General features: G+C 57.8%; 227 protein-coding genes, 2 tRNA genes, 7 pseudogenes, 2 riboswitches and 1 other annotated feature (1 of these 239 only partly in view). Of the genes and pseudogenes, 84 read left to right on the top strand and 152 right to left on the bottom strand.

Annotation, left to right across the window (positions count from 1 at the left end; translation table 11 throughout):
* The first annotated feature begins 43 nt into the window (after positions 1–43).
* A protein-coding gene (locus RZS32_RS00005; protein ID WP_422395913.1) for an IS3 family transposase occupies positions 44–1272 on the top strand; the annotation gives its coding sequence in 2 pieces (ribosomal slippage) (positions 44–338 and positions 338–1272; 1230 coding nt in all).
* Positions 331–447: a sequence feature (AL1L pseudoknot), on the top strand. It overlaps the preceding gene by 117 nt.
* 274 nt (positions 1273–1546) lie before the next feature.
* Here the strand turns inward: RZS32_RS00005 and RZS32_RS00010 are convergent.
* The 7 genes from RZS32_RS00010 to RZS32_RS00040 all read right to left on the bottom strand — a co-directional run bounded on the left by RZS32_RS00010 (position 1547) and on the right by RZS32_RS00040 (position 8751).
* A complete protein-coding gene (locus tag RZS32_RS00010) occupies positions 1547–2068 on the bottom strand; it encodes a hypothetical protein (RefSeq protein ID WP_317054993.1) in 522 nt (173 codons plus the stop codon).
* An 87-nt stretch (positions 2069–2155) separates the two neighbouring features.
* Positions 2156–2923, bottom strand: a complete 768-nt coding sequence (locus tag RZS32_RS00015) for a squalene/phytoene synthase family protein (protein WP_422395927.1) — start codon at positions 2921–2923, stop codon at positions 2156–2158.
* Positions 2923–3648, bottom strand: a complete 726-nt coding sequence (locus RZS32_RS00020) for a class I SAM-dependent methyltransferase (protein WP_317054994.1) — start codon at positions 3646–3648, stop codon at positions 2923–2925. The genes RZS32_RS00015 and RZS32_RS00020 overlap by 1 nt, the downstream gene beginning before the upstream one ends.
* Positions 3645–5285: a citramalate synthase gene (gene cimA / locus RZS32_RS00025; protein WP_317054995.1), complete on the bottom strand. Its 1641-nt coding sequence runs from the start codon at positions 5283–5285 to the stop codon at positions 3645–3647. Before cimA ends, RZS32_RS00020 begins: the two co-directional genes overlap by 4 nt.
* Positions 5286–5742: 457 nt before the next feature.
* Positions 5743–7203, bottom strand: coding sequence for a cysteine--tRNA ligase (gene cysS, locus RZS32_RS00030; protein WP_317054996.1), 1461 nt, complete (start codon positions 7201–7203; stop codon positions 5743–5745).
* 179 nt (positions 7204–7382) lie between these two features.
* Positions 7383–8222, bottom strand: a complete 840-nt coding sequence (locus RZS32_RS00035) for a hypothetical protein (RefSeq protein ID WP_339106749.1) — start codon at positions 8220–8222, stop codon at positions 7383–7385.
* A gap of 154 nt (positions 8223–8376) precedes the next feature.
* Positions 8377–8751, bottom strand: a complete 375-nt coding sequence (locus tag RZS32_RS00040) for a VOC family protein (RefSeq protein WP_317054998.1) — start codon at positions 8749–8751, stop codon at positions 8377–8379.
* 82 nt (positions 8752–8833) lie between these two features.
* Between RZS32_RS00040 and soxR the strand changes: the two genes are divergently transcribed.
* Both soxR and RZS32_RS00050 read left to right on the top strand, forming a co-directional pair.
* On the top strand, positions 8834–9310 hold the full coding sequence (gene soxR / locus RZS32_RS00045) for a redox-sensitive transcriptional activator SoxR (protein WP_317054999.1): 477 nt from the start codon (positions 8834–8836) through the stop codon (positions 9308–9310).
* Positions 9311–9379: 69 nt separating this feature from the next.
* The gene (locus tag RZS32_RS00050; RefSeq protein ID WP_317055000.1) at positions 9380–10558 is read left to right on the top strand and encodes a pyridoxal phosphate-dependent aminotransferase; all 1179 of its coding nucleotides are present in this window, start codon (positions 9380–9382) and stop codon (positions 10556–10558) included.
* 249 nt (positions 10559–10807) lie between these two features.
* Here the strand turns inward: RZS32_RS00050 and RZS32_RS00055 are convergent, their stop codons facing one another.
* Complete coding sequence (locus RZS32_RS00055) at positions 10808–11356, bottom strand: VPLPA-CTERM sorting domain-containing protein (protein WP_317055001.1); 549 nt, start codon at positions 11354–11356, stop codon at positions 10808–10810.
* Positions 11353–11478, bottom strand: coding sequence for a hypothetical protein (locus RZS32_RS00060; protein ID WP_339106750.1), 126 nt, complete (start codon positions 11476–11478; stop codon positions 11353–11355). Before RZS32_RS00060 ends, RZS32_RS00055 begins: the two co-directional genes overlap by 4 nt.
* A gap of 522 nt (positions 11479–12000) precedes the next feature.
* Between RZS32_RS00060 and RZS32_RS00065 the strand changes: the two genes are divergently transcribed.
* Positions 12001–13539, top strand: a complete 1539-nt coding sequence (locus RZS32_RS00065; RefSeq protein WP_317055002.1) for a trimethylamine methyltransferase family protein — start codon at positions 12001–12003, stop codon at positions 13537–13539.
* A gap of 1190 nt (positions 13540–14729) precedes the next feature.
* Here RZS32_RS00065 and RZS32_RS00070 read toward each other — a convergent pair.
* Entirely contained in the window at positions 14730–16352 is a 1623-nt protein-coding gene (locus RZS32_RS00070) for an acyl-CoA dehydrogenase family protein (RefSeq protein WP_317055004.1), read from the bottom strand.
* Between the two features lie 137 nt (positions 16353–16489).
* Between RZS32_RS00070 and RZS32_RS00075 the strand changes: the two genes are divergently transcribed.
* From RZS32_RS00075 to RZS32_RS00095, 5 genes are all read left to right on the top strand, one after another.
* Complete coding sequence (locus RZS32_RS00075) at positions 16490–16789, top strand: FtsB family cell division protein (RefSeq protein WP_317055005.1); 300 nt, start codon at positions 16490–16492, stop codon at positions 16787–16789.
* Between the two features lie 369 nt (positions 16790–17158).
* A complete protein-coding gene (gene pdhA, locus RZS32_RS00080; RefSeq protein ID WP_317055006.1) occupies positions 17159–18154 on the top strand; it encodes a pyruvate dehydrogenase (acetyl-transferring) E1 component subunit alpha in 996 nt (331 codons plus the stop codon).
* A 28-nt stretch (positions 18155–18182) separates the two neighbouring features.
* A complete protein-coding gene (locus RZS32_RS00085; protein WP_317055007.1) occupies positions 18183–19556 on the top strand; it encodes a pyruvate dehydrogenase complex E1 component subunit beta in 1374 nt (457 codons plus the stop codon).
* A 13-nt stretch (positions 19557–19569) separates the two neighbouring features.
* Positions 19570–20871: a pyruvate dehydrogenase complex dihydrolipoamide acetyltransferase gene (locus RZS32_RS00090; RefSeq protein ID WP_317055008.1), complete on the top strand. Its 1302-nt coding sequence runs from the start codon at positions 19570–19572 to the stop codon at positions 20869–20871.
* A 525-nt stretch (positions 20872–21396) separates the two neighbouring features.
* On the top strand, positions 21397–21633 hold the full coding sequence (locus tag RZS32_RS00095; RefSeq protein WP_317055009.1) for a hypothetical protein: 237 nt from the start codon (positions 21397–21399) through the stop codon (positions 21631–21633).
* A gap of 112 nt (positions 21634–21745) precedes the next feature.
* Here RZS32_RS00095 and RZS32_RS00100 read toward each other — a convergent pair whose 3' ends face one another.
* A complete protein-coding gene (locus RZS32_RS00100) occupies positions 21746–22813 on the bottom strand; it encodes a PLP-dependent cysteine synthase family protein (RefSeq protein WP_317055010.1) in 1068 nt (355 codons plus the stop codon).
* Positions 22814–22924: 111 nt separating this feature from the next.
* Positions 22925–23734: a serine O-acetyltransferase gene (gene cysE, locus RZS32_RS00105; RefSeq protein WP_317055011.1), complete on the bottom strand. Its 810-nt coding sequence runs from the start codon at positions 23732–23734 to the stop codon at positions 22925–22927.
* 314 nt (positions 23735–24048) lie between these two features.
* On the opposite strand from cysE, the gene RZS32_RS00110 reads away from it, so the two are divergent.
* Complete coding sequence (locus RZS32_RS00110; RefSeq protein ID WP_339106912.1) at positions 24049–24159, top strand: TraR/DksA family transcriptional regulator; 111 nt, start codon at positions 24049–24051, stop codon at positions 24157–24159.
* Positions 24160–24173: 14 nt separating this feature from the next.
* On the opposite strand, the pseudogene RZS32_RS00115 reads toward RZS32_RS00110, so the two are convergent.
* The 23 genes and pseudogenes from RZS32_RS00115 to RZS32_RS00225 all read right to left on the bottom strand — a co-directional run bounded on the left by RZS32_RS00115 (position 24174) and on the right by RZS32_RS00225 (position 43601).
* Positions 24174–28182: pseudogene (locus RZS32_RS00115) on the bottom strand (baseplate multidomain protein megatron).
* A gap of 3 nt (positions 28183–28185) precedes the next feature.
* On the bottom strand, positions 28186–28629 hold the full coding sequence (locus RZS32_RS00120) for an NlpC/P60 family protein (protein ID WP_317055013.1): 444 nt from the start codon (positions 28627–28629) through the stop codon (positions 28186–28188).
* Positions 28626–29516: a DUF2163 domain-containing protein gene (locus RZS32_RS00125; protein ID WP_317055014.1), complete on the bottom strand. Its 891-nt coding sequence runs from the start codon at positions 29514–29516 to the stop codon at positions 28626–28628. Before RZS32_RS00125 ends, RZS32_RS00120 begins: the two co-directional genes overlap by 4 nt.
* Positions 29513–30145 (bottom strand): DUF2460 domain-containing protein, encoded by a 633-nt coding sequence (locus RZS32_RS00130; RefSeq protein WP_317055015.1) that lies wholly within the window; start codon positions 30143–30145, stop codon positions 29513–29515. Before RZS32_RS00130 ends, RZS32_RS00125 begins: the two co-directional genes overlap by 4 nt.
* A gap of 15 nt (positions 30146–30160) precedes the next feature.
* Entirely contained in the window at positions 30161–30820 is a 660-nt protein-coding gene (locus RZS32_RS00135; RefSeq protein ID WP_317055016.1) for a phage tail tape measure protein, read from the bottom strand.
* Positions 30813–31031 (bottom strand): rcc01693 family protein, encoded by a 219-nt coding sequence (locus RZS32_RS00140; RefSeq protein WP_317055017.1) that lies wholly within the window; start codon positions 31029–31031, stop codon positions 30813–30815. Before RZS32_RS00140 ends, RZS32_RS00135 begins: the two co-directional genes overlap by 8 nt.
* A complete protein-coding gene (locus tag RZS32_RS00145; protein WP_317055018.1) occupies positions 31028–31348 on the bottom strand; it encodes a gene transfer agent family protein in 321 nt (106 codons plus the stop codon). Before RZS32_RS00145 ends, RZS32_RS00140 begins: the two co-directional genes overlap by 4 nt.
* 5 nt (positions 31349–31353) lie before the next feature.
* Entirely contained in the window at positions 31354–31767 is a 414-nt protein-coding gene (locus RZS32_RS00150) for a phage major tail protein, TP901-1 family (RefSeq protein ID WP_317055019.1), read from the bottom strand.
* 26 nt (positions 31768–31793) lie between these two features.
* Positions 31794–32207, bottom strand: a complete 414-nt coding sequence (locus RZS32_RS00155) for a DUF3168 domain-containing protein (RefSeq protein ID WP_317055020.1) — start codon at positions 32205–32207, stop codon at positions 31794–31796.
* Entirely contained in the window at positions 32204–32542 is a 339-nt protein-coding gene (locus tag RZS32_RS00160) for a head-tail adaptor protein (protein ID WP_317055021.1), read from the bottom strand. The genes RZS32_RS00155 and RZS32_RS00160 overlap by 4 nt, the downstream gene beginning before the upstream one ends.
* Entirely contained in the window at positions 32539–33141 is a 603-nt protein-coding gene (locus RZS32_RS00165) for a head-tail connector protein (protein ID WP_317055022.1), read from the bottom strand. The genes RZS32_RS00160 and RZS32_RS00165 overlap by 4 nt, the downstream gene beginning before the upstream one ends.
* Positions 33142–33286: 145 nt before the next feature.
* Positions 33287–34471: pseudogene (locus tag RZS32_RS00170) on the bottom strand (phage major capsid protein); the annotation flags it as partial.
* A 36-nt stretch (positions 34472–34507) separates the two neighbouring features.
* The gene (locus RZS32_RS00175) at positions 34508–35062 is read right to left on the bottom strand and encodes an HK97 family phage prohead protease (protein WP_317055023.1); all 555 of its coding nucleotides are present in this window, start codon (positions 35060–35062) and stop codon (positions 34508–34510) included.
* A 33-nt stretch (positions 35063–35095) separates the two neighbouring features.
* On the bottom strand, positions 35096–35509 hold the full coding sequence (locus RZS32_RS00180; RefSeq protein WP_317055024.1) for a hypothetical protein: 414 nt from the start codon (positions 35507–35509) through the stop codon (positions 35096–35098).
* Positions 35510–35625: 116 nt separating this feature from the next.
* Entirely contained in the window at positions 35626–35805 is a 180-nt protein-coding gene (locus RZS32_RS00185) for a hypothetical protein (RefSeq protein ID WP_339106751.1), read from the bottom strand.
* The gene (locus tag RZS32_RS00190) at positions 35802–36986 is read right to left on the bottom strand and encodes a phage portal protein (RefSeq protein ID WP_317055026.1); all 1185 of its coding nucleotides are present in this window, start codon (positions 36984–36986) and stop codon (positions 35802–35804) included. Before RZS32_RS00190 ends, RZS32_RS00185 begins: the two co-directional genes overlap by 4 nt.
* Positions 36987–37078: 92 nt before the next feature.
* Positions 37079–38337: pseudogene (locus tag RZS32_RS00195) on the bottom strand (DNA-packaging protein).
* 10 nt (positions 38338–38347) lie between these two features.
* Positions 38348–38755: a hypothetical protein gene (locus RZS32_RS00200; RefSeq protein ID WP_339106752.1), complete on the bottom strand. Its 408-nt coding sequence runs from the start codon at positions 38753–38755 to the stop codon at positions 38348–38350.
* 120 nt (positions 38756–38875) lie between these two features.
* Positions 38876–40036, bottom strand: a complete 1161-nt coding sequence (mltG, locus tag RZS32_RS00205; RefSeq protein WP_317055028.1) for an endolytic transglycosylase MltG — start codon at positions 40034–40036, stop codon at positions 38876–38878.
* Positions 40036–41295 carry a beta-ketoacyl-ACP synthase II gene (fabF, locus tag RZS32_RS00210; protein ID WP_317055029.1) on the bottom strand — a complete coding sequence of 420 codons (1260 nt, stop codon included), beginning with the start codon at positions 41293–41295 and terminating at the stop codon, positions 40036–40038. The genes mltG and fabF overlap by 1 nt, the downstream gene beginning before the upstream one ends.
* Before the next feature lie 127 nt (positions 41296–41422).
* Positions 41423–42166 (bottom strand): 1-(5-phosphoribosyl)-5-[(5-phosphoribosylamino)methylideneamino] imidazole-4-carboxamide isomerase, encoded by a 744-nt coding sequence (locus tag RZS32_RS00215; protein ID WP_317055030.1) that lies wholly within the window; start codon positions 42164–42166, stop codon positions 41423–41425.
* A gap of 216 nt (positions 42167–42382) precedes the next feature.
* Positions 42383–42961 carry a YceI family protein gene (locus tag RZS32_RS00220; protein WP_317055031.1) on the bottom strand — a complete coding sequence of 193 codons (579 nt, stop codon included), beginning with the start codon at positions 42959–42961 and terminating at the stop codon, positions 42383–42385.
* A gap of 160 nt (positions 42962–43121) precedes the next feature.
* Positions 43122–43601, bottom strand: coding sequence for a hypothetical protein (locus RZS32_RS00225; RefSeq protein WP_317055032.1), 480 nt, complete (start codon positions 43599–43601; stop codon positions 43122–43124).
* Positions 43602–43873: 272 nt separating this feature from the next.
* Between RZS32_RS00225 and rpsF the strand changes: the two genes are divergently transcribed.
* The 6 genes from rpsF to RZS32_RS00255 all read left to right on the top strand — a co-directional run bounded on the left by rpsF (position 43874) and on the right by RZS32_RS00255 (position 47334).
* Complete coding sequence (gene rpsF, locus RZS32_RS00230) at positions 43874–44230, top strand: 30S ribosomal protein S6 (RefSeq protein WP_317055033.1); 357 nt, start codon at positions 43874–43876, stop codon at positions 44228–44230.
* 26 nt (positions 44231–44256) lie between these two features.
* Positions 44257–44484: a 30S ribosomal protein S18 gene (gene rpsR / locus RZS32_RS00235; RefSeq protein ID WP_317055034.1), complete on the top strand. Its 228-nt coding sequence runs from the start codon at positions 44257–44259 to the stop codon at positions 44482–44484.
* A 14-nt stretch (positions 44485–44498) separates the two neighbouring features.
* Positions 44499–45146 carry a 50S ribosomal protein L9 gene (gene rplI, locus RZS32_RS00240; protein ID WP_317055035.1) on the top strand — a complete coding sequence of 216 codons (648 nt, stop codon included), beginning with the start codon at positions 44499–44501 and terminating at the stop codon, positions 45144–45146.
* Positions 45147–45294: 148 nt separating this feature from the next.
* On the top strand, positions 45295–45660 hold the full coding sequence (locus tag RZS32_RS00245; RefSeq protein WP_317055036.1) for a helix-turn-helix domain-containing protein: 366 nt from the start codon (positions 45295–45297) through the stop codon (positions 45658–45660).
* The gene (locus RZS32_RS00250) at positions 45657–46370 is read left to right on the top strand and encodes a helix-turn-helix transcriptional regulator (protein ID WP_317055037.1); all 714 of its coding nucleotides are present in this window, start codon (positions 45657–45659) and stop codon (positions 46368–46370) included. The genes RZS32_RS00245 and RZS32_RS00250 overlap by 4 nt, the downstream gene beginning before the upstream one ends.
* A 166-nt stretch (positions 46371–46536) precedes the next feature.
* Complete coding sequence (locus tag RZS32_RS00255; protein ID WP_317055038.1) at positions 46537–47334, top strand: acyl-homoserine-lactone synthase; 798 nt, start codon at positions 46537–46539, stop codon at positions 47332–47334.
* Positions 47335–47409: 75 nt separating this feature from the next.
* On the opposite strand, the gene tig is transcribed toward RZS32_RS00255, so the two are convergent.
* The 6 genes from tig to RZS32_RS00285 form a co-directional block, all read right to left on the bottom strand.
* Positions 47410–48738: a trigger factor gene (gene tig / locus RZS32_RS00260; protein ID WP_317055039.1), complete on the bottom strand. Its 1329-nt coding sequence runs from the start codon at positions 48736–48738 to the stop codon at positions 47410–47412.
* Between the two features lie 552 nt (positions 48739–49290).
* Positions 49291–49932, bottom strand: coding sequence for an SCO family protein (locus RZS32_RS00265; protein ID WP_317055040.1), 642 nt, complete (start codon positions 49930–49932; stop codon positions 49291–49293).
* Positions 49929–50504 carry a hypothetical protein gene (locus RZS32_RS00270; protein WP_317055041.1) on the bottom strand — a complete coding sequence of 192 codons (576 nt, stop codon included), beginning with the start codon at positions 50502–50504 and terminating at the stop codon, positions 49929–49931. The genes RZS32_RS00265 and RZS32_RS00270 overlap by 4 nt, the downstream gene beginning before the upstream one ends.
* Positions 50505–50512: 8 nt before the next feature.
* A complete protein-coding gene (locus tag RZS32_RS00275; RefSeq protein WP_317055042.1) occupies positions 50513–50731 on the bottom strand; it encodes a hypothetical protein in 219 nt (72 codons plus the stop codon).
* 20 nt (positions 50732–50751) lie between these two features.
* Positions 50752–50961 carry a hypothetical protein gene (locus tag RZS32_RS00280; protein ID WP_317055043.1) on the bottom strand — a complete coding sequence of 70 codons (210 nt, stop codon included), beginning with the start codon at positions 50959–50961 and terminating at the stop codon, positions 50752–50754.
* Between the two features lie 222 nt (positions 50962–51183).
* A tRNA-Thr gene (locus RZS32_RS00285) sits at positions 51184–51259 on the bottom strand.
* Positions 51260–51392: 133 nt separating this feature from the next.
* Here RZS32_RS00285 and RZS32_RS00290 point away from each other — a divergent pair.
* Positions 51393–52268, top strand: coding sequence for a hypothetical protein (locus tag RZS32_RS00290; protein WP_317055044.1), 876 nt, complete (start codon positions 51393–51395; stop codon positions 52266–52268).
* Positions 52269–52277: 9 nt separating this feature from the next.
* On the opposite strand, the gene RZS32_RS00295 is transcribed toward RZS32_RS00290, so the two are convergent.
* Positions 52278–52541: a DUF2312 domain-containing protein gene (locus RZS32_RS00295; protein ID WP_317055045.1), complete on the bottom strand. Its 264-nt coding sequence runs from the start codon at positions 52539–52541 to the stop codon at positions 52278–52280.
* 140 nt (positions 52542–52681) lie between these two features.
* On the opposite strand from RZS32_RS00295, the gene RZS32_RS00300 reads away from it, so the two are divergent.
* Positions 52682–52897: a hypothetical protein gene (locus RZS32_RS00300; protein ID WP_317055046.1), complete on the top strand. Its 216-nt coding sequence runs from the start codon at positions 52682–52684 to the stop codon at positions 52895–52897.
* Here the strand turns inward: RZS32_RS00300 and RZS32_RS00305 are convergent.
* Together RZS32_RS00305 and RZS32_RS00310 are read right to left on the bottom strand one after the other, a co-directional pair.
* A complete protein-coding gene (locus RZS32_RS00305; RefSeq protein WP_317055047.1) occupies positions 52890–54932 on the bottom strand; it encodes an enoyl-CoA hydratase-related protein in 2043 nt (680 codons plus the stop codon). The genes RZS32_RS00300 and RZS32_RS00305 overlap by 8 nt on opposite strands.
* Before the next feature lie 102 nt (positions 54933–55034).
* Positions 55035–55244, bottom strand: a complete 210-nt coding sequence (locus tag RZS32_RS00310) for a hypothetical protein (protein ID WP_317055048.1) — start codon at positions 55242–55244, stop codon at positions 55035–55037.
* A gap of 182 nt (positions 55245–55426) precedes the next feature.
* Between RZS32_RS00310 and RZS32_RS00315 the strand changes: the two genes are divergently transcribed.
* On the top strand, positions 55427–56290 hold the full coding sequence (locus RZS32_RS00315; RefSeq protein ID WP_317055049.1) for an MBL fold metallo-hydrolase: 864 nt from the start codon (positions 55427–55429) through the stop codon (positions 56288–56290).
* An 18-nt stretch (positions 56291–56308) separates the two neighbouring features.
* On the opposite strand, the gene RZS32_RS00320 is transcribed toward RZS32_RS00315, so the two are convergent.
* The 5 genes from RZS32_RS00320 to RZS32_RS00340 all read right to left on the bottom strand — a co-directional run bounded on the left by RZS32_RS00320 (position 56309) and on the right by RZS32_RS00340 (position 62401).
* Positions 56309–57481, bottom strand: a complete 1173-nt coding sequence (locus tag RZS32_RS00320; protein ID WP_339106753.1) for a FliM/FliN family flagellar motor switch protein — start codon at positions 57479–57481, stop codon at positions 56309–56311.
* A 140-nt stretch (positions 57482–57621) separates the two neighbouring features.
* Positions 57622–60315, bottom strand: a complete 2694-nt coding sequence (locus RZS32_RS00325; protein ID WP_317055051.1) for an ATP-binding protein — start codon at positions 60313–60315, stop codon at positions 57622–57624.
* Between the two features lie 9 nt (positions 60316–60324).
* Entirely contained in the window at positions 60325–60597 is a 273-nt protein-coding gene (locus RZS32_RS00330; RefSeq protein ID WP_317055052.1) for a hypothetical protein, read from the bottom strand.
* Positions 60594–60962, bottom strand: a complete 369-nt coding sequence (locus RZS32_RS00335; protein WP_317055053.1) for a response regulator transcription factor — start codon at positions 60960–60962, stop codon at positions 60594–60596. The genes RZS32_RS00330 and RZS32_RS00335 overlap by 4 nt, the downstream gene beginning before the upstream one ends.
* Before the next feature lie 116 nt (positions 60963–61078).
* The gene (locus tag RZS32_RS00340) at positions 61079–62401 is read right to left on the bottom strand and encodes a helix-turn-helix domain-containing protein (RefSeq protein WP_317055054.1); all 1323 of its coding nucleotides are present in this window, start codon (positions 62399–62401) and stop codon (positions 61079–61081) included.
* A gap of 237 nt (positions 62402–62638) precedes the next feature.
* Here RZS32_RS00340 and RZS32_RS00345 point away from each other — a divergent pair, with 237 nt between their 5' ends.
* From RZS32_RS00345 to RZS32_RS00375, 7 genes are all read left to right on the top strand, one after another.
* Positions 62639–63991: a substrate-binding protein gene (locus tag RZS32_RS00345; protein ID WP_317055055.1), complete on the top strand. Its 1353-nt coding sequence runs from the start codon at positions 62639–62641 to the stop codon at positions 63989–63991.
* Between the two features lie 113 nt (positions 63992–64104).
* The gene (locus RZS32_RS00350) at positions 64105–65226 is read left to right on the top strand and encodes a branched-chain amino acid ABC transporter permease (protein WP_317055056.1); all 1122 of its coding nucleotides are present in this window, start codon (positions 64105–64107) and stop codon (positions 65224–65226) included.
* Between the two features lie 3 nt (positions 65227–65229).
* Complete coding sequence (locus RZS32_RS00355) at positions 65230–66432, top strand: branched-chain amino acid ABC transporter permease (RefSeq protein ID WP_317055057.1); 1203 nt, start codon at positions 65230–65232, stop codon at positions 66430–66432.
* Positions 66433–66444: 12 nt separating this feature from the next.
* A complete protein-coding gene (locus tag RZS32_RS00360) occupies positions 66445–67200 on the top strand; it encodes an ABC transporter ATP-binding protein (protein WP_317055058.1) in 756 nt (251 codons plus the stop codon).
* Between the two features lie 15 nt (positions 67201–67215).
* Positions 67216–67971, top strand: coding sequence for an ABC transporter ATP-binding protein (locus tag RZS32_RS00365; protein WP_317055059.1), 756 nt, complete (start codon positions 67216–67218; stop codon positions 67969–67971).
* Positions 67972–68055: 84 nt separating this feature from the next.
* Complete coding sequence (gene acs, locus RZS32_RS00370; RefSeq protein ID WP_317055060.1) at positions 68056–70005, top strand: acetate--CoA ligase; 1950 nt, start codon at positions 68056–68058, stop codon at positions 70003–70005.
* 110 nt (positions 70006–70115) lie between these two features.
* Positions 70116–70424: a hypothetical protein gene (locus RZS32_RS00375; RefSeq protein ID WP_339106754.1), complete on the top strand. Its 309-nt coding sequence runs from the start codon at positions 70116–70118 to the stop codon at positions 70422–70424.
* 342 nt (positions 70425–70766) lie between these two features.
* Here the strand turns inward: RZS32_RS00375 and RZS32_RS00380 are convergent, their stop codons facing one another.
* Positions 70767–71645 (bottom strand): DMT family transporter, encoded by an 879-nt coding sequence (locus RZS32_RS00380; RefSeq protein ID WP_317055062.1) that lies wholly within the window; start codon positions 71643–71645, stop codon positions 70767–70769.
* A 241-nt stretch (positions 71646–71886) separates the two neighbouring features.
* Between RZS32_RS00380 and RZS32_RS00385 the strand changes: the two genes are divergently transcribed.
* Together RZS32_RS00385 and RZS32_RS00390 are read left to right on the top strand one after the other, a co-directional pair.
* Positions 71887–72930: a DMT family transporter gene (locus RZS32_RS00385; RefSeq protein ID WP_317055063.1), complete on the top strand. Its 1044-nt coding sequence runs from the start codon at positions 71887–71889 to the stop codon at positions 72928–72930.
* Positions 72927–73841, top strand: coding sequence for a DMT family transporter (locus tag RZS32_RS00390; RefSeq protein ID WP_317055064.1), 915 nt, complete (start codon positions 72927–72929; stop codon positions 73839–73841). The genes RZS32_RS00385 and RZS32_RS00390 overlap by 4 nt, the downstream gene beginning before the upstream one ends.
* Positions 73842–73958: 117 nt before the next feature.
* Here RZS32_RS00390 and queF read toward each other — a convergent pair whose 3' ends face one another.
* The 9 genes from queF to RZS32_RS00435 all read right to left on the bottom strand — a co-directional run bounded on the left by queF (position 73959) and on the right by RZS32_RS00435 (position 80589).
* Entirely contained in the window at positions 73959–74423 is a 465-nt protein-coding gene (gene queF / locus RZS32_RS00395) for a preQ(1) synthase (protein ID WP_317055065.1), read from the bottom strand.
* A gap of 11 nt (positions 74424–74434) precedes the next feature.
* The gene (gene queE / locus RZS32_RS00400; protein WP_317055066.1) at positions 74435–75157 is read right to left on the bottom strand and encodes a 7-carboxy-7-deazaguanine synthase QueE; all 723 of its coding nucleotides are present in this window, start codon (positions 75155–75157) and stop codon (positions 74435–74437) included.
* Positions 75154–75510, bottom strand: coding sequence for a 6-carboxytetrahydropterin synthase QueD (gene queD, locus RZS32_RS00405; RefSeq protein ID WP_317055067.1), 357 nt, complete (start codon positions 75508–75510; stop codon positions 75154–75156). Before queD ends, queE begins: the two co-directional genes overlap by 4 nt.
* Complete coding sequence (gene queC / locus RZS32_RS00410) at positions 75510–76202, bottom strand: 7-cyano-7-deazaguanine synthase QueC (protein WP_317055068.1); 693 nt, start codon at positions 76200–76202, stop codon at positions 75510–75512. The genes queD and queC overlap by 1 nt, the downstream gene beginning before the upstream one ends.
* Positions 76203–76251: 49 nt before the next feature.
* Positions 76252–77640, bottom strand: coding sequence for an MATE family efflux transporter (locus RZS32_RS00415; RefSeq protein WP_317055069.1), 1389 nt, complete (start codon positions 77638–77640; stop codon positions 76252–76254).
* 52 nt (positions 77641–77692) lie between these two features.
* Entirely contained in the window at positions 77693–78598 is a 906-nt protein-coding gene (locus RZS32_RS00420) for a nickel/cobalt transporter (protein ID WP_317055070.1), read from the bottom strand.
* On the bottom strand, positions 78583–79212 hold the full coding sequence (locus tag RZS32_RS00425) for a DUF1007 family protein (RefSeq protein WP_317055071.1): 630 nt from the start codon (positions 79210–79212) through the stop codon (positions 78583–78585). The genes RZS32_RS00420 and RZS32_RS00425 overlap by 16 nt, the downstream gene beginning before the upstream one ends.
* Before the next feature lie 56 nt (positions 79213–79268).
* Positions 79269–80183, bottom strand: coding sequence for a polyphosphate kinase 2 (gene ppk2, locus RZS32_RS00430; protein WP_317055072.1), 915 nt, complete (start codon positions 80181–80183; stop codon positions 79269–79271).
* Positions 80184–80277: 94 nt separating this feature from the next.
* The gene (locus RZS32_RS00435; RefSeq protein ID WP_317055073.1) at positions 80278–80589 is read right to left on the bottom strand and encodes an ETC complex I subunit; all 312 of its coding nucleotides are present in this window, start codon (positions 80587–80589) and stop codon (positions 80278–80280) included.
* A 220-nt stretch (positions 80590–80809) separates the two neighbouring features.
* Here RZS32_RS00435 and uvrB point away from each other — a divergent pair.
* The 4 genes and pseudogenes from uvrB (at position 80810) to RZS32_RS00455 (ending at position 84616) form a co-directional block, all read left to right on the top strand.
* Positions 80810–82998: pseudogene (gene uvrB, locus RZS32_RS00440) on the top strand (excinuclease ABC subunit UvrB).
* A 56-nt stretch (positions 82999–83054) separates the two neighbouring features.
* Positions 83055–83732 (top strand): hypothetical protein, encoded by a 678-nt coding sequence (locus tag RZS32_RS00445; RefSeq protein ID WP_317055075.1) that lies wholly within the window; start codon positions 83055–83057, stop codon positions 83730–83732.
* Entirely contained in the window at positions 83725–84114 is a 390-nt protein-coding gene (locus tag RZS32_RS00450; RefSeq protein ID WP_317055076.1) for a hypothetical protein, read from the top strand. The genes RZS32_RS00445 and RZS32_RS00450 overlap by 8 nt, the downstream gene beginning before the upstream one ends.
* A 73-nt stretch (positions 84115–84187) precedes the next feature.
* On the top strand, positions 84188–84616 hold the full coding sequence (locus tag RZS32_RS00455; RefSeq protein ID WP_317055077.1) for a hypothetical protein: 429 nt from the start codon (positions 84188–84190) through the stop codon (positions 84614–84616).
* A 7-nt stretch (positions 84617–84623) separates the two neighbouring features.
* On the opposite strand, the gene RZS32_RS00460 is transcribed toward RZS32_RS00455, so the two are convergent.
* From RZS32_RS00460 to RZS32_RS00490, 7 genes are all read right to left on the bottom strand, one after another.
* Positions 84624–85373 (bottom strand): hypothetical protein, encoded by a 750-nt coding sequence (locus RZS32_RS00460; protein WP_317055078.1) that lies wholly within the window; start codon positions 85371–85373, stop codon positions 84624–84626.
* Between the two features lie 115 nt (positions 85374–85488).
* Positions 85489–85731, bottom strand: a complete 243-nt coding sequence (locus tag RZS32_RS00465) for a zf-TFIIB domain-containing protein (RefSeq protein WP_317055079.1) — start codon at positions 85729–85731, stop codon at positions 85489–85491.
* A gap of 74 nt (positions 85732–85805) precedes the next feature.
* A complete protein-coding gene (locus tag RZS32_RS00470) occupies positions 85806–86213 on the bottom strand; it encodes a universal stress protein (protein WP_317055080.1) in 408 nt (135 codons plus the stop codon).
* 67 nt (positions 86214–86280) lie between these two features.
* A complete protein-coding gene (locus RZS32_RS00475) occupies positions 86281–87189 on the bottom strand; it encodes a DMT family transporter (protein ID WP_317055081.1) in 909 nt (302 codons plus the stop codon).
* A 357-nt stretch (positions 87190–87546) separates the two neighbouring features.
* Positions 87547–87822: a DUF5665 domain-containing protein gene (locus tag RZS32_RS00480; protein WP_317055082.1), complete on the bottom strand. Its 276-nt coding sequence runs from the start codon at positions 87820–87822 to the stop codon at positions 87547–87549.
* Positions 87819–88139: an antibiotic biosynthesis monooxygenase family protein gene (locus RZS32_RS00485; protein ID WP_317055083.1), complete on the bottom strand. Its 321-nt coding sequence runs from the start codon at positions 88137–88139 to the stop codon at positions 87819–87821. The genes RZS32_RS00480 and RZS32_RS00485 overlap by 4 nt, the downstream gene beginning before the upstream one ends.
* Before the next feature lie 118 nt (positions 88140–88257).
* Complete coding sequence (locus RZS32_RS00490) at positions 88258–88680, bottom strand: DUF4864 domain-containing protein (RefSeq protein WP_317055084.1); 423 nt, start codon at positions 88678–88680, stop codon at positions 88258–88260.
* Between the two features lie 243 nt (positions 88681–88923).
* Here RZS32_RS00490 and RZS32_RS00495 point away from each other — a divergent pair, with 243 nt between their 5' ends.
* Together RZS32_RS00495 and RZS32_RS00500 are read left to right on the top strand one after the other, a co-directional pair.
* The gene (locus tag RZS32_RS00495) at positions 88924–89364 is read left to right on the top strand and encodes a DMT family transporter (RefSeq protein WP_317055085.1); all 441 of its coding nucleotides are present in this window, start codon (positions 88924–88926) and stop codon (positions 89362–89364) included.
* 77 nt (positions 89365–89441) lie between these two features.
* Positions 89442–89768, top strand: coding sequence for a hypothetical protein (locus RZS32_RS00500; RefSeq protein ID WP_317055086.1), 327 nt, complete (start codon positions 89442–89444; stop codon positions 89766–89768).
* A gap of 8 nt (positions 89769–89776) precedes the next feature.
* Here the strand turns inward: RZS32_RS00500 and RZS32_RS00505 are convergent, their stop codons facing one another.
* From RZS32_RS00505 to proS, 5 genes are all read right to left on the bottom strand, one after another.
* Positions 89777–90754, bottom strand: coding sequence for an Ldh family oxidoreductase (locus tag RZS32_RS00505; RefSeq protein WP_317055087.1), 978 nt, complete (start codon positions 90752–90754; stop codon positions 89777–89779).
* Between the two features lie 21 nt (positions 90755–90775).
* Entirely contained in the window at positions 90776–91459 is a 684-nt protein-coding gene (locus RZS32_RS00510) for an ABC transporter ATP-binding protein (protein ID WP_317055088.1), read from the bottom strand.
* The gene (locus RZS32_RS00515; RefSeq protein WP_317055089.1) at positions 91452–92765 is read right to left on the bottom strand and encodes a lipoprotein-releasing ABC transporter permease subunit; all 1314 of its coding nucleotides are present in this window, start codon (positions 92763–92765) and stop codon (positions 91452–91454) included. Before RZS32_RS00515 ends, RZS32_RS00510 begins: the two co-directional genes overlap by 8 nt.
* Positions 92766–92833: 68 nt before the next feature.
* Positions 92834–93337 carry a DUF2937 family protein gene (locus RZS32_RS00520; protein ID WP_317055090.1) on the bottom strand — a complete coding sequence of 168 codons (504 nt, stop codon included), beginning with the start codon at positions 93335–93337 and terminating at the stop codon, positions 92834–92836.
* 48 nt (positions 93338–93385) lie between these two features.
* Complete coding sequence (proS, locus tag RZS32_RS00525) at positions 93386–94777, bottom strand: proline--tRNA ligase (RefSeq protein WP_317055091.1); 1392 nt, start codon at positions 94775–94777, stop codon at positions 93386–93388.
* Positions 94778–94965: 188 nt separating this feature from the next.
* Between proS and RZS32_RS00530 the strand changes: the two genes are divergently transcribed.
* The 5 genes from RZS32_RS00530 to RZS32_RS00550 all read left to right on the top strand — a co-directional run bounded on the left by RZS32_RS00530 (position 94966) and on the right by RZS32_RS00550 (position 101165).
* Positions 94966–95481 carry a fasciclin domain-containing protein gene (locus RZS32_RS00530; RefSeq protein ID WP_317055092.1) on the top strand — a complete coding sequence of 172 codons (516 nt, stop codon included), beginning with the start codon at positions 94966–94968 and terminating at the stop codon, positions 95479–95481.
* Between the two features lie 95 nt (positions 95482–95576).
* Complete coding sequence (locus tag RZS32_RS00535; protein ID WP_317055093.1) at positions 95577–96662, top strand: AI-2E family transporter; 1086 nt, start codon at positions 95577–95579, stop codon at positions 96660–96662.
* Positions 96662–97333 carry a DnaA ATPase domain-containing protein gene (locus tag RZS32_RS00540; protein WP_317055094.1) on the top strand — a complete coding sequence of 224 codons (672 nt, stop codon included), beginning with the start codon at positions 96662–96664 and terminating at the stop codon, positions 97331–97333. The genes RZS32_RS00535 and RZS32_RS00540 overlap by 1 nt, the downstream gene beginning before the upstream one ends.
* Before the next feature lie 51 nt (positions 97334–97384).
* Positions 97385–99559 carry an RNA degradosome polyphosphate kinase gene (locus tag RZS32_RS00545; protein ID WP_317055095.1) on the top strand — a complete coding sequence of 725 codons (2175 nt, stop codon included), beginning with the start codon at positions 97385–97387 and terminating at the stop codon, positions 99557–99559.
* Between the two features lie 58 nt (positions 99560–99617).
* On the top strand, positions 99618–101165 hold the full coding sequence (locus RZS32_RS00550) for a Ppx/GppA family phosphatase (RefSeq protein ID WP_317055096.1): 1548 nt from the start codon (positions 99618–99620) through the stop codon (positions 101163–101165).
* On the opposite strand, the gene RZS32_RS00555 is transcribed toward RZS32_RS00550, so the two are convergent.
* The 8 genes from RZS32_RS00555 to RZS32_RS00590 all read right to left on the bottom strand — a co-directional run bounded on the left by RZS32_RS00555 (position 101162) and on the right by RZS32_RS00590 (position 108028).
* On the bottom strand, positions 101162–101515 hold the full coding sequence (locus tag RZS32_RS00555; protein ID WP_317055097.1) for a hypothetical protein: 354 nt from the start codon (positions 101513–101515) through the stop codon (positions 101162–101164). The two genes, RZS32_RS00550 and RZS32_RS00555, sit on opposite strands and share 4 nt — an antisense overlap.
* A gap of 31 nt (positions 101516–101546) precedes the next feature.
* The gene (locus RZS32_RS00560) at positions 101547–102584 is read right to left on the bottom strand and encodes an endonuclease/exonuclease/phosphatase family protein (RefSeq protein ID WP_317055098.1); all 1038 of its coding nucleotides are present in this window, start codon (positions 102582–102584) and stop codon (positions 101547–101549) included.
* 1 nt (position 102585) lies between these two features.
* Positions 102586–103263 (bottom strand): molecular chaperone DjiA, encoded by a 678-nt coding sequence (locus tag RZS32_RS00565; protein ID WP_317055099.1) that lies wholly within the window; start codon positions 103261–103263, stop codon positions 102586–102588.
* 10 nt (positions 103264–103273) lie between these two features.
* Complete coding sequence (locus tag RZS32_RS00570) at positions 103274–103783, bottom strand: GNAT family N-acetyltransferase (protein WP_317055100.1); 510 nt, start codon at positions 103781–103783, stop codon at positions 103274–103276.
* Positions 103780–104391 carry a VOC family protein gene (locus tag RZS32_RS00575; RefSeq protein ID WP_317055101.1) on the bottom strand — a complete coding sequence of 204 codons (612 nt, stop codon included), beginning with the start codon at positions 104389–104391 and terminating at the stop codon, positions 103780–103782. The genes RZS32_RS00570 and RZS32_RS00575 overlap by 4 nt, the downstream gene beginning before the upstream one ends.
* Before the next feature lie 115 nt (positions 104392–104506).
* A complete protein-coding gene (locus tag RZS32_RS00580; protein ID WP_317055102.1) occupies positions 104507–104992 on the bottom strand; it encodes an MAPEG family protein in 486 nt (161 codons plus the stop codon).
* Entirely contained in the window at positions 104989–107121 is a 2133-nt protein-coding gene (gene scpA / locus RZS32_RS00585; protein WP_317055103.1) for a methylmalonyl-CoA mutase, read from the bottom strand. The genes RZS32_RS00580 and scpA overlap by 4 nt, the downstream gene beginning before the upstream one ends.
* Positions 107093–108028 (bottom strand): hypothetical protein, encoded by a 936-nt coding sequence (locus RZS32_RS00590; protein WP_317055104.1) that lies wholly within the window; start codon positions 108026–108028, stop codon positions 107093–107095. Before RZS32_RS00590 ends, scpA begins: the two co-directional genes overlap by 29 nt.
* A gap of 49 nt (positions 108029–108077) precedes the next feature.
* Between RZS32_RS00590 and RZS32_RS00595 the strand changes: the two genes are divergently transcribed.
* Positions 108078–108662 (top strand): DUF4174 domain-containing protein, encoded by a 585-nt coding sequence (locus tag RZS32_RS00595; protein WP_338550805.1) that lies wholly within the window; start codon positions 108078–108080, stop codon positions 108660–108662.
* A 10-nt stretch (positions 108663–108672) separates the two neighbouring features.
* Here the strand turns inward: RZS32_RS00595 and RZS32_RS00600 are convergent, their stop codons facing one another.
* Positions 108673–109188 carry a hypothetical protein gene (locus RZS32_RS00600; protein ID WP_317055106.1) on the bottom strand — a complete coding sequence of 172 codons (516 nt, stop codon included), beginning with the start codon at positions 109186–109188 and terminating at the stop codon, positions 108673–108675.
* A gap of 6 nt (positions 109189–109194) precedes the next feature.
* Positions 109195–111240, bottom strand: coding sequence for an acetyl/propionyl/methylcrotonyl-CoA carboxylase subunit alpha (locus RZS32_RS00605; protein ID WP_317055107.1), 2046 nt, complete (start codon positions 111238–111240; stop codon positions 109195–109197).
* Between the two features lie 334 nt (positions 111241–111574).
* Between RZS32_RS00605 and RZS32_RS00610 the strand changes: the two genes are divergently transcribed.
* Entirely contained in the window at positions 111575–112849 is a 1275-nt protein-coding gene (locus RZS32_RS00610; RefSeq protein WP_317055108.1) for a DcaP family trimeric outer membrane transporter, read from the top strand.
* Between the two features lie 295 nt (positions 112850–113144).
* Here the strand turns inward: RZS32_RS00610 and RZS32_RS00615 are convergent, their stop codons facing one another.
* From RZS32_RS00615 to RZS32_RS00645, 7 genes are all read right to left on the bottom strand, one after another.
* Complete coding sequence (locus tag RZS32_RS00615) at positions 113145–113354, bottom strand: hypothetical protein (protein ID WP_317055109.1); 210 nt, start codon at positions 113352–113354, stop codon at positions 113145–113147.
* A 376-nt stretch (positions 113355–113730) separates the two neighbouring features.
* Positions 113731–114090 carry a hypothetical protein gene (locus RZS32_RS00620; RefSeq protein ID WP_317055110.1) on the bottom strand — a complete coding sequence of 120 codons (360 nt, stop codon included), beginning with the start codon at positions 114088–114090 and terminating at the stop codon, positions 113731–113733.
* Between the two features lie 84 nt (positions 114091–114174).
* On the bottom strand, positions 114175–114315 hold the full coding sequence (locus RZS32_RS00625) for a hypothetical protein (protein ID WP_317055111.1): 141 nt from the start codon (positions 114313–114315) through the stop codon (positions 114175–114177).
* Positions 114316–114529: 214 nt separating this feature from the next.
* A complete protein-coding gene (locus RZS32_RS00630) occupies positions 114530–114943 on the bottom strand; it encodes a DUF6497 family protein (protein WP_317055112.1) in 414 nt (137 codons plus the stop codon).
* A complete protein-coding gene (locus RZS32_RS00635; protein ID WP_317055113.1) occupies positions 114940–115368 on the bottom strand; it encodes a hypothetical protein in 429 nt (142 codons plus the stop codon). The genes RZS32_RS00630 and RZS32_RS00635 overlap by 4 nt, the downstream gene beginning before the upstream one ends.
* Complete coding sequence (locus RZS32_RS00640) at positions 115365–115766, bottom strand: cupin domain-containing protein (RefSeq protein WP_317055114.1); 402 nt, start codon at positions 115764–115766, stop codon at positions 115365–115367. The genes RZS32_RS00635 and RZS32_RS00640 overlap by 4 nt, the downstream gene beginning before the upstream one ends.
* Before the next feature lie 68 nt (positions 115767–115834).
* A complete protein-coding gene (locus RZS32_RS00645; protein WP_317055115.1) occupies positions 115835–117367 on the bottom strand; it encodes an acyl-CoA carboxylase subunit beta in 1533 nt (510 codons plus the stop codon).
* 198 nt (positions 117368–117565) lie between these two features.
* Between RZS32_RS00645 and RZS32_RS00650 the strand changes: the two genes are divergently transcribed.
* On the top strand, positions 117566–118789 hold the full coding sequence (locus RZS32_RS00650; RefSeq protein WP_317055116.1) for a multidrug effflux MFS transporter: 1224 nt from the start codon (positions 117566–117568) through the stop codon (positions 118787–118789).
* On the opposite strand, the gene RZS32_RS00655 is transcribed toward RZS32_RS00650, so the two are convergent.
* The gene (locus RZS32_RS00655) at positions 118776–119630 is read right to left on the bottom strand and encodes a LysR family transcriptional regulator (protein ID WP_317055117.1); all 855 of its coding nucleotides are present in this window, start codon (positions 119628–119630) and stop codon (positions 118776–118778) included. The genes RZS32_RS00650 and RZS32_RS00655 overlap by 14 nt on opposite strands.
* A gap of 95 nt (positions 119631–119725) precedes the next feature.
* Here RZS32_RS00655 and RZS32_RS00660 point away from each other — a divergent pair, with 95 nt between their 5' ends.
* Both RZS32_RS00660 and RZS32_RS00665 read left to right on the top strand, forming a co-directional pair.
* A complete protein-coding gene (locus tag RZS32_RS00660) occupies positions 119726–120022 on the top strand; it encodes a YciI family protein (protein WP_317055118.1) in 297 nt (98 codons plus the stop codon).
* Between the two features lie 73 nt (positions 120023–120095).
* Positions 120096–121496 carry a helix-turn-helix domain-containing protein gene (locus RZS32_RS00665; protein WP_317055119.1) on the top strand — a complete coding sequence of 467 codons (1401 nt, stop codon included), beginning with the start codon at positions 120096–120098 and terminating at the stop codon, positions 121494–121496.
* 91 nt (positions 121497–121587) lie between these two features.
* On the opposite strand, the pseudogene RZS32_RS00670 reads toward RZS32_RS00665, so the two are convergent.
* The 3 genes and pseudogenes from RZS32_RS00670 to RZS32_RS00680 form a co-directional block, all read right to left on the bottom strand.
* Positions 121588–122375, bottom strand: a pseudogene (locus RZS32_RS00670) (FAD binding domain-containing protein).
* A gap of 11 nt (positions 122376–122386) precedes the next feature.
* Positions 122387–124750 (bottom strand): xanthine dehydrogenase family protein molybdopterin-binding subunit, encoded by a 2364-nt coding sequence (locus tag RZS32_RS00675; RefSeq protein WP_317055121.1) that lies wholly within the window; start codon positions 124748–124750, stop codon positions 122387–122389.
* 87 nt (positions 124751–124837) lie between these two features.
* Positions 124838–125323, bottom strand: coding sequence for a (2Fe-2S)-binding protein (locus RZS32_RS00680; RefSeq protein ID WP_317055122.1), 486 nt, complete (start codon positions 125321–125323; stop codon positions 124838–124840).
* 247 nt (positions 125324–125570) lie between these two features.
* On the opposite strand from RZS32_RS00680, the gene RZS32_RS00685 reads away from it, so the two are divergent.
* Positions 125571–126533, top strand: a complete 963-nt coding sequence (locus RZS32_RS00685) for an MBL fold metallo-hydrolase (RefSeq protein ID WP_317055123.1) — start codon at positions 125571–125573, stop codon at positions 126531–126533.
* Between the two features lie 63 nt (positions 126534–126596).
* Here RZS32_RS00685 and RZS32_RS00690 read toward each other — a convergent pair whose 3' ends face one another.
* From RZS32_RS00690 to RZS32_RS00705, 4 genes and pseudogenes are all read right to left on the bottom strand, one after another.
* Positions 126597–127589, bottom strand: coding sequence for a molybdopterin-binding protein (locus tag RZS32_RS00690; RefSeq protein WP_317055124.1), 993 nt, complete (start codon positions 127587–127589; stop codon positions 126597–126599).
* A complete protein-coding gene (locus RZS32_RS00695; protein WP_317055125.1) occupies positions 127586–128554 on the bottom strand; it encodes an XdhC family protein in 969 nt (322 codons plus the stop codon). Before RZS32_RS00695 ends, RZS32_RS00690 begins: the two co-directional genes overlap by 4 nt.
* A 38-nt stretch (positions 128555–128592) precedes the next feature.
* A pseudogene (locus RZS32_RS00700) lies at positions 128593–129845 on the bottom strand (vWA domain-containing protein).
* A 60-nt stretch (positions 129846–129905) separates the two neighbouring features.
* Complete coding sequence (locus RZS32_RS00705) at positions 129906–130814, bottom strand: AAA family ATPase (protein ID WP_339106756.1); 909 nt, start codon at positions 130812–130814, stop codon at positions 129906–129908.
* 182 nt (positions 130815–130996) lie between these two features.
* Here RZS32_RS00705 and RZS32_RS00710 point away from each other — a divergent pair, with 182 nt between their 5' ends.
* From RZS32_RS00710 to RZS32_RS00725, 4 genes are all read left to right on the top strand, one after another.
* Positions 130997–131962 carry a phosphoadenosine phosphosulfate reductase gene (locus RZS32_RS00710; protein ID WP_317055128.1) on the top strand — a complete coding sequence of 322 codons (966 nt, stop codon included), beginning with the start codon at positions 130997–130999 and terminating at the stop codon, positions 131960–131962.
* Positions 131963–132027: 65 nt separating this feature from the next.
* Positions 132028–133065 carry a dihydroorotase gene (gene pyrC / locus RZS32_RS00715; RefSeq protein ID WP_317055129.1) on the top strand — a complete coding sequence of 346 codons (1038 nt, stop codon included), beginning with the start codon at positions 132028–132030 and terminating at the stop codon, positions 133063–133065.
* Positions 133066–133129: 64 nt separating this feature from the next.
* The gene (locus RZS32_RS00720; RefSeq protein WP_317055130.1) at positions 133130–133804 is read left to right on the top strand and encodes an orotate phosphoribosyltransferase; all 675 of its coding nucleotides are present in this window, start codon (positions 133130–133132) and stop codon (positions 133802–133804) included.
* 234 nt (positions 133805–134038) lie between these two features.
* A complete protein-coding gene (locus RZS32_RS00725; RefSeq protein ID WP_317055131.1) occupies positions 134039–135529 on the top strand; it encodes a replicative DNA helicase in 1491 nt (496 codons plus the stop codon).
* 251 nt (positions 135530–135780) lie between these two features.
* On the opposite strand, the gene RZS32_RS00730 is transcribed toward RZS32_RS00725, so the two are convergent.
* Complete coding sequence (locus tag RZS32_RS00730) at positions 135781–136329, bottom strand: hypothetical protein (RefSeq protein ID WP_317055132.1); 549 nt, start codon at positions 136327–136329, stop codon at positions 135781–135783.
* 208 nt (positions 136330–136537) lie between these two features.
* On the opposite strand from RZS32_RS00730, the gene alr reads away from it, so the two are divergent.
* The 10 genes from alr to RZS32_RS00780 all read left to right on the top strand — a co-directional run bounded on the left by alr (position 136538) and on the right by RZS32_RS00780 (position 145703).
* Positions 136538–137575, top strand: coding sequence for an alanine racemase (alr, locus tag RZS32_RS00735; RefSeq protein WP_317055133.1), 1038 nt, complete (start codon positions 136538–136540; stop codon positions 137573–137575).
* A complete protein-coding gene (locus RZS32_RS00740) occupies positions 137572–138357 on the top strand; it encodes an MlaE family ABC transporter permease (RefSeq protein ID WP_317055134.1) in 786 nt (261 codons plus the stop codon). Before alr ends, RZS32_RS00740 begins: the two co-directional genes overlap by 4 nt.
* Positions 138354–139100: an ABC transporter ATP-binding protein gene (locus tag RZS32_RS00745; RefSeq protein ID WP_317055135.1), complete on the top strand. Its 747-nt coding sequence runs from the start codon at positions 138354–138356 to the stop codon at positions 139098–139100. The genes RZS32_RS00740 and RZS32_RS00745 overlap by 4 nt, the downstream gene beginning before the upstream one ends.
* A gap of 77 nt (positions 139101–139177) precedes the next feature.
* Positions 139178–139636, top strand: coding sequence for a paraquat-inducible protein A (locus tag RZS32_RS00750; protein ID WP_317055136.1), 459 nt, complete (start codon positions 139178–139180; stop codon positions 139634–139636).
* A 125-nt stretch (positions 139637–139761) separates the two neighbouring features.
* Positions 139762–140547, top strand: coding sequence for a DNA repair protein (locus RZS32_RS00755; RefSeq protein ID WP_317055137.1), 786 nt, complete (start codon positions 139762–139764; stop codon positions 140545–140547).
* A gap of 60 nt (positions 140548–140607) precedes the next feature.
* Positions 140608–141972 carry a DNA repair protein RadA gene (gene radA, locus RZS32_RS00760; RefSeq protein WP_317055138.1) on the top strand — a complete coding sequence of 455 codons (1365 nt, stop codon included), beginning with the start codon at positions 140608–140610 and terminating at the stop codon, positions 141970–141972.
* Positions 141973–142000: 28 nt separating this feature from the next.
* Positions 142001–142561: a CvpA family protein gene (locus RZS32_RS00765; protein ID WP_317055139.1), complete on the top strand. Its 561-nt coding sequence runs from the start codon at positions 142001–142003 to the stop codon at positions 142559–142561.
* Positions 142562–142674: 113 nt separating this feature from the next.
* Entirely contained in the window at positions 142675–143715 is a 1041-nt protein-coding gene (locus RZS32_RS00770; RefSeq protein WP_317055140.1) for a Hint domain-containing protein, read from the top strand.
* Positions 143716–143851: 136 nt separating this feature from the next.
* Complete coding sequence (gene purF, locus RZS32_RS00775; protein WP_339106913.1) at positions 143852–145303, top strand: amidophosphoribosyltransferase; 1452 nt, start codon at positions 143852–143854, stop codon at positions 145301–145303.
* Between the two features lie 130 nt (positions 145304–145433).
* Positions 145434–145703, top strand: a complete 270-nt coding sequence (locus tag RZS32_RS00780; protein ID WP_317055141.1) for a hypothetical protein — start codon at positions 145434–145436, stop codon at positions 145701–145703.
* A 143-nt stretch (positions 145704–145846) separates the two neighbouring features.
* Here the strand turns inward: RZS32_RS00780 and RZS32_RS00785 are convergent, their stop codons facing one another.
* Positions 145847–146044 carry a Flp family type IVb pilin gene (locus RZS32_RS00785; protein ID WP_317055142.1) on the bottom strand — a complete coding sequence of 66 codons (198 nt, stop codon included), beginning with the start codon at positions 146042–146044 and terminating at the stop codon, positions 145847–145849.
* Positions 146045–146307: 263 nt separating this feature from the next.
* Positions 146308–146874: a biotin transporter BioY gene (locus RZS32_RS00790; protein WP_317055143.1), complete on the bottom strand. Its 567-nt coding sequence runs from the start codon at positions 146872–146874 to the stop codon at positions 146308–146310.
* 110 nt (positions 146875–146984) lie between these two features.
* Here RZS32_RS00790 and RZS32_RS00795 point away from each other — a divergent pair, with 110 nt between their 5' ends.
* Complete coding sequence (locus RZS32_RS00795; protein WP_317055144.1) at positions 146985–147635, top strand: SDR family oxidoreductase; 651 nt, start codon at positions 146985–146987, stop codon at positions 147633–147635.
* A 215-nt stretch (positions 147636–147850) separates the two neighbouring features.
* Here the strand turns inward: RZS32_RS00795 and RZS32_RS00800 are convergent, their stop codons facing one another.
* The 5 genes from RZS32_RS00800 to betI all read right to left on the bottom strand — a co-directional run bounded on the left by RZS32_RS00800 (position 147851) and on the right by betI (position 152565).
* Positions 147851–148087, bottom strand: coding sequence for a YdcH family protein (locus RZS32_RS00800; RefSeq protein WP_317055145.1), 237 nt, complete (start codon positions 148085–148087; stop codon positions 147851–147853).
* An 83-nt stretch (positions 148088–148170) separates the two neighbouring features.
* Complete coding sequence (gene betA / locus RZS32_RS00805) at positions 148171–149826, bottom strand: choline dehydrogenase (protein WP_317055146.1); 1656 nt, start codon at positions 149824–149826, stop codon at positions 148171–148173.
* Positions 149826–150473: a glutathione S-transferase family protein gene (locus RZS32_RS00810; protein WP_317055147.1), complete on the bottom strand. Its 648-nt coding sequence runs from the start codon at positions 150471–150473 to the stop codon at positions 149826–149828. The genes betA and RZS32_RS00810 overlap by 1 nt, the downstream gene beginning before the upstream one ends.
* Positions 150473–151981, bottom strand: a complete 1509-nt coding sequence (gene betC / locus RZS32_RS00815; protein ID WP_317055148.1) for a choline-sulfatase — start codon at positions 151979–151981, stop codon at positions 150473–150475. The genes RZS32_RS00810 and betC overlap by 1 nt, the downstream gene beginning before the upstream one ends.
* A complete protein-coding gene (gene betI / locus RZS32_RS00820; RefSeq protein ID WP_317055149.1) occupies positions 151978–152565 on the bottom strand; it encodes a transcriptional regulator BetI in 588 nt (195 codons plus the stop codon). The genes betC and betI overlap by 4 nt, the downstream gene beginning before the upstream one ends.
* Positions 152566–152905: 340 nt before the next feature.
* Here betI and RZS32_RS00825 point away from each other — a divergent pair, with 340 nt between their 5' ends.
* Entirely contained in the window at positions 152906–154462 is a 1557-nt protein-coding gene (locus RZS32_RS00825) for an ABC transporter substrate-binding protein (protein ID WP_317055150.1), read from the top strand.
* A gap of 358 nt (positions 154463–154820) precedes the next feature.
* Entirely contained in the window at positions 154821–154988 is a 168-nt protein-coding gene (locus RZS32_RS00830) for a hypothetical protein (protein ID WP_317055151.1), read from the top strand.
* Positions 154989–154996: 8 nt separating this feature from the next.
* On the opposite strand, the gene RZS32_RS00835 is transcribed toward RZS32_RS00830, so the two are convergent.
* The 5 genes from RZS32_RS00835 to RZS32_RS00855 all read right to left on the bottom strand — a co-directional run bounded on the left by RZS32_RS00835 (position 154997) and on the right by RZS32_RS00855 (position 159256).
* Positions 154997–155902: a DMT family transporter gene (locus RZS32_RS00835; protein ID WP_317055152.1), complete on the bottom strand. Its 906-nt coding sequence runs from the start codon at positions 155900–155902 to the stop codon at positions 154997–154999.
* A gap of 105 nt (positions 155903–156007) precedes the next feature.
* On the bottom strand, positions 156008–157237 hold the full coding sequence (locus RZS32_RS00840) for an acyl-CoA dehydrogenase family protein (RefSeq protein WP_317055153.1): 1230 nt from the start codon (positions 157235–157237) through the stop codon (positions 156008–156010).
* Between the two features lie 267 nt (positions 157238–157504).
* Entirely contained in the window at positions 157505–157957 is a 453-nt protein-coding gene (locus RZS32_RS00845; protein WP_317055154.1) for a CAP domain-containing protein, read from the bottom strand.
* 76 nt (positions 157958–158033) lie between these two features.
* A complete protein-coding gene (locus tag RZS32_RS00850) occupies positions 158034–158828 on the bottom strand; it encodes an inositol monophosphatase family protein (protein ID WP_317055155.1) in 795 nt (264 codons plus the stop codon).
* A gap of 56 nt (positions 158829–158884) precedes the next feature.
* Positions 158885–159256 (bottom strand): helix-turn-helix domain-containing protein, encoded by a 372-nt coding sequence (locus RZS32_RS00855; protein WP_317055156.1) that lies wholly within the window; start codon positions 159254–159256, stop codon positions 158885–158887.
* Between the two features lie 303 nt (positions 159257–159559).
* Between RZS32_RS00855 and RZS32_RS00860 the strand changes: the two genes are divergently transcribed.
* Complete coding sequence (locus RZS32_RS00860; RefSeq protein WP_317055157.1) at positions 159560–160528, top strand: NADPH:quinone oxidoreductase family protein; 969 nt, start codon at positions 159560–159562, stop codon at positions 160526–160528.
* Positions 160529–160534: 6 nt separating this feature from the next.
* Here RZS32_RS00860 and RZS32_RS00865 read toward each other — a convergent pair whose 3' ends face one another.
* Entirely contained in the window at positions 160535–161407 is an 873-nt protein-coding gene (locus RZS32_RS00865) for a LysR family transcriptional regulator (protein WP_317057825.1), read from the bottom strand.
* A 126-nt stretch (positions 161408–161533) separates the two neighbouring features.
* Between RZS32_RS00865 and RZS32_RS00870 the strand changes: the two genes are divergently transcribed.
* The gene (locus RZS32_RS00870; protein ID WP_317055158.1) at positions 161534–161728 is read left to right on the top strand and encodes a DUF1127 domain-containing protein; all 195 of its coding nucleotides are present in this window, start codon (positions 161534–161536) and stop codon (positions 161726–161728) included.
* A gap of 238 nt (positions 161729–161966) precedes the next feature.
* Entirely contained in the window at positions 161967–162686 is a 720-nt protein-coding gene (locus tag RZS32_RS00875) for a Bax inhibitor-1/YccA family protein (protein WP_317055159.1), read from the top strand.
* Positions 162687–162764: 78 nt separating this feature from the next.
* Here RZS32_RS00875 and RZS32_RS00880 read toward each other — a convergent pair whose 3' ends face one another.
* The 8 genes from RZS32_RS00880 to RZS32_RS00915 form a co-directional block, all read right to left on the bottom strand.
* Complete coding sequence (locus RZS32_RS00880) at positions 162765–163382, bottom strand: hypothetical protein (RefSeq protein ID WP_317055160.1); 618 nt, start codon at positions 163380–163382, stop codon at positions 162765–162767.
* 149 nt (positions 163383–163531) lie between these two features.
* A complete protein-coding gene (locus RZS32_RS00885; protein WP_317055161.1) occupies positions 163532–164092 on the bottom strand; it encodes a hypothetical protein in 561 nt (186 codons plus the stop codon).
* Positions 164093–164276: 184 nt separating this feature from the next.
* Entirely contained in the window at positions 164277–164444 is a 168-nt protein-coding gene (rpmG, locus tag RZS32_RS00890; RefSeq protein WP_012179442.1) for a 50S ribosomal protein L33, read from the bottom strand.
* Positions 164445–164547: 103 nt separating this feature from the next.
* Complete coding sequence (locus RZS32_RS00895) at positions 164548–165156, bottom strand: cell wall hydrolase (RefSeq protein ID WP_317055162.1); 609 nt, start codon at positions 165154–165156, stop codon at positions 164548–164550.
* Between the two features lie 169 nt (positions 165157–165325).
* Entirely contained in the window at positions 165326–167866 is a 2541-nt protein-coding gene (gene ppdK / locus RZS32_RS00900) for a pyruvate, phosphate dikinase (RefSeq protein WP_422395928.1), read from the bottom strand.
* An 89-nt stretch (positions 167867–167955) separates the two neighbouring features.
* Positions 167956–170205: a glycine--tRNA ligase subunit beta gene (gene glyS, locus RZS32_RS00905; protein ID WP_317055163.1), complete on the bottom strand. Its 2250-nt coding sequence runs from the start codon at positions 170203–170205 to the stop codon at positions 167956–167958.
* Between the two features lie 3 nt (positions 170206–170208).
* Positions 170209–170733, bottom strand: a complete 525-nt coding sequence (locus tag RZS32_RS00910) for a DUF6446 family protein (RefSeq protein ID WP_317055164.1) — start codon at positions 170731–170733, stop codon at positions 170209–170211.
* A gap of 1 nt (position 170734) precedes the next feature.
* Entirely contained in the window at positions 170735–171664 is a 930-nt protein-coding gene (locus tag RZS32_RS00915) for a glycine--tRNA ligase subunit alpha (RefSeq protein WP_317055165.1), read from the bottom strand.
* A 170-nt stretch (positions 171665–171834) separates the two neighbouring features.
* Between RZS32_RS00915 and RZS32_RS00920 the strand changes: the two genes are divergently transcribed.
* Positions 171835–173469, top strand: coding sequence for a serine protease (locus RZS32_RS00920; protein ID WP_339106757.1), 1635 nt, complete (start codon positions 171835–171837; stop codon positions 173467–173469).
* Positions 173470–173676: 207 nt separating this feature from the next.
* On the opposite strand, the gene RZS32_RS00925 is transcribed toward RZS32_RS00920, so the two are convergent.
* Positions 173677–175260: a 5-guanidino-2-oxopentanoate decarboxylase gene (locus tag RZS32_RS00925; RefSeq protein WP_317055167.1), complete on the bottom strand. Its 1584-nt coding sequence runs from the start codon at positions 175258–175260 to the stop codon at positions 173677–173679.
* On the bottom strand, positions 175260–176708 hold the full coding sequence (locus tag RZS32_RS00930; RefSeq protein WP_339106914.1) for a TrkH family potassium uptake protein: 1449 nt from the start codon (positions 176706–176708) through the stop codon (positions 175260–175262). Before RZS32_RS00930 ends, RZS32_RS00925 begins: the two co-directional genes overlap by 1 nt.
* A 451-nt stretch (positions 176709–177159) precedes the next feature.
* On the opposite strand from RZS32_RS00930, the gene RZS32_RS00935 reads away from it, so the two are divergent.
* Positions 177160–178026, top strand: a complete 867-nt coding sequence (locus RZS32_RS00935; RefSeq protein WP_317055168.1) for a cobalamin B12-binding domain-containing protein — start codon at positions 177160–177162, stop codon at positions 178024–178026.
* Between the two features lie 136 nt (positions 178027–178162).
* Here RZS32_RS00935 and RZS32_RS00940 read toward each other — a convergent pair whose 3' ends face one another.
* The 3 genes from RZS32_RS00940 to folE2 form a co-directional block, all read right to left on the bottom strand.
* Positions 178163–178366: a hypothetical protein gene (locus RZS32_RS00940; RefSeq protein ID WP_317055169.1), complete on the bottom strand. Its 204-nt coding sequence runs from the start codon at positions 178364–178366 to the stop codon at positions 178163–178165.
* Between the two features lie 150 nt (positions 178367–178516).
* Complete coding sequence (locus tag RZS32_RS00945) at positions 178517–179338, bottom strand: hypothetical protein (protein WP_339106758.1); 822 nt, start codon at positions 179336–179338, stop codon at positions 178517–178519.
* Positions 179339–179527: 189 nt separating this feature from the next.
* Complete coding sequence (folE2, locus tag RZS32_RS00950) at positions 179528–180628, bottom strand: GTP cyclohydrolase FolE2 (RefSeq protein WP_317055171.1); 1101 nt, start codon at positions 180626–180628, stop codon at positions 179528–179530.
* Between the two features lie 185 nt (positions 180629–180813).
* Here folE2 and RZS32_RS00955 point away from each other — a divergent pair, with 185 nt between their 5' ends.
* Positions 180814–181602, top strand: coding sequence for a HalD/BesD family halogenase (locus tag RZS32_RS00955; protein ID WP_317055172.1), 789 nt, complete (start codon positions 180814–180816; stop codon positions 181600–181602).
* Between the two features lie 6 nt (positions 181603–181608).
* On the opposite strand, the gene metZ is transcribed toward RZS32_RS00955, so the two are convergent.
* The 6 genes from metZ to ftsY form a co-directional block, all read right to left on the bottom strand.
* On the bottom strand, positions 181609–182790 hold the full coding sequence (gene metZ / locus RZS32_RS00960; protein ID WP_317055173.1) for an O-succinylhomoserine sulfhydrylase: 1182 nt from the start codon (positions 182788–182790) through the stop codon (positions 181609–181611).
* A 69-nt stretch (positions 182791–182859) separates the two neighbouring features.
* A riboswitch (SAM riboswitch) is annotated at positions 182860–182937 on the bottom strand.
* 69 nt (positions 182938–183006) lie between these two features.
* Positions 183007–183630: a hypothetical protein gene (locus RZS32_RS00965; RefSeq protein WP_317055174.1), complete on the bottom strand. Its 624-nt coding sequence runs from the start codon at positions 183628–183630 to the stop codon at positions 183007–183009.
* Between the two features lie 74 nt (positions 183631–183704).
* Positions 183705–184310 carry an inner membrane-spanning protein YciB gene (locus RZS32_RS00970; protein ID WP_317055175.1) on the bottom strand — a complete coding sequence of 202 codons (606 nt, stop codon included), beginning with the start codon at positions 184308–184310 and terminating at the stop codon, positions 183705–183707.
* A gap of 15 nt (positions 184311–184325) precedes the next feature.
* Complete coding sequence (locus RZS32_RS00975) at positions 184326–185228, bottom strand: DMT family transporter (protein ID WP_317055176.1); 903 nt, start codon at positions 185226–185228, stop codon at positions 184326–184328.
* 19 nt (positions 185229–185247) lie between these two features.
* Complete coding sequence (locus RZS32_RS00980) at positions 185248–186141, bottom strand: hypothetical protein (RefSeq protein ID WP_317055177.1); 894 nt, start codon at positions 186139–186141, stop codon at positions 185248–185250.
* Positions 186138–187724, bottom strand: a complete 1587-nt coding sequence (gene ftsY / locus RZS32_RS00985) for a signal recognition particle-docking protein FtsY (protein ID WP_317055178.1) — start codon at positions 187722–187724, stop codon at positions 186138–186140. The genes RZS32_RS00980 and ftsY overlap by 4 nt, the downstream gene beginning before the upstream one ends.
* Before the next feature lie 213 nt (positions 187725–187937).
* Here ftsY and RZS32_RS00990 point away from each other — a divergent pair, with 213 nt between their 5' ends.
* Positions 187938–189140, top strand: a complete 1203-nt coding sequence (locus RZS32_RS00990; RefSeq protein ID WP_339106760.1) for an alkane 1-monooxygenase — start codon at positions 187938–187940, stop codon at positions 189138–189140.
* On the top strand, positions 189121–189456 hold the full coding sequence (locus tag RZS32_RS00995; protein WP_317055180.1) for a hypothetical protein: 336 nt from the start codon (positions 189121–189123) through the stop codon (positions 189454–189456). Before RZS32_RS00990 ends, RZS32_RS00995 begins: the two co-directional genes overlap by 20 nt.
* An 84-nt stretch (positions 189457–189540) precedes the next feature.
* On the opposite strand, the gene xseA is transcribed toward RZS32_RS00995, so the two are convergent.
* Positions 189541–191037, bottom strand: coding sequence for an exodeoxyribonuclease VII large subunit (xseA, locus tag RZS32_RS01000; protein ID WP_317055181.1), 1497 nt, complete (start codon positions 191035–191037; stop codon positions 189541–189543).
* 70 nt (positions 191038–191107) lie between these two features.
* On the opposite strand from xseA, the gene purD reads away from it, so the two are divergent.
* Positions 191108–192370 (top strand): phosphoribosylamine--glycine ligase, encoded by a 1263-nt coding sequence (gene purD, locus RZS32_RS01005; protein WP_317055182.1) that lies wholly within the window; start codon positions 191108–191110, stop codon positions 192368–192370.
* A gap of 175 nt (positions 192371–192545) precedes the next feature.
* Here the strand turns inward: purD and RZS32_RS01010 are convergent, their stop codons facing one another.
* On the bottom strand, positions 192546–193229 hold the full coding sequence (locus RZS32_RS01010) for an FG-GAP repeat domain-containing protein (RefSeq protein ID WP_317055183.1): 684 nt from the start codon (positions 193227–193229) through the stop codon (positions 192546–192548).
* Positions 193229–193552, bottom strand: a complete 324-nt coding sequence (locus RZS32_RS01015) for a 2Fe-2S iron-sulfur cluster-binding protein (protein ID WP_317055184.1) — start codon at positions 193550–193552, stop codon at positions 193229–193231. The genes RZS32_RS01010 and RZS32_RS01015 overlap by 1 nt, the downstream gene beginning before the upstream one ends.
* A 124-nt stretch (positions 193553–193676) precedes the next feature.
* On the opposite strand from RZS32_RS01015, the gene RZS32_RS01020 reads away from it, so the two are divergent.
* The 4 genes from RZS32_RS01020 to RZS32_RS01035 all read left to right on the top strand — a co-directional run bounded on the left by RZS32_RS01020 (position 193677) and on the right by RZS32_RS01035 (position 195394).
* Positions 193677–194066, top strand: coding sequence for an OB-fold nucleic acid binding domain-containing protein (locus tag RZS32_RS01020; RefSeq protein ID WP_317055185.1), 390 nt, complete (start codon positions 193677–193679; stop codon positions 194064–194066).
* Between the two features lie 36 nt (positions 194067–194102).
* Entirely contained in the window at positions 194103–194267 is a 165-nt protein-coding gene (locus tag RZS32_RS01025) for a hypothetical protein (RefSeq protein ID WP_317055186.1), read from the top strand.
* 8 nt (positions 194268–194275) lie between these two features.
* Positions 194276–194626: a peptidoglycan-binding domain-containing protein gene (locus RZS32_RS01030; protein ID WP_317055187.1), complete on the top strand. Its 351-nt coding sequence runs from the start codon at positions 194276–194278 to the stop codon at positions 194624–194626.
* Positions 194627–194743: 117 nt separating this feature from the next.
* Positions 194744–195394, top strand: a complete 651-nt coding sequence (locus RZS32_RS01035) for a hypothetical protein (RefSeq protein WP_317055188.1) — start codon at positions 194744–194746, stop codon at positions 195392–195394.
* Between the two features lie 8 nt (positions 195395–195402).
* Here RZS32_RS01035 and RZS32_RS01040 read toward each other — a convergent pair whose 3' ends face one another.
* From RZS32_RS01040 to RZS32_RS01080, 9 genes are all read right to left on the bottom strand, one after another.
* A complete protein-coding gene (locus RZS32_RS01040; RefSeq protein ID WP_317055189.1) occupies positions 195403–197697 on the bottom strand; it encodes a glycosyl hydrolase family 28-related protein in 2295 nt (764 codons plus the stop codon).
* A 166-nt stretch (positions 197698–197863) separates the two neighbouring features.
* Complete coding sequence (locus RZS32_RS01045; protein WP_339106761.1) at positions 197864–198934, bottom strand: Mrp/NBP35 family ATP-binding protein; 1071 nt, start codon at positions 198932–198934, stop codon at positions 197864–197866.
* Between the two features lie 440 nt (positions 198935–199374).
* Complete coding sequence (locus tag RZS32_RS01050; protein WP_317055190.1) at positions 199375–199647, bottom strand: hypothetical protein; 273 nt, start codon at positions 199645–199647, stop codon at positions 199375–199377.
* Between the two features lie 101 nt (positions 199648–199748).
* Positions 199749–199935: riboswitch (cobalamin riboswitch) on the bottom strand.
* A gap of 115 nt (positions 199936–200050) precedes the next feature.
* Positions 200051–200800 carry a YebC/PmpR family DNA-binding transcriptional regulator gene (locus RZS32_RS01055; RefSeq protein ID WP_317055191.1) on the bottom strand — a complete coding sequence of 250 codons (750 nt, stop codon included), beginning with the start codon at positions 200798–200800 and terminating at the stop codon, positions 200051–200053.
* A 53-nt stretch (positions 200801–200853) separates the two neighbouring features.
* The gene (locus tag RZS32_RS01060; protein WP_317055192.1) at positions 200854–201354 is read right to left on the bottom strand and encodes a lytic transglycosylase domain-containing protein; all 501 of its coding nucleotides are present in this window, start codon (positions 201352–201354) and stop codon (positions 200854–200856) included.
* Between the two features lie 15 nt (positions 201355–201369).
* Positions 201370–203085 (bottom strand): SLC13 family permease, encoded by a 1716-nt coding sequence (locus RZS32_RS01065; RefSeq protein ID WP_422395949.1) that lies wholly within the window; start codon positions 203083–203085, stop codon positions 201370–201372.
* An 86-nt stretch (positions 203086–203171) separates the two neighbouring features.
* Complete coding sequence (locus RZS32_RS01070; protein WP_317055193.1) at positions 203172–204095, bottom strand: DMT family transporter; 924 nt, start codon at positions 204093–204095, stop codon at positions 203172–203174.
* Positions 204092–204901 carry a TIGR00282 family metallophosphoesterase gene (locus RZS32_RS01075; RefSeq protein WP_339106762.1) on the bottom strand — a complete coding sequence of 270 codons (810 nt, stop codon included), beginning with the start codon at positions 204899–204901 and terminating at the stop codon, positions 204092–204094. The genes RZS32_RS01070 and RZS32_RS01075 overlap by 4 nt, the downstream gene beginning before the upstream one ends.
* A gap of 346 nt (positions 204902–205247) precedes the next feature.
* The gene (locus tag RZS32_RS01080; RefSeq protein WP_317055194.1) at positions 205248–206423 is read right to left on the bottom strand and encodes a winged helix-turn-helix domain-containing protein; all 1176 of its coding nucleotides are present in this window, start codon (positions 206421–206423) and stop codon (positions 205248–205250) included.
* 203 nt (positions 206424–206626) lie between these two features.
* Between RZS32_RS01080 and RZS32_RS01085 the strand changes: the two genes are divergently transcribed.
* The 6 genes and pseudogenes from RZS32_RS01085 to RZS32_RS18950 all read left to right on the top strand — a co-directional run bounded on the left by RZS32_RS01085 (position 206627) and on the right by RZS32_RS18950 (position 211965).
* Entirely contained in the window at positions 206627–207040 is a 414-nt protein-coding gene (locus RZS32_RS01085) for a hypothetical protein (protein WP_317055195.1), read from the top strand.
* Positions 207040–208005 (top strand): tetratricopeptide repeat protein, encoded by a 966-nt coding sequence (locus RZS32_RS01090; RefSeq protein WP_317055196.1) that lies wholly within the window; start codon positions 207040–207042, stop codon positions 208003–208005. The genes RZS32_RS01085 and RZS32_RS01090 overlap by 1 nt, the downstream gene beginning before the upstream one ends.
* Before the next feature lie 187 nt (positions 208006–208192).
* Positions 208193–208438 (top strand): annotated as a pseudogene (locus RZS32_RS01095) (tyrosine-type recombinase/integrase); the annotation flags it as partial.
* Positions 208439–208954: 516 nt separating this feature from the next.
* Positions 208955–209707: an ABC transporter ATP-binding protein gene (locus RZS32_RS01100; protein WP_317055197.1), complete on the top strand. Its 753-nt coding sequence runs from the start codon at positions 208955–208957 to the stop codon at positions 209705–209707.
* A gap of 3 nt (positions 209708–209710) precedes the next feature.
* The gene (locus tag RZS32_RS01105; protein WP_317055198.1) at positions 209711–211339 is read left to right on the top strand and encodes a putative ABC exporter domain-containing protein; all 1629 of its coding nucleotides are present in this window, start codon (positions 209711–209713) and stop codon (positions 211337–211339) included.
* 203 nt (positions 211340–211542) lie between these two features.
* Positions 211543–211965 (top strand): helix-turn-helix domain-containing protein, encoded by a 423-nt coding sequence (locus RZS32_RS18950; protein WP_422395929.1) that lies wholly within the window; start codon positions 211543–211545, stop codon positions 211963–211965.
* Between the two features lie 309 nt (positions 211966–212274).
* On the opposite strand, the gene RZS32_RS01110 is transcribed toward RZS32_RS18950, so the two are convergent.
* The 5 genes from RZS32_RS01110 to RZS32_RS01130 form a co-directional block, all read right to left on the bottom strand.
* Positions 212275–212904 carry a GntR family transcriptional regulator gene (locus RZS32_RS01110; protein WP_317055199.1) on the bottom strand — a complete coding sequence of 210 codons (630 nt, stop codon included), beginning with the start codon at positions 212902–212904 and terminating at the stop codon, positions 212275–212277.
* Positions 212905–213008: 104 nt separating this feature from the next.
* Entirely contained in the window at positions 213009–213995 is a 987-nt protein-coding gene (gene araD1 / locus RZS32_RS01115; protein ID WP_339106763.1) for an AraD1 family protein, read from the bottom strand.
* Positions 213996–214009: 14 nt separating this feature from the next.
* Positions 214010–215200, bottom strand: coding sequence for a RidA family protein (locus RZS32_RS01120; protein WP_317055202.1), 1191 nt, complete (start codon positions 215198–215200; stop codon positions 214010–214012).
* Between the two features lie 9 nt (positions 215201–215209).
* Complete coding sequence (locus tag RZS32_RS01125; RefSeq protein WP_317055203.1) at positions 215210–216418, bottom strand: M20 metallopeptidase family protein; 1209 nt, start codon at positions 216416–216418, stop codon at positions 215210–215212.
* Between the two features lie 24 nt (positions 216419–216442).
* Entirely contained in the window at positions 216443–217597 is a 1155-nt protein-coding gene (locus RZS32_RS01130; RefSeq protein WP_317055204.1) for a pyridoxal phosphate-dependent aminotransferase, read from the bottom strand.
* A 163-nt stretch (positions 217598–217760) separates the two neighbouring features.
* Here RZS32_RS01130 and RZS32_RS01135 point away from each other — a divergent pair, with 163 nt between their 5' ends.
* Positions 217761–218174 carry a DUF2924 domain-containing protein gene (locus RZS32_RS01135; RefSeq protein ID WP_317055205.1) on the top strand — a complete coding sequence of 138 codons (414 nt, stop codon included), beginning with the start codon at positions 217761–217763 and terminating at the stop codon, positions 218172–218174.
* Positions 218175–219180: 1006 nt separating this feature from the next.
* Here RZS32_RS01135 and RZS32_RS01140 read toward each other — a convergent pair.
* The 3 genes from RZS32_RS01140 to mgtE are packed head-to-tail and all read right to left on the bottom strand — an operon-like array spanning position 219181 to position 221592.
* Entirely contained in the window at positions 219181–219648 is a 468-nt protein-coding gene (locus RZS32_RS01140; protein WP_317055206.1) for an OsmC family protein, read from the bottom strand.
* The gene (locus RZS32_RS01145) at positions 219635–220201 is read right to left on the bottom strand and encodes a 5-formyltetrahydrofolate cyclo-ligase (protein ID WP_317055207.1); all 567 of its coding nucleotides are present in this window, start codon (positions 220199–220201) and stop codon (positions 219635–219637) included. Before RZS32_RS01145 ends, RZS32_RS01140 begins: the two co-directional genes overlap by 14 nt.
* A complete protein-coding gene (gene mgtE, locus RZS32_RS01150) occupies positions 220198–221592 on the bottom strand; it encodes a magnesium transporter (RefSeq protein ID WP_317055208.1) in 1395 nt (464 codons plus the stop codon). The genes RZS32_RS01145 and mgtE overlap by 4 nt, the downstream gene beginning before the upstream one ends.
* Before the next feature lie 128 nt (positions 221593–221720).
* Here mgtE and guaD point away from each other — a divergent pair, with 128 nt between their 5' ends.
* Positions 221721–223031 carry a guanine deaminase gene (gene guaD / locus RZS32_RS01155; RefSeq protein WP_317055209.1) on the top strand — a complete coding sequence of 437 codons (1311 nt, stop codon included), beginning with the start codon at positions 221721–221723 and terminating at the stop codon, positions 223029–223031.
* A gap of 179 nt (positions 223032–223210) precedes the next feature.
* Here the strand turns inward: guaD and RZS32_RS01160 are convergent, their stop codons facing one another.
* Entirely contained in the window at positions 223211–223843 is a 633-nt protein-coding gene (locus RZS32_RS01160; RefSeq protein ID WP_317055210.1) for a VPLPA-CTERM sorting domain-containing protein, read from the bottom strand.
* 246 nt (positions 223844–224089) lie between these two features.
* A tRNA-Leu gene (locus RZS32_RS01165) sits at positions 224090–224173 on the bottom strand.
* Between the two features lie 152 nt (positions 224174–224325).
* Between RZS32_RS01165 and RZS32_RS01170 the strand changes: the two genes are divergently transcribed.
* Positions 224326–224820 carry a Hint domain-containing protein gene (locus tag RZS32_RS01170; protein ID WP_317055211.1) on the top strand — a complete coding sequence of 165 codons (495 nt, stop codon included), beginning with the start codon at positions 224326–224328 and terminating at the stop codon, positions 224818–224820.
* 3 nt (positions 224821–224823) lie between these two features.
* Here the strand turns inward: RZS32_RS01170 and RZS32_RS01175 are convergent, their stop codons facing one another.
* A protein-coding gene (locus RZS32_RS01175) for an NAD(P)H-hydrate dehydratase (protein WP_317055212.1) crosses the window boundary here: on the bottom strand, positions 224824–225375 show its 3' portion. It continues 384 nt past the right edge of the window; 552 of the gene's 936 nt are visible here — the last part of the coding sequence; its start codon lies off the right edge, out of view; the stop codon is at positions 224824–224826.

A 225375-nucleotide genomic window follows, 5' to 3' on the forward strand; every position in this document is an offset into this window, starting at 1 on the left:
CGCCCCTTGTTTGCCGGAGACCCAGAAGTAAGGATACTGGGTTATGGGAAAGACGAAGAACGGAACACGTTATCCAGAGGAACTGCGCGCCCGAGCGGTGCGGATGGTTTTGGATCACGAGGCAGAATATGCGAGCAGATCGGCAGCAATCTTGTCGATTTCTCAGAAGGTTGGATGCAGCAGGGACAGCCTGCGCATCTGGGTCAAACAACATGAGACAGACACGGGTAAGCGTGATGGTCTGACGACGGTTGAGAGGGAACGCATCAAGGAACTTGAACGCGAGAACCGGCAACTGCGTCAGGCCAATGAGATCCTCAAAAAGGCATCTGCTTATTTTGCACAGGCGGAGCTCGACCGCCCATTCCGCAAATGATTGCCTTCATCAAGGAGCACCGAAGCGTGCATGGGGTCGAGCCGATGTGCCGTGTTCTGCAGATTGCCCCGTCGACTTTCTACGAGCATCTGGCCGTTGAACGCGAACCTGACCGTGCATCGGATCGCGCCAAGCGGGATGCGTATCTGCGCAAAGAGATGAAAGACGTTTGGGAGAAGAACAGATCAGTCTACGGCGCACGTAAACTGTGGCATGCAATGAAGCGCGAGAGGATCGATATCGCCCGCTGCACGGTTGAACGCTTGATGCGCCAGCTTGGTATTCAAGGCGTTCGGCGGGGCAAGAAGGTCAAAACCACCTATGGTCAGCCTGCCGATCAATGCCCACTGGACAAGGTTAATCGCCAGTTCCGGGCTGCGATGCCAAACGAGCTTTGGGTGTCCGACTTCACGTTTGTGTCCACCTGGCGGGGCTTCGTCTACGTGGGCTTTGTCATTGATACCTTCGCCAACCGGATCGTCGGCTGGAAAGCATCGACAACACAGGACACGCAGTTTGTCTTGGATGCGCTCGAACAGGCGATCCATGCGCGCAGACCTGCTGAGAAACTGATCCATCATTCAGATCGCGGATCGCAATATGTATCGATCAAGTACACAGAGCGTTTGGTCGATGCAGGATTGGAACCATCCGTCGGCAGCGTCGGCGACAGCTATGACAATGCACTGGCTGAGACAATCATCGGCCTGTTCAAAACGGAAGTCATCAACAGGCTGGGGCCATGGAAGTCCAAAGATCAGGTCGAATGGGAAACCCTGCAATGGGTCGATTGGTTCAATAGGGAACGCTTGCTCGAACCTCTCGGCTACATCACACCAATCGAAGCGGAGGAGAAATACGAACAAGCCTTGAAATCAAACAAAATCGCAGCTTGAAATACGAACTCAACAGTCTCCGGCAAAACCGGGGCGGTTCAATAAATTCGCTTCGCGAGAATTCGGAAAAAACTCCGGCATCGCCAACTCAAGATCTTTGCAAGTCTTGCCTGCTGCGGTGAAAGGTAAAGACAACGCCGGGGAAGAAGTAGTTGCTAATACAATCACTACTACAAGCATTGAGAACAAGCTTCGCATGGACCTTAAAAGGAAACTAACAATAGGACAGAATTGGCGATTGGCACAATCGCGGTCCAAGTTTGAGAACAACACTTCAATCAAACCTACCATGCCTTTCCATCTCTAAATACAAAGCCATGATCTCTTCAGAAGTTTGCTCGCAAACTTTTGTTTTTCCGAAACTTTGTGCATCTAACACAGAGTTAATAGCCTTTATCAATTGACAAAAAGAAAGACGCGCATCCTTAGGCAAAAAATAAGCGTAGTTCCATCTGGGCTCATAAACTGACACGTATTGACTGCCCAGATCAGAATATTCTCCGATCAGCCTTAGAGTATTGTCTCCTGGATCCGAAAATGCCCAAAAGTCTCCCTCTTCTTTGTAAACCAATAATGATAAATTTGCCTGTGCGTATTCAATCGCAACCAGCATATCCTTTGAAACATTCGCCGCCAAACAAAAGAACGTCCACAGAGAATTCAGTTTAGAAACAGTACAGGTTTCGCCTCCTGCAGCACCTGTAACAAAAGAGACTTTTAAGCCATCTCTCGGGATCGTGTTTTTGTCAATTGGCACGACCAGAGATGGATGTAATTTGTACTTCTCCAAATTCATCAAGGTACCTCACATTGAGAGCAAGTAGGGTGGGCAGTCTGCCCACCAAAAACCATCGTCACGAATTGGTGGGCAAGAGTGCCCAACCTACCACCGCCCCGTCACCGCCTTCACCATCAATCCGAACCGCCGTCGAAACGGCGAAAGCGCCATGCGATCTTCAACCACCACGCTTGGCTCCCGCACCACCTGCCGCAATAGCCCCTCCACCTGCCACACGGCCAGCATCGCCGGACGCACGGGCTTGGGCACACCCAGCTTGCGCGCCTCTCTCAAAGCCGTCAGACCCTCCTCTGCGAGCGTGCGCACGGCCTCACCCCGACCATCGACCAGCGGCACGCGCCCTGCCCGTTCCAGCGCGGGTACGGCGCGGAGCCAGTTGGCCACACCCAGTGCGTAGCCAGCCTTGAGAACCGGGGCCTCCTCGACCTGGCCCAGCGCCTTGGCCGCGGCCAGAAGCAGGAGGCCGGATGTTTTTTCCAGATGCTCCCGAAAGGCCGCCCTATCCTCAAACGGGTCGCGGTAAATGTCCCAGCGACGCGCCTCAACCGCTGCATCAAGCCGCTGCGCCATATCCGGTGACAGAACCCCTGCCAAAGGCGTGGCCACCTCATGGCGGCGCACCGGGCCACCCTTGGCAATCTCCTCCAGCACATCGCGCCACCATTGCAGGCGCATCTCGGCAATCATGCTCTCCTGTGTGACCCAGGGCGCGCGGGCGACCTCGACGTTGAAAGCATAGATCGGAAAGAGTTTGAGCCGCGCGGCAACGGGTGCTGCCATCGTGGCGGCAAAGCGGTCCGGGTCGCCGCGTTCCACGATCCCGGCACATGCCGTGAGATCGGCATCAAACATCACACCGCCATCAAGCGGGGGCGCGCCAGAACCAGCACATAGGCGACCTGATCAGGGGCCGCGCGCCAGAGCGCAATCTCGCGTTCAGCGGCGTCAAGCACCTCATTGAGCGGCGCATTGTCCTCGGTCCGCAACCCGTTGATGCGCGCTGAAAGCTCCGCGTAGTACCCCGCCCAGGCCAGCCCTTTGATCAGGCGCGTGCCCTGCACCTCATACCCCGCCTCTTCGACCCGGGCGCAGACGCCCTGCACGTCCGTCACCTGCGGGTAATCGGCCCAAAAGGCACGGGCGTCGTCGGAGGCGTCCGCCTCTAACGCAGGTTCGGAGAAGGCCACCGTGCCACCCGGGGCAAGGGCGTTGCGCCACAGGCGCAGGCCTTCGGTCACCCCCAGGAAGTAAAGCGCCCCAGCGCACCAGATGAGGTCGTAAAACCCTGTGATCTGCGACATGTCCCCTTCGGAGACGGTGACATTGGAAAACCTATCCGTCGCGTCGCGGGCCTCGTCCACCAGATGCGGCAACTGGTCAATGCCTTCGATCTGCGCCAAAGGCAGCGCCTCGGCGAGTGTCACAAGATCCGCCCCTGGACCACAAGCGGCATCCAGCACGCGCGGATGTTCCGGCAGTTCAATCTGGCTGAGCGCCCAGCGTACATCCTCCGGCGTGCCCGGCCCCTGCCGCGTCATCTCCCGGTGCAGCATCAGGAACGCTTCGGGTATGCTCATGCACTGCCTCCATTGCGTTGCAAACGCCAGTTGATGGCATCCAGAAGCGCCTCAAAGGAGGCGTCGACGATGTTCGGGCTCACACCCACGGTGGACCATGTGCGCCCGGTCTCATCCTCGAAATCTATGATCACACGTGTCACCGCCTCGGTGCCGCCATTGGTGATGCGCACCTTGAAGTCGGTGAGACGAATGCCGTCTATCGCCGCTTGCAGCGGTCCCAGATCGGCGCGCAGCGCCTGCCAGAGGGCATTGACCGGGCCGTCATCATGCAGATCGGTGGCGTGTTCATTCTTGTAGTAGCCAGTGCGTTTTGAGCCGTCCTGAAGCTGTACGGTCACCACGGCCTCGGATTCCACCACGACCTGCCCGCGCGCGTTGCGGCGGCGTTCGGAAATTACGCGGTAGCGTTCCACCTCAAAGAACTGGCTAAGCAAACCCAGTTCATCACGTGCCAGCAATTCAAACGAGGCTTGTGCCATGTCATAGGTGTACCCCCGATCCTCACGATCCTTAACCACCTGAAGGATGCGCAACAGGGCGGGGTTATCCTTTTCCACCTCGACACCCGCCTCGGTCAGGCGACGGCGCAGGTTTGACTGGCCTGCCTGATTAGACATCGGGATGATGCGTGAATTGCCCACCCGGGCGGGGTCGATATGCTCATAAGTGGCCGGGTTTTTGACAATGGCACTGGCATGCAGCCCAGCCTTATGAGCAAAGGCCGACGCCCCCACATAGGCGGCTTGCTTTTGCGGCACGCGGTTGAGGACTTCGTCTAGCTGACGAGAGGCCCGGGTGAGGCCTTCCAGCGCATCTTCGGCCACACCGGTCTCAAAGCGGCTGGCATAGGGCTCCTTGAGCAGAAGCGTCGGGATGAGGGCGATCAGGTTGGCATTGCCGCAGCGTTCGCCAAGGCCGTTGAGCGTGCCCTGGATCTGGCAGGCCCCAGCATCGACAGCCGCCAGCGATCCGGCCACGGCCTGTTCAGTGTCGTTATGGGTGTGGATGCCAAGCTGCGTGCCGGGAAAGGCTTTTGTGCCGGCAGTGCCGGCTATAAGGGCATCCACCACTTCAGCAATGCGCGCCGGCAGTGTCCCGCCATTGGTATCACACAGCACCAGCCAGCGCGCGCCGGCCTCACGCGCGGCGTCCAGACAGGCGGTGGCATAGCCGGGGTCGATCGCGTAGCCGTCAAAGAAATGCTCCGCATCAAAGAGTGCTTCGCGCCCCTTGGCCACGATATGGGCCACCGAGGCCCGAATGTTCTCGAGGTTCTCGTCGGGCGTGATGCCCAGTGCCTCGGTGACGTGAAAGGTATTGGTCTTGCCCACAAGACAAACAGCAGGCGTGTTGGCGTTCATCACCGCGGCCAGCACATCGTCATTCTCGGCACTGCGCCCGGCGCGCTTGGTCATGCCAAAGGCGGTCATGGTGGCGCGCGTCTTGGGCGCGGCATCGAAAAAAGCGCTGTCGGTGGGGTTCGCCCCGGGCCAGCCGCCTTCGATGTAATCCACACCCAGCTGGTCCAGCGTCTGCGCGATGGCATGCTTTTCCTCGGTCGAGAATTGCACGCCCTGCGTTTGTTGTCCGTCACGCAAGGTGGTGTCGTAGAGAGAGAGGCGGGTTTTGGTCATTGGGGGCCTCCGAGGCGGCATTCGGTCTGTGCACGAGGGATGGAGAGGTCCCGGATCAGGTCCGGGACTGCGGTGGGGTGGGATTGAGTGCCAAGCGATTTATTTCGCGTGCGAAAAATTTGCGTTAACAATGGGTTAAAGGCCAAAAATGATGTGAGGCTGGAGACGTCACGCCCCGGACTTGATCCGGGGTCTCTCCTGCTTTGGTCACAAGGTCCCAGGTCAAGCCCGGGACGGAAAGTGCGAAGGGACGCGCCCGACCCTGGGTGGGCGTTTGCGGCGTATGATCGCAGCGAGGCGGCGTCGCTACTTCGAAGACCGCTTCGGCGCGCACCGTACCCCATGCGCGCTCCCGTCACGCCAAAGGCGTGCCGACCATCTTTGGCGCACCTTCGGTGCGACGAGAGGGTCGGGCGCGGCCCGGGGCAGACCCGGGCAGAACAGAAATTCTGGAGGGTCATTTGAGGGCCTCCAGCTTTGCGGGATCGAAGTTTGGACCTGGAACGAGTTCAACGCTGTCTTTACTCATGCGGACCTCCAAGCCAGCTGAGATTAGGGCAGATTTGAGCTGATCAACATCAGAGAAATCTTTCGTCTGGATGGCTTGTACACGTAGTTTCTTCAGCTTCTCCGCCAACTCAGTGAAACTAATTGCCATAACAGAAGGTGGAAACCCTAACACTTCGACTTGGCCAGTGTCTGGATAGGCTTCGGCGCCACGCCAATTCCAAGTGTCCAAATCTTCATTTAGCAATCCCAGAAGTTCTGCCGACTGACGGAACACATGAGCATCACTTTCTTTGTAAAGACGATGCAACTCGGTGATGGCACCGTGTGTGTTTAGGTCGTCCATTAGGTGCCTAACAACAGACGCATCAGGCCCACCCATTGGCACAATTCCACTTGCGAATGCACGCCACTTACGAAGTGTTGCCTCCGCTTCCCGCGCCTTTTCCGCCGTCCAATCCATCGGCTTGCGGTAATGCGTGCTGAGAAACACGAAACGGATCACCTCGCCCGGTATTCCCTGATCCAGCAAATCCCGCACGGTAAAGAAATTGCCCAAGCTCTTGGACATTTTCTTGCCCTCGACCTGCAGCATCTCGTTGTGCATCCAGTAGCGTGCAAACTGCCCCTCGGGGTGGGCGCAGCAACTTTGGGCGATTTCGTTCTCATGATGCGGGAACATCAGGTCGTTGCCGCCGCCGTGGATGTCGAAGCTCTTCCCCAACAGCGCATGCGCCATGGCCGAGCATTCGATATGCCAGCCGGGACGACCCCTACCCATTTTTTTGCCTCCCACAACCGGCCCGTCCCATCCGGGCAGATCATCCGAGGATGGCTTCCAGAGGACAAAATCCATCGGGTCTTCTTTGAACGGCGCGACCTCGACCCGGGCACCGGCGATCATGTCATCGACAGAGCGGCCCGAGAGCTTGCCATAGGCTTCATAAGAGCGCACGCGGAAGAGCACATGGCCTTCGGCAGCATAGGCATGGCCATCGGCGATGAGCTTTTCGATCATCGCCACCATCTGCGGGATGTATTGCGTCGCGCGCGGCATGTGATCAGGCTCCAGCGCGCCAAGGGCGGCCATATCATCCAAAAACCACTGAGTGGTCTCCGCCGTGATGTCACCAATCGCACGTCCGCTCTCGGCCGCACGCGCGTTAATCTTGTCATCCACATCCGTGAAGTTGCGCACATAGGTGACGTTTTTGTCCCCGTAAACATGCCGCAAGAGCCGGTTGAGCACGTCAAAAACCACCACGGGACGCGCGTTGCCCAGATGGGCGCGGTCATAGACGGTCGGGCCGCAGACATACATGCGCACATCCTTGGGATCGAAAGGTGTGAACACCTCTTTCTTCCGGCTCGCCGTATTGTGGAGTTTTATCTCCGTTTTTTTCACTTCCATAGCGTCCTCGCGCGCGTGGTCCCGCGGCGGGCTTAGCAACTAAAACATAAGGATGGAATAGAGGACGGCCCGCCTGAGATATCTCAGTCGGTAATGCAGCAGATAATGATGCAGTTCGTCGTCATGGCGCGGTTATATGCTGCCAGGCGCGGTGTGGCAAGCCTCGCTGCGCGCGCGCATCAGAACAAGCCTGCCTCCGACACAAATGTCTCACCGCGGGCGTGCACCGGGTTATCGCGATCCTTATAGAGCAAATCGAACTTGGCATTGAAACGGTCCAGATCCGCCTGGCTCAACTCTTTCCCGGCCGCAAGGCCCTTTTGTCGGAAAACAGCGTAGATGTCGGAGTTGCCAAGCTCAACAAGCGCAGCCTCTGCGACATTGCAAATTCGGGCGCCGTTGAGCTCATTGTTAATGATATCCGGGACAGTCGCACTCATGCAGTCCATGACAAAACCACGCCAATCAGCGCCAAGGTTCGTATCCACGGTCGCCACTGCAGGAAGACTGACCCCTGCGGCCTTTGCGAGACCTTCTTCAAGATGCCGCAGGCGCGGACCATCGCAGCGGTCTTGCGAGATCAAGTCGCGCACGGCCACAAATCGGCGATTATTCACATTGTCTGAATAATAACGCACCGTTTTTCGGGCCAGTTGTGCAAATTCCGGGCGGACTTTAAGCACCTTTTCGAACGTGTCAGTTTCTTGAGATTTGATAGTGCCAAACCCGTCTTTGGTCGTTGTCGTCGAGGTAATGGAAATCGGGATGACCACTGCATCAGGCCCGTGGCATCCCGCCACGTGATAGGATAGTGCAAACAAAATGCGCATGGCGGCATCGGCCATATCGGCTGTGTTAACGGTTGTCGCTTCATGTCGCCAAAGCGCTTTCATCGTTGCATCGTTCGCAAGATGTTTCATGGCAGGGGGCAAAGGCGGCGGCGTCTCGGCCTGAGCAGAGATTACTCCGGTGGCCAATGTGAGCAAAACTGACAGAAAAAGTCTTCGAATATAAGACATAACGCATCCAAATGCACACAGTAGATGTCGACCACCGTCTTACGATCCAGACTGCGCGTCAAGGCTGCCCTATTACGGTTTTGCGCCTTTTGGCATACCGCTCAAAAGAGCATGGCTTGATGTTTGCCGGTAGACCAGATCGTGTTGATGGAGTTCAGTCATACTGCACCACTTCAAATTCGATCCCGTCCGGCCCTTCGAAGTAGAACCGCAGACCCGGCTCATAGTCTTCGCGGTCTGTCCGGCTGTATCCCGCTGCGATCACCCGATCCTCCACCACATCAATGTCCTGCACCACCACACCCACATGATTGAGGCCGGCCACATGGTGGTAGCGTTCAGCCTCGGGATTGAGTGTGTAACTGGGCGCATAGAGAGCCAGATAGCTCTCGTCATCGCCGACATGCACGGTGAAACCGTTGTTCTTGGCCTCGCCCTGCCAGCGGATGTGCCAATCAAAGAGTTCACACAAGGTTGCGGCACTGGCCTTGGGGTCGGGGACGGTGATGTTGATATGTTCAAGAGGCATAGAGAGAATCCTTTGTCTTTGAGTCTGTTTGATTTTCAGCCTACAACCTCAAGTTAACTTGAGATCAAGAGAGAAAATCACAATGCAAAACAGTCGTTTGATCCCTCGTGGTTTGACAATCGGGTATGTCTCGGAGCGCACCGGCCTGCCGCCCTCGGCCATTCGATTCTACGAAGACGAGGGGCTCGTCTTTCCGGATCGCACTGCCGCTGGGCATCGCCGGTACACGCGTGGCGATTTGCGGCGCTTGAGTTTTGTGATGATTTCCCAAGGGCTTGGCTTTTCCATTGCCGAGATTCGCGAGGCACTCTGTGATCTGCCGCAGGATCGCGCGCCAACCAAACGCGACTGGGCACGCATCTCGCAGCGCTTTGGGGCCACGCTGGATGATCGTATTGCCAGGATGCAGAGCCTTCGCGCCCGGCTGGATGGTTGCATCGGCTGCGGGTGTTTGTCGCTTAAGACCTGTGCGCTTTACAATCCGCGCGACCGGGCGGCACGGCGAGGGGCCGGTCCAAGATATCTGATGGGGGATATGCCTGATGCGGCACAAAGCTGAGCATGGCTTGACATCCTCCAAGCGCGCAGGCCAAGTCGCCCGCAAATCGCTTGGCATGGGAGGTGCATCATGGCGCTTTCGAAACGGATCACCGGGCTGACCGGGGGCGGCTCTGACGGCTGGGACGTCTACTACCGGGCCAAGGATATGCAGGCGCAGGGCGTGGATATTGCCATGCTGACCATTGGCGAGCATGACGTTGGCACGGATATCTCAATCCTCGACGCGATGTATGGCGCGGCCAAGGCGGGGCATGTGGGCTATTCGATGTTCACCGGCAACACCAATCTGCGCGAACGGGTGGCAGGTCGTGTCGCGGCGCGCACCGGGGTGCAGACCAAGCCGGAAAACGTGTTGATCGTACCGGGTGGTCAGGCCGGGCTTTTCGCGGCGCATCATGCGGCCTGTGATGAAGGGTATACCGCCCTTTTCATTGACCCCTATTACGCCACCTACCCCGGCACGATCCGGGGCGTGGGCGCGCGCCCGTTGGCGGTACAAGCGCGGGCAGAGCAGGATTTTCAGCCTGATCCGGCGGACATTGCCGCTGTGGCGGACGGGGCCAAGAGCCTTTTGATCAATTCCCCCAACAATCCCACCGGAGCTGTCTATAGCCTTGAAACCATGGAGGGGATTGCCGGGGTGTGCCAGGATCATGACCTTTGGCTCATCTCGGATGAGGTTTATGACACGCAGCTGTGGGAGGGCGAGCATATCAGCGCGCGCACCCTGCCCGGCATGGCGGAACGCACGCTGGTGATTGGATCGCTGTCAAAAAGCCATGCCATGACCGGGAGCCGCATCGGCTGGATCATCGGGCCGGAAGAGGCGATTTTCCATATCGGCAATCTGGCGACGCACACCACCTATGGTGTGGCCGGGTTCGTACAGGAAGCGGCCTATTTCGCGCTGGATCAGGGCGAAGCTTTTGAAGCGCAGATCGCCGAGCCGTTTCGACGCCGGCGGGATCTCGTGCTGGCGCAGGTTGCGGGGCAAAACGTTGTGCGGGCCGTTCCGGCGCAGGGCGCGATGTACGTGATGCTGGATATCCGCGCCACAGGGCTTTCGGGCGAGGATTTCGCCCTGCAATTACTCGATCAGCATCATGTGGCGGTTATGCCGGGCGAAAGTTTTGGCGAAGCTGCCGCCGGCCATGTGCGCGTGGCCCTGACGGTGGCTGATGAACGGCTGGAAGAGGCCATCACGCATCTTATCGACATGGCACAAGGGCTGGCTCAGGCGGCATAGGCCAGTTTTTTCAAACCTGCGACAGCCTGTCGCCTGCCCCTATAACCATGGCGGCATACTTGTCCAATGCATGCAAGCGGGAGAAAGAACATGTTCAAAGGTTTGACAACATCCATCGCCATCATCGTCGGCGGCATGGTTGGCGTGCCAGTGGCGATACTGGCGGCGTTTTAAGACTAAATCGGATCATATCCGAAACCAAAAAAAGGGCAGCCACAGCTGCCCTTTTTCATTTCTTGATACAACAGATCAGCTTTTCTTCTTGCGAAGGCGCAAAGCACCGATGCCGCCGAGACCGCCAAGCAGCAGCAGAGCTGACGCCGGAAGCGGAACGGGAGCAATTTCAGCAACTGAGCTGAAGCCGTCGACAACTGTGACAAAGCCACTGGAGCCGGAGCGGCCATCGCTCAGGAATGCTGTTGCGATTGCACCGCGATCATTGAAGTTGTCGCCGTTGTTGTTGCCCAGACCCGAAATTTCGGCTGAAAAGGTCAGCCGGTTGCCAGGATCAAACACATTGTTGAATGCGGTGATCGTCAGCAGATTGAACAGCGAATTGTCGCTGTCATTCGCATCTGGTCCATCAGAGAAAGAGAACGAGAAGTTCGACTCGGCTGATGCGCCTTCTGGCGTCAGGCCAACAAATCCAAAAGAGTTGTTGTCTCCCGCCGCGTTGGACTCACCCGCGCCCGCAGTCAGATCGATGACCACTTGCGTGAGGCAAGCAATACCCGATCCACATTGCGCAGTTGCACTGCCGCTCGTGACAGTGCCGAAGTCGATTGTGAAATCAATCACGCTCGATCCGTTTCTTGGTCCCCCTGACCTTCGGCCAGAATGGAAACGGTAGAAGCTGCCGCCATTGACACCGCTCCGACGAGCATGCCCCCTGCGACAGCAAGTGTTTTAAGAAAACTCACGTTGAGATCCCCATACTAAAAGTAACAATACGCCCCATGCGCATCACTCTTGAACGTGATTGCCCCCGACATCTTTGCGAAAAGTCCCCAAGTGGTCAGCGACACCCACATCTACACACTCGCAAACCCAGAGCAGTCTCACAAGCAAATATCGCGCATCGGGATCGCGGTTTGGCCATAAAACAAGGTGATATCGCTAACAATTCGGACTTTCACAGCCACCAAACAGATTGTTGGCCTGACTAGGGTTTTTTTGAACCAAAATGCCGACCGCGAAAAGCATGCAAAAAATCCCGCACGAATGTCCCATTTGCGACAAAAGTCGTTTTCAGGCTAGCCTGACCTTGGAAAGGGCGCATGGTATGCGGTCAAAGGGAGGAGCTGGCGATGATGCCACGCTGTAAAATTGCCTTGGTGATCCGCACGATCGGGGCCGAGCGCGGACGCGCGGCGCGGGGGCGTCCGAGTTGGGTTTGATCTGATCACACCCTTTCCCACTCCCTTGCACTAAGGACCCCTTAGATGAATGAACAAACCCCTCGCCGCTCTGGTGGACGTGCTGCGCGCCGCGCCAGCCGTGCGGCCCCGCTCACCGAAGATTTGCGGCCCATTCGCGCAGGCCTTGAAGGCGGGACGTATAAACCGCTGACTGACGCGCAAATCCAGCGCATTCACGACACCGCGCTGGATGCGCTTGAACAGATCGGGCTGGCCGATGCGCCGGAGAGTGGCGTGGCTTACCTTACTGAGGCCGGTGCCATTCAAGGCGAGGATGGCCGCATTCGTTTTCCCCGTGCCCTCGTTGAGGACATGCTGGCCAAGGCGAACCGGTCTGTCACACTATGCAGTCGCGATGGTCAGAACGACATGGAACTCAGCGGCACGCGGGTGCATTACGGCACGGCGGGGGCAGCAGTGCATATGGTCGATGTGACCGGCAATGAATATCGCGAGAGCTTGCTTCAAGATTTGCACGACGCCGCGCGCATCGTGGACGTGCTCGACAATGTACATTTCTGCCAGCGCCCGATGGTGGCCCGCGACATCACCGACAATATGGAGATGGACCTCAACACGGTCTATGCCGCCTCTTGCGGGACGACCAAGCATATCGGCACGTCCTTTACTGAGCCGCATCACGTGCCCCCCGCCCTTGAGATGCTCTACATGATTGCAGGCGGCGAAGATAAGTTCCGCGAGCGCCCCTTCATGAGCAACTCCAACTGCTTCGTCGTGCCCCCGATGAAATTCGCCACGGAATCCTGTCAGGTGATGGAGGAATGCATCAAGGGTGGCATGCCGGTGCTCTTGCTCTCAGCCGGCATGGCGGGGGCCACTGCGCCCTCGACCGTGGCCGGGGCCATCGTGCAGGCGACAGCCGAGTGTCTGGCCGGGCTGGTTTACGTGAATGCCGTCAAAGCAGGTCATCCGGCGATCTTTGGCACCTGGCCGTTTGGCCTTGACCTGCGCACCGGCGCGATGTCCATCGGGTCGGGCGAACAGGCGCTGCTCACAGCAGGCTGCGCGCAGATGCATCAGTTCTACGGCGTGCCCGGCGGTGCGGCTGCGGGCGCCTCGGACAGCAAGATGCCCGACATGCAGGCCGGGTGGGAGCAAATGTGCTCCAACGTCATGGCGGGGCTGTCGGGGCTCAACATGGTCTATGAGGCAGCCGGAATGCATGCCTCACTGCTGGGGTTCTGCCACGAAAGCCTAATCCTGGCCGATGACATCATCGGACAGGCCCTGCGCTGTGTTCGCGGAATCGAGGTGGATGATGAGACCCTCGCGCTCGATCAGATCAAGGAGGTCTGCATGGGTGGCCCGGGGCATTACCTTGGCACCGATCAAACGCTGGGCCGGATGCAGCGCGACCACGTCTATCCCATCTTTGGCGACCGCACCTCCCCCAAGGAATGGGCCGAGAATGGCAAGCCGGATCTGATCGAAAAGGCTGTCGCGCGCAAAGAGGCCATTCTTGGCGAACGGTCTGCGGCGCGGTTTGATCCGGTGCTGGATGCGGAAATCCGGGCGAAGTTTAACATTCATTTGTCGGCGTAAAGAGCGGCACGTTATCCCCAGGTTTAACCCGAGGACCTCTTGGCCAAGAGATCCCCGATCAAGTCGGGGATGACGGGCTGCGTGGGTGGCCGTGCCAGCGACGGACAGGAGGACGGCGCAGCTTCACCCTGATCAGCGCGCTTTATCCCAGCCATGTCTGCTTGCTGAATATTCGGCGCTTATACGCCAACCAAAGCGACGGCCCTTCGGGCCGGTCCGTCGCTGGCACGGCAGGCCTGCGGCCCTCGATTCGGTGCCTTTGTCGCGGTGAATGGGGAGTAAAATGAGCTCTATTCAAAGCTTTGTTACTTATGCATCAATGGCAGAAATGCGGGACAGAATTGCCGTTCCGTAATCTCCGCGATGAGCCGCGCGATGGCCAGACCGCGGGATGGCGACCTACAGGTTTTCCATGCAGTTTATGTCAACCTAATCCGCAAATCCTTTGATTGCCGTGCTGACGTTGACCAATCGCCAGCCCAGGGGGCGGTCTGGCGATCGCGCGGCGGCGCTACGCGCCTTGATTCCGCGCGAGGGGAGTCATTGTGGGCTCAGAGCCGACATCATACCATTAGACTTCCGAAATATGACTGTTACCAATCAAGCGTTAGTACGAAGGTTTATTTCCGACTTATCTCCCAGCCTTCGATTGCAAACAATTATATTGGAGTGAAGATTGTTTCCGTACAAAATACTCATATCGTTGGACACCAAAAAACCTTATGACTGGAACAAATCTGTTCATTTAAATCTTGGTTCTTCCGATGCGGCGCTGCCTTTACTGGTTGGCTTGTGGAACCATCTAATGAATGACAAACCAGTCTTGTTTGAAGCCGTGTTTAGCCCTTTGGACGAAACTAAAGCTGACTTCTCGAAATTGACTGCAGAGGACTTCAAATATTGCCATACGTTTTTGGAAAGTCAGTACAAAGAGCTTATTTTGGGAAGCACGGATCATTTTTCGAACACAACAGCCGAATGCGCAGAAAAAAGTCCAAAGCGTTACAAGAATTCGAAAAATTCATTCAGTTAATGGAAGCGGATTCGAGACTGGTCAGATAACTGAGTATTCCGAAACTAAGGCTCCGACCAGCAGGAAACATTAGTAGCTTCATGTCTGCTTTGGCCTCAAAGCAGCCACCTACCGCTTAACTGAACGATCACGTCAGAGGACGCCCCAAGCCCCCCTTCTACCCCTCAATTCGCCCCAACACTGCCAATATATCCACGCCAGCAATCGCCCCAACCGTTCGCCCGCGCTGTCCTGCCAGCCGTGTGGCAACATAGCCTTCGCTCACCGCAGGGGGCGCGGTGCGGATCAAAACCGACGCCGTCAGCAGCGTCGCCAGACTTTCCACATACCAGCGCGCTTGCCCCTCCTCTGGCAGCTTGGGAAACCTCTGAATATGCGCCTTCAGCGCGGCATCATAACCACGATACTGCCCACCCGCTGTGGCCAATTCCGCACTCAGCACCTCTCCGGCCTCAGGCGCGCGCTGCAGCGTGCGCAGGATGTCGAGGCAGATGACATTCCCCGAACCTTCCCAGATCGAGTTGAGTGGCGCTTCGCGGTAGAGGAGCGGCAGAGGCGTGTCTTCGACATAGCCCATGCCACCCAGGGCCTCCATCGCTTCATAAACGAACCCGGGGCAAAGCTTGTTGTTGAGGTACTTCGCCAAAGCCACACTCAGCCGGGCAAAGGCGCGGTCGGCCTCTGATTTGCGGTCAAAGGCGGCAGCGACATGCATCCCCAAAGCCAGCGCGCCTTCCCAGTCGAGCGCCAGATCAGCCAGCACCGATTGCATGAGCGGCTGATCGATCAACCGGCGCTGAAACGCGCTGCGGTGGCGCGCCCAGTGGGTGGCATGCGCCAGCGCCGCGCGCATGAGCCCCGCCGGAGCCATCGCCGTGTCGAGCCGGGTGTGATGCACCATTTCGATGATCGTCTTGACGCCTGCGCCCTCCTCGCCCAAGGGGTAGGCCAGCGCATCATGATACTCGATCTCAGCCGAGGCGTTGGCGCGGTTGCCCAGTTTGTCCTTGAGACGTTGAATGTGAATGCCATTGCGTTCGCCCTCCAGCCAGCGCGGCACAAGAAAACAGGTCAGCCCACCTGGCGCCTGCGCCAGCGTCAGAAACCCGTCGGACATTGGGGCAGAGCAGAACCATTTATGTCCGCGCAAGCGGTAGCCATCGCGCGTGCGTGTGGCCTGCGTGGTATTGGCACGCACATCCGAGCCACCCTGTTTTTCCGTCATTGCCATGCCAAGCGTCGCGCCGGGCTTCTGCGTCAACGGCTTGGGCGCGCCATCATAGACACGCGACATGAGTTTCGGTCCCCATTCCGTGAACAGCGCCTCATCTACGCTCAGCGCCGGGATAGCGGCATAAGTCATCGTCATTGGACAGCACACGCCCGGCTCCACCTGGCTCATCAAATAGACCATGGCGGCATGGGTGGCATGACCGCCCTTCCCGGCCTCCCATGCAATCGCAGAATAGCCTGCGCCAATTCCGGCCTGCATCAACTGATGATAGCTGGGGTGAAACCGCACCTCATCCAGTCGCCGCCCTCCTGCATCGAAGAGCAGCAACTCAGGCGTGGTGCGGTTCGCCAGGTCCCCCATCTCGACCATGCTGCTCGTGCCGATGGTGTCCGCGAAATGAGCCAGATGCGCGGTGTCGGCCCCGGCGGCGTCCGCATGAGTTTGCAGACCCGGATCGCCCGACCAGAGTGGCAATCCGCGCAACGGCTCAGGCTGGTTGGTCACATCATGTGTGGGCAACGCATCGCACGGCGGCAGATGTGGCATGAAAGACTCTCCTTCAGCCTCCGTTCTACTCATTATGACATTGGTGTGAAAAGGGGATTCACAAAGCGATTCGGGTATGGCAGAGTGTCTGGGCACCGTCCGACAAGAGATGGGCAAAGAGGCAAAGGTGGATCCAGATGACAGCGCTCAAACGACCAGCGATTGGTTTACTTGTGTTCAGTATCATTGCGTTTGGGCTCGCCGCCTATTTTGCCTTTGCCGCGATCCAGGGCGACTACGGCCTGTTCCGCCGAGCGGAAATTGAGGTGGGCGAACAGGTGCTGCGCGAACAGCTGGCCGAGCTTGAAACGCAAGTGGTGCGTATGGAAAACCTGACGCTCCGCCTTTCAGACACGTTTCTCGATCTGGATCTTCTGGACCAACAGGCGCGCGATGTGCTGGGATTGTTGCGGTCAGACGAGATTGTGATCCGTTAACCCCACATGCGCAGAGCGCCAATCCGATCCTCATAGCGCGACTCCGTTCCCAAGGTGCTGCACCATCTCTGGCGCCCTCATTTGAAAGCCATTGCCCAGAGCAGTTCTTGGTATCGGGGTATTTGGAACAAGAAAGAAGCAGGGCGGATACAGCTTCTTTCTTGTGGAAAATACCCAGATCCCACATTTCGAACCGGGTGAACCAATTGGTTTTTGACATGGGTCAAGTTTGCCCAAGTCGCAGCCTGTTATCAGAGATTTAACGCCTGCCCTGCCCCTGCGTCAAAAACTCCCTCGCAAAACGCAACGGTATGTTGTAAAAGATAGTTTAACGCTAAACTATTTCTCTAGCAAAGGAGCCATTTGCCCATGGCCGCCCGAAAAACAACGAAGAAACCAAATGTTTCTGCCGAGGAGCTGAAACAGTTTTACCGCGACATGCTTTTGATCCGTCGATTCGAGGAAAAGGCAGGTCAGCTTTACGGTATGGGTCTGATTGGCGGCTTCTGTCACCTTTATATTGGCCAGGAGGCCGTTGTTGTCGGGCTGGAAGCCAACACCGAAGAAGGCGACAAGCGCATCACCACCTACCGTGATCACGGGCATATGCTGGCCTGTGGGATGAACCCCGATGGCGTCATGGCCGAGCTGACGGGACGCGAGGGCGGCTATTCGCGCGGCAAAGGCGGCTCAATGCACATGTTCAGCCGCGAGAAACACTTCTATGGTGGCCACGGCATCGTAGGCGCTAATGTGCCCCTCGGCGCGGGACTGGCGCTTGCGGATAAATACCTGGGCAATGACCGCGTGACGTTTACCTATTTCGGCGATGGAGCGGCGAACCAGGGACAGGTTTACGAGACGTTCAATATGGCCGCTCTTTGGGAGTTGCCGGTGGTGTTTGTCATCGAGAACAACCACTATGCCATGGGCACGTCGCAGAAACGCTCCACCTCCTCCCCTGACATCTACACCCGCGGGGCCGCCTTTGGTATTCCCGGGGAAGCCGTGGACGGCATGGACGTTCTGGCGGTCAGAGATGCCGGGGCCAAGGCCATCGCGCATTGTCGCGCTGGCAAGGGGCCGTACATCCTCGAAGTCAAAACCTACCGCTACCGCGGTCACTCTATGTCGGACCCGGCCAAGTATCGCACCCGCGAAGAAGTGCAGAAGGTGCGCGAGGAAAAAGACTGTATCGAGAACGTGCGAGAAATGCTCTTGAGCGGCAAACACGCCACCGAGGATGAGCTCAAAGCCATCGACAAAGAGGTCAAGGGAATCGTCAGCGCCAGCGCCGATTTCGCCAAGGAAAGCCCCGAGCCAGCGCTCGAGGAGCTTTGGACAGATATTTACGTAGACGCGTAAGCGACAGAGATTCCAGGAGAATTAAGATATGCCTACAGAAATCCTGATGCCGGCCCTGTCGCCTACGATGGAGGAAGGGACCCTCGCCAAGTGGCTTGTCAAAGAGGGCGACACCGTCGCCTCTGGTGACATCATGGCAGAGATTGAAACCGATAAGGCCACGATGGAATTTGAAGCCGTCGACGAAGGCACGATCGGCAAGATCCTTGTGCCCGAGGGCACCGAAAATGTAAAAGTGAACACAGCGATTGCGGTGCTCTTGGAGGATGGCGAGAGCGCCGATGATATTGGGGAGGCCAGTGCCCCCGCCCCTTCGGCAGAAGCCGTTCCCGCCAGCGCACCGGCCGAGGCGAAGGCACCTGCCGCTGCGCCCGAAGCGCCGACACCCGATGCCAGCCCGGATTGGCCCGAAGGCACCGAGATGACCAAGATGACCGTGCGCGAGGCGCTCAATGCGGCCATGGCCGAAGAGATGCGCGGCGACGAGACGGTCTTTGTCATGGGTGAGGAAGTTGCTGAATACCAAGGCGCTTACAAGATCACTCAGAACCTTTTGGAAGAGTTCGGCGCCAAGCGCGTCATCGACACGCCCATCACCGAGCATGGCTTTGCCGGGATTGGCGTGGGTGCGGCCTGGGGCGGGTTGAAGCCGATTGTGGAGTTCATGACCTGGAACTTTGCGATGCAGGCGATTGACCACATTATCAACTCTGCCGCCAAGACAAACTATATGTCGGGTGGTCAGCTGGGTTGTCCCATCGTATTCCGGGGGCCCAACGGAGCCGCCGCGCGCGTGGGCGCCCAACATTCACAGGATTACGCGGCATGGTATTCGCAGGTGCCGGGCCTTAGAGTGGTGCAGCCCTACTCGGCCGCTGACGCCAAGGGCCTCCTCAAATCTGCCATTCGCGATCCGAACCCGGTCGTGTTCCTCGAAAACGAAATCCTCTATGGCCGCAGTTTTGATGTGCCGGTTCTGGATGACTTCACCATTCCGTTCGGCAAGGCCAGCGTGGTGCGTTCCGGCGAGGACGTGACCATCGTGAGCTTTGGTATCGGCATGCAATACGCCCTGGAAGCGGCGGAAAAGCTGGCCCAAGAGGGCGTCAGCGCAGAAGTCATCGACCTGCGCACCCTGCGCCCGCTTGATTATGACACGGTGATCGCCTCGGTGATGAAAACCAACCGTTGCGTGACGGTCGAAGAAGGCTGGCCCGTGGCCTCGATTGGCAACCACATCTCGGCCACGCTGATGGAGCGCGCGTTTGATTACCTCGATGCGCCGGTGGTGAATTGCACGGGCAAGGACGTGCCCATGCCCTATGCGGCAAATCTTGAAAAACTGGCCCTGACTTCGACTGCTGAAGTGATCGAAGCAGTCAACCAAGTGACCTACCGTTAAGGAGACAGACGCGATGCCTATGGAAATACTAATGCCCGCCCTGTCGCCCACGATGGAAGAAGGCACATTGGCCAAATGGCTGGTCAAGGAAGGCGACACCGTTAGTTCCGGTGATCTGCTGGCAGAGATCGAGACCGACAAGGCCACGATGGAGTTTGAAGCCGTCGATGAAGGCACGATTGGCAAGATCCTCGTGGCTGAAGGGTCTGAGAACGTAAAGGTGAACACCGCGATTGCGGTGCTTTTGGAAGACGGCGAAAGCGCTGATGACATTGGTGATGTCAGTGCGGCCCCTGCTGCTGCGCCTGCCGAGGCTGAAGCACCGGCTGCCGAGGCTGCTCCGGCGGCGGCCCCTGCGCCTGCGCCTGCTGCACCAACCAGCGCCAAGGGCGACCGTATCTTTGCCTCACCTCTGGCACGTCGCATTGCGGCGCAGAAAGGCGTTGATCTGGCGGCTCTCACAGGCTCAGGCCCGCATGGTCGGATCGTTAAGGCGGATGTCGAGGCGGCACAACCCGGGGCATCGGTGCCTGCGGCACAAGCGGCGGCTCCTGCTGCAGCGTCCGCGACGGCGGCACCCTCTGGCCCACCAGCCAGCGCGATTGAAGCGATGTATCAGGACCGCGAGTATGAGGACGTGGCGCTGGATGGCATGCGCAAAACGATTGCGGCGCGTCTGACCGAGGCCAAGCAGACCATTCCGCATTTCTATCTGCGCCGCGACATCCAGCTCGATGCGCTGTTGAAATTCCGCAGCCAGCTCAACAAACAGCTTGAGCCGCGTGGCGTGAAACTGTCGGTGAATGACTTCATCATCAAGGCCAGTGCGCTTGCACTTCAGGCTGTGCCAGATTGCAACGCGGTCTGGGCGGGTGACAAGGTGCTTAAGCTCAAGCCATCGGATGTGGCGGTGGCCGTGGCCATCGAGGGCGGTCTCTTTACACCGGTGCTCAAAGATGCCGAGATGAAATCACTTTCGGCGCTTTCGGCGGAAATGAAAGACCTCGCCGCCCGCGCGCGCGACCGCAAACTGGCCCCGCATGAGTATCAGGGCGGCAGTTTTGCCATCTCCAACCTCGGCATGTTCGGCATCGACAATTTCGACGCGGTGATCAACCCGCCACATGGCGGTATCCTGGCCGTCGGCGCGGGTGTGAAGAAGCCCATTGTCGGAGAAGATGGCGAACTGGCCGTGGCCACCGTGATGTCAGTCACGCTGTCGGTCGATCACCGGGTGATTGATGGCGCTTTGGGCGCGCAGCTTCTGGATCAGATCAAGCAGAATCTGGAAAGCCCGATGACCATGCTGGCCTGAAACGGTCGGGTTTCTTGCGAGGGTTGCAGTTCGCCCTGGTCAGGAAATAAATTTTGAATCAAATACTTGGTGTATTTTGATATCTGATAACAGCCCGCTAATCGTGGGCTGTTATTGTATGACGCACCCATTTGACCGCATGTCTGGCGTGTCAAACAAGACTTGTCTTGTCAGGTCAGGAGAGCGTCACATGAAAAGCATCTTTTTGGTCGGAGCAATTGCGATCGCCGCGCTTAGCCCGTCATGGTTACCCTTTGGCGCCGAAAAAACCCCATCGGTAAGCCCGCTGACAGCGCCTCCAGCCGTGAGCATCATGCCGTTGCATTGGACACATGACGGATTTTAACACCAGCTCGCCTGCTGGTTTTTCCGATTGTCAAAACAGGCGCGCACTCGACTAAGTGCCCAAGCCTGCGCGCATAGCCGCACAACACCGTGACCAATAGTGAAAGCAGAACCTCTTGAGGCAGCGGGCCAGACATCTCATTTTTTGATCAGTTACAATCAGACAATGAGCCCCTCGACATGTCACATACGGTAAAACTGATCGCTACACTGCTGACCGCCGCCATCGCGCTAAGCCCAGCTCCTCTTATGGCCAAACCAAACACTTTTCCTGGAGAAAACGCCGAGTACCTGCCCAAACTCAGTCCCGAGACGATTGAAAAGCGCAAAAAACGTGCTGAAAAACGAGAGAGAACGCGCGAGGAACGGCGTCTGAAGCGTTTGCAAAAAGAAACCAACCGGACGGGAACTAACTAACACACGACGTCTCGGAGGCGCGACAACGTCGGTGTCAAAACCTCGGTGTCCCAGATTTTTTAAAGCGTTTCGCGATGAACCTGAATCACAGAGTGTCGCGAAACGCTATACTCTACATTTGATAGCCTGGCGTTGATTTCGAAAGCGCCTCTTCCTCATCGGTCATATCCTCGGGGATGCCCTCGAAGAGCGGCGTCGAGAGATATCGCTCGCCGGTATCGGGCAGCATGCACAGGATGACCGAGCCTTCCGGCGCTTTTTCGGCAATCTGCATGCTCACGGCAAAGGTAGACCCCCCGGAGATACCAGTGAATATCCCCTCTTCCGCCGCAAGGCGCTTGGACCAAGCGATGCCATCCGGCCCAGCCACGGGCAAAAGCGCATCGTGATAACCCTGATCCAGTGCTTCTTGCAGCACCCATGGGATAAAATCCGGGGTCCAGCCCTGGATCGGGTGCGGCTCAAAATTCGGGTGGCCTTCGGTCGGCTGATGATCCTCGTTGCGGGTGTTGACATAGCCCGACGCCACCAGCGCCGCATTGCCCGGCTCGGTCAGGATGATCTTCACATCGGGGCGTTCTTTCTTGAGCACCCGGCCCACGCCTGAGACTGTGCCGCCCGTGCCGTAGCCCGTGACAAGATAATCCAGCCGCTCGCCTTTGAAGTCGCCCAGAATTTCCTGCGCCGTTGTACTGGCATGCATGTCGGCATTGTCGGCCGTCTCAAATTGCGACGCCAGAAACCATCCATTGGCTTCGGCCAGTTCCTTAGCCTTCTGGTACATGCCAAAGCCTTTCTCAGCACGTGGCGTCAACACGACCTTAGCCCCCAGAAAACGCATCAGCTTGCGCCGCTCGATGGAAAAACTGTCGGCCATGGTCACAACCAGCGGATAGCCTTTGGCCGCACAGACCATGGCCAGACCAATGCCGGTGTTGCCCGATGTGGCCTCAACCACGGTCTGCCCCGGTTTGAGCCGCCCGTCACGTTCCGCCGCTTCAATGATGTTGAGCGCGAGCCGGTCCTTAACCGAGCCTGCAGGGTTGAACGCCTCGAATTTCACGTAGACCGTGACATGATCCGGCGCGATGGAGTTGATCCGAATGGCCGGCGTGTCGCCCACCGTGTCGAGCACGCTGTCAAAAAGCCGCCCACGTCCTTTTGTCTGCCGAATTCCCATGGCTCTCCCTTTCCTTTGGGTGTTTGCATGGGGCCAGCATAGGAACAATTTATGCGCGCAGGCCAGAGGCACGCGCGCATTTGAGGAAGGTTTCCTCGAAAAGCTCTCAGATTATTGGTTTTTTCCCAGCATATGGTCCATCGACATGGACGGCTGATCACAGCCCGCCTCGCCCACGATCCGCGCGGGAATGCCCGCGACAGTCTTGCAGGGCGGCACTTCGGCCAGAACCACCGAGCCCGCCGCGATGCGCGAGCAATGACCCACCTTGATATTGCCCAGAACCTTGGCTCCGGCCCCGATGAGAACCCCATCGCCAATCTTGGGATGACGGTCTTCCTCTTCCTTACCGGTGCCACCCAGGGTCACGGAATGCAGCATCGAGACATTGTCGCCGACCACAGCCGTTTCACCGATAACAATAGAATGGGCATGGTCGATCATGATGCCCTTGCCGATTTTGGCGGCGGGGTGAATATCAACGCCGAACACTTCAGAGCATCGCATCTGGAAGAACCGCGCCATATCCTTGCGGTCGTTGTTCCAAAGCCAATGCGCCACGCGATAGGCCTGCACCGCCTGAAAGCCCTTGAAATACAGCATGGGCAGGATGAACCGGTCACAGGCCGGGTCACGGTCATTCACCGCAACAATATCGGCGCGCGCGGACTGACCCAGACGGGCATCCGCCGCAAAGGCCATGTCGCAGATTTCCCGCAAGATCTGTTCCGGCATTTCATTTGAGGCCAGCTTCAGCGAAATGCGGTACGCCAGCGCGGAATCAAACGATTTGTGGTGCAGGATCGAACTATGTACGAGACCGCCCAAAAGCGGCTCGTCCTGCACGGCGGCATCCGCCTCAGAGATGATACGGGCCCAGACCGGGTCCAGTTCAGCGAGTTTTGCACGGGTTTCGGCCATGACGTGGCTCCTTCCTCATTGCTTTCCTGTATACCAGATAGGCATTCGGGGTAAAATGCAAAGCTGTTATGTGGGGTGTCACGGAAATGGATGAAACACAACTGGCAGAATTTCGTGCGCTGATTGAGGCCAGGTTAACAGAATTGAGCGGCGAGGACGTGCTTGGCGCGGCGGGCAAGGCAACCGTGGAGTTGGATCAGCAGGCCGTGGGTCGCCTCAGCCGCATGGATGCCCTGCAAAATCAGGCGATGGCCAAGGCCACCGGGGTTCGGCGAGAGGCCGAGCGCGCCCGGCTTTTGGCGGCTCTGGCGCGGATGGATGAGGGCGAATTTGGCTATTGCGATGATTGCGGTGAGGAGATTGCCGAGGGGCGCTTGCGGCTGGATCCAGCGGCACTGAAATGTGTCGACTGCGCGCGCGGGTAGCCGCTTATTTTGCCTTACCCCGGCACATCCAGCGTCGCAAACCGCCCCGGCCCGAACTTGGCCGAGATTTGTGCAACATCGATCTGATATGCGCCAACCAGCCCATCTGCGGCCTGTGCGGCCAACGTATACGTCCAATCCGGGCTGTTCACTGATCTCTTCGCGCTGCACGGCATCTGCTTGTACAACGCGCACCAGATAACTTTCGCTTTCCTCGCCCAACGGCACCTCAAGCGTGTCCCACCGGTCCCCGTCAATCCGCGTGCGCCGGACCCAGGTGAGGGTTCGGTCCACACCGGACGTCCCATTCAGGCGCAGGTGCACCGGGCTGAGCGGGCGCAATCCCAACCCGTCAAAGGCCAGCAAAGCCGCACTGTAAGACGGGTCATCCACCGGGCGCGCGGCAGGTCCAATGCGGTAATACCGCGCCAATCCGCGCCGTGCTTCGGCCATGTCGATTTGCCTGGCGCGGCCATCAAGCCGCACAATATAGCTGCCCGCCGGCCATTCGGAGCTGGTTTCCGTGCCCATCTGCCCCCGCAAGCGATGCGATAGAAGATAGGTATCGGTATCAACCAATTCCGCATCGCGAAACTGCATCAGCTCCCACCCATCAGGTGTGCCATCGCTCACCGCGCAGAGGTTCGCGCCGCCCAGAAACGCCAGATCGCTGACGCTCTGCAGCGCGCCGTTCAGCATGCGCACCTGTACCGCATCGCCTCTGTCAATCCGCCCGGAAGGTGCTGTTTCCAGCGTGGTTTCCAAAACCCCCACAACGCTTTGCGCCTCGATCAGCGTGTTGAGACCATAGTTGGCATCCTCATCCGAGGCATACACAGCCACGTTGCCCGGCCAGGGAGACCCGAACGCTGCCACATGCGGGCTGTGCGGTGTTTCTTCGCCGGTTAACAAGGGTAAATCGAGGAAAAGCGGCGTGACAAGGCTGGGCGGTTGGAAAGACCGAAGCGAAGCAGAGATATCCGGCACTTCGCCAACCTCATAGGTGTCCGCCTCAACCCGCACGGCCTCTATCTTCTGCGCACCAGACAACTGATCGGTACGGTCCACGCGATAGTGACCCTGACCGCCCTCCTCGGGGATAGAGATCACGTCGCCCGCGCCAATACACATCTGCGAGGGCGGCAAGGTCAGGCGCAGCGTGTCGCTTGCTGTGCGCGCCTCCGCGAGCCAGCGCTCGACGGTTTGTCGCCCCTCAGCTCGCGTCATCACCAACGGAAATTCCGAGGTGGATACAGCATGCGTGGCTTGATCCGGCAAGATTGCCTCTTCAGCGACCACATCAAAACTGCCATCCGCCTCGACAAAGCGCAGACGCACACGACCGGCAAGCTCAACGTCGCTGCCACGGGTGTACTCAATCAACCCGTCCATTTCGCTGTCGCGCACGAGTGAGTCGGGATCAATCTCGTAATCCGCCCCGCCATCACGCATCCGGAATTGCAGCACGCCGTCGCGTTCCACAGCATCAAAGCCATAGCGTAGCGTCAGAGGCTGCAGCGTGCCACGAGCCTCGCCCACCTGATCCACGCTGTAGCCCCGCACAAGGCCGTAAAGCTGTGTGACATCAATGTCTTCCAACCCGGACCTGGCACAGACTTCACCGACGACAGACGCCAGAGACCGCGCCGAGACACGCCCGTTGATCCAGTGCCCGCGCGTGTAATTCGCCCCATCGCTCCAAAGCTCCTGATTATTCGGAAACTGCGGATAGGGGCGCATATCCCAGGCCCAGACATAGGCGTGATCCATGTCGATCATCGGCCCGTCATAGACCTCGGAGACGGGGTTGTTCTCGGGCGCCGTCCAGTAGTCGGATACTGCTTTCAGGTACTGAAACTGGATCAACTCATCCCGCTTACCCTCTGAAAAAGCGGGTAAAAGCGACTCTGATGATTTCTCGTCAATGAATCGATTGGGATGGTTCGTGGCCTTATCAACCGCCGCACAGCCATATTCCGTAAAGCGCACTGGCTTGCTGCCCGGCACCCAGGCTGTGGGCGTCTGTGACCGCACACCGCCCACCCGGTCATGGTGCAGGTTTTGCCACCAGTTGCGAATGTCCTTGTAGCGCCAGATCCAGGGCTCATCATGTTCGGCGTCGGTGATCGTGGTCCGGGTTTGCGCCTCACGGGCGGCATCCGTGGCGTAGTACCAATCATAGCCCTCACCGCCCTCGACATTCGCCTTCAGGTACTCAAGATCATAGATCGACCCCCACCCCGCTGCGGCATCGGCATGCGCGGTCCCATTGCGCCAATCGGACAGCGGCATGTAATTGTCGATCCCGATGAAGTCGATATTGGCATCCGCCCAAAGCGCATCGAGATGAAAGAACCGGTCGCCTGAGCCATCCTGCGGCTGATAGCCAAAGTATTCCGACCAATCCGCCGCATAGCCGATCTTCACATCCGGCCCCAAAAGTGCCCGCACCTCGGCGGCCAGATCAATCAGCGCGGCAACAGCGGTGAAACTGTTGTTTTCCCCACGAATTTGCGTCAGCCCGCGCATCTCAGACCCGATGCAAAAGCTTTCAACCCCGCCCGCGGCCACGCAAAGCGCGGCTTGGTGCAAGATGAACCGCCGGTATCCCCATTCATTGGGGCCGGTATACTGCACAGGGCTGACCGTCACTGGGCCGGAAAACTGCAAAAGCGCTGTCGCAGAGGTAAAGACCTCAGATTGCGCGGCGGTAAAGCCTCCGGCAATGCTGAAATCAGCCGCGTTTGCGGTGCCAAAAAACGCGGCCACTTCGGCTTCGGCCGCCGTCGTGCCATCTGTGCTGCCCGGTTGGTTTGGCGCCTTTGATGTGGTGATCCGCCCACGCCACGGCAAAACCGGCTGATCCGGCGCATCGCTATAGGGGTCAGGGCGTGCATTACCCGCCTGCTGATCCATCAGGATAAACGGGTAATACATCACCTCACGACCCGCCGCAGTTAGTGCCAAAATTGCTTCGATCACGGATTGATCCGTCGGCGTGCCGCCATAAATCGGCTGGCCTGCCCCATCCTCGGGCACCGCCTCGGCCTGCGCCCGGCTCAATCCGGACACACGCCAGCGCATATTGCCCGCATCATAGGTCTTTTGTTCCACCTTGGGCCTGATCGTGCAGTCGCCACAGCGCAGATCATCGCCAAACCAGCTCACCACCAGCGAAGTGGCCTTGGCATGGGGCAATTCGCCGGTCAAATGATCCAGCGATGTGGCAAAATCGCTTTTGCCCGATGGGCTATTGGCGTTGACAGCGCGCCGCGCACCATACCCATAGGTCATGTTCGCCACAGTTGTGGCCAACGCATATTCCCCGCTGCCCGGCAAAAGCGCGGCACCGCGCACCGCCTGCACCAGATCGCCCTCAGCCGCGTCAACACCCTCTTGCGCAGGACGGCTGACCTCAAAGCTGAATTGCGGCACACGCCCGCCATAGGGGGTCAGGTCCAAATCCTCGATCACCACATAGGCCGTGCCGCGATAGGCGGGCACAGTGCCAACACCTTCCACGGCTTCAATCTTGGGATCAGGCAGCTGATCGCGAGAGCCGGTGTAGACCCGCAAGGTCAAATCCTCACGCGGCACTTCAAGCCCATCCGCCCAGATGCGGCCCACACGCGTAATCTCTCCCTCACAGAGCGCAATCGCCAGGCTAACAGAATAGGAATAACTGCGCGTCTTGGGACGGCTCGGTGCACCCTTGCCTCCGCCACCGCCGGATTCACGGACAGTTTCGAGAAATTCGGTGGCCCAAATAACCTGTCCAGCCACTCGCGTGCGGCCATAGACCTGCGATATGGTCTCTCCTTCACCAGTGCCGGTAAGGCGCAGACGGTTCACACGCCCGGTCTCAACCGTGTCCGAACCTTGCCCCATCAAACGCTGATCAATGGAGCGCCCAATGACAGCCCCTGCAAAACGGCCCACTGCCGCCATGGACAACCCAAGAACCGAGCCACCCAAACCGCCACCAATGGCCGCGCCTGCCGCCGAGAGAATTACCGTTGCCATGCTCTAAATCTCCTCGGGGAATGCAAAACGGGCCACGATGCGTCGCCGCCACGCGCTGGTCAGAGAACTTTCCACCACGCCATGACTAGAATAGGCATGCACAAACTTTGCCTGCGCTCCTGTCTGTGTGACCACGCCCAGATGCTTGGCCACCGATCCGTCACGCATGCGAAAGAGCACCACATCCCCCAATGCGGCCTCCTCCCGGTCCTTGGGGCGCAAATGCCGCCCCGCTGCGCGCCAAAGCACCTCGTCGCGTGCGGGCTCTGACCAGTCCATGCTGTAGGGCGGCACCGCCTCGGGCTCTGCCCCATAGAGCGCACGCCAAATTCCCCGGATCAGGCCAAGACAATCCGCCCCCGCCCCTTTGCGGCTGGCCTGATGCCGATAGGGTGTGCCAAGCCAGTCCCGCGCCTCAGCCACCACACGCGCCTCAACCCCGCTCATGCCCTGCGGCTCCCGCCATCCAGTACTTGTGCACGGGTTGGATCGCTGATCGACCAGTCATCTCCGGGAATGTCTGGAAAGCCTTGAAAATTCAGGAAATTGTTGAACTTGGCTTGACAGGTTTCGCGCGCCTTGTCGCATCCCGCCTCAAGGCGCAATGAATCGCCTGGCGCAATCTCTGCCCGGATCGGATGCCAAAGCTCCAGGACACGCGCATTGGCGGTCTCACTGTCACTCTTGATCAGGCCTGACAGCCCTGCGGCCTCACCGTCCAGCACGCGCAGCACGCCATGCCGGAACCACCCCGGATCAAACCCGGCCAGCGCAGCAAAGCGCAGCACCCGTCGACCTTCGATCGTCTCAACCGGCACGTCAGTTGTGTAACCCGGTGTGCTGAGGTCAAACCCACATCCTTCATCCCCCAAAACCGCCGAGCATGGCTTTTGAAACACCCGTCCCAAAGGCACGTTGAGCTTATCTGTCAACCCGCGCAGCTCGGCCTCAAAAGCCCCGCCCGCACGGCGGATTTCCCCAATTGTGCCGCGAAAAAGAAGCTGCCGCTCGTCTACATTGGCCCAATTGACCAACCACGCGCGCACCTCAGCGCCGTCATACCGCCCAGCCTCAATATCCGCATCGCGAATGGCCGCATCGCTCAGCGCCCCCACCGCCTCGGAATTGTCCACCGACAACCCCGTGGTTTGCTGCAACGCCGCCGCAGAAAGCCCTGTTTCTGCTTTGAAAACGACGTTCTCAAAACTCAGATCCATATCGTGATCTGTAAACCCAAGTATCTCGCCATCACGGCGCGTCACCGCCCAGCATCGCGCCGTTGTCGCCTGCCCGGTCTGCAAATGCGCCTTCAGCCCGGCATCAAACCCGCTCATACGCGCACCTCGACGATGGGCACGTTGGGCGCTTCTCCGGCCTGAAAACTGGCCAGGCTGGTGTGAATGCGGTCGGTGTCAAACCGCACCGGGACATCGAATTCAAACCCGGCGGTGATTGGCACGCCGGTGTTCACGGGATGGGCAAAAGTGACCACGCCGGTTGTAGTATCCACGCTGTAATGCACGCCCTCTTGCTGCGCATCTCCGCCCAGACCCACACGCACCGTCCCGTCCACAGGCTTGGTGATCGGCCGCGCATAGGTTGTTTCACCCGAGCGATACGTCTTGATAAGCTGAAACGCATCGGTCACGTCATCTCCGGTGCCAATGATCTGATCTTCATAGGCAATCTCACCGAGCGCCGGGCAGGATTTGTAATCCGTCCAATCCTTCCAGCGGAACCCGTAGATCTGCCCTTGCCGTGCCTCGAAAAACGCGATCAGCGTCTCGATATCATCGAGGCTGCGCATGGCCACGCCCGCGTCATAGCGCCTGCGCGAATGGCGCCAGGGCGTGTTGCGCTCTTCAAACCCATTGGCCAGCGTGACCACATCCGTGTACCGCTCTGGCCCGCCAATCGAGCCAAAACTCAGGCTCGCCGGAAAACGTATCTCGTGAAAGCTCATGCTCTGCCCCTTGATTTAGCGATTGCGATTGCCGCGCCCGATCACGCGCCCCAGTTGAGCGGCGATCTGAGCCTGTGAGCGACGAAATCCTTCAACATCCGGGGTCGAGACATTCATCACCACGCTGATCGGCTGGCCGCCCCCGCCACGCACCCCCAGCTTGCCATCGGCCCCGCGCGCCAGCGGCATGATCGCCTCTGGTCCGGCCTCCCCCATCAGGCCCATACCGCCCCGCATTGGAAAAGTCGTTGGCCCGCCGATCACCCCGCCATTGGCAAAAGGCTGCACCCTGCCCTGAGCAAAGCTGCCGCCCTTCTCAAACGGAAGCAGATTGCCCACCAGCGCGCCGATCCCATCGGAGATCAGCCCACCCACCTGATTGGTCACCGGGCGCACGGCGGCATTGAATACCGAATTGACCATCGAATTGGCCAAATTACGCAGTGAGTCCGACAGGCTGTCGCCATCGACAACCGCGCTGCGCATCGCTTTGGTCAACCCTCGGCTAAAGCTGCGCTCCATCCGCGCCGCATCTTGGCCGGTGCCCGCAAAGCTGAGCTTCACGCGCGCCATCTCCGTGTTGAACGCCGCGGCCATATCGCTTGCCGCGCCCAGGTTTTCATCCAGCGCCGCAATCTGCGCATCCAAGTCGTCAAGCCCGCCAATCTCAGCCATCTTTCACCTCGTTTTGTTCGTCGGGATATGCAGAAAGCAACTGCTCAAACCGCGCGCGTCTGAGCGGCCTGAACCCGGCAGGCTTGCCCAGCATCAGTTCAAACTCAGCCGGCGTCAGCGCCCAGAAAGCCGCCGGCGACAGTCGCAGCATGCCGATTCCGGCCTGCATCAAACCGACCCAGTCAAACCGTTCTGCACCTGCCCCGCTCATGCGCTCTCGGCGTTCAAAAACGCGCGCGTCAGTAGCGCAGCAGCAGCACGCGCCGCGCCCACCGGCCCACCCTCAATTTCTGCACTGAGCAGATCCTCGGCCGTGCCAGTCCACCCCCCACCGCGCAGCCCCGCCACAATCAGCGCCAGCACATCACGAGTGGAGAACCCACCATTCTCAAACCGCTTGATCAGTGCGACCAGTGAGTCCGCCTCAAGCCCCGCCTCAAGCTCAGCCAGAGCCCCCAGCGTCAGCTTAAGAACGTGACGCGTGCCATCAATCACAAGCGCCACTTCTCCGGCATACGGGTTCGCCATACCGTTCACGCCGCCACAAAGCTGAGCTGACCCGCCGAAGACAGTGCCAGCTCATAGGTCGCCTCGCCGTCATGCGTACCCGCATATTCAATCGAACTGACCTGAAACGGGCCTTCGATGATGCCGAAATCCGGAATCACCACCTGAAAATCCGGCATTTCCCCGTCGAAAAAGATCTGCCGCGCACGTTCATCGCTGCTTTCGTCGCGAAAGATGCCCGAGCCGCTGATCGCGGCTGATTTCACGCCCGCCCCGGCCAGCAACTCGCGCCAGCCACCTGCGGATTCCAGGCTCGTGACATCCACGCTTTCTGCGTTGAAGCTGATCCGCGTCGCCCGAAGGCCCGCCACAGTCTGAAAGTTTCCGTCGCCTGTAAGGTCGATCTTGACCAAAAGGTCTTTGCCATTTTGCACTGCCATGATGTCTGTCTCCGAAACTGTTGGGGTTACGCGGTGTCGTCCACACGCGCGCGAAAAATAAGATCGATCCGCCTGAGCGCGCCGGTGCCTTCGCGCTGCGCCCGGGCGCGATAGAAGTTGAGCGAACTTAAACGTCCTCGGCTCAACACGAGAGGCGCACCAACAAGCGCATCACTGATTGCCCCTGCGACCTCCTTGGCGGCATGAAAGCCCGACACTTCTGTCACCACTGAAACGGTGAACCGATGCCATGCCCCCTGCCCGGTGACATCTGATTGCACCTGTGCGTCCTCAGGTCCGAGCGTCACATAGACAGGGGGCATACTGCCCTGGGGCAGCGCATCATATATCGCGCCTGCCACCAGATCATTCAAAGCAGTATCCGCCGACAAACGTTGATAAACCGCCGCCTGCAAAGCGGCTGCTACGCCATAGCTCACAGCGCGACCTCCTCTTCACAAAAGCAGGTCAGATAGCGCGCCTGCGCATCTGCTTCGGCCACAGCCTGAATGCGAAAGACACGCACGCCTTCGCGAAACCTCTGGCCAGGCGTGGGCCGCGATGGCGCACCATAGGGCGCCGCACGTACAATGATACGATACACAGTGGTCGATAGGCTCACCGCCTCACCGGATGCATCTCGGCCCGTGCGCGCCTGCACGTCGGCCCAGACCGCGCCGAGTGACACCCAAGTGTCATCAAATCCACCCGCACCATCCGGTGTGCGTTCCCGATGTTCCAGCATCAAATGCCGGTTGAGACGTGGACCATTCATGACAAACGACCCCCGCTCAGCAAGCGCACGGTACGATAGCGCTCGATCAGGGATTTGACCCCAAAAGGCATCTGTGTGTCGCCCTGACGCGTCTCATGACGATGCTCGTAGTAATGCGCCGCCAGCAGGATCACCGCCTGCCCAAGATCCGCAGGCAAACCGCCCCAGGCGCTGGCATAACCCGCCACAAAGCTCAGCTCAGCCACGCCGCCGGGCGGCACACCGGGCAATGTACTGCCCACAGGGCGCAGGATTGGACGTTGCGCATCGGCCTCCAGCACGTAATGCGTGGTGTCGATGGTCTCTTCTTCTTCAATCCGGTTGCGCAGGATCAATGAAACAATCTCGCTTACAGGCGCCACCGGAAGCGCTTGGCCCGTGGCATCCCACCACCGGGTCAGCGTCCATGAAAAAGTGCGCGTAATCAAAATCTTTCCAGTACGCGCCTCAATCGCCGACACTGCCGCGCGCAGATAGCTTTCCAAAAGCGGATCTTGCACATCCGCATCCGAAAACCCGGTTCCCAGCTTGAGATGCGACTTGAACTCATCCACCGGCAGCGCGGATTGAGAAACGGCAGTCTCTTCGATTAACATCATGGTTTCACTCCAGAAATCCCAACCCATCTCCTTGCTCGATGCCACGCACCCGATCTCACACCAAACCAAGGAGACGCGCCTGGCGGCTTGCAAGATGCGTGGGCAATGACCGGGGGCACAGGCCCCCGATCACACATGCCAAGGCTCAGGAAAGGCCGAATTTCAGCAGTTTGATCGCCGCAAAATCGCTCACATCTCCGCCCACGCGCTTGGTGGCGTAAAACAGAACATGCGGCTTGGCTGAGAACGGATCGCGCAGCACGCGCAGGTCTGGGCGCTCTGCCACGGTGTAACCTGCACTGAAATCACCAAAGGCAATCGCGGTGGAATCTACGGCAATATCCGGCATGTCCTCGGCAATCAGCACCGGATACCCCAGAAGACGCGCAGGCTCTCCGGCCGCAAGACCATCCGACCAAAGGAACCGCCCATCGGCATCCTTCAGCTTGCGCACCGCACCGGCGGTCTTGGAATTCATCACGAATGTGCCATTTGCCCGGTACTGTGCGCCCAGCGCGTAAGCCAGATCAACAATCGCATCGGCTCCGTTGAAATCACCATCCGCACCCGTGGCCACATAGCCCAGGTTGCCCCAGCTCCAGCCGCCATTGGCCACAATTGAATGGGTCAGAAAACCAGTGGGCTTGTCCACACCGTCGCCATTCACAAAGGCAGCGGCCTCTGCGCGGGCAAACTTGTCGGCGATCCGGCCAGCCAGCCACGCCTCGATGTCAAACGCACTGTCATCCAGCAGACGCTGTGACGCTTTCGGCAGCGCATTCAGCTCGTGCAGCGGAATGGAAATCCGGTCAATTGAAGGTGTTGAGGTTTCCGTCGCATCGCCGGTCTCAGAGGCCCAGCCATGGCCAATATCCGTGTGATCAATCAGCACATCATAAGACGTCGCCTCAACCTCAACCACATTGGCAATGGCGCGTACCGACGCGGTGCTGCCCAGAACGCTCTTGATCGTGGCCGACGTCTCTGGGTCAACGAGGTAGCCCCCTTCTGCCGCCACAGCGGTACTGAGCGCCTTGCCTTCAAGCTCCAGTCCGCGCAGTCCATCATCATCGCCGGAGCGCAGGTAAGAGCCAAACGCCTTTTGATGCGGCGCGCCTGCATCCACGCTTTGCGAAAGTACCGGGCGTTTGGCGCCCATTGATTTACGTTCCATCTTGGTCATCTTGTCGTCCTGTTGCTGAAGTCGCTGTTGAATGTCGGCCTGAAAGCCTTTGAGGTCGCTGACAAATCCCGCCATGGCGGCCTTGATCTCGGTGACCGGAGACAGATCTTCCCCGGCCCGAGACCGCGTCTCGGTGTTGCTCATTTCTCGATCCTGTTTGGTTTCGTGGTTAGGGGCGCGCTGCTACATCTGCGCGATCTCCTGTCGGGCGTCCTCAAGGGCCGCCGCCAATTCACGCAAAGTGTCGCTGACCAGGGTATCGTCCTTGGCCCCCACCCGCGCACTGGGCAGCATGGGGAAGGTCACAAGCGACACCTCCCAAAGCTCCAGTTCCTTCAAGAGCCGCTGGCCCTTGTCATCTCTGACCGCCTTCACGGTGCGGTACCCGATGCTCAGCCCGTCAATGGCCTGTGCTGCAATCAACGTGGCTGCTTCTCGGGCGCGCTCTATGCCATCCAGAAGCCGGCCCTTGACATAAAGCCCCTTTTCATCTTCGCGCACCTCGTCCCAGACACCGATAGGCTGGGCCGGATCATGCTGCCAGAGCATCTTGATCTGACGCCCCTCCTCGGCAAGCCGCCGCAACGACCCGGAATACGCCCCGCGCTCAACCACATCGCCGCCACGGTCCTTGCGGCCAAAGTAACTGGCATAGCCTTCGATGTGCGTGCCATCAGTCACCGTGAGATCCTCATCAAATCGGCAAAACTTGCGCTCAAGCCCGGTCTCGGTCTGCATCTGTTGCTCCTTTCGTCCACGCATCTGCGGACGTTAACCTTGGTAAAAAGTGGTGATCGTGGTCCAAAGCGGGTGACAGCGGTGATAGGCATGGGCCCGACTGCCCTGGATCCCGTGCAGATCCCGCACAAGCCACGGCCCGCTATATTGCTCTCCCACTGGACGCGTGCGCGGCGAGTCATCGGAATGCGGCTCAAAATCGACGCTCAGACGCACCGGCCCTTCATACCAGACCAACGCCAGGAACTCGCATTGCCGAACCTTGCGAAACCGCACGTAGAAACTCGTACCTTCACGGGTTTCTTCGTCGTGGCTCACCTCCACATCGCGCACCACCGGGAACCAACGTGCTTCCAGAACCGGCCCCGCTGCGAAAAACGCAGGCGTCAGCGCCAGAGACATGCCAACCACCAGCAAGCTGCTGGAGAATTTCGTGAACTTAAACACCAAGCATACTCCCCTGCATAACAAACGACATGAACCCCCCCAGAATGGCCGCGATGATAAGCCAGACCAGCCGCGAAACATGCCCGTCGATCTTTTCCAGCCTTCGGTCAATTTGGTTAAAACGCAGAATCCATGAACTTCTGTTTTTCCTCGCTCACGGCACGTTCGGTTTCCATCGCCGCAACGCTCAGCTCCAGCGAGGTCAGCCGCCGCTCCACATGCCGAAACATGGCTTGCGTGCCGTCAAACGAGGCATAAAGCCCGTCTAGGTCGTTGTGTGTGTCATCCGAGTTCATACGCCCGCCTCAACTGCGGCCAGCCCAAGAAGCGCCCGTTTCTCCGCGTCGCTCAGGAAAGTTGCGGCCGTCACGCGCGCCCATTGCGCATCACGCTCTGCAGAAAGCGCCGGCACCTGATCCAGATCAGGTCGAAGCTCGAACACATCAATGGAATAGCTAGAAAGCCAATCCGCCACGCTCGCCACCACCCGTGCCACCAAGGGCAGCACTGTCAGCCGGTAAAAAGCGCGGTTAGCCTCCTGGTAATTGGCATAGGTCGCGTCACCCGGAATCCCCAAAAGCATCGGCGGCACCCCAAAGGCCAGCGCAATCTCACGCGCGGCACTCTCCTTGGTTTTCTGAAATTCCATGTCCGAGGGCGAAAAGCCCATCGGCTTCCAATCCAGCCCGCCTTCAAGCAGCATCGGTCGCCCGGCATTGCGCGCGCCCTGATGGTGGCTCTCCATCTCATTGACCAACCGGTCATACTGATCATGCGAGAGCGTACCTTGACCATCCGCACCAGAGAACACAATCGCACCGCTTGGGCGTGCCGCATTGTCCAAAAGAGCCTTGGACCAATGCGCCGCCGAATTGTGCACATCCACCGCCCGCGCCGCAGCCTGCATCGGCGACACGCCGTAATGGTCATCTTGTGGGTGAAAGCTCTTGATATGGCAGACCGGAGATGGCCCCTCGCCCACATCAAACCGATGCGCGCGGCCACCGACGCTGTACTCATACCCCACGGGCCAGCCATCACTGCCCGGCACGACGCTCATACGATCCGACCGCAACACGTGCAATTCCATGGGCAAGCCACCTTCAGGTGAGGCTACCGCCTCAAGATACCCGTTCCCGGTCAATAGAAGCTGACCGTATAGCGCCTCAAAAAGCTCCGCACGCCCCTGTACCGGATTGGGCCGCCGCACCAGATCCAAGGCCGGATGCTCGGCATATCGCGTCTGACGGTCCTGCAAGACGAGCGGCAAAGACGCCGCCGCCTCAGCGACCATTTTCACGCAGCGAAACCCAACCGGATTGCCCAGAAACCCCGTGCGCGTCAATGTCGCCGCATCGCGTGGAGACCACGCCACGCGCCCTGCGCTGTGCCAGGCCGCGACACGACCCACGGCACTTGCCTTGTGTTCGGGCGCGGCTCGTTCAATGCGAGAATTGCGAAAGAATTTCAGTACCATATCTGAGGTCTCCTTGACCCGTCACCTTGCTGAAAACCTGCTGCTCTCAACCTCGATGGGCATCAAAACCGCAAAGGTTTACGAAAGATTTATTAGACCGTACGCACCTGAGGGTTGCGCCATTGCGCGGCCGGTTCGATCATCAATTCGCTCAAAGCCCAGACCAGCGCATCCACCCGGTCGGGGCTGCCTGCGCCTTCAAATCCCTTGACGCTCATCGCACACATCTGGTCTTCCAGATCACCCAGGCCGCGCACATGCTTCACCCGGCCCTGCTCATAGAGCGCCGCCACCGGCTCGGCTCGCGCCGTCTTGCCGCGTGTCGCATGGACGGTTTTGACCGGCACCAACGGATCCACATTGCGGATCACCTCTGCCACCATGTCACCCCCTTGGTTGACCTCTGCCACCAAACGATCCGCCCCAAACTGTTCCATCGCTCTGATTGCGGCACTGGCCCAGGTCATCGGACTGGCCTCTCCAATGCTGCCATCGGCCAGCACATAGGCCCGCCAATCCTGCACCGGCCCCTTGGTCACGGCGCCCGCCACCACGATCCCACATTCATCCGACCCGGCCCGCCCCGTTACAGGCGGATCAATTGCGACAACAATCCGGTCAAGCTCTGGCACCTCATCAATACGCGCAGCTTCAAGACCCGAGGGCGTCCAAAGCGCCCCGTCCACCTTGTCGATCAAAAGCCCTTCCAGCTCTTGCCGCCCCAAAAGCGTGCCTGCGTATCGCGCCTGCACTTCTTCGAGAAAACTCTGTGCCAGCCGTGCCCGGTTGGCCTCTGTGGCGGCATGGGTCACAACAGTCGAGTCGCGTTCCAGCAGCTCTTTCAAAACCCCGATATTGCGCGGCGTCGTGGTGACACAGACACGTGGGTCTCTGCCAAGCCGCAAGCCAAATTGCAGCATGTCCCACGTCTCCCGCGCCTTCCGCCATTTGGCCATTTCATCCACCCAGGCCCCGTCAAATTGCGGACCGCGCAGGCTCTCAGGGTCATGCGCCGAGAAAATCTGCGCTATTGCCCCGTTGGGCCACAAAAGCCGCTTGCGTGTTGGCTGCCAAACAGGCCGCCGGTCAGGCGGAGAACAGGCCAGAATGCCACTCTCGCCAAAAACCATGACCTCTCGCACCTGGTCGATCGTTTCCCCAACCAAAGCCATACGCCGGCACTTGCCCGGATAAAGCGGCCGTGACCCTTCAACCTGTGCACGCACCCATTCGGCCCCAGCACGCGTCTTTCCCGCGCCGCGCCCCCCATGATCACCCAGGACCGCCACTTACCCGTCGGTGGCAATTGATGATCCATCGCCCAAAACTCAAAGAGGTAGGGCAAGGCCATCGTTTCACCGTCACTCAGATTGTCGAGAAACTCCGCCTGTATCTCGGGCTCTTCTGAGACGATCCAGTTCACATCCAATCGTCTCTTTTGCCCGGTCAAGATCGAGTCCGTAGGATAGGCTGATGCCAAGCTCTTGTTTTTCTCGGTTTGCAAGTTGCGCCTCCGCTTCGATGGCGATCTTGAGCCACTGCCGGATGTCGGCAATGATTCTGGATGCATTCTTCAACTCGCCGAATTCACCAAGCTGGACCCGATCATACATCGCCGACAGCTCCTTGCGCATATCGGCAAGCTGCCGTTCCAGCGTATCAACCGCCTCGGTCAATCCGCTGGGGGTTTCACTGATTGTAATCAAGGGCATAAGCGGGGGTTTGACCTCATTGGTGTTTGTTTCGACAGCGCCTGAGAAGCGGGGCAATACCCCCGACCTGCTTAGGCGCGTGAGACAACTCTGCTCAATGAGGCTTAACAAACATTGCGCGAACCGTGCGCACCCCCGATCAGGGGCCGCAACACATGGTTCAGGCCGTGGAAAATGTTATTGGTCGTCCTGCGCCCGCTCCAGCGCGCGGTAGGCAGCGACATTTTCGTTATGCTGTTCCAGCGTTTCCGCAAAGAGATGCCCGTCACGCGGATTGAGCGACTTGGCTACAAAGAAAATGTAATCGGTATCCAACGGCTTCACCGCCGCCTCGATACTGTCGCGTCCCGGATTGGCAATCGGGGTCGGCGGCAAGCCTTCAATCACATAGGTATTGTAGGGCGTTGCCCGCCGCAATTCGCTTTGCCGCAGCCCCCGTCCCAGAACGCCCTCACCATTGGTGATCCCATAGATCACCGTTGGGTCGGTCTGAAGCCGCATCCCTTGTCTGAGGCGGTTGGTGAACACACTGGCCACCTGTCCGCGCTCCTCGGCCACACCGGTTTCCTTTTCAATGATAGAGGCCAGGATGAGCGCCTGATAGGGTTCAGTCAGCGGAATGTCCCCATCTCTGTCTTCCCAGACCTCAGCCAGGATCGCATCCTGCGCGTCACGCATCCGCTGAATCACGCTCGCCCTGTCATCCCCAGAGCTGAATTCATAACTGTCCGGTGCCAGGCTGCCCTCCGGCGGCACTTCGGCGACCTCACCTTCCAGCGCATCTATCGAATTCAACGCATTCACGATTTGCCAGCTGGTCACACCTTCGGCCACGGCAACACGGTACCGCGTATCGGCTTGATCGCGGACTTCGGTGTAGTCGGCGGGCGCGTCCTCTCCCACGGCAAACGCGACACGTTCCACAAACCTGTTGGTTGCAGGATCCAGCTCTCTGACTTCTGTTTGAGCAGAGTTTACACCAATCCGATACACCACTTCCGTGCCACAGGTACTCGCCCCGCCGCGCGTGATGATATCGGCAATCTCGTTCATGCTCGATCCTTCGGGGATCAACCAGCTACCGGCTTTCAAGAGCTGCGTCTTGTCCGCGTAATCTACGCCAATCCGAAAGATCGAACCGTTTGAGACCGCGCCCTGTTCGGCAAGGTTTTCCGAAATCCCACGCATCGAACTGCCGCGCGGCACCTGAAGGCAGATCGGCTCTTCCAAAGGGCCTGCGCTGCTATACTGGTTTTGCCCCCAAAGGACCGCGCCCCCCAGCAGGAAGACAATCACCACCAGCAAAGTCAGGAAATTCGAGGCGATGTTGCGCCACATCAGCGAACCTTCCCGACACACAGAGACGCATTGGTGCCGCCAAAACCAAAGCTATTGGACAGCGCCACGTTGATCTCACGCTCATGCTTGGCATTCGCCGCAAGGTTGAGCGGTGTTTCCACAGCCGGATTATCAAGGTTGATCGTGGGCGGTGCCACCTGATCACGCACCGCAAGGATTGAGAAAATCGCCTCAATCGCCCCAGCAGCTCCCAAGAGGTGTCCGGTGGACGACTTGGTTGACGACATCGTCGCGTTCGAGGCCGCATCCCCCAACAGCGTCTCAACCGCCTTCAACTCAATCGTATCCGCCATGGTCGATGTGCCATGCGCGTTGATGTAGTCCACATCCGCTGGGGTCAGATCCGCGTTTTTCAACGCCGCCTGCATTGCGCGCAGGCCGCCATCGCCATCCTCGCTGGGCGCAGTGATGTGATAGGCATCTCCAGACAACCCATACCCCAAGACTTCGGCGTAAATCTTGGCACCGCGCGCTTTGGCGTGCTCATATTCTTCCAGCACAACCATGCCCGCGCCTTCGCCCATAACAAACCCGTCGCGATCCGCGTCATAAGGGCGGCTTGCCGCCTTGGGATCATCTGCGCGCTTTGTCGACAGCGCCTTGCATGCGTTGAACCCGGCAATCCCGATCTCGCAGATCGACGCCTCAGCCCCGCCCGCCACCATCACATCGGCATCGCCAAACATAATCAGCCGTGAGGCATCGCCAATTGCATGCGCACCGGTAGAACAAGCCGTGACAACCGCGTGGTTGGGGCCTTTGAATCCATGGCGAATGCTCACCTGACCACCGATCAGATTGATGAGCGCACCAGGAATAAAGAAGGGAGATACCCGCCGCACCCCCTTGTCGCGGATGATGTTTGTGGTCTCTTCAATAGAGCGCAGCCCGCCAATCCCAGAGCCCATCATCACGCCGGTGCGACACCGGCTTTCCTCATCTTCTGGCATCCAATCCGCATCGCGAACCGCCATATCCGCCGCAGCCACGCCATAGCAGATAAAGTCATCCACTTTCCGGCGCTCTTTGGGCTCCATGTAGTCGTCAGTGCAGAACGTACCGTCGCTGCCATCGCCTAACGGCACTTCGCAGGCATATTTCGTCGCAACATTGACCGGATCAAACCGGGTGATCGTGCCCGCACCAGACTGTCCATCCAAAAGACGGCTCCAAGTTTCTTCAACGCCCGAAGCCAGGGGAGTAACCAGCCCAAGGCCGGTGACAACGACACGCCGCATACTGCTGCCCTCTTCCTAAATTCTTTCGCTGCTCTTAGCGCGCCTTACCCCCCATGGGCAAGCCCATCAAGGCGAAGAGGCGCGCATCGCCGCTCTTCCTTGGATTGTCTGCAATTGAGCTGCAAGTCTACTGGAAATCCGCAACCGGCTCTGGCGTGGCCTGTGCCAACTCCAGCGCTTCAGCCAGATCGACGTCCTTGGACAAAAGCGCGCGCCCGATGATCGCGCCCGAGATATTCGGCACATATTTCAGCAACGACACATCATCCACCTTGCGCACCGTACCACGTGCAATCACCTGATGCCGCGTCTCAGCCGCAAGGCCCGAAATCACGCCCACAGAGCCGTCGGTGTCTTCAATATCGGCATCAATGTCCGTCACGATCATCCCGGCCAGCGGGGCTTCATCAAAGGCACGCACAAAGGCCGCAGGGTCAAACGCGCTTTGCGTTCGCCAGCCTTCGGTCATCACGGAGCCTTGAAATATATCCACGGCCAGCACAATCTGATCGGGATGCCACTTGGCCAGCTCTCGCACCATCTCGGGCTCATAGGCCGCCATCGTGCCAATCACGATGCGACCGGCCCCTTTCTCGATCCAGCGCTCTACAACTTCACGCGACCGAAACCCACCGCCAAGTTGTACGGGAATGCCCGCAGAGCGAATGATCTCTTCCAGCAGATCATTGTTGTTGCCCTCTCCTGCAAGCGCATTGATATCGGTGACATGCATCCATTCAGCACCTGCCGCCGCAAACCCTTTGGCGGTCTCAAGTGGATCAACATGCCAAAGAACAGGGTCCTCCAATCGACCCCGCGTGAGGGACACACATTTACCATTATGAAGTTCTAACGTCGGGTAGATGATCATGGCAGCCATACCTTCATGAGGGAACGCCCGTCATAATTTCGGGCATAGTGTAAAATGCCTCAACTCAAGGTTTTGGTATAGACACAAATCGGCATCCTGTTGCCTGATAGCGAACTGGCACGAGGATGCGCTGTTTTTTGCCCGCAAACCGCAGATGATGAAAAAGGCCCAGGAATTGCATCCCGGACCTTTCCAAACTCGTGTGTCAGCGGCCCCCTATTCGGCCTTGCCAGCCTCGATAGAGATCCGTACGTCCAACTCATCGCTCACATTTGGCGCGAAAGCACCAAGGTTGAAATCGGACCGTTTGACGACGGTCGTTGCGTCAAAGCCCGCCCAATCCTTGCCGTTCAACGGGTTTTGTCCGACCTGATTGAGCTTTGCATCCAAAACTACGGATTTGGTCACATCGTTGATTGTCAGATCACCCGTGATATCTGCAGTGTTATCACCCGTCACCTCGATCGCCGTGGAGGTGAACGTGATCATGTCACCGTCCTGCGCTCCAAAGAAATCTTCAGCCATGAAGTGCTGAAACCGCGCCTCCCAGCCTGTAAACAACGACTTAACCGGCATGGCTACGGAAACGCTCGAGTTTTCGGGGTTGTTTTGGTCAAACACGATCTCGCCTTCAAAGCCTGAGAACATGTTGTAGGTCGTGGAAAAACCAAAATGATTGTAAGAGAACATCACCTGACTGTGGCTGGCATCCAGCGTATACTTCTCAGGTGCCGCAAAGGCGGCTGAGGCTGTTGTGGCAAGTGCCAGGACTCCGGCGGTGGCAAGATGTTTCATGACTGTGCTCCTTGGCGTGTCAGATAATTCATGCCATCTAAAATGGAGTATCCACGCGCCAGAGCAAGTTGGCAGTTTTCAACACAATGTGTGGAAGAACGAACAGACGCAGGGTTCTCTGTGCATCAACACAAAGTCCTGATTGCCGAGCGCGTCGCCTCTAAGCTTTGAGACTGCGCAAAAGCGCCCTGCCCTCATCTTCTCCAATCTCAACATCAACCATCAGCTCGCCTTGCTCATCGCGCGCCCGCAACCGGTCTTTGCGCAGCGAAAGCTCCTGCAGGTCATCCATCTCATGGCACGCCTTCAAGACGGCTTTGCCTCGGTTGTCATACTCATAAACCCGCAGCTGCCTCGTAATGAGGTCAACCTGCACCTCAGGTTCGCGCGCCCGCGCCGAAACCCCGTGAAACAAAAACGCGCCAGCGGCGACCATCACGCAGGACGCCACCAGTTTGATGAGCTGCATCGCGCTGTCTTCTGCCGGCACCAGCCAAATTCCCAAGGCCGCCATGTACAAAGCGCCACCTGCACAGGACGCAATCGCGCGCCGTGCCGAGCTGGCACGTTCAGTAGGTTGAAGCACCGCATCAGAAAACTCATGGGTCTGGGTGTCAGAATGATCAGAAACAGCCGCCATTTTCCGCCTTGTCCAAGCCTATACCGATGGAAATCTGAAGATAAGTTTGCCAAGCAATCGCGACAGAAATGCGGCCAGCATTCGGCAGGGTCATGGCGATTTGCCCTACGGGCAGCCTGCTCTGGCCTTGCCCGCTTGCGCAAACAGACGATCCATCGTATAGCCCGGCTTCCTTTCGCTCAAACATTTGAACCGCGCAGTCTCTCGTGGACGGGTCGCGAAAGGCAAATGGCCCGCCTTTGAAATGCGCCTAGACAGAAGTGGAACCACACATGCCGCTCTATGAGCATGTTTTTATCTCGCGTCAGGACTTGTCCAACACGCAAGCTGAAGGCCTTATCGAACATTTTGGCACCGTCCTTTCGGACAATGGCGGCAAGATCGTCGAATCCGAATATTGGGGCGTCAAAACGATGGCCTATAAGATCAACAAAAATCGCAAAGGGCATTATGCCTTTCTGAAGACTGACGCGCCTGCCGCAGCGGTCCAGGAAATGGAACGCCTGATGCGTCTGCATGATGACGTGATGCGCGTTTTGACCATCAAGGTCGACGAGCACGCCGAAGGCCCGTCCATTCAGATGCAAAAACGCGAAGAGCGTGGTGACCGCCGCGAACGTCGCAGCTGATCAGCTTGAGAAAAGGACTGTAAACCATGGCAACAAAACCATTTTTCCGCCGTCGTAAAGTGTGCCCCTTCTCAGGCGAGAACGCACCAAAGATCGACTACAAGGACACCAAACTCCTGCAGCGCTACATCTCTGAGCGCGGCAAGATCGTGCCCTCCCGTATCACCGCAGTATCCGCCAAAAAGCAGCGTGAATTGGCCCGTGCCATCAAACGCGCCCGCTTCCTGGCTTTGCTGCCTTACGCTGTGAAGTAAGAAGGAAATTTGACATGCAAGTAATCCTTCTCGAACGCGTCGCCAAACTAGGACAGATGGGTGATGTTGTGGACGTAAAGCCCGGCTTTGCGCGCAACTTCCTTCTGCCTCAGAAAAAAGCCTTGTCGGCCTCCGAGGCCAACATCGCTCAGTTTGAAGCGCAGAAAGCTCAGCTTGAGGCCAACAACCTTGAGACCAAGAAAGAAGCCGATGCGCTGGCCGATAAACTCAATGGGCAACAGTTCATCGTGATTCGCCAAGCCTCAGACGCCGGTTCGCTTTATGGCTCCGTCACCACACGTGACGCCGCCGAGGCCGCAACCGAGGCCGGGTTTACCGTTGACCGCAAACAAGTCGCGCTGACGGGCCCGATCAAAGAGCTTGGTCTGCACGAGGTGTTGGTCAATCTGCATCCTGAAGTGGACGCAACCATCCAATTGAACGTCGCCCGCTCGCAGGAAGAAGCCGAACTTCAGGCCTCCGGGAAGACCATTCAGGAGCTGGCCGCCGAGGAAGAAGAAGCCGCTGATTTTGAGATCGCGGAGCTCTTTGACGATATCGGATCTGCAGCAAATGATGACGCTGATCTGGCTGAAGCCGTTGAAGACGTGCTTCCAGAAGAAGCATCTGACAGCTCTGAAGCGTCTGACGACGAAAGCTAAGCTCTTAATTTTACGACCTAAAAGCCGCCTGAGCCAAATGCGCTTGGGCGGCTTTTTCTTTTGCAGCCACGTTTATTGAAAACTCCTTTAAATTAACTTGAAAATAAGTTACTCTACTTTAGGTAGTATTCAAGTGAAGCTGTGAAGAATGCAAATTGACAAACTCATCGGGCAAAGAGTTCGCACATATCGAAATGAAAAGGGTCTGAAGTTGTCAGAACTTGCGCAAGCGCTCGGCATTTCAGTCGAGCAAATGCAGGCTTACGAAGCTGGCGCGCGACGCATTCTCCCTTCACAGCTCTGGCACATTGCAGACCTGCTCGGTATTTCCGTCGTTCGTCTGTTCCAAAACGAGCCGTCGAAAGACTACGAAGTCAAAGAGATGCAGGAGATGCTTGATTTATTCGACACGCTGCCTGCGCCGCAAAAGTCTCGCGTCCTTTTGCAGATGCGCGCGCTCTCTTGTCCGGAACTGAAAACGCTGCCGCCACCGGCAAATAAACGACCGCAATGACCCCGTACACTAGTCTCATTGACCTGGCAAAAACCCCCAAGGGCCAAAAGGATTTTGTGCAGCAGCTTAACGCAGTGTGCGACACGCTTGGCTTGGACTACGCGTCTTATGCGTCCACCAATCCGATTTCCGGCAAGGTTCATGCCTTCACCACCTACCCTGATGCGTGGAAAGAGCACTATATGGGGGAACGCTTTCACCTTGTGGATCCGACGCTAAAGGCCGCATCGCGCAGCATTGCTCCGGTAGACTGGCAACGCCTTCGGCAGGACCCCGGGTTTCAATCGGTCTTCCACCGTGCCAGAGACTTCAACCTGCCGCAATCCGGCTTAACGGTGCCGGTGCGCGGCCCATTTGGCGACACTGGTTTGTTGAGCGTCACATCTGACCTGACCACACCGGATTGGGTGAAGCTGAAGGGCGAGGTGATCCAACAGCTGCAAACCTTAGCTGTAAATCTGCATGACACTGTGATGCATTCTGAGCGCCTATCATACTTGCTGGGTCACGCGACCTTGTCCGCCCGCGAAGTGGAAATCCTGCAATGGATTGCCGCGGGCAAGTCGCAACAGGATGTGGGTGATATCCTCTCAATCTCGGTGCGTACGGTAGAGGTTCATATCAGATCCAGCCGTGAAAAGCTCTGCACACTGACCACCGCTCAGGCCGTAGGACGTGCGGTCAGCCTTGGATTGATCACACCAGGATAGGCCCGACATGCACCATAGAATTTTGCGAAAGGCCGTGATCCACGGTTTTTCGCAAAACGCCTTAGTTGAGCAACCTCAAAAGGCACTACGGGATTCCCCCAATATCAAAAATCCAGCTGTTCTCTACCTTCCAATGCAGTCGCACCAAAAAGGGAAGGAACAGACAATGTTGTTAGTAGTAGACGCCCTTAACAAACATCGCTTTGGGGCAATTCTGGACGAAATGTATCAGCTGCGCGCACGGGTTTTCCGCGATCGTATGGGCTGGGATGTAAATGTGCGTAATGGACGTGAAATTGACTTGTTCGACGGGCTGGACCCGGCCTATGTCATCACACTCAATGACACCTATGGCGTGACAGGATGCGCGCGTCTTTTGCAAACGACAGGCCCGCATATGCTGTCGGATGTGTTCTTTGACATTCTGGATGGAGAGCCTCCACTGCGAAGCGCAACTGTTTGGGAATCAACACGGTTTTGCGTTGACCGCCAGCGCCTCTCAGGCGGGCATGGCAAAAACACCGTGTCCTACACCACCTCGGAATTGATGGTTGGGATTATGGAATATGCCAAATCAGCCGGGATCGCAGATATCATCACGGTCATCGACCCGCTCATGGACCGTATCCTGCACCGCTCGGACAATGCGCCTTATGGGTATGTCGGAAAAACGGCGGATATGGGCAAGGTCAAGGCCCTGGCCGCTCTGATTGATTGCAGCTCTGAGCGGATCAGCAAAGTGCGGGCCTTTGCGGGCATCGATGGCGATATCTTTGCGCCAGAAGAAGAAGTCGCCGCGGCTCTTGCACCAACTCCGGATGCGGCAATGAATCCCGAACTCAAAACCTATATGCGGGACCAAATCGCATCGGCAGAAACCGACCGCGAGCGCGCCGCCGCAATCGCACTGCAGAACGCTTTGTCAGGCACTGAAACGCCCGGGTCCCGCGCCTTCGACGCCTGAAGCGTTTTGACCACTCACACAAAAAAACGGGCCGCTCGATTTGGGCGGCCCGTTCCTGTTGATGTCGGGTGACACCTACTCTTCCAGCGCTTCAACCGCTTTTTCAAGCTTGGCTTTGGTCACTTCCTTATCCGTCACCTTGGCCTGTTCCACGATATGGTCGATGACCTTTTCTTCAAAGATCGGTGCGCGCAGTTGCTGACCCATTTGAGGGTTTTGCTGAACGAATTCAAAGAATTCACGTTCCTGACCCGGGTACTGACGCGCTTGCTCCATGACCGCTTGCGTCATCTCCGCATCCGTCACTTCAACCTCGGCCTTTTTGCCAAGCTCAGCCAACAAAAGGCCAAGACGCACCCGGCGTTCAGCCAGCTTGGTATGCTCTTCCGTGGGCTCAATCTCGGGATGATCATGACCTTCGACATCGGGATTCTCATCATGCCACAGCTGGTGCGCAATCGAGTCTGCTTCTGCCTTGACCATCGACGGAGGAAGCTCAAAACTCACCATTTTGTCGAGCTCATCAAGAATGCCACGCTTCATCACCGCACGGGCCGCGCCGGAATACTCCGCCTCCAGCTTCTCACCGATCTGCGCTTTGAGCGCATCAAGGTTCTCGGCCCCATATTTCTCAGCCAGTTCATCATTTATTTCGGCCGCAACAGGCTCTTTGACAGCCTTGATATTACAGGTGAATTCCGCGTCTTTCCCGGCCAGATGCTCCGCCTGGTACTCATCCGGGAACTTGACCTTGGCAACCTTCTCTTCACCGGCTTTCACGCCGACAAGCTGCTCTTCAAAACCGGGAATGAAGCTATTGGACCCCAGAACAAGCGGGTAGTCCTCTGCGCTTCCACCGTCAAAGGCTTCACCGTCCACACGACCGACGAAATCCATGACGACCTGATCACCATCCTTGGCTTTGGTGCCTTTCTTGCGATCTTTGAAATCCTGCGCCGTCTTGGCCAGGTTATCCAAGGCTTCCTTGATGTCCTTATCAGCGGCCTTGGCCACAAGGCGTTCCGCCTTGATCTTTGAAAGATCCACCTCGGGGATGTCCGGCAGCGCCTCGTAGCTCATGTCAAGCTCGACATCCTCGCCCGGCTTCCAGTCCTCATTGGTCATTTTGACATCGGGGCGCGCGGCGGGCTGTTCGCCGGTTTCCTCGAAATGCGCATTCATCGCGCCATCGACGGCCTCTTGCATGGCCTCACCCATGACTTTGTCGCCAAACTGTTTTTTCAACAGCGGCAAGGGCACCTTACCTTTGCGAAAACCCTTCATCTCAATGTCCGGTTGCGCTTCCTTGAGCTTGTCCATGACCTTGTCATCAAGCTCTTTGGCCGAAAGCGTCATCGTGTAGCCGCGCTTGAGGCCTTCCTTCAACGTCTCTGTGACCTGCATGTTCGTCCTTCCAGTGCATAGGGGCCGCGGAGGCGTCCGCGGCGGTCAAAATCACTGGGGTCTTCTAGGGGGGCTGAGCGGTGTGCAAGCGGAGTTTGCGGGGGCTGACGGTTATGTCATGAATGGGATGGTGGCGCCCCGGTGAGCCCCGTCTCAGCCTGGAAGCTGTCATTGGAGTTTTGGTAATCATTTCCTGTACAGGGGCCGCTCAGCGGAACTTAGCGGACCTTGCGTTGAGCCGTGTCAGCGGCGGACCGGGGGACGGCGCATCCGGAAAATGATCGGCGCGCTTTATCCCGGCCAAGTCCGCCTGCCAAATAATCATAACATTGACGCCACCTAAAGCGCCGGCCCATCGGGCCGGTCCGGCGCTGGCACGGCGGGCATGCGGCCCTCGATTCCGTGCCTTTGGTGTGGAGAACGAAGGTACGGGATGGGCTCAAAGGTGTATCAATAACGAACCGGGGCGCGTCTACGTTTTGCTTGCACAGTTTGCGCATGTCTTTAGCACAATCACCGAAGGGAATGGCGGCTTGCCTAGGCTCCCACCCCTCAGGACCCCGCCTTCACATATTTCTGCACAATCTGGCTCACCTGCTCTGGCGGCAAAATCGGCGGCACTTGCGTCAGGACATTCCCCTCCGGGTCCAGCACATAGATAAAGCTGCCATGGGAATAGATCGGCCCGTATTGCGGATCATCAAAGAGGTGCTCAAACTGCACATTGTAAGCCTCATAGGCCACGCCCAATGCCTCAGGTGTCCCGGTCAGACCCAAGAGGCGATCTGAGATTTTGGCAAGGCTCGGCCCCATAGTCTCAAGACTGTCCAGTTTGGGGTCAATCGTCACCACCAGCGCCTGCGCCTCGATACCATCCGTTTCAAGTTGCTCTGCCGCCTGCGCCATCATTGGCAAGGCCGCGCTGCAGATGCCGGGGCAATTGGCATAGCCAAAGAACAAAAGCTGGTACTTGCCATCCGGGTCGGCCTGACTGCGCGCCTCGCCTGTGTGATCCACCAATTCAAACGGCCCGCCAACCTCCCAGGGAAGAGCAGTCGGCGCCTCCTTCAGCGCCTGCTCCACATCCGGCGAAATCACAGAACTGGCCGTGCCACCATCGTGATCATGGCCGTCATGCGCCCAAGCGGTGGCGGCCAGGGATCCGGCCGCCAGCATTGAGACAACGCGTTTCATTCAGAGAACCAGTCTGCGATGAATGCCTCATCGGTTTCCAGGCCCAGCCCAAGATAGCCGTTCTTCTCGATTTTAGCTTTTATGCGAGGATCGCGGCGGAACCACGGACCTTTCCCTTTCGCTTCCGGATGAGCCGCCGCCCACTTCTTGGTCCAGGTGTTGGCCTTGACCCATTCGGCATCACCCACATTGCGGATTTTCTGAATAAGATAGACGTTTTGAGCTCCAAGATCCGGATCCTCAATCATTAGACCGTCCACCTCGACATCCGCCTGGCAATACGGGGCCAGTTCCAAAGCTGCCCCGGTAAAGGCAGGCTGGCTGTTCTTGTTGGGATAGACCAGCACACCGTCGGTCGCGCGCAACAGGCCCAACTGACGCTTGCCATCACCGCAATTGTCCGGGCAATCGCCTGATAGTTCGCACAGAATATCCACGACCTTTGCCTCAAATCGTGCGGGTTGTTCTGCGAAAAGGTTCCAAGTTTTGGCTTCTGAATTGGCCGAGAAATCCTCGGCACTGGCAGCCATCGGAAGCGCCATGCAGGCGAGAGACAAGAAAAACTTTTTCATGGCAGGCCTCATTTCTTGGGTTTCGGGATGGCAAAACCCGGTACAGGACCGAAGTCTTCGTGGTTGAGATTGGTGATGCCAAGGTCTGCGACAACCTCTTCCACCACCAGATAATTCAGACCGTCGCGTTTGTAGAGAATGCCGTCAGCCTCGATCTCATGGCTGGCCAGCTTGAGCTGCGTGTCGCCACTGGCAGACCCGTCGTCACCCTCAATCTTCAGCACCATGTAGATTTCACCGTCTTCACCTAACAGGCCAACAGGGATGCCCCCTGCTGAACACCAGAGCGCACAGGTGTGATGCGCCGAGCCGACAACAGCGTCAGGCCCCCCATTACACCTGAGTAGTAACACCAGGTGTCAATGATTTCTCCCTTGACCTGAACGCGCTCACCCTCCGCGGCGTGCCCCGCGACCGGCGCCAACGCGAGTGTGGCGGATAACAGTAGTCGTTTCATAGGCTCTTCCTCCCCGAGCTTTGGTTGACATCAAACAAACATGCGAGCCGTTTGGCGAACAAGGTTTTTCTTGGCGTGAACGCCAGGCGCTCACAGGCATTGACGCGTCCAAACCCTTGTAAATCAGGCACATACGGGCATCAAAGGCCGCTCAGCCATGACGCAATTGTGAAAGCCGGAGCGAACACAGTGCACAAAACCTAATCGGTTTTCGGGAAGAGATGGTGCCCCCACACGGACTCGAACCGCGGACCTACTGATTACAAATCAGTTGCTCTACCAGCTGAGCTATAGGGGCACGGGCGCCTGATTACGCATCTCGGACGCATTCTGCAAGATGAAAAACGCCTTCTTTGCGCGGCAATGTGAATCCGGTTTTCATGGCCGTCAAAGCCGGTATATTCCCAGACAAACGATCCCGAGGGGCAAACATGCAGGTCGTCATCCACGCAGGCGCGCATATGACCGACGATGACAGGCTCATTCAGTGCCTGTTAGAGAACAAGGAACGCCTGTCGGCGATTGGCACTGACGTGCCTGACCCGCGCGTCTATCGCAAGCTTCTGCGTGATATTCTAAACGCCGCGATGAAATCCGGGATCAATGACGAGGCGCGCGATATTGTGCTCGATACGATCAACCATGATCCCGCCGCGGATCGGCTGATCCTGTCCAACCAGGGGTTTTTCGGAACGCAGAAGATGGCCGTTGGACAAGGCCAGCTTTATCCCCAGGCCGCCGCCCGCATGGAGGCGTTTCGCCAGATCTTTCCCAATGACGACATCGAGTTCTTCGTGGGCTTGCGCGATTTGGCCACGTTTTTCCCGGCGATTTTGCCCAAGACACCGTTTGAGACGATGACGGATATGCTCAACGGGGTTGACCCCGGCGCGTTTCGCTGGACCGACATGGTGCGGCGTCTGCGTGAGGCGCATCCCGATATGCCCATGACGATTTGGTGCAACGAAGACACGCCCCTCATCTGGGGTCAGGTGGTGCGCGAACTGGCCGGGCTTGACCCCAACGCAAGCTTTCAAGGCGAATACATGCTGATCAAAGAGATCATGACCGGGGAAGGCGTCCAGCGGTTTGAGACCTATATGGCCAGTCAACCGGATATGACGGAAATCCAGAAACGCCGTGTGATCGTGGCGTTTCTGGACAAGTTCGTGAAAGAAGAGGAAATCGAAGAAGAGCTGGATCTGCCCGGCTGGTCAGAAGAGCTGATTGACCGGCTGTCCGAAATCTATGACGAGGATGTTTTTGAGGTCGCGCGGGTCTCGGGCGTGAATATGATTGCGCCCTGATCTCGCGTCTTACATGCCCAACGCTTCTTTATACATGTCCAGCACGGCCTCTTCTTCGGCCAGATCATCCTTATCACGTTTGCGAAGTGCGATGACTTTGCGCATGACCTTGGTGTCATAGCCGCGCGCCTTGGCTTCGGCCATCACCTCTTTCTGCTGGTCGGCGATGTCTTTCTTCTCAGACTCAAGGCGTTCAAAACGCTCGATAAACTGGCGCAGCTCGTCTGCGGTTACGCGATAGCTGCTCTCGGCTCCGGGCGTCTGGTCGTCCATAATTCTCTCCGCTTGCGACAGGCCTTTTCCCTACCGCCGCTGCCCCTGCCCCGCAAGCCCCGATTTATTGCAACGGCTTGCGGGACAAGACCAGATGCAATAGGCGCAGGATCACGACGACAGAGACAGGGATACGCGCCATGGAAATACTCATCTGGCTGGGGGCCGCGGTGACTTTGGGCGGGCTTGCGCTTTTGATCTGGTGCATCCTGCGGGTGATGAAGGCGCGCAAGGCGGGTCTTTCAGATGACGCGCTTCGCGCGGAACTTCAAAAGGTCGTGCCAATGAACACGGGCGCATTATTCCTGTCGATGTTTGGCCTCATGATGGTGGTGCTTGGAATTGCGTTCAGCTGAAAAACCGCTCCCCATTTTTGACCATGTCTTCAATTTTGGGATGCGGCTGCCAGACGTCTGACAAAGGGGCCAGCGCCTTCATCGTCCGTAAAATTGGCAACAGCCCCTGAATATCCGCCCAAAGCAGAGGCCCGCCGCGCGTCCGGTCAAAGCCGTATCCTTTGACCATACACAAATCGATATCAGAGGCCCGCACGACATCGCCTGCCTCGATCATCGACACCGCCTGATTGACCACTGCTGCGTGCAGAGCCAGTTGCAAGGATGGCCCTTCGATCCGGGATAGGTCGGTCTTAAGATCAGTTTGCCCGGCACGCCACGTCTCAAGCCAGCCGCGCACAGCCGGGTCCGGCACAATCTTGTCGTCCTGTGCTGCATAAAAGCCCGTGCCCGCCGCAGTCCCAGACGCCATAAGCACCGCGCGCGCCTCCAGAAGGCCAAGTTCGGGTGCGATTGTTTCGGGACCAATGATGCGCCGAATGCGTTGCGAGGCTTGTTCCAAACGGTCGGCTTCCATCAACCGGAATGGTCCACGCACAAAGCCCACCGCCTCGGCGGCCGCATCAACGTCAAAGAGATCGGCCCCGGCGCGCACCAGAACCAGCGCCGCACGCTCCAGCGCCGCCATAAGTCGATGACCCAGCAGACCAGGACGTTCTGTGGCGCGCAGCACCGTGGCACCCTGGGCAGAGAAATAGCTGACCGCGCGCGCCACGGCATCAGCCGGGCTATCGGCATTGGTCGCAATCTCGGCCAAGCGGGGAATATAGGCTGGGCGATAAATGCGCAGGGCCATGGTCGGATGCCCCACCTGCTCGGCGCGTTCCAGGCTCGGCAGCGCTTCGTCCAGAACACACCACGCGGCATCCGGTTTGGCCTTGGTATGCGCGATCACCACACCACCGCTGTCAAGGATCAGATCGGCCTGCGGAATGACGCCGCGATCATCACCTGCGCTCAGCTCTCGTAACCGCGCATCGCGGTCAATGATATCGATACGACCACGTTCAACAGCTGTCTGATACATGTCACGCACCCGCGCTGCGATTTGCTCGGCGGCGACTGATTCTGACGTCAGGATCGATACCGTCTTGCCCCGGTTCAGCGCGGCAACCACCAGATCTGCCTGAGTTGGGGCTGTGCCGATCACAACAACTTTTTCGACATGCCTAGGGATCGTTCCGGTCAGATCCGGCATCGCATGCGCGCGCCGTTCGGCGGCAAATGCATGGCGGATGCCCCGCGACGCGGATGAGGTGCGTCGCGCCTCGAACAAGGTGCTTTCCAACTGCATAGCCTGATCAAATGGCAAAAGCTGTGCCGCCTCGATGCAACGCAGAACATCCGACTCCAGTTTGTCGTTTTCCGTGAGCCTGCTGCGCACTGACTGTATGCTGCGCTGGTATCCGGTAGCATCACTGAACCCTTGCATAGACTCTGAGCTTTTGGACCAGATGCCTGCTTGCGCCAATTGGCGGGCCAATTCGATCGCGGCTGGCACGGGGTCGTTTTGCAGCACATGTGCGAACACGGGCGCAAGCATGGGATCTTCAACGGCGTAAATCTGACCTGACAAGAGCATCTTCAGCGACGCTTGGGCTCCGACAAGACGCGGTAATCTTTGTGTGCCGCCCCCGCCAGGCAAAAGGCCCAGCCGCACTTCTGGCAAGGCGACTTTTGTCCCACTCTTGGCCACCCTGGCATGTGCTGCAAGCGCAAGCTCAAATCCAGCGCCCAAAGCTGATCCATGCATTGCTGCCACAACAGGTTTCGGGGCCTCTTCGATTGTGTGGCACACATTCGTGAGCCATGGGCTGCGCAGCTCTTGGTTGTATTCCTCGATATCAACTCCAGAGGAAAAGCCACGGCCAAGACCGGTCAGCACAACGCCAGATACCGCATCATCCGACACGGCCTGCCTTATGGCCGCGATCAGCTCTGCGCGCATATCCGGCACAAGTGCATTGTCTTTGCCGCGCGTCATACAGAGCACGGCTATGCCGTTCTCAACGCTGTAATGTACTTCGGACGCCACTCGTTGCCCCGTTTCGTGCCATGCCGCCTTTCCTCGCGGCTTGGTGTGATTACACGCCGAAACGAGGCGTTGCGCAATGGTTTACACGCGAAACCGTAATTTTCAGACGGGCATGTTGTCGAACTGCGCCTCAATGGCTGCGTCAGTCAGTTCATCATGCAGCTGCCGGATGTCTTTTGGGATTTCGTGACCCTGAGCTTTCATTCGGTTCAAAAGACCCGTCAGGTGGGGGTGCAAAAGATAACGCGACTCTTCCGCCGTTTCCAAAATTTGATTGTGCAATGTGGTCATTTCGTCAGACAGACGATCCATGACTGAATTTCCTCCCTGGTGCCACGGTTGGATTCCCCCGCACCCTATGCGATTACGCCCGTGGTTGTGCAATGTCCTTGTATTATGCCATGCTAAGCGCAACATTGTCATGACAGTTTTGCCCGAAATAGCGTAGGCTGCGGGTAAGTGCTTAAATCCTGTGCAGAAAAAAGGAGCTCGCGATGCAACCTCACGTCTCAGCTTTCTTCGATGAGCAGACAAATACCATTTCATACGTGGTTAAGGACCCTGGCGGCAGCGCCTGTGCGGTGATCGATTCCGTTTTGGATTTCGACTACGCATCCGGGCGCACCGATACGCGCTCGGCAGATGCGATTATTGCACATGTCAAAAACGAAGGGCTCAAAGTCGAATGGCTCTTGGAAACTCATGTCCATGCCGATCACCTTTCAGCCGCGCCTTATATTCAGGAACGCGTCGGCGGCAAGATTGGCATCGGCGATCAGATCACCACGGTACAGGACACCTTTGGCAAAGTGTTCAACGAAGGCACCGAATTTCAGCGCGATGGCTCACAGTTTGACCAGCTCTTCGTGGAGGGCGACAGTTTTGCGGTGGGTCAGCTGCGCGGCGATGTCATGCACACGCCAGGGCACACACCAGCGTGCCTGACCTACGTGCTGGGTGACACGGCCTTCGTGGGGGATACGCTCTTTATGCCGGATTTTGGAACGGCGCGATGCGATTTCCCGGGTGGGTCTTCTGAGATGCTGTATCGCTCCATCCAGAAAATCCTCAGCCTGCCTGATGAAACCCGTATTTTTGTGGGTCACGACTACAAAGCGCCTGGGCGAGAGGAATATGCCTGGGAAACCACGGTGGCGGAGCAGAAGGCGCGCAATGTGCATGTGGGCGGCGGTAAAGACTGCGAAAGCTTTGTGGCCATGCGCGACGCGCGCGATGCCAAGCTGCCGATGCCCAAGCTGATCATCCCGTCCCTGCAGATCAACATGCGCGCGGGCAAAATGCCGCCTGCGGATGAGCACGGCGATGTGATGCTGAAAGTGCCATTGAACAAGCTTTAGGGGACCCAAGGCGAACGCCTATTCAGCTGGTGCCGGCAGAGCCGAAGATGCCAGCAATTGGTCTAGATCAAAGTCATCGTCGCCAACGCCTGAGGCGTCTGCGATCCGATCTTCATTCAAACCTGATGTCTCAAGCTGCGTCAAACTGGAGATATCCATGTCAATGTCAGATGCGCCCACATCCGGTGGTGCGGATGCTGCACTGTCTTCCAGTGACGGCAAAGGCGGGTGTCCGGCAAGCGTGTCATCTGCATCCACCTCAAGGGTGTCGGCTATGAGAGCCCCCTCTCCTGCATCACCCTGTGAAACGACGTCTCGCTCGGCGGTATCATCGACCAACCGCACAGCGCGAAAGCCGTTGAGCTGGCCCAATTTCACGCTGGTGACACTGTGTCCTTCTGCTCCCAAGAGCCTCGCATCGCTCAGCACTTCGGGCGACAGCGGCAAAACCGTGCCAGGCGTCCAGTCGCAAACGTCATGAAGCGGGACATGGACGCGCCCCAAGACCGCATCAAGTGTCACCGGTGCGTTTAACACGTTTTGCTCCAGCTTGACGCTAAGCGTTCCGGCCCCATCACTCGTCTGGCTTGTCGGTTTGTTACGCATCTTTGGAAGGACCAAATCCAAAACGCCGTTTTTTGCGCCGCCGGCCAAGTCCAAATTCAGGCGGAAGTGGTCGAAATCCGGCTCGCTCAGCGCCAACGCCAAACTACGGGCATCCGCAACCCGGTCACCAAACCGAAACCCGCTCGCGCATTCGACTATGTTGGCTTCGCTCAATGCCTCATCCAGCCCGTCCAACACCGCATTGATCAAAGGCTGCGCAATAGCGGCATCAGTAGGCGTGAAAGGTCGAGGGTCAGCTTCGCCTTCGATCACACGGCCCTTAAGCTGCATTTCGATCAAGGCTGACAAAGTTTGCAGATCAAGCCGCACTGCGCCCCGAGTCTGATCAGGACCGTCAAGCAGAATAAGAAGCCCCTCGTCGCCCAACGCGGCCTCAATTTGCGGCAAGGGCAGATTGGTCTGTTCAACAGTTCGAACCGTCAAGGCCAGCCCCATCAGACGCGCAGCTGACTTGGCCAACGCCAGACGCAGCGCCTTGGCCGGCGACATCTCACGCGCGTCAAATCCATCGCGAGCCACCTTGGCCATGCGATGGATGACTGAATCTGCGCTGTCTTCGCCCATCGCCTCCGCCATCATTGGAATTCACGTGCGAACGAAGATTAACGCCAATTTGGTTACGAATAGCTAAACCAAGCCTCTGTCACCAAGGATCATGTGTGCCAAATGAGATATACGCTCCTTAAGAGGCTATCAAAACGCGCTTACTGCGCTGCCTGCGCCGTGTTTTCTGCACTCAACGGCAAGCTCACCCGAAACGCCGCGCCGGTTTGGGCGGGCATATATTGAATGCTGCCTCCCAGCCGGGCCATGATCTCGCGGCTAATGGCAAGCCCAAGGCCGGCACCGCCTGCCTTGGTTTCACTCACACGCGCAAATTTCTCGAAAATCGTGCCCTGTTTATCGGCAGGGATCCCTGCCCCGTTATCCGCAAAGTCAATTGTCACAATGCCATCTTCTACGCGCGGCATGATGCTCAACTCAGGGGTTTCGGCATCGCAGTATTTTCGGGCATTTGACATGACATTGATAAACACCTGCGCAAGACGGTCCGTATCGGTATAAAGCTCAACATCTTCGGCGTCGGGGGATCGCGTAACTTTGAAGGACCCGTCGCTCATACCCGACGCCACCTCAGAGCGATCCAGCAAGTCCGACAATGACGCCGTTTGAAGATTGAGAACGATCTGTGCATTCTCCAGAACGCTCAGATCAAGCAGATCATCCAGAAGCCGCGTCAACCGGATTGCCTCATTGTGAATGATCGAGGCATAGCGGTTTTGCTCGTCCTCACTCATGTCCTCGGTGTCGCGCAGAATTTCCGAAAAGGCGCGGATCGAGGTCATTGGCGTGCGAAGCTCATGGCTGATTTGGCTCAGGAAGGCGTCCTTTTGCACCGAGATTTGCGTGAGCTTTTCATTCACCTGTCTGAGCTGCCGGGCGGTGCGTTCCTGTTCTTCGGTCTTGGCCTCCAGCTCGCTGGAATACTCCATGATCTGCGCAGTTTCGTCCGCAACGGCCATCAGATCCTCGACCGAAATCGTGGCTCGTCCGACAATCTGGCTGATCATCGCATGCGCTGTGGCCGCGCCCACGGACCCCGCCATTGCGCGTTCCAGTTCCCCCAGAAAATCCGGTGTGGGTTCGGGCAAGTGCCCGTCAATACCCTGGGCGCTGGCCGCATTTGAAAAGAGCGTCTGCGCCTCGCCCGCCCCCATAATGCGTTGTGACATGATCAAGAGGTCCTCGCTCTGCGCCTGCCCACCGCGCCACCCGCCGCTGGTGGTGGAATGTTCGAACACATTGACGAATTGTGCCCCCTGCAGCCGCTCCACCGGTTGCGGAAAGCTGAAGACCGAGACGATAAAGAAGACCAGCGTGTTGAGCGAGACACTCCACATGAAGGCATGCACCACGGGGCTAAGCCCCTCTGTGCCAAAGAGCGCCTGTGGTCTGAGCCAGCTGATGCCCAATATTCCCTGATCAAGCACTTCCTGCGGCATCAGCATGAAGGGACCAAAGCTTGGCAGGAAGAGGCAATAGGCCCAGATGGCAAAGCCCGTGGCCAGCCCGGCCAGAGCACCTTTGCGATTGGCGCCCCGCCAAAAGAGACCCCCCAGAAGGGCTGGCAGGAATTGCGCCACACCCACAAACGAGATCAAACCAATGGCCGCCAGCGCAGCACCGCCGCCTGAGAGGCGGAAATAGAGATAGCCCAAAAAGAGGATGACCGCGATTGAGAGCCGCCGGGCCAGCATGGCCACGTGGCGCACGTCGCCCGACATCATCGCCGAGCCGCCCGTCGTCCAAAGCCAGACCGGCATGACGATGTGGTTTGAGACCATGGTCGAAAGAGCAATCGACGCAACGATCACCATGGATGTGGCCGAGCTAAACCCGCCCAGGAACGACAGGATCGCCAGACCGTCCTGCCCCTCCGATAGGGGCAGTGTAAGCACAAAGAGATCAGGGTTGCTGCCCTGTGGCATGATATCAAGGCCCACGGCCGCGATCGGCACAACAAAGAGGCTCATGAGCATCAGGTATGCGGGAAAGGCCCAGGACGCCGTGCGCAAGTGGCGCTCATCGTCATTCTCGACCACCATGACCTGAAACATGCGCGGCAGGCACATGAAGGCCGCTGCTGACAAAAGGGTCAGCCCGACCCAGCGCGACCCCGGCACATCCCAGCGCGCGATGGCCGACGCCTCAATACGGTCAAGCGTGTTGTCGAGGCCTCCGGCCAGCCCCCAGACAACGAAGACCCCCACGGCCAAAAGGGCAAAGAGCTTCACCACCGCCTCCAGGGCAATGGCCATAACAAGGCCGTGGTGGCGCTCGTTGGCGTCGAGGTTGCGTGTGCCGAATATGATCGTGAACACAGCCAGACCTGCGGCAACCCAAAACGCCGTCAGGCTCTGATTGATCTCTTCACCAGTGTTGGCTCCAAAGTCCGCAAAAGCCGCGTAGGAAAACGTCACCGATTGGAGCTGTAGCGCAATATAGGGCGTGGTGCCGATCACCGCGAGTATCGTGACAAACACTGCCAGCGCATTGGACTTACCAAACCGGGATGAGATCAGATCCGCGATGGACGTAATTCGCTGACTTCGGCCCACACGGACCATTTTGCGCAGGGTCCACCACCAGCCGATCATCACCAGAGTTGGGCCGAGATAGATCGTGATGAATTCCAGACCCGAACGAGCCGCAAAACCCACCGCGCCATAAAACGTCCATGCGGTGCAGTAAATCGACAAGGACAGCGTATAGATTAAAGGTGAGCCAAGCCATCTGCCCCGGCCTCTTTGCGCCGCACTGTCTGCCGCGAACGCCACGGCAAAAAGAAGCACCACATAGAAGAGGCTGGTGAGCACGAGGATGTTGAGCGTCGCCATGGCGAGTCTCTAGCCTTGCTCGGGTTCAGACGGGTCGCTTTCGCTTCTGGGAATGCGCCGCGACAGAATTGCCGCGGCTCCGATCAGGAAGACCCAGACGATAAAGACATAGAGCATAACCTGAACCGTGCCGGTTCCGCCCTGTTCGTTTGGGGTCTTCCACAACAACGGCAACAAAAACAAACCGCCCCCCAAAATGGGCAAGAGCCGTGCGGCATCTGCCATGCGACGCCCATGGTAGGTGCGTTTCGCGAGAAAGAGTGGATTGGGTTCGCGGCTCATGACACCACCAGATTGCGCACCGCGTCGAGCACTTCGGCATTGGAAAACGGCTTGGTCATATACTGATTTGCACCGGCATGTTCAGCCATTTCAACATCCTTCGCCTGTCCGCGCGCTGACAGCATCAGAACTGGCAGATGCGCAAGACCCTGATCGGCCCGGATTTCGCGCAGGATGTCAAACCCACTTTTGCCCGGCAACATGACATCAAGGATCACAATGTCTGGCGCTCGAGTCCGCACCGCGTCTATCGCATCATGCCCGTTGGAATGCGTTTTCACCTCCCAACCATCACGCGACAGGATAAAACTGACCGCTTCGATGATGTTTTGCTCATCTTCGATCAGAAGAACTTTCTTTCCCATCCAATCGGCCTCCCTCCGATCAGTCGGCGCCGTGCCGCACAAGACGACCCCTCAGGCGCAAGACCGACTATCGCCAAACTGCGGCAATCTGTCAAAAGAGTAATGTCACCAGAGCTCTAACGCCCTGACGACAAGATCGACGGCTCACGCCGTGCCAGGCAGTCTGCCATCGAACAAATCTGGCAAGTCGACCCAACATCGCGCGCACTCTCCTGTCCCGCTCCCGCCTCTAGCGGCAACAGGAGCATATGTGCTCGCACCAAGGGTCCGCGGTCAAATTGCGCTGGCACAACTTCCTCTGTGAGGGCCAAAGCCTCTAGCCTAAGATCACCCTGGCGCAACATGTGGCGCTGAGGGCGGCCGGGCTGTGCGAGGCAGTCATAGATCGGCCATAGTGTGCAGGCCGCACCGTTGCGCGGCACGGAAAAGCCCAGGATCGGTTTGCGCAACACGATTGCACCCGCTCCATCAATTGAGACAAGGCCGACAAGACCGGTCACGTTCTCTGGTAAGAACGCAAGGCGGCGAAAGACCCGCGCCAGAGGTTGTTGACTCTGCCGCGATATCACATCTGGTTTTGTCCCATAGCGCTCTACATGTCGCAGCATCTCATCGAGCGGCATAGCGCGGGCGTCATCGACATATTGGCGCAAAAGCATGCGCGCCAGCTCCTGCGCCGGACCGGTTCGAAGTTCCGCGCTGTTCTCTATGATCGACTCAACGCGCGAGGCCGCGCCCCAGCCTTCGAGCTGCGAAAAATGAAACCCGTGGCTTTCCAGAAATGCGTGCAGCTCATCCTGAGGAGACCGGATGTCTGCCTTGGTGTTGGGTGCCGCCTCAAGGTAGTGCATCAGCGCCTCCGCCCCTTCGGCCAGACGCGATCCGTCTTCGTTGATGTTTCGATGAAAGCGCATCTGCCACTCTGGTTCCAGCTCTCGGGTTTCGGCCAGAATGGCAGCAGTAGAGCGAATGGACGTGACCGTCGAGATGACCTCATGCAGCGCTTCGGCCAACTGCGGGTCATGCGCCAATCGCTCGGTCAAAACCGTGATTGTCTGCTCCATATCCTCGCGCCGTTGGTTGAGCTGCGCCAGAAGCCCCGCCCACCCCGGGAAGCGTCCAGCAAATTCCTCAATCCGGTCCAGTTCCGGCGTGACCTCTGCGGAGGCATCGGGAGAGAGATCGTTTTGCCCCGCCGCCGCTTCCTTCAGTGCCGCCAAAAGCTGCGCACCTGCACCTTCTGACAACAACGAAGGCTCGACCTCAAGAACCTGCGCGATCTGCAACAACGTTCGCCCGCCGATTCGTCGCCGGTTATGTTCGATAAGATTGAGGTAAGAGGCCGAAATTCCAGCGCGTTCGGCCAGTTCAGCTTGCTTGAGGCCGGTCATCACCCGCCTTTGCCGAATACGTGTACCAACCATGCTGCGGTCCAGCATTTTTGTTTATCCCTCAAAACCTTTACTTTCCGTAACGTGAGAGAAAGAAATTTACAAGAACTCGCACGTCTCTGTACAATTTCTTTACAAAAAAATTGTTACGCGAAAGGCGCTTGTTGCCTGATTTTCTTTCGCCCTGCGATAATGTCTTTGCACTTCAGTGCGTGGCGAAGAGACGATGGAGGAGATCGTCTTTCACTCGGCCTTCTTCGCCGTTTGACACTAGGGAGGATCTACATGTCAAAAACTGATCTCACACGTCGTGGGCTTCTGAAGACCGGCGCTGTCGCCGGTGCAGGCGTTGCTCTGCCGACGATCTTTACGGCTCAATCCGCAGCGGCCTTCACCAACGAACCCACAGGCGGCTCCGTGACACTGGGCTTCAACGTGCCTCAAACCGGCCCTTATGCTGATGAGGGTGCAGACGAACTGCGCGCTTATGAGCTGGCGGTTGAGCATCTCAATGGCGGCGGCGACGGCGGCATGATGAACACCTTCTCGTCCAAAGCCCTGCAAGGCAACGGCATCCTGGGCAAGAAAGTGGAATACGTCACAGGCGACACGCAGACCAAAGCGGATGCGGCACGTGCCTCGGCCAAGTCGATGATTGAAAAAGACGGCGCCATCATGATCACCGGGGGCTCGTCCTCAGGTGTGGCCGTGGCCGTCCAGGCGCTCTGCCAAGAGGCGGGTGTTATCTTCATGGCTGGCCTCACGCACTCCAACGACACAACGGGTAAAGACCGCAAAGCCAACGGCTTCCGCCACTTCTTTAACTCATACATGTCCGGCGCCGCTCTGGCGCCCGTGCTTGCAGGCGCTTACGGCACAGACCGTAAAGCTTATCACCTGACAGCTGACTACAACTGGGGCTACACCACAGAAGAAGCGGTGAAGTCTTCAACCGAGGCCATGGGCTGGGAAACTGTTGCGGCCGTGAAAACACCGCTGACGCAAACAGACTTCTCGTCCTACATCGCGCCTGTTCTTCAGTCCGGTGCCGACACGCTGGTTCTGAACCACTACGGCGGCAACATGGTGAACTCGCTCACGAACGCGGTTCAGTTCGGACTGCGTGACAAGCAAGTCAACGGCAAAGACTTCCAGATCATCGTTCCACTTTACTCTCGTCTGATGGCGAAGGGTGCGGGTGCAAACGTTGCTGGTATCTTTGGCTCGACAAACTGGCACTGGTCGCTGCAGGACGAAGGCTCCAAGGCATTCGTGAAATCCTTCGGCACCAAGTACGGCTTCCCACCGTCACAGGCCGCGCACACCACATATGTGCAGGCGCTGCTTTATGCGGATGCCGTGGAACGTGCCGGTTCGTTCAACCCATGTGCGGTTGTCGAAGCGCTCGAAGGCTTCGAATTTGACGGCATGGGCAACGGGCCAACACTCTACCGTGCCGACGACCACCAGTGCTTCAAAGACGTGCTGGTTGTGAAGGGCAAGGAAAACCCAGACAGCGAATTCGACCTTCTCGAAATCGTTGAGGTGACTCCGGTTGAGCAAGTGACCTACGCGCCAGATCACCCACAAATGGGCGGTGCTGAAGCGACATTGGGCTCCTGCAACCCTGGCGCCTAAGCGCAACTGACAAAACAGCTCAGGGCGGCCTCCGCCCTGACCTCCCCACATGCCGACCAGCGTGGTCTGAGCTTGGCATGGCTGGCTCCGCACAGAACTGAATAGGTGGGATAATGGACAACTCTCGTAGCAATATCACTGCGACAGCGGGCATCTTGGGCGCTATCGTTGCGTTCTTCGCCGTTGTGGTGCTGCTCTTCGGTGTCGAAGCAACAATTCTTCAGACACTCGATGGGCTTAGCAAAGGGTCTGCCTACGCGCTCATCGCGCTTGGCTTGACACTGATCTTCGGCACGCTTGGTGTGGTGAACTTTGCGCATGGTGCGCTCTTTATGATCGGCGCGTTCTGCGCAGTGACACTCAGCCAATTGCTCAAACTGTCGCGCACCGTGATTGATGAGACCAAAACCGACTTCCTGGGAAATCCGGCGCAAATTCAAGTGCCCTACATGAACGACTGGTTCGGGGCCGAAACCGGAGCCGCAATCATCGACTGGGCTGTCCCACTGGCCATCTTGTTTTCCATTCCGATCATGGTGCTTGTCGGCATCGTGATGGAACGCGGCCTGATCAAGCATTTCTACAAACGTCCCCACGCCGACCAGATCCTTGTCACCTTTGGTTTGGCGATTGTTCTGCAAGAGATCATCAAAGCGTTCTATGGCGCCAACCCGATCCCAACCCCTGCCCCGGCAGCGTTCAGTGGATCATTCGACTTTGGCGCAATGCTCGGGTTTGATCCCAATGTAATCATCTACCCGTACTGGCGGATCATCTATTTTGCCTTTGGCGCACTACTCATCGGCGGCGTCTTTGCGTTCCTGCAATTCACCACCTTCGGCATGGTGGTCCGCGCCGGCATGGCCGACCGCGAAACCGTGCAGCTTCTGGGCATCAACATCGACCGCCGCTTCACACTCATGTTCGGTCTCGCGGCCGCTGTCGCAGGGCTGGCTGGTGTGATGTACACGCCGATCAACTCACCCAACTATCACATGGGCATGGACTTCCTGGTCCTCAGCTTCGTTGTGGTGGTTGTCGGCGGCATGGGCTCTTTGCCCGGTGCCGTGCTCGCGGGTTTCCTCCTGGGTGTGCTCGAAGCCTTTGCCTCGATGGGTGAAGTGCTCGAAGTGCTGCCCGGCCTCAATCAGATCATCATCTTCTTGGTGGCGATCATCATTCTGTTGACCCGTCCTCGGGGCCTTATGGGCCGCAAGGGCGTGATGGAGGACTAAGCCATGCTGGGTCTCGAAAAGAAAGATTTTCGCCTTTTGATGATTGTTGTGGTGCTGACCATGTTGGCTCCCTTCATCCTCAACCCTTTCCCTGCTGAAAGCGCTTTGGGAGAAACCTTCAACGCAGGCTACCCTGACCTGATGCAGCGCTTTGTGATCTTCGGCATCTTTGCCATCGGGTTCAATATCCTCTTCGGCCTCACTGGCTATCTCAGCTTCGGTCATGCCGCCTTTCTTGGTGTCGGTTCCTACGCTGCGATCTGGATGATGAAACTTGTCACCCTCAACGTGATCCCCGCGATCGTCATGGGTGTGATCTTTGCCGGTATCTTTGCCCTGGCGGTGGGCTACATCTCGCTGCGGCGTTCAGGCATTTACTTCTCGATCCTGACGCTGGCCTTTGCACAGATGTCCTATGCGCTGGCCTATTCGGTTCTGACACCGATCACTGGCGGTGAAACAGGCCTTCAGATCAAAGCGACAGACAGCCCGCTTTTGTCCAATCTGGAACCCGGAGAAATTGGCCGCGCCAACCTCTTTGGGATGGACATGCGCACCAGCTTTGAGCTGGGTATCGGCGACTGGCTCTTCACCTTCAACTCCGGCTACTACATCGCCGCTGTGTTCATGCTGATCAGCTTCTATATCGCGATCCGCATCTTTCGCTCGCCCTTTGGCACGATGCTGCGGGCAGTTAAGTCGAACCAGACGCGGATGTACTACACCGGTCTGAACGCGCGGCCCTACACTTTGGCGGCCTTTGTCATCTCGGGCATGTATGCTGGTCTGGCGGGTGGTCTTCTGGTGGCGATGGACACGCAAGCGGGTCCTGAGCGAATGTTCTGGACGGCTTCTGGAGAGGTGGTTCTGATGACCATCCTTGGTGGCGTCGGCACACTGATCGGCCCGGTTCTTGGCGCCGGTGCGATCAAGTATATGGAAAACATCCTCAGCAAGATCAACAAAGACATCCTGCATGAATGGTTTGCCATTCTGCCCGATGGGATCGAGGATTTCCTGGTGACAATCATCTATCCGTTCGTTGGCAAAGGCTGGCACCTGACCCTTGGCCTGATCTTCATGGCCGTGGTGATCTTCCTGCCAGGCGGCCTTGTCGAAGGTGGCCAACGCATCGCCAGGCTCTTTGGTCGAAAAAAGACCAAGGGCGACGGCGAAGAAGCCACACAATCCACCCCTGCAGAATAAGGAGCCAAAGTGATGGGTATTCTTGAAGTCAAGAACGTCAACAAACGCTTCGGCGGCCTGCAGGCCCTGGGCGATGTGAACCTGAGCGTGGCAGAGCACAGCGTGCATGCCATCATCGGCCCCAACGGGGCGGGTAAATCCACGCTGCTCAACTGCCTCATCGGCAAGCTCATTCCGGACACGGGTTCGGTGATGTTTGACGGGCAATCTGTGCTGGGCCGCAAACCCTATCAGATCAACCAGATGGGCATCAGCCGTGTGTTTCAAACACCGGAAATCTTTGGTGAATTATCGGTCATCGAAAACATGATGATCCCGATTTTCGCCAAGCGCGACGGCGCCTTTCGCATGCATGCGCTGGAAAGCACGATGAACGAAAAGGAAATCGTGGAACAGGCCGAGCATATGCTGGAAAGTCTGAGCCTGGCCGATGCCCGCCATGATCACGCTGCGGCCATGTCGCGCGGCAACAAGAGGCGACTTGAGATCGGCATGTGTCTGGCGCAAGAACCCCGGCTCTTGCTCCTGGACGAGCCAACAGCCGGTATGGCGCGCGCCGACACCAACAACACCATCGACCTGCTCAAGCAAATCAAGGACGAGCGCGACATCACCATCGCGATCATCGAACACGACATGCATGTTGTGTTCTCCTTGGCCGAACGGATCACAGTACTGGCGCAGGGCACCCCCCTGGTCGAAGACACGCCAGACAAAATCAAAGGCCATCCCAAGGTACGCGAAGCGTATCTCGGCGAAGCGGCGTAAAGCGGGAGAAAGACAATGAACGTCAAACCTGACTTTTCCAAAGGTAAGAACTACGCCGAAACCGCACCCGCCTTTTTGTCGGTCTGGGGCATGCAATCCTACTACGGCGAAAGCTACATTGTGCAGGACATCTCGTTCAATGTGCACGAGGGCGAGATCCTGGCCCTTCTGGGCCGCAATGGCGCGGGCAAAACCACCACACTGCGCTCGATTGCGCGCATGGACAATCCGCAGATGAACCACGGCGAGGTCTGGCTTGATCACCAGCCCTTGCACAAGATGTCCTCGCATCAGGCCGCGGCCTGCGGGATCGGGCTGGTGCCGGAAGATCGCTGCATCATTCCTGGTCTAACCGTGGAAGAGAATCTACAGCTGGCGCAAATTGCCCCACCCATCGGTTGGTCGCTGGACCGGATTTACGAGCTCTTTCCAAGACTTAAGGAACGCCGCAAACAAGAGGGCGTGACCCTTTCTGGCGGCGAACAGCAGATGCTGGCCGTGGCACGCGCACTTGCGCGCGACATCAAGGTGCTGCTTCTGGACGAACCCTATGAGGGTCTCGCCCCCGTCATCGTGGACGAGATTGAAAAGACGCTGCGTGTGATCAAGGAACAGGGCATTACCACGGTTTTGGTGGAACAAAACGCCATCCGCGCCCTGGAGCTTGCCGACCGCGCCATTATTCTCGACACCGGCGGCATCGTCTTTGACGGCAGCGCCGATGAAGTGCTCGAAAACGAAGAGCTGCGCGCTGAATACCTGGCCATCTAAGGCCCTTTGCCTGCCCCCCAATTTTTCTCCCTGTCGGCGGGGCAGGCAACAAAGAATTTTAAAATACGACTGTGAGGGACTGCCATGTCTGACACCACCTATGCACCCGCAGCTGATTTTGCGGCCAAAGCCCATATTGACGCCGCCAAATACGAAGAAATGTATGCCGCCTCGATCAAGGACCCTGCCGCGTTCTGGGGCGAACATGGCAAGCGGATTGACTGGATCAAGCCCTACACCAAGGTGAAGGATGTCGACTACAGCTTCGGCAATGTCTCGATCAAATGGTATGAGGATGGCACGCTCAACGTGGCCGCCAACTGTATTGACCGGCACCTGGCCACGCGTGGCGACCAAACGGCGATCATCTGGGAACCCGATGATCCCACCGAGCCCGCGCAGCATATCTCCTACAAAGAGCTTTATGCACAGACCTGCAAAATGGCCAATGTGCTCAAATCCATGGGCGTGGGCAAAGGCGACCGGGTGGTGCTCTATCTGCCGATGATCCCGGAGGCCGCCTATGCCATGCTGGCCTGTGCGCGGATCGGAGCCATTCATTCCATCGTCTTCGCCGGCTTCTCGCCCGATGCTCTGGGCGCGCGCGTCAATGGCTGTGACGCTAAGGTGGTGATCACCGCCGACACCGCCCCGCGCGGCGGCAAGGCCACCAAGCTCAAAGACAATGTCAATCAGGCGCTCCTGAATGACTTTGACGAGGTGAAATGCCTTGTTGTGAAGCGCACCGGCGATCAGATCGCATGGCGCGATGGTCTGGACTACTGGCTGCATGAGGAGGCCGAGAAGGTCGAGGCAGATTGCCCGCCCGAAGAGATGAACGCAGAGGACCCGCTCTTTATCCTCTACACCTCCGGCTCCACTGGCATGCCCAAAGGCGTGGTGCACACCACCGGTGGGTATCTCGTTTATGCCGCGATGACCCATGAGCTGGTCTTTGATTACCACGAGGGCGACATTTATTGGTGTACGGCTGATGTTGGCTGGGTCACGGGCCACAGCTATATCGTCTACGGCCCGCTGGCCAATGGCGCGACCACGCTGATGTTTGAGGGCGTGCCGACTTACCCGGATGCCAGCCGCTTTTGGCAGGTCTGCGAAAAGCATAAAGTGAACCAGTTTTACACCGCCCCCACGGCCATCCGTGCGCTGATGGGGCAAGGCAATGACTACGTCACCAAATGTGACCTTAGCTCGGTGCGGACCCTTGGCACAGTGGGCGAGCCGATCAACCCCGAGGCCTGGAATTGGTACAACGATGTCGTGGGCGGCGGGCGCTGTCCCATCGTGGACACCTGGTGGCAGACCGAAACCGGCGGTCACCTGATGACCCCCCTGCCCGGCGCGACGGCGGCCAAGCCCGGCTCGTGCTGCGGTCCCTTCTTTGGGATTGAGCCGGTGGTGTTGGAGCCCACAACGGGCGAGATCATCGAGGGCAATGGCGTAGAGGGTGTGCTCTGTATGAAGGACAGCTGGCCGGGGCAAATGCGCACCGTCTGGGGCGATCATGAGCGGTTCATGAAAACTTATTTCGCCGATTACAAAGGTTACTACTTCACCGGCGACGGATGTCGGCGCGATGAGGATGGCTATTACTGGATCACAGGCCGCGTTGATGACGTGATCAACGTCTCGGGCCACCGGATGGGCACGGCCGAAGTGGAAAGCGCTCTGGTCGCGCATTCTAAGGTCTCGGAAGCCGCCGTTGTGGGTTATCCGCACGACATCAAGGGGCAAGGCATCTATTGCTACGTCACGCTGATGGGCGGTGAGGAATACACCGATGAGCTGAAGACCGAGCTGCGCAACTGGGTGCGCACAGAGATTGGCCCCATCGCGTCTCCGGATCTCATCCAATGGGCTCCGGGCCTGCCCAAGACCCGTTCCGGCAAGATCATGCGCCGCATCCTGCGCAAGATCGCCGAGAATGATTATGGCTCGTTGGGGGACACCTCGACGCTGGCAGAACCGGCTGTGGTGGATGACCTCATCGAGAACCGGATGAACCGGGGATAACGTCGTAGGGCGGGGTTTCACCCCGCCAATCCGACAAACCCCGGCCTACATGTTCCGACCCATGTCGTCCTCGGGCCTGCCCCGAGGACCTCACTAAGCAGAGGAACCACGTGCAACAAGATGTGACCATTCTAGACATCCTTGCGACGCTCGCATGGACTGCGAGCATCATTTTTCTGTTCCTGCTTTTTAGCGAGTTTATATCTTCGGCTTCTAACACGCAGGGCTTCTCGCAGGTTTTAGAGGCTGCACTTTTCATTGCACTGCTTTCGTCACCAACAATTTGCTGTGCAATCGTCTGGCCAGTCTATCTGCGTCAAAAGCGAAACGGCTTGCCAGTGTTTGGTTGGCTGCCTTTCCTTGTTCTCGCATCTTCGGTTTGGATGTATTTGGTCTTCGAAAGTCTAGGCCGTCTTTGAGACCAAGATGATCGTCTTTGGTTCTAGATCAGCGTCGTAGGGCGGGGTTTCACCCCGCCAACCCGATATGTGCCGGGGTGAACCCCGGCCTACATGTTCAAATCCGCGTCATTCAAACCAAGCCGCGACAGCGCCGGACCGGGGGACGGCGCAGCCTCCATCTGTTTTGCTAAGATTTATCCCCGCCAAGCACCTCTTTAAAACATTCGGCGCGCTTACGTGAACAAAGCGCCGGCTCATCGGGCCGGTCCGGCGCTGGCGCGGCGGGCCTGCGGCCCTTGATTCCGCGCTTTGGGGGCATTGAACACATGGCAGCTTCGTCCAAACAGCTGACTTTCCACCCTACCCCGCCTTCCGTGTGGCCAAAAACACCCCCGCTGCGGCCACGCCCATGCCAGCCCAGGCCAAGGGCGGCATCACTTCCCCCAGCATCCCCCAAGCCAAGAGCGCGGCCAGAGGCGGCACAAGGTACAAGAGCGCTGAGACCCGCGCCACGTCGCCTGCCCGGATCATGGCCAGGAGCAGCCCCACGGCGATTAGCGAATTGCCCACGACCAGATAACCAATCGCGCCGGTAAACTCCCAGGTCCAGTCAATCGAGATGTCCTCTTGCAAGAGCATCAGCGGCGCAACCCCGACCAGCCCCGCGATATAGCCCACAAGATTGGCCGTCACCGGATGGTGGCTCAGCCCAAAGCGTTTCTCCCAAAGCGAGCCTGCGGTGATGCCTGCCAGCCCCAGAAGCGCACAGGTCACGCCAAAGAGGGATGGTGCCTCTATGGCAGAGCGCGCCGAGATCACCACCACAGCGCCCAGCAACCCGAGGATCAGGCCAAGCCACTGGTTGCGGCCCACATGTTCACCCGCCCAGCGGGGTACGATCATCGCCACCAGAACCGGCTGCAGCGACATGAAGAGCGCCACCGTGCCTGCTGCCACGCCCGAAGCGAAAGCAAAATAGCTTAGCCCAAAGTAAACCGCCTGAATGAGAAACCCGACAAAGGCCAGATGCCCCCATTCAGCCCGTGTCTTGGGCAACGGGGGGCGCAAAATGATAAAGAGCACCGTCATCAGCGCCACAACCATCCCAAAGCGCAAGGTCAGAAGCGTCATAGGCTGGGTGTATTGCAACCCCACTTTTGCGACCGGATACCCACCTGACCACAGCATCAGAAACACCACAGGGGCGGCGACAAGCCAGAAAGGGCGTGAGGTCGGCATGAGGGGTGTCTTTCAAACGTCTTTGGGCTGACATGAGCATGGGGGCCGCCTGCACGCAACTCAGATAATCTATCTCGCTCGGAAGCCTCTGAATTTACGACAGAAAGGGACAGCGCCTCACCACCCCATCTATTCCATTCCCGACACGAGGTCGCAAACAAGCGAGACGCGCCCTTTTCGGCACGGCACGCTTCACCCTAGCGATGGCATTTCCGCCGTTCAATGAAACCAAGGTGACGCCATGACGACGCAAGATCCCTCTTCGTCGACCACTTCAGCTGTGTCAGCGCCCTCGCGTGCTCTGCAAGGCATTCTGTGCATCGAAATCGGCATGCTGTTCTTCGTCGTGCAGGACGCGATGATGAAATCGCTTTTGCTGAGCTATCCGATCTGGATGCTGCTCTTCATCAGGTCGGTGGTGTCCATTGTCGTTTTGGTTCCGCTCATTCTGTTTCTGGGCGGTCCCCACAAACTGCGCAGCCCCTTCACGCATATTCACTTCATGCGCGGGGCGCTCTTTGCGACAGGGTTTTCCCTTTTCTACACCGCCTTTCCCTTCATGGGACTGGCGGAGGTCACCACGATCTTCTTCTCCGCCCCATTGATCACAGCCCTCATGGCCGCGTTCTGGCTCAAGGAAACCATCGGCCCCCACCGCATCGGCGCATTGGCAGTGGGGTTTGTCGGCGTGGTTATTGCCGTCAACCCCACTGGTGACGGGTTTTCCCTAATTGCCCTGCTGCCGCTCGCCTGTGCCGTCACCTATTCGGCCAGTCAGATCCTCGTGCGCACAATTGGCGAGCAGGAAAGCTCCTTGACCGTCGGGTTGCATACGCTCGGCTGGTCCGGCGTTTTGATTTTGCCTATGGGCTGGCTGGTCAATCAACTGGTCTCTGCCACCCTCGACTATCCCCATTTGCATCTGACCTATCCTGAGGCCGGGCTGAGCCAATGGCCGCTTTTGGTCCTGCTCGGAGCCACCGGCATGTGCGGTTATATCTTCCTCAGCCGAGCCTATCAGGTGGCCAATGCCAGTCTCGTGGCTCCGTTCGACTATACCTATCTGCCGCTGGCCACTGCGCTTGGATATTTCGTGTTCAGCGAAGTGCCTGGGATCAACACGTTAATCGGCATGGCGCTGATTGTCAGCGGCGGGTTGTACCTTGGGTTTCGTGAATTGCGCGCCACACGGCACACCGATGACACGCCCGTGGTGGCCGAAACTGTGTTTGCTCCGGCTTCCCCGCATCCTACGCAAATTCCTGAAGACGAGAACCTGTCGTGACAGAAGCCGCCCCGGCCCAGCCTCTGCCAGAGACCCGCGTGCAAGGTTACCTTTTGGTGATCCTGGCAGGCGTGCTGTGGTCCACCGTGGGGTTGGGCATCCGGCTCATCGAGGATGCGCTTGTCTGGCAAATCCTGTTCTACCGCTCCTTTGGCCTGACAGCGCTGCTTTACATCGTCATCCGCCTGCGCACGGGCCAGAACCCTCTCACTCTGGCGCGCAAGGGCGGATGGCCCACGATGATCGGCGGCGCGTCTCTGGTCGCGGCTTATACGGGCGGTATTTACGCCATTCAAAATACGTCCGTGGCCGATGCCATGCTGCTCTTTGCCAGCGCGCCCTTTATGACCGCTGTGCTCGCATGGATCATCCTGGGCGAACGCGTGCGCGCACATACCTGGGTCGCCATTCTGGCGGCCTGCGGCGGCATCGGCGTCATGGTCAGCGACAGTTCTGGTGCTTCTTCCATAAGCGGCAACCTCGCGGCGCTCTTTTCGGCGCTTGGGTTTGCCGTCTTCACCATTGCCCTGCGATGGGGGCGCAATGGAGAGATGCTCCCGGCGGTGTTTGTCTCGGGCCTGATGGCGATAGTGGTGATGGGCGTAATCTGCGTGGTGCTTGGCTTGCCTTTGGCGCTGACACCCCGCGACGGCGGCATCGCGCTCTGCATGGGGCTGTTTCAGGTGGGCGCCGGTCTGGTGCTCTACACCATCGGGTCCAAGCACGTGCCTGCCGCCGAGCTGACTCTCCTCTCTCTGGCCGAAGTGGTGCTGGGTCCGCTCTGGGTCTGGATGTTTCTTGGCGAGACCATCTCAGTGGCCACAGCCATCGGCGGCGCGATCCTGCTGGCGGCGATTGCCTTCAACGCTGCCTTGGGGATGCGACGCAAACCGCCAGTGACGTTGGTATGAAACCAATTAGTTTCATCTCACCAAAAGCACGGTTTACTCTCACTGTCATCCTCGTGCTTGACCCGAGGACCCCTTGACCCAGAGATCCCCGATCAAGTCCGGGATGACGCTTGTTTCTCACCCTCGTCCGCGATACCCCGGCACGCCCTGATCCGGGATCCAGACACCCTTGGGCATCTCGCCTGTCTGCCAGAACACATCAATCGGAATGCCCCCGCGCGGGTACCAGTAGCCGCCGATGCGTAGCCATTGTGGCTCTAGGAACTCCACCAGACGCCGGGCGATGCTCACCGTGCAGTCCTCGTGAAAAGCACCATGATTTCGGAAACTTGTGAGGTAAAGCTTCAGCGATTTACTCTCCACCAACCACTGGCCCGGCACGTAGTCTATCACCAGATGCGCAAAATCGGGCTGGCCGGTCATGGGGCAGAGCGACGTGAACTCAGGTGCCGTGAACCGCACATTGTAGGCCACATCCGCCTGCGGGTTTTCCACGCGTTCCAGCTCGGCCTCATCGGGGCTTTGCGGCACCACAGTGGCGCCGCCCAGCTGTTTTAGGTCCTTATAGATATTGTCGGCCATCTGATCCTCCCTCAAACCCCGCGCTTATTGCCCCAAAGGCTGACATGCAGCTGCGGCAGAACACGGGCGTCATACCATTTTTCTTCCGTGACACGATCCACCAGCCACCGCATCCGCGCATCAAGCCCGGCCTGATCTACGACCGCGCTGTCATCTGCGGGGGGCGGCGTGTGATTACCCGGTTGCAGATAGACCGGCAGCTGCGGAAACCGTGCCGCCGCGTCCCGGGCATAGGCAAAATCGGCTTCGTTGAAGACCACGATCTTGAGCACCGTCTGCGTGCCCTGCCCGGCCTCTACACATTCGGCCACCAGACCCCAGTTCGTCTCCATCCCCGACGACGGCGGTTTGGGCGATAGCACCAGCATATCCAGCGCCTCAAACCAGTCCTTGACCACGCTGCCTTGGGTTTCCATGGCAAAGTAGTACCCCTGCCTCTGCCCCAGACGGATCAACTCAGCCAAGGGTTGGATCGCCGGATTGCCGCCAGAAAGCGTCACAAGAATGGGCTTGCCACCCGAAAGCTGTGCCACGTCTTCCATCACCGCCTGCGCCGTCATGGGAGCCCATGTGTCGCGATAGTCATTGTCCACCGCATGCATGCTGTCACACCAGCTGCAGCGAAAATCGCAGCCGCCCGTACGGACGAACACAGTCGGTTGCCCGATCAAGGCGCCCTCGCCCTGGATCGTCGGTCCGAAAATCTCGGAGACGCGGATGCGGGTGTCGCTCACGGTTTGTACTCAGCCCAGGTCTTGGGCGTCTCGCTAACCCGAGCCGCGCTCACCTCAGGCCAGCGGGCTTTGCACCAATCATAGAAATGCTTGGCCATGCGTTCCGCCGTCACCCCGTCATCGCCCAGAATGTCATTGAGATGCCGGTGATCGAGCGTATCGTCGATGTAGCGCTTCAGCTCGGCCAGATCGAGATAATCGCGCACAAAGCCATGGGCGTTCAAATCCTCAGCCCTCATCTCAATCTCAACGATGTAGTTATGTCCATGCAGCCGCGCGCATTGGTGATCTTCTGGCAGGCCATGCAGTTGATGACTGGCCGAGAAGTGGAATTCCTTGGTGATCCGGTACATCACGCAACCCCCACGGCAGATTTCCAGAACTCGGTGTCGGCGTATTCGGTTGGATCTGCGACCCCGGCCAGGTGAAACGCCTCGCGCCGCTCCACACAGGTGCCACAGCGTCCACAATGCACTTCACCGCCCTTATAACAGGACCAGGTCTCGGCAAAGGGCGTGCCGTGCCGCGCGCCTTCGGTGACGATGTCGGCTTTGCTGATCTCAACAAAAGGCGTGTAGAGCTTGATCTCGGCCACACCTTCCAGCGCATGATCCTGCATGGCCTGAAACGCGTTTATGAAATCGGGTCGGCAGTCGGGATAGATGAAATGATCCCCGCCATGCACCGCTGCCGCAACAGCGTCTGCCTTTTCTGCGGCGGCCATGCCAAAGGCGATGGTCAGCATGATTGCGTTGCGGTTGGGCACGATGGTGAGCTTCATCGTGTCTTCGGCGTAATGGCCATCGGGCACATCGACATCGTCGGTCAAAGCAGAGCCGCTCAGGGCTGCACCCACATTCGCAATATCCACCACCTTATGCGGCACGCCAAGGCGCTCAGCACAAGCCGCGGCATACGCGACTTCCTTCACATGCCGCTGGCCATAGTCGAACGAGAGAAGCCCGCGCAAATTCTGCTCCGCCGCCACCTTGTGGACCAGCGACACGGAATCAAGCCCGCCAGAGCAGATCACAATCGTATCCATTGATTTGGTCCTTGTTTTTTAATGCGGGTAGGCTGCGACCGCAGGGCGGCTATGTAGCGGTCTCTGGGTCCTCTTGCAAGACCCGCGCGCCCACATTGCGCCCCGACCAGCCCCAGAACCGCACCAGGAGCAGCACCGCCGCCAAGGCCAACCCAACAGCCAGACCCAGCCAGATGCCAACGCCGCCCCATCCCCATGTGAAGCCAAAGAGATAAGAGACGGGCACGCCCACAATCCAGTAGCTGATCGTGGCGATGATCATCGGTGCGCGCGTGTCCTGCACCCCGCGCAACAGGCCCAGTGCCATGACCTGCCCTCCGTCCATCAGCTGAAAGAGCGCCGCCGCCGCCAGAAGGCCTACCCCCACGCCAATCACCGCGGCGCGGTCTGGCTCATCGGGATCTAGGAAAAGCGAGATGAGCGGTTCTGGCATCACCAGAAGGATCACCACGGTGATCAGTGCAAAAGCCATCGACAGGCCCAGAACCACCTTGGCCCCATCACGCAGTCCCGGTCCGTCCCCACGCCCAAAGGCTTGGCCAGTGCGCACCGTGGCCGCGTTGGAGAGACCCAGATGCACCATGAACGTGACCGAGGCGACTTGCATCGCAATGCCGTGCGCGGCCAGTGGGATGGTCCCCAACCAGCCCATCATGAGTGTTGAGGCCGCGAAGAGACCAGTCTCGGCCAGGCTTGTCATCCCAATCGGCCAGCCGAGGCGAAAGACCTGTCCCAGTGCCTCCCAGTCCGGGCGCCAGATGCGGGTGAAAAGCGCATGTTCCGGCTCCACGCGCGTGGCATAGATGGCCAGAACAATGAAAGAGACTGTGGTGGTGATCAATGAGGCCAGTGCGGCCCCGCGTACACCCAATTCCGGCGCGCCCCAGTTGCCAAAGATGAAGGCGTAGTTGACCAACACGTTCAGCCCCACAGCGCCGACCGTCACCCACAGCACGATCTGCGTGCGCTCCAGCGCGGCGAGATAGGATTTCAGCACCATCACCAGAAGCGACGGGATCAGCGCAAGGCCAACCAGTTCGGCATAGTCCCCCGCCAAGGCGGACACGCCCGTATCCTGCCCCATGGACACGAAGATGGGTTCGGCAAACAGCATGATCGGCATCACCAGTGCTGCAAACATCATCGAGGCCCAGCCGCCCATGCGCGCCACGCGGCGGATTTGGGTTTCATCCCCCGACGCCGCGGCGGCGGCTACCATCGGCATCACCGCCCAGGCAAAACCGGATCCAACCAGAAAGAGCGTATAAAACAGCGTCCCGCCCAGCACTTCGGCGGCCAGCGCCTCGACCGAGTACCAGCCCAGCATCACCGCATCGGTGAGCGTGATGGCCATCTGCGCCACATGGCTGCCCACCAAGGGCAGGCCCAGCTTGAGCGTTGCGCGCGCATGTTGGCTATATGTGAGGCGAGCTTGCATAGATCAGCCCTAGAGCCGCGCTGTCATCGGCGCAAGAAGATTACTGTGCGGACTAAAGCGTGCGCATCATCAGTTGCAAAGAGACGATGGCCACCAGCGCGCCTGCAGCCATCTCTACCAGCGGCAGAGCGCGCGGAATGCGCCCGGATGTGGCCAATCTTGCCAGCAGACCATCGCGCAAGGTGACTGACGCGATGGCGACGGCCAAGGTGACGCTGGCCGTGCCCAAGCCCATGATGAACGCGCCGACGACACCTGCCATGCCGATACCAAGCTGAACCGTCAGGATAAGCAGGAACAGCGCCCCGGTGCAGGGACGGATGGCGATGGCCCCAATCAACACGAGCATATCGCGCAGCGTGCGCGCCTGAGCAACATGTTCTGCATCCGGTGCATGGCTGTGCCCGCAAGTGTGACAGACGTGATCGTCATGGTGATCATGGTGATCATGGTGATGCGGCTTGCGCGCTTGCCGCCAGTGACGCAACCCGCGCAACAAAAGCCACATGCCCACGGCTGCAATCGCGGCATAACTGGCAGGTGCCAGCCATCTGTCTGAGACATCCGTCATCGCGGTGCGCGACAGCCCCAGGATGAACACCCCGGCATAGACCAGCGCCACAGCAACGGCGGCTTGCGCGAGGCTGGAGATCACGGCGATCAGGCTCAAACGGGTCAAAGGCACCTGCGCGCCCAGGCCGTACCCGCCGATCAACAGCTTGCCATGCCCCGGCCCCGCCGCGTGAAAAAACCCATAGGCGAAACACAAGCCCCAAAGCCCGGCGAGCGCGGCGCTGTTGCCCGCGCGCAGCTCTTGCAGATAGCCCGCCATGGCGTTCTGCACCCGTTCCTGCCCAGCGGTTGCCCAGCTCAGGATGTGGTCCGATCCGCCCATGCCCCAGAGCCAGACCGCAAGACCAACCACCAGAATTGCGCCCCCCGTCACGACGTGGCGCATGTCACCTCCAGGCGGTCGGTGTAGTATTTGCCAACACGGAACTCTTCAAAGAAGGACTCACCCGACTGATCGCCCAAACCGGCCACCCACTCAGTAACCTCATCCAGATTGGGTCTCGTGATTGCGGTCTTGCACGTCTCGGGCAACCCGTCAACGGATCGCAGCGTCAAGGCTGCATAGTAATACGGATCGAACGGCTCTACGACCAGATCATGGGCCTCTGTCGGCTCCAAACTGCGCCGATGCACCGTCTCAAGCTGCCCATCGACCAATTCAACCGAAATGGCTTCCGGTGTGCCCAAAACTATCTTCTTCTGCCCCGAATGCAGGAACAAGGCGCCCTCGAACCCCTCTGGCCAGTCCGTCAACTCGAACCCCAGAAGGGCCGCTTTTTCGTCTTCGGTCAGCTTGAGGTCCGCGTCCGCGTCATAGCCCCCATCCGCCAGCACCAAGAGTGTGAAAAGCCCATCATATGTCCAGCGCACCTCAACTGCGGTGATGTTGCCGTCTGTATCTGTCTCAAACGTCAGACCGACATCCACAAAGACATGCGGATGGGCCTGCGCCATTGGCGCAACCCACATCAACAGCATCAAAGCAAAAGCGCGAAACATGATCCCAGACTTAAGCCGGGTGCAACCCCCGAGCAAGCCCGATAGGCGCAATCACGCTATTGTTTGCGACGTGTTTCGGGATGCAAAGATTTGCCCAAGATATGATCGGCCTTGTGCAGCACATGTCTGGCCGAAGATACGATCAAAGGATCCGGCCCCGTGACGATCTTGTGGTCCTTGCCCGGATAGTCAACCGAGTTCAGGAAATGCTGCATACAGGCCAGCCGCGCGCGTTTCTTGTCGTTGGACTTAATCACCGTCCAGGGCGCATCGGCCGTGTCGGTGTAGAAAAACATCGCCTCCTTGGCCTCGGTATAATCGTCCCACTTGCCAAGGCTTTGCTTGTCAATCGGGCTAAGCTTCCACTGCTTGAGTGGATCATTGGCGCGACTGTCAAAGCGGCGCTTCTGTTCGCCCTGCCCGACCGAAAACCAGTATTTGTAAAGCTTGATCCCCGAGCGCACCAGCATACGCTCAAGCTCGGGCGTCTGGCGCATGAATTCCAGGTATTCGGCAGGTTCGCAAAACCCCATGACCCGCTCAACACCGGCCCGGTTGTACCAGGAGCGGTCATAGAACACCATTTCACCCGACGTCGGCAGATGGTCGATGTAACGCTGGAAAAACCACTGACCTTTTTCCTCGTCAGTGGGCTTATTCAGCGCCACAACCCGCGCCTGCCGGGGGTTGAGATGCTCGGTAAAACGCTTGATCGTGCCACCCTTGCCCGCCGCATCACGACCTTCAAAGATGAGTACAAACTTCTCGCCACTCTCCTGCGCCCAAAGCTGCGCCTTCAAAAGCTCCGCCTGAAGCTGCGCTTTTTGGGTTTCATAGTCCCTTCGGCTCAGTTTGTCAGAGTAAGGATAGGTCTCGTTTTCGGCATCCGTACCGGGCGCATCCTTGGCCGCCACAGGCACAGCTTTCGCCACAGGCTTCACGTTTTGCGCTTTTGCAGCTCCATTTGCCATCACACTCTCCCGTTCAATTTGACATGTCCAAGTCTACCTTTGATCCACAAAAGCAACCTTGATCCGTATCAAAAATGAAAGAGTTTTGGGTGCGTTAATGCGTCCACGCACCCCGGCGATTGGTGGCGAAATTCTCACCATACCCGCCCTTGCGGATATTGGCCTTGCGCTGCTTGGGCTCACTCACCACAGCCTCAATGCCATGGTCCTGCGCATATTCCAATGCCGCTTCCTTGGTCTCAAAGCGAAGACGCACCTGTGTCTGCGTGTCTGCCGAGCTGGTCCATCCCATAAGCGGATCAACCTCACGGCCCGACTCGTTAACGAATTCCAAAACCCAGTGCTTGGTCTTGGCACTGCCCGACTGCATGGCGTTGCGCGCTGGCTTGTAAATCCGTGCTGGCATGTCAAAACTCCATTTCCCGCGCAATGGATGTACCGCAACTGCCCCCACCCTCACAAGAGTGCAAATACGCGCAATACACATCAAGCCGGCTTCTTTCTTGTCACAAATACCCCTGCCCTGACCCTGACATTTTATGTCAGCAATATCGTCGCGCGCGACGGCGTACCTTGAACTCTGTGGCCCAGGCATCAACTCTGATGAGAGCCAAAGGAATCGCCCCATGCCCTATGCCCATTCCGACAAAACCGACGCCCTGATGCATGCGCCCGCGCCTGACGTGCGCGAGCGGCTCAAGCTGGAGGGCGGCAAGCGGTTTGAGATGGTGACCGAGTTTGCCCCGGCCGGCGACCAGCCCACGGCGATTGCCGAGCTCAGTCAAGGTGTCAACGAGGGAGAACGCGATCAGGTGCTCTTGGGTGCCACTGGCACGGGCAAGACCTACACCATGGCCAAGGTGATCGAAGAGACCCAGCGCCCGGCGATCATCCTGGCCCCCAACAAAACGCTCGCGGCGCAATTATACGGCGAATTCAAGGGGTTCTTTCCCAATAATGCGGTAGAATATTTCGTCAGCTACTACGATTATTATCAGCCCGAAGCCTACGTGCCGCGCTCGGACACTTATATCGAGAAAGAATCCCAGATCAACGAACAGATCGACCGCATGCGCCACTCGGCGACACGGGCACTTTTGGAGCGTGACGACGTGATCATCGTGGCCTCAGTCAGTTGCATCTACGGCATCGGCTCGGTCGAGACCTACGGCGCCATGACGCAGGACCTCAAGGTGGGCTCGGACTATGATCAGCGTGCGGTGATGGCCGACCTTGTGGCGCAGCACTATCGCCGCAACGATCAAGCGTTTCAGCGTGGATCATTCCGGGTGCGTGGCGACAGCCTCGAGATCTTTCCGGCCCACCTTGAAGACCGTGCCTGGAAGTTGAGCTTTTTCGGGGAGGAGCTTGAATCCATTACCGAATTCGATCCCTTGACAGGTGAAAAAACCGACAGCTTCGAGCACATCCGCGTCTACGCCAATTCGCATTACGTGACCCCGAAACCGACGATGCAACAGGCCATGATCGGCATCAAAAAGAACTCCGCATGCGGCTCGATCAACTGGTGGATGATGGCCGGCTGCTCGAAGCGCAGCGCCTGGAACAGCGCACGAATTTCGATCTGGAAATGCTGGAGGCCACGGGCGTTTGCAACGGGATCGAGAACTATTCGCGCTACCTCACAGGCCGTGCACCGGGCGAACCACCCCCCACGCTTTTTGAGTTCATCCCCGACCATGCCATTGTTTTTGCAGACGAATCCCACGTCTCCGTCCCCCAAATCGGCGGCATGTACAAGGGCGACTATCGCCGCAAATTTACGCTCGCGGAACATGGCTTCCGCCTGCCGTCATGCATGGACAACCGCCCGCTCAAATTTGAGGAATGGGATGCCATGCGCCCGCAATCGGTCTTCGTGTCCGCAACGCCCGCCAAATGGGAGATTGAGCAAACCGGCGGTGTCTTCACCGAACAGGTGATCCGCCCCACCGGCCTTTTGGACCCTGAGGTGGAAATCCGCCCCGTCGAGATGCAGGTCGATGATCTCTTGGACGAAGTGCGCCGCGTCTCTGAGGCCGGGTATCGCACGCTTGTCACCACCCTGACCAAGCGCATGGCCGAGGACCTGACTGAGTATCTGCACGAGCAAGGCATTCGCGTGCGCTACATGCATTCCGACATTGATACCATTGAAAGAATTGAGATTCTCCGTGATCTGCGCCTGGGCGCATTTGACGTTCTGGTGGGGATTAACCTGCTCCGAGAGGGGCTTGATATCCCTGAATGCGGGCTGGTGGCGATCCTTGACGCCGACAAGGAAGGCTTCCTGCGCTCTGAGACCTCGCTCATTCAGACCATCGGTCGGGCTGCGCGCAATGCCGATGGCCGCGTGATCATGTATGCCGACCGCATCACCGGCTCGATGGAGCGCGCCCTGGGCGAAACCAACCGCCGCCGCGACAAGCAGATCGCCTATAACAAAGAGCACGGCATCACGCCCGAGACGGTGAAGAAAAACGTCGAGGACATTCTCGCCGGTCTCTACAAAGGCGACGTGGACATGAACCGCGTCACCGCCAAGGTTGACAAACCCATGGTCGGCGCCAACCTAGCCGCCCATCTCGACGGTCTGCGCGCCGAGATGCGCAAGGCGGCGGAGAACCTGGAGTTTGAGGAAGCCGCGCGGCTGCGCGATGAGGTCAAACGGCTGGAGGCGGTGGATCTGGCCGTGGCGGATGATCCTTTGGCGCGTCAGTCTGCGGTTGAAGCAGCGAGCGATGGGGCCAAGGGAAGGTCAACGGCTGGGAGGCCTGGGCAAAGGGGTGGGAATGTGAAGAGGCGGAAGAGGTGATTAAAATCGTTCACTTTGCGATTGAGCCGCGTTAGACAAACAACAGGAGGAAATGGATGCCACTGGACGACGCGATTCTCGGTAAAGGGGTTTACACACCAAGAGAAGCAGCTCGTCTTACGCGAACCACTCCACAACACGTGCTTCGTTGGACAAGAGGAAGTGGTCCAAACCAACCGCTTTGGAACGCTCACTACCAGTTTTTGGACGATGACGTTACAGAGATTAGCTTTTTAGATTTGGTCGAAGTACGCGTTGTAACGGCACTGAGAAAAGCATCCATTTCTCTACAATCTATTCGTTTTGCAATGGCATTCGCAAAAGACAAATTTGGCATTGAGCGCCCACTGGCTTCACAGTCTTTCAGGACAGATGGCAGCGAAATTTTGATGGAAGCAGTCGAAATGGACGGCCAGTTCGTCAGTCTGTCCAAGAAAAGCCCGGGTCAAAAAGTTTTCCGTAAGATCATAGAACAGTCTCTAAACGACCTTGAGTACGACAATGATCTTGCCTCACGCTGGCGACCAAACAAATTCTCCAGCGTGATTATTGACCCCGCTCGCCACTTCGGAGACCCCATTCTGGACGAGTTTGGAATATCCACTAGCGTACTATACCAAGAGTTCTTAGAGTTTAGGGATTTGAACTACTTAGCAAAAATCTATGAGATTCCAAAACAAACAATCTCATTGGGAATTGCTTTTGAAGAAGATTTAGAAGAGGCAAATGGTTAAGGTTCTTTTTGACCACAACATGCCTCCCTGCATCGCCAAAGCTTTGAACGAGCTGATAAATATTGACGGCCATTCTGCGTTTGCTTTGCGTGATTTGTTCCCTACAAACATTTCGGACATCGAGTACTTCGACAAGTTGGGCCGTGATTGGATCGTGATCTCAAAAGATTTGAAGAACTCAAGAAAGAAGGCTGAAAGAGCCGCGATTCTAAACAACCAAGTCATTGCATTTTATCTTTCACCCGCATTGCAAAAGAAGAAAATCGGACAGCAAGCAGCAGCCATTTTATGGCATTGGGACAAAATGCTCGCGCAACGTTCGTTGATGAGAAATGGTCTCTTTCAGTTGCCAGAAAACAAATCTCAGTTCAGAGCGCTTTAGCAAAATCAATAAATCAAATTCAGCAACCTTCACCGCCCTCGCCCTCAACCCAAACCGCCCTACCTCCCCCAACATGCGCCACATCGCCCTCCTCTGCCTCTTGCCCACCTCGCTCCATGCCTGGGAATTCACCCCCGGCCTGCCCTGCCGCCTGAGCCACGAAACACCCGATGCGGCCATAGAGCTGACCTACGACCCGACACGGCCGCTCTATACGGTCACGATCACGCGCACGGCCCCTTGGCCGCAAACCGAAAATTTCCAGATGCAGTTCACCGGCCCACAAGCCCGCCGCATCGGCACGGACCGCCATCAACTGAGCGAGGATCTGCAGTCTTTGACGGTCGCCGACACAGGCTTTGGCAATGTGCTTGATGGGCTGCAATTCAACGTCACAACAACGGCAATTGCGGGAGAGACCCGTGTTCCCTTCCCTCTGGCGGGCATTGCCGAGCCTCTGGCCGCCTTTCGCGCCTGCGACCCGTCAGCGCCTGTGTCCTAGCCTGGCGTCACACTTTCAGCGCCGCATCACTCAGCTTCTGGTAAAACGGCGCATGGTGATCCAGGTACTCCCGCAGATGCGGCACCTCTTCGGCCAGAGCCTCAAACTCCATCTCCTTGCGCAGCATTTCCTCGGCATCGGCTGTTCGGATCCCCGAGGACGTCATCGCCTCTTCGTGCCAGGCGCTCACATGCTCCCACTCCCGCGGCGGGGCCTGCCAGTCGAACGCGGCCTCGCGATAGTCCAATCCCACTTTCGCCCAATAGGCACGCATGATGCCTTTGGGGTCGGCGCGTACGGTCTCGGCATCCAGCACCACGGCCTCATGCCCGGCGGCGCGCACCGCCTCATAAAGCCGCCATTGCGCCTCCAGCCCCACATGTTCAAGCGTAAAGCCTTGATCCAGCTTGTAATAACTCAGGATCGAGGCCAGCGGGGAGCGGATGAGAAAGCTATGTGTGATCCGGCCCAGAGCCTGAGCATCCTCCAACATGCGCGGCACCACGTAATAGGCCATGTCCTTGAAGAACACCGGCTGGCTGGCGGCCTCAGCCTCCATCATCGCCAGAATGCCATCATAGTCAGTGGGATGACCGTCAATCGGTTCAAACCCGGGAAAATCGCGCCCCTGCCCCACGTAATAGTCATGCATGAACGGCTCATGCAGGCAGGTCAGATCGCCGCGTTCGCGCATGATCCGTTCTGTCGCCGTCGACATCGAGCGCGGATGCGCCCAGAGTGCAATGATTTGATGCATGTCCCCTCCCGCGCTCAGGTTAACGCGCGGCGCGGCATGGGGCAATTGCCGGAATTTGAGTATTTGATTGAACAGTGAAAATCTGTGCTACAGGCTTTCACTGTTCTAAAAATACTCAGAAATCGAACAGATCTTCCAGGAACCCGCCTCGGCTTTTCTTGCGCCGTGGGCGGTCGTCCCCCTCCCAGTCTCGTGCCTCGCGCCGGGGCGCGCGCGACGGTTCGGGGCCAGAGCGTTCAATGATTTTGTCCAGCTCTCCGCGATCCAGCCACACGCCGCGGCATTGTGGGCAATAGTCGATCTCAACGCCCGAGCGATCCGATATCACAAGGGTTTCTCCGTCCACCGGACATTTCATTCTTATCCTCCATAAAACTGCCTGTTCTATAGAGGGATGTGGGCGCGAGACACGCCCAACTCAAGCCACCTGCGTCAGCGCACCACATGCACCGCGCAATTGGCATGGCGCACCACGTAATGGGCCGTCGAGCCAAGCAACAAATCCTGCATTCCAGGCCGGTGGCTGGCAATGACGATGCAGTCGGCATCGTTGTCATTCGCCCAATCCATAATGGTTCGCCCCGAGTGGCCATCTACCACCACACCGGCGGCGTTGGGCAGGTCCTTGGCCAGTTTGTCAAGCTCTGCCTGAATGGCCTCATGCCGGTCATCAAGATAGTGCGCGGGCAGATACGAGGTTGCGTAGGCCGGGATCTGTTCGATCACGTGCAACAGTGAAATGCGGCCCCCTTCGGCCATGACGGCACCGGCTATTTCCATCGCTCCGGCGGCATCGCGGTCTTCGTCGAAAGACACCGGAACAACAACATGATTGTACATTTGGACCTCCTGTAAATGTTTCAGGAGGAATCCTGCCACATCTGCAGAGATCACGCCTTGATCTGGGTCACGTCCGACGCCGAAAAAGGCGCCCGTCAGTTATGGCAAGTCCCACAGCAATAAGGGCAAATCCAATGAGCGCCTCAGATCCAAGCGTCTCCCCCAGAAACGCCGCACCCAGACCGACGGCAAAGGGCGGGATCATCAGGGTGACCAGCATCAGGTTGGCCGCACCCGCACGTTTGAGGATGGCGAAATAGAGCAGATAGGCGAGCGCCGTGGACAAAGCCGCCACCGCCAGAAGCGCGGCCCAGACGGGCGCAGAAAGATCAAAACGTGGCATACCATCGACCCACAAGGCCACCGGGATCATCAGGATCGTCGACCCGATGAGCATGCCCAGCGCGTTCATCTGCGGCGGCTGCCCGGCCAGCGCCACTTTGCCCCAGACAGAGGCAAACGCATAGCTGAGCGCCGCCGCCAGCACCGCCAGTTGCGCGAGGTTGCGCAGGTCGATTCCCGAGAGCAAGTCCACACCCATGATTGCCGCCACACCGGCCACGCCAAAAAGCGCTCCGACGATCTTGGGCCAGGTCAAAGGCTCATCCTTGAGCAACACCCCTGCCACAACGGCGCCGAACACCGCCGTGGTCCCGTTGAGGATCGACGCCAGCCCGCTTTCGATCTGTACCTGTCCCCAGAAGATCAATGAAAAGGGAATGGCATTGTTGAGCGCCCCCATCACCAGATAGGCCCCCCAGATCTTTGGCGCACGTGGCAAGTATAGCCCCATGAGCCGGACGACGACAAAGAGGATCGGCACCGCCCAAAACACCCGATGCAGCGTGATCGTCAAAGGCGGTACTTCACGCAAGGCAATCTCGGCGAAAAAGAAAGACCCGCCCCACACAGCGGCCAACGCCAAGAGCATAAGCGCAGCGGATGGTGTGATACGGGAGGACGTCTGTTCAGTCATTCAGGGGGAGTGGCATGTGCAAGGGCAAAAGACGACCCGAAACTTGCTGGATTGGGGGGAGGTGGAGTTTGAGAGGGAAGCAGAAGGGGTCCAAGAGCCGCGCGATGGCCAGACCGCGGGATGGCGATCTGTCGTTGGTTCAAATCACTTTATGTCGGCCAAACCTGCAAAGCCGTGGAAGGATGCGCGTACATCGACCAATCGCCAGCCCGATGGGGCGGGGTGGCGATCGCGCGGCGGCGCTACGCGCCTTGGTTCCGCGCGAGAGTGCTCAACGGCAGCAAAGTCCCGCAAAGCAGCCATTCCTAAAAATTATGCATAAAACGATGGCATTTTTTAAGAACTGCGCACCCGCCCCTACTCCCGCGCCGCTTCCATCTGATTGGCAATCTCTGCGGCCCATTCGCCAATTACCGGCAGAAATTCCACCTGACTCACGGACCAGGCGACCAGAGACAAGAGCACGGACGCCCCCAGCACAGTGCCAAGACCAAAGGCCAGGCCGCGGGCAAAGCTGTAGCTGAGCAGTTTCGGGATTGAGTTGTGGATGCGCACGAAGGACAGCTGATTGAGCCGCGCAACCTCCTCGCGCAGTGCTCGCATTTCCTGCGTCATGTCTGGCTCTTCGCTCACCCAAAACTCTCCGCCACGTCATACATCACCGGCTCAAAGCTTTTGCACAGCTCGTTGATCTTGCGGTTCCGGCGGCGCATTTCTTCGCTGCGCAGCATGGCGAGAAAATCATCGCGCTTTTGCCATTGCGAATAATTGGCAATCCGCGTCTGGGCGTCGTTCACATGCAGTCCCGCCACCACAAAGCCGGGCTGTTTGGAGATAAACGCCTGATACGCCTCGCGCAGCTCATCCAGAAGATCCTGACACGCGCCGGGGGAGGTCTCAAATGTGGTGATGACGGTTTGAATATCAGCAGATGGATCAATCGAAAGCATCAGCGGTCTCCTTCCTGATGCTCAAAGACTACCAACTTCCACGATCAGGGCAATTCCCAATGCCCAGGACCGACGGTTCCGAAGATCAACAGGTCAGGCGGTTCCGAAGATCAACAGGTCAGGCGGTTCCCTCTCCGGCCCTGCGCACGCGCACCCCGTTGATCTTCCAGCCGTCCTCTCCCGCAATCATTTCATACTCAAGCTCATAGTAGACCCCGTCGGCATCCCGGATGAGCACATCCTGCACCAGCGCTCCGCCAACATCGCGGGTGTCCAGAAATTCCACTTCAGACGGCCGCCAGACCATCGGATATCCGTTGCGCACCATCTCACCAAACCGTTCGGATGTGCCGAACATACCCTTGATCATCGGGCTTGCGAACATGAACGCGGTGGCAAAATCATCGTCTTGAAACGCCGAAAGCTGATCCGAAATCACTTTTCGGGCGGCGTCGTCTGCATGGGCGGATTTGGAAGCACCCAAACCAACCATCAGGGCAAGCAACAGGCTCAACAGCGGGGCAATGATCCTACGGGGCATTCTGCATCTCCTTACGGCAAAACTAGCGCATCGACCCACGTGATCAAATTTTGTTTGAAATTAACTGCGCCCAAAACGGACGAGGGCCCAGGTTCTGGATCCCGCAATCCGTCAGCCTGGGCCTGCGTCCCGCACCACGGGAACTGTTGGGAAGGTGTATATCTCAATGGCACAGTTTCGCTTTGATCTGGATCAGATTTCGCAGACATGAGAGAGTTCATCCAAATTCAAAGGAGAGACGTCATGCCAACTACGCTTTATGCTTTTGTCATGCTACTTGCAGGCGTTGCTGTGCCACTTCTGGCTGCACTTAATGCAGCCCTGGGTGTCAGGTTGGGATCACCTGTGGCGGCCGCCGCGATCCTGTTTTCAGTGGCATTCATGGCCTCCTTGCTGGTCTTGGTGATAAACGGGCCAAGCGCCGTGCTGGGGGTCACAAAAGTGCCAAAGCATCTTCTTCTGGGGGGTGTGCTGATTGCCTTCTACGTTTTGTCTATCACCTTCATCGCACCGCGCTTTGGTGTCGGAAATGCGGTCTTCTTCGTTTTGCTGGGACAGCTTATCTCAGCGGCGCTGATTGATCAGTTTGGGCTGTTCGGCAACCCGGTGTCTCCCTTGTCGATGACGCGTGCCGCAGGTATCGGCTTTATGGCGGCTGGGGTTTTCGTGACACAGCAAGCGTGAAGAGCCTGCTCTCGCAATCGTGGATTGTAAGTGATCAGATGAGGCCAATATATAACTAAAAAATTTTGGTAGAGCACATGAATCGTTTTTACAGACTAATCAACAAAGGTTTGATCGCCTCGCTTTTGGCGACAGGTCTTTTGGCAACCGGTCTTACGGCCCCTGCATCGGTATCCCACGCAAATGAGGAACTGAACCCGTCAGATCTTGTTCCACGCCGCTTCAGCGTTGCAAGGTTTACGCAACTCTCGGACACAGAGATTTATGATGTGTTGATCGCCGTGCGTCGTGGGCGTTCTATCACGATCGACGGCTGCTCGGTCTCTGAGAGCCGGGCAATCATTCGCAGTTCAAGCAAAGATCCCGAAGTGGCGCGCCGTCAGGCATTAACAAGCTGCGGCTGACGCGCGGCTTACTGCCCGGCAAGCGCCCGCACTGATTGCAAAACGGAATCTTCAATGTCCACAGGATCGGCCACCTGACGCCCCTGCCCTGGAATCCGCGCCTCTGCGTCCCGCGCAACAGCCGTTTCCACTTGGGCCAGACGATCAAAGAAAGCGCCCGACGTGGCGGGATCCATAATCAGGTAGTAGTCGCCAATATCATGGGGTTCGCCTTCGGGAGCTTTGAGCGGGCCAATGTCGACGCCTGCGAGGCTTCCGGTCATACCGGAGGCCAGAAATTCAGCCATCAGGCCAAAGCCCCAGCCTTTATAGCCACCCATGCTGACCAGGGATCCTTTGAGCGCCGCTTCAGGATCCGTGGTGGGCTGGCCCTCGGCGTCCACGGCCCAGCCTTCGGGAATGGACTGCCCTGCGGCCTTGGCCATCGTGATCTTGCCCAGGGCCACGGTTGTGGTGGATTGATCAAACAGCATCGCAACACCGCCCTTGCCGTCTGGCACAGCAAAGGAAATCGGGTTTGTGCCAATCACACGGTGCTTTCCTCCGGGCGGGGCCACCACAGGTGTTGCATTGGTCATGCCCAAAGCGATGTAGCCGGCCCGAGCAATCTGGGCGGTGAAATAACCCAGTGAGGTGCAGGTATGGGCGTGGCAGACCGCCAGAGAGGCCACACCAGCCTCTTCAACGGCCTTTAAAGCCTCAGGCAAGGCCCGGGCAAAGGCGGCTTGCGCAAAGCCATACTTGGCGTCCACAAGAACCGTACCAGCCCTGGGGCGTGTGACTTCTGGGTCGGCATCACCTTTAACGCGACCGGTTTTCAACTGCTGGCAATAGCTTTCGAGGTAGTAGAGCCCGCAGATCTTGTTGCCCAAACCTTCGGCTTCGCGAATGGCCGCAGCGACTTCCGTGGCAACCCAGTCTACCGCTCCGTGGCGCAAGAGCGCGGACTTGGACGTGGTTTCGATCTCGTTCAAAGACAGTTTCATGTTATCCCCTGTTTTGGGCAGCTATGCCGCCACCACCTGACCACCGTCGAGCTTCACCACCCGGTCCATGCGCGCGGCCAGCTCAAGGTTGTGTGTGGCGATGAGCGCCGCGAGCCCTGTACCGCGCACAAGGTCCATCAGGGCGGCAAACACTTGATCCGAGGTGCCCGGATCGAGATTGCCCGTTGGCTCATCCGCCAAAAGAAGACGTGGGGCATTGGCCAAAGCGCGGCAAAATGCGACGCGCTGTTGTTCGCCGCCTGACATGGCCGAGGGGCGGTGGCTGGCGCGGTCTGCGATGCCGACGCGCGTCAGAAGATCGCGCGCACGCGCCTCTGCGTCGCTCTTGGCAATCCCGTTGGCGAGTTGTGGCAGGACGATGTTTTCCTCAGCCGTAAATTCCGGCAGGAGATGGTGAAACTGGTAGACAAAGCCCACATCCTGACGCCGTGCAATGGTGCGGCGGCGGTCGCTGAGCCCTGTCATATTGACGCCGCCAATCTCAACCGTGCCAGTGTCGGGGGTATCGAGCAGCCCTGCGATGTGCAAAAGCGTGGACTTTCCCGCCCCTGAGGGAGCCACAAGCGCCACCATCTCACCCGCCTTGATGTCAAGCTTTGCGTCCTGCAGCACGGTAACCGCATTGGTCTTGCCGCTGTTGTAGGTCTTGGAGAGCCCCGACAGGCGCAGCATGACATCACTCATAGCGCAGCGCCTCAACAGGGTTCATCCGCGCCGCGCGCCGGGCCGGAAAGATGGTCACGATGAAACTCAGGCCCAGGGAAAGGCCAATGGCCGACATCACATCCCAGAATTGCAGCTTGGCAGGCAGGTTATAGATCCCCCGGATCGACGGATCCCAGACACCCCCGCCCATCATGTAATTCACGAAGCTGAAGAGCGGGTCGATGTAAACAGCAAACAAGCACCCAAGAATGACGCCAAAGAGCGTGCCGAGGATGCCTGTCATCGCGCCGCATATGAAGAACACCCGAAGGATTGAGCCTTCGGTCAGGCCCATAGTGCGCAGGATGCCGATATCCCGGCCTTTGTTTTTCACCAGCATGATCAACCCGCTGGTGATGTTCATGGCGGCAATCAAAACGAGGATCGACAGGATGACAAACATCACGTTGTCCTCCACCTCCAGTGCGCGCAGGAACCCACCGCTGGCATCACGCCAGGACCAAAGCTGCGCACCGTCACCCGCTGCGCGCAGAAGGGCCAGGTTCATCTCATCCACCCTCTCAGGATCGGTGAACATAACCTCAAGCTCGTCCGCCGTACCTTCGCGGTTGAAAAAGCTCTGCGCCTCCTCAAAAGGCAGATAAACGCGCACTTGGTCGATGTCATAGCGCCCGGCGGAAAAGATATAGACCACGTCATAGGCGTTGATACGGGGACTGGTGCCTGTCAGAGGGTTTGTCGAACCGGTTGGATTGACAAGCTTTATCTTGTCGCCCACCCCGACACCCAAAGTTCTCGCAACGCCTGACCCAATGGCAATTGGACGATCGAGACTTTCCTGCGGGTTCACATTGAAATCTTCAATATTGCCCAGCCCCGTCTCAGGGTCTGCGATACGTGGTAAGGTTAACAAGTCTTCATGTTCAATTCCAAAGACTTGCACGCCTGTGCTCTTATCGCGCGCCAACGCCAAAACTTGCGCTTTGATCAACGGCGCAACCCGCGTCACGCCCTCAACCTCGCGCACACGGTCAGCCATCTCAGCATAGTTGGGGATCGACCGGTCCACCCGGCCCGCCTCATTCACGGTTCCGACGCTGTAGACGGTCATGTGCGCGTTCGAGCCCAGGATCGTGTCCACAAACTCTGCGCGAAAGCCTGAGCGCACCGAGAGCGTCGCAATCAGGGCAAACACCGCCAGCGTGATGCCAATCAGGCTGATCCAGGTCATCACGCTCACGCCACCCTCGGCGCGTTTGGCCCGCAGATACCGCCAGGCGATCATCCATTCAAATGCGGAAAAAGGTGCCGGTTGGGCTGCCACTCTGGACCTCAGGTGTTCGTTTGCGCGGACATTGGTCAACAAGCGCGCCGGGGTCAAGCGGAAGGCGGTCAGTTCACTTGCGGTGCGCGGTCTTTGCGGCGGAAAAGGTTGGCGACAAAGCCAAACACTATGCTGATCAACCCATAGCCAACGGCCAAACCCATTGCGGCGAACCCGATGCCTTCAAAGGTCAATGGCACAGCGGGCCGGAAATCCGCCAGCGTTTCCTGCGCCAGCTTCGGCTCGGTGAAGCGCCACGGCGTGAATGCGCGTTCCAAGGATGTGCGCCCCTGCAATTGAGACAAATCCTCGCTCAACCGGTCGTGGCGTTTGAAAACGCGGGACATGGAAAGCGCCCTTGCCTCTCCCATGGCTGAGCCAAGTTCAAGCTGCTGAATGGCCGCGCCACGATCCAGACCCAGCGCCGTGGCGTCCCGGTCAAAATCGGCCACGATCACGGCCAATTCATCGACCGCGCCGGACAAGCGCTGATAATACTGTTGCGAGTATTCAGGGAACTGGGAAAACCCTGCACATGCGGCAATGCCGCCCGCCAAAGCGAGTGCTCTCATCATACTAATCCTGCCTCGTTCTTTTTATTATTGAGGACAGTATAGCATTTAAAGCCAGGTGTGGAAACTCCGCTGTGCCATAGGCTCTACGGCCACACTCCGGTGATGAGGCGCGTAGATTTCTGCAATCTTTTCAATGGCTTTTTCCGGTGGCATCTCTTCGCTTTCGCCGGTTTTGCGACTGGTCAGCTCGACAACGCCGTTCTTGAGCCCCCGCGGCCCCACCGTGATCCGCCAGGGCAGACCGATAAGATCCATCGTGGCAAACTTGCCCCCTGCCCGCTCATCGCGGTCATCATAAAGTGGCTCAAGACCGAGAGCTGTCAGCGAAGCATACAGCGCCTCACAGGCCGCATCGGCCTCGGCATCGCCCTGCTTGAGGTTGACGATCCCGGCATGGAAAGGCGTGACACCTTCGGGCCAGATGATGCCATTCTCGTCATGGCTTGCCTCGATAATCGCCCCCACCAGTCGGCTGACGCCAATACCGTGACTGCCCATATGGACAGGAACAGGTTTGCCATCAGGGCCTTGGACCGTCGCGCCCAAAGGTTCTGAATATTTGGTCCCGAAATAGAAGATTTGCCCGACTTCGATACCCCGCGCCGAGCGCCGCCGCGCCTCAGGCACCTCGTTGAAGATCACCTCGTCATGGGTTTCGTCCGTGCGCGCATAGCGCGAAGTGAATTCCTCCAGCACCGCCTGACACTGCTCAACGCTGTCATAATCAATCTCTCGCTCGCCAAAGCGCAGGTCGGTGATCTCACTGTCATAAAACACTTCGGACTCGCCGGTTTCAGCCAGCACAAGGAACTCATGCGTGTAGTCGCCCCCAATCGGCCCACCATCGGCGCGCATCGGAATGGCCTGCAGGCCCATGCGTTCATAGGTGCGCAGATAACTCACCAGATGGCGGTTATAGGCGTGAAGCGCGTCTTCCTTGCTCAAATCAAAGTTATAGCCGTCCTTCATGTAAAACTCGCGCCCCCGCATCACGCCAAAGCGCGGACGGATCTCATCGCGGAATTTCCACTGGATGTGGTAAAGCGTCAGCGGCAGGTCCTTGTAGCTGCCGACATGGGCGCGGAAAATATCCGTGATCAGCTCTTCGTTGGTCGGACCATAGAGCATATCGCGGTCATGCCGGTCGCGAATGCGCAGCATTTCCTCGCCATAGTCGTCATACCGCCCGCTTTCGCGCCAGAGGTCCGCGGACTGAATTGTCGGCATGAGCATCGGAATATGCCCCGCGCGCATTTGCTCTTCATGCACGATGTTTTCCAGCTTGCGCAGTACTTTAAACCCCAGCGGAAGCCAGGAATAAATCCCGGCACTGGCCTGCTTGATCATACCCGCGCGCAGCATCAAACGGTGGCTGGCAATCTGGGCCTCAGAGGGCGTTTCCTTCAACACAGGCAGGAAATAACGGGACAGGCGCATGGGCACTCTCATCTGAAAAACTGACGTTCGATCCCGTTTATGGCTTTGCCCTGCATGAAACAAGACAGGATCGGCGGGAAATGGAGCATCCGGAAAAAAGATACGTGCGGAAAGTGAACCAATCCGCACGTATCCGCGTAGCTCTATGCACATGCACAGAGCATGCTAGCAAAAAAGAGGTACTAAAAATGAACTCGATCTTCAAGATTGCCGCAATGGCTGCCACAGCCGTAACACTGGCAACTGGCGCGAAAGCCGCCAATATTGTTGAGATCGCAGCAGGGGATGAACGTTTTTCCACGCTCGTGGCCGCGGTTCAGGCCGCAGGTCTGGCGGAAACGCTGTCCGGTGAAGGCCCTTTCACTGTGTACGCCCCTGTCAATGACGCATTCGCCGCTCTGCCAGAAGGCACAGTTGAAACACTGCTGAAGCCAGAGAACAAAGACCAGCTGACCAACGTGCTGCTCTATCACGTTGATGACCGCAAACTGACCGCGGGTCAGATCCCAGGCGGGTCGAACTATTTCAAGCCGGTTCTGGCCTCTGAGCGTCTGTGCATCACCAAAGATGCGGGCGGCGTGAGCATTGCAGACGGCACTGGCGAGAGCGCCAATGTTGTTATCGCAGACATCAAGGCCTCAAACGGTGTGATCCACGTTGTGGACAAAGTGCTGCTGCCGGGTACACGCCCTGCTTGCCACTAAAGCACACTGACTTTTCAAGGGGCGTTCCAATGCGAGCGCCTCTTGAAACCCTGCCCGTCATACGCAATGTGTAAGCGAACACATTTTGAGGGCAAATGGCACTTCCCGTCTCAACACAGCTGAAATACTGGGGCTTCGCCTCGGTCTTTTTCTTCCTGTTACTCTGGTTTCTGGGCGATGTGATCCTACCCTTCGTGCTCGGCGGAGCCATCGCCTATTTTCTGGACCCTGTCGCGGATCGCCTTGAAAAGATGGGGTTTTCACGGGCTATTTCGGTCACGATCATCACCTTGATTGCCCTGATGATCTTTGTGGTCATGGCGCTTTTGGTGATTCCAACGTTGGTCGAGCAGACCGCCAACCTGATCAACATAGCCCCGCAGCTTTTCAATGACCTGCAGGCGTTTTTAACGGATCGCTTCCCGCAACTGGTCGATGATACCTCTACCCTGCGCCAGTCCCTGATTTCCGTTGGCGAAACCATTCAGGAACGCGGCGGGCAGTTGATTGAAACCGTGTTGTCTTCGGTGTCTTCGCTGATCAATGTCGTGGTTCTTCTGGTCATTGTACCTGTTGTGGCGTTCTATCTGCTTTATGACTGGGACCGTATGGTGGCAGAAATTGACCGCCTTTTGCCTCGCGATCATGCCCCTGTCATTCGCCAGCTTGCCGGAGAGATCGACAACACGCTCGCCGCGTTCATTCGCGGCATGGGCACCGTTTGTCTGGTGCTGGGCACGTATTACGCCGTGGCATTGATGCTTGTCGGGCTGCAGTTTGGCCTCGTGGTCGGGGCCTTTGCCGGGTTGATCACCTTCATTCCTTACATCGGCGCATTGCTGGGCGGGGCCTTGGCCATCGGATTGGCCTTGTTCCAATTCTGGGGTGACTGGGTATCCATCGGTCTGGTGGCCGGGATTTTCATGATTGGTCAGGTGCTTGAGGGCAATGTCCTCACCCCCAAACTGGTTGGCAGTTCGGTAGGATTGCACCCCGTCTGGCTCATCTTCGCGCTGTCTGTGTTTGGCGCGCTCTTTGGCTTTGTTGGCATGCTGGTCGCTGTGCCTGTGGCCGCTGCCATCGGCGTTCTGGCGCGTTTCGCCACCGGACAGTATCTGGGCAGCAAGCTCTATCGGGGACTTGAACCAGAAGACCCCGAGCCGGAGCAGGACGCGGAATAATGCCCCAGCAGCTCAGCTTTGATTTGCCCGTCAGAACAGCCCACGGGCGAGAAGACTTTTTTGTCTCTTCTGCCAACGCCAACGCGGTGGCGATGATCGAAGGGTGGCAAAACTGGCCCGGTCGCAAACTGGCGCTGGTTGGTGCCGAGGCCTCAGGCAAGACGCATCTGGTGCATGTCTGGGCCACACTGTCAGGCGCTGAAGTTGTCGAGGCCACAGACGTGGCCAAGGCCGACATTCCCACCCTGGCAAGCGCCTCGGTTGCGGTCGAGGACGTGGATCAGATCGCAGGTCAGCCAGAGGCCGAAGAGGCGTTGTTCCATCTGCACAACCTTGTTCTGGCCGAAGGACACAGCCTTCTCTTCACCGGACAAAACGCGCCGAATTTCTGGCCCATGACCCTGCCCGATCTGGCCAGCCGCTTGCAAGGCACGCCGGTGGTCGCGCTTGAGGCCCCCGATGATGCGCTTTTGACCGCACTCATGGCCAAGCTTTTCCATGACAGACAGGTGGTGCCCACCGCCGATGTTCTGCCCTACCTTGTGCGCCGCATCGACCGATCCTGTGCTGCGGCACAAGCCACCGTTGAGGCGCTGGATGCCGCGGCTCTTGCGCAAGGGAGGGCCGTCACCCGCGCTCTGGCCAAAGAGGTTCTGGACAAGATGGGCTGATACGGGCACACTCGTCATCTTCCCGTTAACAAAACCTATCATAAGCCCCGGATGAGCAACGCAGATTTTTTGAAATCCCCCTTTCCAAAGCCGGTTACGCCGGAGGGCCAGGATGTGAGCGGACGCGGGCGGTTTTGTAACCGCGAGCTGAGCTGGCTTGGCTTTAACTGGCGCGTTTTGGAAGAGGCCAAAAACCCGCGCGTGCCGCTCTTGGAACGTCTGCGGTTTCTGTCGATTTCCGCCACCAATCTGGACGAATTTTACAATGTGCGCGTCGCAGGCCTGCGTGAGCTGGCTCATGCAGGCAACACCACACCGGGCATCGACGGGCTGACGCCAGCCGAACAACTGATCCTCATCGACGAGGATGCGCGCAAGCTTTTGGCGGATCAGCAGGACACACTGCAAACGCTTCGAAAGGAAATGGAGGCAGAGAACATCTCCATTCTGGACGGCAGAGGCTTGTCGAAGGAAGATGAGGGCTTTTTGGAAGACACCTTTCTGGCCAAGGTTTTTCCGGTGCTCTCCCCACTGGCCATTGATCCGGCGCATCCCTTCCCCTTCATACCCAATCTGGGCTATTCGCTGGCGCTTCAGATGGAGCGCAAATCAGACAAGCGCCCCTTACAGGCGCTTTTGCCGATCCCCGCGCAGATTGACCGTTTTGTGACGCTGCCTTCTGAACCCGGCGCGCATCGCGCCCTGCCGCTGGAAGAATTGTTGCTGTTGCATCTGGGACATCTCTTTCCGGGCTACACCTACAAGGCACATTGCAATTTCCGCGTCCTGCGGGACAGCGATCTTGAGGTCGAGGAAGAGGCCGAAGATTTGGTGCGCGAGTTTGAAGTGGCTCTCAAACGCCGCCGCCGTGGCGAGGTTGTGCGCCTCAAGATGTCCTCTGGTGCGCCCGAGGAATTGCGTCGCACGATCATGCACGAGTTGGATGTGAAACCCTACGAGGTGGTAGAAGTCGAAGGCATGATTGGCCTTGCAGACCTCAAGGAGCTTGTGATCGACAGCCGCCCGGACCTTCTTTGGCCCAGCTTCACGCCGCGCGTGCCCGAGCGGGTGCAGGATCATGATGGCGACATGTTCGCAGCCATCCGGCAAAAGGACATGCTGCTGCATCACCCCTATGAAACCTTCGATATGGTGGTGCGCTTTCTGAGCCAAGCGGCACGTGATCCCGATGTGGTGGCAATCAAACAGACGCTCTATCGCACGTCCAAGAAATCCCCCATCGTCGAGGCGCTGTGTGAAGCCGCAGAGGATGGCAAATCCGTCACCGCTTTGGTCGAGTTGAAGGCGCGCTTTGATGAGGCGGCCAACATCCGGCAGTCGCGGCGTTTGGAACGTGCGGGCGCGCATGTGGTCTATGGGTTTATGGATCTCAAGACACATGCCAAGATCTCGACTGTGGTGCGCCGCGAAGGTGACAGCCTTGTCACCTACACCCATTACGGCACCGGCAATTATCACCCCGATACGGCCAAAATTTACACCGATCTCAGCTTTTTCACCTGTGATCCGGCGCTTGGGCGGGATGCCACGAAGGTGTTCAACTTCCTCTCCGGCTACGCCCAGCCGGAAATGCTTGAAAACCTTGCCATTTCTCCCGATGGCATGAAACCCAGGCTCATCGAGATGATCCGTCAGGAAATGGCGCATGCCAAGGCAGGCAAACCGGCGATGATCTGGGCCAAGATGAACTCGCTCATTGAGCGAGATGTGATCGACGCGCTTTACGAGGCCAGTCAGGCCGGAGTGAAGATCAGCCTGGTGGTGCGCGGGATTTGTGGTCTCCGGCCAGGCATCAAGGGTTTGAGCGACAATATCCGCGTGAAATCGGTCATTGGACGATTTCTGGAGCATTCACGCATTGTGTGCTTTGGCAATGGCGCGGGCTTGCCGTCGAAAAAGGCGCGGGTTTTCATCAGCTCTGCCGACTGGATGAGCCGCAATCTCAACCGACGGGTCGAAACACTCATTGAAATCACCAACAAGACCGTCAAGGCCCAGATTGTCAGCCAGATCATGGCGGCCAATATGGCGGATGTGGCGCAAAGCTGGGTCATGTCGCCCGAAGGACGGTTTGAGCGTGCCATCATCCCCGAAGGCGAATTTGCCTTTAATTGCCACCGGTTTTTCATGGAAAACCCATCTCTGTCCGGGCGCGGGTCCGCGGGCGCATCCGATGTGCCACAGCTGACGCACACCGAAGACTGACTGATTGACCGGACTGCATACGCTGGCGCATAAACATCGCAGCAGAACCGGGGATGTCATGGACGGAACAACCGACGCCACGCAGAGCGATTGGGGGCCTTTTGGTCGCCCACTGTTCGAGGACCCCCGGGCCAAGGCGCTCAGCCGTGTCGGTGTGGTTGATGTGGGATCAAACTCGGTGCGTATGGTGGTGTTTGACGGCGCCGCACGAAGCCCGGCCTATTTTTACAATGAAAAGATCATGTGTGCGCTTGGCGCAGGACTATCAGAGACCAGGCGTCTGAATCCTGATGGGCGTGCACGCGCACTGGCCGCCATAAAACGGTTCAAGCTATTGGCGGATAACATCTGTGACGGGCCTTTGACGGCGGTGGCCACGGCGGCCATTCGCGAGGCCGAGGACGGCCCGGCCTTTCGCGATGAGGTCGAACGCGAGACCGGCATTCAGCTTTGGGTCGTGGATGGTGAGGAAGAAGCCCGACTCTCTGCGCAAGGCGTGCTGTTGGGCTGGCCCGGGTCCTATGGCCTTGTTTGCGACATTGGCGGGTCGTCCATGGAATTGGCCGAAATCAACGGTGGTGAGGTGGGCAAGCGGCTAACCTCTTCGCTTGGTCCCTTAAAACTCAAGGATCTCAAAGGCGGCAAGCGCGCGCGGCGCGCGCATATTCGCGATACCCTGACCACGATGTATGACCAGATGGGCGAACAGAAAAACCGTCTGTTTCTGGTCGGCGGGTCCTGGCGCGCGATTGCCAAGATCGACATGGAACGACGCGGCTATCCGCTTAATGTGCTGCATGAATACCGAATGAGCGCCAAATCTGTGCGCGCCACGGCGGATTATATCAGTGAATGCGATCAGGAAGAGCTGCGCCAGCGCGCCGGTGTGTCCACAGCGCGGATGGACCTTGCCGTCATTGCCATTGATGTGCTGCGGCAGGTGGTGAAAACCTTCAAGCCCCGCGACATCGCCGTGTCAAGCTATGGCATCCGTGAGGGGCTTCTCTATGAACAAATGCCCCAGGCCCTGCGCGACCGGGACCCACTTATTGAGGCGTGCCGGTTTGCCGAGGCCAAGGATGCCCGCCTGCCCGGCTACGGGCGTATGGTGTTCAACTTTGTCCAGCCTCTGTTCCGCTCGGTGCCCAAGGACCAGTCTCGGATCATCAAGGCTGCCTGCCTCTTGCATGATGTGAGCTGGCGCGCGCATCCCGATTACCGGGCCGAGGATTGCTTTGACAACGCCACCCGCGCCAATCTGGGCGGTCTGAAACATGCCGAACGCGTCTTTCTGGGGCTGGCCTTGATGCATCGCTACTCCAACCGGCGCGAAGGCACGCGGTTTGAGGCCCTGACCAAGCTGGTCACGGCAAAGGATGAGCACCAGGCCGAGGTGCTTGGCAAGGCGATGCGCCTTGCCGCGATGTTCTGGTTGCGTAAGGACGAGACATTGGGCGAGCTGGTGTGGAAACCCAAAAAGCGGCATTTGACGTTGAAGCTCTCAAAGGCGGCAGAGCCGATGTTTGGCGAAGTCGCACAAGCGCGCTTCAACTCTCTGGCGGAAACCCTTGATGCGGAAACGAAAGTCCGGGTCGCCCGCGGCTAAATCTCGATATCCCCATCGCTGTCTTCCGCCGCCTTTTCCGCAGGCGTTTTCTTGCGAATGATGATGTCCCCGTTGGGCAGGATTTCCGGCGCGTGATAGGCGCTCAGATCCTCGATTTCCCCCAGCAGGTTCATGAAGCCCGGACCAATCTCAGTCATGAACTGTCGCAGCGCGGGCTCCATGTCTTCCGCCATCCCTTGAAAATCCTTCAAGGCGGGTTCCATTTCACGCATGAACCCTTCCATGAAAAGCTGCGCCCCGCGCTCCATAAGCGAGGGGCCTTCTTCTTCGGCCAGAGCGGGTTGCGCAAGTGCGCCCAGCAAGACCACAGGGTAAATCATATGCTTCATGGCCCTAATATAATCGATTTGGGCGAAAGTTTTAAGACGTTAGGTCAATATCCATGATGACCGGGAAGTGATCGGAGGCCGCAATGAGCGCATCACGCAGGTCCGGCATCTTCCAGCACCCAGGGTCATCAAAGGGATGCCAAATACGCCAGCTGGGTCCCTTGGCCCGCAAATCAGGCGAGACCATGATGTAGTCCAAAAGCGCCTGAAGATACCGTTTTTCCTGGGAAATATAGAAGCGGGCTGTGGTGTTCATCGCGCCGATCCGACGTGTCAGAGCACGTTTGGCATGGGGATCATAAAGCGCGTGCGCCGAGCTGGCGCCGTCCCCCATGATCACCTCAACAGACGAGCGCCCAAAAAGATGCTCATATTCGTCCAGACCGGGACCGTCATTGAGATCTCCAAGCAGAATAAGCGACTCACCCGCCTCAAGATGCGCTTCCACCCGGCGTCTCAGCCACACCGCCTGCGCCTGTTGCTTGCGCCGGTTGGAAATGCCCATGCGCATCGCCTCATCGCGGTTGCGCGCGCCGTGTGGGGCTTTGGATTTCAGATGCGCGCCGATCATGCGAAAGGCGAACCCATCCCGCGTCTCGGCCGCAATCTCCAACGGTGGTTTGGAAAACTCTACCAGATCCTCAGTCGCATCAATATCCAAGTCAATCCGAAACACCCCGTCAAACCGTGGCGCATCCGGCGACCCGCGCTTGCCTGTCTCTTCGCCTTGCGGGTCGTGCCGACAGCTCAGCACATCGGGATCATAAAGCAATGCAATCTCTTGTTGCGTCGCATTTGCAAAGCCAATCAATGCTTTACGCGCGCGCAACCCCATCGCCTCGGCAAAGTTTTCCAGCGCAGGTTCGGTGGCGCGCTTTTTGTTGGTGTCCGGTGCTTCAATCACCATGATCGCATCGGCATCAAGCGCCGCAAACACAATTCCAAGCGCTGTGAGCTGCTCATGTCGGCTGACACCGTGGCGTCCCGACAGGTCTTGGTCGTCAAGCATTTTGCCCTTGTCATCAAACAGGGCATTGAACCATTCCACATTGTAAGTGGCGATGCGCATCTCAGCCCTTTCCGCTGATCTCCTCCCAGGCGTGATTGATATCACTCAGCCGCTTTTCGGCCAGCTTAATGGCTTCTTGCGGGACGCCCCGCGCAATCATGCGATCAGGATGCATGTCACGCACCAAGGCACGGTAATGCTTGCGAATTTCATCTATTGGTGCGTTTGGATCCACGCCCAGAACCGCATAAGGATCAGGCTTCGCATCAGGCACAAAACGGCTGCGCAGCACCTGAAATTGCGCGTCCGGTATCTCGAAAATCTGAGCTACTCGCTCTAGGAACACATCTTCGTTGGGATGATAGACCCCGTCGGCTACGGCAATATGAAATAGCCCTTCCATCAGGTCAAAAAGCGTGTCCGTCTCTGTCCCGAACATCGTCTTGATCCGTTGCGCGTAATCCTCGAACCCCACCACATCCTGCCGGGCGAGGTTAAAGACCCGCGCCGCACCTGCCTCATCATCCTGCGCAATCTGAAAGACTTCGCGAAAGGCCGTCACCTCATCGCGCGTGACCAACCCATCGGCCTTGGCCATCTTGGCCCCAAGCGCGATCACGGCAATGGCAAACGCCACGCTGCGCTCAGGCGGCGTGCGCAGCGCGTCAAAAACACGTGTGAGCGGTTCGCCCTTGGCCAGCGCAGAAAGCGCTTCGGAGATACGGTTCCAGATGGACATGGGCGCAACTTTAGCGACTGTCTAAGCCGTGTGACAGGCGTTTTTGTAACAAAATCAGATCAATCCATCTGCCGAACTTGAAACCCGCCTGCGCAACGTGCCCCACCTGCTCATAACCGAGGGCAAGGTGAAACGTAACGGCCTCTGTGTTTTCGCCGCTGATCCCGGCCATCAGCGACCCGACCTCTTGCGTCACGGCATGATCCTCAAGCGCCGCCATCAAAGCCCGGCCCACCCCACGCCCTCGCGCATCAGAGGCCAGCATCACCGTGTGTTCCATCGTGCGACCATAGCCCGTGCCTTTGCGGAACTGATCATAGGTGGCGTATCCCACCACCCCTTCATCGGTTTGTGCCACCAAAAACGGCCTGCCCGCGGCCTGCCGTACAGCGATCTCTTGCATCACTTGATCCACCGTCTTTTCAATTTCGGTGAAACTGACAGTGGTCTCCCGAATATAAGTGTTCACGATCCGCGCAACGGCCTCTGCATCGGCATCCGTGGCCGCGCGCAGGATCATTCCAGCACACGCACACCTGATGGCGTGTCCATCTCGGCAACCAGCCCCGCAGGAGCCGTTTCAAAGCGTACGCGGGTCTCTTGGAACACCGGAGCCAGTGTCTGGCTCAGCAGATCAGCATCAGGATGCGAGATCGTGAGCATTTTCAAGCGACATCCAGATGCGGGCAAACGGCGCGCTGGTGTATCATCGCCGGCCCATTCGATGACGGCGGGAAACATGTTGTCATAGGGCAGAATTCCAGTGGGTGGGACGGACATCTGCCATCGCAGATCGCCGCGTGCCAACGGAACGGGCACACCAGCTTGCGGATGTTCCGCGACAAACCCACTCAGATCATCGGTCCGGCAAATCCAGTTTGTTGGCCGCGCTCGACCGGTGAAGCGATCCAGATCAAACCAGCGAGGATATTCAGGTGCAGGCGCGTCAGGATCAATGCTGATTACTTCGAGGTATAGCCCGTCCTCTAACCCTAAAAGCAGGTTATGCGTGCCGAAATGCGGATGCCGCCCGCCGGGCAACAGCGGCACGCCAAGGACCTCTTCGGCATAGGCCCGACCGCTTTCAAGCGTTTCGGCGGCGATTGCGAAGTGATCCAGAACTATCATGTCTCAGCACTCCTCTTTGCTTGGGATGTTGCAGGTAAACGGCCAGCGCGCCACCCGTCCCTTGTTTGCCAGAACACACAGCAATGCAAAGCAGATTTTCTAAACCTGCACCGCTTTAGCCCGAGACAAGCCGAAAGATGACCCAAACTGCTGCGAAGAGTGTCGGATAGAACGTGGCCGCAAAGCCAAAGGCGCGCAGCGGCGGCGAGAAATGATATCCCACCCAAAACAACAACCGCGCCACGACAAACCCCAGCCCAAGTGCGAGAACCGTTCCCGCGCCCAGGAAAAAGCCAACCAGCGGCCAGATGCAAAGCGCCAGCACGACCTGTTCCAAAGTGTTCGTCAGCACGGCCTGATCCACCGCCGCGCCGCCGGTCAGCTTCTGTCCGTCAATGGTGGTGTCATCCCCAAAACGCCTCTGCGCCAACCTTGCAATCATCAGCATCAGCACCACACCGGGGCCAAAGACTGCGCCCATCAGAACCGGCTGGATCATCGCAATCGGCACGGGGATCTGAGCGCCAATCCACAGCAGCCCCACGGCCCAGAGTGCCCCGGCCGCCATTCCGGCAAGGATCACGCCGCGTTTTTGGCTCATGCAGCGCGCGCCTCATGGATCAGCCGCAGGATATCCTGCGCCGCCTCGGGGATATTTGTGCCCGGCCCAAAGATCGCCTTCACCCCTGCGGATTTCAGGAACTCGTAATCCTGCTGCGGAATGACACCGCCGCAGATCACGATAATATCGCTGGCGTCTTTTTCCTTAAGCGCATCAATGAGTTGCGGCGCCAAAGTCTTGTGGCCAGCGGCCTGGCTGGAAATGCCGATCACATGGACATCGTTATCAATCGCATCCTGTGCCGCCTCATCGGGCGTCTGGAAGAGTGGTCCCACATCGACGTCAAACCCGATATCGGCAAAGGCGGTCGCAATGACTTTGGCCCCGCGGTCATGCCCGTCCTGACCCATTTTGACCACCAGCATCCGGGGCCTGCGCCCCTCGGCATCCGCAAAATCCTCGACCGACTTCTGAATCGCGGCAAACCCTTCGTCGCCCTCATAAGCTGCGCCATAAACCCCGGCGAGCGTTTTCACCTCAGCGCGGTGCCGTCCAAATTCCTTTTCCAAAGCCATACTGATCTCTCCCACAGATGCCCGTGCCCTTGCGGCCTCAACGGCGCCTTCCAAAAGGTTGCCGCCCTCTTTCGCCCGTCGTGTCAATTCATTCAAAGCCGCCTGACATGCGGCTTCATCGCGCTCGGCGCGGATTTTCTCCAGACGTGCGATCTGGCTGTCGCGCACGGCAGAATTGTCGATATCGAGAATGTCGATCGGGTCTTCTTTGTCCTTGCGGTACTTGTTGACCCCCACGATCACTTCGTCGCCTCGGTCGATCATCGCCTGTCTCGTGGCCGCAGATTCCTCGATCCGAAGCTTGGGCATGCCAGAGGCCACGGCCTTGGTCATACCGCCCATTTCTTCGACCTCATCCATGAGCGCCCAGGCCTTTTCAGCCAGTTCTGCCGTCAAGCTTTCGACGTAATAGGACCCCGCCAGAGGATCGACGACATTGGTCACGCCGGTCTCTTCCTGCAGCACAAGTTGGGTGTTACGCGCGATCCGCGCCGAGAAATCCGTGGGCAGCGCAATCGCCTCATCCAGCGCGTTGGTGTGCAGGCTTTGCGTGCCGCCCAACACAGCGCTCATTGCTTCATAGGCCGTGCGGATGACGTTGTTATACGGGTCTTGCTCTTGCAGGCTCACACCAGAGGTCTGGCAATGGGTGCGCAGCATCTTGGAGCGCTCATTCTTGGCGCCAAACTCGGTCATGATGCGGTGCCAGAGCAAACGCGCGGCGCGCAGTTTGGCCGCTTCCATGAAGAAATTCATGCCGATGGCAAAGAAGAAACTCAGCCGACCTGCAAATTTATCAACATCCATGCCCGCCTCAATGGCAGCGCGCACATATTCGCGCCCATCGGCCAGGGTATAGGCCAGCTCCTGCACGAGGTTCGCGCCCGCCTCCTGCATGTGATAACCCGAGATGCTGATCGAGTTGAATTTGGGCATCTCATTGGCCGTGTATTCAATAATATCCGAGACGATCCGCATCGACGGTTCCGGCGGGTAGATATAGGTGTTGCGCACCATAAACTCTTTCAGAATGTCATTCTGAATTGTGCCGGACAGAACGCTGCGCGAGTGACCCTGTTCTTCACCGGCCACAATGAAGCTGGCCAGAACCGGGATCACCGCACCGTTCATGGTCATCGAAACGCTGACCTGATCAAGCGGGATACCGTCAAAGAGGATTTTCATGTCCTCGACGCTATCAATCGCCACACCGGCTTTGCCGACGTCACCCACAACGCGTTCATGGTCGCTGTCATAGCCACGATGGGTTGCCAGATCGAAGGCGACCGAGACACCCTGCTGCCCGGCGGCCAGATTACGGCGGTAAAATGCGTTGGATTCCTCAGCCGTGGAAAAGCCCGCATATTGCCGGATCGTCCAGGGGCGCCCGGCATACATCGTCGCCTTCACCCCGCGCGTGAAAGGTGCCTGGCCCGGGATTGTGCCCAGATGATCAAGCGACCCCAGATCGTCCTCGGTATAGAGTGGCTTGACCGGAATACCTTCCAGCGTGTTCCACGTCAGATCCTCAAGCGGACGTCCGCGCAGCTCTTTTTCAGCAATCTCACGCCAGGCGTCTGTGTTCTTTCCCATGGTGTCGTCCTCTGGTCATCTTGGCCTCCTGCGGCTCAAACCGCTTTGTCTCAGGCCATGTTTTCTCTGTCAGTGTTGCCAAGCCTTCCGCTCCGGCGCGCAGCCAGAAGAAGTCATCAGCGTAGGCCTCGCGCAATGCGCTGACCTGTTCGGTGTTAAATGGGTGCCACCGCCCAGTACCATTTGGTAAAAAGCTGCTGTCACCCCCTCTATCGTTGATGAGTTTGCGCAAGACGCGTAGCTCAGGGCTGCGGTTGAGCCATTCACGAGACGCTCGGCGCGGCACCTCGGTCAAACCGGTCACTGCCTTCAGCCGCGCTTCTGGCACACCTGCGAATGTCTCAAAGGGCAGCACATTGATCGAAATGCCCGGCAAAGCGCAGGCCAGGTCGGTGATCACATCGCGCCACGTGCGGGTCGAGCGGCTAAGATGGCGCAACACTCGCGCCGAAGGCAATCTGTGGCCTCGCGCCACGGCAAACGCCAGCGATGAGGCCCAATAGGTGTCCTGACTGCGGATCGACAGGGAAACCGAGGAAATCCTGCCGTCAAACGCCTCAAAAAAACGCGCCATGCGTTCACCAATCGCCGCGTATAGCCGTTCGTCGCGCAGGTTGCGCCGGGTTGCGCCGATCATGTTTTCATCCGTGACCAGCACTGTATGAGCGCCAGACGCTTCCGCCTCGGCCAGGTTGAGCGCAATACGAGACTTGGCGCGTTCAAGCTGCTCAGCAGGGGTTCGACGCCCCTCTACGGGAATAACACCGGTCAGAAGTCCATCGCGTGTTTGCTTAGGCCCCCAAACAGCCAGCCCGGATTGGCGCAAGCTGTCGTTGTTTTCCGACAAATAGTGCAGAAAACTCGTATTGGCGGTGCGATGCGCCCCCAAATGAAGTTGAATATCCATAACCAAGCACCCCTTTCCCACCGTGGTTGTCGAACCAGGGTTATGTGCATTGAATTCGCACCATTTTGTGCTGCGAATCCTCACCGGGGGCTTAAAGTTAAAATTTTCTCGACCTGTAACGCATTCTGTCGTCGCATTTTTCTTCACTGCGCCTATATTTTTGGTGACAGGAGACCCCATGCTAAGAGCGATAACGACGTCTTTTCTGATACTTGCAGCAGGAACCTTATCCGCTGACGAGGCCGCAGACACATCGAAAACCACGCCATCGGAGATCATTTTCCCAGGTGATAGCGTGGATTTGAGTGAATTTGTTTGGAAAAACAGACCGCTTGTTGTGTTTGCCGATAGCCCGGAAGATCCGAGATTCATCCAGCAAATGGCATTTCTGAACCAAGGTCTTGACGACTTGCGAGAGCGCGATGTGATCGTCTTGACAGATCCGAACAAAGACAGCGGGTCTGCCTTGCGCGAAAAGTTGCATCCGCGCGGCTTTATGCTGGCGCTGATTGGCAAGGATGGGCGGATATTCCTGCGCAAACCCCTGCCGTGGGATGTGCGCGAGATTACCCGCGCGATAGATAAAATGCCCACACGGCAACAAGAAATCCGCGACCGTCGCGGCGGAAGCTGAGCGCGCGCCATCATTCGCCCGCTCCCATCGCCACCACCAGCACCCGATTGGGCCGATCCAGCATCATGACGGCGCGTTCTTCGCTGTGAAAGGCCAAGACCGCCTCGGACCGGGTCAAAAGGCGCCGGAACTCTGCCGCCAAATCCCCTTGCATACAGTCCCGCGCCTCCAACGCGGCCCGGCGCATGGCCATGCCGACCGGACGGTCCGTATTGGCCGCCTGGCGCATCGCTTCATCGGGTGACAATGCCGGATCATCCACAGCGGCCACGCCAAAACGCGGCAAGGCACGCAACATCGCCCCAAGATCGCGTTCCACAGGCAGACCTGATGCAGGCGTGTCATCCTTGACCAAAAACGCCCCAGCCGCGCAGCCCTGTTGAGAAGCAAAGGCCAGTGTGTCGCCCAAGGTGAACCAAGCCGAAAGCCTGTCCCGCATGGAGGCTTCATCGTCCCGTGCACAGCCCATCAGGACCGATGCACCAGCCAAAAGGGCTGGAAAGATATGCCGTTCGGCGCAAGGCATCTGGGGTTATTCGAACACCATAATCACGTCATCCACAGCCAGGCTATCGCCCGGACCAGCATTGATCTTTGACACGACGCCCTTCTTCTCGGCGCGCAGAATATTTTCCATCTTCATCGCCTCAACCGTGCAAAGCGCCTGCCCCTCCTGAACTTCATCGCCTTCGGCGACATTCACAGTCACAATCAGGCCCGGCATCGGGCAGAGCAGCATTTTCGATGTATCAGGCGGGAGTTTCTCGGGCATTAACGTGGCCAATTCGGCCTGACGCGGGGTGCGCACATGCACCTTGATATCCGCGCCGCGGTTGCGAATGCGGAACCCGCCAGAGACCTTGCCCACCTTGAGCACCAAAGGCGCGCCGTCCACATCCAGCTTGGCCAGTTGATCCCCCGGCGTCCAGTCGCTGGACACGCGGTGGCTGGTGCCATCCTCAAAGCTCACGGTGGATCCATCACGGTCTGCCGCGATCTTTACCGCATGATCCTGTCCTTGCAGAGAGACCACCCAATCCTCGCCCACATGGCGCTCATGGTTGTCCATCCGGCCCGACACACGGGTGCGCCGAATTTCGGCCACGCGGTGCATGGCCGCCGCACTTGCCGCGATCCGGCGCAGGGCGGTGTCATCCAACTCTACCCCTTCAAATCCTTCGGGATATTCCTCTTCAATGAAGGCTGTCGTCATATCGCCCGAGATGAATTTCGGATGATCCATCACGGCCGCCACGAAGGGTAGGTTGTGCCCGATGCCTTCCACCTCAAAGCTGTCGAGCGCCACGCGCATCGCTTCAATGGCCGAGGCACGATCTGGACCCCAAGTACAAAGCTTGGCGATCATCGGATCGTAATACATGCTGATCTCGCCGCCCTCGTAGACGCCGGTGTCATTGCGCACGCCTGTTTCGCCTGATGGCGCATCATCATGCCATGTGTCCGCTTCCAGCATTGGGCCAGCGGCCACTTCAACGGGCGGACGATACCGGGTCAAACGGCCAATCGACGGCAGGAAACCGCGATAGGGATCTTCGGCATAAAGACGGTTCTCAATCGCCCAGCCACCGATTTTCAAATCGCTTTGCTTGATCTTGAGCTTTTCGCCCGCCGCCACGCGGATCATCTGCTCCACAAGGTCTACGCCCGTTATCAACTCAGTCACCGGATGTTCCACCTGCAAGCGGGTGTTCATTTCCAGGAAGTAGAAATTCTTGTCGCCATCCACGATGAATTCCACCGTCCCGGCGCTGGCATAGCCCACCGCATGGGCCAGTGCCAAAGATTGCTCGCCCATGGCCTTGCGGGTCTTCTCATCGAGAAACGGGCTTGGTGCTTCTTCCACAACCTTTTGATTTCGCCGCTGAATTGAGCATTCGCGCTCATGCAGGAAGACGCCATTGCCGTGCTGATCACAGAGCACCTGAATTTCGATGTGGCGCGGTTGGGTGACGAATTTCTCTATGAAAATGCGGTCATCTCCAAAGGAATTCGCCGCCTCGTTTTTCGAGCTTTGAAACCCCTCGCGCGCCTCGTCATCGCTCCAGGCGATGCGCATGCCCTTGCCGCCACCGCCCGCGGAGGCCTTGATCATCACAGGATACCCAATTTCATTGGAAATCTTCACCGCCTCATCGGCATCCTCAATCAGGCCCATGTACCCCGGCACTGTACTGACATTGGCTTCCTGAGCGATTTTCTTTGAGGTGATCTTGTCGCCCATCGCCTCAATCGCAGTTTTAGGTGGTCCGATAAAGGCGACACCAGCAGCTTCCAGCGCTTCTGCGAATTTGGGGTTCTCCGAGAGAAACCCATAGCCCGGATGCACCGCCTCGGCGCCGGTTTCCTTGATCGCGGCCATAACCTTGTCAATCACGATGTAAGATTCTGACGCCGCAGGTGGGCCGATATGCACCGCCTCATCCGCCATCTTCACATGCAGTGCGTTGCGGTCAGCGTCGGAGTAGATGGCCACCGTCGCAATACCCATTTTGCGCGCTGTCTTGATAACGCGGCAGGCAATTTCGCCACGGTTGGCGATCAGGATCTTGTTAAACATGAAGACGTCTTTCTGTCGGTTGGAGGACCGCCTCAAGGAGCGGTCGGAGTGTGATGGTTTCGATGATTCGAGCCCTGTATGCAGACCAGTTTAACGTCAGTGAAGCGTGAAACGCCTGATGCCATGGAAGTCTGCCTCTCGTAGATGTTATTGGGCATGATGCCTTTAAATACTTGTTTTTACTTGTGTAAATTGTGTTCAAATTGGCAACAGTTGCATATGTCAAAGCAAAATTTATCAGAAAAATTTCAAACAGCGTCATTTCTGAAACCGCCAATCCTCTAGCACGTTGCGGACACACGCACTCTGCGCGGAAGAAGCCTTTGGAGGGATTATGAACCACTTTAAACTCAAGGCTGGTGTATGCATTGCCAGCCTTTTTGCTACTGCGTCGTTGGCTACCGCCGACGAGCTGCAAGAACTGCGAGACAGAATTGACGCACTTGAAGCTCAGCAGGCACAGCTGGAAGCACAGCAGACCAAGCCACAGCGTCAAACTCTGCCCGGCGCAATACCAAACTTGGGCAGCTTTATTCTGCCGCGCGCCGAGTCTCTGGGTGATCCGGATCAAATCTCTGGACGGGAAGGCCTGGGCCGCTTGAGCTTTGCGCTCAGTGAGCAAACCAAGGTCACCATTTATGGTTTCGTCCGCGCAGAAGCATTCTACGACTTCGACTTTTCGCAAGGCGACACGTCGGATCCATCCGCTTTGTTGGACCCAGCAAATGAGACCAGTGGTGATTTCGAGCAAAGCGTCCGTGTGTCGCGTTTTGGCATCCGCAGTAAATCGGATACCGGAATTGGGACGTTCAGCACGCAGCTTGAATTCGATTTGTTCAGCGAAGATGCGAGCACCACGTCGCCAGACCTGCGCTTGCGTCATGCGAACATCCGCTACAAGACAGGCAACAGCGAAGTCCTTTTGGGCCAGTTCTGGACCAACTTCATGCCTTTGACGCACTACCCCACCACGGCGGACTTCGAAGGTCCAGTGGGCATCTCCTTCGCGCGCGTTCCACAGGTCCGTTACACCTACGACACAGGCACCGGCTTGCGACTCTCGGCGTCGCTTGAGGAGGCCAACGGCGGTGAAAACTCCGAAGATCCGGTTCTCACCGCAGCGGCCTTCTACGGCCAGGATCGCTTTTCGGTACGTGCTGCTGGTTTGATTGGCACACGACCAACACCAGTGGGCGATGTTGATACCTACGGCGTCACAGTCTCGGGCAGCGTTTCGCCTTGGCAAGGCGGTACTTTCACCGGCACATACACGCATGGCGACAATCTCGGCAACCTGTTGATCGGCCCTGGCGGGGATCCAGACGCTCTTGGGACTGACAATGACGTCGATGCATTTACGCTCGAGTTTCGTCAGGATCTCGGTGATAAATGGAATGTTGGTGTCGCTTACGGGTATGCCAACTACGGGCTGGAAACTGTGGTCGCAGGTAACGCCTTTGACGAGGTCCAAACCGTCCACGTGAACGCCTTCTACACACCAGTAGAAAACTTCACCCTGGGCTTTGAGTACATCTTCGCAGATATCGAAGGTGACGCTTTTTCCGAAGACGCAGATCGCCTCGGTTTCTCGGCGACTTTGAGGTTCTAAACCTACGACAGAGCATGCATTGTCCCGGGGCCAGTCTGCCTCTGCATGCTTTGACCGACACCGCCAGATGGGTGCCACACACATCTGGCGGTTTTTCTCAACGTCGTCATGCCACACGGCTTTGCCGTGGCACGCGGGAAGGGCCGCGCTTATGCCTTGTGCCCGACACATGTCGGTTCTTAGTCTTCGCGAAAAAGAATTGTCTTTGCGCAAAAAGCTGTGCGACCAAAGAACTCGTGCTCTGGTCCGCGACGCGTTTGAATAGCTCGTTACCCTGCTGGGGCGCAGGGCTTGCTTAGTTGCAGTTGGCGTCTGTGAGCTGGCAATAGGCCACGTTGGCCCCGGCCCCGACGACCGCGCCAGTGACGAGCGAGCCGCCGACCACGGCAGCTGTGCCCACACCAGCAGCGCCGCCGATAAGAGCTTGTTCACCGGCTGTGTCGCCACAGGCCGCAAGTGTGCCAAGCAGCACGAGCGCGCACGGGAAAGATTTTGTAAGTTGCATGTCGATGTGCCTCTATATGTAGCGCTGTTGATCAACGCATATATCGCCGGTTTTGTTCCGGCTTGAACTATATATATGTGCTTTTTGCGTTTTTGCGCAAGGGATCGCCGACCGTTGGTGGCAATCCGCGCATGCCCAAAAGAATTGGGCGGCCCGTACAAAATAGTACGAAGCCGCCCATTAGGGTAAGGGTAACGGTATAGACGGTGTGTGTTGGCCCATTGGGGGAAGGCCACGTCTATGAGTTTCAACATGGCGGTGATTGTGCCCCGCGCCAAGCGTGCTGAACGACAAAGTTCAAAGTCGGCTGTAATTTGCGTATTCCCGCAACCGATAGGCAAGAATATGCTCGTCCAAGGGGTATTTTGCGCAAAATTCACGAAAATTCCCCTTCATCAAAGGCTTCGGGGAAGGAGGCGCGCGCCATGGCCACGTCCAGAATCAGAAGCGCATCATAGCTTTCGGGGTCAAACGGGTCCTCTGCCGGGCGCACTTCGCGGCCAAAAAGCCAGCTGAGTCGTCCCGCATCCAGATTGCCGCGCTCAAAAGGCTGATCGCCGAAATGTTCCCATAAGGCGCGCACAAAAGCCGTATCTGCCCTTCGGTCCGCGGGCCTGCGGTCGCGAAACCGCTCGCGCGCCACCAAAGGGGTCACACCCTTGGGGTTTGCACGTCGGATGGTGAATTGAAAATCAGTGCCAGGAAGGCGCCCGGGAAAGCCACGGTGTTTCAGCATGATCCACCTCCGCCTGTGCGAAGGACCCGCTGGATCGGTCTCAGGACAGGCCCGAGGGCCCGCCCTGACACAAGGTCAAAGACCTTACTTAAGCTTGCCAGTGTACTCCGGCTCAGTCGAGATCGGCTCTGGGTCGACCACGACAAATTCTTCTTCCTGCTGGGCGCAGGCCGCCACGAAGGCCACGAGGGCCAGAGCCATAAGGCCCTTGATACTGTTCGACATGTTAGTCTCCTGTCTCTGTACGTGAACAGACGACACGTCTCGTGTCCCGCCTGCTCGTCTTCCGAGGTGTGGTTGGCGTTTTCGCAACCACCCCTCAACATACCGGAGCAATATGGCATTTGATATGCACGCGCATCAAAGCATGACGTATGTGACTCGAAAGCCTCAAACGTAGTGATGCCTAAGGAGTGAGCCGCAAGATGTTGTGTTTGCATCAGAACAGCTCCAAGATACAGGTGCCGCTTTGCAGCGAAAACGTCTCGAAAATCTGCATCACATCGGGGTCAAAACGTCCGAATTCTGACGATTGATCGGCCAGGGATATCACAATCCTGTCGGGTTTCGGGCCCAGTTTGGGGATGCGCGGCAGGGCGTAGTCGTTGCACAGATGCTCAAGATCAGCGGTCTGTGCCTCGAAATCCTCCTGACCGGTGAACGCGGGCGCGACAAAGCGAAAGCGATAGACAAGGCCACTGCCCGGCTGGTCGGAAATCGTTTCCTGCAAATGCGCCTCAAGCCCCGAAGGGAGCGCGATGGGCGTCTCCTCCGCCGCCATCGCGCTCGACGCCGGGCCCGATATCAGGCAGGCCGCGACAAGCGCCCACAGATATGTCGCCCGGCATCTCATTCAATTCTACCCTGGCTTGGCGTGGCGCAGCGCCCTTTGTCCCAGAAAAAGAACACCACCCGCTTTGAGCTTGGCAGGCGCGAGGTGTCGCCGCGCCCATTGGCCAGCTCGATGCCATAGGCCTCAAAGGCCCCCACCTTTGATTTGGACGCCAGCCTATGCATCTGTTTGCAAATGCGCTTCAGCTCGGCGGTTTCCGCCGCACTCGGCGCGCGGGAATTCAGGATTTGCCCCAACCCCGTCTGGTAGACCCAGAGGAACACCTCCCGCTGCTTTTTGGAGCCATCCTTGGCCTCAAAAAGCACCGTCGTGGCCGTCTCGAACTTGGCATCAGAAATACGCGTCTGAACATCCTCCGGCGTGATCGCCAAGGCCGCAGTGCTCCAGAGAGCCAGCAAGGGGTATGTCAGACGGGCCAGTTTCATGCAGGTGCATCTTCCAGACTGGTGCCAAACTCCGCAGGGCTGGTGATCTCGATCAGTTCCAGATCATCCGAATGCCGCACCTCGCGGTGCTTGATCCCCGGCGGTTGCAGCACGCAAGAGCCTTCCCGCAGGATATGCTCTCCCTCGCCTTCATACTCAAACACCACCCAGCCCCTGGTGACATAGACCATCTGGAACTCCAGATCATGCGAATGCCACTCCGCCGGGCTTTCCATCCCCGGCACCGCCCGAATGACATGCGCCCCGAACTTGCCTTGCGTGGCCTCGGCAATGCCCAACTGGCGATACTCAAAGAACGCCCGCAGCCCCGCGCCGACAAACGCGCCGTCATCGGCATGGGCGATGGTGAAGGCCTGGTTCTTGTAGAGTTGGGTCATGGTGTCCTCTTGTAGGGCGGGGTTAACCCCGCCTTGGGTAGCGGGATAAATCCCGCCCTACAAAGGTGTTACAACGGAATATTGTCGTGCTTCTTCCAGGGCAGTTTGCGCTTCTTGTTGCGCAAAGCCGCAAAGGCGCGGCTCACGCGTTTGCGCGTGCTGCGGGGCTGGATCACCTCGTCGATGAAGCCGCGTTCGGCGGCGACAAACGGGTTGGCGAACTGTGCCTCGTAATCGGCGGTGTGCTGGGCGATTTTGTCAGGGTCATCGAGATCCGCGCGGTGGATGATCTCAGTCGCGCCTTTCGCGCCCATCACGGCGATCTCGGAGGTGGGCCAAGCATAGTTGATGTCTCCGGCCAGATGCTTGGAGGACATCACCACATAGGCCCCGCCATAGGCCTTGCGCGTGATCACCGTCACCTTCGGCACCGTCGCCTCACCATAGGCAAAGAGGAGCTTCGCGCCATGTTTGATCACGCCGTCATGCTCTTGTGACGTTCCGGGCAGGAAGCCGGGCACATCGACCAGCGTCAGGATCGGAATTTCAAAGCAATCGCAGAACCGCACAAACCGCGCGCCTTTGCGGGAGCTGTCGATATCAAGGCACCCGGCCAGCACCATCGGCTGGTTGGCCACAACGCCGACTGTCCGACCCTCAAGCCGGATAAACCCGGTGATGATGTTCTTGGCGAAATCCTCTTGGATCTCGTAAAAATCACCCTCATCGCCCAGCTTGGTGATCAATTCCTTCATGTCGTAAGGCATGTTGGGATTGTCCGGCACCAGCGTGTCGAGAGAGGTCTCCATCCGGTCCACATCGTCAAAGAACGGGCGCACCGGCACAGCCTCTCGGTTGTTGAGCGGCAGGAAATCCACCAGACGCCGCACCTCGGCCATGGCCTCTACGTCATTCTCAAACGCGCCATCGGCGACCGAGCTTTTCTTGGTATGGGTGGACGCGCCGCCCAATTCCTCGGCACTCACCTGTTCATTGGTCACGGTTTTGACCACATCGGGGCCGGTGACGAACATGTAAGAGCTGTCGCGCACCATGAAGATGAAATCGGTCATCGCGGGGGAGTAGACCGCCCCACCGGCACAAGGGCCAGTGATCACGCTGATCTGCGGCACCACGCCAGAGGCCTCGATATTGCGCTGAAAGACATCGCCGTAGCCCGCGAGACTGTCGACACCTTCCTGAATGCGCGCGCCGCCTGAGTCGTTGATGCCAATCACCGGCGCGCCGTTTTGCACCGCCATATCCATGATCTTACAGATCTTCTGCGCATGGGTGTTGGAGACAGAGCCGCCCAGAACGGTGAAATCCTGCGAGAACACATAGACCTGGCGGCCATTGATGGTGCCCCACCCGGTCACAACACCGTCGCCATGCGGCTTGTTCTTGTCCATGCCAAAGTCACTACAGCGATGGGTGACGAACATGTCGAACTCTTCGAAACTGCCCTCATCCAGCAGCAACTCGATGCGCTCGCGCGCGGTAAGCTTGCCTTTGCTATGCTGTGCCGTGATGCGCTTTTCACCGCCACCAAGCCGCGCCTGACCGCGGCGATTTTCCAGTTCCTGCAGGATATCTTTCATCGGGAGCCCCCTTAATCACTCGCGCGGAGAATAGAGAGGTGACATGCTTGAGGAAAGGAGAATTGAGCAAATTTGCAAATTTTTAGAAACTACAATTTAATAAATTGCAAACTTGCGAAGTATTTCCTGCAACACATCGAAACCCTGCGAGTCGCAAATACGATGGACATCCCCCAAAGAGCCACCTAAGCAAGTCCAATGCAACCTCGCGCGCCGGTGCGGTTTTTGGATCGCGCCACACCACCCCATATTCTCACGCTGATCCTTCTGGCCGGGCTGTCTGCGCTGGCCTTGAACATCTTTCTGCCCTCGCTGCCGGGCATGACCGCCTATTTTGAGACGGATTACCGCCTGATGCAGCTTTCGGTCGCGGTGTATCTTGCCGTGAACGCCACGCTACAGCTTATTCTGGGTCCGGTCTCAGACCGGTTTGGCCGCAGGCCGGTGATCATCGGCGGGTTGTTGATTTTCCTTTTGGCCACGCTGGGCTGCATTTTCTCCACCAATGTTTGGGTGTTCCTCGCTTTCCGCATGATCCAGGCCACGATTGTCGCCGCTATGGTGCTGAGCCGCGCCATTGTGCGCGACATGGTGCCCGAGGCGCAGGCGGCCTCGATGATCGGCTATGTGACCATGGGCATGGCCGTGGTGCCGATGATTGGCCCAGCAATTGGCGGGGTGCTGGACGAGTCCTTTGGCTGGCAGGCCAGTTTCTGGGCGCTCTTTGCCCTGGGCGCTGTTGTCACGTGGCTGGCCTGGTCCGACCTTGGCGAAACAGCCCCCCTGCAGGGTCGCAGCTTTGCCGAGCAACTCACGGAATACCCTGCACTTTTCGCCTCTCCACGGTTTTGGGGTTACGCACTGGCCTCGGCACTGACCTCTGGGTCTTTCTTTGCCTATCTGGGTGGCGCGCCCTATGTGGGCGACAAGGTGTTTGGCCTCTCGCCCTCCGAGCTTGGCTTGCTCTTTGGCGCACCCGCCATTGGCTACTTCCTCGGCAATTTTGCCTCGGGGCGCTTTTCGGTGCGCGTAGGCGTCAACCGCATGGTGCTCTGGGGCACGCTCGTGACCACAAGCGGCGTGGCGCTCAATCTTTCTCTTTTCTATGCCGGGTTGGGATCGGCCTATAGCTTTTTTGGCCTCATGACCCTTATGGGTCTCGGCAACGGCATGACCATCCCCAACGCCACGGCCGGGGCGCTCTCAGTGCGTCCGCACCTTGCCGGGACAGCCAGCGGGCTTGCCGGGGCCTTGATGATTGGCGGCGGCGCGGCCCTTTCGGCTTTGGCCGGCGCGCTGCTGGCCCCAGGCACTGGGGCATTCCCGCTCTTGTGGATCATGGCGTGCACCTCAGCCGCAGGAACGGTGGCCATTTCCTTTGTCATCTGGCGGGAAAGGCGGCTGGCGCTCACACCGCGCTGAAAATCCCGTCCAACCAATCGTGAACCACCCTGATCCGATCAAGCCCGGCGTGATCGCGGCGCGTCAGCACCCAAAACTCTCTCTCCGGGATGTGGGTCGCCTCCATACCCAAGCGGCGAAGCCCGGGCATCGCATCGGCGATGATCCGGGGTAAAAGAGACTTTCCAAGCCCGGCCTGAACCGCACGCAACAGACCTTCGGCATCGTTCACAGATAGACCGGCACGACGTGACCCGGGCGCATTGGCCAGAGTTTCAATCGCTTGCGCAATCTCCAGATGCTGCATGTTTGGCTCAAACCCGATCCAAGGCAGATCGCCGCCCGCCATGCGGGCCGCGTAACATCCATATGACATCACGCCAATTTTCCGCGTCAAAACGCCCTGCCCGCCGGTTCTTGGCCGCGCCAGACGCAACGCAATATCAGCCTCTCCCTCAAGGATATCCGCATCCCGTGCCTCTGCCACAAGTTCGATCTTCAAGCCCGGCGCAAGATCGCGAAGCGCACCGAGTTGCGGCAGCAATACGTGGTGCGCCAGAATGGGCACCGTCGAAAGACGCACGCGTCCGGCCAACCCATCTGGTTGCGCGCCTAGACCTGCCCGAATGCGACGCTCTACATCTTCCATAGCCTCGGCCTGACCCGCCACTTTGCGGCCTGCCTGGGTCAGCCGCATTTGACCATGGCTGCCACGCGCGACCAAAGCGATGCCAAGCGCCTCCTCCAGCGCGGCCACCCGCCTTGAAACGGTGGTCTTGTCCACATTGAGCTGGCGGGCCGCTTTATTCAGGCTGCCGCCCCGCATCAGCGCCAGAATGTATTTCAGATCGTCCCATGTCATGATGCTGCAATTTTGCACCGAGATGAGGCATTTTTCCAGTCTGTGCTGCGCTTGTGCCGTATTTCACAATGCATAGGACATAAAAGGAGTTCCCGATGATCTTTATCGTTCTCTTCGAAGACGCCGATGGAAAAGAACATCTGCGTCAGGCGCATATGGCCGATCACCTTACGTTTCTAGCCGCAAATGCTGACAAAATCACCGCCGCTGGCCCCCTGTTTACCTCCAACGGGGATGGGCGCGGTGGAATGTGGAGCGTCAAGGCCGAAGATGCAGAAGCCGTTGAAGAGCTGGTGCGCGCCGATCCGTTCTATCCGACAGGGCTTCGCAAAACCTGCACGGTTCTTGAATGGCGTCAGGTCTTTCGCGACGGCGCACGCGTGACACGCTGACCCAACACGGGCTTGCGTCCTCGGACAGAGTTTGCAAAATAATCTTCGCATATTTGCAAATGAGGCTTTCCCGATGCGCGCGCAAAAAATCTATGCTGGTGTCAAACTGCGCGAGATGCGCCGGACCTTGACCCTGACCCAAAAGGAGTTTGCCGAAAAGCTTGGGGTCTCCCTGCCCTATCTGAACCAGATGGAAAACAACAAGCGCCCGATCAGCACCACGGTGGTGCTGGCGCTGGCGCAGGAGTTTGGCTTTGACGTCACCGAGCTCAGCAGCGCGGATTCCGAGCGTCTTGTCAGTGATATGCGTGAGGCGCTGGCCGACCCGGTTTTTGCCGATGACATGCCGCCCTTGAGCGATCTGCGCCTGACGGCCTCCAATGCTCCATCCCTGGCGCGTGCCTTTCTCGAACTGCACCGGGCGTATAGAGAGACGCACGAAAGATTGGCCAGTCTCGATGAGGCTCTGGGTCGGGAAGATGCGCGTATTCAGACAAGCCCCTGGGATGAAGTGCGCGACTTCTTTCACTATTGCGACAACTACATCGACGCCGTGGACCGGGCGGCGGAACATTTTGCCTCTGGCGCGGACGACCCCCGGCAGATCCGCGATCTGGCGGAGGCGCGGCTGTCCGAGCTTGGCATCAAGATCGCCGGAAGCGACGGCCCGCATCTGCGCCGTTTTGATGCGGTGGATCGCATCTTGTATCTCTCAACGCTAGCTGAACCTGAGACCCGAACCTTTCAGCTCTTGCTACAGCTTGCCCTCCTGACGCAGGATAAACTGCTTGAGGCAACGCTTGATCTCGCCCGGTTTCAGACCGAGGCTGCGCGCTCCATCGCCAAGATCGGGCTGGCGAATTATTTCGCCGGGGCCGCCCTCATGCCTTATGGTGCTTTCTTGCAGGCTGCTCAGACGCATCGACATGATCTGGAGGTGCTGGCCACGCGCTTTGGGGCGTCTATCGAGCAGGTGTGCCACCGCCTCTCCACCATGCAGCGCCCCGGTGCCAAGGGCGTGCCTTTCTTCTTTGTGCGCGTGGATCAGGCTGGCACGATCACCAAACGCCATTCCGCCACGCGGCTGCAATTCGCGCGTTTTGGCGGGGCCTGCGCGCTTTGGAATGTGCACCGGGCCTTTGAAACACCGGGGCGTTTCCTGCGGCAACTGGCGGAGACACCGGATGGCGTGCGCTACATTAGCCTGGCGCGGGATGTCAGCAAATCCGGCGGGCATTTTGGTGCACCCGTCCGGAGGTTCGCGGTCGCCTTGGGATGTGAAGTGCGCCATGCCGATGCGCTGGTCTATGCCGACGATCTGGATCTGGGCAATGCACGGGCGTTTGAACCCATCGGGATATCCTGCCGGATTTGCGAGCGCACGGACTGCCATCAACGCTCGGTGCCGCCACTGGAACGGCGGTTGCAGGTGACGCCGGATGAGCGGGGAGTGCTGCCCTATCAAGTCGGGTAAATGGCAGGTTTGCGAAGAAATTCCTGACATCTTCAAAAAAAGTCCGACCCTCTTGGGCCGGACTCCCTTTGACGCGTCATAGGCTTAAAGGTCAGGCCGCACCAACCGCCCGTCGGGTCATAACACCGACCAGATGTGCGCGATAGGCACCTGAGCCATGAAGATCATTGATCATCCCATCTGCAGGCAACGACAGCCCATCCAGCGCTGAGGCGGAGAAATTCCCCGACAATGCCGTTTCCGCCTCGGACCAACGAAAGACGCCACCTTCAGAGGCACCCGTCACAGCCACGCGCACACCGTCCGCGAATTTGGCCACGAACACGCCCACAAGCGCAAAGCGCGAGGCGGGTTGTTCGAACTTCTGGTAGTTGGCCGCCTCTGGAACCGGGAACTTCACCTCGGTGATGATCTCTCCCACATCCAATGCGGTTTCAAACATCCCCTGGAAGTAATCATCTGCCGCAATCTCGCGTGCGTTGGTGATAATAGTCGCGCCAGAGCCCAGCGCCCCTGCCGGGTAACAGGCCGAGGGGTCGTTATTGGCCAATGATCCGCCAATCGTACCGCGATTGCGCACCGCAGGGTCCCCGATGTTGTTGGCCAGAGACGCCAGTGCCGGATAGGCCCCCGCCCCGGCTGCGACGTCGGCGTGGGTTGTTCCCGCGCCAATACAGACCCGGCCGGCATCATCCTGGCAAATGCCTTGGATTTCACTGATCCCGCCAAGGCTCACTAAGGTCTCAGGGGCCGCCAGCCGTTGTTTCAGCGTAGGGATCAGGGTTTGCCCCCTGCCAATGGCTGATTTTCCTCACTCTTGGCCAAAGCCGCGACCGCATCTGCGATTGTGCTCGGGCGTTCGATGTCAAATGCATACATGTCTGATCTCCTTACCCTTGCATGGCTGCCCAGACGCGCGAGGGCGACACGGGCATATCGATATGGGTGACGTCATGGCCTGCGCGTTGAAGCGCATCGACCACCGCATTGACCACCGCAGGCGGTGAGCCAATCGCCCCTGCCTCGCCGCAGCCTTTCACACCCAGAGGGTTGTGCGTGCAGGGCGTCTGGCAGGAATGATCAACGCTATAGAACGGCACGTCATCGGCGCGCGGCATGGCGTAATCCATGTAAGACGCGCTCAGAAGCTGACCGTTCTCGTCATAGGCGGCATTTTCAAGCAATGCCTGTCCGATGCCTTGCGCCAGACCGCCATGGACCTGCCCTGAGACAATCATCGGATTGATCACATTGCCAAAGTCATCCGCAGCCGCGAACCGCTCAATCGTGACCTTCCCGGTGTCGGGATCGACCTCGACCTCGCAGGCATAAGCCCCTGCGGGATAGGTAAAGTTCACCGGGTCGTAGAAGGCTGTTTCCTCCAGCCCCGGTTCGATCTCTTCCAGCGGATAGTTGTGCGGTACATAAGCCGCCAAGGTCACATCGCCCCAGGCCACGGATTTATCCGTGCCCGCGACGGTGAACTGCCCGTCTTTCAACTCGATATCAGCCTCAGAGGCCTCCATCAAATGCGCGGCAATCTTCTTGGTCTTGGCGATGATCTTTTCGGTCGCGCGCACCATGGCCGAGCCGCCCACCGCGATGGAGCGAGAACCATAGGTGCCCATGCCCATCGGGGCCTTGTCGGTATCGCCATGCTCGATCTCGATCATGCTCTCGTCGATGCCAAGCATCTCGGCCACCACTTGCGGGAAGGCGGTTTCATGCCCCTGCCCGTGGCTGTGACTGCCGGTCATGACCGTGATGCCACCCGTGGCGTTCACCCGCACCGTGGCTGACTCGTAGAGACCAGCCCGCGCGCCCAACTGCCCCACGAGGTTCGAGGGCGCGATGCCGCAGGCCTCGATATAGCAGTTCACGCCAAGCCCACGCAGCTTGCCGTTCTTCTTGCTTTCAGCCAGCCGTGCTTCAAAGCCCGACATGTCGGCCGTCTCAAGAAGCTTGTCCATCGTGGCGTTGTAATCCCCGGTGTCATATTCCACCGCCACAGGCGTGGCATAGGGAAACTCGGTGACAAAGTTTTGCCGTCTGAGTGCAATCGGATCGACCCCCAGCTCACGCGCGGCTTTGTCGATCACACGTTCCAGCTGATAGGTCGCCTCAGGCCGCCCGGCTCCGCGATAGGCATCCACCGGCACCGTGTTGGTGAAGACCGCCTTCACGTTCACATAGATGACCGGCGTCTTGTAGTTGCCCGCCATCAGCGTGCCATGCAGCCAGGTCGGGATGGAGGGCGCAAAAGTCGACAGATACGCCCCCATATTGGCGTAAGTCTCTGTACGCACGGCAGTGAAATTATTGTCCGCATCCAGCGCCAATTCGATCTTCGTCACGTGGTCCCGGCCATGGGCGTCAGAGATGAACGCCTCAGAGCGTGAACAGGTCCATTTGACCGGCCGGTTGAGCGCCTTGGCCGCAAAGGTGCAGAACGCCTCTTCGGCATAATGATAAATCTTGGAGCCAAAGCCCCCGCCCACATCTGGCGCCACAACGCGCAGCTTGTGCTCTGGAATGCCCAGAACAAACGCGCCCATCAAAAGGCGGATCACATGCGGGTTCTGCGAGGTGGTGTAAAGCGTGCTGTCATCGGTAGAACGGTTGTAATCGCCCACCGCCACACGCGGCTCCATCGCATTGGGCACCAACCGGTTGTTTTTCAGTTCCAGCGTGGTGACATGCGCCGCTGATTTGATGGCCTCATCCACGGCGTCTTTGTTTTCCTCAACAAAACCCCAGTCATAGCAGAGGTTTGACGTCAGATCGTCATGCACCTTGGTGGCACCGTCCTCCAATGCGGCCTTCATGTCCATCACTGCAGGAAGCTCGTCGATATCGACTTCAATGGCTTCTGCCGCGTCGCGCGCCTGTTCGCGCGTCTCTGCCACCACGGCGGCAATCGGATCGCCCACGTGGCGCACCTTGCCTTGCGCCAGAACCGGGTGTCCGGGTTCCTGCATGGGCTCGCCATGGCGATCTGTCACCTGCCACCCGCAGGGCAATCCACCCACCTCGGCAAAATCCGCTCCGGTGAACACTCGCAGCACGCCGGGCATGCCCTCGGCAGCCTTGGTGTCGACCGATTTCAGCGTGCCATGCGCCACGTCCGAGCGCAGAAAATGCACATAGGCCTGACCGCGCATATTGATGTCATCTGTATAGTTGCCGTTCCCCGTCAGGAACCGAACGTCTTCGCGCCGCTTGGAACTGGCGCCGATGCCTCCATCTTTGGGCATGATATAATCCTCCCTAATCTCTGATCTGCTCATCAGCCCTTGTGGGCTTCTTCTCGAAGAAAGCCTCCGGCTTGATGAGCGCGCGCCTTATTCAGCAGCGATGTTACTCACGTCCTGGCCCGATGCGGCCAGAATCGCCTTGACGATATTATGATACCCGGTGCAGCGGCAGATATTGCCCTCAAGGTAATCGCGGATCTCCGCCTCAGATGGCTTGGGGTTCTCGGCCAAAAGCGCCGAGGCCGACATCACCATGCCCGGTGTGCAAAAACCGCATTGCAGACCGTGATGATCCTGAAACGCCTGTTGCACGGGATTGAGCGTGCCATCCTCGGCCGCCACGCCCTCGATCGTGGTGACGTCCGCACCTTCAGCCTCGGCGGCGAACATGGTGCACGCCTTGACCGCCTTGCCGTCCACATGCACCACGCAGGCGCCGCATTGGCTGGTGTCGCAACCCACATGCGTGCCGGTAAGGCCCAAATTCTCTCGGATAAAATCAACTAACAGCGTGCGTCCTTCGATCTCACCGGACGCAGGCTTGCCGTTCACGGTCATGCTGACCTGTGCCATCGGCTCCTCCCTATTTGGCTTTGTTATTAGCTGAAGGAAGTTAAACACGCCCCCCGCCAGATGAGAACCCTGTAATTTCATCATTTTCAGGTCAGTTTGGCGCAGCGTTAGTGTCCGCGACAGCTGGCACTCTTTGCAGAGTGCAAAGTCACAGTTTGTTGAGCCTGACCGAGTTCGTATTGCCAAGCAAAACCTTGAAGACCACCATCAATGGTTCCTCACACCCCAACATCCGGGAGATATTTTCATGACACCCCCCAACAGACGACAGTTTCTGGCATCCAGCGCAGGCGTTGCGGCCCTTGGCCTGACAGGCCAGCTTGCCTTTGTGACGTCGGCCCAGGCGGCTGATCTGCGCAAGACAGGCCACTACTCTTACAAGATCGGCGATATCGAGATCATTTCAATCTATGACGGCGTCTGGCAAAACGATGGCTTCGATGCGATCTCTCCCGGCGTGCCCGGCGACGACATCAAAGCCGCCCTCAAAAAGGCCAACTTGACCACAGATTACGTGCCCATCGAGTTTGCCTATACTGTGGTCAAAACCGGTGGTAAAACCATTTTGCTGGATACAGGCACCGGCGGGCAGCTTGCGCCAACCGCCGGACTTGGCACCAATGGAGGGTTGGCTGCCGCCGGGATCACCCCCGACAAGGTCGACAAAGTCCTCATCAGCCACATGCATCCCGATCACATCTTTGGCCTGATGGACAAAGACAACGCCCAGCTTTTCCCCAATGCTGAGATCATGGTTGGCGAGACGGAATACAAGTTCTGGACCGACCCCTCCATCATCGAAGCCCTGCCCGAGCGGCGCAAAGGACTGGCCCAGCGCATTCAGGCGACCTTTCCAAAATGGGACAATGTCACGCAGTTTGCGGGCAATAGCGAACTGGCCCCAGGCCTGCGCGCCGAAGAAAGCTTTGGCCACACACCGGGACATGTGAATTTCCACATCTCTTCAGGTGACGAACAGGTCCTGCTCATCGGCGACGCCATCATTGTGCCGGCGCTCTTTTTGGCCAATCTTGACTGGCAGCTGGCCTTCGACTCCGACAAGGACAAGGCCACCGCCACCCGCAAGGCGCTTGTGGACAAGGCCATCGCCGACAATATGATGATCGGCGGCTATCATTTCGGCTTTCCCAATGCGGGTAAGATCGAAAAAGACGGCGGCAGCCATGTCTTTGTGCCCGCGCAGGTCTAGCCAGGCATCCAGAAAGCTCAACTGCGAAGGTGTGCATGGATGCGCACCTTCCGCGACACCCGCTTAGCGCCCGCTCATGCGCCGCGGCTGAGGCCGGGTTGGGATTTCCTTGAGCAATCCGCCCACGCCCATCGCTGCAAAATCCCGCCCCGAAATGGGCACACCGCATGCCACGCGGGAGAGCACCCAATCGGCGCCGTGAAGCACCGGAGACCGCGCGCTGTTGGGCAGGCCAATGACCGGTTGGTCCTTTAACTGACCCAGAAAGAGCAAATTGCCCGGATCCACGGGTATGCCAAACCGCGTCACATCTCCACCGGCCCGGCGCAGCGCCTCAGGCGCCGTGTCCCGTGCATCTGATGTGGCCGACCCTGTCAGGATGAGAATGACATCGGCACTGGCCGAAGAAATGGCATCTGACAAAGCCGGGATTTCATGCGGACAGCTCAGTGTTTGACTGAGCCGCATGCCCAGACCCGTAAGCCGGTCACGGATGGCGTCCACGCCACGCAGGCCCGGACCTTCTGCTGTGTCACTCACGATCAGGCTGGCCGTAGCGTATTTCGGAGCAGCCAGGCGGAGCGACCCGCGTACCAACCGCGCAGCCTGCGTCACCGCCGTCTCCGATACAGCGTAGGAAATGATTTTAACGGTCGCGACCATGCCGCCCGCATGGACCTGAAACAGGGGCGCGACGGTGGCCAATGTGATCATCGGATCTATCTCATTGGCGGCCGTAATTTTATCTTTGTCGATCAGAACAACACCCGGCTTGTCGGCAATCAGGTTTACGCGCCCGGTAAACGGGTTGCTCAAACTGAGGTGCTCTGCATCGCCCAAGGCAGCCCGAGCCAGAAGTTGCGCCGCGGCATCTTCATGCACGTCGCCTTGCTCCAGTTCGGCGACAGTGACCTCTGCCAGTCCCTCAGCGCGCAGTTTCGCGATGTCCTCGGCATCGAGGACTTGACCTTTGCGCAGGCGCCCACCGGTCAGGCGTTCGGAATGTGCCAGAATCGCGCCCTCTGCATGAGCCAATGGGACAGAGGCGAATTTCATGCACCTTGCCTCAAGACGCTGATCATTTGCGACAGGATGGCCACGGCAATCTCGGATGGGCTTGACGCCCCAATGTCCAGACCGATCGGGCCGTGGATGCGTGCGATCTCAGCGTCGGAAAAGCCCTTTTCCGTCATCCGCGCTACACGTTTCGCATGGGTTCGGGTCGAGCCAAGCGCCCCGATATAGAACACGTCGGACCGCAGCGCCGCCTCAAGCGCCGGATCATCCAGCTTGGGGTCATGGGTCAAAAGAACCAACGCCGTGCGCGTGTCCAAACCATAGGCTGCCACGCCCTCATCGGGCCAGTCATGCAGGATCGTCTCGCCGGGAAAGCGCGCCTCGGACCCAAAGCTTTCGCGAGGGTCAATGAGAAGGGGGTCAAACCCGGCAATCCGAGCCATCGGCACCAATGCCTGCGCGATATGCACGGCTCCGACGATAATCATCCGCAAAGGTGGATTGTGTATTGCGATGAATGTCTCGCCGTCCTCCTCAAAGCCCGAGCGGTCCATGCGAAACCGGTCGGCATGTCCATCACGCACCAGCCGTCTTTCAGCGGTCATGCCTGTCACATAGGCCACTGGCTCCCGCGCATCCCGCGCCGCAACAAGCTCTTCCAAAAGCGACACAGGCATCACCGCGCCTATCGGCTCCACCAACACCCGAATGGTGCCGCCGCAGGCCAGCCCGACCGCAAAGGCATCGCCATCGCTCACGCCATATTCCAGCATCACAGGTTTGCCGTCTTCGATCGCATCGAGCGCTTCGGCCACGACCGCGCCTTCGACACAGCCGCCCGAGACCGAGCCTTCTATTTCTGCATCGCTGGAAATCACCAGCTGGCTGCCTACGCGGCGCGGCGCGCTGCCCCAGGTTTGCACCACCGTCGCCAAAGCAACGCCCTTGCCCGCGCGGTGCCAGTCCAAAGCAATCTCAGATATCGTGTCAAAGCGGTCTGTCATGGGCGCACTATGATCCTGCACGCGGCGCGTTACAAGGCTCAGAGCATCGCCATCAACCTGGCCTTTTCGCCCATGTCGCCCGCCTTTGAAATTGCATCGGCCAGATCTTCGAGCGTGGCAATGGAATGGCCTGCCCGAAAGGCATCCACATGCGGCAGCATGGCGCGAATGCCCGTGGCTTTTGGGGCAAATCCATCCCAGCGCAGCAGCGGGTTGAGCCAGATGAGGCGACGGGACGACAGATGCAGCCGCTGCATTTCATGTGCAAGGCTGTCGGCATCATCGCGATCAAGCCCATCGGTGATCAAAAGCACCACCGCGCCCTGCCCCACAACCCGCCGTGACCAGTCACGATTAAAGCTGTGCAAACACGCCCCGATCCGTGTGCCGCCTTCCCAATCCTGCGCTTCCTGCCCCGCCGCAGCCAGTGCTGCATCCACATCGCGCGTGGCCAGGTGCCGGGTGATATTGGTCAGCCGAGTGCCAAAGGTGAAGGCATGGACCTTCGCCCAGCCTGCGCCCTTCTCATTTGCCACGGCGTGCAGAAAGTGCAGCACCATGCGGCTATACTGGCTCATCGAGCCGGAAATGTCGCAGAGCACCACCAGATTGGGCCAGCGCGGGCGGGGCTTTTGCAGATGAATGCGCCGCATCTCGCCGCCGCGCCGCATCGCCGCGCGCAGCGTCTTGCGCGCATCAATGCGGTGACCCGTATGGGATGGCATGCCCCGGCGTGAGGCAAAGGGTTTGACCGGCAGGCTGAGCCGCGACAGCATGCGCGCGGCATAGGCGATCTCGGACGTGCTCATCTGCTCAAAATCCAGCGTCTTGAGCTTTTCCTCGCGGCTCATGGTGAGCGAGGCGTCGATCTCGATCAGCGTCTCTTTGCCCTCATCGTCGCGCGCCTCTGGCACCTCCGGCTCAATACCATCCAAAAGCGCCTCTGCCGCACGCTTCTCGGCTGCCTTTGCCGTCCGATCTTCCTGCACGCCACGGATCGCAGGCAGCATGAGCGACATCATATGTTCCATGTAGCGTGGATCGCGCCAGTAAAGCCGGAAGACCTGCGCAAACACCGCCCGCTGTTCGGGGCGGTTCACAAAACAGGCGCGCAGGGTAAAGAAGAAGTCCTGCTTTGAAGTGAACCCCGCCGCCTCCACCGCCCGAATGGCATCCATCACCCGCCCTGGCCCAACAGGCAGCCCCGCTTTGCGCAAAGCACGCGCAAAATGGGTGATGTTGTGCGTGAGCTTGGGGTTTTCGGGGAGATCGAGGGGGCGTATTCAGGCATATCTTTTGATTGGGGGCTTCACCCCCAAGCCCCTAGGGTATTTTTGACAAGAAAGAAGCACTACGCGATCTCCAAACTCGCCTTCGCCTCATCCAAGATCCGCTTGGCCTCGGATCCCTGCAGCTTGGCAATGTCATCCTGATACTTCAGGATCGCGCCCAGCGTGTCGGCGATGACCTCGGGACTGAGGCTGATCACATCAAGCGCCAGAAGGCATTTGGCCCAGTCTATGGTTTCGGCCACGCCGGGCTTTTTAAACAGATCTTCGGTGCGCAGCTGCTGCACAAAGGCCACCACCTCTTGGCTGAGGCTCGCGGCAGCTTCCGGGGCGCGGGCGTGCAGGATCTCGATTTCACGCTCGAAACTGGGGTAATCCACCCAATGATAGAGGCAGCGCCGTTTGAGGGCGTCATGCACCTCGCGGGTGCGGTTTGACGTCAGAACCACAATGGGCGGCTCGGGCGCCGTGATTGTGCCCAATTCCGGGATCGTTACCTGAAAATCACTGAGAGCTTCGAGTAGGAAAGCCTCAAACGGCTCGTCTGTACGGTCCAACTCGTCAATCAGAAGCACTGGAGGCCCACCCTCCTGCGGGCGCATGGCCTCAAGCAAGGGGCGCTCGATCAGGAATTCTTCACTAAAGAGCGCTGTGTTCAATGCCTCGCTTTTGACCTCCCCCGCCGCTTCCGCCGCTCGAATGGCGATCATCTGCTGCGCGAAATTCCATTCATAAACCGCGCTCGATGCATCCAACCCCTCATAGCATTGCAGCCGAATGAGCCGCCGGCCCAGCCCGGTGGCTAATGCCTTGGCAATCTCGGTCTTTCCCACCCCGGCCTCGCCTTCCAGGAAAATCGGCCGCCCCAGCCGCAGCGCCAGAAACACAACGGTGCTCAGAGCCCGGTCGCAGACATAGTTCTGCCCGGCCAAAAGCCGATCTACATCGTCTATCGTCTCCAGTGCGGTCATGGGCACTCCTTCCTGCTCAGAGAACTGCATGTCCACCTTCCAAGGTCAAGGCCAGCGCCGCCAAGGCCACACGACCTCGACCCGCCAAAACCCTTCAATTTTCATGATTTTGCCCAGATTGATGCCTAGCGTTTCCCCCAGAAAGCCGCGCAAAGCGGCCCATTGTAGTTTGAGGATCGAGCATGAGTTCCGATTATCCTTCTGTGCTGGACATCTCTTTGTCCGGGCTCAGCTGGGAAGAATGGCTGGAGCGGTTGGCCGCCGCCATGCCGCCTGACGGGTATGCGAAATCCTTGGGATCCAAGCACGGCGCTGTCTATATCGCCGGAAAACCGACCCTTCTGGTGAGCTTTGAAGCCTTTGACACCCTGAGCGACACGTCGACTGATGCCCAACCGATCGGCTGGCAAATGGCCAAGGCTCTGGGCTGGTCACATCTCTGCCTGACTTGCACAGGGCGCACATGGTTCCGTGAAGGACGGGTCTACGGCTTTTTCGATGAACTGATTGATGATGGGTTCTTTGAGGAGTTTGATCAGGTGATTTTTTACGGCGCGGGTCCCTGTGGATATGCCGCCGCGGCCTATTCAGTGGCCTCTCCGGGCGCGCGCGTCTTGGCTATTCAGCCGCAAGCCACGCTTGATCCGCGTCTCACCGAATGGGATGACCGGTTTCGCCGCATGCGCCGTCTCGATTTCACCACGCGGTACGGCTATGCGCCAGATATGCTGGATGCCGCCGACAAGGCGTTCATTCTTTACGATCCGGAAATCGAAGAAGACGCCATGCATGCCGCCCTCTTCAAACGCTCCAATGTAACGCGTTTTCGCATGCGATTTATGGGCCCCCGTTTGGATCAGGGCCTTATTCGCATGAAAGTGCTGTTGCGCCTGCTGGCTCAGATGAGCGCCGACAAGCTCGACATCCTAAGCCTTGCACGCCTGTTCCGTGTCCGGCGCGAAGACCCGCCCTACCTCAAATCTGCCCTGGCAAGGCTGGAGGATGGCGGCCGGCTCTATCTCACGGCTCAGTTTTGCAATCACGTACTGCAGAATACGCCCGGACCAAGGTTTCGCCGCGCGCTGCGCGCCGCCTATGAACGTGCGGAGGAACAAAGTGTCTTGATGCCTGAACGGGACTTTCTCTAGCGCATTTCGCGAAAGGCAGGAACGTCTCTGGCGGTTGCAGCTTTGATTGTGTAAGCCACAATCCCATGAGCCAGAGCCTGACCATCCCCCGCCCTGATGATTGGCATTTGCACCTGCGTGATGGTGCAGTCTTGCATGCCGTTCTACCCGAAACCGCCCGGCATTTCGGCCGCGCGATCATCATGCCCAATCTGGTGCCACCTGTGGTGACAGGCAAGGACGCCGCCGCCTATCGGGATCGCATTCTGTCGGCGCTGCCGGAGGGCATGGAATTTGAGCCTCTGATGACACTTTACCTGACTGAGGACACCGATGCCGAAGATGTCGCCGCCGCTCATGAGAGTGGGTTGATCAAAGCGGTGAAACTCTATCCGGCTGGCGCTACTACCAACTCTGCATCTGGCGTAAGAGATTTTGAAAAAGTTCGCGGCGTATTGGAAAAAATGGCTGAAATCGGCCTGCCGCTTTGTGTCCATGGTGAGGTCACCGATTCTGAGATCGATATTTTCGACCGCGAGGCCGTGTTCATCGATCGCGTTCTGGATCCGCTGCGGCGCGCCACGCCGGGTCTGCGGGTGGTTATGGAACATATCACCACGCAGAACGGCGTCGACTACGTGAAAGCAAATGAGATTGACCTTGGCGCAACCATCACCACGCACCATCTGGTAATCAACCGCAATCATCTGTTGGTGGGCGGCATCCGACCGCACTACTACTGCCTGCCCGTGGCCAAACGCGAGGAACACCGCCTGGCCCTTCGCGTTGCTGCGACTTCGGGCGATGCGCGATTTTTCCTCGGCACCGACAGCGCACCGCACACTGATCCCAACAAGGAAAGCGCCTGCGGGTGCGCGGGCTGCTTCACAGCCTGCAACACGCTCTCGATCCTGGCCGAAGTGTTCGAACAAGAAAATGCGCTCGACACCCTCGCCGGGTTTGCCTCGGAACACGGCCCCGCCTTCTACGGCTTGCCGGTTAACACCGAGACGATCACGCTCACCAAGGGCGACCCTGTCAGCTACCCGAAAAAGATCGACACCGAAGACGGGCCAGTCACGGTCTTTGATCCGCAAATGCCGCTGCATTGGTATGTGACTTGATCTTTCTTTTTGCTCCAAATATCCCCGCCGGAGGCATCCCGCAGCCACCAAAAAGGACGCACACATGATCCCCAGCACCTTTCCCGACCGAGCTGAAATCGCCCGCCTCTCGGCGCGCATGCTGTTGGAAATCGAGGCGGTGCATTTTAACGCGGAAGACCCCTTCACACTGGCCAGCGGCCTTCCCAGCCCGACCTATATCGACTGTCGCAAGCTCATCTCCTTCCCGCGCATCAGGTCCACGCTGATGGATTTTCTGACCGTCACCGTGATGCGCAATGCAGGCTTTGAGGCCTTCACCAACGTGGCGGGCGGTGAGACCGCGGGCATTCCTTTCGGCGCGCTGGTGGCCGAACGCATGGCCCTGCCCATGACCTATGTGCGCAAAAAGCCCAAGGGATATGGGCGCAACGCCCGGATCGAAGGCGTGATGGGCGAGACTGACCGCGTGCTTCTGGTTGAGGATCTGACCACCGATGGGGGCTCAAAGCTGAGCTTTGTCGATGCCATACGAGAAACCGGCGCCAGCTGTGGCCACACGGCTGTGATCTTCTACTATGGCATTTTTCCTGAAACCGAAGAAACACTCGGGGATCACGGCGTAACGCTGCATCACCTGTGCACCTGGTGGGACGTGCTGGCCGAGGCGCGGGCGCAGGGTGCTTTTGACGCCGCCACACTTGATGGTGTCGAATCGTTTCTGCAAGACCCACGCGCCTGGCAGGCCGCGCGAAGCTGAGTCGCGGCGCGCCACCTCCGTGTAAAGACAATTTTGCAAAAAATTTTTACGCGCGTTTCCGCCTGCTTGCAGCGTAACCTGAGAAAACGCCAAACGATATGTTGACGGAAACGACTTCTACTCGGCAAGATATGGTATCGAGCGGATATCCACATGCTATCCACATAAAGATACAATTTGCACCGCTCCGACGGTGTTTTGTAAGACACCTCCCCACGGGACATGGGGCTAAAGATGACAGAAATTGCGAGCTTAAACACCAACGATACAGGCGTCGAAAACCTTGAGACGATGCCGCATTCCATTGAAGCGGAACAACAGCTTCTGGGGGCAGTCCTGACCAATAATGACATCTACGACCGGGTGGCCAACCTGATCGGGCCGCAGCATTTCTATGATCCTGTCCACGCGCGGATATTCGAGACCGCGGCAGCGCGCATCGCCAAGGGCAACCTGGCCTCTCCAGTGACGCTGAAAACCTTTCTCGAAGACGACGAGGGACTGAAGGAACTGGGCGGCCCGGCCTATCTTGCCCGACTGGCCGGTGCCGCCATTTCCGCCTTTGCCGCGCGTGATTACGCACAAATGATCTATGACATGGCCGTGCGCCGCGAGTTGATTGGCCTGGGCCATGAAATCGCTGGCAAGGCCATACGCGCCGAAGTGGACAGTGAGCCCCGCGATCAGATCGTGGAGGCCGAACAAAAGCTCTACAAGCTTTCCGAACAAGGCCAATCCGAGACCGGATTTCAAAGCTTTCTCAAGGCGGTAACAGACGCAGTTAATGTCGCCAACGCCGCCTATCAGCGCGACGGCGGCCTCGCAGGCATCTCCACGGGCCTGACGGATATGGACAAAAAGCTGGGCGGTTTGCACCGCTCGGACCTTCTTATTCTCGCAGGACGCCCCTCGATGGGCAAAACCTCCCTTGCGACCAATATCGCTTTCAATATTGCGAAAGCCTACAAACGCGGGGCGCTTCCCGATGGCTCTGAAGGGGCCGTCGATGGCGGTGTCGTGGGCTTCTATTCGCTCGAAATGAGCGCCGAGCAGCTCGCCGCGCGGGTTCTGTCAGAGGCATCAGAAGTGCCCTCAGAGCAGATCCGGCGCGGCGACATGACCGAAGCGGAGTTCCGCCGCTTCGTCGAGGCGGCCAAAACGCTCGAATCGTGCCCTCTTTACATCGACGACACCCCCGCTTTGCCTATCTCCCAGCTTGCGGCGCGTGCCCGTCGGCTGAAGCGGACGCATGGGCTGGATGTCCTGATTGTGGACTATCTCCAGCTCGTGCGCCCCGCTTCGGCGAAAGACAGCCGTGTGAACGAAGTCTCTGAAATCACTCAAGGATTAAAGGCGATTGCCAAAGAGCTGGATATTCCAGTGGTGGCCCTCTCGCAGCTCAGCCGTCAGGTGGAATCACGTGACGACAAACGCCCGCAGTTGAGCGACCTGCGCGAATCCGGCTCGATTGAGCAGGATGCGGATGTGGTTATGTTCGTCTTCCGCGAGGAATACTATGCGGAGCGCGAAAAACCATCGGACGACAAACTTGAAGAAATGGCCGCGTGGCAAGAACGCATGGCACGGCTTAGCGGCCGCGCCGAGGTGGTTATCGGCAAGCAGCGCCACGGACCCATTGGCACCGTGGAACTGAGCTTCGAGGGCCGCTTCACCCGGTTTGGAAACCTCGTCAAACCCTGGCAGCAGGACAGTCAGGAGTTCTAAAATCTTTGTGGTTTAAATCATGCACGCCACAATATATTGATATTTTTGCAAATAAGTCATTGAAATCGAGCACTGTTCATACCATCTTAACACTGTTGGTGAGATACAGAGTGTTGAAAAGAAACACCTTGTCCCAACAGGCTGAAAGCAGTATGCAGAAACCCGTCTCTATGCTGAGACATGTATGAGGATTTTTGACATGACAGGACCAGATCCAATTATTGTGTAACCCAGCGGGTTATGACGAACCGTCATTGCCCCATTCGTTTCGCATCTAATTTGTCGCCAATAGACTTTTTCTTTACTCCAAGTTCATCGTCCGACAAGTCAAATTTCTCCCTGTCAAACCGCGTCAAATTTAGTGACGCATATTCTTTCTCAAAATCCCGCAACAACGCTGCACCGCAAACTGATGCGGTACGAGCTGTTCGCTTGATCACATCAACCGCATTACAACGCCCTTCAAGGCTCAAGGTTCGGTAGCTTGGATAATTTACACCCTCGATCTGCACCCAAATTTTTTCGAGCAAACCATAAAATTGAACACATTGCTGCAAAGTCTGATCAGAGATCGAGTGAATGCCGTTCAGATGTGCGCGGTAAATCTCGGTATGGCGTGCATCAGTAATGTGCGGCACGAGCTTGCAATCATCTTCCAGCTTTTGGCGAAGCTCACTGAGTGGTGGCGAACGCTCTAGAAAGATATCCATGTCACACGTGTTGAAATCAATCTCCGCATAAAGCGCGCGGGCCAAATTGTCTTGCGCTGTTTTTTTGCCGTGCCTGCGCCCGATTGTCATCAATCCAACGTTTCCCAAACCAAATTACAAAGCCAAGAGTAGGTGCAAGAAAGGTGAGAAAGAACCTGATATTGATCGCGTCCATATTAGCCCCTGTATTGCTTTCACCTTTAAAGCTTAGTGGTGAGATCAATTCAACCAAGGACTGTAATGCCGAAATTCTTCTTTCTACTTGACCCTTCTCACCATCCTGTCAAAACCACCCCCCATGAGCACCGGACAGCTGACCATTGATCTTGATGCCATCGTCGCCAACTGGCGCGCGCTGGATGCCAAAACCGCAGGCGAGACCGCTGCGGTGGTCAAGGCCGATGCCTATGGGCTTGGTATGGCCCGTGTGGCGCGGGCGCTGGCTCGGGCTGGCGTGCGCACGTTTTGTGTCGCTGTTGCTGAAGAAGGTGCGACACTGCGCGAAGCCTTGGGTCCAGGCCCGGCTATTCACGTGTTCTCAGGCCACATGGCAGGCGACGCGGACATGATCCGCGATATGGATCTCATGCCGATGATCAACTCGGTCGATCAACTCATCCGCCATCTTGAGGCCGCGCCGCTGGCACGTTTCGGGATCCAGCTTGATACCGGGATGAACCGGCTTGGCATGGAGCCACCCGAATGGGCCGCCATACGCGAAATGGCACTTGCCGCGCATCCACTTTTGATCATGTCACATCTGGCTTGCGCCGATGAACCAGACCATCCGATGAATGCGCAGCAACTGGTCGCTTTCGCAGAGATGACCGATGGGCTGAATGTTCCGCGCTCCTTGGCGGCAACCGGCGGGATTCTCTTGGGCGAGGCCTTTCATTTCGATCTCTGCCGTCCTGGCGTGGGCCTTTACGGTGGCCTGCCCTTTGCGGATGCCACCGCTGTGGCGAGCCTTGATCTTCCCGTGATCCAGACCCGTGAGTTGGCCGAGGGTGAAACGGTCGGCTATGGCAACACCTTCACGGCCAAGAAACCCACCCGCATCGCAACCGTGTCGTCTGGCTATGCCGATGGCATCATTCGCGCCATGGGACCAAAGGCCATTCTCTATGCGGACGGTGTGCCCTGCCCTGTTGCAGGCCGGATTTCAATGGATTCGATCAGCGTTGACATCACCGAAATGACCAGCGATCCCAAAGCGTTGCGACTTCTTGGTCCAGATCAGACTGTTGATGATCTGGCCAAGAATGCGGGTACAATCGGCTATGAAATCCTGACGTCTCTTGGGGCGCGCTACGCGCGGCGTTACAGCGGCGGATGACCCTCATCCTCTCTCCTCTGGCGGCGCTTGGGCGCAATACACTGGCGGCGCTGGCCATGCTGGGACGCGTGACACTCTTTATGCTGTCCGCGTTTTCACACATCCTGCGACCGCCGTTTTACCCACGCGAACTTCTGCATGCTTTGTTGCAGGTTGGTTGGCTGTCGCTGCCGGTCGTGGGCCTTACTGCGATCTTCACCGGCGGCGCGCTTGCGTTGCAAATCTATTCTGGCGGCGCGCGGTTCAATGCTGAGGCCGTGGTGCCGCAGATCGTGGCCATCGGTATGGTGCGGGAGCTTGGCCCCGTTTTGGTGGGTTTGATGATCGCCGCGCGCGTGACCTCTTCTATCGCCGCTGAAATTGCCACGATGAAAGTGACCGAGCAGATCGACGCGCTCACAACGCTGTCGACACATCCGATGAAATACCTCGTCGCCCCACGCGTCCTGGCCGCCCTCATCACCGTGCCCATCCTGGTGGGCATCGGCGATATCATTGGCATCCTGGGCGGCTATACTGTGGCTGTGCAAAATCTGGGCTTCAATGCCGCCACCTATATGCAGAACACCGTCAATTTCCTTGAGGCCCGCGACATCATCTCCAGCCTTGTGAAAGGCGGCGTGTTTGGTGTCATCGCGGCCCTCATGGGATGTTACTACGGCATGGACTCAGGCCGCGGTGCCCAAGGCGTAGGTCGCGCCACCAAAGGTTCAGTGCAGGCAGCAGCCGTGCTCATCCTGGCCGCGAATTTCATCCTCACGGGGGTGTTTTTCTCGATATGATTGAACTCAACGACGTCCATAAAGCTTTTGGCGACAATCACGTTCTGCGGGGGGTGAACCTCAACATCCCCAAAGGCACATCGATGGTGATCATCGGGGGTTCGGGCACAGGCAAATCCGTAGCGCTGAAATGTGTGCTTGGGCTTATTCACCCTGACAGCGGGCTCATCACGCTGGACGGTAAGGACGTGACCAAAGGTGACCGCGATGCGTTTCTGGCGCGATTTGGCATGCTCTTTCAGGGCGGCGCGCTCTTTGACTCACTACCCGTCTGGCAAAACGTGGCCTTCCGCCTTTTGCGCGGGTCTTTGAAACGGCCCAAAGACGAGGCGCGTGAGATTGCCATCGAAAAACTGCGCCGTGTGGGGCTGACCCCGGATCAAGCCGACAAGTTTCCCGCCGAGCTTTCGGGCGGCATGCAAAAGCGTGTGGGACTGGCCCGCGCCATCGCTGCCGAGCCGGAAATCATCTTTTTCGATGAACCGACCACGGGCCTTGATCCCATCATGTCCGGCGTGATCAACGAGCTCATTCGCGAGATCGTGGTCGAGATGGGCGCCACGGCCATGACCATCACCCATGACATGACGAGCGTCCGCGCGATTGCCGACAATGTGGCGATGCTTCACGGCGGTAAAATCCGCTGGACCGGGCCTGTGGCCGAGATGGACGCCTCTGGCGATCCCTATCTGGAGCAGTTTATTACGGGATCTGCTGAAGGGCCGATTGAGGCGGTTCGGTGAGAAGCGCCTAAACTTTTCTGAAAAGTTTAGGCAAAAGCCTTTAGAAGGCTTTTGCGGCACCGCATGAAGGACGGACCATGCTCAAATATCTCAACCTCACGCTGCTGATCCTCTTTCCCATCGCCTGGTTTGCCCCACTGATGCGCGCAGGGCTTCTGCCGCTTTTCGGCCTCAGTGAGATTTCGGTCATCACCGGTTTGCAATCGCTTTGGGAAAGCGATGTCTTTCTCGCCCTGCTCGTCACTTTCTTCGCCCTTTTCGCGCCCTACCTCAAAACCATCGGCCTTGCCCTCATCCACTTTGGGTATCTCAGACGCACGACCCTGCCCGTCCTGCACGTCCTGGGCAAACTCGCCATGGCCGATGTTTTCCTCATCGCGCTTTACATCACATTGACCAAAGGCATTGGGGTGGGCCGGATTGAGACCGCCTGGGGGCTTTATCTCTTCACGGCGTGTATCCTTGCTTCCATCGCTATTGGCTTTGCCACGGAGAAGCGCGCACGCGCTGGTGATCGTGGTGTGAACAGGAATTAAGTCAATAAAACCAAAATTTTAGGTAAGTCTTTCAGGTTTGCACCAAACGGTGATGCCAATGTGTATGCACGCTCGGCAACTTCCTGCCTACATGAGTGCAGAACCACTTCTATTGGGGGAAGAAAATGACCAGAACCATGCGCACCGCCGCCGCGATTGTCAGTCAGGCTTTGAACCGACTGGCGCTCCTTGCTTTTTCCATCGCCGCGTTATTGCTCGTCGGAGCAACAGCGCTGGCCTCATTCGGCCTCCTGCCCTGGCTAGAGTTTCAGGCCACATTCGGCGGAACCGTCTATGACAATGCAGGCCAAATCGCACAGATCACACTCACCGCTCTGGCAGTTCTTCTCTGTGCCTTTCTGCCTGCAAACTTCCGGATCATGGCGCTGGAAAACTCGCATCGCAAGTTTCACCTCTCGATGCAGGATGTGACCCAAGCCTACGCCACAACGCATGCCGCTGACCGTGCGGGCATGTTCAACATCAAAACCGAATTTGACGGCATTCGCGAGCGCCTGGCCTATATGCGAGAGCATCCGGATCTTGAGACGCTTGAACCGCAGATCCTTGAGATAGCAGCACAGATGTCTTTCATCAGCCGGGATTTGGCCGAGGTCTATTCTGATGACAAGGTCGACCGCGCCCGAGCCTTCCTCAAACAACGCCAGCAGGAGGTCGAGATCTTCAATCAGCGCATTGATCAGGCGAAAGGGGTCATTCACAGCCTGAAACACTGGTCTCAGGACGTTGAAACCGAGGAAAGCATCGCGCAAAGTCAGATCGCACGGCTGCGCGAGGAGTTGCAGGACATCCTGCCCGAGCTGGAGCAAGAGCCAGAGCTCGCCCTGCCCGAGTTTGAGCCACCCAAAAACGGCTATGTCTTTGGCCTTCACCAGACGCCTGCAGAGTGAGCAATCTTTCCAGGCAGATGACCATTTGACCCGCGCCCCGGCATCAGGCATGACCGAGGCATGGGCAAAACTGCTTCCTTTTCGTGCACCGCATGCGGTGCTGTGCATTCCAAATGGTCTGGGCGGTGCGAGGCGTGCGGCGAGTGGAACACGATTGTCGAAGAGGCACAACTTTCGACCGGCCCGGCCTCCAAATCTCTGGGTTCTAAACGTGGCACACCCATTCAACTAGCCGATCTGGCCACCGAAGAGGCCCCGCCCCCGCGCACGCAATCGGGCATAGCAGAGCTTGACCGCGTTTTGGGCGGCGGGCTTGTCCCGTCTTCAGCGATTTTGGTGGGGGGCGATCCGGGCATCGGCAAATCCACCTTGCTGTTGCAGGCTGCGGCCAAGTTCGGCGCTGCGGGGGTTAAGGTGTTCTATGTCTCAGGCGAAGAGGCCAGCGCTCAGGTGCGCCTGCGTGCCCAGCGGCTTGGCCTTGGCGATGCACCGGTGCAGCTGGCCACAGCCACCTCGCTGCGCGATATTCTCACAACGCTCGAGGCCGAAAAACCCGATCTCGTGATCATTGACTCGATTCAGACCATGTGGGCCGACAATGTCGAAAGCGCGCCGGGCTCCGTGGCGCAGGTCCGCGCCTCGGCCCATGAGCTGACCACCTTTGCCAAGCGAAAGGGCACGTCCGTCATACTCGTGGGCCACGTCACCAAGGAGGGCCAGATCGCAGGTCCCCGTGTTGTCGAGCATATGGTCGACACCGTGCTTTATTTTGAAGGCGAACGCGGACATCAGTTCCGTATTTTGCGCAGCGTCAAAAACCGATTTGGCCCGGCAGATGAAATCGGCGTTTTTGAGATGACTGGTGCTGGGCTGGCCGAAGTAACCAACCCCTCTGCGCTTTTCCTGTCAGACAGAGGCGATCCTGCGCCGGGTTCCGTCGTGTTTGCAGGCATCGAAGGCACACGGCCTGTTCTGGTCGAAATGCAGGCGCTTGTCGCCCCCACTCCGCATTCCCAGCCCCGACGCGCTGTGGTGGGCTGGGACAGCGCGCGTCTCGCCATGATTCTGGCGGTGCTGGAGGCGCGGTGTGGCATTCCCTTTGCGGGCTTGGATGTCTATCTCAACGTCGCAGGCGGCATCAAAATCAGCGAACCCGCCGCCGATCTGGCCGTTGCAGCCGCCCTCTTGAGTGCCCGAGAAGACACAGCATTGCCCCAAAACTGTGTCCTTTTCGGCGAAATCAGCCTGTCTGGTGCCCTCAGACCGGTTGCTCAAACCGGAAACAGGTTGAAAGAGGCCAAAAAACTTGGTTTCACATCAGCCATCCTTCCTTCGGGTGGAAAATCCGAGGGGTCGGGCGGGCTGACGCTCACGCAGATGAGTGATCTGACCGGCTTTGTAGGTGAGATTTTCGGCGCGGGCTGACCTGCGTCATTGGGACAGGAAAGAGCTAATGGAAGGCTTTACCATCATTGACGGCATCGTGGTGCTTGTCATCGTGCTATCTGCGCTTTTGGCCTATTCACGCGGCTTTGTGCGCGAATCGCTGGCCATTGCCGGCTGGGTCGTGGCCGCTGTTCTGGCGTTTATCTTTGCCCCGCAAGTGGAACCGTTGGTCAAGGAAATCCCTGTTCTCAGCGATTTGATCGGCGATAACTGCGAACTGTCCATGATCGGCGCCGCAGCCCTTGTTTTTGCCGTGGCTCTGATTGTGTCTTCCCTGATTACTCCACTTTTTTCATCCATTGTGCAGCGCTCTGCCCTGGGTGGATTGGACCAGGGGGCCGGGTTCCTCTTTGGTGTGGCACGCGGCATTCTCCTCGTTGCGATTGCCTATTTCGTCTATGAAACGGTCATCAGCGGCCAGAACATCGAGATTGTCGATGACAGCCGCTCAGCGCGCGTGTTCTCGCAACTTACCGAGAAGATACAAGATGGCGACCCTGAACAAGCTCTGGGATGGGTTACGCAGCAATATGAGCAGCTTGTCAGCGCCTGCGACGAATCCCAGTAAACAATTGAACGACTTCAAATTCGCTTGATGTGTCGCGAAATACCTTTTTCGCGACACATTTTTGAACTCTTGATCTTGCTTATGTGAATTGCACTGCAAGTCCGGAGTTCAAAATGGTTGCCCGCAGTTTCTTTGCCGTAAACAACGACAATCTGGTTGTCGATAGCAGCTCCAATGGAGCGATTGTTGGCAATCCCGTGATCAACAACTCCGACACCCCAGATGGCACAGTGTTCACTTATTCCGCGGGCGGCGGCACCACTGTCACGATTGATGATACAGGCGGCGATCCGGACATTTTTGAAGATGACAACACAGCCGGGCATTCGGTCACAGACGGCGGTGGAATCGTGTCAAATGGAACACCTGTTGAAGCGGAGTCCCTCATTTTCGTGCGGGCACTGGACATCAATGGCGATTTGACCGGCCCAACCATCACAATCACGGTGTTTTCCCAAAATGGCGTCACCGGGGACGTGTGGGGATTTTCTCCCGACATCGAGCTTCAGGATGGCGTCCAGTATGAAAAAACGGGCGGCTCCAACATCGGCAGTTCGTCCTACAACACGTTCATCACCTGTTTTGCGTCCGACACGCGCATTGTAACGCCAGATGGCTGCAAGACCATTGATACGCTTCACATCGGTGATCTGGTTTGGACGATGCAGGACAGTTTTCAGCCTATAAACTGGATTGGCAGAACAGAGGTCACTGCCGAAGGCGCATTTGCGCCCGTCGTCGTGCCTAAGGGCGTGTTTGGCAACACGCGTGATCTTGTTTTGTCGCAAGAACACAGATTGCTCCTGCGCGCACCAGAAGCTGAACTGCTCTTTGGCTACACTGACGTTTTGATCGCCGCAAAGTATCTTTGCGGATTTGAAGGTATACACATCCGGACCGGCGGCACGATCCGCTATGTCCATCTCATGTTCGACCAGCATCAGATTGTTGAAACAGATGGTGTTCTCAGTGAAAGTTTCTTCTTAACACGCCAGGCTCTGACGGGCTTGGAACGCACGCAAACAGAAGAATTGCTGGCACTGTTCCCGTCCTTGGAAGAACACATCGAAGCGTTTGGACACACTGCCGCACGTACATTGAAACGCCACGAGGCCAGCCTTTTGCTGGATCATATGACAAAACGCGCTGCTTGACCCTTGAGGTGAACAATTTGCGTTACGTTATTTCCGCTCTGGATACGTGATAGTTTCGTGACATATGCCCTCAGACACCCTATTTAGTGGGTCCAAGCGTAAAGGGATTCGGAGCTGCCCGTTGTCCGACAAAACCATGCCGCCCTCTCATCCGTTCGATGACGATAAACTGCGCGAAGAATGCGGGATTTTTGGGGTTTACGGCGTCACCGATGCCGCCAATTTCGTAGCCCTTGGTCTGCACGCCCTGCAACACCGCGGACAAGAGGCGGGCGGCATAGTCGCCCATCACCCCGATCACGGTTTCAATTCCGCCCGGCGATTTGGTTATGTGCGCGATAATTTTACCCGCCAATCTTTGATGGAAACCCTGCCTGGACCGCTCTCGATCGGCCATGTGCGCTATTCCACGGCAGGTGGCAAAACGCCTGTGATCCGCGACGTGCAACCGTTCTTTGGCGAATTTGCCATGGGCGGAGCGGCGATTGCGCATAATGGCAATATCACCAATGCCGATGCGCTGCGCAAAGAGCTGGTCGAGCGCGGCTCGATCTTTCAGTCCAATTCCGACAGCGAATGCATCATTCACCTGATGGCCCGCTCATTGCAACGCACGATCCCCGAGCGCATGGAAGACGCCCTGCGTCGGGTCGAAGGCGCATTTTCCATTGTGGCCATGACCCGCAGCAAGCTGATTGGCGTGCGCGATCCGCTGGGCGTGCGCCCCTTGGTGTTGGGGCAAGTCGGCGACGGTTGGGTGCTAAGCTCGGAAACCTGCGCGCTGGATATCATTGGCGCGAAGTATGTCCGCGAGATTGAGCCGGGCGAAATGGTTGTGATCAACGGCAATGGCGTCGAAAGCCACCATCCGTTCCGGCCGCAAAAGCCACGATTCTGCATCTTTGAACATGTCTATTTCTCACGTCCCGACAGCATCATCGGCGGCCAATCCGTTTATGAAACACGGCGGCAGATCGGCATTGAATTGGCCAAGGAAAGCCCCGTTGACGCAGACTTGGTCTGTCCGGTGCCGGATTCGGGCACTCCGGCGGCGATTGGATATAGCCACGAAAGTGGCATTCCTTACGCGATGGGCATCATCCGCAATCAATATATGGGTCGGACATTCATCGAGCCCACCGAGCAGATCCGCAACATGGGCGTGCGGCTCAAGCTCAACGTCAACCGCGCACTGATCGAGGGCAAACGCGTGATCTTGGTCGATGACAGCGTGGTGCGCGGCACCACCAGCCGCAAGATCAAGGAAATGATCCTGGATGCGGGCGCCAAGGAGGTGCATTTCCGCATCGCCTCTCCACCCACCGCCTGGCCCTGTTTTTATGGTGTGGACACGCCCAACCGCGAAAAACTTCTGGCCGCCACCATGTCCGAAGATGAAATGCGGGATCATCTGGCGGTGGACAGCCTCAAATTCATTTCTCTCGACGGGCTTTACCGCGCCGTCGGAGAAGCTAAGGGCCGCGACAAATCCTGTCCGCAATACTGTGACGCCTGCTTCTCAGGTGATTATCCGGTGGAGCCTTCCGATCAGATCGAGAAGGGTTTTGAGCTGAAGGCGGCGGAATAACGTCGTCCTTCGATGCTGCGGCGCGGCAAAAATCCGCCGCACAAACCGCATTCCCCTTTCAGCACCATCAAAACAGGCATACGTGCTCATCCAATCCGCGTCATTGGCGCGCTGTGGAAAAAGAAGCACCATGTCTCGGGACGACACCACCCCCACCCCGCCTGAAACCCTGTCTGCGGCCACGCTGCACGCAGACTACAAGACTGCACGCAATCGCCCTCTTCTGATCGGTACGTTTCTGACACCGGACGACAGCAGTGCCTTGTTGCGCTTGCACGGCCGCGTCAGCAAGGTCACCGTGGGCGACCGGATTGGCCAGGCACAGGTTGCCGCTATTGAGGAAGGTCGTGTTGTTTTGTCCTTGCTCGGATCGACCTATGACCTGCGGCTGCCTGGATAGGATTTGTCATCCATGCCAGGCGCAGCATCATGACCCAAGCTTCGCGCAAGCTTTTAATGGCTGGAACTTTGGGGCTGACACTTTGGGGCTGGAAAAGACGTGACTTCCAACTCTGAACTTACACCAGCACAGACTGTGCGGGATTACAAAAGACCGGTTAAATACGCCACCAACTGCCCCGTCAACGCAGCAACACCGCCTTCGACCCCAGCAAACGCCACAGCGACCAAACCAACAATCAGCGCTGTCAAGACGACCCAATCGACGGTCACGGCACCATCTTCATCTTTGCAGAACGTATTGGGATGGGGTTTTTGGAATAAGAGAATGCTTTTGAGCATATGGACACACCTTTTCACACTGAACCTTTTGCCACTGGGCGACACAGTTCAAAATACAACTAAAGATTGATTTTTTTGTGAGGAATACGGTCAAATTATGACCGGAAGATCAAATGCTACAAATTTGGCTAAAATTCATGGCCGTACTCAATAAGCATCGAAAAACAGAAGCTTTATTGTTCAAAAATGTGAAGATTGGCTCAGAATCCGAAACAAAAACACCGCCTCGAAAGGCGGTGCTCTTGGAACAACTTATAAGAGAATCAGCCTTTGCGCACTTTCAACGCTTGCCAGCCGCCCCAGACCACCATCGCGGCGATCACTGCCTTGATCGCATCGCCCAGCAGGAACGGTGCCATCCAGCCGGACCAAAGCTCAGGAAGAGTTTTGCCAAGGGCCGCTGCGGGCCAGGCCAGACCGGGAATGTAAAGCAAGAGCGAGATCAAAGCGCCGCAGATGGCTGTGGACACCACGCCCTTTGCCAACCCCTTTTCAACGGCAAGACCTGCCAGGAAGGCCATACCGACGAAGCCGTAAAGGAACCCTGCAGTCGGGCCAACAAGCGCGGTAGCGGCCATCCCGTTTGAGAACACCGGGAACCCCATCGCGCCATACGCCAGATAGGTTACAAGCGTCGCAGCGCCAAGGCGCGAGCCAAACGTGAAGCCTACGAGCAGAATGGCCAATCCCTGCAGTGACATCGGCACCGGCCAGCCCACGCTCGCCTGTGCGACAAGCGAGATGAACAGCGCACCACCGAGGACTAGCCCCAACTTGCGGATCAGGCCTTCGTGGCCAAGAATTGCCTTGCTCAGAACAGTGTCTTGCATATCGAGCGTCCTTTCATGTCCCGTGTTTGGGATTTGTTTTTCGCACGGGGCGGGGAAAGTCAAGCGAATGCGCTTGATTTGGGCCTCTGCCTTATGGGATGGGAACGCCCATGACAGATCAGACAGATAGAAAACTTGCCCTTGTCACCGGGGCGTCGCGTGGCCTTGGCGCGGGCTGTGCGCTTGAGCTTGCCAAAACGCATCATGTGGTCGCCGTGGGTCGCACCACTGGTGGTTTGGAAGAGCTGGACGACCAGATCAAAGCGATGGGCGGCGAGGCGACACTCGCGCCGATGGATATCACTGTTGAAGGCGCCATGGCACAGCTTTGCCGCTCGATCTATGACCGCTGGGGCAAGGTCGACACGTGGGTACACACAGCCATTCATGCCGCCCCTTTGGCCCCCACCGCGCATATCGAGATGAAAGACCTCAAAAAGTCGGTCGACATCAACATCACGGCTCTTGCGCGTCTCATTGGATTTGTGACCCCCCTGCTTGGCGAAACCGGACATGCGGTGTTTTTCGATGATCCCCGCGCGGGCGAGAAGTTCTTTGGCAGCTACGGCGCCACAAAAGCCGCACAAATGGCGCTGATCCGCTCTTGGCAAGCCGAGACTGTCAAGATTGGTCCGAGAGTCGATATCCTCAGTCCTGCCCCGATGAACACAGCAACCCGAGCGCGGTTCTTTCCGGGCGAGGATCGAAGCGTTTTGGCACAAGGAAATGACGAGGCCGTACGGCTTTTGTCACAGCTCTGATACGTTTTGCCTTTGGGTATGTCGCAACGCGCCAAGTACCGCTGCGCGATCGCCATCTGCCCATCACTCAGCTCACGTTCGAAAGGTCAACTCGGTTTCAAATCAGCTTTTCACAGAGGTAACGGCGGGCACAGCTTCACGCCATACCCCGTTGTTCAGTGCGATTTAGTTCTTAGTGTCCATGGTCCGCTCATGGCTGCGCCCGAGGTCAAGCCTTACTCCACAAGCATTTGATATATTTCATCCTTCAGACGTGCGCGCTCTCGGCGCATATCCGTCTCGGTTGCTTCAGAAACAGGTGCGACATTGGTTTCTGCACCATGCACTTCACGGTTGACCTTGTGATATTGGTCCATAAGGCGTGCAAAGTGGGCATTCGTGGCTTTGAGCACCTTGATCCGATCTTCGTGATCTGGAAACTCCTCATGCAATTCGTGCGGGGTGTGTGACATCCGGCTCTCCCTTGTCTTCAGTGTCAACACGCCAAGTTTGATCTCATCTCGCTGGTTTTGCCTTGATACGGATCAATCCGCTTTCACCTTTGAGCGGTTTTCCAGTTTGGATGGATCCATGGCTCTGCATTGTCAGCCGGCAGGTGCCGGCCCAGCACGTGGTCGGCCATCTTTTCTCCGACCATGATCGAGGGCGCATTCAGATTGCCGTTTGGAATACGTGGAAAAACCGAGCTGTCAGCGACGCGCAGGCCGCCTACCCCAATCACCCGACCCTCGGGGTCGACAACCGAATGGGCATCATCGGCGCGGCCCATGCGGCAGGTGCCACAGGGATGATAAGCGCTTTCGGCGTGTTCACGAATGAAGCCGTCGATCTCGTCATCGGTTTGCAGCGCTGCACCCGGTTGGATTTCATGCTTGGCGAAGGGCGCAAACGCATCTTGTGCAAAAATCTCGCGCGTCAGCCGAATGCCCCGGCGGAAATCGCGCCAGTCGCTTTCCTTGCTCATATAATTGAATCTGATGACCGGCGCGTCCTCTGGCCGGTTTGAGCGCAGTGTGACGGCCCCACGGCTCTCAGATCGCATCGGGCCGACATGCGCTTGAAACCCATGTCCTTCGGCGGCGGCCTGCCCGTCATAGCGCACAGCAATCGGCAGGAAGTGGAATTGCAGGTCGGGATAATCCACGCCTTTGTCCGAGCGGATAAATCCGCAGGATTCAAACTGGTTCGAGGCCCCCGGCCCGGTTTTGCCCAAAAGCCAGGTCAGACCCACCAGCGCCTTGCCCGGCAGGTTCCAGTATTTATAGAGGCTCACCGGCTGGCTGGCGGCCATCTGGATGTAAACCTCCAGGTGATCTTGCAGGTTTGCCCCAACGCCAGGCCGATCTGCGACCAGGTCTATACCGTGCTCGGCCAAGTGCGCACCCGGACCGATACCCGAAAGCATCAATAATTTCGGGGTGTTAAAGGCCGACGCTGAGAGGATCACTTCGGCGCGGGCATGAATGACCTCGCGTGCGCCTTTGCGGGTGACCTCTACGCCTGTGGCACGCCCATCCTCAAAGATCACACGACCTGCCAGCCCCCGCATGACATCGCATTTGCCGCCCTTCAGCGCGGGTTTGAGATAGGCATTGGCCGCAGACCAGCGCTGGCCCTTATGCACCGTCATCTCGAAGGGGCCAAAGCCCTCTTGCTGCTGACCGTTATAGTCGGACGTGATCTGATACCCGGCTTGCCCGCCTGCCTCGATGAAGGCCCGCGTCAGCGGGTTGGCCATCTCGCCGCGTGTGACATGCAATGGCCCCGAACGCCCACGCCAATCGGGATCGCCGCCATGGCCGCCGTCGGTCCAGTTTTCCTGGCGCTTGAAATAGGGCAGCACGTCGGCAAAGCCCCAGCCATCCGCCCCCTGATCGCGCCAGTGATCAAAGTCGCGCGCATGGCCACGCACATAGACCATGCCGTTGATTGAGGAGGATCCGCCAATGACCTTGCCGCGTGGGGCGGCCAGACGCCGGTTGCCCAAATGCGGCTCAGGCTCGGTGCGGTAGCCCCAGTCATACATGCTCATATTCATCGGATAGCTGAGCGCGCCGGGCATCTGAATGAACGGGCCAGCATCCGTGCCGCCATGCTCAATCACCAGAACCGAACGACCCGCCTCACTGAGGCGGTAAGCCATGGCACAGCCCGCACTGCCCGCACCAACGATGACATAATCCGCTTCCATCACGCGCCCTCCACCCTCAATGGCTCGTATGAAACCATGACATGCTCGCGATATGCGGATCGCTCTGTAAGTCTTTGATAGTACATCTCAACGCGCGGATTTTCTGCGCGCGGAATGTCCATCGTGAACCACCGGAACAGAAGATGCCCGATGACGATATCTGCTGTGGTCAGGTTCTGACCGCAGACAAAAGGCTGATCGCCCAGCTGGGTTGCCAGAATCGACATGTAGGCATCAAAATTTGAGATTGCCGCGGCGAGTTTTCCTGCATCCCGGTTCGCAGCCGCCGTGCGCACGCGCGACCAGAAGATCGGCACGGTGAAATTATTGCACAGCTCGTTCTTGCCCCACTCGGCCCATTTGTCGATACGGGCACGCTCAGACGCATCCTTTGGCCAGAATGCTCCGCCATCATCATAGGTCGCCGCAAGGTATCGCAGGATCGACGCACTCTCCCAGACAACCAGATCGCCATCTTTCAGAACAGGGATTTTGCGGTGTGGGTTCAACGCGCCGAACTCCGGCGTATCAAGCCCGCCATACACATGCCCGTAGTCCAGCCGCTCATGCGGAAGCTGTAGTTCCCCGATAAACCACATGACCAGTTGCACGTTGGAAGAGGTCGTGCGCCCATAGATCGTCAACATCACTCGCCCCTCGGAAATCGTTGATTTTCCTCGACAATATTGAGGTCCATGTGGTTGCGCATGTAGCGCTCCGATGCCTTTTGCAGGGGTTGGTAGTCCCAGGGGTAGTATCCGCCCTGGCGCAGCGCCTCATAGACGACCCAGCGGCGCGCCTGGCTTTCGCGGACTTGAGCGTCAAAGGCGTGCAGATCCCAGCGGTCTTCGGATTTGGCGCGCAGCTGCGTCAAGGTGCCTGCGTGCTCGGGACGGTCCGCAAGATTGGTCAGCTCATGCGGATCAGCCTCCAGATCAAAGAGCTGATCGGGGTCGAGCACGCAGCGGGTGTATTTCCACTTGCCATAGCGCAGCGACACGAGCGGCGCATAAGAGGCCTCGGCGGCATATTCCATGGCCACTGGTGCGTCCCGGGATCCACCCTGTCCCAAATAAACCAGGCTCTCACCGGTGGTCCAAGGCGCGATTTCGTCCATATCCGCACCGGCCAGCGCGCAAAGCGTGGGGCAGACATCAATTGTGCTGACCGGGTCAGTCACAAGCCCCGGTGTCATGTCAGGGGCCGAGATCATCAGCGGCACGCGGGACGAGCCCTCGTAGAAGCACATTTTGAACCACAGGCCCCGTTCCCCCAGCATATCGCCGTGATCGGAGACAAAGAGGATCACGGCCTCTTGTCTTGTGGTTTCCAGCGCCTCCATCACCTCACCGATCTTGTCGTCGAGATAAGAGATATTGGCGAAATAGGCCCGGCGTGAGCGGGTGATATCATCTTCTGTGATGTCGAAATTGCGCCAGTCATTGGCATCAAAAATCCGCTGCGCATGCGGGTCGTGATCCGCATAATCCATCGCCGGAACTTCGGGCACCAGATGCGCGCATCCCTCGTATAAATCCCAGTATTTCTTACGCGCCACATAAGGATCATGCGGGTGTGTGAAGCTGACGGTCAGGCACCAAGGGCGCACGTCCTTGCCACGGGCCAGATCATAGACTTTGCGCGTGGCGTTGTAGGCAACCTCGTCGTCATATTCCATCTGGTTGGAAATCTCGGCCACGCCTGCACCGGTGACAGAGCCCATGTTGTGATACCACCAGTCGATGCGTTCCCCTGGCTTGCGGTAATCCGGCGTCCAGCCGAAATCAGCCGGGTAGATGTCGGTGGTAAGGCGTTCTTCAAAGCCGTGCAACTGATCGGGGCCGACAAAGTGCATCTTGCCGCTCAAACAGGTCTGATAACCTGCTCGACGCAGATGATGCGCATAGGTGGGTATATCGGCGGCAAATTCAGCCGCGTTATCGTAGACCCGGCTACGAGACGGCAAGAGCCCGGACATGAAGCTGGCCCGGCCCGGCGCACAAAGCGGGCTGGCGGTGTAGGCGTTTTGAAAGCGCGTGGACCGTGCAGCGAGTTTTTTCAAGTTGGGCGCGTGCAGCCAATCGGCGGGCCCATCGGGAAACAGCGTCCCATTGAGTTGATCCACCATGAAAATCAGTATGTTAGGCTGTGTCATTGACGCATGTCCGCTGGCAAGGATGTGTCGATGTAATGCAACAGCACCTTGATGGCTTCTTCGCCCGAGAGCGGCGCTTTGTGCAGCGCCTGCCGGATATACAAACCGTCGATCATCGCCGCGAGGCCGCGAGTGAGCGTGCGCGCATCCTTGGGGGCAAGCTGGCGAAAGGCATGATGCAGGTTAGAGCGCAGCCGGTGCTGATAGATATGCAAAAGCCGCCGCGCCTCGTCTGACTTCTGGGCCTGAACGTAAAAATTAAGCCAAGCCGCGACCATCTCGGTGCGGAACTGCGCAGGCGCGAAACTGGCGCGTATGATGGCCTCAATGCGGTCACGGGGCGTCTTGGCCATGATCATCGCACCCCGCACCTCGGCCCCATAGAGCGTCAGGATGTGCCGCATGGCGGCTGCGAAAATCTGTTCTTTGGACCCAAAGTAATGATGCGCCAGCGCGCTCGACATGCCCGCCCGGCGGGCAATCTGGCTTACCGTGACATCAAGTGAGCCTTGCGCGCCAATCTCACTGATTGTCGCCTCGACCAAAGCCGAGCGTCGAATCGGTTCCATCCCTAGCTTCGGCATCAAACCTCCCCCGCAGCTGTATTTTCGCGGTATTGTTTTTTAATTGACTCGTCAACCAATAACCGATTTTCTCCAAGCCGCGACAGCAAAAGCTTGAAATGCGGCACTCGCGGAAAGATGATGGCCGCAGCATTGAGTTTGCCGTTGCATCGTATTGGATGGGGCGTCTAACCTGTGCACGCGTTGAAAAAACGGTCGTCACAGCGCAGGACCGAGGCCTCAAAGAGCCTTGGACAGTAATGTGTGCTGGACGAGACGGGGAATGTGACGGAGTAAATCAAACGAGAACTCAACACAGACGTATCAAAACTATAACGACAAAAAACAGGGAGAACTGAATATGTCGATCATCAAAGGCGGCTTGCTTGACCGCCGTGGATTTCTAAAGACAACCGCCGCAACGGCCATGGCAGCAACTCTGCCATTGGGTGGCGCGGCTTATGCTGCGCCCAAGCGCGGTGGGCATCTTCGGGTTGGGAAAGGCCACGGCCAGACCACCGACACGCTGAACCCGGGCACATGGGAAAACGGCTTCACCATTGGCATGGCCTTTGCCATCCATGGTCGCCTGACCGAAGTGGCGCCAGATGGCTCGTTGCAGCCTGAACTGGCCGAAAGCTGGGAAGCCACCGCAGACGCCAAGACCTGGACCTTCAAGATCCGCGAAGGTGTGACCTTCCACTCGGGCAAACCTTTGACGCCCGAAGACGTGGTCGCCTCGCTGAACTTCCACCGGGGCGAGGATTCAACCTCGGCGGCGGGTCCACTGGTCGCACCGATTGAAAACATGAAGGTCGATGGCGGCAACGTTGTTGTCGAATTGTCAGGCGGCAACGCGGACTTCCCCTTCATTCTGTCGGATTATCACCTGACCATCCACCCGGCAAAAGACGATACCATTGATTGGGAATCCGGCGATGGCTGCGGCAGCTACATCCTGAAGGAGAAAAACTTCGGTGTTAGCATTACAATGGAGCGCAATCCGAACCATTGGCGCGACACTGTTGGGTTCTTTGACAGCATCGAAATGCTGGCGCTTGTGGATCAGAACGCGCGGACAACCGCGTTGGTGTCCGGCGATGTCGATGTGGTTGACCGGGTCGACCTTAAGACAGTGGGCCTTCTGGAGCGTAACGCAAACCTCGCCATCCATTCGGTGGCAGGCACGCAGCACTACACCTTCGCGATGTCCACCAACCAGGCGCCGTTTGACGACAACAATGTGCGTCAGGCCCTGAAATACGCCATCAACCGCGAAGAAATGGTCGAGAAGATCCTCTTCGGCTATGGCTCTGTCGGCAACGATATCCCCGTTGGTCAAGGTCAGCTCTATTACAACACCGAGCTTGAGCAAAAGACCTACGATCCGGACAAGGCCAAATTCTACCTCAAGGAAGCCGGTCTCGACAGCCTTGAGGTCAGCCTCTCGGCAGCGGACGCGGCCTTTGCGGGTGCGGTCGATGCCGGTGTTCTCTTCCAGAACTCGGCCAAGGCGGCCGGTATTGACCTCACTGTCGTGCGGGAGCCAAACGACGGCTACTGGTCAGACGTCTGGATGAAAAAACCATTCTCGGCTGTGTACTGGTCGGGTCGTCCGGTTCAGGATCAGATGTTTGCCACCGCCTACAGCTGTGGCGCGGACTGGAATGACAGCTTCTGGTGCCATGACCGGTTTGAGGCCCTCATGGTTGAGGCTCGGGCTGAACTCGACCCAGCCAAGCGCCAGGAGATGTATTTCGAAATGCAGGACATCGTCTCAAACCAGGGCGGCGTCATTATCCCGATGTTTGCAAACTATGTCTTCGCAACATCCAATAAGCTCAAAACGCCAGAGGCGATGGGCTCGAACTGGGATATGGACGGCGAACGCTGGGCCGAGCGCTGGTCCTTCGCCTAAGTCGCGATCTCAAACACATCAGAACCCCCGAGGCGCGTCCTCGGGGGTTTTTTATTTTCAGGGGCTTATTAAGCGATTCACTATCAGATTGCGTAACTTGCAGTGAGCTCGAAACAATAGAACGATATTCCGCAGATTGGTCACGGATTGAAAAAAGCCAAGCGCTACCAGATCCGAATTGAACGCAACGTCACTTTCAGAAACCTCACCGCAAAATACTGTTTTTATTATTTTTTAAACTTTTGGTGTAGTGAAGGCCCTCAACCTACAACTTGAATGCAAGCACACTTCCCGCGACCTTGGTGTTTCACACACCATCAGATCGGGGGCTCTGCATGGGAGTAAATGGAGATTACGTATGATCCATCTTCTCAATCTGAGCCTTGCTACACCAAGGGCACTCCTTAGTGCTGTTGCCGCGAATGGTGGTGGGCACACATCTGAAAATCATGATGCAGGTTTCGCCAAACAACCTTCGGTCAGCCGCGACGAGCTGCTCATCCTGTTTCACGACAAACTGCGATAGCCCCCGAATTACACCTTTGTCTGGGTGACCGTCGGCGTGATCGCACGGCGCTTTAGGATGGCTTCGCGCCAGCTGATAAAGCTGACGGCGGCCACGATCACCATACCGCCCAGGATGACCCAGGGATCAAACGGTTCGCCGAAGACCACAAGCCCCAGCGCCACAGCCCAGACCAGTTGCAGAAACGACACCGGCTGTGTGATGGCCAGCGGGGCGGCGCGGAAGGCCAGCGTCATTGTGTAATGCCCGCCTGTGGCCAGTGCGGCCACACCGAACAGCACCAAAAGCTCATAAGATGTCGGCGTCACCCAATTGGCAAGCGCAACAGGTGCCAATCCAATCGTCACAGTGATCGAAAGCATCGCCACCACCAGCCCGGGGCTGCACCGTTCTGAGAGCATCTTGGCCAGAAGATAGGAGGCCCCAAAGACAATCGCGGTAAAGATCATCGCCAAATGCCCTGGCCCCACCTCGCGAAACCCGGGGCGCAGAATGATCAGCGCACCTATGAGAGCCACAAAAATGGCCAGCACCCGGCGCAGCGCCAGCTTTTCTCCCAGAAAGATCGCGGCCCCCAGCGTCACGTAGATGGGGGAGAGGTAGTTCATCGCGGTGACATCCGCGATGGGAATGCGCGCCATGGCAAAAAACCAAAGCCCGACGCCTAGGGAATGCGCCACGCCGCGCGCGGCGAAAAGTCCCAGAGTGCCTCGATCCAGCCGCACCCGGCTCAGCGTGCCCAGCATCGGAATAAGAAACACCAACCCAAGCACATAGCGCAGAAACGCCGCCTCAGGGGCCGGAATGCGCGTGCCCAAAAGTTTGACCAGCGCAGTGACACCCACAAACTGCAGCCCGGTCACCACCATCCAGAAGATACCCCACCCGGGCCGTGCATTTTGCTCAGACGTCATGACGGCATTAAGACCCTGTCCACGGCCTTTGTCGAGAGACTATGATTGCACCAAGCATACTGGTTTCTTTCTTGTAAAAAATACCCAAAAACCAGACAGTTATTGTTAAAACTTCGCTTGAGAATATTTGCGCAACTCTGCCCGCGCCACCTGCCTGCGATGCACCGCATCGGGCCCATCGGCCAGCCGCAGCGTGCGCAGGTGGGTCCACATGGCCGCCAGCTCGGTGTCTTGTGAAATGCCCTGCGCGCCGAACATCTGCACCGCCTCATCAACGACCTTCAAGGCCATGCGTGGCGCCACAACCTTGATCTGATGAATCCAGGGCGCAGCGGCACGGGCATCGCCCTGATCCATCATCCAGGCCGCCTTGAGGCACAAAAGCCGCGCCTGCTCAATTTCCATCCGCGCCTCGGCCAGAATGTCGAAATTTGCGCCAAGCTGCACCAAAGGCTTGCCAAAGGCTTCCCGCTCCAGCGACCGGCGGCACATAAGTTCCAGCGCGGCCTCGGCCTGACCAATGGCACGCATGCAATGGTGGATGCGCCCCGGTCCAAGCCGCCCTTGGGCAATCTCAAACCCGCGTCCCTCCCCCAAAAGCAGGTTTTCTGCGGGCACACGTACATTCGTAAATCGAATATGCATATGCCCATGCGGCGCATCATCGGCGCCATAGACCTGCATCGGGCGCAGTTTTTCGATGCCCGGCGCATCTGAGGGAACCACAATCATCGAATGGCGTTGGTGCTTTGGCGCGTCCTCACCGCCCGTGCACACCATGACAATGTAAACCGCACAGCGCGGGTCCCCTGCCCCCGTGGCCCACCACTTTTCGCCATTCAGCACATAGTCACCACCATCCCGCACACAGGACATGGCAATGTTGGTGGCATCTGAACTGGCCACATCCGGTTCCGTCATCAGGTAGGCGGATCGGATCTCCCCCTCCAGCAGCGGCTCCAACCAACGGGATTTCATGTCACCCGTGCCGTATTTGACGAAAACCTCCATGTTCCCGGTATCCGGCGCGTTGCAGTTGAAAACTTCTGCGCCCAAAGGAGTTTTTCCCATTTCTTCGGCAAAATAGGCGTATTCCACCGTGCTCAGATCCATGCCGCGGTCATGATCGGTCAGCCAGAAATTCCACAATCCCGCCGCCTTGGCGCGCGCCTTCAGCCCTTCCAGAATTTCCGCCTGCCGGGGTGTGAAAGCCCAGCGGTCGCCTTTTTCAATCTCGGCGTGATACTCTGCATTCAGCGGCGTGATCTCGTCACGCACCATGTCGCGCACCGCGGCCAGCTTTTGCTCTGCCTCTGGCCTCATTCCAAGCTGCATGTCACCCCCCATGGCATTTAACCTAACCCTGATCTGGCACAGCCGGTCGCGCACAGCAATGCGCAAAGCGCGTCAACCTTTGTGGCCCCCTGCCGTGAATTGGTCTTGCGCAAACCCTGTTCTGCCCCAATTCCGGACACAAACTCGGCGTAGAACCGCCGATGTGTGTTGCGGCCGCCTTTTGAGTACGGAGTGTGTGACGTGTGTGGGCGGTCGAGACACACAGTTTTCCAGAAGCAGTTCTACAGAGCTAACATGTCTGACCCGTCAGCAACCGGCTCTGCCTAAGACCATCACCCATATATTGCCAGGTCCTTGCACCAGTGCGAATTCGCGCGCCTCACGGCTAAGCATGTTGCGTCTGTGTCCCTTGGACCCTGCCCAGCTTTGCAAGACAGCCCCCAGATCGCGTTGCCCCTTGGCGATATTCTCGGCCACGAAGCAATACCCATATCCCTGACGGTGCACACGATCGGCCACCGAGCTTCCGTCAGACCCCTGATGGCTGAAGAACCCTTTGCGCGCCATGTCGCGTGCGTGGGCGGCGGCGGCCTTTGTCAGTTGAGGTGACGTTCCAAGGGCCGGAGCATTTTTTTGCGCGCGGTAGTCATTGAGCCAGGCGCGGGCCGAACCACTGGCATCACGAAGCTCTTGGGCGGTCAGAGGTGTCGCGACCAGAGCCATGGCGAGCGCACAGATGGTTAGAAATCGGAGTCCCATGGCATTGATCCTATGCAAGGACCAAACCGATCGCCACCACGGCTGAGCCAACTCGCGAGATTGTGCTCACTGCCACTCAAACAAAGTCCGACAGAATGCCCAGCGCCGCCTTGTGCTGCATCCGCCCGGCAGCGGCAACGACCTGTCCGCCGTGATGCGCCGGTCCGCCGCGCCAATCCGTGACAACACCGCCTGCGGCCTCGATCACCGCAATGGGCGCTTGTATGTCATAGGCGTTTAGGCCGGCTTCAATCACCAGATCCACTTGCCCTGAGGCGAGAAGCGCATAGGCATAGCAATCCATCCCATAGCGTGCGAATTGCACACGATCAGCAACCGCGCGAAAGGCTTCGCCTTCGGTCTTACTGCCAACTTCAGGAAAGGTGGTGAAGAGGTTTGCCTCTCCGAGCGGACGGTTGCCGCAGGTCGCGAGTGATCTACGTCCATGAGGCCCTGACATCTCGGCCCGTCCCAGCCCGCCTTCGAAACGCTCGCCGATATAGGGCTGATCGATAAGGCCGTAGAACGGCCCGTTCTCGTCCGAGATCGCGATCAGGACGCCCCAGGTCGGCGTGCCGGTCAAAAATCCGCGCGTTCCATCAATCGGGTCCAGCACCCAGGTCAGTCCGGTGCGCCCGCCTGTGGCCCCGAATTCCTCCCCCAAAATGGCATCATCGGGCCGGCGCTCCGCCAGCACTTTGCGCATCGCCTCTTCGGCCGCGCGGTCTGCGCGGGTCACAGGATCGAAAGGTTTAGAGGAAGCGGCCTTATTCTCGGCCTGAAGGTTCTTGGTGCGAAACCAAGGTAAAGTGGCGTCACGCGCCGCATCTGCCAGCGCGTGCGCTGTTTCGACGATATCTGACTGGTCCATCCCAGAGCCCTCATGCCGCCCCTAGGCGGCATGACTAGACCGGACTGGCGTTTGGCTCAAGCCACGTCGCTCAGGACACGAGCAAGATCAAACAGGCGACGGCGTTGGTTTTCCGGGATCGAGTAGTAGGACCGGACCAAATCCAGTGCTTCCTTGTCTCCCAAAAGATCCGCTGGCGCTGCATCCGTGGACTGCTTTTTCTCAGAGGCTCGTTCGAGCCCTTCGAAAAAGAAACTCACGTCCACATCCATGGATCCGGCAATATCCCAAAGGCGTGATGCGCTCACTCTATTGGCACCGGTTTCGTACTTCTGAATCTGCTGGAATTTTATTCCGACACTTTCAGCAAGTTGTTGCTGCGTCATCCCGACAAGCCATCTGCGATGACGTATCCGTTTACCGACATGCACATCTACGGGGTGCGGCATGGGCAATCCTTTCACAATGTTAACGCGACTATTCTATAGCTTATTGCAGCCTATAGCGCACATTTCGTTTATATGCACGGCGCATCCCAGCCGCGCAGGGGAAAATTACCATCAATAAGTCAAAAGACAAGATGCTCTGCTATACGAAAGCGAGATTTTAATTGGTATCTCACAATTTATACGAGTATAGACCACGATTTGAGATTCCGCAATAGTTGAGCCAAAAAGACGGTCTTGCATCACCTGACGATTTTCGCCAACCAGAGGTGAGTTTTTTCCCAACCTAACGAAGGACTGTTGCAGATGCGTGCTTTTCGACTTTCAGCCTCGAATGCAACACCTGCCCTTGTTGTATGTGACCCGCCCACCCCAAAGGCTGATGAAATTCTGGTACGGATTGGGGCGTGTGGTCTCAACTTCGCCGATCTTTTGATGGTCAAAGGTGAGTATCAGGACACGCCCGAACTGCCCTTTACCTTGGGCATGGAAGTGGCCGGTACGATTGAGGCCTTGGGCGCTGATGTGACGGATTTCGCTCTTGGGGACCGAGTGGCGGTCTTTGGCGGTCAAGGGGGTTTGGCGGAATTCGGCGCTTTTCCGGCCAATCGGGCTGTCAAATTGCCGGACACAATGCCTTTCACCGATGCCGCCGCGTTCCAGATTGCCTATGGCACCAGCCACGTGGCGCTGGATCATAAGGCTCACCTACAGGCCGGAGAAACGCTCTTGGTGCTGGGGGCCGCTGGGGGCGTGGGCCTGACGGCGGTCGAAATCGGCAAGCTCATGGGGGCCACGGTCATTGCCTGCGCGCGTGGCGCGGACAAGCTGGACGTGGCCAAGGCCGCCGGGGCCGATCATCTGATTGACGCCAAAACGGAAGATATCCGAGAGGCCTGTCGCGCTTTGGGCGGTGTCGATGTCGTTTATGACCCGGTCGGCGGAGATCAGTTCAAAGCCGCCTTTCGCGCCTGCAAGCCCGAGGCGCGCCTGTTGGCCATTGGATTTGCAAGCGGAGATGTTCCGCAAATCCCGGCCAATCACCTTCTGGTTAAAAACCTTTCTGTGCTTGGGCTCTACTGGGGGGGCTACCTTGCCTTCAAACCTCAGGTCATCACCGACAGCTTGGCGCAGCTTCTGGCCTGGTATGAGGCAGGACAGCTCACGCCCCACATCAGCCATACCCTGCCGCTGGACGAGGCCGCGCAGGGGCTGGAGCTTTTACGCAGTCGGAAATCAACCGGCAAGGTGGTGATCACGATGGATCAGGATTGATCCGCGTCAGGCTTGGCGCAGCAACGCAGGCGGCGTGGCGCAATAGCCCTGACGCAGCAGATCGGCCAATTTGGTGGCAATTTCGTCCCGACCGGACGCGCCATACATGTTGATGCGCTGAATGCCCAAATCGGGCAACTGCCCAGGCGCATTGATCGCCTCCTGATGTGGCGGAATGCTTGATTCCAAAAGCGCCCCCACCGCCAGATCCGCGCTGATCAGGGCCTCAACCGAGCGGTCCTCATCCGACTCGATGGCCAGTTCCCAAGGGATGCCCATGGCGTCCAGACGGCGCAGGACAATCGGGCGGAAAATGCAGAAGCGGCAAAAGCCAAGGCGCAGGGGGCGTTTGCGCCACGCCTGCCCGCCCATCGCACCCACCCATTTCAGAGGCATTTCGGCCAGGGTCTCACCACCGGGCGCAAGCTGTTCCTCAGTGGTGAGGATAAGGTCAACCTCACCGCGCTTCAGCGCTTCGTGCAGTTTCACTGTGCTGGAGGATTTCAGCGCCACATTGACCCTTGGAAAAACGCTATTGAATGTCTTCAGCACGCGCGGGATCACGGGGTAAACAATGTCGTGGGGAACGCCCAGTGTCAGTTCACCCTCGAAAATCTCATCGGCCAGACGTCCCACCGCCTCGTCATTGAGGTCCACAATGCGACGTGCGTAGGTCAAAAGCTGTTCACCCGACGCGGTCAGAGCAATGCGCCGGTTTGAGCGGTCCATAAGCTCAATGCCCAACATCTCTTCCAGACGTTTTAGCTGCATCGACACCGCGGATTGCGTGAGGTTCAGCACCTGGGCCGCGCGTGTGACGCCGCCCTGTTCTGCCACGGTCATGAAGGACCGGAGCGTGGTCATGTCCAGATTTCTCATCACATCACAATCCTTGATGATAATTGTATCAAACATTCATTTTGAATATCATACCGTCTATGCCAGATATATCAACAGAAAAGATGCAACCAGAAAACGTATCACTAAAATTGAAAGGATATACCCATGCTGACCGTATCCACCCGCCGCACACATGCAAACGCCACGGCACGCCGTGCCTCGCTTGCTGATATGTTCGCCGTCTACCGTGAGCGCCGCGCATTGTCGCGCCTCGATGACCGCGCGCTGAGCGACATTGGTCTGACACGCGAAGAAGCGGAATTTGAAGTAAACCGCCCGATCTGGGACGTGGCGCGCTAAAGAATGCAGCGTCGGATCCAAGACATCAAAACAAAGCGAAACGCGTGAAATCATGAATTTTTCACGCGTTTTGCTCCATGTTACAGCGTCGGTTCGTCGCAAAGCGCTGTAAAAGACGCTATCAGAGTATTTCTGTCAATTTTTCGCCCCAGAATTGCTTGAAAAGCCCTTCAACCTTACCGATATTAGAACCAAGGTCCGTGATGGACTTTGTTTGGGACACTTATCGGAGGCTTTAATGGCTGAATTCGAAACGATCCGGACGTCAACTGGCGCGCGTACGGCTGAGATCGACGAAGGTCTACGCGCCCATATGAACAAGGTCTACGCGACCATGTCGATCGGCATGGTGCTGACCTTTGCGGCGGCCTGGGCGGTTGGCAACAACGCGGCGCTGATGAACACTTTGTTCACTGGGTTTACCCGTTACATCGTAATGTTTGCACCGCTGGTCATGGTTTTCGCCTTTAGCGCCATGATCAACAAACTGTCTGCAGCTGCGGCGCAACTGTTCTTCTACACCTTCGCGGCGGTGATGGGTGTGTCGATCTCGTATATCTTCGTGATCTTCACAGACTTCTCGATTGCACAGGTCTTTCTGATCACGGCGATTGCATTCGCGGGTCTGTCCCTGTGGGGCTACACCACGAAGAAAGATATCTCCGGCTGGGGTAGCTTTCTGATCATGGGTGTGATCGGCCTGATTGTGGCGTCGATTGTGAACCTCTTCATTCTGTCAAGCGCAGTGATGTTCGCCATCTCGGTGATCGGCGTGCTGATCTTTGCGGGCCTTACCGCATACGACACACAGCAGATCAAGAACACGTATCTCGCTCATGCGCATAGTGGCGACAGTGAGTGGCTTGGCAAAGCGGCCATCATGGGCGCGCTGAACCTCTATCTCGACTTCATCAACATGTTCATCTTCTTGCTGCAACTGTTGGGCAATCGCGAGTAAGCGAACTGCGACAGTCAAATTTAAAGGCCGGTCTTATTGGACCGGCCTTTTTCTTTGTGCGACCTGAGGTATATTGCGTCAGGATCTTGCAGAAAAACAATGGTTCTCGTTCACCGTCATTCGATGCACTTTTCTCGCCTTGTCACCCATAACGGCACGCACGCCTGCAGCACCGCGCTGTTTATGGCGGTGGATATACATGAAGCGTGCGAATAGGCACACAAAAGGCGTGAGCAGTCCCGCGTCGATTTCCAGATAGTCTGTCCAAACAGAGCCAGTGCGGGATGGTTTGACGTCGACGCGGTGCTTCCACGAGCGGACATCCCGGTTGCCTTCCTTGGTGATCAAGACCCGGTCAACGGGGTTCACACAGTCTATCCGGATATTGTAGTTCGCATACCGAAACAGCTTAAGTATGCGGATATCGGTAGTGTAGGTTTTGCCTTGTTCCATGCGACTGGCGGGCAGATTTTTATACGACGCGATACGTCGCGTGACATGCATCACATCGGCGAAGCTACTGGCGCGGGCGAAGAGCGCGTCCGGATCTTCGCGGTAATGCGCCTTGACGAGAAGGTTAACAGGCTCACCTGGTAGTCTGTTTTCGACCTGGCCAGACCCTATCAATTCCCGCCGCAAATTCGGAAATATGAAGTACCCAATCTGAGGTGCATACTTTTTAATCAGCCCACTCATAACTCACTTCCAAACACAACGGGTCTTTGGAAGACACTTGCGAGAGAATTGGGCTGAATTCGGGCTGAATCCGGCTATTTTTCCACTAATTTTACAATGTTTGAAAACAAACTGTTTTCAAAGCACTAGGGGGTAGCGTGGATGTTGGATCAAACTGAGCCAGGGTTTTGCCGGAAAGACATAAAGTGTCGCCGCCAATCCTTGACCTTCCGCAGCCCCAAAAGACTTAGAACAGCGCCAAGCAACAACGCCAATGGCGCCGGTAACGGTACGGGCGCCGGAGCTGTGATCGTGTATTCACCCGCGCTTGTGACTGTGCCGGGAATACCGCCTTCCAGCGGAAAGATCGCATAGAGCGGCGGAACAACACCGGGATCAACCGAATCTTCAAGCGACAGAATGCAGGACAAGGCCGCACAGCCCGGTCCCGCCACAGAATTCAGGATGGAAGCTTCTGTGGAGCCGTTGCCACGAATGTCATTGTCCACTGCATTATAGACTGGGGCGGAGACACCCATGCCAAGAGTGTCAAACGTGACCCCGCCCAAGGTGATGTTAAAGCTCGACAGCAACCCGCCCACTTCGGGTGCATCAAACATGCCTGTGACACCGGCAATTTCGATGTCAAAGGTGACTGTGGCGGCATGTGCTGTTGGTGCAAGGGCGAAAGCAGCTGCAAAACACGCAGCTTTTGTGGCTGAATTGAACATATCAAAATCCTAAAAAAAACTAAGCTAATGTCGAAAATGTCTCACAGCTTCCTAGTTCGGTCAAATGCACTTGCATGAACACCAAGAATGAACGCAGGCAGAGCGACATCCCGAAATACCGGCCACAACAAAAAAAGCCGCGCCTTTCGGGCACGGCCTTTCCAAAACTCAACAAAGGCTGATCTTATTTGATCTTGCCTTCTTTATATTCAACATGCTTGCGCGCGACCGGGTCGTATTTGCGCACAACCATCTTCTCGGTCATGGTACGGGCGTTTTTCTTGGTGACATAGAAATGCCCCGTATCCGCGGTCGAGTTCAGGCGGATCTTGATCGTGGTCGGCTTCGCCATTTTGTCTCTCCTGCAGCAGGGCGATGGACACCCCGCGAAATGCGTCATGAAGCCTGCCTTTTAACGGTGGCGGGCTTCGTGTCAACCGGATTCTAGCGGCGGATCAGTTCGACGTAACGCGCGTTGGCATGCGGTAGAAATGATGAACACCGATGGTCGTGGTGCGCGGGAATTTCCGCGCCCAGCGCGGATTTACCGCTTTGGTGTGGTAATGCGTCGCCCCATCCGTCAAATCACGCGGCGCGCCGTTCTGCATCATGACCTGCGCCACCTTGCCAACACGCTTGTATGTCTTGGGCTCATTGATGACCTCTTTGTAGCCATCACAGGTGTAGGTGAACTGGCACTGATACTTGCGTCCTGTGCCCTGGTTTACGACACCACAGATCGTATCCGGAAAAGTCGCGCTGTCCACGCGGTTCAGGATCACCTCGGCCACGGCGAACTGACCTTTGACGCTTTCACCGCGCGCCTCGAAATAGATCGCCTCGGCGAGACATTCCCATTCGGCATCGCCGCCCTTGAACGTTTGATCCTCGATCCAATCCTTGGTGTAGGAAATGTCAGTTCTAAATTCATCCACGTTCACAACAATCGAGCTCGGGATTGAGCTCAGCACACGGTGGTTGTGCGCAGAGAAATTGCCTGCATCCGGTTCGGCATATCCAGCCGTACCAAATGCCATCAGCGCAAGCGCCGTCAGCTTTTTCATCTTAGCCCCCAGGTCTTTCCAGGCCGCAATTCGGCCTTATTTCACGGCGCATATAGGAAAAATAAGGCTTTCGGTCTAGTCCGGCCTCGGCACATTTCCGCCACAAAGTAATAAATGGAAGGCTATTGACCTCAGATCTTGGCAAATCTGGCGCCTGGCGACGTATTGTCTACGTAACCCTGTCTTTTACCGCCAACTGTGCGGCAGCAAGTCGCGCCACCGGAACCCGGAAAGGTGAGCATGAAACGTAGTCAAACCCCGCATTTCGGCAAAATGCGATTGATTCGGGGTTGCCGCCGTGCTCGCCACAAATGGACAGAGTCAACTCTGGCGCGGCCTCTCTGCCCCGTTTGGCCCCAATCTCAAGGAGCTCGCCAACCCCGTCCACATCCAGCACGTGAAACGGGTCTTCGGGATAGACACCCTGCTGCACATAGGCCGACATGAAGCGCCCGGCGTCATCGCGGCTCAGGCCATAGGTCATCTGTGTGAGGTCATTGGTTCCAAAGCTGAGGAATGAAACGTGCTGCGCAATCTCATGGGCGCGCAACGCCGCGCGTGGTGTCTCCACCATCACACCCAGTCGGTAGGTGAACTCGCTGCCCGTTTCGGTGCGCACAGCCGCGGCCACGGCATCCACGCTTTTCTTGACCAGCTCGACCTCGCGCATGGCAGAGACCAGCGGGATCATGATTTCAGGCACCACCGCCTCACCGTCATGGCTGGCCTCGACCGTGGCCTCAAAAATCGCCCGCGCCTGCATTTCGTAGATTTCAGGAACGGCGATGCCCAGGCGCACGCCGCGCATGCCCAGCATGGGGTTGTATTCGTCAAGCGCCTCGACCCGCTCTGTGACGTCTGCCACGGGCAAATCCAGCGCCTCGGCCAGCTCGCGAATGCCGTCGCGGTCTGAGGGCAGGTATTCATGAAGCGGCGGATCAAAGAGACGAATGCAGACCGGGCGCCCCTGCATGATGCGGAAAAGATCGGTGAAATCGGCGCGCTGCATGGGCAAAAGCACTTCGAGCGCTGAGGCGCGGTCTTCGCTTGAGTCCGCAAAAATCATCTCGCGAATGGCAATCAGGCGGCTGGGATCCACGAACATATGTTCAGTCCGGCACAGGCCAATGCCCTGCGCCTTGAAGTTTTGCGCCACAAGCGCGTCTTCGGGCGTGTCGGCATTGGCCCGCACTTCGATGTCACGGGTGGTATCCGCCCACTCCATCAATGTCCTGAAACTGTCATCACGCGCGGCCTCCAGCATGGGGGGCTCACCGGCGAGCACCTCGCCACTGCTGCCATCGATGGTGATCATGTCACCGGCCTTGAACATCCGACCGTCTGGAAACACAAGCCGCTTGCGCTTGGTCTGGAACGTGATGTCGTTGGCCCCGACCACACAAGGTTTGCCAATGCCCCGACCAATCACGGCGGCATGGCTGGTGATCCCGCCGCGCTCTGTCAGCACACCAGCAGCGGCATGCATGCCACGAATGTCTTCTGGGCTGGTCTCGCGGCGCACCAGAATTGTCGCCTCGCCTTGTGCATCAGCGGCCTGCGCATCAGCGGCGGTAAAGACAATCTTGCCAGAGGCAGCGCCAGGGCTTGCGCCAATGCCGCGCGCCAGCTCATCACGCGGCGCTTCGGGGTCAATCTGGCGGTGCAAAAGTTCATTCAAGGCGCGCGGCTCGATCCGCATGAGCGCCTCTTCGCGGCTGATGATGCCATCCTCGGCCAGCGCCACGGCAATGGACACTGCCGCACGTGCACTGCGCGCGACGCGCACGCCATCAAGGAGGTACACCTTGCCGTCCTCTATGGTGAACTCCGACTGCATCTCTTCGCGCAGCTTTTCGCGCATGAGCTTGGTGTAGGTCTTGAGATCGGCAAATGCTTCTGGTGCCATCTCCTGAAGCGACGGGCCACGGTCATCTTTTTGCAGGAAAACCGCATCTTTCTCTTGGTTGAGCGCCTCACGTCCCTGGCTCTGGCTCAGATAGCGGCCCGTGCATTGCCGCGCGCCGGTGTCCGAGTTGACCAACTGCATCACACCTGAACCGCTCACGCCCGTGCCAAGCCCCAGCGCCATTTCCTGCACCACAAGGCCAAGTCCCGCATCCGCAGGCGCGCCCTTGGCCTGCCGCAAAAGCCGTGCTGTCGTGCCCTGCCAGGCCCGTGCCATGGATTTGAGCACTTCCAGAAGCTGCGCGCCGGTATCTTGTGGAAACGCCTCTTCGATGTCTTCTTCATAGGCGGCCAACGCCTCGCCCAAGGCCTCAACCGGGTCGTCCGAAAGGTCGTCAAAAAGATCGGGATCGACCCGCGCAACATGAACCGAATAAGATTGCACGAAGCGCAGATAAAGATCCGCAGCGGCGGCTTTACCCAATCGATCAGACAACTCGACATAGCGCGCGTCATTCATGCCGATGTTCAGAATTGCGCCCGGCCCGCCCCAATCAGGGTCTTCCGATGAGGGCCGCACACACAGCACCGCCGAGTCGCCGAATGGCTGAAGAAGGGCTGACATGTCAGGGGTTTCGCCCGCCGCAATCGCGTTCACCGCGTCAAAAGACAGCGCCACGGTCCTCGGCACGGGCAGCTCCAGCCGCACAAGGCGTTGCAGGCATTTTGCCCGTCCGCCATGGGTGCTGGCCGCCATGGGCGCACCCGGCGTGATCAGAGTGATATTCGGGTCGTTTTGCTGCACTGCGGCGTTTCCTTCTCGCACGCAGCATAACTATGCTGATTTAATAGGCAAGAGGTGTCAGGCGGAATAGACAGAGTGTCTCTGTCCGCCTAGCCCTCAAGCTTGCGCAGGTCTGCGGCTTGTAGGCAAATCTCTCGGATTTTATGAAGCAGATTCAACCGATTGCGGCGCAGAATTTCATTGTCCGAGTTGATCTGCACCGCCTCGAAAAACGCATCAATCGGCCCGCGCAGATCGGCCATGGCGGCCATGGCAGTGGTGAAATCTTCTTCTTTGCTGGCTTTGGCGATCTTCGCATCTGCCGCATCGAGGGCGGCAAAGAGGGCTTTTTCGGTCTCGTCCTCGGCGAATTTCGGGTCCGCGCCAAAGGAATACTCCACGCCATCCTTTTCCTCGGCCTGGGTGAGAAGGTTGTCGGCACGTTTGAACCCCTGAACGAGGTTTTCACCGTCTTCGGTGGACAGAACCGCCTGCAAGGCCCGGGCGCGTTTCACCAGAAGGGCCAGATCATCATTACCCTCCATCGCGATACAGGCGTCGATCACGTCATGACGGATGCCTTCGTCGCGCAAGAACACTTTGAGACGGTCGTGGAAGAAGGCGAGGAGGTCAGAGCCAGGATGAACGATTTCGTTGAAGTTTAAATTAAGCGCGAAAAAGGGTTTGGATGTGCCTTTGAGTTTACGTTCCTCAATTATTGCACTACGCAGTTCTTCAAGTTCTGGGGCGCTGAGTCCAAGAAACGAAGCCGCTGTCTTTTCCTGTTCATGGAAATCCTGTTGTATTTCGAAGGACAGCTTTGATTCATATGGACTGTAACAATACAGCAAAATATCCAATAAGCTGGCCCTTAGATCATTTTCGATCAAAAGCCGTATTACTCCAAGTGCGGCACGTCGTAGAGCAAATGGATCCTTCGACCCGGTGGGTTTTTCACTAACCCACCAAAACCCTGCCAACGTATCGAGCTTATCGGCCAAAGCCACAGTGACCGACACAGGCGCAGTCGGCACGGCATCAGACGGCCCCAGCGGCGAGTAATGTTCTTCACAGGCGGCAGCAACCTCAGCGGACAGACCCGCTGCTTCGCTGTAATACCGCCCCATAAGCCCTTGAAGTTCAGGGAATTCGTAGACCATTTCAGAGCTGAGATCGGCCTTGGCCACGCGCGCCGCCTGCTCTGCCGCATCAGCATCCACGCCGGTCACATCGGCCAACTCCCGCGCTAGCATGGCAATCCGCTCAATCCGCTCCGCCTGAGACCCCAGCTTGTTGTGGAAGGTCACGGATTTCAGGCTCTCCAGCCAAGGTTGCATTTGATCGCCCTTAGCAACGCGCAGGTCATTCTCCCAAAAGAACTTCGCATCCGACAGCCGCGCGGACAGCACCTTTTGATTGCCCGCCAGAATGGTCGCCCCGTGATCCGCCGTCTCGCGATTGGCCACGGTGATGAAGCGCTCGATCCGCCCAGTCTTGGGGTTCTTCACAGAAAAGAACTTCTGATGCTCTTTCATCGACGTCTGCAGCACCTCGGGCGGCAGGTCGAGGAACTCTGCGTCAATCTCACCCATCAGCACCACCGGCCATTCCACAAGGCCCGCGACCTCGTGCAGCAGCCCCTCGTCCTTGACCACCTCAAGCCCGGCGGCAAAGGCCTGATTGGTGGCGTCCTGCCAGATGGCGCGCGCGCGTTCCTCGGGGTCCAGCACCACATAAGCGCGCTTGAGCTTGGCGGTGTAATCCTCGAAAGACGTTACAGAAAATATATCTGGCGCCATGAACCGATGGCCGCGTGTGGTGTCGCCCGAGGCGATGCCGTCCACATCCAAACCCACCACCTGCGCCTCGCCCGCATCATCCGTCAGAATACACAGAATGCTGTGCAAAGGCCGCACCCAGCGCAAGGACCCTGCCCCCCAGCGCATGGATTTAGGCCATGGAAAGTTGCGGATCGTATCCTCTAGCACTTCGGCAATGATTTGCGCCGCAGGACGACCCGGCTTGGTGATCTTGGCGAAGTAAACCTGGCCCTTTTTCTCGTCACGGATTTCCAGATCGTCTTTGGTCAGCCCTGCGCCGCGCAGGAATCCTTCAATGGCCTTTTCCGGCGCATCAACGCGCGGGCCTTTGCGTTCTTCGCTCAAGGTGGGGCTTTCAGCCGTCAGCCCCTCAACCGTCAGCGTCAGCCGCCGCGGTGTCGCAAACCCCGCCGCCGAGGCATAGGTCAGCCCCGCCTCGACCATCCCGTCGGTCATACGTTTCTTCAGGTCGTCCGCCGCCCGCGCCTGCATACGCGCCGGGATTTCCTCGGAGAAGAGTTCGATCAGAAGATCAGGCATCGGTCAGTATCCTTGCGGCGGTTCGGGGCAGCCTTCGGGCGCGCGATTGCCGTCAAAGACAACCTCGCCGCAGGCATTGATCTGTTGCCAGGCATAGCCACGGCCATCGTCGGTCACAACCACCACGCGGTCGATGCCATATTGGATGTTTTCCTGCCCCAGAAAGGCCAGTGCGCTGCCATCCTCCAGCGCGCCGCCGATGGCTTCGGCATCGAAACACTCAAACCAGCCCGGCGCGGTCAACGGCTCGGCGTCTTCGTAAATCTGGTAGGTTTCGGTCAGGGTGGCGAGGCTCATCTCGGTTGTAAAACAAGCGCGGTAGCGAATGGGAGAGCTTGTGGCGTCAATCGCTTGAAAACCCTGGTAAAGAATGGGTTCTGGGGCGGCCTCAGCAAGGCGCGTCAACTGGACATCATCGGTGCCGGTTGGTGTCACTTCTTCGTAGAAATGATAAACCTGCAGATAATACATCGCCGCGCCCGCAATAAGCGCGCAGAGCAAGATGGCGATGCCCAAAACCTTTCCCATCTCAGGCCGCCGCCCCGCCGGCTTCGGTCTGCACAAAGGCGTCGGCGCATTGCTTGGCCAGAGCGCGGACCCGGCCGATATAGGCCTGCCGTTCAGTCACAGAGATCACGCCGCGCGCATCGAGCAGGTTGAAGATATGGCTGGCCTTGATGCATTGGTCATAGGCGGGATGCGCCATAATGATCCTGTGCCCCGTCTTGGGGTCTTCGGCGGGCTGGCTCAGGATGGCCTCGCATTCGGCTTCGGCCTCTTCAAAGTGACGCAAGAGCACCTCGGTGTTGGCCACATCGAAATTCCAGCGCGAGAATTCCTGTTCGGTCTGGCGGAAGACATCGCCATATGTAAGCGCGATGGGTGCGTCAGGATCGTTGAACGGCATGTCCATGACGTGATCGACGCCCAGCACATACATCGCCAGACGTTCGAGACCATAGGTCAGTTCGCCGGAAACAGGTTGGCAGTCATGCCCGCCGACCTGCTGGAAATAGGTGAACTGACTGACTTCCATGCCGTCGCACCAGACCTCCCAGCCCAGACCCCAGGCGCCTAGAGTGGGGCTTTCCCAGTCATCCTCGACAAAACGGATGTCGTGCAGCGCCATATCGATGCCGATGGCCTCAAGACTGCCGAGGTAGAGCGCTTGCAAATCGGGCGGGCTGGGTTTGATCAGCACCTGATACTGGTAGTAGTGCTGCAACCGGTTGGGGTTTTCTCCATAACGCCCATCGGTGGGACGGCGCGAAGGCTGCACATAAGCCGCGGCCCAAGGCTGGCTGCCCAGTGATCGCAATGTCGTTGCCGGGTGAAATGTGCCCGCCCCCACTTCCATGTCATAGGGTTGCAGTACTGCACAGCCCTTTGTGGCCCAATAGGATTGCAGCCGCAGGATGACCTCCTGAAACGAGCGTGGTTTGCTGGGAGCGTTGGCCATATCAGTCCTCTGCATCGGCCTCACTTTGCGGCCAAACTCTCTGTCGCCACTCCCTAAGCCGCGCGTGCGGCGGGGTCAATTCCGCGCAGGCCCAAATTTTGGATGCACCCGGCCTCAGATTTGGTAAAAGATGCCTCAGGTCGCACGATTTATCTGGGCAAGGGGATGTTATGACGCGGTTTCTTTTATCGCTTGTGGTTTTGGTATTTGTCAGCGTCGCACCCGCTTCTGCGCAACAACAGGTGTTTGTGCAGGTCGAGGCGCATCCCAGTCTGACCGCCGGCGAGGCCGCGGTGCGGCGCTATGCGTCGCGGGTGCAGGATGTGAACGGGTTCACGTTGCGCGGCGGATGGTACGCGGTGGCACTTGGGCCTTATGCGCCTGCAGATGCACAAGCAATTTTGCGCAACCTGCGGGCCGCACGCCTGATCCCACGCGACAGCTACATCGCGCGTGTGACGGATTATCGGCAGCAATTCTGGCCGGTTGGCACCAACCTTTTGGGCAACCCCGCGCTCCTGGTGCCGCAAAACCAAGGCACAGAGACCGCGCAATCAGACTCCACACCGAACACGACAGAAGAGGCCGCAGCCCCCGAGCCGCAATTGCCCGAACCCTCTGACGAAACTGTCCGGCAGGCCCGCAACAGCGAGGCACAGCTCACACGGGAAGAACGGGCTCAGTTGCAGATCGCGCTGGAATGGGCCGGGTTTTATCAGGGGCGCATTGATGCCGCCTTTGGCCGCGGCACGCGCAATTCCATGTCGCGCTGGCAAGAGGCCAATAATTTCGAGGTCACGGGCGTTCTGACCACGCGGCAGCGTGCCGTTTTGCTCAGGCAATACAATTCTGTTCTGGAAGATTTGGACCTTGCACTTGTGCGCGATGCCAAAGCCGGAATCGAGATTCAGATGCCCTCGGCCATGGTGGCGTTTGAAAAATACGAACCGCCCTTTGCACATTACACAGGTGACGGTGAGGCGCAGGTTCTTTTGATCAGCCAGGAAGGCAACCGCGCCACGCTAACCGGGCTTTATGACATCATGCAGACACTGGCCATTGTGCCCGAAACCGGCGAGCGCGTTCTGAACAGCAACAGTTTCAAGCTGATTGGCGAGGGCACAAAAATTGTCTCGCACACGGAAGTCACGCTGGATCAAGGGCGTCTGAAAGGCTTTTCCCTCGTCTGGCCTGCGGGCGATGAGGAGCGGCGCACGCGGCTCCTGGCGGAAATGCAGAAAAGCTTTGTGACCTTTGAGGCCGTCCTTGACCCAGCTGCGGGTAGTGGCACGCAGAGCATTGATTTGATCGCAGGGCTGGAAATCCGCAAGCCGCGCCTGTCGCGTTCAGGGTTTTATGTGGATCGTGCGGGGACGGTGGTGACCACCTCTGAAGTTGTGGCAGAGTGCCGTCGGATTACCATCGACGAACGTTTTGAGGCTGAGATCGCCGTGCAGGATGCAGAGCGCGGTATCGCTGTGCTGCGGCCATTGGAGACGCTGGCCCCCATCGGCATCGCGGCCTTCAGCCCGGATGAACCGCGTCTGAAATCCGATGTGGCCGTGGCGGGATACTCCTATGGTGGGGTGCTGGGCGCGCCGACGATCACGTTTGGTGAGCTTGCCGATGTGCAAGGATTGAACGGTGAACAAGATCTCAAGCGCCTGGCGCTGACGGCTCTTGATGGGGACGCTGGCGGGCCTGTTGTTGACGCCGGTGGTGCTGTGCTGGGCATGCTCTTGCCCGAGGGTCAGGGGGCCGGCAACTGCCCGACGGGGTCAGCTTCGCCGCCAAGGCCGATGTGATCCGGGCGCTTTTGGGCGAGCTGGGCGTGAGTACGCAAGAGTCGCGTGATCAGTCCGATGTGGGGCTCGAGGCGCTGACGGACCGGGCGTCTGGTATGACTGTCTTGGTGAGCTGCTGGGACTGAGTTTCTTTGCTGCGCAAAATCCGACGAGCTGGGGGCCCTGCCCCCAGACCCCCGGGGTATTTCAAACAAGAAAGAAGACAGGTCAGCCTTTGAGGCCAGCCTTGACGTGAATGAGCGTGGGGCGGTCGGCCTCAAAGGCTTTGCGCGCCGCCTGCCCCATCTCGTCCAATGTTTTTGGGGATTCAGCATGCGCGCCATAAGCCTTGGCCAAAGCGACAAAGTCCGGGTTTCGGGCAATGACGGCATTGGGCGCAATCTGCGAACGGATCATGCTGTCTTCGATCTCTTTCAGCTTGCCGTTGTCCCATAGGATGATGGGCAGCGGCAGGCCGTGTTCGACAGCCGTGCCGAGTTCTTGCAGGGTGTATTGGAAGCCGCTGTCACCGCAGATGGCCAGTGTGGGCTTGCCTTGCCGTGCGATGGCACCGCCAATGGCGGCGGGCATGCCGTAGCCCAGCGTGCCGTAGCCAAAGGGATGGTGCCAGTGCCCCGGGCGGGACATCGGCCAGACTTCCTTGGCGACATAGGCAAACTGCGTCATGTCGGAATAGATCATCGTGTCGTCCGGAATGGCGGCGCGCAGAGCATCGGCCACGGCGACGATACCGGGGCGTTCCGCATCGGTTTCGGCCCGCCAGCGGGCTTTGTGGGCGGCGATTTCGTCGGGGACCCAGTCGGTTTTGTTGGACTCCGGCAAGGCGTGCAGGAGGTTTTCCAGGAACGCGGCGGCATCTGCCACAATTGAGCGCTCTGCGGCAGGATGGTCCAGCTCAGTGGGGTCAATGTCTACGCGGATCAACTGCCCTTTGTGGCCCAGTTCGGTGCGCCACAAATCCACCTCAGCCAATTCCGAGCCGATCACAAGAACCAGATCAGCTTGCGCAAAGGCCTTTGCACTGTCCGGGCGGGCCAGAAACGCGCCCAGATCAAGCTCGTAACTCGGATCGACAACACCGCGCCCTGCATAGCTCATCATCGTGGCTGACCCGCTGCGCCGGGCCAATTCGGTGGCCACCCCTGCTCCGGCCTTTGCGCCCCCGCCGAAAAGGATCAGAGGACGTTTGGCGGATGTAAGGGCCTTGGCGGTGGAAAGAATCTCGTCAGGCTGCGCCATTGGGCGGGCCAATGAGGTCGCTGGCCGATCTGGAGCGGCCTCAACCGTGCTGCCGCCAATCGCAATGGGCACCTGAATGTGCTTTGGTCTGGGCCGAGCCGTTGCAAACTCATTGAACGCCCGATCGATCAGCGCATAGGCCACCTCGGCAGACTTCACCTCATGGCTCCAGTCACACACGCAGGCTGCGGCCCCTTCCTGATCAATCATCTGGTGCAGCTGGCCGCGTTTGGCCGCCGTTTCATCAAGACAAGAGGAAATCACCAGCAGCGGCACGCTATCGGAATAGGCCTGGCCCATCGGCGTCATGATGTTGGTCAGACCTGGCCCAGTTATCACGTAAGCCACACCAGGTTTGCCAGAGGCGCGGGCATAACCATCGGCCATGAACCCCGCCCCCTGTTCGTGGCGGGCCAGAATGTGAGTGATCCCCGCCTCTTCGATGCCGCGATACATCTCGACATTGTGCACGCCGGGAATGCCAAAGATCACATCCACCCCTCGCGCTTTGAGCATATGGGAGATTTGGGCCCCTAAAGGTCGTTGCGTCATCAGGCTCTCCAGAAAGACAGGGTGAAAATGGCATAAACGGCCAAGAGTTCGAGCCGCCCGATCAGCATGGCGGCGGTCAGGATCCACTTGGCGGTGTCATTGAGGCTGGCGAAGTTGCCTGTAGGGCCGATTGTGTCGCCCAGACCCGGACCGATATTGGCCAGCGCGGCGCTGGCACCGGAAATCGACGTGGTGAAATCCAGGCCCGTAAAACCAAGCAACACTGAAATAACGCCCAGCGTGGCGACAAAGAAAACAAAAAAGCTCATGACGGAACTGAGCACATCCTCTTCAATCGCGCGGCCATTATAGCGCGGCGTGAAGACCCCGTGCGGCGTGTAGATGCGGCGCAGTTGGGCACGCACAGACGCAAAGAGAAGCTGATACCGGAATACCTTGATCGAGCAAGAGGTCGATCCGGCGCAGCCGCCGATCAAGCCGATGAAAAAGATGATGGTGACAGGGAATGAGCCCCAAAGCATGTAATCGGCGCTCGCATAGCCGGTGCCGGTCAGAATGGAGACGGTGTTGAAAAGCACTTTGCGAAAGGTTGGCTCGCTCACAGTATCCGCCTCTAGCATGCGCCACGCGCAGAGGATCAATACAAAGACCGTCGCGGTCAGGAAAAACCCCCGGATCTGAGGATCGGTGAGAAGCGGTCGCGCCGTGCCTGCGGTGATCTGGACAAAGCGCACAAATGGCAGAGCGGCCAGCATCATGAAGACCACTGCCACATATTCCGCCGAGGCGCCTAAAGCTGCGAAAGAGGCGTCGTAGTTTGCAAACCCACCTGTGGCAACGGTGGTCATCGCGTGTACGGTGGCGTCAAACGGGTTCATGCCAGCCATGATGTAACCCGTAACACACAGCAAGGTCAGCGTCAGGTAAATCACTGAAATACGGGAAGAAATCTCGGTTGCACGCGGCAGGATTTTTCCCATTGTGTCAAAGCCGGAGCTGCGGAATATCTGCATGCCGCCAACGCGCAGCTCTGGCAGGAACACCATCGCCACAACGATGATCCCGATACCGCCCAGCCATTGCATCAAGCCGCGCCACAGCAATATGCCTTTGGGCAGATCTTCCAGACCCGACAGCACGGTGGAGCCAGTGGTCGTGAGCCCAGACATGGCCTCAAACACGGCGTCGACGATCCGGGCGTCGGTGGCGCCCAGGATAAACGGCAAGGCACCAAAGATCGGCAGGGCGACCCAAACCCCAGTGGTCAAAAGGAATGTCTGCTGGATGGTCAACCCCTCACGCACGCCATTGCGACAGGCCAGCGCCACCAGTCCACCCACCAGAACCGTCAGAATAGCGCTTTCGGCAAAGACCATCCAATGCTCGCGCCCCTCGGCGATATCGACCAGCATCGGCAGGATCATCGCCAGCCCCAGCGCCATGACCGTCAGGCCAATTACATATCCGACAGGGCGAAAGTCCAACATGCGCGCAGAGTTGGCCGGGGGTGCGCCAGTGTCAAGCACGGGTCGCGCGAAATCTCAGAGCGTCGCGACACAAACTCTGCCCTGTGGATAAGTGAGCAGGTCGCCCGCACATGGCAGAAAATCGCTTAGTTTAGATTTCGCCCTCCCAATGCGGCGACACAGACCCAACCGAATAGTTTTGAGACATTCGCACTCAATTCAGGAGTTTTCAGGCATGCAGAGCGCGCCCCTACCGTGCGCATTGGCGTGTCATCCGCCACTTGTTCGGCACTTGGAAATGAAAAGACAGGCCTATGTAAATGCGTCCGTCATTGATCATGAAGGCGCTGCAATTTTGTGTTACCCTGATCGAAGTCTTGGATTCGAAAAAAGGAAGAATTGGAACGAGTGAGGGTATTTTTGCGAGGTCAAAAACGGATCTAGAGAGGGTGCAGCAACGGGAGAACAGCACTTGTCTTTTGGAACTCAGTCATCGCAGCTTTTCGACTTTGGAACCTACGTCAAACGCCAATTCAACCTGTTGCGGCGTGCGAAGAAGTTACCAGAACAAAAGCTCGAAAGTCTTGCGCGCGAAGCGATCAAACAGCTCGCGGCGCGGGATGAAAAATTGGGTTTGGAAGACCCTGGACCGTCAGAGGAGGAGTTGGTGCATCTTTGTGAGGCACTGATGTCTGACGATGAGACGGCAGCTGCCATGCTCATTCTTGAGCTCAATGCCAAGCATGTTTCGCCTGAGGTGATTTATCTCAAATACCTGGCCGCCGCAGCCAGAACGCTGGGCGACTGGTGGGAAGAAGACCGTGTTGGATTTTGGCAGGTCACCGTGGCAACGGGGCGTCTTTTGGCCATTATGCGCAGCATGCGGCATCTGTTCGAACCTGTGCAGTCGCGAGGCCAGAAGGCCGCTATCTTTGCAGCTGTTCCTGGCGAGCAGCATGTTTTGGGCGTGCACATGGCGGCCGATGTTTTCCGCAAAGACAATTGGGACATTGCGATGCTGACAGGTCTCACGCATGACGAGCTTGTCGCTGAAATTGAGCAAAATCCGACAGATGTGATTGGGCTGTCTATGACATCCGCGCAGTCGCTGGACGCTTTGGCAAAGCTTGTTGTTGCCATTCACATCTGCCTCCCAAACACACCGATCGTTGTGTGCGGCCGTCATATCAAGGACATCCGCTCAAAATTGGCCTGGATGGAGTTTGATGGCATTGCCGAAGACGTCGAAGAGGCCAAGACGGTCATGACAGAGCTAGTGGACGACCGAAGCAGGAGTGCTGCAGCCCGCAAGGCAAGCAATGTGATCCGCATCGCATAGACTGCAATGTCTTGGGCAACGACTATAGAGCGCCGCGAGGGCCACCTCGCATGCAAAACTTGCAAGTTGTTTGAACCCAACTCGCAAACCCGGGGCACGCGCAACTTGGTTGCGCACCCGGGTCACAGCCTATGACTTACGCGTAAAACAGATCGCGGAAGACATATTGACCGATTTCTTCGCGTTTGACACCCAGTTGTGACAGTTCAGCGTCCGATTTGGATTCTAGCTTTTCGATCAAGCCGCGGCGCGATGCCGACTGGGCCTGAGTTTCGATAGCCTGGCGCAGAATTGCGGCCAGACGGCCGACCAGTTCGGAGATATGTGAAGTCGTGTTCATTTGGAAACCTCGTGATTTGTGTTCAGGTTCCCTCCCTATGCGCAAAATAGGACAGTCTGGCTCACATGAGTACCGCCAATAGCAAAATCCCGGGTTGCGTTAGACGCAACCCGGGAGATTTTACTCAAATTACCAGGTACTTAAATTGGGTCAGCCATCCTTAGCTGCTGTGCTCAACGGTTCTGGCATAGCAGGTGGCATAGACGGTTTGCGGGGCCGTTTGGCTTCGGCTTCCGCGGTTGGCGCCGCTGCAAGCTTTTGCGGTTGTGTGACAGGCTTTGAAGGTGCTGCTACGGCAGGTTTTGATGCCACCTTGGCCACCGGCGCTACAGCTTTGGGAGTTGGAGCCGCCTTCACCTTTGGGGCCTCCGCGGCTTTGGCCACAGGCTTGGCCGCCACTTTGGGTTTCGCCTTTGGCGTCGGGGCCGCTTTAGGGGCCGCCGTTTTGGCGGTCGCTGGTTTGGCTTCTAATTTGGCTGGCGCAGGTTTTGCAGCAACGGGCGCTGGCTTCGCCGGAGCAGGTTTCGCAACCGTTTTTACCGGAGCCGCCTTCTCGACTTTGGCCGCAGGCTTGGCCGAGGTTTTCTTGGCCACTGGCTTGGGCGCGGTCTTGGTTGCGGGTTTTGCTGCAACTTTTTTGCCAACCGGCTTCGGCACGGGCTTCGTGGCGGTTTTCGCCTTGGTCGCTTTCTTCGGCATCGCGATCACTTTTGCCTTTGGCTTAGCCGCAGGCTTGGCTTTCGCAGCGGGTTTGGCTTTCGCTTTGGGCGCCGGTTTCGCCTGTGCTGCCGATTTTGCTTTGGGTGACTGAGTCGGGGTCACATCGCCAATGCGCAGTCCCACGAAAAAGAGTTGCGCATCGAGAGCAGCTTTGCCAGCGAGTTGCGCAATTTTAATGTTATTTTCCATCACATAGCCAGCCATGCGCAAGCTTGCGATTGAGTATTTAAGAGGTGCTGAAAGTGGTTCCACAGCGAGGGTCCTTTCCGAGTATGTCGCACAGGAGTCGCGCTGTCCTGCGACTTGCTCATACACTTTTTGCAGTCGCAGCAAAAGAGGGTGGAACAGCCTTTATAAAAGGTGTTGCGATGCAGCAATTTTATGCCGCACCGCAGTATATTTGATCAAATTTTCGGCGAGGTGAGAACCGCTGCGCCCGGTTTATCCAACGTGGATCAGCGTAGAGAACAGCTTGGGGTCCAGGCTTTCGGCCGAGAACGTGTCGCCATGGGTCAGGATGCTGACAGCGTCATGGCTGTGCAGGCTTTCCTGATGGCTGGCGATGACGCGGAAATCCCCGATCCGCGCGTCATTGAGAAGCTGCTCACAGAAGAGCCGCGCCGCGTCCTCCACAAAGATCGGGTTGGCCGCGTTCAATTCTGCAAAAGCCTGTTCATCCTCGCGTTTGACCATGACTTGCGTTTCGGTCTCAACAGCGCTGCGCGCGTTGTCGATGAGGTCCTCAAACCAGACGCAGTTGTCACAGGCCACTTCCACCGAAATCCGCGCAACCGAGCGCTGTGAATGCGGTGTTGCAAGCTGCCCGCGCACTTGCCGCGCGTGTTCGCTGAGTTCAAGCGAGCACGGGCAAGTCGACGAATACACATAGTCGAGATGCATGAATTTGCGCCGCACACCGTCGGTTTCCACCAGCTCCAGCGCGATATCGTAGTATTGATAGCCCTCAAGGCCTGAGCGCAGAGATTTGATTTTCATCGGGTAGGAAAACCGCATCTGAATACGCGCATCAAAACTGTCGAGATCGCTGATGTAATCATCTAGCGCCGCCTCAATCACCTCGAAACTAAAGGTTTTTTCTGCGTGCTTATAAAAGCTGCGCATGATGCGGGACATGTTGATGCCCTTCTTGCCCGCCTCGAGGCTGACCGACCCGGTCACAGATGTCTCAAGTGTGAGGTCACCGTTATCGCGCGTGTGAAAGCGAATGGGCAGGCGGAAATTGGAAATACCCACATGCTGAATTTGCTTCTTCGCGCCACGGATGAGCGAGGACGGCCCGTTCTGCAAATCCGGCATTGTGGCCTTGTAATCTGCATCAGGTGTGAAATCTTCGGGATAATCGCGGCGCAGAAGTGGATAGTTCGACACTTCTGTCTGTGGCAGCAGACGTGCAACTGCCGGATCCAAGTCCGCCACTTCTTCGGGCGTCGCTTGTTCGGCCCACGCCCGCAGGCGCGCAAGGGCGTCTTCAGCCTCGGCACGGTTCATTTCTTTACCCAAATCGGTGGATTGAATGTTCATGACCGGGGTCCTCGTTCTGTACCGACAGACCACCATATAGGGCCAAACGCCGGAAATTGCGACTGTATTCACGTTTACGTCAGAATAAGGCCAACGGATCATTTGTTTCTGCTGACACGGCCTGTCGCGGATGGACAAGACATCGACGTCAAAAGGTTTGTTCCTGATGCAAAGAGGAGCGTTTGATGCACGACATTCTAAATCTTGAGCGATATCCGTTGGACAAATCCGACAGCACGGCTTGGCGGGATCTTGTGGGGCGCTGCCAACAGGCGCTTGAGCAGGATGGCATGTTCACACTTACCGACTTCATGCATATGCATATAGCAGCAGGTGAGACGGCGAGAATGGCAGATACTTTTGCCACGCAGAGCTTTCGCCATGAACGTGTGCACAACATTTACTTTCTGAAATCCATACCGGACCTTGCTCCGGATCACCCGGCCTTGACGCAGTTTCACACATCGAACCAGACACTCTGCGCCGATCAGATCAGCGGCTCTGCCCTGCTTCGTCTTTACGAATGGCCGCCCTTTGCGCGTTTTCTGGCAGCAACCATGGGGCAGCCGGCGCTTTACGTCATGGAGGATCCATTGGCACGGGTGAATGTCATGTCTTACGATGCAGGTCAGGCGCTCAACTGGCACTTTGACCGCTCGGAGTTTACCACGACCTTGCTTCTGCAAGCGCCAGAAGCGGGTGGTGCGTTTGAATACCGCACGGATCTGCGAAGCGACGATGACCCGAACTATGACGGTGTTGCGCGGCTTTTGACCGGACAGGACGATCAAGTGCACACTCTTTCCCTGACACCCGGATCACTCAATGTTTTCAAAGGCCGTAACACCGCGCATCGTGTTTCACCGGTAGAAGGAGATACACCGCGCGTCATCTCGGTCTTCTCCTACTATGACAGACCCGGCGTGCGGTTCACGCAGAGCGAGCAGATAGGGTTTTACGGCAGGTCGGCCTAAGACGCGTCAGACAGCGTCAAGCGCACCCAGAATATCCGCGATCAGGTCATCCTTATCCTCGATCCCGACGCTGAGCCGGATCAGACCCGGCGTGATGCCAAGAACCTCTTTCTGCTCATCAGACAGGCGCTGATGGGTGGTTGTTGCCGGATGCGTTGCAATGGATTTCGCATCCCCGAGGTTGTTGGAGATGAGCACGATGTTCAGCGCATTGAGAAATTCGAACGCCGCCGTCTGCCCGCCTTTGACATCCAGAGCGATGACCGTGCCGCCCTTGCCCATTTGACGCTGAACCAGATCGTGCTGCGCGTGGGTGGGATGGCCAGGATAGATAACGCGGGACAGTTTGTTGTGCCCTTGCAGCGCGTCTGAGATGGCCTCGGCGCCCTCTGCCTGCGCCCGCACGCGTAAATCAATCGTTTCCAGACCTTTGAGCATCACCCAGGCTGTGAAAGGCGACATAGAGCCGCCTGTGTGCTTCATGTATGGCTCAACCGTTTTGCGGATATAGTCCGTCGTGCCAAGGATCACCCCACCCAGCGCACGGCCCTGCCCATCGATATGTTTGGTGGCGGAATACACCACGACATCGGCCCCCTGCTCCATCGCCTTGGAAAAGACTGGGGTGGCAAAGACGTTATCAACCACCACTTTAGCCCCGACCGCATGGGCCAACCCGGCGACAGCTGCGACGTCAATCACCTCTAATGTTGGATTGGCAATGGTTTCGAAAAAGACAACAGATGTCTCAGGCCGTATCGCTGATTTCCACGCGTCGGGGTCTGTGCCATCGACGAATGTTACCTCAACGCCGTAACGCGTCAGTATTTCTTCGAGCACGTAGAGGCAGGAGCCAAAGAGTGCACGCGCCGACACCACATGATCGCCCGCTTTGAGCATGGACATGAGCGCGCCAGAGACCGCCGCCATACCGCTGGCGGTGGCAAAGGCATCCTCGGCCCCTTCCAGCGCGGCAATGCGGTTTTCGAACATCGCGACGGTGGGGTTGCCATAACGGGCATAGATGAACTCATCCTCACCCGCCTGCAAGAACCGCGCCTCCGCCGCCTCGGCGCTGTCATAGACAAAGCCTTGGGTGAGAAAGATCGCCTCACTGACTTCGTTGTACTGGCTGCGCCGTGTCCCGCCATGCACCAGCTTGGTGCGTGTGTTCCATTTTTTGTCCATCCTCGACCTCCGGGCCACAATTCGCGTATCTGCGGGGACAAAAAAAGCCCCCACCGGACAAACCAAAGGGAGCTTTCACCTCTCGCCTCTTTAGCGGCATGTTTAACGTGGCCCGCAATCCGGTAACAAATCGCCACAAAATTTCTCTACCCAAGTGGGTCAGGCGCGTCAACACCGCTCATGGAAGTTCAAAAATGTTTGAAAAGTTATGCGAGCCTAGACGGGATTGTCCTCGGGCGGCATCACCATAAGCACCATGAACCAATATAATGCATGCAGGATCATGGCGAAAAGCGCCATACCGGTCATCCACACAGTGAGTGACCCCGACTGAATGAGAAGCTCATTCACAATAAGAACCGTCCCCGCAGCCAGCGCATTCACACGCAGAAGCGAGACCCGCGCCATGAGCTTGCCGCGCACCACGGAATTGGGCGAGACGCGTTCAAGAACCTCATCTTCTCGCCGCATACCAAGGATCATAACGACCAGAACAAAGATGCAGGCCGCAGAAAGTATCCGCTGACTGAAAATCGGGCTGCTGATGATAAGCTGACTGATGGCGAGCATAAGCATCGCGCCCACAGGCCAGTAGAGCATCCGGGATCGATCACGATCTGGTTGAGAAAGCTGGGCTGCTGCCGTCGGCAAGTTCCGCCAGATCGCATAGGTCTGGCCCATGACAAGGACCATGACAAAGCTCTTCTCTTTTGCAAGGCCGAAACTCGACAATCCAACCCAGAGCATGAGCATCACGACAATCGGCACGAGGTATTCCACCCGCATGGGAGGCACGGAGGACACGGCGTCCACGACTTTTGACGACCAACGACGTTTCATGGGTGGGAGTCGTTGCACCGAAATGCGACATTTCGGAGGCAATCAAACGCACATTCGATGAAATTTACGTCGGATTAAACGTCTTCTGAGCTGTCGGCGCTGTGCTCAGAAAAGAGTTTTGCCTGGGACATGAAAAAGAGGAAAATTGCCGCGGTAAGCCCGAACGTCTTGAAGTAGACCCAGCTCTCCTCGCTCATCGTGCGCCACACGACCTCGTTCAGGGCTGCAAGGGCAAAGAAGAAATACATCAGCCGCCGGGTCAGGATCATCCAGCCCTCCTGCGTCAGGGGCATGACGCCTTCCATCACATATTGTAAGTAAGAGGTGCCGCGCGTCAGACCAAATGCCAGAATTCCACCAAAAAGAAGATAGATGATCGTGGGTTTCATTTTGAAAAAGCGCGGGTCATTGAACCAGACACTCAAGCCACCAAAGACAACAAGCAAGACTGCGGTCACGGCTTGCATCTTGGAGAGATGGCCGGTGAGCTTCCACAAAATCCCCATACAAATGAGAAAAACGGGGATGAAGCCCGCAGTGACCACGACAAAGCCATCATAGTCCGTCCCCCCAAAGGTAAATGTACGATCTTTGAGCCAGAGGTAGGCTGCAAAGAACCCCAGGATCGGGCCAAACTCCAAAACGGTTTTGACCATGGGGGAGACGGTCTTGTCGCTCATGTCGTACCTTTCACCTTATCCGCCCACCTCAACTATCACAGCCCCCGCTGCAATCAATGCCATAAGGGCAATCCGACGCGGGCCGACGGTTTCTTTCAGGACCAGCCATCCGATGAAAGCGGCAAACACGGTGGAGGTTTCGCGCAGCACGGCGGCCTCTCCCACCTTGTCGAGCCGCGTGGCCAGCATGATGGAGCCAAAGGACAGGAATGCGGTCAATCCACCCAGAACACCGCGTGCCATCAAGGGGCCGAGATCGGGAGGGGCTGCCATGCGGCTTCGGCGCACCCACGCAATAACCGGGAAGACCAGCCCGTCGAAAAAGAAAAACCAGGCCAGAAAGGTGAAAGGATTGGCTGTGGCGCGAATGCCGTAAGCATCATAGGTCGTGTAGAGGGCCACGAAGAGGCCGGTGACGACCGCCAACCCCAGGGCTGCGGGCATGGTGTCACGGTTCAGGGTGAGTGTGCGCAGGTTGTAGATCGCCAAACCGTAGATGCCTGTGAGCAGCACCCCCACACCAAGCCACTGCACAAATGAGAATGTTTCACCAAAGAGCAGGTAAGCGCCAATCACAGTGAAAAGAGGCCCCGTACCGCGCACCACGGGGTAAACCACTGTATAAGCCCCTCGTGTGTAAGCCATGGCCTGAAGCACTTTGTAAACGGTGTGAATGGCCCAGGCGACAGCAAAAATCAGCCACATATGCGGCTCGGGCCAGGGCACCACGAAGAAGGCAAAAGGCGCAGCCATGGCGGCATAGCTGATGTCAATGGCACCGCGTGTCAGCCAGGGATCGTGCCGCCCTTTTTGCAGAGCACCAAAAACGGCATGCAGGAAGGCCGCGAGCATGGCAAGCGCCAAGGCCATATGATGACCCGTCTCGGTGCCCTCAATGGAGATAAGCCAGTCGCTCATGATCTGGCCAGGCGCGTGACTAGGGTGTCCATGTGGCGTCGATGGTGGAACCGGTCACAAGCTGCTCAACGGCGGCGGCTATATCCGAAATGCGTCCACCGCTCTCTTCCAGGGTCATGGTGGCACCGATGATCTGCACAAGCCCCAAACCCGTCTCAGATTGCATCCTGAGTGTAAGTGTCCCCTTTGCGGCGGGCATGGCACGCGCAAAACGCATCAAAGCATCGCGACTTCCTGCGGTGAACATCTCGGCAGGCAAGCGGTTCAGGACCTGAACCCAATCGCGCAGCGACGCCACCTCTTCGATCACAGGCCGCAGGGCGCGGGAGAGGTCACGTGTGGTGTCAAGATCCAGAACAAGAGACGTGAGCCGCATGCCGCCAAGCGTCAGTTGCATGCGTTCCAGAGACTTCAGATCGATGCCACCGCCGCTTGCTGTGAGCGAAATAGACCCGAGGTCTTCGGCATCGAACAGCAGCTTTTCGATCAAAAAATCAAAGCTGGCAGGATCGCGCTGTGCCTTGATCTTAAGCGCACCCATCGCGTTTTCATTGCCAGGCCCGAGGTCCATCTTCAGACCTTGGACAAGGCTGATACCCTGAAAGTCCGCTTCAAAGGTCAGGGGAACACCGCGATTCTTTACTGCTGCTTCAATGCCTGTCGCGCGGTACTCGACAGAGGCGAAATCGTTTTCACGCAAATCCGCAAAGCTTCTGTCGATCCGGCACCAGCCTGTTTCTGTCACATTGGGCTGAATAGCGCGCAGGCGGGGCGGCGTGCCGATCAGAAAGTTGAAACTTTGCCAGCCCGAGAGACATAGCTCTGGCGTCATGGGCGCGGGCGGCTCTTCGGCTTTTGCAGCGTGCAATGCGCTCAGGCCCAGAAGTGCTGAGCAGACAAGCACCCGGATCATCGTTCCAGCCCTGTCAATGCATCCGCAAAATCCTCAGGGTCAAACGGGGCCAGATCGTCAATCTGTTCTCCCACACCAATGGCGTGAATAGGCAGGCCGAACTTGTCTGCGAGCGCCACCAGAACGCCGCCCTTCGCCGTGCCATCAAGCTTGGTCATGACCAAACCGGACACATCCGACATCTCCTGAAAGGTCTTGACCTGACTGAGCGCGTTTTGACCCGTGGTGGCATCCAGCACCAAAAGCGTGTTGTGCGGCGCACTTTCGTCTTTCTTGCGGATCACGCGCACGATTTTGGCCAGCTCTTCCATCAGATCAGCGCGGTTTTGCAACCGCCCGGCGGTGTCAATCATCAACAGGTCCGCGCCGTCCCGCTCGGCCTGATCCATGGCGTCAAAGGCCAGGCTGGCCGGGTCTGAGCCTTCGGGCGCGGTGAGGACTGGCACCCCTGCCCGGTCACCCCAGATTTGCAACTGCTCCACTGCCGCAGCACGGAACGTGTCGCCCGCAGCGATCACCACGGTCTTTCCCGCGGCTTTGAATTGGCTGGCAAGCTTGCCGATGGTGGTGGTTTTGCCGGAGCCATTGACGCCTACGACTAACACCACCTGTGGGCGCTTGGGGTAAAGCGGCATGGGGCGGGCAACCGGCTCCATGATGCGGGCAATCTCGGTCGAGAGCAGCTCTTTGATCTCTTGGGTTGAGAGCTTCCGGCCCATACGCCCTTCGGCCATGTTGGCCGTCACGCGCAGCGCTGTATCCACGCCCATATCCGCCGTGATCAGCAGCTCTTCGAGCTGTTCAAGCATGTCATCGTCGAGCACCCGGCGCACGACGGTTTTTTTCTCCGTCCGCCCAAGCAGACGACCCAACAGGCCCGGCTTTTTGGCGGGTTCTTCGGGCTCGGGTTCGGGTTTTTCAGCCGCAAGGGACGCGGCCATGGATGCCGCTGCGGTGCCAAGCGATGGTTTGGGCGCCTCTGGCTCTGGTTGTGATGCGTCCTGAACCTGTTCCGGAACCTCCGCGTTCTCCGGGGGGTCCTGCACGTCGGGGGGTCCCGGCTCGGGGGCCGGGACGCTGGTGCGCTCTGGCTCTGGCTCTGGCTCTGGCTCTGGCTCTGGCTCTGGCTCTGGCTCTGGCTCTGGCTCTGGCTCTGGCTCTGGCTCTGGCTCTGGCTCTGGCTCTGGCTCTGGCTCTGGCTCTGGCTCTGGCTCTGGCTCTGGCTCTGGCTCTGGCTCTGGCTCTGGCTCTGGCTCTGGCTCTGGCTCTGGCTCTGGCTCTGGCTCTGGCTCTGGCTCTGAAGCAACTTCAGGTTCGGGGGCGGCGTCAAGCGTTACTTCTTCAACCTGCTCCGGACCATCTAAAGTTTCGACACTTTCAGGCTCGGGTTCAGGATCGGCTTCTGCAACAGGTTCAGGGTCAACTGCAGGTTCCGGCTCAGGCGCTGCAACTTCGGCCTCAACCAGTGCTTCAACCTCAATTTCTTCTGCTTCACCACCCTCTTCCACAATGGCGTCGAGCCCCTCTTCGATTTTGGAAGAGGATTTGAAAAGCCGGTCTCTGAGTTTGCGAAAAAATGCCATGCGCCACCCGGGTTTGTCGTCAATTCAGTTAACCCCCCTGCGCCCGGATGAAAAGAAGGCAATCGCAGAAGTTTGCAGGCGTCGTTGACGAAATGGAAACAATAAGCCCCTAGAAGGCCGCAAAAATTGCAAACTCCCGCCTGCCCTGTTTGCTCAACTTCGCCGGGCGCAGCACGCCTGCGCTTTGTGGTTCAGCATGTTGGGGACTTCCCTTTGCTTCGGTTCGCGATTGTCACTCTTGCTCCAGCAATCTGTCTGATTGTGGCCGCCCTATCGGGTGGGATTTGGCCGTGGATTGCAGTGATTTACCTCACGGGCTTCATTTTTGTGATGGACCGACTGTTGCCAACCGACTCAGGCAACGTTGATCCCGGCTCAGAATTTCCTGCGACCGATCCCCTGTTGATCGCTCTTGCAACTCTGCATGTTGTGATCGCGATGCTGTGCATTGTCACCGTTGCCCCCTCGCCTGCCCTGTCTTTTGGTCAAAAGGCGCTTGTCGCTATTGGCGCGGGCTTGTTCTTTGGCCAAATCTCGCATCCGGCAGCGCATGAACTGATCCATCGCAAAAAGCGATGGCTGCACAATCTTGGCCGCGTGATCTACACGTCGCTGTTGGTCGGCCACCATGCCAGCGCGCATTTGCGGGTCCATCATGTGCATGTCGGGCGCGAAGATGATCCCAATAGCCCCCGCCCCGGAGAAGGATTTTATCGCTATGTTTTGCGTGCAAGCCAGCAGTCTTTTCTGGCGGGGTTAAGCGCCGAAACGCGCCTGCGCGGTGGGCGTGTAACTGTCTCACATCCTTACGTGCTTTATATAGGTGGCGGCCTTGGCCTTGCTGTGCTTTCAGCATGGATTGCTGGTGCGCCGGGCCTGTTAATGCTGCTGTTTCTCAGCCTCTATGCACAGCTTCAAATCCTGATGTCTGACTATGTGCAGCACTATGGGCTGCAACGGCAACTTCTCCCCGATGGTGCGCCCGAACCAGTGGGACCACAGCATTCCTGGAACGCGCCACACTGGTTTTCGGCCTCTCTGATGCTCAACGCGCCACGGCACTCCGACCACCATGTCAGTCCCGCACGCCCTTATCCCGCGTTGCAACTTGATCCCAAAATGATGCCCATGCTGCCCTATCCGGTGCCGCTGATGGCCGGGCTGGCGCTGTTTCCGCCACGCTGGCGCAAAATCATGGACCCCCGTTGTGGCCAATGGCGAGCAAGGCCTTGGACCACGCGTCCTGATGTGACGGCGGCGGATATTTCGCCTGAGGTGCTGGCTGCCGCGAAATCCGGTGGCATCCCGGGCACGCCTCTGCCAAACTCAGATCATGAAGTGGATGTGGATACTCCTATTCGCCAGCCTGCCAATGCAGGCGGCAAGCCAAAGCGCAATGAGCGCGGCGGAGTTTGACGCCTATACGCGCGGCAAGACCTTTACTTTTGGCAGCCAGGGCGCGCCTTACGGAGCTGAGGAATATCTCGACAACCGCCGGGTGCGCTGGTCCTTTCTGGATGGGCGCTGTCAGGACGGTGAATGGTACGAAGAGGCCGGTCAGATTTGCTTTGTCTACGAGCACAAGCGCGATGAGCCGCAATGCTGGCGGTTTGAGAAAGGCGCGGGTGGGATGCGGGCGCTCTTTGAGAATGTGCCGGGTCAAACCGAGCTTTACGAGATGGCGCAAAGCGATGAGCCACTGATGTGCCTTGGCCCCGAGATTGGGGTCTGAGAAGGCGTTTTCTTGCAAGAAAACGGGCTGGAAAATACGTATTTTCCAAATCGGAATTTTCGAAAATTCCGTGCCCCCAAAGCTCTAAAACAAATTGCCTTGTTCCGGTGGTGGCGTCTTTGGTTTTGACGGTTTTTTCGCGGCACTCGCAGGCGGCTTGTCATCCAAAGCCAGTTTCCCATCGGCGAATTCAATCTCCAGTGCCTTGGCCTGAACTGCCGCATCTTTGGTGGTGACCACCTCGCCATCGCCGCGCACCACCGCATAACCGCGTTTCAGTGTGGCCTTGTAGCCCAGCGTTTCCCGCAGCCTGTCTTGTGCTGACAGCGCCTCGCGCCAATCGCGCAACTGTCGTGTGCCCGCATCTGACAAGCGTGAAGACAGACGGTCAAAATCACGCTGCCGCTGGGTGATGTCACGACGCAGGGCATTGGTGTTGAGCCGTGCTGCGAGAGAAGTCAGCGAAGATCGGCGGTTTTGCACCCTCTCGCGCAGCAACCCGGGGCGCAAGGCACCCGCCTTTTCCGAAAGAGCCACGCGGCGCATCTGAATCGTGCCGCGCAGCGCGTTGGGCAGCTTTTCTGACAGCGCATCCAGCCGCTGGCGCGGGCCTTCCACCAGCGCATCGGCGCGCGGCAAGGCGCGGCTGAGGTCGGTCAAGCGTTGCCGCCGCGCCGTGACCTGCCCCGACAGGGCCTGCAACAACCGCCCGCCTTGCGCGTCCAGCCAGCCCAGAAGGTCCAGCCGGACCGGCACGGCCAGTTCGGCCGCAGCGGTGGGGGTCGGCGCGCGGTGATCTGAGGCGTAGTCGATGAGCGTGGTGTCGGTTTCATGACCCACGGCAGAGATCAGGGGGATGTCCGAGGCCGCCGCCGCGCGGACCACGCTTTCCTCGTTGAAACCCCAAAGATCCTCGATGCTTCCCCCGCCGCGCGCCACGATGATGAGGTCCGGCCGCGGCAGCGCACCGCCGGGGGTCATCGCGTTGAACCCTTCGATGGCCCGGGTCACTTCGGGCGCACATTTCTCGCCCTGCACGGCCACCGGCCAGATCAGCACCTTGCGCGGAAAACGATCCCTCAACCGATGCAAAATGTCGCGAATAACTGCACCCGAGGGCGAGGTCACAACACCGATAACCTCAGGCAGGTAAGGCAAAGGCTTCTTGCGCTCAGGCGCGAAAAGGCCCTCGCCCGCCAACATCGCCCGGCGCTTTTCCAGCATGGCCATGAGCGCGCCGACGCCCGCGGGTTTGATGTCTTCGATCACGATCTGGTAGCGCGACTGGCCCGGGAAAGTGGTAAGCCGACCTGTGGCGACGACCTCCATGCCTTCTTCGGGCTGCACAGTCAGTCGGCCCGCCACGCCCTTCCAGATCACGCCGGCCAGAACCGCGCGATCATCCTTGAGGTCAAGATACAGGTGCCCTGAGCGCGGGCGGCTGACCCGGCCGACTTCCCCCTTCACGCGGACATGAGAGAATTCGCCTTCAATCACGCGTTTGATCACGCCAGAAAGGTCAGACACCGAGAATTCCGGTGCGTTCTCGCCGGGGGATGGGTCGTCAATCAGGTCGGACATGGAGGATGCCTTGTGTTGCGCTCAAGGCCACCTTAGAACGCAGCCCACAGAAGGTGAAGCGGGGGAAGCCATGAACATTCTCATTCTCGGTGGTGGCGGTCGTGAACATGCGCTGGCCTGGGCCGTGATGCAGAACCCCAAATGCGACAAGCTGATCGTGGCGCCGGGGAATGCCGGGATCGCGCAGATCGCTGAATGCGCAAAATTGGACATTGAGAGTGGCGCGGCTGTCGTGAGTTTTTGCGAAGCGGAGGCGATTGAGTTTGTCGTCGTGGGACCAGAAGCGCCATTGGCCGCAGGCGTCGGGGATCGGCTGCGCGAGGCTGGTTTATTGGTTTTTGGCCCGTCCAAAGCTGCGGCACAGCTGGAGGCGTCCAAGAGTTTCACCAAAGAGATTTGTGATGCTGCGAAAGCGCCGACGGCGGCTTATGGGCATTTCGCGGATGCCGCAGCGGCCAAGGCTTACGTCAGCGCACAGGGCGCGCCGATTGTGGTCAAGGCTGACGGGTTGGCTGCGGGCAAGGGCGTGATCATCGCTGAAACCGTGGCCGAGGCTCACACAGCGATTGATGACATGTTCGGCGGGGCCTTTGGCGGGGCCGGTGCCGAGGTCGTGATCGAAGAATTCATGGACGGCGAAGAGGCATCCTTCTTTGTGCTTTGCGATGGCGAGGACGCGCTTTCGATTGGCACCGCGCAGGACCATAAACGTGTGGGCGACGGCGACACAGGGCCGAACACCGGGGGCATGGGGGCCTACTCTCCTGCCCCTGTTTTGACAGATGCTGTGGCTGAAAAAGCGCTGGATGAGATCGTGCGCCCAACCCTGCGCGTTATGGCCGAACGCGGCATGCCTTATCAGGGGGTGCTTTATGCCGGGCTGATGATCAAGGATGGCCTGCCACGGTTGGTGGAATACAACGTGCGGTTTGGCGACCCGGAATGTCAGGTCCTGATGATGCGGCTGGGCGCGCAGGCGCTTGACCTGATGCAGGCGGCGGCGGAAGGGCGATTGTCGCAGGTGAAGGCAAACTGGGCCGATGATCACGCGCTCACCGTGGTGATGGCGGCCAAGGGGTATCCGGGCGCTTATGAGAAAGGCAGCGCGATACGAGGACTGACAACGTGCAACGAAGACAGTTTCCACATGGTGTTTCATGCGGGAACCAGTGAGGCAGAAGGGCAGATCGTGGCCACTGGCGGGCGAGTTCTGAACGTCACCGCACGCGGCAGTTCCTTGCGCGAGGCGGCGGACCGGGCCTACGGGATGGTAGACCAGATCGACTGGCCCGAGGGGTTTTGTCGGCGCGATATCGGATGGCGGGCGCTTTAAGCCCAAAAGCTTTTTGAAAGCTTTTGGCCAAGTCTTTTCAGAAAAGACTTTGGAACGGGCTCAGCCCCTCGCGCTGTACTCTCTTGCGAGGGGTCAACCCCTCGCGCTCCCCGGGATATTTCAGGCAAGAAGAAAGATCAGGGACAAGTGAGAGCTTTGTTGAGGCTGTCGGGGCCTAATAAGCGCCGATGTCTTGTGTTTCCAAACGGCCGTCGCTCAGCGTCACGGCTATAATGCGAGACCAGTTCGCATCGGCAAGGATCATTTCCGGCGTTTCGCAACTACGGATACCGCCGGGGATGAAATCCCAGCCGATTTTGTGATTGGTCAGGCCCGGCCGCGTGGCAATCTCAGTGAGGGCGCCGTTTTTGAAACGCCAGATGCGCAGGGTTTTCGCGAGGTGAGGTCGGTCGATGTAAGCCACCTCCATGTGGCCATCGCCATCCAGATCCGCGGCGCCAAGTGGCGCCAGCCAGCGAAAGCGCGTGCCGATATAAGGCGTCGCGGCGATCAGACCGCCGCCGTTGTAGAGGGCAAGCCTTGCACCTTTGGCCTTATGGCTTTCGACCACCATGGCCTCGCGCTTGCCGTCCTGATCAATGTCCACCAGCCGCGGTTTGATATCTTCAAAAACGCGGTCTTGGGGGAGCCGGATCGTGTATTTGGCGTGGCCAGGAATATATTTCAGAACCAGTGCGCCGAATTCAATTTCATCGCCCAGAACTGCATGAGGATAACGCGCCGTGGGCTCGGCGAACTTGGCCCATTCCAGCGGTTCGAATTCCCAGGGTTCAGCCGTCCAGCCACTGTTGGCCAGCACACAAAGCGCAGCCGCGACAAATGCGACCGCGCGGCGCATCAAATTTGCTTTTCAGGCATCTGGACCACGAGACCATCAAGGGCGTCAGTGACCTTGAGCTGGCAGGTCAGGCGTGATCTTTCAACGTCGGGTTCATAGGCAAAGTCGAGCATGTCTTCTTCCATGTCTTCCTTTGCGGGCAGTTTCCCGATCCAAGCCGGGTCGACATAGACATGGCAGGTCGAACAGGCACAGGCGCCGCCGCAATCGGCCTCGATGCCGGGAATGTTGTTGTCGCGCGCGCCTTCCATCACGGTCAGGCCGTTGGCCACCTCAACTTCATGCTTGGTGCCATTGTGTTCGATATAGGTGATCTTTGCCATGCCGGGCTTCCTTCACATCTGTTATTAGGGCTAAGTAGCGTCGCTGCAGCGCGCCTGCCAGTCCCAATTGCGACAGGATGTAAAAAGAGTTGCGACAAAACGCACATGTTCTATATTTGTTCTTATGCATCTAACCCCTGCCCCACCGCCCAATACCTGGCCGCGCCCGCCTGCAGCGCTTGTGGCGGCGCGTTTGGCCGAGCCGGCCAATGGCGCACGGGTCTGTGTGGCGGGGCTTGTGATCCTGCGCCAGCGACCGGGCACCGCCAAAGGCGTGATCTTTCTGACGCTTGAAGATGAAACCGGTGTGGTGAATGTGGTGGTCTGGCGCGCGCTTTATGAGCGCTTTCGCCGGGCGGTGATTGCAGGACGTTTGTTGCGTGTCACCGGGCGGGTACAGCGGCAATCCGGTGTGGTACATGTGCTGGCCGAAGAGATCGAAGATATCTCGCCTCTGCTTGACACGCTCTTGGACACCGAGAGTGATCTTTCCCCGCGCGCTAAAACCGGGTAAGATGCCTACAACAAACGCCTAAAAAGGCTCGAGCAGATGTCTAAATCCTTTCTTCTTGCTGTCATGGCAAGCCTTGTGCTTGCAGGATGCGATGAAACTGTGGCTGGCGTTGGGGAACCTGAGCTGGTGCAGCGGCTTGAAACCGCGCCCCCGGAGCGCGCCCCGGAAGTTGCTGGGGAAAATCCATCAAGCCGGCTGTGATTGAGACCGTGACACAGCAAATTCTGCTGCAACCGGCGGAAATTCTGGATGATGGCACGGTTGCGCGTCCTGCCATTTACAAAACCGAGACGCGACAGCAGATTGTACAAGAGCGCAAAGAGACCTGGTTTGAGACCCCCTGTGCTTCTGATCTGACACCCGAATTCACGGCATCTGTCCAGCGCGCGCTCAAAGCACGTGGGGTTTACCGCGGGCCAATCACATCCGTAATGGACGCCCGAACGCGCGCGGCGGTGCGCGCGTATCAAAAACCGCAGGGTCTTGAGTCCGGCATTCTTTCGCTTGCCGCCGCGCGTCAATTGGGTCTTGTCGCGGTCGAGGACAGTGACACAAGCTAAAGCGTTTCGCGAAACTCTGTGACTCAGGTTTGTCGCAAAAGCTTTAGACCAAGGCCACCACGGTCCCGTTAACGGCTGGTTTACTACATTTCATCAGTATGGCCGCGCGAGGTGTCTATGATCCATGCGCGTGCGCTGCTGTTAATTCTTTTGCTGATAACACCCGGTGTTCTTTGGGCGGGGGCCTGGCCGCGTGCGACAGGAGAAACTTTTCTAAGCTTTTCGATTGAGACCAATCCTGCTGTGCCCGAAGACAGCCCTGCTTCGCTATTTATCGAACATGGCTTAAACCACAACCTGACCGTCGGCTTTGATGGCGGTGGCAGGCAAACCGACCTGACCAAAGCGATTGCATTCCTGCGTTGGCCTCTGAAAACCAACGCGAAAACTGCGGTCACCGCGATCGAAATAGGTGCAGGATTTGCCGATGGCAACCTTGCACTCCGGCCCGCCCTGTCCTGGGGGCGAGGGTTGAGCTTTGGAGAACGCTCCGGTTGGATCGCGGTCGACATGCGAGGCTTGATTTACGAACAGGCGACCGGGCTGCTGGAGACCGATTTCACCTTTGGTTTGAAACCAGGCCGCCGCAGCACCCTGATCCTGCAGCTGCAAAGCGGAGTGCCCAGCGATTCTGAACCTTACGCCCGTATCGCACCCTCTTTTGTTTACGAAACAAAGCCCGGCCACCACCTAGAACTTGGGACCACAGCCGGGCTTTTGAACAGCGATGATTTCAGGATCAAGCTTGGGCTCTGGCTTCGGTTTTAGGCCATGTGTCAGATTGGATCATCAATCCGTACCCGCATCAGGACCGTACCCATTACCGCCTTTTCCCATCGCAGGTTGATCTGATCGTTCCCGGCCCCTTGTGCCGTTTCGCAATAAGGCTGCCCGTAGTAGATCGCGTTCACCGTATCGCGCACCGCCCCTTCCGGGGTCACAGATTCGACCGTTTGCGCCCAGGCTTCAAAGGGCAGATTGGGATGTGGTTCTACCACCCAGGTGGCCTGCACGCTGGCCTCTGTGTGGCGCAGAACAAGCGGGTTTTCCACATGATTGTTCACATTGAAGAAGCCATTGTCTTCAAAATGAATATTGCGGAATTTGTCAAAGTTCAGTGGCGCGAAGCTTGTATCGACCCCCTCGAACCGATCAATCACACCGTCCACAAGCCGCACGGTGTTGCCCGTCACCGTAAGACCGTTGATGAAATGCCCCGGCCCGTAGGGTTTGACGATCAGAAAGTTGAACGATGGCGCGCTGCTTTGGCTCAAGAACACATTGCCGGTGATCGACAGGGCGCTGAAGGAAAACTCAGAGCTGAAATCTGGTGTGGCGTCATATTCGTTGCCCCATTCGATGGAACAGCTGTCGATATAGTTGCCCGTGATCGAGCCGCGATTATTGGTGCGTGCAAGGACGATACCCGCGCTGCGTGGGCCGGGGTCGGCGCTGTCACCCTGGAAAATATGATTGCCGATGATGATGCTCGATGAGCCTGCCAGAACTGCGAAATGCAGGAAATGCGACGCGCGGCAATGGCGGATTTTCACGTCATTGGCGTTGCAATTGAGCGCAATCGCCTGCCGCTCGGTGACAAGCTTTGAGCTTTCGTTGGTGGAGAAATTGCACCGATCAACCAATAGACCTTGATCGCCCTCCCCATGGCTGGTGATGCCGCGATTGAGCGGGTTGGTGAAAAAGCAATCGCGGAAGTGGTTCGCCGTTCCGGCTGGCGGCAGAAGGATACCACTGCAATCGTCCCCGCACTGGAATTCAATATTCGAGACAGACATCTTAGATATCTGATCAAAGCCGCTGAAATCCCACATGTATTTGAAGCGCCGGAAGGTGAATGTCTGTGTGCCTTCGGCATCATAAAGCGGCTCGCTCAGTGTCAGTGTCTGCGCCCCGACATTCTTGTCACGGACATAAACCTCGCGTCCTACACCATTGCCTTCGACCAGGGATCCCACGAGAATGTTGGCCACGTTCGCGACACCAGAGAGTGTCTTGGAATTCCCCGCCGAATACGTCGCCAGTGAGGTGACGACCTCCGTATCCCAATTGGCACCAGGGAAGACAGAAAACTGACCATTCTTGATCACGTGGCGTGATGCGTAGAAGGTTTTGTTCGAGACCGCTGCCTGCATATCCACCGGCGCGCGTAGCGCCACCTTGCGCCCCTTGAGGTCAAGCTCAACATGGCCCGGATTGTTCAAAAGCGCTTGATAGGCTTTCTTGAACGCAAGCTCGGTGTCTCCGCCAAAGGCATCCACGTAGCTTGGAAAATCGAAGTTCTTGGTCAGAGACAGGATTTTGTCATCTGCCATAGTGACCTGACCTTCAAAGCGCACAGGGCTTTGAAATGTGACGCTGTCCCCCAACAGATATGTGCCTGACGGGATCAAAACCTCACGCCCTGCCGCCACCGCATCTGCCGCTTCAAACGCAGGTTGGTCATCGGTGCTGCCATCCCCAACAGCGCCAAAATCGCGTACATCAACACGGGATTGAATATCGCGCAGGAAAACGTTGGAAATGTCCACGATTTCAATGTCATCAACGCGCACGACACCACCATTGCCCCCGGTGAGATCCAACCCGAAATGGCCATAAAGCGGTTCAGTGCCCCAGGGCATGTCCACGCCACCCCGCGCACCGCTGCCGACAATGGCTGAGAGCTCGACCACCTCACCATAGCTGGTCAGCGCGACGGAGGATCCGGTTTCGGTTAACCCGGCCACATGCGCGCCGCCCGGACCACCCGCCCAACCGGCCACGCGGACATTTGGAAGATTGCCGGAGATCGCCTTGATCCTCACTTTGATCTGAAGATACACGCCAGGCAGCAAAGGCGTTTCTCCCATGTAACGCAGTTTTTGCACTGCATCGGTTTTCTGAAGCTCCAGCGCCCCTGCAAAATCCTGATCTGCGGGAACAAAAGCCGCATTGGCCGCGTTGTCATATGTGGCCGAGCCAGGCGTGCCATCCTCGCTTGACCACATATCCAGCCCGTTCGCAAAGGCAGGCGGCTGAAAGACAATACCGTCAGTGATGGCTTTGTTCATGAGTTCCCCTTTCTGGACCCGAAGCACATGTGCCGACCGGGTGTCACAAGATTTACCAATCCTTGGCGCAGGGGTTTAGACCCGCGCCGTTCAGGCAAGAGGAAGTAGAAGCTTGGGATTAATGAGGTCTCACAGCACCGTCACGGTGCGGTGTCTTGTGCTCGCACTATGCAACACCACCTTGGACAAGGCGATCAGCCAACCGGGCATAGGCTTCAGCCACCGCCCCCTCGCCCAGAGCCACAGGCTGGCCCGCGTCGCCGCTCAACCGTGTCTCAAGATCGATCGGCAAAGCCGCGAGCAGCGGCACGCCAAGGCGTTCGGCTTCATCAGCAACACCGCCATGACCAAAGATTTCAGTTTCTTCGCCGCAATGAGGACAATGAAACAACGACATGTTTTCGATCAGCCCGAGGATTGGCGTCTTCAGCGTCTGGAACATATCTATGGCCTTGCGTGCGTCGAGTAAGGCCACGTCTTGCGGCGTAGACACCACAATCGCTCCGGTGGGTGCAGCACGTTGACATAAAGTGACCTGCACATCGCCGGTTCCAGGCGGCAAATCGACGATCAGAACATCCAAATCGCCCCAGTCCACCTGACTCATCATCTGTTGCAAGGCCCCCATCAGCATCGGACCACGCCAAATCACCGCCTTGTCCGCCTCCATCATCGACCCGATGGACATCATTTTCACGCCATGCGCCTGCAACGGCGTGATCACCTTGCCATCAGGGCTGGCCGCGCGTGCATTCACTCCCATCATACGAGGCTGGCTTGGGCCATGGATGTCAGCGTCAAGCAGACCCACCTTTTGACCCGCCTTTGCCAGGGCCACAGCCAGGTTAGAGGACACGGTGGATTTGCCCACGCCGCCCTTCCCGCTTGCGATGGCGAGAATGGACCGTACGCTCGCCGGGCGGATTGACCGATCTCCACCCTTGGGATGCCCGCCAATCTTGAGCTGCGGTGCCGGCGCTTCGGCGCCCCCTTCATGCGCCGTGAGCGCCACCGTTGCTGCGTCCACGCCATCCACGGCCAGCACCGCACGTTCCGCTGCGGCACGCAAAGGCTCCATATGCTGTGCGACCTGTGCCGATGGGGCCTCAATCACAAAACGCAAATGGCCTGCATCGATTCGCATTGCACGCACCATGTCACGGCTGATCAACGTGCCCCCATCGGGCAACTCCAACTGTTCCAGCTGGGCACGCACCTGTTTCAGCACATCTGACATGTTCAAACTCCGCCTCATTTCTTGGCATATAGTGATAGTTTATTCTCACGCGGCAAGATTGGTTTCCTCAATGGCATCAATTTCACCACATTGCCTAAAATTAAATCATTGTTTTCATGCATTTTCTGCATAGCTGCATTGCAGCAAAAAACTATTGTGCAGTCGCAGCATTACACTATCTTGATAGTCAAGCGAGCAGTCAAACACAGGCTGCACTCTTGGGAATTCGGGCGCCTACTCCTCCTCCCTGGCGTCTGGATTAACGTCACATCCTGGCTCAACAGGATGACGTTTGAGACGAAACGGCCTTCGGGCCGGAAAAGACACAACGGCTCCTCTCCTCCTCCCTGGAGTCGGACGTGAAGAAACGGCGGCGTCGCTCCTCCTCCCAGACGCCGCCGTTTTTTATTGAGATATCGAAAACTGTACCCTGCACAGGATCAATGCAGGACGCGTGCCTGCCGACCTCGTCGCACCATTGGAGCCATAGGCACGTCCCGCGCTTCACGCAGAACCTCAACAAAGGCACGTGCGGCCGCGCTTGTTGGGTTTTGCACAGATGGATCTCGCAAAGCAGCGCCGACAACTTTGGGCGTTACATCACCGGGATGCGCAAAAACCCATTCCAAAAATCCAAGGCGCGCCATAGCCGCGGCTTCTGAGCCTGTGGCGTCGCAGCGTTCTAACCCGTCTACAATCCGGTTCACTGTCATATTTGATACTCCTCCGGCCACACCCCGGGCCGAAATTGGGGCGGAGAATAGTGCACGCAGCGATATGAGCCCCTGTCTCATCCGCCCGCACCGCCCTCCGCGGTTTGACGTTGAACAAGGCTGGTTTCCGGACTTGGCGGGTTGCGGATGCGACGCCTTCCCGAGGTGGTCTTCCCCAGTGGCCTGATGCCTCATCCCCCATCCTTACCGTTGCGGGGGCAGTGCCGGATTTGCACCGGCTTCCCAATTCTCCACGTAAAACGCGGCACCTTGAGACCTCCAGTGTGTCGCCTGACCTTCAAGAGCACAAGCCCCGAAACCGCCTCGGCATGCGACAAAGACGACCCAAAGAAAAACGCCGGTTAAAAAAACCGGCGTCCGTCTCAATTTATTGCAGCTTGGCTTATTCCGCCGCGAGTTGCGCCATCACCTCGTCCGAGGCCTCAAAATTGGTGGTGACGGTCTGCACATCATCATCATCTTCCAGCGCATCAATCAGCTTCATCAGCTTTTGCATGGCCTCCAGATCAAGCTCCGTCGTCGTCGTGGGTCGCCAGACCAGCTTGGTCTCCTCACTCTCTCCCAATTCCGCCTCCAAGGCGTTTGAGACATCATTCAAATCCGTGTCCGCGCACCAGATGATATGGCCATCCTCACCGCTTTCCACATCTTCTGCACCGGCTTCAATCGCGGCCATCATCACCGTATCGGCATCACCCGCCTCTGCCGGATAGCTCACTGCTCCCTTGCGCTCAAACATAAAGCCAACGGAGCCAGTTTCGCCGAGGTTTCCGCCATGCTTGGTAAAGGTCGACCGCACCGTGCTAGCGGTGCGATTGCGGTTGTCTGTCATCGCCTCAACGATCACCGCAACACCATTGGGGCCATAGCCCTCGTAACGGATTTCTTCGTAATCCTCGCCCTCACCTGCAACAGATTTCTTGATCGCGCGATCAATATTGTCATTGGGCATCGACTGGCTCTTGGCCTGCTTCACTGCAAGACGCAGACGCGGGTTCTTTTCCGGATCCGGATCACCCATCTTGGCCGCGATGGTAATCTCTTTCGACAGCTTAGAGAAAAGCTTGGCGCGGATTTTGTCCTGACGCCCTTTGCGGTGTTGAATATTCGCCCATTTTGAATGGCCGGCCATGGTGGACCTCCACTGATGTTCCTGCTTTGCGCTTTCTATAAGTCACTGACCGCTCAGCGGCAATGCTTGGCCACTTCGCGCTCTCGCAGGCCTGTTTCAACCAAAAGACACCGATCCCGCGCCTCGTAATAATACCCGCGCGCATACCACTGCACGGCTGTCTGCTCACTCCCGTCCGAGACAAGCCACGCCCCTCGCAGATATTTAACTGACCATTTCAGATTGGTCTCTGCATCCAACAGATCACTCGGCTCCCCCCGAAACCCCATACCACGCGCCGTCGCAGGCAGGATTTGCATCATGCCCCAGTAGGGCCCATTGCGCGCTCTGGGGCGGTAGTCGCTCTCTCGCTGTACCACCCGGTGCACAAGCGACCGCGGCACTTCATAAAAATCAGCATACTCATTGATCAATGCCCGTATTTCAGGCGTCTCGTTTGGATAAAGCGGCGGCTCCGGTGGAGTTGCAGGTTCGCTTTCCCGCGCCCCACACGCCGCCACGACCAGAACCATGCCGCACAAAGCCCAAGTCTTCACTGTTCCCAAAATACTCATCTCCCACAGCTCTCCTCAAAGCGGCCAGATAAACGGAATAAGCACGCTCGCCAACACTCCAATGCTCAGGTTAAGCGGAATACCGACCTTCATAAAGTCTGTGAACTTATACCCGCCGGGACCATAAACCAGCGTGTTGGTCTGATAGCCGATGGGCGTGGCAAAACTGGCCGAGGCCGCGACCATAACCGCGATCACCAAAGGCCGCGCGTCCACACCAAGCGCTTCGGCCAGTCCGATGGCAATGGGCGTAACCACAACAGCCACAGCGTTGTTGCTGATCAGTTCGGTCAACACCGAGGTGATCAGGTAAATCGCCCAGATCACCAAAAACGCAGGCAACATGGATAACACAGGCGCAATCGCCTCGACAATCAGCGCGACAGCACCTGACGCCTCCAGGGCTGCCCCCACCGCCAGCATGGAAAAGATCAGCGCCAGAAGACGTCCATCAACAAAGGAAAACGCTTCATCTGCATCAATGCAACGCGCCAGCAGCACCACGGCCAAGGCTACAACTGTGAGGGCGAGAATGGGCGCAACCCCCAAAGCGGCGAGGATCACGATGCCCGCCAAGGCGGCCAGAGCGATTGGCGCATGGCCCCGTCTGTAGGCCCGCGCCGAGGGTTGGCTGACATCCACCAAATCCATCTCGTTGGCCAATCGTTTGATATCCTCCGGCGCCCCTTCGAGCAAAAGCGTATCGCCCACACGCACGATCAACTCATCAAGCTGCATCCCGATGTTTTGGTTCCGCCGGTGCACAGCCAAGGGATAAACCCCAAACCGCCGCCGCAGACGCAAAGACCCAAGGCTGCGTCCAACCATCTTGCACCCGGGCGTGATCAACACCTCAACCGTGCTCGTTTCCACCGCAGAAACCTGATCGACGCGCTTGAGTTCCTTGTTGCGTTGCAGGCTCAGAAGTTCGGTCATCTGCGTCCGCAGCACCACGCGGTCGCCCACCTGCAACTCAACGCCCTTCAAATTGCGCCGCAATGACAGGTCCCCCCGGATCACGTCAATCAGTCTCACACCATCGCGTTTGAAAAGTAGAACACCAGTCACTTCGCGGCCAATCAGGTTGCTCTCAGGCGGGATCACCGCCTCAGTGAAAAACTTCATCTTCGAGCGATCCGAGAGCATATCCGCCATGCTTTCCCGGTCAGGCAACAGCCGCGGTGCAATGAAATAAAGATACACCGCGCCCCAAGCGACCAGGCACACGGCCAGGGGCGTGACCTCAAAGATCGTGAAGGGTTCCATCCCCTGCGCGCGCGCCACGCCATCGACCAGCAGGTTGGTCGATGTCCCAATCAGCGTCAGGGTGCCCCCCAAAATGGCAGCATAACTCAACGGGATCAGCATCTTGGAGGCTGTGACACCGAGTGATCGCGCCAGCTGCACGAAAATCGGGATCATGACCACGACAACAGGGGTGTTGTTCATAAAGGCCGAGCCAAACACCACAAAGAGCATCAGCATTCCGATGGCCAGTTTCGGGTTCACTTTGGCCTGTTTGTCCGCGACAGAGGTGAACGCATCAAGCGCACCGGTACGTACCAAGGCGCCCATGATGATGAACATGCCCGCAATGGTCCATGGAGCCGGGTTAGCCAAAACGTTCAACGCGGCCTCATAAGGCAGTACACCCGTTGCCAGCAGTAAAGCCGCGCCTCCTAGAGCCACCACTTCAGTTGGGTAAACCTCTCGAATAAAAAGGAAAAACATCAAAGCCACAACGCTCAGCGCAATGATGGCCTGAGTGGTCTGGCTGAGATCAAGCGTTGCAATCACGTGCGAACGGCTCCTTTGAACTAGGTTTGATCTTCTTCGATCACACGGCCCGGCACAAGCACTCGAGCGGCACGTGGCTGGACCAGGAACATGCCCAGGAGCATGACGCCCAGCGCGAGCCAGACCCACACCGAATAGCTCTCGCTCAGGATGGCCATGGACCACAGAACGCCCATGGCCGTGACCACATAGCTGGTTTGCGCCGCAAAAACGGACCCCGCACGCCCGACCATCCAGACATAGCAGGCATAGACAAGCGCGTGCAGCGCGGCTGCGGCGATGAGCGCGATCTCAGGTTTTCCAAACGTTATCAGCGGGTTGATCCATTGCCCCGACACCAAAGCCATGGGAAAGGTCAGCGCCATGCCGATAAGTGACGCCCCAAAGATGACCTGCATCGGGTCCAGCCCCTGCGTGCCCCATTTGGCCACCAGGTTGCCTTCGGTCGCATAGAGCATTGGTGCGCATAGCGCCAAAAGCACAAACCCCGCACTTGCGCTGGCCGGAAGGCTGGCCTCCGGCCCGACCAATAGGATGATTCCAGCGAGGCCAAACCCCAATCCAAGCAATCGTTGTGGTTCAAACTTTTCGTTGCCCAGCGCGATTGCAATGGGTAGTGAAAACATGGCCACCGTTGCCGTGACAATCGACATCACGCCCCCCGGAAGCTGTGCTGCGGCGAGGTAGAAGAAGATGTCTGGCAACACAGCTCCGCAAAGGGCGACCATGACGAAAAGACGAAGATATTGACGCTTCATTTGCAGCTTGCGCCCCCGCACCAAAGTCACGCTGCCAAGCATCAGAACAACCACCACCAGCTGCCAGAAAATCAAACCAAAAGGTTGGTGCCCTGTGCTGACGGCAATCTTAGTGAGCGGAATGGTCAGCCCCCACCCCGCGCCCATGGCGAAGAGCACCGCATAGAGCCAGACGGTGTGTTTCATGGTCCCGACTGAGGCAATCGCCCGCCATGTCGGACCATCTCGACGCGCGTGGCTTTGCCCGTGGCGTCATCGGTCTCCACGTAAAGACCGCACAGCGTCACCTCGCCCATCGCTGGCTTGAACCGCTCCTTGCCCATGCCGGTCACAAAGCGGCGCATGGGTTCGGCCTTTTCCATGCCAATCACACTGAGGTAATCACCGCACATGCCTGCATCACTTTGAAAGGCCGTGCCGCCTGGCAAGATTTGCGCGTCGCCCGTGGGCACGTGTGTGTGACTGCCCACCACAATGCTGGCGCGACCGTCGCAGTAATGCCCCATGCCCATCTTCTCGCTGGTGGCTTCACAGTGAATGTCTATGAGGCTGGCCTGCACCGCCCCCGGAACATGCGCTTTCATCACCGTGTCCACGGCACTGAACGGATCGGCAAAGGCGCGCTTCATGAACACCTGTCCAAGCACTTGGGCCACAAGGATTTTTCGCCCTCGCAAGTCTGAAAATACCCGATGCCCCCGTCCCGGCGCATCCTTGGCAAAATTGAGCGGTCGGATGATGCGTGGTTCGCCCTCAATAAACTGCAGCATATCCTTCTGGTCAAAGGCATGATCGCCCAGTGTCAGGCAATCCACACCAGCATCCAGCAGCGCCTTGGCATGTGCCCCGCTGAGGCCGATACCGCCCGTGGCGTTCTCACCATTGACCACCACAAAATCGAGTTTCCAATCGCTGCGCAACTGCGGCAGCCGGTCTGCCACAGCCTGCCGCCCGGCGCGGCCCACAATGTCACCAAGATACAGAATTCTCATTCAGCGGTGGTAGAGCGGAGGGCGAAAAAGGGCAAGAGCGGGTTTAATGCAGAGCCCATCTTCAGGATTTGGCTCCAATAGATTAACGTCTCTGTTTTCAGGGATTTGGACGTCAGTATCACGTCGGTATTGCGTCGGTATTCCGTCGGTGCGCCTCATGTGAGCAAAAAATCGTGGTCGATGGGTTAACGTAGGGTCCAAAACACTGGGTGCGTTTTGTGATCAAGAGTTGGAGAACGTCTGCTGTGCGGGACAAAGCGGGCTTTGGATGTCAGTGCTTGTTTTGATGGGAAGGAGTAGAAATCTTCCCGTGATTTGAGCCGAAGACTGTGGTGAGCGGCTAAGACTAATTGGCAAGAAACTCGGTTAGTGTTTCGGTGAATGATGTCCAAACCTTGTTTCCTGGATAAGGTAGGAGATTAGATGTTTCCAAGATTACCAATTCTGCATTTGGAATGCCCGCGGCCAGTTTTTGCGCTTGGCTAAGCGGGTGAACGGAATCGCCTCGAGCATGTATTATCAAAGTCGGGCAGCGAACCTGCGACAACAGGTTTGCGACTGAGGCCTTGTTCGTTGCATCCCTGTCTCCCAGCATGATTTCTGGCGGACAAGCAGCTTGCATGTGGCGTACAAGACTGTGGACTTCCTCGGACGGACCTTCGGGATAATATGACGTTATGAATGCCTTAGCGAATGCGTTGTCTTCTTGCTGCCACCCTTCGGCAATTAGCATCTTGAGAGGATCTTCTGCCTCAGGCTTGCCGCGAACCAGGCGCCCGTCGGCGTATCCACCAATAATAGCCAAGCGTTGCAGTCTTTCGGGGTAAAGCACTGCAAATTGGATGGCGGCCAAAGCGCCGCCTGTCATCGAAAACGCAGAGAATTTATCGAAACCCGCCGCGTCTGCAACCGCGGCAGCATCAGCAGCCTGTGCCGCAAAGTCATATCGCGGTTCGGCACGTTCGGATTGACCCGCGCCAACATGATCAAATCTCAAGAGTTGAAACGCCTTTGAAAGCATATCCACATAGGCGCGCTCTGGTGGGTTCTTCCATTCGATCTCTAGGTCCGTCGTCAGTGGAGCCGGAAACCGAAGAAGTGGCGGACCTGCGCCAGTGAGAGCGTAAGCCAGCCTATGCCCATCTGCATTCTGTGCAAAGCGTATGCGCTGCACGGAAGTGCTCTTTATGGATTCTCCTAATACCAGATTGCTCATCTGCGAAACCTGAGCCGCAAAAGTCAGCCCATGACCGTGAACAGTCTTGATGTAGCGCTGTTGTTTGCCGTCGTCGCCAAGCGCAGCTCGAGCAAGGCTTATCCGGCTGGCAATTGCCGCATCAGAAATGAAGCGGCCACCCCAAATCTTCTCGACCAATTCGTCTTTTGAGATGACCCTGTCATGGTTTTCGACAAGCAAATTGATCAGGGCAAATACCTGCGGTTCCAAAGAAATGGTGACGTTATTGCGCCTTAAAGTGCGCTTTGCAGTGTTGAGTTCAAATTCGTCGAACGAGAATGTCATGCCGAAATGTAGCAATAAATCAGGTAATCTCCACGTAATCTAAAGATATTCTAAAGGTCTTCGCAAAGTTTCTTTTGAAGCCTTCAACTAAACACCCGTCATTAGCAGGGTCGACTGAGTGAACGGTGATTACTCCGGCCTTGCTTGGCCGACGACACAAATTGGAGCTGATATCTCTGTCGCAATTGGAAAACGGCGACGCAGTGCAGACACTCATCTACGGAGAACATTATGAGCAAAAGTTTTTTTCAACCAAAGCAAGTGGCACAAATCCTGAAGCTTCGGAGTACTTCGAGGCAGCCCTGCGTGCCTTTAACATCTATCGAGGGGATCCAGTAGCGCTCGTCGATCAAGCGATAGATTCTGCGCCTGAGTTTGCGATGGCGCATATCCTCAAGGCCTATCTTTTTGGCCTGGCGACGGAACCAGAGGCCGCCGCTGAAGCAAAGACCATTCTGGAAACAGCAAAACCCTTGCGAAGACCGAACAAGAGATTTCTCACCTGGCGGCTCTGGAGGCTCTTCTCAACAACAACTGGACAGCGGCAGCGGTGCGGCTCGACCGCCACAACATCGAGTTCCCACATGACATATTGGGTCTTCAAGCTGGTCATCTGATGGATTTCTACCGAGCGAACGCACGCAATCTGCGTGACCGCTTGGCACGCGTCCTGCCAAAATGGTCGGAAGATCAACCAGGCTACTCTATTGTTTTGGGCATGTACGCCTTCGGTTTGGAAGAAGCCGGGGACTACTCCCGGGGCGAAGCTGTTGGCAAGGAAGCGATTGAACGCGACCCACTCGATTGCTGGGCGCACCACGCTGTCGCGCATGTTCTTGAAATGCAAGGCCGCGCCGAGGAAGGCATTCAATGGATGTCTTCGCGCGAGCCGCATTGGTCCGGCGATGACAACTTCTTTAAGGTTCACAATTGGTGGCACAACGCACTCTACCATCTCGAAGGTGGCAAGCCCGACGCAGTTATCCAGCTTTACGATGCGCGCGTGCGCGGCGAAGAAAGTCAAGTTGCCCTGGATTTGGTGGATGCCTCGGCTTTGCTTTGGCGGTTGCATATGGAAGGGCACGATGTCGGCGACCGATGGGCCGAAGTTGCGCGTTGTTGGGATGCACATGCGGATGGGCGGCTCTATCCTTTCAATGACTGGCATGCAGCGATGGCATATCTGGGTGCAGGTCGCGAAAGCGAGGTTGAGCGGATATTGCAACAGTACCGCACTGTCGACGATTCCGGTGGCGAGACTGCCAGTTGGGCGCAAGTCACTGGCATGCCGTTGATCCAGGGCTTCCGTGCCTTTTGGGAAGGACGCTACGACCAAGCTGTTGATATTCTTCACCCGGCCAGGTTTGTCGCAAACTCTTTCGGGGGAAGCCACGCTCAACGCGACGTCATTGATTGGACATTGACTGAAGCAGCGGTGCGCTCAGGCAAAAGTGGTGCTGCCGAGGCGCTGACCGCCGAAAGGCTGGCCGTGAAACCGCATAGTCCAATCAACAAGAGCTTTCTGAGGCGTGCAAAATCTTCTCGCAAAGCCTTGGAGGCTATTGAGTTAATAGCGTCGTAAAAAACAATCTTTGACGCTCGTCATCTTACCCGTCCCAGTCGGTCGAGTAAGAAGATGAGCCCATTTCCAAGAGCCTTTAACGCCAAAGCCAAAATGGCGCAGTGCCCGGCGTTGCTCGAAGGTGAGCTCACTGCAGACCTCGGAGGCATCGTAGCAATACCGTGATATGGTGCTTCGTCAACGTCGGGTTTGGCCCGGTCGCCTCCATGAGCGCTTGCACACTTCGACACGCCAGTACGCACAGATTGTGCGCGAGTGGGTCACATCGATCGGTTTAGGGGCGAGCGCATATGGCACGCATTCAATGAGGCGGACAAAGGTGACCGAGATCTACAAGAAGATAGGCAACTTGCGGGCGATTTAACTTCTGCTTGGACACACAAAGATGGACAGCACAGTCCGGTACCTGGGAGTCGAGCTTGAGGACGCGTAGGCAAACGCAGAGGCCATTGAAATCTAGCAAATTCGGGTCGCTCTCAGGGGCGGCCCATAGAGACGTTGGGCGGTATCCAACGGCGCTGCGGACGCAGCCCGCTTTCCAGACATTCGCTGCAAGCGCGAGCTTTGAGGTGGGTCGAGCTCAGTAGATTGTGAGCTCTCGACCATCGCTGTGTTTGCGCCAAATGCTGCTCATCTGGTTGCAAAAAGCTCATTGATCAAGCGCAGTAGGGATTTGAAAGTGCTTTTCGGTAATGCAAGCTAGTTTTACTGGCATTCGTTTTCTCTGTAGACAGCGCTCTTTGGCTGCGGGTCAACTGCAACAAAGCGGCCAACTATATATTTCCCAAGTTTTGCTCTGATCCGGACACAATGATCCTCTGGAACAACGGTTTTGAACTTAGAATTGACATGAAGCGGTGCAAATTATCGATGACTTGAGCAGTGGTGCTGGCGTGCATGCCAATCCGCGAAGCAGGCGACAAACCGGAAAGTGTTGGGCAAAGATCAGATGATTACAGTCACGAACTTCAGCAAGCAGTACAAAGGCTTCACGGCCGTCAAGAACCTCAGTTTTTCAGTCGAACCCGGTCAAATCCTTGGATTGCTCGGGCCGAATGGGGCGGGCAAAACAACGACCTTGCGGACCTTGTGCGGGATTATCCCACCCAGCGCAGGCAGCCTCTTGGTTGCTGGCCATGACGTTGTCCAGGCGCCCATAGAAGCCAAAAAGAATCTCGGCTATATTCCTGACGATCCACGGCTCTTTGACACCATGACGGTTTGGGAACACCTGGCTTTCACCGCGGCGGCTTACAAACTCGCAGACTTCGAAAAGGATGCCGAAGCGCTCCTTGCGTCATTCGAACTCACACACAAGCGCGATACGCTTGTCCATAACTTGTCGCGCGGTATGCGGCAAAAGGTGGCGATCGCCTGTGCCTTTCTGCACGACCCAAAGGTGATCCTGTTCGATGAGCCTCTAACGGGGCTAGACCCCCAAGGTATCCGGGGGATTCAGCAAGCAATCCGCGACCGCGCGCAGGCTGGCGCGGCCATCATCATCAGCTCGCATCTTTTGAGCCTGTTCGAGAATTTGTGTACGCACATCATGGTGTTAAACCTTGGCGAATGCCGCCGTTTTGGCACGATGGAAGACTTGCTGAGCGAGGTTGGCCATACGGACAGTACGTCAGCCCTTGAAGAAGTGTATTTCTCAATCACGCAAGCCGCAGACCCGAGCTCAGAGACGGCAGAGGTCTAAAAGATGAATCCTGCTCTGTCCCAACTTCTCATGATGCGACTGCGTGGCGGTCTGCGCCAACGCTTGCTTCAATTGGCCAGCTTGCGCGGCCTGCTGTTCTCTCTTGCTTTTGGCGGGATCATTTGGTTCCTGGTCGCTTCAAACAATTCCCCGGACACGAGCTTGTTCGGATCAGCGGCTCTGGACCGGCAAGCATTGAGCGAGCAGATCCTCACTTTTATGCCGCTCAGCATGCTCGGGCTGTCGCTGCTCACCGTATTGATGACGACCGGCCCTACGTTTCATTTTTCGCCGAATGAGATCAATTTTCTCTTTACTGGGCCATTCCGCCGGCGAGATTTGATCCTCTATAAGTTTGGCGCCTATGTCGCTGGCGTCGCCTTGACGAGCGCGTTCATCACGCTCATTGCGCCGCCGCAAACAGGATCGGCCCTGTCTGTCTTTATCGCCTCGCTCCTGACGCTTGTGTTCGTTCAGCTGAACAGCGCTGTCATCGGCATGACCGGGCAGGCGCTGGAAGGCAGTAGGTTCGCAAGGATACGATGGCCCGCTATTGTGGTGCTTTGCGCACTTGCCGCAGCAACCGTGCTTTACGCATGGGTCACGTCCGACCGTGGCATTATCGACCTTCTGTCCGAGTTTCGATACTCATGGATCGGGACCATCATCTTGATCCCCTACATCGTGTTTGCCGAACTTTTCGTGGCGCCATCGTTTTCACATCTGGCCTTTTGGGCTCTTGTCGCGGTCGTCATCAATGCCGCATTATTGCACGCGGTCATAGTTCTCGATGCCCGCACGACCGACCGCTCCCTGATTGAAAACGCCCGTCTCAGCAGCCGATGGGAGCGCATCAAACAGGGTGGATCGTTCTTTGCTACTCAGCGGACCGAAGTGCGCTCGATCCGTCGAGCACCAAGTGCAGGCGGCTTGGGGCCCATTGCCTGGCGACAGGCCCTCAACGCATTGCGGAATTCATTCAAACTTATCATCATATTTGCTGGTCTCGCCGCCTGTATTGCGCCGATTTCCTCAGCGCTCGGTGCGCCGGTCACGGAAGCACATACTTTGATGATTATTTATGTCTTCATCGCATTCATCCTACCTCGCAATCTGGTCTGCGACTTTCGCGGTGACCTGAGCCGGATGGAAATCTACAAAACACTGCCCATCGCACCGTGGCGCATTTGCGCAGGCCAACTCGTGGTTCAGGTGCTTCTGGCCTATGCCATTGCTTTGACAATCATAACAAGCGCCCTTGTCTTTGAGGATATTGTTACGACAGACATTGCACTGGTCTTAGCCGCTTTTGCGCTTCCGTTGACGTTGCTCATCTATGCAGTCGAGAACACGGTACATCTACTGTTTCCAACAAAGCTCGTTGCGATGGGGCGGGCTGATTTCGAGTTTCTTGGTCGCTCAATTGTCGAGTTTATCGCGAAAACGTTGTTTGTTTTCGCTGCTATGGCGGCATCGGGTGCCGTGGGGCTGGTCACATTCAAAACAATGGGAACCACTTTGGTCCTGTCTGGCCTGGCGAGTTGGCTAACACTGACGCTGATCGGACTGATGACATTGGTCGCACTGCAATATGCCTTCCGGCGCTTCGCGGTTGCAGAAACCATCGACTAAGGCAACGAATGAGAAACTCCAACTTAGACGATAAGGCGGATCTATGAGGTCTATCCTATCCATCCGAATTGGGGGCTTTGACCTGAAATCTGGAAGCATGGAACAGAGACACTGAAAGAGGCTCTATTGAGCATTGCGGCCCATTTTGGTTCCGTTCATGCACAACACCAGATTTGTGATTGCAGCGAAAATGGGCAATGCCAATGCCTCCGGTACAGCGTTGCATTCCTCGCCCCACAAGAAGCTCGCAATATCGCAAGCACGGCCCTTGCCCGATAAAAAAAGGGCATCTGCGACGGCATCTGGATTTTTTGAATTTAGTTGAGCTACGGTTTAGTGACTGGTCGCGCATTGGTGCTTTTGCGAAAGAGCTTGGTTGCTCAGAGAAAAGCCTAAGTCGTTCTACGAAAGCAATTTCGCGTCAGACACCACATCAGGTTCTGACCACGCGGATCATACTGGAAGCCAAGAGGCAATTGGCGAATTCCGACAGCAGGGTTTCGACCATCGGATCTGATCTCGGGTTCAGTGAAGCGACAAATTTCACGAAGTACTTCTATCGTGAGGTCGGGCTGACACCACTGGCATTCAGGCGTCAGTGTCTCAGCCAGATCAGGACCGTTTGAACACGGCCGGCCGATTGCTGCCTTTCAACATGCCGTTCGGATGCTACGGTGCAGTACGTGAAAGCAGTCTTTCACCGCGAGCCATGAGTTGTTTTCTTCAGTCGCAGCCAAACAACGATAAGATAGTGCCGAATTTGCTTCAGAGTTTTGACGATATGTTCCTGACCAGCAGGGCAAAAATCGGTGAAGTTGGTTTCTTGATATCAATTCGAGCTAAATCTGTTCTTAAGCACAACGCATAGTCATGGACTGATTGCTAGGATCAGAGAACAGCCGCGTTCTGAACGCGTCTTCCGCAAGGTCCAACCCTCAGAACAGGCTTCTCAATTTCTCCGTGTAATACTGAAGGGCGTCCTGCATCGCTTTCTGAGCGGCCCCACCATCTTTTGCTTTGAATGCCTCTATCATCGCGTCGATCTCTGCGATCAGAGCGGTCGCCAGCTGCGCATGTGCATCCTTTTCAGGGATAGTATGCCAAACCCGAACAGAGACGTTGAACAAGAGGTCCGACATCTCGAAGAGGGTCTTGTTACTCGCGGCGGCTCCCAAAACGGCCCGGTATTCACGCGAAATCGCATTGAGGTCATCCTGGGTTCCGGCTTCGACAAAGCCCTCGCATTTGTGCTTGATCTCCTCCAGCGCGTCGATCATCTCAGGCGTCGCACGGACCGCTGCGCGTCGGCCCAGCTCTCCTTCCAGAACCAACCGGACCTGATAGGCCTCTTTGACGGTGTTAAGCTCAGTGGGGGCCACCATTGCGCCTGCCCGCGGGATGATCGTAACGAGCTTCTCCCATTCGAGCCGCGCAAGGCTTTCGCGGATCGGTGTGCGGCTGACATTGAGCTCCTCGGCCAGCGCCAGCTCATTGATGAACTCGCCGGAGCCATACACCCCTGACAGGATGCGCTCCTTGATGATGGAATATGCTTCCTTGGCCATGCGGGTTCCTCAAAATGTCAGGACGGTCACGTATTTTAAGCGCCCCATTTTTGCAACCGAGAACCCGCCCTAGGGTATATCAAAGATATGATGCTTGGCATGCCTCACCAGAGCGGTTTTGCTCGCGGGATCGGGAATGAAGGGCCAAAGCGCACCGAGTTCACCAAGGGTAGACCAAACGTCTCGCAGTCCAGCCGATATATATCACCGTCTTCGACCACCTCACCTTGGGCCGTGCTCATCACCGCATTGCCGAAATAAAGCACGTGGATATCGCCAGGGATGTACCACTGGCTGTATTTGAAATAATGCGCCTCAATATTTGCGATAGAATGCAGCATGTTGGCCTCGCCAGTGCGGAACTTTGCCTGCCATTGCACTTCACCGTCGCGCTCAAGGGTGATCCGGGCCGGGATATCTTCGGGCAGGTCGCCCACCAGCAGCTCCGGCCCAAGCGACACCTCGCGCTTTTTGGATTGCGCCAGGTGATAGACGTTTCTGAAATACATCTCTTCATCGGAGAACTCATTGCCCAGCGTGTAACCAAGGCAATGACCCGTCCTGTCGGGGCCGATCAGGTAGATACCTGCGATCTCGGCCTCCTCGCCCGGCCCCACGCCATAAAAAGGATGCTCCACCGCGCTACCAGGTGGAACGAGGATGTAGCCATTGCCCTTGAAGAACCATTCAGGCTGCGCCCCCCATTCGCCCGGTGCAGGTTTTCCGCCACGCTGGCCCAGCATCAGGGTCTTGAAATGATCGGGCCAGGCGTCTTCATCGGGGCCGTGATCGGGCTCTGTGGCGACCCAGGCTTTGTGCGAAAGCCCTGAGCCACTGACCAGCAGATGCGCTGGGTCAGGATGGTCGATCGGTGTGAGCACCCGTCCCTCGTCCAGAGCAGCAACCAGATCAACCACCTCTTCTGTCGCGCAGGCAAGGGCCAGATCAGTCAGCTTGGTTTGTGTTTGCAACGCCTGCATCGCCAATTCGCGGATGCCCGCGACATCCGCCAGCTTACGGCTGGTGCCGGTGTCATCGGTGGCGCAGACGATCTTTTGACCCTGCGCGTTCAGAAGCTGTGAAAGTCTCATGGCTCTCTCCCTCTTTATTCTTTCACCAATATAGCCTCGACCTCGATGCGCTGGCCCGGATGGGTCAGACTGTCGAGAGGCAGGCCAACCGAGCCGGGGCCGGGTTTTTCGAACCAATCACTGCGCGTCTGGAGGTTGGAGTTGAACTCTTCCACCGTGCTCAGCACGTAGTACGAGTTGGTCTTGTGCACATCCTGCAACCGCCCGCCGAGGTCGCGCATGAGTGTGTCGATGCGGGCCATACTTTGCTCGGTCTGGGCGATGTGCTCGCCAGAGGCACCAACGGTGCCGTCGCTCTGGACGGTTGAGATCCCTCCAGCAAAGATCATGTCCTCGCAGGCAATCGCATGCCGCCACATGGCCGGGCCTGGTGCGGCGTCAAGCCCCGCGTGTTGTTTGGGCAGGGCATCACCATCCTCACCGCGCATGGCCCAGGCGCTGAGGGATATCTGCTTGCCCTCCGGATAAAGGCGCGGCAGTGGGATTGCCGTAAGAGCCGGTGCGGCCGCGCCAAAGCGGGATTTCAGAAGGGTCTGACAAGCAGCCCAATCGTCTTGGGACGCCCTCACGTCATAGAAGATATTGAGCCGCACTACATCCGCAAGCTCTGCATTCAGATCGGCGAGCACCGTCTCAAGCTGATCCAGAATGGCAGCACATTGGGCGCTCAGGTCGCCGGGGTGCAGCACCTCGCCGCCCGGCGCACGCGCCACCTGTTCACCAACATAGATCATGTGTTTGCACTTCACACCTTGCGCCAACGATCCGCCGGGGTGGTAAAACCCTTGCGGATCGGCGGAGGCGCGAGCAAACACCTCTCCGTTCTGGCCACGCATGGCATAGGTGCAGATCTCGACCAGCAATTCAGGCAGCACCAGCCGGTCAAACGGAACCATCTCCAACGTGGCCCCAATTAGGTCGGGCAACTGATCAAGAATGCTCTGGCGATAGGCATCCTCGTCCACATCACCTTTGTTCACGTAAGACACGCGCAGATTGGTGATGTCGCCTTCGTCACAATCGATATCCGCCAGAAGCTTGCGGATATGGCCGATGCTCACTGTGGTTTGCATGGCAAGATCGTCAGGGTGATCGAGGTCAAGCTGGGGGTTCAGAACGACCATATCGTTGGAGTGGATTGCCATGGTCCAAGGGTGATCCACGTCCAGTTCAAAGTTCTTCGGATTGAAATTCTTGCGCGGCATAAGCGCCTCCTATTCCGCGGGGCGGTTTTGCAATTGTCCGTTGAGATAGTGCAGCGCGCTGGTCACATGCAGCTCAACGCCGATGGCCAGCCCGTCCTCGTCGATGTCAAAGCTGGGGTGGTGATGCGGGAAGTCTGTCTTCTTCTCGGGGTTGGCGACGCCGACGAAATAGAATGTACCCGGCACCTCTTGGGAGAAGCGGCAGAAATCCTCTCCGATCATGGTGACATACGGCACAATCTTGTTGTCGGTCCCGGCAATCACATCCGTCGCCGCGCTGCGCACGATGGCGCTGATCTCGGCATCGTTGATCACGGCCGGGTCGTGGAAGGTCCATTCCAGCTGATACTCCATACGATGCGCTGCACATATGCCCGAAACGATCCGCTCGAACCGGTCGAGCAGATACTCCCCCGGTTCCTTTTTCGAATTGAACAGGCAACGCAATGTGCCTTGCAGTTCAACCTTGTCAGGGATGATGTTGGCCGCCGTTCCGGCATGTATCGACCCAAAGACAAGGGCGACCGCCTTGTGGGGGCTCAGCTCACGCGTCTGGATCGCCTGCAACTGTTGGATCACCCCGGCAGCCCCTAAAATCGGGTCAACCGCATCCTCCGGCACCGCCGTATGCCCGCCAAGGCCCTTGAGGGTGAGACGAAAGACATTAGCCTCGGCCATGACCGGGCCATCATCAGCAGAGATTGTGCCGATGCGCATCCCGGTCATCAGATGCGTGCCCATGACCGCATCGACACTCGGGTTCTGCATCACACCCGCCTCAACCATATCGAGCGCACAGCCGTTTTCCTCATTCGGCTGGAACACGAACTTCACATCGCCTTTCAGACTCTCGCGGTTCTCGGACAGGATTTTCGCCGCGATCATCATCATCGAAGTATGCCCGTCATGACCGCAGGCATGCATCACGCCAGGGGTCTTTGAAGCGAACTCGAGCCCTGTGGCTTCTTGAATAGGCAAGGCATCCATGTCGGCCCGCAGCATCAGCGTTTTGCCCGGTTGTCCACCTTTCAACAAGCCGATCACACCTGTGCCGCACATGCGCGAAACCTCCAGGCCCAGGCCCTTGAGATAGTCTTCAACGATGCCGGCAGTGCGATGCTCTTCCATCCCAAGTTCGGGATGCATGTGAAAGTCGCGTCGCAGGGCAATCAGCTCGTCTTCCAGCTCTTTCACGCGGGTTTTGATGTCAAAGGGCATGATGGTGTCCTTTCCGGCAATGTGTCATGTGCGCAGCGTTGCGACAGCGCGTCCGATCCGGTCGATGGCCCTGCGCAGCTCGTTATCCTCGACGGCGAAGGAGAGGCGCAGATAACCCTCCCCATTCTCGCCAAAAATAAGCCCTGGGATGGTGATCACCTGCTGTTCCTTGAGGATGTGATCGGCCAAGTCCCACGAGGACAGCCCCAGTGCCTTGATGTTGGGGAAAGCATAGAAGGTGCTTTCGGGCATGATGCACGAGATACCTTCGATGGCGTTGAGCCCGTCATGCACAATGTGCCGCCGCCGTTCGTAGGCTGCGGTCATCTGATGCACACAGTCTTGCGGGCCGGAAATCGCGGCCAAAGCTGCGCGTTGCGACACGGCCGTGACACCCGAAACCAGATGCTCCATCAGCTTTTCCATTTCGGCGATCACCTCAGACGTGCCCACCGCATAGCCCACGCGCCAGCCGGTCATGGCGTAGGTCTTGGACAGAGTGAAAGCGGTGATCGTGCGTTCCTTCATCCCTGGAAAGGCCGCGATACTGACGTGCTCACGACCATCAAACATCAGGTCCTCGTAAGGCTCATCCGAGAACACGAACAGATCATGCTCGATGGCGATATCAGCAACCTCCTGCATCAACGCGCGGCCAAATACGGCCCCGGTGGGGTTGGAGGGCGAGTTGATCACAATCAGCTTGGTCTTGTCGGTCAGCGCCGCGCGCAGGTCCGCCGGATCGAGCCGGAAGCCGTTTTCCTCTCGCAGTGACACCGCGACCGGCACACCGCCAAAAAGCCGGATTTGCGAGAAGTAATCATAGCCCGGGTCCATGATGATCACCTCATCACCCGGTTCGATGAAATTCAGCATGGTGTTGAATACCACCTGCATGGCCCCGACTGTGACCATGATCTCGGTCTCCGGATCGGCGATGACGCCGTTCTGGCGCTTCAGCTTCTCGGCAATCGCCTTGCGTACATCCAGAAAGCCCTGTGCAGGAGGATAGCGGGTGTAGCCTTCATCCAACGCGATCTTGGCTGCGCAAATAATATGGCCCGGGGTATCGAAGTCAGGCTGGCCGATTCCAAGATTGATCACATTGTCGTAGACGCTGGCCTTAGCGTGCATGTTCCTGATACCCGACCATTCGACCCGAGCGATTCGTTTTGTCATACTTTTGAATTTATTCACTTTTACAGCTCTTCACCCAATGAAAGGACGATAGTATATCAGTAATATGATAGCTCGTTTCTATAAGATATCGTAAATATTCTTCACGTTGTGTTCATACACCAGCGATGACCACCCACGGGGCACACCACATGGTTAACCAGAGGTGGCCAAGCCCACCAGATTGTTTCCTTTGCACAACAATGCCGAATTCCACAGCGGACAAAACTGGACTTCGGCGCGACGTCGAGCGGTAGTGTTCGTACCTTTGATGCCGCCCGGAAACACCGGGCTCCACTCAGTACCAGGTGAAGGTTTGGCCTTTGCTGAAAGAGTGGAGACAAAGACGACAATCGAGACCAAGCGTCGTCTGAAGCAAATCGCAGCCGGGAATCTCGTACCGACCGTTGCCAAACCCGGATCCCACCTGGTTCGGGAATGGAACGGGAAAACCTATCAGGTTGAAGTGATGGATAGTGGCTTCGTGATGGATGGCAAGACTTGGCGGTCTCTATCGGCCGTCGCCAGACACATCACCGGTGCCCGATGGTCTGGACCGGGCTTTTTCGGGGTGCAGTGATGCGCCGCATCCGTTGTGCCACATACATCCGCAAGAGTTCCGAATAGGGTTTGTAACAAGACTTCAGTTCGCTTGATGCCCAGCGTGAGGCCTTGAGGCCTATATCACGTGCCAGAGCCATGAAGGCTGGCAGGTGTTGCCGGATCATTGTAAAGACGAGGGTATCTCGGGCACTCACAATCAACATTTCTGAGAAATTGAGTTGTGCTGAATCATCAAGCTTAAACACCTTTGGGATATTTGGTTTTTCTTCTAGTTGTGTAGCCACCTCTCAGGCTGCATCGTTGATCAAATCGGCAGCTAGCATAAGCCGTACGTCCGATGTTTCGAAATCAACACAGTCCAATTCACAGTCGACTATCGCTCGAATTTCTTCACTGCTCAGTGGCGATAGAGCTGCCTCGAAGATTTGTTCAATGGTGTTCATTTTTAAAGCCTGCTTTCAAACAACTCGAGTAACTTCGATTGAAGTTCAGCGCTGAGGTATCCAAGCAGACGGGCCAAATTTACGCAAAAGCATGAATTGCCTAAATGTCCTTACTGAACATCATAAGTTCACGTCCGGTTTGAGTCCGAACCAGCCTTTGCCGCTATGCGCAATTTTCATCCTGCGCCGTGAAGATGCCTTGGGTTTGCCCTCGCGATGCCCACTTCCTTGTTCACGTAGACAAGTATGTCTGGAAATTACTGGGATCATCACACAGGTCCACACCTGAAGCCGAAGACAGAGGAACCCGAGGTACGCCGACGGTGCCACATCTGTCATGGATCGAGCTTGATGCACTGTCGTATCTGCTCGGGCAAGGGGAAGTCCTGAAAGGTCGCGACCTCAATGGGCGCGCTGTCTTCACTCAGTGCGAGGGGTGTTACGGCAGAAAAACGGTCCGCTGTACAACGTGTGCTGGATCGGGTTGGTTGTAATCAGTCGCAGCAGTTCCGAGCCCGACGTCCAGTGCTCAAATCTTATCGAAAACCAATCCCAGACAGGCCAAGGTTCATAACCGCTTCACCCGACCTCATAGCGCGCCTCATAGGTCACGGGAAAGTTCACCGAGCGCGCAATGAAGCAGGTTTTGTGGATTTCATGGTGGATAGCATCCGCCTTGGCCAGGTCCGTGCCGTCCGGCACAGTGATCACCGGGCGCAGTGTGGCACTGAGAAACCGGCCTGCGCCCGAGGGCAGGCTTTCCCCCACGGCCAGAGGGTCATCAACATATCCCTGCACGACGATGCCAGCGTCGCTGGCCAGATGCAGATACCAAAGCATGTGACAGGCGCTCAGTGAGGCAATCAGCAAATCTTCGGGGTTGTGCAGCGTTGGATCGCCCCCCAAAAGCGGGTCGTTGGAACAGTGCACCACTGGCTTGTTCGGGGTCTCGATGTTCCATGTGCGGTCATAGGCCCGATAGCTGGCAGTGCCCTGCCCGCGATTGCCGGTCCATGTCACGCGTGCGGTGTAGTCATGATTGGCCAAATTCGATCACCTCTGCTTCTGTGACCACCATGTTGAGAGGTTGATCCGTCGGCTCCAGCGGCAGATTTTCTGCCTCCTGCGCGCCATAGGCAAATCCAATCGCCAAGGTGCCACGTCTGGCGCGCAGCCGCTCCAGCGTACGGTCATAGAAGCCGCCGCCATAGCCCAACCTCCCACCATGCCGATCAAAGGCCACCAGTGGCACGATCAGGATTTCAGGCTCAAAAAAGTCATCCACGTCCGGAATTTGCGCGCCAAATGGCCCGTCTTTCAACGCACATCCCGGCTCCCACCTGGAGAAATCAAGCGGTTGTCCTTCGGCTTTGATCACCGGCACACCAACAGGGCCATGTGCCGCCACCTCGGCCATGGCGGGCAACGGGTCTATCTCTGTGCGAATGGGCATGTAACCCGCCAGTGGCACGCCGCGATATCCGGCCAAAACCTGCGACAACAGCCCCGCGGCACCAGGCGGTGCGGCCTCATGGGCCGCCTTGCGTCGCGCAAAGGCCGCCTTGCGGGCTTCGGCCTTGATGATTGCCAGGTCGTTCATAGCAGCACCATGGCGGCCAGCCCGAGAAAGGCAAAGAAACCAACGACATCCGTGACCGTCGTCACAAAGGCTCCTGAGGCAAGTGCGGGGTCAATTCCCATGCGTTCGAGCATGACGGGGATGACTGTTCCCGCAAGCCCGGCCATCACCATATTGATCACCATGGCGGCCCCGATGACATACCCAAGTTCCGGCCCGCCAAACCACAAAACGCCCACAATCCCCATCACCACCGCAAAGATCACGCCATTGACCAGCCCCACCAGCACCTCGCGCCGGATAAAACGCCAGACGTTGGACCCGGTGAGGTCCTTGGTGGCGATGGCGCGCACCGCAACCGTCAGGCTTTGGGTGCCGGCATTGCCGCCCATCGAGGCCACGATCGGCATCAGAACAGCCAGCGCCACGATCTGCGCAATGGCCGCTTCGAACTGGGCAATGACCAGAGACGCAAAGATGGCCGTGACAAGGTTCACCGCCAACCATGGAAACCGCCGCTTGGTGGTATCGATGACCCGATCACTCAGGGAGCCCTCCTCACTGACACCAGCCAGACGCAGAATGTCTTCTTCGTGTTCTTCATCCAGCACGGCCATGGCGTCGTCGATGGTAATCACACCCACCAAGCGCTCGTTTTCATCGACCACGGGGGCCGAGATCAGGTGATACTGATTAAACGCATAAGCCACGTCGCCCTCATCTTGCGCCACGGGAATGACGTGAAAGGTTTCTTCAACGATTGAGCTGAGCATGACTTCGCGGCGCGATGACATGAGTTTGCCCAAGGTCACATTTCCCACCGGTTTCAGGCGCGGATCGACCAGCGTCACGTGATAGAATTGATCCGGCAAATCCTCTTGATTGCGAATAAAATCAATAGCTTCTCCCACGTTCCAATGCTCAGGCGCCATGACCACTTCGCGCTGCATCAAACGGCCGGCAGAATATTCGGGATAGGTCAGCGATTGCTCAACCAGCGTGCGGTCACTGTCTTCGAGAACCTCAAGGATCGCTGCGGCCTGCCCCTCTTCGAGGTCTTCGACAAGGTCCACAACGTCGTCGGATTCCAGTTCCCGCACCGCCTCGGCCAGAACCTCGGGACGCAGAATCGAGATCACCTCTTCGCGAATGCTCTCGTCGAGCTCGGTCAGAACGTCACCGTCAAACTCGTGCCCGTAAAGCTCGATCAGGCGGCGGCGGTCAAAGGCGTTGATCTGTTCCAGAAGGTCGGCGATGTCAGCCGGGTGCAGCGGGTCAAGCTCGCCCCATAGCAATGCCTGATCGCTGATATCGACTGCGTACATGATGCGCGCCACGGCCTGACGGTCAAGCACATAGGCATCCTCGTCGCGCTCGGCCGTCTCTTCGATATCCTGCAGCTCTTCGGCCATGCGCGCCCTCTCCCTTTGCCGCAAGCTTTACGGAATGAGGGCGCGAAAAACAACGCCAAGTCGCGCATTTACGGCACATGCGGCTGTGCGTATCCTGTGTCCGGGGCCAAGTGCAGCAAAGGGACATCATGGCGGGCGCGCAAATCATCACAGGACATGTGCTGTGCTTTACCGCCTCGCCGTTTGAGGTGCCTGCGGCAGAGTCGGCTCGGATCGAAGAGGCGGTGCTTGTGCGCGATGGGTCTGTGGCGGATGTTGGGACGCTGGACAGCTTGCGTCAGGCCGCGCCAGAGGCCGAGATCCACCGATTTGACAAACATCTCATCTCGCCGGGATTTGTCGACGCGCATGTGCACTACCCACAGACGGCAATCATCGCATCCTGGGGCAAGCGGCTTTTGGATTGGTTGGAGCAGTACACTTTTCCCGAAGAGATGAAGTTCCAAGATCCGGACTATGCGCGTCAGATTGCGGTTCGGTACTTTGATCTGACGCTGGCCAATGGGACAACCACCGTGGCGAGCTTTTGCACCAGCCACCCGGCCAGCGTGGAGGCGTTTTTTGCCGAGGCGCAAGCGCGTGGACTGCGCGCCGTGGCCGGGAAAACCTGTATGGATTGCGGGGCGCCAAAGGGGCTTTGTGACACAGCGCAATCGGCTTATGACGACAGCAAAGCGCTGATTGAGCGTTGGCATGGGGCAGATCGGCTGAGCTATGCGATTACGCCCCGCTTTTCGCCCACATCCACGCCGGAGCAGCTCGAAGCGCTAGGGGCGTTGTGGGCCGCGCATCCGGACTGCCTCATGCAAACGCATCTATCGGAACAAAAGGAAGAAATTCTAAAGGTTGTGTCGCTTTTTCCAGAGGCTCGGGATTATCTGGACACCTACGAGGCACATGGGCTTCTGGGTGCGCGAGGCCTCTACGGTCATGCCATCCACCTGGAACCGCGCGAGCGGGCGCGTCTGGCCGAGGTCGGGGCGTCCGTCATCCATTGCCCGACGTCCAACACATTCATCGGCTCCGGTCTCTTTGACCTCACCGCACGGGTGGCCGATGGTATCCCCGTAGGTCTCGCCACGGACACCGGAGGCGGGTCTTCCTTTTCCATGCTCCGCACCATGGCCGCCGCCTACGAGATCGCCCAGCTTACCGGCACTGCGCTCCACCCCGCTCAACTCTGGTGGCTGGCCACAGCAGGATCTGCGCGGGCGCTGCATATGAGCGACAAGATCGGCACCGTCGCGCCCGGAATGGAGGCCGATCTGGTGGCCATTGAGCTGGCCTCAACGCCGGGGATTGCGCAACGAAACGCCCGGGCAGAAAATATCTGGGAAGCGGTTTTTCCAACGATCATGATGGGAGATGACCGGGCCGTGAAGGCAGTTTGGGTTGGGGGAGATAAGGTGCTCAAGCTGAACGCAAAGGGAAATGGGTGACGCAACTTGGGCACCCTGACCAAGCAGTGGTGTCGTCAGGACAAACCAACGCTCCTGTTGCTCCTCCACGCCGGTAAAAAAACGCGCCAAACAGATGTTGGCGCGCTGTTTGTTTTCAATGCCTTACGACGTTAAAGCGTTTCGCGTTAAATCTGGCTGACAGATGATCGCGAACCACTTTAGCTGCGCTGGCGTCGCTTCAAAACGCCAATCCCGAACAACCCCGACAAAAGCAACCACGCGCCTGCCGGTAGTGGCACCGGGCTGATTTGTGCCGTGAAAAGGAAATCGTTCGCTCCGCCAAGGTTCGAATAAGGATCAACCCAGCCGCGACCGACGAAGGTATCACTGGGGAACCCTGAATGGCCTCCAAGACGATGGCCATCGTCATCCAGTTCGAAATAGTAAGATCCATTCGACTTTGTACCCAGGACGAGCGACGTCATTCCGAGCGAAATGCTTCCTGCACCGGAGTTATTTTCGCTTCGAAACGCCCCATCGCCAAGATCAGTAAGGCCCGTAAAGGAATATACGATATCCCAAAGTTGACCGAACATGCCGTTACCAAGGCTTTCGCGCATGGTTCCGGATATTGTGGCTGTTCCATCTGAGTCGTTGTAGACGAGCGTTGCGTCGCCACCGTTCTCAAATGAGAAGACGCGGTCGTAGTAGTCCAGGCGCAATCCGTAGTCGAATGCCGAAAGGCCCCCATCTGGATGGTCAAATAAGTCATAAGTGAAGGTTGCTGCTTGTGAAGATGTCGCCGACAAACCCAATATCAGCGCAGCAGCCAGCTTTAGTGTTTTGAACATTTTGTTGATCCCCCAATCGTTACACATCAAGCAATTTGCACAGGGGTTTCTTAAAGCAAAAAACACGAAATAGCTAAAGCCCTTATACCGAAAACAATTAATTTACAGATGCTTAGGTAGATTTATTTATGGAGAAACCGAAACAGTGAATACTTCACTAAGAGCTTTGTCCCAAAAGCAAGGACAATTCGCAAAATCTGGCTGACACGTCTGAACGTCCTGTCTCGCAGAGACGAACAAGTGGATTGGTGCGGGTGAAGGGACTCGAACCCCCACGCCAAAGGCGCCAGAACCTAAATCTGGTGCGTCTACCAATTCCGCCACACCCGCATCGAGCCGCCTCTTAGCAAAGCCATGGCCGGGATGCGAGAGAAAATCGTTAAGGCCTGACAGGAATTTGACCGTGCAGAAAACGCGCGACATTTACGGAATCTTGCCATAATCTTGTGCAAAAAACAGGCAAGAACAGAGCGAGTGGGCCGATGACGGCAAATATGGTCAGCCAGGCTGAGACCGAAGACATATCTATTTCATTGCAACGCGTTGGGATTTTGCCGGGTGCCGTTGTCCTGACACTTGATGGGGAAACCTCTGTTGAGGCATTGCGCGCCGGGGCACGGGTGATCACACGCGATCAGGGGGCGGTTGTGCTGCGCGGCATCTCGCGGCAGTCGGTTGAAACCTATGCGGTGCGGATCCTAGCCGGGTCGTTGGGGCATACGCGCCCCGAGCGGGATGTCATCCTACCGGCGGAGCAACCCTTGCTCATTCGCGATTGGCGGGCTGAGGCGTTGTTCGGGGCATCACAGGCCATGATGCACGCACGACGGCTGGTTGATGGGGAGTTCGTGACCGACCTGGGCGAACGGTCTCTGACGCTCTACCGGCTAGAGTTCGACACGCCGCATGTGATTTATGCCGACGGGCTGGAGCTTGGCAGCGATCCAATGTCAGATGTGGTATCCAAGGCCAGTTAAGATTTAAACGCCCAAGGCCCGGAACACCTTCGGCAATTCCTCCGGCAGGTCCTCGGCAATAAGTCCAGGGCCGAAACTGAGCGCACATTCCACATGCAGCCAGATGGCAATTTCTGCCGCCTGCATCGGGGCAAGCCCGCGCGCCAGAAGTCCGGTGATGAAGCCAGCCAGCACATCGCCCGACCCGGCGGTGGCCAGCCAAGGGGCCGCGCGGTCGTATTGGGCGGAATTGATCGAACAGCGCCCATCCGGGGCTGCGATCACGGTGTCGGGGCCTTTGAAAAGCACCACGCAGCCTGCGCGCGCGGCGGCCTCTCGCGTGGCGTCCACCTTGGAATAGGCCGGGCCTTTGGTTGCAGGCGCTTTGAGTTTCTCGGCGATGTCCGGAAAGAGGCGGGCAAACTCACCAGCGTGTGGGGTGAGGACGCAACGCTGGTGGAGCATGGCAAATAGCGTTTCTGGATTGTCGGTATATGCCGTGAGAGCGTCGGCATCCAGCACGACAGATCGCAGCCCCGGACCTGATCCAGGGTCTCTTGGTTTGCCGGGACGTCC

It is taken from the genome of Roseovarius sp. W115, from assembly GCF_032842945.2.
In the GTDB taxonomy this organism is placed as follows: domain Bacteria; phylum Pseudomonadota; class Alphaproteobacteria; order Rhodobacterales; family Rhodobacteraceae; genus Roseovarius; species Roseovarius rhodophyticola.

Bases quoted from the DNA above. Each gene is read 5' to 3' on its own strand.
- RZS32_RS00010 (WP_317054993.1), bottom strand. From the start codon at position 2,068: ATGAATTTGGAGAAGTACAAATTACATCCATCTCTGGTCGTGCCAATT.
- RZS32_RS00015 (WP_422395927.1), bottom strand. From the start codon at position 2,923: ATGTTTGATGCCGATCTCACGGCATGTGCCGGGATCGTGGAACGCGGC.
- RZS32_RS00020 (WP_317054994.1), bottom strand. From the start codon at position 3,648: ATGAGCATACCCGAAGCGTTCCTGATGCTGCACCGGGAGATGACGCGG.
- cimA (WP_317054995.1), bottom strand. From the start codon at position 5,285: ATGACCAAAACCCGCCTCTCTCTCTACGACACCACCTTGCGTGACGGA.
- cysS (WP_317054996.1), bottom strand. From the start codon at position 7,203: ATGGAAGTGAAAAAAACGGAGATAAAACTCCACAATACGGCGAGCCGG.
- RZS32_RS00035 (WP_339106749.1), bottom strand. From the start codon at position 8,222: ATGTCTTATATTCGAAGACTTTTTCTGTCAGTTTTGCTCACATTGGCC.
- RZS32_RS00040 (WP_317054998.1), bottom strand. From the start codon at position 8,751: ATGCCTCTTGAACATATCAACATCACCGTCCCCGACCCCAAGGCCAGT.
- soxR (WP_317054999.1), top strand. From the start codon at position 8,834: ATGCAAAACAGTCGTTTGATCCCTCGTGGTTTGACAATCGGGTATGTC.
- RZS32_RS00050 (WP_317055000.1), top strand. From the start codon at position 9,380: ATGGCGCTTTCGAAACGGATCACCGGGCTGACCGGGGGCGGCTCTGAC.
- RZS32_RS00065 (WP_317055002.1), top strand. From the start codon at position 12,001: ATGAATGAACAAACCCCTCGCCGCTCTGGTGGACGTGCTGCGCGCCGC.
- RZS32_RS00070 (WP_317055004.1), bottom strand. From the start codon at position 16,352: ATGCCACATCTGCCGCCGTGCGATGCGTTGCCCACACATGATGTGACC.
- RZS32_RS00075 (WP_317055005.1), top strand. From the start codon at position 16,490: ATGACAGCGCTCAAACGACCAGCGATTGGTTTACTTGTGTTCAGTATC.
- pdhA (WP_317055006.1), top strand. From the start codon at position 17,159: ATGGCCGCCCGAAAAACAACGAAGAAACCAAATGTTTCTGCCGAGGAG.
- RZS32_RS00085 (WP_317055007.1), top strand. From the start codon at position 18,183: ATGCCTACAGAAATCCTGATGCCGGCCCTGTCGCCTACGATGGAGGAA.
- RZS32_RS00090 (WP_317055008.1), top strand. From the start codon at position 19,570: ATGCCTATGGAAATACTAATGCCCGCCCTGTCGCCCACGATGGAAGAA.
- RZS32_RS00095 (WP_317055009.1), top strand. From the start codon at position 21,397: ATGTCACATACGGTAAAACTGATCGCTACACTGCTGACCGCCGCCATC.
- RZS32_RS00100 (WP_317055010.1), bottom strand. From the start codon at position 22,813: ATGGGAATTCGGCAGACAAAAGGACGTGGGCGGCTTTTTGACAGCGTG.
- cysE (WP_317055011.1), bottom strand. From the start codon at position 23,734: ATGGCCGAAACCCGTGCAAAACTCGCTGAACTGGACCCGGTCTGGGCC.
- RZS32_RS00110 (WP_339106912.1), top strand. From the start codon at position 24,049: ATGGATGAGGGCGAATTTGGCTATTGCGATGATTGCGGTGAGGAGATT.
- RZS32_RS00120 (WP_317055013.1), bottom strand. From the start codon at position 28,629: ATGAGCGGGGTTGAGGCGCGTGTGGTGGCTGAGGCGCGGGACTGGCTT.
- RZS32_RS00125 (WP_317055014.1), bottom strand. From the start codon at position 29,516: ATGAGCGGGTTTGATGCCGGGCTGAAGGCGCATTTGCAGACCGGGCAG.
- RZS32_RS00130 (WP_317055015.1), bottom strand. From the start codon at position 30,145: ATGAGCTTTCACGAGATACGTTTTCCGGCGAGCCTGAGTTTTGGCTCG.
- RZS32_RS00135 (WP_317055016.1), bottom strand. From the start codon at position 30,820: ATGGCTGAGATTGGCGGGCTTGACGACTTGGATGCGCAGATTGCGGCG.
- RZS32_RS00140 (WP_317055017.1), bottom strand. From the start codon at position 31,031: ATGAGCGGGGCAGGTGCAGAACGGTTTGACTGGGTCGGTTTGATGCAG.
- RZS32_RS00145 (WP_317055018.1), bottom strand. From the start codon at position 31,348: ATGGCGAACCCGTATGCCGGAGAAGTGGCGCTTGTGATTGATGGCACG.
- RZS32_RS00150 (WP_317055019.1), bottom strand. From the start codon at position 31,767: ATGGCAGTGCAAAATGGCAAAGACCTTTTGGTCAAGATCGACCTTACA.
- RZS32_RS00160 (WP_317055021.1), bottom strand. From the start codon at position 32,542: ATGAATGGTCCACGTCTCAACCGGCATTTGATGCTGGAACATCGGGAA.
- RZS32_RS00165 (WP_317055022.1), bottom strand. From the start codon at position 33,141: ATGATGTTAATCGAAGAGACTGCCGTTTCTCAATCCGCGCTGCCGGTG.
- RZS32_RS00175 (WP_317055023.1), bottom strand. From the start codon at position 35,062: ATGCAGACCGAGACCGGGCTTGAGCGCAAGTTTTGCCGATTTGATGAG.
- RZS32_RS00185 (WP_339106751.1), bottom strand. From the start codon at position 35,805: ATGAACTCGGATGACACACACAACGACCTAGACGGGCTTTATGCCTCG.
- RZS32_RS00190 (WP_317055026.1), bottom strand. From the start codon at position 36,986: ATGGTACTGAAATTCTTTCGCAATTCTCGCATTGAACGAGCCGCGCCC.
- mltG (WP_317055028.1), bottom strand. From the start codon at position 40,036: ATGTGGCGCAACATCGCCTCGAATTTCCTGACTTTGCTGGTGGTGATT.
- fabF (WP_317055029.1), bottom strand. From the start codon at position 41,295: ATGCGGCGTGTCGTTGTCACCGGCCTTGGGCTGGTTACTCCCCTGGCT.
- RZS32_RS00215 (WP_317055030.1), bottom strand. From the start codon at position 42,166: ATGATCATCTACCCGACGTTAGAACTTCATAATGGTAAATGTGTGTCC.
- RZS32_RS00220 (WP_317055031.1), bottom strand. From the start codon at position 42,961: ATGAAACATCTTGCCACCGCCGGAGTCCTGGCACTTGCCACAACAGCC.
- RZS32_RS00225 (WP_317055032.1), bottom strand. From the start codon at position 43,601: ATGGCGGCTGTTTCTGATCATTCTGACACCCAGACCCATGAGTTTTCT.
- rpsF (WP_317055033.1), top strand. From the start codon at position 43,874: ATGCCGCTCTATGAGCATGTTTTTATCTCGCGTCAGGACTTGTCCAAC.
- rpsR (WP_317055034.1), top strand. From the start codon at position 44,257: ATGGCAACAAAACCATTTTTCCGCCGTCGTAAAGTGTGCCCCTTCTCA.
- rplI (WP_317055035.1), top strand. From the start codon at position 44,499: ATGCAAGTAATCCTTCTCGAACGCGTCGCCAAACTAGGACAGATGGGT.
- RZS32_RS00245 (WP_317055036.1), top strand. From the start codon at position 45,295: ATGCAAATTGACAAACTCATCGGGCAAAGAGTTCGCACATATCGAAAT.
- RZS32_RS00250 (WP_317055037.1), top strand. From the start codon at position 45,657: ATGACCCCGTACACTAGTCTCATTGACCTGGCAAAAACCCCCAAGGGC.
- RZS32_RS00255 (WP_317055038.1), top strand. From the start codon at position 46,537: ATGTTGTTAGTAGTAGACGCCCTTAACAAACATCGCTTTGGGGCAATT.
- tig (WP_317055039.1), bottom strand. From the start codon at position 48,738: ATGCAGGTCACAGAGACGTTGAAGGAAGGCCTCAAGCGCGGCTACACG.
- RZS32_RS00265 (WP_317055040.1), bottom strand. From the start codon at position 49,932: ATGAAACGCGTTGTCTCAATGCTGGCGGCCGGATCCCTGGCCGCCACC.
- RZS32_RS00270 (WP_317055041.1), bottom strand. From the start codon at position 50,504: ATGAAAAAGTTTTTCTTGTCTCTCGCCTGCATGGCGCTTCCGATGGCT.
- RZS32_RS00275 (WP_317055042.1), bottom strand. From the start codon at position 50,731: ATGGTGCTGAAGATTGAGGGTGACGACGGGTCTGCCAGTGGCGACACG.
- RZS32_RS00280 (WP_317055043.1), bottom strand. From the start codon at position 50,961: ATGAAACGACTACTGTTATCCGCCACACTCGCGTTGGCGCCGGTCGCG.
- RZS32_RS00290 (WP_317055044.1), top strand. From the start codon at position 51,393: ATGCAGGTCGTCATCCACGCAGGCGCGCATATGACCGACGATGACAGG.
- RZS32_RS00295 (WP_317055045.1), bottom strand. From the start codon at position 52,541: ATGGACGACCAGACGCCCGGAGCCGAGAGCAGCTATCGCGTAACCGCA.
- RZS32_RS00300 (WP_317055046.1), top strand. From the start codon at position 52,682: ATGGAAATACTCATCTGGCTGGGGGCCGCGGTGACTTTGGGCGGGCTT.
- RZS32_RS00310 (WP_317055048.1), bottom strand. From the start codon at position 55,244: ATGGATCGTCTGTCTGACGAAATGACCACATTGCACAATCAAATTTTG.
- RZS32_RS00315 (WP_317055049.1), top strand. From the start codon at position 55,427: ATGCAACCTCACGTCTCAGCTTTCTTCGATGAGCAGACAAATACCATT.
- RZS32_RS00320 (WP_339106753.1), bottom strand. From the start codon at position 57,481: ATGGGCGAAGACAGCGCAGATTCAGTCATCCATCGCATGGCCAAGGTG.
- RZS32_RS00325 (WP_317055051.1), bottom strand. From the start codon at position 60,315: ATGGCGACGCTCAACATCCTCGTGCTCACCAGCCTCTTCTATGTGGTG.
- RZS32_RS00330 (WP_317055052.1), bottom strand. From the start codon at position 60,597: ATGAGCCGCGAACCCAATCCACTCTTTCTCGCGAAACGCACCTACCAT.
- RZS32_RS00335 (WP_317055053.1), bottom strand. From the start codon at position 60,962: ATGGGAAAGAAAGTTCTTCTGATCGAAGATGAGCAAAACATCATCGAA.
- RZS32_RS00340 (WP_317055054.1), bottom strand. From the start codon at position 62,401: ATGCTGGACCGCAGCATGGTTGGTACACGTATTCGGCAAAGGCGGGTG.
- RZS32_RS00345 (WP_317055055.1), top strand. From the start codon at position 62,639: ATGTCAAAAACTGATCTCACACGTCGTGGGCTTCTGAAGACCGGCGCT.
- RZS32_RS00350 (WP_317055056.1), top strand. From the start codon at position 64,105: ATGGACAACTCTCGTAGCAATATCACTGCGACAGCGGGCATCTTGGGC.
- RZS32_RS00355 (WP_317055057.1), top strand. From the start codon at position 65,230: ATGCTGGGTCTCGAAAAGAAAGATTTTCGCCTTTTGATGATTGTTGTG.
- RZS32_RS00360 (WP_317055058.1), top strand. From the start codon at position 66,445: ATGGGTATTCTTGAAGTCAAGAACGTCAACAAACGCTTCGGCGGCCTG.
- RZS32_RS00365 (WP_317055059.1), top strand. From the start codon at position 67,216: ATGAACGTCAAACCTGACTTTTCCAAAGGTAAGAACTACGCCGAAACC.
- acs (WP_317055060.1), top strand. From the start codon at position 68,056: ATGTCTGACACCACCTATGCACCCGCAGCTGATTTTGCGGCCAAAGCC.
- RZS32_RS00380 (WP_317055062.1), bottom strand. From the start codon at position 71,645: ATGCCGACCTCACGCCCTTTCTGGCTTGTCGCCGCCCCTGTGGTGTTT.
- RZS32_RS00385 (WP_317055063.1), top strand. From the start codon at position 71,887: ATGACGACGCAAGATCCCTCTTCGTCGACCACTTCAGCTGTGTCAGCG.
- queF (WP_317055065.1), bottom strand. From the start codon at position 74,423: ATGGCCGACAATATCTATAAGGACCTAAAACAGCTGGGCGGCGCCACT.
- queD (WP_317055067.1), bottom strand. From the start codon at position 75,510: ATGTACCGGATCACCAAGGAATTCCACTTCTCGGCCAGTCATCAACTG.
- queC (WP_317055068.1), bottom strand. From the start codon at position 76,202: ATGGATACGATTGTGATCTGCTCTGGCGGGCTTGATTCCGTGTCGCTG.
- RZS32_RS00415 (WP_317055069.1), bottom strand. From the start codon at position 77,640: ATGCAAGCTCGCCTCACATATAGCCAACATGCGCGCGCAACGCTCAAG.
- RZS32_RS00420 (WP_317055070.1), bottom strand. From the start codon at position 78,598: ATGCGCCACGTCGTGACGGGGGGCGCAATTCTGGTGGTTGGTCTTGCG.
- RZS32_RS00425 (WP_317055071.1), bottom strand. From the start codon at position 79,212: ATGTTTCGCGCTTTTGCTTTGATGCTGTTGATGTGGGTTGCGCCAATG.
- ppk2 (WP_317055072.1), bottom strand. From the start codon at position 80,183: ATGGCAAATGGAGCTGCAAAAGCGCAAAACGTGAAGCCTGTGGCGAAA.
- RZS32_RS00435 (WP_317055073.1), bottom strand. From the start codon at position 80,589: ATGCCAGCACGGATTTACAAGCCAGCGCGCAACGCCATGCAGTCGGGC.
- RZS32_RS00445 (WP_317055075.1), top strand. From the start codon at position 83,055: ATGCCACTGGACGACGCGATTCTCGGTAAAGGGGTTTACACACCAAGA.
- RZS32_RS00450 (WP_317055076.1), top strand. From the start codon at position 83,725: ATGGTTAAGGTTCTTTTTGACCACAACATGCCTCCCTGCATCGCCAAA.
- RZS32_RS00455 (WP_317055077.1), top strand. From the start codon at position 84,188: ATGCGCCACATCGCCCTCCTCTGCCTCTTGCCCACCTCGCTCCATGCC.
- RZS32_RS00460 (WP_317055078.1), bottom strand. From the start codon at position 85,373: ATGCATCAAATCATTGCACTCTGGGCGCATCCGCGCTCGATGTCGACG.
- RZS32_RS00465 (WP_317055079.1), bottom strand. From the start codon at position 85,731: ATGAAATGTCCGGTGGACGGAGAAACCCTTGTGATATCGGATCGCTCG.
- RZS32_RS00470 (WP_317055080.1), bottom strand. From the start codon at position 86,213: ATGTACAATCATGTTGTTGTTCCGGTGTCTTTCGACGAAGACCGCGAT.
- RZS32_RS00475 (WP_317055081.1), bottom strand. From the start codon at position 87,189: ATGACTGAACAGACGTCCTCCCGTATCACACCATCCGCTGCGCTTATG.
- RZS32_RS00485 (WP_317055083.1), bottom strand. From the start codon at position 88,139: ATGCTTTCGATTGATCCATCTGCTGATATTCAAACCGTCATCACCACA.
- RZS32_RS00490 (WP_317055084.1), bottom strand. From the start codon at position 88,680: ATGCCCCGTAGGATCATTGCCCCGCTGTTGAGCCTGTTGCTTGCCCTG.
- RZS32_RS00495 (WP_317055085.1), top strand. From the start codon at position 88,924: ATGCCAACTACGCTTTATGCTTTTGTCATGCTACTTGCAGGCGTTGCT.
- RZS32_RS00500 (WP_317055086.1), top strand. From the start codon at position 89,442: ATGAATCGTTTTTACAGACTAATCAACAAAGGTTTGATCGCCTCGCTT.
- RZS32_RS00505 (WP_317055087.1), bottom strand. From the start codon at position 90,754: ATGAAACTGTCTTTGAACGAGATCGAAACCACGTCCAAGTCCGCGCTC.
- RZS32_RS00510 (WP_317055088.1), bottom strand. From the start codon at position 91,459: ATGAGTGATGTCATGCTGCGCCTGTCGGGGCTCTCCAAGACCTACAAC.
- RZS32_RS00520 (WP_317055090.1), bottom strand. From the start codon at position 93,337: ATGAGAGCACTCGCTTTGGCGGGCGGCATTGCCGCATGTGCAGGGTTT.
- proS (WP_317055091.1), bottom strand. From the start codon at position 94,777: ATGCGCCTGTCCCGTTATTTCCTGCCTGTGTTGAAGGAAACGCCCTCT.
- RZS32_RS00530 (WP_317055092.1), top strand. From the start codon at position 94,966: ATGAACTCGATCTTCAAGATTGCCGCAATGGCTGCCACAGCCGTAACA.
- RZS32_RS00535 (WP_317055093.1), top strand. From the start codon at position 95,577: ATGGCACTTCCCGTCTCAACACAGCTGAAATACTGGGGCTTCGCCTCG.
- RZS32_RS00540 (WP_317055094.1), top strand. From the start codon at position 96,662: ATGCCCCAGCAGCTCAGCTTTGATTTGCCCGTCAGAACAGCCCACGGG.
- RZS32_RS00545 (WP_317055095.1), top strand. From the start codon at position 97,385: ATGAGCAACGCAGATTTTTTGAAATCCCCCTTTCCAAAGCCGGTTACG.
- RZS32_RS00550 (WP_317055096.1), top strand. From the start codon at position 99,618: ATGGACGGAACAACCGACGCCACGCAGAGCGATTGGGGGCCTTTTGGT.
- RZS32_RS00555 (WP_317055097.1), bottom strand. From the start codon at position 101,515: ATGAAGCATATGATTTACCCTGTGGTCTTGCTGGGCGCACTTGCGCAA.
- RZS32_RS00560 (WP_317055098.1), bottom strand. From the start codon at position 102,584: ATGCGCATCGCCACTTACAATGTGGAATGGTTCAATGCCCTGTTTGAT.
- RZS32_RS00565 (WP_317055099.1), bottom strand. From the start codon at position 103,263: ATGTCCATCTGGAACCGTATCTCCGAAGCGCTTTCTGCGCTGGCCAAG.
- RZS32_RS00570 (WP_317055100.1), bottom strand. From the start codon at position 103,783: ATGATCCTGCGCGCGGCCACGGATGCCGATGCAGAGGCCGTTGCGCGG.
- RZS32_RS00575 (WP_317055101.1), bottom strand. From the start codon at position 104,391: ATGATAGTTCTGGATCACTTCGCAATCGCCGCCGAAACGCTTGAAAGC.
- RZS32_RS00580 (WP_317055102.1), bottom strand. From the start codon at position 104,992: ATGAGCCAAAAACGCGGCGTGATCCTTGCCGGAATGGCGGCCGGGGCA.
- scpA (WP_317055103.1), bottom strand. From the start codon at position 107,121: ATGGGAAAGAACACAGACGCCTGGCGTGAGATTGCTGAAAAAGAGCTG.
- RZS32_RS00590 (WP_317055104.1), bottom strand. From the start codon at position 108,028: ATGGATATTCAACTTCATTTGGGGGCGCATCGCACCGCCAATACGAGT.
- RZS32_RS00600 (WP_317055106.1), bottom strand. From the start codon at position 109,188: ATGCCTTGCGCCGAACGGCATATCTTTCCAGCCCTTTTGGCTGGTGCA.
- RZS32_RS00605 (WP_317055107.1), bottom strand. From the start codon at position 111,240: ATGTTTAACAAGATCCTGATCGCCAACCGTGGCGAAATTGCCTGCCGC.
- RZS32_RS00610 (WP_317055108.1), top strand. From the start codon at position 111,575: ATGAACCACTTTAAACTCAAGGCTGGTGTATGCATTGCCAGCCTTTTT.
- RZS32_RS00615 (WP_317055109.1), bottom strand. From the start codon at position 113,354: ATGCAACTTACAAAATCTTTCCCGTGCGCGCTCGTGCTGCTTGGCACA.
- RZS32_RS00620 (WP_317055110.1), bottom strand. From the start codon at position 114,090: ATGCTGAAACACCGTGGCTTTCCCGGGCGCCTTCCTGGCACTGATTTT.
- RZS32_RS00625 (WP_317055111.1), bottom strand. From the start codon at position 114,315: ATGTCGAACAGTATCAAGGGCCTTATGGCTCTGGCCCTCGTGGCCTTC.
- RZS32_RS00630 (WP_317055112.1), bottom strand. From the start codon at position 114,943: ATGAGATGCCGGGCGACATATCTGTGGGCGCTTGTCGCGGCCTGCCTG.
- RZS32_RS00635 (WP_317055113.1), bottom strand. From the start codon at position 115,368: ATGAAACTGGCCCGTCTGACATACCCCTTGCTGGCTCTCTGGAGCACT.
- RZS32_RS00640 (WP_317055114.1), bottom strand. From the start codon at position 115,766: ATGACCCAACTCTACAAGAACCAGGCCTTCACCATCGCCCATGCCGAT.
- RZS32_RS00645 (WP_317055115.1), bottom strand. From the start codon at position 117,367: ATGAAAGATATCCTGCAGGAACTGGAAAATCGCCGCGGTCAGGCGCGG.
- RZS32_RS00650 (WP_317055116.1), top strand. From the start codon at position 117,566: ATGCAACCTCGCGCGCCGGTGCGGTTTTTGGATCGCGCCACACCACCC.
- RZS32_RS00655 (WP_317055117.1), bottom strand. From the start codon at position 119,630: ATGACATGGGACGATCTGAAATACATTCTGGCGCTGATGCGGGGCGGC.
- RZS32_RS00660 (WP_317055118.1), top strand. From the start codon at position 119,726: ATGATCTTTATCGTTCTCTTCGAAGACGCCGATGGAAAAGAACATCTG.
- RZS32_RS00665 (WP_317055119.1), top strand. From the start codon at position 120,096: ATGCGCGCGCAAAAAATCTATGCTGGTGTCAAACTGCGCGAGATGCGC.
- RZS32_RS00675 (WP_317055121.1), bottom strand. From the start codon at position 124,750: ATGCCCAAAGATGGAGGCATCGGCGCCAGTTCCAAGCGGCGCGAAGAC.
- RZS32_RS00680 (WP_317055122.1), bottom strand. From the start codon at position 125,323: ATGGCACAGGTCAGCATGACCGTGAACGGCAAGCCTGCGTCCGGTGAG.
- RZS32_RS00685 (WP_317055123.1), top strand. From the start codon at position 125,571: ATGACACCCCCCAACAGACGACAGTTTCTGGCATCCAGCGCAGGCGTT.
- RZS32_RS00690 (WP_317055124.1), bottom strand. From the start codon at position 127,589: ATGAAATTCGCCTCTGTCCCATTGGCTCATGCAGAGGGCGCGATTCTG.
- RZS32_RS00695 (WP_317055125.1), bottom strand. From the start codon at position 128,554: ATGACAGACCGCTTTGACACGATATCTGAGATTGCTTTGGACTGGCAC.
- RZS32_RS00705 (WP_339106756.1), bottom strand. From the start codon at position 130,814: ATGACCGCACTGGAGACGATAGACGATGTAGATCGGCTTTTGGCCGGG.
- RZS32_RS00710 (WP_317055128.1), top strand. From the start codon at position 130,997: ATGAGTTCCGATTATCCTTCTGTGCTGGACATCTCTTTGTCCGGGCTC.
- pyrC (WP_317055129.1), top strand. From the start codon at position 132,028: ATGAGCCAGAGCCTGACCATCCCCCGCCCTGATGATTGGCATTTGCAC.
- RZS32_RS00720 (WP_317055130.1), top strand. From the start codon at position 133,130: ATGATCCCCAGCACCTTTCCCGACCGAGCTGAAATCGCCCGCCTCTCG.
- RZS32_RS00725 (WP_317055131.1), top strand. From the start codon at position 134,039: ATGACAGAAATTGCGAGCTTAAACACCAACGATACAGGCGTCGAAAAC.
- RZS32_RS00730 (WP_317055132.1), bottom strand. From the start codon at position 136,329: ATGACAATCGGGCGCAGGCACGGCAAAAAAACAGCGCAAGACAATTTG.
- alr (WP_317055133.1), top strand. From the start codon at position 136,538: ATGAGCACCGGACAGCTGACCATTGATCTTGATGCCATCGTCGCCAAC.
- RZS32_RS00740 (WP_317055134.1), top strand. From the start codon at position 137,572: ATGACCCTCATCCTCTCTCCTCTGGCGGCGCTTGGGCGCAATACACTG.
- RZS32_RS00745 (WP_317055135.1), top strand. From the start codon at position 138,354: ATGATTGAACTCAACGACGTCCATAAAGCTTTTGGCGACAATCACGTT.
- RZS32_RS00750 (WP_317055136.1), top strand. From the start codon at position 139,178: ATGCTCAAATATCTCAACCTCACGCTGCTGATCCTCTTTCCCATCGCC.
- RZS32_RS00755 (WP_317055137.1), top strand. From the start codon at position 139,762: ATGACCAGAACCATGCGCACCGCCGCCGCGATTGTCAGTCAGGCTTTG.
- radA (WP_317055138.1), top strand. From the start codon at position 140,608: ATGGGCAAAACTGCTTCCTTTTCGTGCACCGCATGCGGTGCTGTGCAT.
- RZS32_RS00765 (WP_317055139.1), top strand. From the start codon at position 142,001: ATGGAAGGCTTTACCATCATTGACGGCATCGTGGTGCTTGTCATCGTG.
- RZS32_RS00770 (WP_317055140.1), top strand. From the start codon at position 142,675: ATGGTTGCCCGCAGTTTCTTTGCCGTAAACAACGACAATCTGGTTGTC.
- purF (WP_339106913.1), top strand. From the start codon at position 143,852: ATGCCGCCCTCTCATCCGTTCGATGACGATAAACTGCGCGAAGAATGC.
- RZS32_RS00780 (WP_317055141.1), top strand. From the start codon at position 145,434: ATGTCTCGGGACGACACCACCCCCACCCCGCCTGAAACCCTGTCTGCG.
- RZS32_RS00785 (WP_317055142.1), bottom strand. From the start codon at position 146,044: ATGCTCAAAAGCATTCTCTTATTCCAAAAACCCCATCCCAATACGTTC.
- RZS32_RS00790 (WP_317055143.1), bottom strand. From the start codon at position 146,874: ATGCAAGACACTGTTCTGAGCAAGGCAATTCTTGGCCACGAAGGCCTG.
- RZS32_RS00795 (WP_317055144.1), top strand. From the start codon at position 146,985: ATGACAGATCAGACAGATAGAAAACTTGCCCTTGTCACCGGGGCGTCG.
- RZS32_RS00800 (WP_317055145.1), bottom strand. From the start codon at position 148,087: ATGTCACACACCCCGCACGAATTGCATGAGGAGTTTCCAGATCACGAA.
- betA (WP_317055146.1), bottom strand. From the start codon at position 149,826: ATGGAAGCGGATTATGTCATCGTTGGTGCGGGCAGTGCGGGCTGTGCC.
- RZS32_RS00810 (WP_317055147.1), bottom strand. From the start codon at position 150,473: ATGTTGACGATCTATGGGCGCACGACCTCTTCCAACGTGCAACTGGTC.
- betC (WP_317055148.1), bottom strand. From the start codon at position 151,981: ATGACACAGCCTAACATACTGATTTTCATGGTGGATCAACTCAATGGG.
- betI (WP_317055149.1), bottom strand. From the start codon at position 152,565: ATGCCGAAGCTAGGGATGGAACCGATTCGACGCTCGGCTTTGGTCGAG.
- RZS32_RS00825 (WP_317055150.1), top strand. From the start codon at position 152,906: ATGTCGATCATCAAAGGCGGCTTGCTTGACCGCCGTGGATTTCTAAAG.
- RZS32_RS00830 (WP_317055151.1), top strand. From the start codon at position 154,821: ATGATCCATCTTCTCAATCTGAGCCTTGCTACACCAAGGGCACTCCTT.
- RZS32_RS00835 (WP_317055152.1), bottom strand. From the start codon at position 155,902: ATGACGTCTGAGCAAAATGCACGGCCCGGGTGGGGTATCTTCTGGATG.
- RZS32_RS00840 (WP_317055153.1), bottom strand. From the start codon at position 157,237: ATGCAGCTTGGAATGAGGCCAGAGGCAGAGCAAAAGCTGGCCGCGGTG.
- RZS32_RS00845 (WP_317055154.1), bottom strand. From the start codon at position 157,957: ATGGGACTCCGATTTCTAACCATCTGTGCGCTCGCCATGGCTCTGGTC.
- RZS32_RS00850 (WP_317055155.1), bottom strand. From the start codon at position 158,828: ATGGACCAGTCAGATATCGTCGAAACAGCGCACGCGCTGGCAGATGCG.
- RZS32_RS00855 (WP_317055156.1), bottom strand. From the start codon at position 159,256: ATGCCGCACCCCGTAGATGTGCATGTCGGTAAACGGATACGTCATCGC.
- RZS32_RS00860 (WP_317055157.1), top strand. From the start codon at position 159,560: ATGCGTGCTTTTCGACTTTCAGCCTCGAATGCAACACCTGCCCTTGTT.
- RZS32_RS00865 (WP_317057825.1), bottom strand. From the start codon at position 161,407: ATGAGAAATCTGGACATGACCACGCTCCGGTCCTTCATGACCGTGGCA.
- RZS32_RS00870 (WP_317055158.1), top strand. From the start codon at position 161,534: ATGCTGACCGTATCCACCCGCCGCACACATGCAAACGCCACGGCACGC.
- RZS32_RS00875 (WP_317055159.1), top strand. From the start codon at position 161,967: ATGGCTGAATTCGAAACGATCCGGACGTCAACTGGCGCGCGTACGGCT.
- RZS32_RS00880 (WP_317055160.1), bottom strand. From the start codon at position 163,382: ATGAGTGGGCTGATTAAAAAGTATGCACCTCAGATTGGGTACTTCATA.
- RZS32_RS00885 (WP_317055161.1), bottom strand. From the start codon at position 164,092: ATGTTCAATTCAGCCACAAAAGCTGCGTGTTTTGCAGCTGCTTTCGCC.
- rpmG (WP_012179442.1), bottom strand. From the start codon at position 164,444: ATGGCGAAGCCGACCACGATCAAGATCCGCCTGAACTCGACCGCGGAT.
- RZS32_RS00895 (WP_317055162.1), bottom strand. From the start codon at position 165,156: ATGAAAAAGCTGACGGCGCTTGCGCTGATGGCATTTGGTACGGCTGGA.
- glyS (WP_317055163.1), bottom strand. From the start codon at position 170,205: ATGCCTGATCTTCTGATCGAACTCTTCTCCGAGGAAATCCCGGCGCGT.
- RZS32_RS00910 (WP_317055164.1), bottom strand. From the start codon at position 170,733: ATGGGAAAGGTTTTGGGCATCGCCATCTTGCTCTGCGCGCTTATTGCG.
- RZS32_RS00915 (WP_317055165.1), bottom strand. From the start codon at position 171,664: ATGGCCAACGCTCCCAGCAAACCACGCTCGTTTCAGGAGGTCATCCTG.
- RZS32_RS00920 (WP_339106757.1), top strand. From the start codon at position 171,835: ATGACGCGGTTTCTTTTATCGCTTGTGGTTTTGGTATTTGTCAGCGTC.
- RZS32_RS00925 (WP_317055167.1), bottom strand. From the start codon at position 175,260: ATGACGCAACGACCTTTAGGGGCCCAAATCTCCCATATGCTCAAAGCG.
- RZS32_RS00930 (WP_339106914.1), bottom strand. From the start codon at position 176,708: ATGTTGGACTTTCGCCCTGTCGGATATGTAATTGGCCTGACGGTCATG.
- RZS32_RS00940 (WP_317055169.1), bottom strand. From the start codon at position 178,366: ATGAACACGACTTCACATATCTCCGAACTGGTCGGCCGTCTGGCCGCA.
- folE2 (WP_317055171.1), bottom strand. From the start codon at position 180,628: ATGAACATTCAATCCACCGATTTGGGTAAAGAAATGAACCGTGCCGAG.
- RZS32_RS00955 (WP_317055172.1), top strand. From the start codon at position 180,814: ATGCACGACATTCTAAATCTTGAGCGATATCCGTTGGACAAATCCGAC.
- metZ (WP_317055173.1), bottom strand. From the start codon at position 182,790: ATGGACAAAAAATGGAACACACGCACCAAGCTGGTGCATGGCGGGACA.
- RZS32_RS00965 (WP_317055174.1), bottom strand. From the start codon at position 183,630: ATGAAACGTCGTTGGTCGTCAAAAGTCGTGGACGCCGTGTCCTCCGTG.
- RZS32_RS00970 (WP_317055175.1), bottom strand. From the start codon at position 184,310: ATGAGCGACAAGACCGTCTCCCCCATGGTCAAAACCGTTTTGGAGTTT.
- RZS32_RS00975 (WP_317055176.1), bottom strand. From the start codon at position 185,228: ATGAGCGACTGGCTTATCTCCATTGAGGGCACCGAGACGGGTCATCAT.
- RZS32_RS00980 (WP_317055177.1), bottom strand. From the start codon at position 186,141: ATGATCCGGGTGCTTGTCTGCTCAGCACTTCTGGGCCTGAGCGCATTG.
- ftsY (WP_317055178.1), bottom strand. From the start codon at position 187,724: ATGGCATTTTTTCGCAAACTCAGAGACCGGCTTTTCAAATCCTCTTCC.
- RZS32_RS00995 (WP_317055180.1), top strand. From the start codon at position 189,121: ATGAGCGCGGCGGAGTTTGACGCCTATACGCGCGGCAAGACCTTTACT.
- xseA (WP_317055181.1), bottom strand. From the start codon at position 191,037: ATGTCCGACCTGATTGACGACCCATCCCCCGGCGAGAACGCACCGGAA.
- purD (WP_317055182.1), top strand. From the start codon at position 191,108: ATGAACATTCTCATTCTCGGTGGTGGCGGTCGTGAACATGCGCTGGCC.
- RZS32_RS01010 (WP_317055183.1), bottom strand. From the start codon at position 193,229: ATGCGCCGCGCGGTCGCATTTGTCGCGGCTGCGCTTTGTGTGCTGGCC.
- RZS32_RS01015 (WP_317055184.1), bottom strand. From the start codon at position 193,552: ATGGCAAAGATCACCTATATCGAACACAATGGCACCAAGCATGAAGTT.
- RZS32_RS01020 (WP_317055185.1), top strand. From the start codon at position 193,677: ATGCATCTAACCCCTGCCCCACCGCCCAATACCTGGCCGCGCCCGCCT.
- RZS32_RS01025 (WP_317055186.1), top strand. From the start codon at position 194,103: ATGTCTAAATCCTTTCTTCTTGCTGTCATGGCAAGCCTTGTGCTTGCA.
- RZS32_RS01035 (WP_317055188.1), top strand. From the start codon at position 194,744: ATGATCCATGCGCGTGCGCTGCTGTTAATTCTTTTGCTGATAACACCC.
- RZS32_RS01040 (WP_317055189.1), bottom strand. From the start codon at position 197,697: ATGAACAAAGCCATCACTGACGGTATTGTCTTTCAGCCGCCTGCCTTT.
- RZS32_RS01045 (WP_339106761.1), bottom strand. From the start codon at position 198,934: ATGTCAGATGTGCTGAAACAGGTGCGTGCCCAGCTGGAACAGTTGGAG.
- RZS32_RS01050 (WP_317055190.1), bottom strand. From the start codon at position 199,647: ATGACAGTGAACCGGATTGTAGACGGGTTAGAACGCTGCGACGCCACA.
- RZS32_RS01055 (WP_317055191.1), bottom strand. From the start codon at position 200,800: ATGGCCGGCCATTCAAAATGGGCGAATATTCAACACCGCAAAGGGCGT.
- RZS32_RS01060 (WP_317055192.1), bottom strand. From the start codon at position 201,354: ATGAGTATTTTGGGAACAGTGAAGACTTGGGCTTTGTGCGGCATGGTT.
- RZS32_RS01065 (WP_422395949.1), bottom strand. From the start codon at position 203,085: ATGTTTTTCCTTTTTATTCGAGAGGTTTACCCAACTGAAGTGGTGGCT.
- RZS32_RS01070 (WP_317055193.1), bottom strand. From the start codon at position 204,095: ATGAAACACACCGTCTGGCTCTATGCGGTGCTCTTCGCCATGGGCGCG.
- RZS32_RS01075 (WP_339106762.1), bottom strand. From the start codon at position 204,901: ATGAGAATTCTGTATCTTGGTGACATTGTGGGCCGCGCCGGGCGGCAG.
- RZS32_RS01080 (WP_317055194.1), bottom strand. From the start codon at position 206,423: ATGACATTCTCGTTCGACGAATTTGAACTCAACACTGCAAAGCGCACT.
- RZS32_RS01090 (WP_317055196.1), top strand. From the start codon at position 207,040: ATGGATTTCTACCGAGCGAACGCACGCAATCTGCGTGACCGCTTGGCA.
- RZS32_RS01100 (WP_317055197.1), top strand. From the start codon at position 208,955: ATGATTACAGTCACGAACTTCAGCAAGCAGTACAAAGGCTTCACGGCC.
- RZS32_RS01105 (WP_317055198.1), top strand. From the start codon at position 209,711: ATGAATCCTGCTCTGTCCCAACTTCTCATGATGCGACTGCGTGGCGGT.
- RZS32_RS18950 (WP_422395929.1), top strand. From the start codon at position 211,543: ATGCCTCCGGTACAGCGTTGCATTCCTCGCCCCACAAGAAGCTCGCAA.
- RZS32_RS01110 (WP_317055199.1), bottom strand. From the start codon at position 212,904: ATGGCCAAGGAAGCATATTCCATCATCAAGGAGCGCATCCTGTCAGGG.
- araD1 (WP_339106763.1), bottom strand. From the start codon at position 213,995: ATGAGACTTTCACAGCTTCTGAACGCGCAGGGTCAAAAGATCGTCTGC.
- RZS32_RS01120 (WP_317055202.1), bottom strand. From the start codon at position 215,200: ATGCCGCGCAAGAATTTCAATCCGAAGAACTTTGAACTGGACGTGGAT.
- RZS32_RS01125 (WP_317055203.1), bottom strand. From the start codon at position 216,418: ATGCCCTTTGACATCAAAACCCGCGTGAAAGAGCTGGAAGACGAGCTG.
- RZS32_RS01130 (WP_317055204.1), bottom strand. From the start codon at position 217,597: ATGACAAAACGAATCGCTCGGGTCGAATGGTCGGGTATCAGGAACATG.
- RZS32_RS01145 (WP_317055207.1), bottom strand. From the start codon at position 220,201: ATGAACGACCTGGCAATCATCAAGGCCGAAGCCCGCAAGGCGGCCTTT.
- mgtE (WP_317055208.1), bottom strand. From the start codon at position 221,592: ATGGCCGAAGAGCTGCAGGATATCGAAGAGACGGCCGAGCGCGACGAG.
- guaD (WP_317055209.1), top strand. From the start codon at position 221,721: ATGGCGGGCGCGCAAATCATCACAGGACATGTGCTGTGCTTTACCGCC.
- RZS32_RS01160 (WP_317055210.1), bottom strand. From the start codon at position 223,843: ATGTTCAAAACACTAAAGCTGGCTGCTGCGCTGATATTGGGTTTGTCG.
- RZS32_RS01170 (WP_317055211.1), top strand. From the start codon at position 224,326: ATGACGGCAAATATGGTCAGCCAGGCTGAGACCGAAGACATATCTATT.